Source organism: Novacetimonas pomaceti, from assembly GCF_003207955.1.
In the GTDB taxonomy this organism is placed as follows: domain Bacteria; phylum Pseudomonadota; class Alphaproteobacteria; order Acetobacterales; family Acetobacteraceae; genus Novacetimonas; species Novacetimonas pomaceti.
The window spans coordinates 114,539-340,302 of sequence record NZ_NOXG01000001.1; the positions used below are offsets into that span (position 1 = coordinate 114,539).

Annotated in this window: 215 protein-coding genes and 4 tRNA genes (2 of these 219 running past the window's edge); 158 read left to right on the plus strand and 61 right to left on the minus strand. The window is 64.8% G+C overall.

Annotated elements, in window-relative coordinates:
- The 40 genes from rplA to CFR71_RS00710 form a co-directional block, all read left to right on the plus strand.
- Window positions 1-306 carry the 3' end of a 50S ribosomal protein L1 gene (gene rplA / locus CFR71_RS00515; protein ID WP_110525665.1) on the plus strand. The gene continues 390 nt to the left of window position 1, outside the view, so the window shows 306 of its 696 coding nt (coding positions 391-696); its start codon lies off the left edge, out of view; the stop codon is at window positions 304-306.
- A gap of 300 nt (window positions 307-606) precedes the next feature.
- Window positions 607-1,125 (plus strand): 50S ribosomal protein L10, encoded by a 519-nt coding sequence (rplJ, locus tag CFR71_RS00520; protein ID WP_110525668.1) that lies wholly within the window; start codon window positions 607-609, stop codon window positions 1,123-1,125.
- Window positions 1,126-1,227: 102 nt separating this feature from the next.
- Entirely contained in the window at window positions 1,228-1,602 is a 375-nt protein-coding gene (gene rplL, locus CFR71_RS00525; RefSeq protein WP_110525671.1) for a 50S ribosomal protein L7/L12, read from the plus strand.
- A gap of 288 nt (window positions 1,603-1,890) precedes the next feature.
- Window positions 1,891-6,063: a DNA-directed RNA polymerase subunit beta gene (gene rpoB, locus CFR71_RS00530; protein ID WP_110525674.1), complete on the plus strand. Its 4,173-nt coding sequence runs from the start codon at window positions 1,891-1,893 to the stop codon at window positions 6,061-6,063.
- Between the two features lie 105 nt (window positions 6,064-6,168).
- On the plus strand, window positions 6,169-10,362 hold the full coding sequence (gene rpoC / locus CFR71_RS00535) for a DNA-directed RNA polymerase subunit beta' (protein ID WP_110525678.1): 4,194 nt from the start codon (window positions 6,169-6,171) through the stop codon (window positions 10,360-10,362).
- Window positions 10,363-10,807: 445 nt separating this feature from the next.
- Window positions 10,808-11,179 (plus strand): 30S ribosomal protein S12, encoded by a 372-nt coding sequence (rpsL, locus tag CFR71_RS00540; RefSeq protein WP_003621118.1) that lies wholly within the window; start codon window positions 10,808-10,810, stop codon window positions 11,177-11,179.
- Window positions 11,180-11,193: 14 nt separating this feature from the next.
- Window positions 11,194-11,670: a 30S ribosomal protein S7 gene (gene rpsG / locus CFR71_RS00545; RefSeq protein WP_003621106.1), complete on the plus strand. Its 477-nt coding sequence runs from the start codon at window positions 11,194-11,196 to the stop codon at window positions 11,668-11,670.
- Window positions 11,671-11,763: 93 nt separating this feature from the next.
- Window positions 11,764-12,954 carry an elongation factor Tu gene (tuf, locus tag CFR71_RS00550; protein ID WP_110525681.1) on the plus strand — a complete coding sequence of 397 codons (1,191 nt, stop codon included), beginning with the start codon at window positions 11,764-11,766 and terminating at the stop codon, window positions 12,952-12,954.
- A gap of 108 nt (window positions 12,955-13,062) precedes the next feature.
- Window positions 13,063-13,371 (plus strand): 30S ribosomal protein S10, encoded by a 309-nt coding sequence (gene rpsJ / locus CFR71_RS00555; RefSeq protein ID WP_007282720.1) that lies wholly within the window; start codon window positions 13,063-13,065, stop codon window positions 13,369-13,371.
- A 10-nt stretch (window positions 13,372-13,381) separates the two neighbouring features.
- The gene (gene rplC / locus CFR71_RS00560) at window positions 13,382-14,065 is read left to right on the plus strand and encodes a 50S ribosomal protein L3 (protein ID WP_110525684.1); all 684 of its coding nucleotides are present in this window, start codon (window positions 13,382-13,384) and stop codon (window positions 14,063-14,065) included.
- Window positions 14,066-14,077: 12 nt separating this feature from the next.
- Window positions 14,078-14,692, plus strand: a complete 615-nt coding sequence (gene rplD / locus CFR71_RS00565; protein ID WP_110525687.1) for a 50S ribosomal protein L4 — start codon at window positions 14,078-14,080, stop codon at window positions 14,690-14,692.
- A gap of 35 nt (window positions 14,693-14,727) precedes the next feature.
- Window positions 14,728-15,024 carry a 50S ribosomal protein L23 gene (locus CFR71_RS00570; protein ID WP_206057920.1) on the plus strand — a complete coding sequence of 99 codons (297 nt, stop codon included), beginning with the start codon at window positions 14,728-14,730 and terminating at the stop codon, window positions 15,022-15,024.
- A gap of 16 nt (window positions 15,025-15,040) precedes the next feature.
- A complete protein-coding gene (gene rplB, locus CFR71_RS00575; RefSeq protein ID WP_048858898.1) occupies window positions 15,041-15,871 on the plus strand; it encodes a 50S ribosomal protein L2 in 831 nt (276 codons plus the stop codon).
- A 12-nt stretch (window positions 15,872-15,883) separates the two neighbouring features.
- Window positions 15,884-16,162 carry a 30S ribosomal protein S19 gene (rpsS, locus tag CFR71_RS00580; RefSeq protein WP_003621102.1) on the plus strand — a complete coding sequence of 93 codons (279 nt, stop codon included), beginning with the start codon at window positions 15,884-15,886 and terminating at the stop codon, window positions 16,160-16,162.
- Between the two features lie 2 nt (window positions 16,163-16,164).
- Window positions 16,165-16,572 (plus strand): 50S ribosomal protein L22, encoded by a 408-nt coding sequence (rplV, locus tag CFR71_RS00585; protein ID WP_110525693.1) that lies wholly within the window; start codon window positions 16,165-16,167, stop codon window positions 16,570-16,572.
- 3 nt (window positions 16,573-16,575) lie between these two features.
- A complete protein-coding gene (gene rpsC, locus CFR71_RS00590; protein WP_110525696.1) occupies window positions 16,576-17,253 on the plus strand; it encodes a 30S ribosomal protein S3 in 678 nt (225 codons plus the stop codon).
- Between the two features lie 53 nt (window positions 17,254-17,306).
- Window positions 17,307-17,723 (plus strand): 50S ribosomal protein L16, encoded by a 417-nt coding sequence (gene rplP, locus CFR71_RS00595; RefSeq protein ID WP_110525699.1) that lies wholly within the window; start codon window positions 17,307-17,309, stop codon window positions 17,721-17,723.
- 1 nt (window position 17,724) lies between these two features.
- Window positions 17,725-17,961, plus strand: a complete 237-nt coding sequence (gene rpmC, locus CFR71_RS00600; protein ID WP_110525702.1) for a 50S ribosomal protein L29 — start codon at window positions 17,725-17,727, stop codon at window positions 17,959-17,961.
- Between the two features lie 13 nt (window positions 17,962-17,974).
- Window positions 17,975-18,259, plus strand: coding sequence for a 30S ribosomal protein S17 (gene rpsQ, locus CFR71_RS00605; RefSeq protein ID WP_110525704.1), 285 nt, complete (start codon window positions 17,975-17,977; stop codon window positions 18,257-18,259).
- Window positions 18,260-18,274: 15 nt separating this feature from the next.
- Window positions 18,275-18,643 (plus strand): 50S ribosomal protein L14, encoded by a 369-nt coding sequence (rplN, locus tag CFR71_RS00610; protein ID WP_003621089.1) that lies wholly within the window; start codon window positions 18,275-18,277, stop codon window positions 18,641-18,643.
- Window positions 18,643-18,963 carry a 50S ribosomal protein L24 gene (rplX, locus tag CFR71_RS00615; RefSeq protein WP_110525707.1) on the plus strand — a complete coding sequence of 107 codons (321 nt, stop codon included), beginning with the start codon at window positions 18,643-18,645 and terminating at the stop codon, window positions 18,961-18,963. The genes rplN and rplX overlap by 1 nt, the downstream gene beginning before the upstream one ends.
- 10 nt (window positions 18,964-18,973) lie before the next feature.
- On the plus strand, window positions 18,974-19,543 hold the full coding sequence (rplE, locus tag CFR71_RS00620; RefSeq protein WP_110525710.1) for a 50S ribosomal protein L5: 570 nt from the start codon (window positions 18,974-18,976) through the stop codon (window positions 19,541-19,543).
- 105 nt (window positions 19,544-19,648) lie between these two features.
- On the plus strand, window positions 19,649-19,954 hold the full coding sequence (rpsN, locus tag CFR71_RS00625; RefSeq protein WP_110525713.1) for a 30S ribosomal protein S14: 306 nt from the start codon (window positions 19,649-19,651) through the stop codon (window positions 19,952-19,954).
- Window positions 19,955-19,966: 12 nt separating this feature from the next.
- On the plus strand, window positions 19,967-20,365 hold the full coding sequence (rpsH, locus tag CFR71_RS00630) for a 30S ribosomal protein S8 (RefSeq protein WP_110094609.1): 399 nt from the start codon (window positions 19,967-19,969) through the stop codon (window positions 20,363-20,365).
- 10 nt (window positions 20,366-20,375) lie between these two features.
- Window positions 20,376-20,909 (plus strand): 50S ribosomal protein L6, encoded by a 534-nt coding sequence (rplF, locus tag CFR71_RS00635; protein WP_110525716.1) that lies wholly within the window; start codon window positions 20,376-20,378, stop codon window positions 20,907-20,909.
- Window positions 20,909-21,271, plus strand: a complete 363-nt coding sequence (gene rplR / locus CFR71_RS00640) for a 50S ribosomal protein L18 (protein ID WP_110525719.1) — start codon at window positions 20,909-20,911, stop codon at window positions 21,269-21,271. The genes rplF and rplR overlap by 1 nt, the downstream gene beginning before the upstream one ends.
- A gap of 17 nt (window positions 21,272-21,288) precedes the next feature.
- Window positions 21,289-21,867, plus strand: a complete 579-nt coding sequence (gene rpsE, locus CFR71_RS00645) for a 30S ribosomal protein S5 (protein WP_110094606.1) — start codon at window positions 21,289-21,291, stop codon at window positions 21,865-21,867.
- The gene (gene rpmD, locus CFR71_RS00650; protein ID WP_110525723.1) at window positions 21,860-22,048 is read left to right on the plus strand and encodes a 50S ribosomal protein L30; all 189 of its coding nucleotides are present in this window, start codon (window positions 21,860-21,862) and stop codon (window positions 22,046-22,048) included. Before rpsE ends, rpmD begins: the two co-directional genes overlap by 8 nt.
- Before the next feature lies 1 nt (window position 22,049).
- Window positions 22,050-22,544 carry a 50S ribosomal protein L15 gene (rplO, locus tag CFR71_RS00655; RefSeq protein ID WP_110525726.1) on the plus strand — a complete coding sequence of 165 codons (495 nt, stop codon included), beginning with the start codon at window positions 22,050-22,052 and terminating at the stop codon, window positions 22,542-22,544.
- Between the two features lie 158 nt (window positions 22,545-22,702).
- Window positions 22,703-24,052: a preprotein translocase subunit SecY gene (gene secY / locus CFR71_RS00660; RefSeq protein ID WP_110525729.1), complete on the plus strand. Its 1,350-nt coding sequence runs from the start codon at window positions 22,703-22,705 to the stop codon at window positions 24,050-24,052.
- Window positions 24,049-24,708 (plus strand): adenylate kinase, encoded by a 660-nt coding sequence (locus CFR71_RS00665; RefSeq protein ID WP_110525732.1) that lies wholly within the window; start codon window positions 24,049-24,051, stop codon window positions 24,706-24,708. The genes secY and CFR71_RS00665 overlap by 4 nt, the downstream gene beginning before the upstream one ends.
- A gap of 238 nt (window positions 24,709-24,946) precedes the next feature.
- A complete protein-coding gene (gene rpsM, locus CFR71_RS00670) occupies window positions 24,947-25,324 on the plus strand; it encodes a 30S ribosomal protein S13 (protein WP_110525735.1) in 378 nt (125 codons plus the stop codon).
- 87 nt (window positions 25,325-25,411) lie between these two features.
- Complete coding sequence (gene rpsK, locus CFR71_RS00675; protein ID WP_003621069.1) at window positions 25,412-25,804, plus strand: 30S ribosomal protein S11; 393 nt, start codon at window positions 25,412-25,414, stop codon at window positions 25,802-25,804.
- 133 nt (window positions 25,805-25,937) lie between these two features.
- A complete protein-coding gene (locus CFR71_RS00680; RefSeq protein WP_110525738.1) occupies window positions 25,938-26,957 on the plus strand; it encodes a DNA-directed RNA polymerase subunit alpha in 1,020 nt (339 codons plus the stop codon).
- A 33-nt stretch (window positions 26,958-26,990) separates the two neighbouring features.
- Window positions 26,991-27,416 carry a 50S ribosomal protein L17 gene (gene rplQ / locus CFR71_RS00685; RefSeq protein ID WP_110525741.1) on the plus strand — a complete coding sequence of 142 codons (426 nt, stop codon included), beginning with the start codon at window positions 26,991-26,993 and terminating at the stop codon, window positions 27,414-27,416.
- Window positions 27,417-27,590: 174 nt separating this feature from the next.
- Entirely contained in the window at window positions 27,591-28,631 is a 1,041-nt protein-coding gene (locus tag CFR71_RS00690) for an ABC transporter substrate-binding protein (RefSeq protein ID WP_110526549.1), read from the plus strand.
- On the plus strand, window positions 28,628-29,392 hold the full coding sequence (locus tag CFR71_RS00695) for an ABC transporter permease (RefSeq protein WP_110525744.1): 765 nt from the start codon (window positions 28,628-28,630) through the stop codon (window positions 29,390-29,392). The genes CFR71_RS00690 and CFR71_RS00695 overlap by 4 nt, the downstream gene beginning before the upstream one ends.
- Window position 29,393: 1 nt before the next feature.
- Complete coding sequence (locus tag CFR71_RS00700) at window positions 29,394-30,209, plus strand: ABC transporter ATP-binding protein (RefSeq protein WP_206057918.1); 816 nt, start codon at window positions 29,394-29,396, stop codon at window positions 30,207-30,209.
- Window positions 30,210-30,334: 125 nt separating this feature from the next.
- Entirely contained in the window at window positions 30,335-30,553 is a 219-nt protein-coding gene (locus CFR71_RS00705; RefSeq protein ID WP_110525747.1) for a hypothetical protein, read from the plus strand.
- 91 nt (window positions 30,554-30,644) lie between these two features.
- Window positions 30,645-30,821, plus strand: coding sequence for a DUF1328 domain-containing protein (locus CFR71_RS00710; protein ID WP_110525750.1), 177 nt, complete (start codon window positions 30,645-30,647; stop codon window positions 30,819-30,821).
- Window positions 30,822-30,911: 90 nt separating this feature from the next.
- Here CFR71_RS00710 and CFR71_RS00715 read toward each other — a convergent pair whose 3' ends face one another.
- The 5 genes from CFR71_RS00715 to CFR71_RS00735 all read right to left on the minus strand — a co-directional run bounded on the left by CFR71_RS00715 (window position 30,912) and on the right by CFR71_RS00735 (window position 41,914).
- On the minus strand, window positions 30,912-32,498 hold the full coding sequence (locus CFR71_RS00715) for an efflux transporter outer membrane subunit (protein ID WP_110525753.1): 1,587 nt from the start codon (window positions 32,496-32,498) through the stop codon (window positions 30,912-30,914).
- 5 nt (window positions 32,499-32,503) lie between these two features.
- Window positions 32,504-35,800, minus strand: a complete 3,297-nt coding sequence (locus CFR71_RS00720) for an efflux RND transporter permease subunit (RefSeq protein WP_110525756.1) — start codon at window positions 35,798-35,800, stop codon at window positions 32,504-32,506.
- Window positions 35,797-38,973, minus strand: a complete 3,177-nt coding sequence (locus CFR71_RS00725; RefSeq protein WP_110526553.1) for an efflux RND transporter permease subunit — start codon at window positions 38,971-38,973, stop codon at window positions 35,797-35,799. Before CFR71_RS00725 ends, CFR71_RS00720 begins: the two co-directional genes overlap by 4 nt.
- 67 nt (window positions 38,974-39,040) lie before the next feature.
- Window positions 39,041-40,264, minus strand: a complete 1,224-nt coding sequence (locus tag CFR71_RS00730) for an MdtA/MuxA family multidrug efflux RND transporter periplasmic adaptor subunit (RefSeq protein ID WP_110525759.1) — start codon at window positions 40,262-40,264, stop codon at window positions 39,041-39,043.
- A gap of 180 nt (window positions 40,265-40,444) precedes the next feature.
- Window positions 40,445-41,914 carry an MFS transporter gene (locus tag CFR71_RS00735; RefSeq protein WP_110526555.1) on the minus strand — a complete coding sequence of 490 codons (1,470 nt, stop codon included), beginning with the start codon at window positions 41,912-41,914 and terminating at the stop codon, window positions 40,445-40,447.
- Between the two features lie 116 nt (window positions 41,915-42,030).
- Between CFR71_RS00735 and CFR71_RS00740 the strand changes: the two genes are divergently transcribed.
- The 4 genes from CFR71_RS00740 (at window position 42,031) to CFR71_RS00755 (ending at window position 45,538) form a co-directional block, all read left to right on the plus strand.
- Window positions 42,031-42,333 carry a CsbD family protein gene (locus CFR71_RS00740; RefSeq protein ID WP_110525762.1) on the plus strand — a complete coding sequence of 101 codons (303 nt, stop codon included), beginning with the start codon at window positions 42,031-42,033 and terminating at the stop codon, window positions 42,331-42,333.
- 160 nt (window positions 42,334-42,493) lie between these two features.
- Complete coding sequence (locus tag CFR71_RS00745) at window positions 42,494-43,144, plus strand: ribonuclease HII (protein ID WP_110525766.1); 651 nt, start codon at window positions 42,494-42,496, stop codon at window positions 43,142-43,144.
- Window positions 43,145-43,151: 7 nt separating this feature from the next.
- Complete coding sequence (locus CFR71_RS00750) at window positions 43,152-44,261, plus strand: site-specific DNA-methyltransferase (RefSeq protein ID WP_110525769.1); 1,110 nt, start codon at window positions 43,152-43,154, stop codon at window positions 44,259-44,261.
- Between the two features lie 23 nt (window positions 44,262-44,284).
- On the plus strand, window positions 44,285-45,538 hold the full coding sequence (locus tag CFR71_RS00755; protein WP_110525772.1) for a DNA adenine methylase: 1,254 nt from the start codon (window positions 44,285-44,287) through the stop codon (window positions 45,536-45,538).
- Between the two features lie 192 nt (window positions 45,539-45,730).
- Here the strand turns inward: CFR71_RS00755 and CFR71_RS00760 are convergent, their stop codons facing one another.
- The 5 genes from CFR71_RS00760 to CFR71_RS00780 all read right to left on the minus strand — a co-directional run bounded on the left by CFR71_RS00760 (window position 45,731) and on the right by CFR71_RS00780 (window position 53,462).
- Window positions 45,731-46,333: an ankyrin repeat domain-containing protein gene (locus tag CFR71_RS00760; RefSeq protein WP_110525774.1), complete on the minus strand. Its 603-nt coding sequence runs from the start codon at window positions 46,331-46,333 to the stop codon at window positions 45,731-45,733.
- Window positions 46,334-46,446: 113 nt separating this feature from the next.
- Window positions 46,447-48,582, minus strand: coding sequence for a glutamine amidotransferase (locus CFR71_RS00765; protein ID WP_110526557.1), 2,136 nt, complete (start codon window positions 48,580-48,582; stop codon window positions 46,447-46,449).
- Window positions 48,582-51,371 carry a DUF4159 domain-containing protein gene (locus CFR71_RS00770; RefSeq protein ID WP_110525777.1) on the minus strand — a complete coding sequence of 930 codons (2,790 nt, stop codon included), beginning with the start codon at window positions 51,369-51,371 and terminating at the stop codon, window positions 48,582-48,584. Before CFR71_RS00770 ends, CFR71_RS00765 begins: the two co-directional genes overlap by 1 nt.
- Entirely contained in the window at window positions 51,368-52,315 is a 948-nt protein-coding gene (locus CFR71_RS00775) for a DUF58 domain-containing protein (protein ID WP_239020212.1), read from the minus strand. The genes CFR71_RS00770 and CFR71_RS00775 overlap by 4 nt, the downstream gene beginning before the upstream one ends.
- A gap of 97 nt (window positions 52,316-52,412) precedes the next feature.
- Window positions 52,413-53,462: an AAA family ATPase gene (locus tag CFR71_RS00780; protein ID WP_408891496.1), complete on the minus strand. Its 1,050-nt coding sequence runs from the start codon at window positions 53,460-53,462 to the stop codon at window positions 52,413-52,415.
- A gap of 131 nt (window positions 53,463-53,593) precedes the next feature.
- Here CFR71_RS00780 and CFR71_RS00785 point away from each other — a divergent pair, with 131 nt between their 5' ends.
- From CFR71_RS00785 to CFR71_RS00810, 6 genes are all read left to right on the plus strand, one after another.
- Entirely contained in the window at window positions 53,594-54,259 is a 666-nt protein-coding gene (locus CFR71_RS00785; protein ID WP_110525783.1) for a DUF1285 domain-containing protein, read from the plus strand.
- Window positions 54,256-55,500 (plus strand): CCA tRNA nucleotidyltransferase, encoded by a 1,245-nt coding sequence (locus CFR71_RS00790; RefSeq protein ID WP_110526561.1) that lies wholly within the window; start codon window positions 54,256-54,258, stop codon window positions 55,498-55,500. Before CFR71_RS00785 ends, CFR71_RS00790 begins: the two co-directional genes overlap by 4 nt.
- 78 nt (window positions 55,501-55,578) lie before the next feature.
- A complete protein-coding gene (locus tag CFR71_RS00795; protein WP_110525786.1) occupies window positions 55,579-57,375 on the plus strand; it encodes an ABC transporter ATP-binding protein in 1,797 nt (598 codons plus the stop codon).
- A 148-nt stretch (window positions 57,376-57,523) separates the two neighbouring features.
- Complete coding sequence (locus CFR71_RS00800) at window positions 57,524-58,639, plus strand: HlyD family secretion protein (protein ID WP_110525788.1); 1,116 nt, start codon at window positions 57,524-57,526, stop codon at window positions 58,637-58,639.
- The gene (locus tag CFR71_RS00805) at window positions 58,636-60,210 is read left to right on the plus strand and encodes a DHA2 family efflux MFS transporter permease subunit (RefSeq protein ID WP_110525791.1); all 1,575 of its coding nucleotides are present in this window, start codon (window positions 58,636-58,638) and stop codon (window positions 60,208-60,210) included. The genes CFR71_RS00800 and CFR71_RS00805 overlap by 4 nt, the downstream gene beginning before the upstream one ends.
- Window positions 60,211-60,219: 9 nt before the next feature.
- Entirely contained in the window at window positions 60,220-60,645 is a 426-nt protein-coding gene (locus tag CFR71_RS00810; protein ID WP_110525795.1) for an NUDIX hydrolase, read from the plus strand.
- Here CFR71_RS00810 and CFR71_RS00815 read toward each other — a convergent pair.
- The 4 genes from CFR71_RS00815 to gpmI form a co-directional block, all read right to left on the minus strand.
- Window positions 60,599-61,123: an RNA pyrophosphohydrolase gene (locus CFR71_RS00815; protein ID WP_110525798.1), complete on the minus strand. Its 525-nt coding sequence runs from the start codon at window positions 61,121-61,123 to the stop codon at window positions 60,599-60,601. The two genes, CFR71_RS00810 and CFR71_RS00815, sit on opposite strands and share 47 nt — an antisense overlap.
- Window positions 61,120-62,775, minus strand: coding sequence for a S41 family peptidase (locus CFR71_RS00820; RefSeq protein WP_110525801.1), 1,656 nt, complete (start codon window positions 62,773-62,775; stop codon window positions 61,120-61,122). The genes CFR71_RS00815 and CFR71_RS00820 overlap by 4 nt, the downstream gene beginning before the upstream one ends.
- Before the next feature lie 146 nt (window positions 62,776-62,921).
- Complete coding sequence (locus CFR71_RS00825; RefSeq protein ID WP_239020214.1) at window positions 62,922-64,277, minus strand: murein hydrolase activator EnvC family protein; 1,356 nt, start codon at window positions 64,275-64,277, stop codon at window positions 62,922-62,924.
- A gap of 20 nt (window positions 64,278-64,297) precedes the next feature.
- On the minus strand, window positions 64,298-65,809 hold the full coding sequence (gene gpmI / locus CFR71_RS00830; protein ID WP_239020232.1) for a 2,3-bisphosphoglycerate-independent phosphoglycerate mutase: 1,512 nt from the start codon (window positions 65,807-65,809) through the stop codon (window positions 64,298-64,300).
- A 165-nt stretch (window positions 65,810-65,974) separates the two neighbouring features.
- Here gpmI and msrB point away from each other — a divergent pair, with 165 nt between their 5' ends.
- Window positions 65,975-66,379, plus strand: a complete 405-nt coding sequence (msrB, locus tag CFR71_RS00835) for a peptide-methionine (R)-S-oxide reductase MsrB (protein WP_110526565.1) — start codon at window positions 65,975-65,977, stop codon at window positions 66,377-66,379.
- The gene (gene upp, locus CFR71_RS00840; RefSeq protein ID WP_110525807.1) at window positions 66,376-67,053 is read left to right on the plus strand and encodes a uracil phosphoribosyltransferase; all 678 of its coding nucleotides are present in this window, start codon (window positions 66,376-66,378) and stop codon (window positions 67,051-67,053) included. The genes msrB and upp overlap by 4 nt, the downstream gene beginning before the upstream one ends.
- A 329-nt stretch (window positions 67,054-67,382) precedes the next feature.
- Here the strand turns inward: upp and CFR71_RS00845 are convergent, their stop codons facing one another.
- From CFR71_RS00845 to carA, 4 genes are all read right to left on the minus strand, one after another.
- Complete coding sequence (locus CFR71_RS00845) at window positions 67,383-68,582, minus strand: threonine ammonia-lyase (RefSeq protein ID WP_110525810.1); 1,200 nt, start codon at window positions 68,580-68,582, stop codon at window positions 67,383-67,385.
- 10 nt (window positions 68,583-68,592) lie between these two features.
- On the minus strand, window positions 68,593-69,066 hold the full coding sequence (greA, locus tag CFR71_RS00850) for a transcription elongation factor GreA (RefSeq protein ID WP_110525813.1): 474 nt from the start codon (window positions 69,064-69,066) through the stop codon (window positions 68,593-68,595).
- A gap of 131 nt (window positions 69,067-69,197) precedes the next feature.
- Window positions 69,198-72,455 (minus strand): carbamoyl-phosphate synthase large subunit, encoded by a 3,258-nt coding sequence (carB, locus tag CFR71_RS00855; RefSeq protein ID WP_110525816.1) that lies wholly within the window; start codon window positions 72,453-72,455, stop codon window positions 69,198-69,200.
- A 13-nt stretch (window positions 72,456-72,468) separates the two neighbouring features.
- The gene (carA, locus tag CFR71_RS00860; protein WP_110525819.1) at window positions 72,469-73,884 is read right to left on the minus strand and encodes a glutamine-hydrolyzing carbamoyl-phosphate synthase small subunit; all 1,416 of its coding nucleotides are present in this window, start codon (window positions 73,882-73,884) and stop codon (window positions 72,469-72,471) included.
- A gap of 168 nt (window positions 73,885-74,052) precedes the next feature.
- Between carA and CFR71_RS00865 the strand changes: the two genes are divergently transcribed.
- From CFR71_RS00865 to CFR71_RS00885, 5 genes are all read left to right on the plus strand, one after another.
- Window positions 74,053-74,514: a GatB/YqeY domain-containing protein gene (locus CFR71_RS00865; protein ID WP_110525822.1), complete on the plus strand. Its 462-nt coding sequence runs from the start codon at window positions 74,053-74,055 to the stop codon at window positions 74,512-74,514.
- A gap of 14 nt (window positions 74,515-74,528) precedes the next feature.
- On the plus strand, window positions 74,529-76,421 hold the full coding sequence (gene dnaG / locus CFR71_RS00870) for a DNA primase (protein WP_110525825.1): 1,893 nt from the start codon (window positions 74,529-74,531) through the stop codon (window positions 76,419-76,421).
- A 234-nt stretch (window positions 76,422-76,655) separates the two neighbouring features.
- Entirely contained in the window at window positions 76,656-78,635 is a 1,980-nt protein-coding gene (gene rpoD / locus CFR71_RS00875) for an RNA polymerase sigma factor RpoD (protein WP_110525828.1), read from the plus strand.
- A 37-nt stretch (window positions 78,636-78,672) separates the two neighbouring features.
- The gene (locus tag CFR71_RS00880; RefSeq protein WP_110526567.1) at window positions 78,673-79,239 is read left to right on the plus strand and encodes a GNAT family N-acetyltransferase; all 567 of its coding nucleotides are present in this window, start codon (window positions 78,673-78,675) and stop codon (window positions 79,237-79,239) included.
- Between the two features lie 169 nt (window positions 79,240-79,408).
- The gene (locus CFR71_RS00885) at window positions 79,409-79,903 is read left to right on the plus strand and encodes a hypothetical protein (RefSeq protein WP_133251079.1); all 495 of its coding nucleotides are present in this window, start codon (window positions 79,409-79,411) and stop codon (window positions 79,901-79,903) included.
- A gap of 54 nt (window positions 79,904-79,957) precedes the next feature.
- Here the strand turns inward: CFR71_RS00885 and CFR71_RS00890 are convergent, their stop codons facing one another.
- Entirely contained in the window at window positions 79,958-80,953 is a 996-nt protein-coding gene (locus CFR71_RS00890) for a glycosyltransferase family 4 protein (RefSeq protein WP_110525834.1), read from the minus strand.
- Window positions 80,954-81,284: 331 nt separating this feature from the next.
- On the opposite strand from CFR71_RS00890, the gene rpsF reads away from it, so the two are divergent.
- The 3 genes from rpsF to rplI are packed head-to-tail and all read left to right on the plus strand — an operon-like array spanning window position 81,285 to window position 82,686.
- A complete protein-coding gene (gene rpsF, locus CFR71_RS00895; protein ID WP_110525838.1) occupies window positions 81,285-81,788 on the plus strand; it encodes a 30S ribosomal protein S6 in 504 nt (167 codons plus the stop codon).
- Between the two features lie 6 nt (window positions 81,789-81,794).
- Window positions 81,795-82,070 carry a 30S ribosomal protein S18 gene (gene rpsR / locus CFR71_RS00900; RefSeq protein ID WP_110096040.1) on the plus strand — a complete coding sequence of 92 codons (276 nt, stop codon included), beginning with the start codon at window positions 81,795-81,797 and terminating at the stop codon, window positions 82,068-82,070.
- Window positions 82,071-82,083: 13 nt separating this feature from the next.
- Window positions 82,084-82,686: a 50S ribosomal protein L9 gene (gene rplI / locus CFR71_RS00905; protein WP_110525841.1), complete on the plus strand. Its 603-nt coding sequence runs from the start codon at window positions 82,084-82,086 to the stop codon at window positions 82,684-82,686.
- Window positions 82,687-82,820: 134 nt separating this feature from the next.
- On the opposite strand, the gene rsmA is transcribed toward rplI, so the two are convergent.
- The 9 genes from rsmA to cysQ all read right to left on the minus strand — a co-directional run bounded on the left by rsmA (window position 82,821) and on the right by cysQ (window position 93,879).
- A complete protein-coding gene (gene rsmA, locus CFR71_RS00910; protein ID WP_110525843.1) occupies window positions 82,821-83,675 on the minus strand; it encodes a 16S rRNA (adenine(1518)-N(6)/adenine(1519)-N(6))-dimethyltransferase RsmA in 855 nt (284 codons plus the stop codon).
- Window positions 83,676-83,686: 11 nt separating this feature from the next.
- Window positions 83,687-85,075 carry a peptidylprolyl isomerase gene (locus CFR71_RS00915; RefSeq protein WP_110525846.1) on the minus strand — a complete coding sequence of 463 codons (1,389 nt, stop codon included), beginning with the start codon at window positions 85,073-85,075 and terminating at the stop codon, window positions 83,687-83,689.
- A gap of 23 nt (window positions 85,076-85,098) precedes the next feature.
- Window positions 85,099-87,591 (minus strand): LPS-assembly protein LptD, encoded by a 2,493-nt coding sequence (locus CFR71_RS00920; protein ID WP_239020215.1) that lies wholly within the window; start codon window positions 87,589-87,591, stop codon window positions 85,099-85,101.
- Complete coding sequence (gene lptG, locus CFR71_RS00925; RefSeq protein ID WP_110525849.1) at window positions 87,591-88,706, minus strand: LPS export ABC transporter permease LptG; 1,116 nt, start codon at window positions 88,704-88,706, stop codon at window positions 87,591-87,593. The genes CFR71_RS00920 and lptG overlap by 1 nt, the downstream gene beginning before the upstream one ends.
- On the minus strand, window positions 88,703-89,863 hold the full coding sequence (lptF, locus tag CFR71_RS00930; protein WP_110525852.1) for an LPS export ABC transporter permease LptF: 1,161 nt from the start codon (window positions 89,861-89,863) through the stop codon (window positions 88,703-88,705). Before lptF ends, lptG begins: the two co-directional genes overlap by 4 nt.
- Window positions 89,864-89,969: 106 nt before the next feature.
- Window positions 89,970-91,454, minus strand: coding sequence for an FAD-binding oxidoreductase (locus tag CFR71_RS00935; protein ID WP_110525855.1), 1,485 nt, complete (start codon window positions 91,452-91,454; stop codon window positions 89,970-89,972).
- Window positions 91,451-92,086 carry a hypothetical protein gene (locus tag CFR71_RS00940; RefSeq protein WP_110525858.1) on the minus strand — a complete coding sequence of 212 codons (636 nt, stop codon included), beginning with the start codon at window positions 92,084-92,086 and terminating at the stop codon, window positions 91,451-91,453. Before CFR71_RS00940 ends, CFR71_RS00935 begins: the two co-directional genes overlap by 4 nt.
- A 39-nt stretch (window positions 92,087-92,125) precedes the next feature.
- Window positions 92,126-93,097, minus strand: coding sequence for an L-threonylcarbamoyladenylate synthase (locus CFR71_RS00945; protein ID WP_110526571.1), 972 nt, complete (start codon window positions 93,095-93,097; stop codon window positions 92,126-92,128).
- The gene (gene cysQ / locus CFR71_RS00950) at window positions 93,094-93,879 is read right to left on the minus strand and encodes a 3'(2'),5'-bisphosphate nucleotidase CysQ (RefSeq protein ID WP_110525861.1); all 786 of its coding nucleotides are present in this window, start codon (window positions 93,877-93,879) and stop codon (window positions 93,094-93,096) included. Before cysQ ends, CFR71_RS00945 begins: the two co-directional genes overlap by 4 nt.
- 206 nt (window positions 93,880-94,085) lie before the next feature.
- Between cysQ and CFR71_RS00955 the strand changes: the two genes are divergently transcribed.
- From CFR71_RS00955 to CFR71_RS00995, 9 genes are all read left to right on the plus strand, one after another.
- The gene (locus CFR71_RS00955) at window positions 94,086-95,555 is read left to right on the plus strand and encodes a leucyl aminopeptidase (RefSeq protein WP_110526573.1); all 1,470 of its coding nucleotides are present in this window, start codon (window positions 94,086-94,088) and stop codon (window positions 95,553-95,555) included.
- Window positions 95,556-95,610: 55 nt separating this feature from the next.
- Window positions 95,611-96,054 carry a DNA polymerase III subunit chi gene (locus CFR71_RS00960; protein ID WP_110525864.1) on the plus strand — a complete coding sequence of 148 codons (444 nt, stop codon included), beginning with the start codon at window positions 95,611-95,613 and terminating at the stop codon, window positions 96,052-96,054.
- A gap of 86 nt (window positions 96,055-96,140) precedes the next feature.
- Window positions 96,141-96,992, plus strand: a complete 852-nt coding sequence (locus tag CFR71_RS00965) for an aldo/keto reductase (RefSeq protein WP_110526575.1) — start codon at window positions 96,141-96,143, stop codon at window positions 96,990-96,992.
- Between the two features lie 92 nt (window positions 96,993-97,084).
- Complete coding sequence (locus CFR71_RS00970) at window positions 97,085-98,860, plus strand: proton-conducting transporter transmembrane domain-containing protein (protein WP_110525867.1); 1,776 nt, start codon at window positions 97,085-97,087, stop codon at window positions 98,858-98,860.
- On the plus strand, window positions 98,857-99,822 hold the full coding sequence (locus CFR71_RS00975; protein WP_133251081.1) for a hypothetical protein: 966 nt from the start codon (window positions 98,857-98,859) through the stop codon (window positions 99,820-99,822). Before CFR71_RS00970 ends, CFR71_RS00975 begins: the two co-directional genes overlap by 4 nt.
- The gene (locus tag CFR71_RS00980; RefSeq protein WP_110525871.1) at window positions 99,822-100,382 is read left to right on the plus strand and encodes a hypothetical protein; all 561 of its coding nucleotides are present in this window, start codon (window positions 99,822-99,824) and stop codon (window positions 100,380-100,382) included. Before CFR71_RS00975 ends, CFR71_RS00980 begins: the two co-directional genes overlap by 1 nt.
- A complete protein-coding gene (locus CFR71_RS00985) occupies window positions 100,382-101,623 on the plus strand; it encodes a hypothetical protein (RefSeq protein WP_133251082.1) in 1,242 nt (413 codons plus the stop codon). Before CFR71_RS00980 ends, CFR71_RS00985 begins: the two co-directional genes overlap by 1 nt.
- Window positions 101,620-103,140 (plus strand): NADH-quinone oxidoreductase subunit D-related protein, encoded by a 1,521-nt coding sequence (locus CFR71_RS00990; RefSeq protein ID WP_110525877.1) that lies wholly within the window; start codon window positions 101,620-101,622, stop codon window positions 103,138-103,140. Before CFR71_RS00985 ends, CFR71_RS00990 begins: the two co-directional genes overlap by 4 nt.
- 149 nt (window positions 103,141-103,289) lie before the next feature.
- Window positions 103,290-103,760: an NADH-quinone oxidoreductase subunit B family protein gene (locus tag CFR71_RS00995; protein WP_110525880.1), complete on the plus strand. Its 471-nt coding sequence runs from the start codon at window positions 103,290-103,292 to the stop codon at window positions 103,758-103,760.
- Here the strand turns inward: CFR71_RS00995 and CFR71_RS01000 are convergent.
- The 3 genes from CFR71_RS01000 to CFR71_RS01010 are packed head-to-tail and all read right to left on the minus strand — an operon-like array spanning window position 103,740 to window position 106,149.
- Window positions 103,740-104,585, minus strand: a complete 846-nt coding sequence (locus CFR71_RS01000) for a CDP-alcohol phosphatidyltransferase family protein (protein ID WP_165829291.1) — start codon at window positions 104,583-104,585, stop codon at window positions 103,740-103,742. The genes CFR71_RS00995 and CFR71_RS01000 overlap by 21 nt on opposite strands.
- A 21-nt stretch (window positions 104,586-104,606) precedes the next feature.
- Window positions 104,607-105,284 carry a phosphatidylserine decarboxylase gene (locus CFR71_RS01005; protein ID WP_110525883.1) on the minus strand — a complete coding sequence of 226 codons (678 nt, stop codon included), beginning with the start codon at window positions 105,282-105,284 and terminating at the stop codon, window positions 104,607-104,609.
- Between the two features lie 34 nt (window positions 105,285-105,318).
- Entirely contained in the window at window positions 105,319-106,149 is an 831-nt protein-coding gene (locus tag CFR71_RS01010) for a methyltransferase domain-containing protein (protein WP_110525886.1), read from the minus strand.
- 109 nt (window positions 106,150-106,258) lie between these two features.
- On the opposite strand from CFR71_RS01010, the gene gloB reads away from it, so the two are divergent.
- The 4 genes from gloB to CFR71_RS16340 all read left to right on the plus strand — a co-directional run bounded on the left by gloB (window position 106,259) and on the right by CFR71_RS16340 (window position 108,607).
- Window positions 106,259-106,990 (plus strand): hydroxyacylglutathione hydrolase, encoded by a 732-nt coding sequence (gene gloB, locus CFR71_RS01015; protein WP_110526579.1) that lies wholly within the window; start codon window positions 106,259-106,261, stop codon window positions 106,988-106,990.
- A complete protein-coding gene (locus CFR71_RS01020; protein WP_165832009.1) occupies window positions 106,987-107,592 on the plus strand; it encodes a glutathione S-transferase in 606 nt (201 codons plus the stop codon). Before gloB ends, CFR71_RS01020 begins: the two co-directional genes overlap by 4 nt.
- 82 nt (window positions 107,593-107,674) lie before the next feature.
- A complete protein-coding gene (gene phaR, locus CFR71_RS01025) occupies window positions 107,675-108,211 on the plus strand; it encodes a polyhydroxyalkanoate synthesis repressor PhaR (protein ID WP_165832010.1) in 537 nt (178 codons plus the stop codon).
- Window positions 108,212-108,460: 249 nt separating this feature from the next.
- Window positions 108,461-108,607 carry a hypothetical protein gene (locus CFR71_RS16340; protein WP_165832011.1) on the plus strand — a complete coding sequence of 49 codons (147 nt, stop codon included), beginning with the start codon at window positions 108,461-108,463 and terminating at the stop codon, window positions 108,605-108,607.
- 68 nt (window positions 108,608-108,675) lie between these two features.
- Here the strand turns inward: CFR71_RS16340 and CFR71_RS01030 are convergent, their stop codons facing one another.
- The 5 genes from CFR71_RS01030 to CFR71_RS01050 form a co-directional block, all read right to left on the minus strand.
- The gene (locus tag CFR71_RS01030; protein WP_110525897.1) at window positions 108,676-109,446 is read right to left on the minus strand and encodes a lysophospholipid acyltransferase family protein; all 771 of its coding nucleotides are present in this window, start codon (window positions 109,444-109,446) and stop codon (window positions 108,676-108,678) included.
- A gap of 118 nt (window positions 109,447-109,564) precedes the next feature.
- Window positions 109,565-110,233: a YdcF family protein gene (locus CFR71_RS01035; RefSeq protein ID WP_408889553.1), complete on the minus strand. Its 669-nt coding sequence runs from the start codon at window positions 110,231-110,233 to the stop codon at window positions 109,565-109,567.
- Window positions 110,212-111,234, minus strand: a complete 1,023-nt coding sequence (locus tag CFR71_RS01040; RefSeq protein ID WP_110525903.1) for a cell division protein FtsX — start codon at window positions 111,232-111,234, stop codon at window positions 110,212-110,214. The genes CFR71_RS01035 and CFR71_RS01040 overlap by 22 nt, the downstream gene beginning before the upstream one ends.
- A 4-nt stretch (window positions 111,235-111,238) precedes the next feature.
- Window positions 111,239-111,910, minus strand: a complete 672-nt coding sequence (locus CFR71_RS01045; protein WP_110525906.1) for a cell division ATP-binding protein FtsE — start codon at window positions 111,908-111,910, stop codon at window positions 111,239-111,241.
- 13 nt (window positions 111,911-111,923) lie between these two features.
- Entirely contained in the window at window positions 111,924-112,322 is a 399-nt protein-coding gene (locus tag CFR71_RS01050) for a hypothetical protein (RefSeq protein WP_110525910.1), read from the minus strand.
- A 172-nt stretch (window positions 112,323-112,494) separates the two neighbouring features.
- Between CFR71_RS01050 and CFR71_RS01055 the strand changes: the two genes are divergently transcribed.
- The 11 genes from CFR71_RS01055 (at window position 112,495) to CFR71_RS01105 (ending at window position 126,323) form a co-directional block, all read left to right on the plus strand.
- The gene (locus tag CFR71_RS01055; RefSeq protein WP_165829286.1) at window positions 112,495-113,061 is read left to right on the plus strand and encodes a chemotaxis protein CheW; all 567 of its coding nucleotides are present in this window, start codon (window positions 112,495-112,497) and stop codon (window positions 113,059-113,061) included.
- Window positions 113,054-114,469: a CheR family methyltransferase gene (locus CFR71_RS01060; RefSeq protein ID WP_239019389.1), complete on the plus strand. Its 1,416-nt coding sequence runs from the start codon at window positions 113,054-113,056 to the stop codon at window positions 114,467-114,469. The genes CFR71_RS01055 and CFR71_RS01060 overlap by 8 nt, the downstream gene beginning before the upstream one ends.
- The gene (locus CFR71_RS01065; RefSeq protein ID WP_110525920.1) at window positions 114,466-115,050 is read left to right on the plus strand and encodes a chemotaxis protein CheW; all 585 of its coding nucleotides are present in this window, start codon (window positions 114,466-114,468) and stop codon (window positions 115,048-115,050) included. The genes CFR71_RS01060 and CFR71_RS01065 overlap by 4 nt, the downstream gene beginning before the upstream one ends.
- Window positions 115,051-115,056: 6 nt before the next feature.
- Window positions 115,057-116,739, plus strand: a complete 1,683-nt coding sequence (locus CFR71_RS01070; protein ID WP_110525923.1) for a methyl-accepting chemotaxis protein — start codon at window positions 115,057-115,059, stop codon at window positions 116,737-116,739.
- An 8-nt stretch (window positions 116,740-116,747) separates the two neighbouring features.
- The gene (locus CFR71_RS01075) at window positions 116,748-118,874 is read left to right on the plus strand and encodes an ATP-binding response regulator (protein WP_110525926.1); all 2,127 of its coding nucleotides are present in this window, start codon (window positions 116,748-116,750) and stop codon (window positions 118,872-118,874) included.
- Entirely contained in the window at window positions 118,871-119,983 is a 1,113-nt protein-coding gene (gene cheB, locus CFR71_RS01080; RefSeq protein WP_110525929.1) for a chemotaxis-specific protein-glutamate methyltransferase CheB, read from the plus strand. The genes CFR71_RS01075 and cheB overlap by 4 nt, the downstream gene beginning before the upstream one ends.
- A 2-nt stretch (window positions 119,984-119,985) precedes the next feature.
- Complete coding sequence (locus tag CFR71_RS01085; protein WP_110525932.1) at window positions 119,986-121,836, plus strand: response regulator; 1,851 nt, start codon at window positions 119,986-119,988, stop codon at window positions 121,834-121,836.
- A gap of 16 nt (window positions 121,837-121,852) precedes the next feature.
- Window positions 121,853-123,796 (plus strand): response regulator, encoded by a 1,944-nt coding sequence (locus CFR71_RS01090; RefSeq protein ID WP_110525935.1) that lies wholly within the window; start codon window positions 121,853-121,855, stop codon window positions 123,794-123,796.
- Window positions 123,797-123,857: 61 nt separating this feature from the next.
- Entirely contained in the window at window positions 123,858-124,451 is a 594-nt protein-coding gene (gene hslV, locus CFR71_RS01095; RefSeq protein ID WP_110525938.1) for an ATP-dependent protease subunit HslV, read from the plus strand.
- Window positions 124,451-125,767, plus strand: coding sequence for an ATP-dependent protease ATPase subunit HslU (gene hslU, locus CFR71_RS01100; protein WP_110526581.1), 1,317 nt, complete (start codon window positions 124,451-124,453; stop codon window positions 125,765-125,767). The genes hslV and hslU overlap by 1 nt, the downstream gene beginning before the upstream one ends.
- A 109-nt stretch (window positions 125,768-125,876) precedes the next feature.
- Entirely contained in the window at window positions 125,877-126,323 is a 447-nt protein-coding gene (locus CFR71_RS01105; RefSeq protein WP_110526583.1) for a SufE family protein, read from the plus strand.
- 74 nt (window positions 126,324-126,397) lie between these two features.
- Here the strand turns inward: CFR71_RS01105 and CFR71_RS01110 are convergent, their stop codons facing one another.
- The 3 genes from CFR71_RS01110 to hpnR form a co-directional block, all read right to left on the minus strand.
- Window positions 126,398-126,613 carry a heavy-metal-associated domain-containing protein gene (locus tag CFR71_RS01110; protein ID WP_110525941.1) on the minus strand — a complete coding sequence of 72 codons (216 nt, stop codon included), beginning with the start codon at window positions 126,611-126,613 and terminating at the stop codon, window positions 126,398-126,400.
- A 14-nt stretch (window positions 126,614-126,627) separates the two neighbouring features.
- Window positions 126,628-129,042: a heavy metal translocating P-type ATPase gene (locus CFR71_RS01115; protein ID WP_110525944.1), complete on the minus strand. Its 2,415-nt coding sequence runs from the start codon at window positions 129,040-129,042 to the stop codon at window positions 126,628-126,630.
- Window positions 129,043-129,178: 136 nt separating this feature from the next.
- Window positions 129,179-130,723, minus strand: coding sequence for a hopanoid C-3 methylase HpnR (hpnR, locus tag CFR71_RS01120; RefSeq protein ID WP_110525948.1), 1,545 nt, complete (start codon window positions 130,721-130,723; stop codon window positions 129,179-129,181).
- 364 nt (window positions 130,724-131,087) lie between these two features.
- Here hpnR and CFR71_RS01125 point away from each other — a divergent pair, with 364 nt between their 5' ends.
- A complete protein-coding gene (locus CFR71_RS01125) occupies window positions 131,088-131,396 on the plus strand; it encodes a hypothetical protein (protein WP_110525951.1) in 309 nt (102 codons plus the stop codon).
- Window positions 131,397-131,456: 60 nt separating this feature from the next.
- Here the strand turns inward: CFR71_RS01125 and CFR71_RS01130 are convergent, their stop codons facing one another.
- The gene (locus CFR71_RS01130) at window positions 131,457-132,017 is read right to left on the minus strand and encodes an HNH endonuclease (protein WP_110526585.1); all 561 of its coding nucleotides are present in this window, start codon (window positions 132,015-132,017) and stop codon (window positions 131,457-131,459) included.
- Window positions 132,018-132,239: 222 nt separating this feature from the next.
- Between CFR71_RS01130 and gluQRS the strand changes: the two genes are divergently transcribed.
- From gluQRS to CFR71_RS01145, 3 genes are all read left to right on the plus strand, one after another.
- Window positions 132,240-133,103: a tRNA glutamyl-Q(34) synthetase GluQRS gene (gene gluQRS, locus CFR71_RS01135; RefSeq protein WP_110525954.1), complete on the plus strand. Its 864-nt coding sequence runs from the start codon at window positions 132,240-132,242 to the stop codon at window positions 133,101-133,103.
- Window positions 133,104-133,256: 153 nt separating this feature from the next.
- A complete protein-coding gene (locus CFR71_RS01140; protein ID WP_110526586.1) occupies window positions 133,257-134,462 on the plus strand; it encodes a pyridoxal phosphate-dependent aminotransferase in 1,206 nt (401 codons plus the stop codon).
- Window positions 134,463-134,533: 71 nt separating this feature from the next.
- On the plus strand, window positions 134,534-135,715 hold the full coding sequence (locus CFR71_RS01145) for a pyridoxal phosphate-dependent aminotransferase (protein ID WP_110526588.1): 1,182 nt from the start codon (window positions 134,534-134,536) through the stop codon (window positions 135,713-135,715).
- On the opposite strand, the gene CFR71_RS01150 is transcribed toward CFR71_RS01145, so the two are convergent.
- Window positions 135,707-136,189, minus strand: coding sequence for a hypothetical protein (locus CFR71_RS01150; protein ID WP_110525957.1), 483 nt, complete (start codon window positions 136,187-136,189; stop codon window positions 135,707-135,709). The genes CFR71_RS01145 and CFR71_RS01150 overlap by 9 nt on opposite strands.
- A 110-nt stretch (window positions 136,190-136,299) precedes the next feature.
- Complete coding sequence (locus CFR71_RS01155; RefSeq protein WP_110525961.1) at window positions 136,300-136,986, minus strand: coiled-coil domain-containing protein; 687 nt, start codon at window positions 136,984-136,986, stop codon at window positions 136,300-136,302.
- Window positions 136,987-137,528: 542 nt separating this feature from the next.
- Here CFR71_RS01155 and CFR71_RS01160 point away from each other — a divergent pair.
- Window positions 137,529-138,059, plus strand: coding sequence for a gluconokinase (locus CFR71_RS01160; RefSeq protein ID WP_239019390.1), 531 nt, complete (start codon window positions 137,529-137,531; stop codon window positions 138,057-138,059).
- On the opposite strand, the gene CFR71_RS01165 is transcribed toward CFR71_RS01160, so the two are convergent.
- Window positions 138,060-138,644 carry a cob(I)yrinic acid a,c-diamide adenosyltransferase gene (locus CFR71_RS01165; RefSeq protein ID WP_110525966.1) on the minus strand — a complete coding sequence of 195 codons (585 nt, stop codon included), beginning with the start codon at window positions 138,642-138,644 and terminating at the stop codon, window positions 138,060-138,062.
- Between the two features lie 124 nt (window positions 138,645-138,768).
- Window positions 138,769-139,320 carry a DUF4142 domain-containing protein gene (locus tag CFR71_RS01170; RefSeq protein ID WP_110525969.1) on the minus strand — a complete coding sequence of 184 codons (552 nt, stop codon included), beginning with the start codon at window positions 139,318-139,320 and terminating at the stop codon, window positions 138,769-138,771.
- Between the two features lie 374 nt (window positions 139,321-139,694).
- Between CFR71_RS01170 and CFR71_RS01175 the strand changes: the two genes are divergently transcribed.
- Window positions 139,695-140,072 (plus strand): DUF423 domain-containing protein, encoded by a 378-nt coding sequence (locus CFR71_RS01175; RefSeq protein WP_239020216.1) that lies wholly within the window; start codon window positions 139,695-139,697, stop codon window positions 140,070-140,072.
- Window positions 140,073-140,128: 56 nt separating this feature from the next.
- Entirely contained in the window at window positions 140,129-141,058 is a 930-nt protein-coding gene (locus CFR71_RS01180; RefSeq protein ID WP_206057915.1) for an SAM-dependent methyltransferase, read from the plus strand.
- A gap of 16 nt (window positions 141,059-141,074) precedes the next feature.
- Here CFR71_RS01180 and CFR71_RS01185 read toward each other — a convergent pair whose 3' ends face one another.
- Window positions 141,075-141,392, minus strand: a complete 318-nt coding sequence (locus CFR71_RS01185) for a hypothetical protein (RefSeq protein ID WP_110525972.1) — start codon at window positions 141,390-141,392, stop codon at window positions 141,075-141,077.
- A 75-nt stretch (window positions 141,393-141,467) separates the two neighbouring features.
- Between CFR71_RS01185 and CFR71_RS01190 the strand changes: the two genes are divergently transcribed.
- Window positions 141,468-142,007: a thioredoxin family protein gene (locus CFR71_RS01190; RefSeq protein WP_110526594.1), complete on the plus strand. Its 540-nt coding sequence runs from the start codon at window positions 141,468-141,470 to the stop codon at window positions 142,005-142,007.
- A gap of 21 nt (window positions 142,008-142,028) precedes the next feature.
- Here the strand turns inward: CFR71_RS01190 and CFR71_RS01195 are convergent, their stop codons facing one another.
- The 3 genes from CFR71_RS01195 to CFR71_RS01205 all read right to left on the minus strand — a co-directional run bounded on the left by CFR71_RS01195 (window position 142,029) and on the right by CFR71_RS01205 (window position 146,488).
- The gene (locus CFR71_RS01195; RefSeq protein ID WP_110525975.1) at window positions 142,029-143,717 is read right to left on the minus strand and encodes a M3 family oligoendopeptidase; all 1,689 of its coding nucleotides are present in this window, start codon (window positions 143,715-143,717) and stop codon (window positions 142,029-142,031) included.
- Window positions 143,718-143,830: 113 nt separating this feature from the next.
- Window positions 143,831-145,768, minus strand: a complete 1,938-nt coding sequence (locus CFR71_RS01200; RefSeq protein WP_110525978.1) for an OPT family oligopeptide transporter — start codon at window positions 145,766-145,768, stop codon at window positions 143,831-143,833.
- Window positions 145,769-145,894: 126 nt separating this feature from the next.
- Window positions 145,895-146,488: a hypothetical protein gene (locus CFR71_RS01205; protein ID WP_110525981.1), complete on the minus strand. Its 594-nt coding sequence runs from the start codon at window positions 146,486-146,488 to the stop codon at window positions 145,895-145,897.
- A 286-nt stretch (window positions 146,489-146,774) separates the two neighbouring features.
- Here CFR71_RS01205 and ispH point away from each other — a divergent pair, with 286 nt between their 5' ends.
- The 19 genes from ispH to leuB all read left to right on the plus strand — a co-directional run bounded on the left by ispH (window position 146,775) and on the right by leuB (window position 163,085).
- Window positions 146,775-147,764: a 4-hydroxy-3-methylbut-2-enyl diphosphate reductase gene (gene ispH, locus CFR71_RS01210; RefSeq protein WP_206057914.1), complete on the plus strand. Its 990-nt coding sequence runs from the start codon at window positions 146,775-146,777 to the stop codon at window positions 147,762-147,764.
- Window positions 147,765-147,782: 18 nt separating this feature from the next.
- Window positions 147,783-148,751 (plus strand): homoserine kinase, encoded by a 969-nt coding sequence (locus tag CFR71_RS01215; protein WP_110525986.1) that lies wholly within the window; start codon window positions 147,783-147,785, stop codon window positions 148,749-148,751.
- Entirely contained in the window at window positions 148,751-149,245 is a 495-nt protein-coding gene (rnhA, locus tag CFR71_RS01220; protein ID WP_110525989.1) for a ribonuclease HI, read from the plus strand. The genes CFR71_RS01215 and rnhA overlap by 1 nt, the downstream gene beginning before the upstream one ends.
- A complete protein-coding gene (locus tag CFR71_RS01225) occupies window positions 149,242-149,988 on the plus strand; it encodes an ABC transporter ATP-binding protein (RefSeq protein ID WP_110525992.1) in 747 nt (248 codons plus the stop codon). Before rnhA ends, CFR71_RS01225 begins: the two co-directional genes overlap by 4 nt.
- Complete coding sequence (locus CFR71_RS01230; protein WP_110526596.1) at window positions 149,985-150,746, plus strand: ABC transporter permease; 762 nt, start codon at window positions 149,985-149,987, stop codon at window positions 150,744-150,746. The genes CFR71_RS01225 and CFR71_RS01230 overlap by 4 nt, the downstream gene beginning before the upstream one ends.
- 114 nt (window positions 150,747-150,860) lie before the next feature.
- On the plus strand, window positions 150,861-151,742 hold the full coding sequence (locus CFR71_RS01235; RefSeq protein WP_165832012.1) for a nucleoside hydrolase: 882 nt from the start codon (window positions 150,861-150,863) through the stop codon (window positions 151,740-151,742).
- A 191-nt stretch (window positions 151,743-151,933) separates the two neighbouring features.
- The gene (gene pstC, locus CFR71_RS01240) at window positions 151,934-152,896 is read left to right on the plus strand and encodes a phosphate ABC transporter permease subunit PstC (RefSeq protein ID WP_110525997.1); all 963 of its coding nucleotides are present in this window, start codon (window positions 151,934-151,936) and stop codon (window positions 152,894-152,896) included.
- On the plus strand, window positions 152,897-153,802 hold the full coding sequence (gene pstA / locus CFR71_RS01245; protein ID WP_110525999.1) for a phosphate ABC transporter permease PstA: 906 nt from the start codon (window positions 152,897-152,899) through the stop codon (window positions 153,800-153,802).
- A gap of 2 nt (window positions 153,803-153,804) precedes the next feature.
- On the plus strand, window positions 153,805-154,590 hold the full coding sequence (gene pstB, locus CFR71_RS01250) for a phosphate ABC transporter ATP-binding protein PstB (protein ID WP_408891512.1): 786 nt from the start codon (window positions 153,805-153,807) through the stop codon (window positions 154,588-154,590).
- 64 nt (window positions 154,591-154,654) lie between these two features.
- Window positions 154,655-155,353, plus strand: a complete 699-nt coding sequence (gene phoU / locus CFR71_RS01255; protein WP_110526003.1) for a phosphate signaling complex protein PhoU — start codon at window positions 154,655-154,657, stop codon at window positions 155,351-155,353.
- A gap of 161 nt (window positions 155,354-155,514) precedes the next feature.
- Window positions 155,515-156,003, plus strand: coding sequence for a Spy/CpxP family protein refolding chaperone (locus CFR71_RS01260; RefSeq protein ID WP_110526005.1), 489 nt, complete (start codon window positions 155,515-155,517; stop codon window positions 156,001-156,003).
- A 169-nt stretch (window positions 156,004-156,172) separates the two neighbouring features.
- On the plus strand, window positions 156,173-157,567 hold the full coding sequence (gene ffh, locus CFR71_RS01265; RefSeq protein WP_110526008.1) for a signal recognition particle protein: 1,395 nt from the start codon (window positions 156,173-156,175) through the stop codon (window positions 157,565-157,567).
- 59 nt (window positions 157,568-157,626) lie between these two features.
- A complete protein-coding gene (rpsP, locus tag CFR71_RS01270; protein ID WP_110526011.1) occupies window positions 157,627-157,971 on the plus strand; it encodes a 30S ribosomal protein S16 in 345 nt (114 codons plus the stop codon).
- Window positions 157,972-158,011: 40 nt separating this feature from the next.
- Window positions 158,012-158,569: a ribosome maturation factor RimM gene (rimM, locus tag CFR71_RS01275; RefSeq protein ID WP_110526014.1), complete on the plus strand. Its 558-nt coding sequence runs from the start codon at window positions 158,012-158,014 to the stop codon at window positions 158,567-158,569.
- A complete protein-coding gene (gene trmD, locus CFR71_RS01280; RefSeq protein ID WP_110526018.1) occupies window positions 158,566-159,315 on the plus strand; it encodes a tRNA (guanosine(37)-N1)-methyltransferase TrmD in 750 nt (249 codons plus the stop codon). The genes rimM and trmD overlap by 4 nt, the downstream gene beginning before the upstream one ends.
- 29 nt (window positions 159,316-159,344) lie before the next feature.
- A complete protein-coding gene (gene rplS / locus CFR71_RS01285) occupies window positions 159,345-159,743 on the plus strand; it encodes a 50S ribosomal protein L19 (RefSeq protein ID WP_110526021.1) in 399 nt (132 codons plus the stop codon).
- A 151-nt stretch (window positions 159,744-159,894) separates the two neighbouring features.
- Window positions 159,895-161,298: a 3-isopropylmalate dehydratase large subunit gene (leuC, locus tag CFR71_RS01290; protein ID WP_110526024.1), complete on the plus strand. Its 1,404-nt coding sequence runs from the start codon at window positions 159,895-159,897 to the stop codon at window positions 161,296-161,298.
- Window position 161,299: 1 nt separating this feature from the next.
- Complete coding sequence (gene leuD / locus CFR71_RS01295; RefSeq protein ID WP_110526027.1) at window positions 161,300-161,923, plus strand: 3-isopropylmalate dehydratase small subunit; 624 nt, start codon at window positions 161,300-161,302, stop codon at window positions 161,921-161,923.
- A 46-nt stretch (window positions 161,924-161,969) separates the two neighbouring features.
- Window positions 161,970-163,085 (plus strand): 3-isopropylmalate dehydrogenase, encoded by a 1,116-nt coding sequence (gene leuB, locus CFR71_RS01300; protein WP_110526030.1) that lies wholly within the window; start codon window positions 161,970-161,972, stop codon window positions 163,083-163,085.
- 177 nt (window positions 163,086-163,262) lie between these two features.
- Here the strand turns inward: leuB and CFR71_RS01305 are convergent, their stop codons facing one another.
- From CFR71_RS01305 to def, 4 genes are all read right to left on the minus strand, one after another.
- The gene (locus CFR71_RS01305) at window positions 163,263-164,006 is read right to left on the minus strand and encodes a response regulator (protein ID WP_110526033.1); all 744 of its coding nucleotides are present in this window, start codon (window positions 164,004-164,006) and stop codon (window positions 163,263-163,265) included.
- The gene (locus CFR71_RS01310; protein ID WP_408891516.1) at window positions 164,003-164,545 is read right to left on the minus strand and encodes a MarR family winged helix-turn-helix transcriptional regulator; all 543 of its coding nucleotides are present in this window, start codon (window positions 164,543-164,545) and stop codon (window positions 164,003-164,005) included. Before CFR71_RS01310 ends, CFR71_RS01305 begins: the two co-directional genes overlap by 4 nt.
- A gap of 201 nt (window positions 164,546-164,746) precedes the next feature.
- Window positions 164,747-165,364 (minus strand): COQ9 family protein, encoded by a 618-nt coding sequence (locus CFR71_RS01315; protein WP_110526035.1) that lies wholly within the window; start codon window positions 165,362-165,364, stop codon window positions 164,747-164,749.
- Window positions 165,361-165,897: a peptide deformylase gene (gene def, locus CFR71_RS01320; RefSeq protein WP_110526038.1), complete on the minus strand. Its 537-nt coding sequence runs from the start codon at window positions 165,895-165,897 to the stop codon at window positions 165,361-165,363. Before def ends, CFR71_RS01315 begins: the two co-directional genes overlap by 4 nt.
- Before the next feature lie 253 nt (window positions 165,898-166,150).
- On the opposite strand from def, the gene rpsU reads away from it, so the two are divergent.
- Window positions 166,151-166,354, plus strand: a complete 204-nt coding sequence (gene rpsU, locus CFR71_RS01325) for a 30S ribosomal protein S21 (RefSeq protein WP_010506446.1) — start codon at window positions 166,151-166,153, stop codon at window positions 166,352-166,354.
- A gap of 88 nt (window positions 166,355-166,442) precedes the next feature.
- Window positions 166,443-167,831: a sensor histidine kinase gene (locus CFR71_RS01330; RefSeq protein ID WP_110526040.1), complete on the plus strand. Its 1,389-nt coding sequence runs from the start codon at window positions 166,443-166,445 to the stop codon at window positions 167,829-167,831.
- 5 nt (window positions 167,832-167,836) lie between these two features.
- Here the strand turns inward: CFR71_RS01330 and CFR71_RS01335 are convergent, their stop codons facing one another.
- Window positions 167,837-168,412: an outer membrane protein assembly factor BamE gene (locus tag CFR71_RS01335; protein WP_110526043.1), complete on the minus strand. Its 576-nt coding sequence runs from the start codon at window positions 168,410-168,412 to the stop codon at window positions 167,837-167,839.
- 207 nt (window positions 168,413-168,619) lie between these two features.
- Between CFR71_RS01335 and CFR71_RS01340 the strand changes: the two genes are divergently transcribed.
- From CFR71_RS01340 to CFR71_RS01370, 7 genes are all read left to right on the plus strand, one after another.
- Window positions 168,620-169,156, plus strand: a complete 537-nt coding sequence (locus tag CFR71_RS01340; protein WP_110526045.1) for a YceD family protein — start codon at window positions 168,620-168,622, stop codon at window positions 169,154-169,156.
- 171 nt (window positions 169,157-169,327) lie between these two features.
- The gene (rpmF, locus tag CFR71_RS01345; RefSeq protein WP_003620805.1) at window positions 169,328-169,531 is read left to right on the plus strand and encodes a 50S ribosomal protein L32; all 204 of its coding nucleotides are present in this window, start codon (window positions 169,328-169,330) and stop codon (window positions 169,529-169,531) included.
- A gap of 168 nt (window positions 169,532-169,699) precedes the next feature.
- Window positions 169,700-170,797 (plus strand): phosphate acyltransferase PlsX, encoded by a 1,098-nt coding sequence (gene plsX / locus CFR71_RS01350; RefSeq protein WP_110526600.1) that lies wholly within the window; start codon window positions 169,700-169,702, stop codon window positions 170,795-170,797.
- 87 nt (window positions 170,798-170,884) lie between these two features.
- A complete protein-coding gene (locus CFR71_RS01355) occupies window positions 170,885-171,853 on the plus strand; it encodes a beta-ketoacyl-ACP synthase III (RefSeq protein ID WP_110526048.1) in 969 nt (322 codons plus the stop codon).
- Between the two features lie 105 nt (window positions 171,854-171,958).
- The gene (locus CFR71_RS01360) at window positions 171,959-172,276 is read left to right on the plus strand and encodes an integration host factor subunit alpha (RefSeq protein ID WP_110526051.1); all 318 of its coding nucleotides are present in this window, start codon (window positions 171,959-171,961) and stop codon (window positions 172,274-172,276) included.
- 26 nt (window positions 172,277-172,302) lie between these two features.
- On the plus strand, window positions 172,303-173,169 hold the full coding sequence (locus CFR71_RS01365; protein ID WP_165832013.1) for a MerR family transcriptional regulator: 867 nt from the start codon (window positions 172,303-172,305) through the stop codon (window positions 173,167-173,169).
- 152 nt (window positions 173,170-173,321) lie between these two features.
- Window positions 173,322-173,395, plus strand: a tRNA-Pro gene (locus tag CFR71_RS01370).
- Window positions 173,396-173,474: 79 nt separating this feature from the next.
- Here the strand turns inward: CFR71_RS01370 and CFR71_RS01375 are convergent.
- The 3 genes from CFR71_RS01375 to CFR71_RS01385 all read right to left on the minus strand — a co-directional run bounded on the left by CFR71_RS01375 (window position 173,475) and on the right by CFR71_RS01385 (window position 177,750).
- Entirely contained in the window at window positions 173,475-174,620 is a 1,146-nt protein-coding gene (locus CFR71_RS01375; protein WP_408889531.1) for an AI-2E family transporter, read from the minus strand.
- A 57-nt stretch (window positions 174,621-174,677) separates the two neighbouring features.
- Entirely contained in the window at window positions 174,678-176,747 is a 2,070-nt protein-coding gene (locus tag CFR71_RS01380) for a S9 family peptidase (RefSeq protein WP_110526604.1), read from the minus strand.
- A gap of 106 nt (window positions 176,748-176,853) precedes the next feature.
- Window positions 176,854-177,750: an NUDIX hydrolase gene (locus CFR71_RS01385; RefSeq protein WP_110526057.1), complete on the minus strand. Its 897-nt coding sequence runs from the start codon at window positions 177,748-177,750 to the stop codon at window positions 176,854-176,856.
- A 219-nt stretch (window positions 177,751-177,969) separates the two neighbouring features.
- Between CFR71_RS01385 and CFR71_RS01390 the strand changes: the two genes are divergently transcribed.
- From CFR71_RS01390 to fusA, 4 genes are all read left to right on the plus strand, one after another.
- A complete protein-coding gene (locus tag CFR71_RS01390; RefSeq protein WP_110526606.1) occupies window positions 177,970-179,808 on the plus strand; it encodes an ABCB family ABC transporter ATP-binding protein/permease in 1,839 nt (612 codons plus the stop codon).
- Between the two features lie 132 nt (window positions 179,809-179,940).
- A complete protein-coding gene (locus tag CFR71_RS01395; RefSeq protein WP_110526059.1) occupies window positions 179,941-180,228 on the plus strand; it encodes a hypothetical protein in 288 nt (95 codons plus the stop codon).
- Window positions 180,229-180,453: 225 nt separating this feature from the next.
- Window positions 180,454-180,756: a 50S ribosomal protein L28 gene (rpmB, locus tag CFR71_RS01400; protein WP_110526062.1), complete on the plus strand. Its 303-nt coding sequence runs from the start codon at window positions 180,454-180,456 to the stop codon at window positions 180,754-180,756.
- A 211-nt stretch (window positions 180,757-180,967) separates the two neighbouring features.
- On the plus strand, window positions 180,968-183,055 hold the full coding sequence (fusA, locus tag CFR71_RS01405; RefSeq protein WP_110526065.1) for an elongation factor G: 2,088 nt from the start codon (window positions 180,968-180,970) through the stop codon (window positions 183,053-183,055).
- A 269-nt stretch (window positions 183,056-183,324) separates the two neighbouring features.
- Here fusA and CFR71_RS01410 read toward each other — a convergent pair whose 3' ends face one another.
- Both CFR71_RS01410 and CFR71_RS01415 read right to left on the minus strand, forming a co-directional pair.
- Complete coding sequence (locus CFR71_RS01410; RefSeq protein WP_239020217.1) at window positions 183,325-184,191, minus strand: MBL fold metallo-hydrolase; 867 nt, start codon at window positions 184,189-184,191, stop codon at window positions 183,325-183,327.
- A complete protein-coding gene (locus CFR71_RS01415) occupies window positions 184,172-186,976 on the minus strand; it encodes a phosphoenolpyruvate carboxylase (protein ID WP_110526071.1) in 2,805 nt (934 codons plus the stop codon). Before CFR71_RS01415 ends, CFR71_RS01410 begins: the two co-directional genes overlap by 20 nt.
- A 151-nt stretch (window positions 186,977-187,127) precedes the next feature.
- On the opposite strand from CFR71_RS01415, the gene CFR71_RS01420 reads away from it, so the two are divergent.
- From CFR71_RS01420 to CFR71_RS01460, 9 genes are all read left to right on the plus strand, one after another.
- On the plus strand, window positions 187,128-188,423 hold the full coding sequence (locus CFR71_RS01420) for a DUF445 domain-containing protein (RefSeq protein WP_110526074.1): 1,296 nt from the start codon (window positions 187,128-187,130) through the stop codon (window positions 188,421-188,423).
- A gap of 119 nt (window positions 188,424-188,542) precedes the next feature.
- Window positions 188,543-189,001 (plus strand): SUF system Fe-S cluster assembly regulator, encoded by a 459-nt coding sequence (locus CFR71_RS01425; RefSeq protein ID WP_110526077.1) that lies wholly within the window; start codon window positions 188,543-188,545, stop codon window positions 188,999-189,001.
- Between the two features lie 16 nt (window positions 189,002-189,017).
- Complete coding sequence (sufB, locus tag CFR71_RS01430; RefSeq protein ID WP_110526080.1) at window positions 189,018-190,508, plus strand: Fe-S cluster assembly protein SufB; 1,491 nt, start codon at window positions 189,018-189,020, stop codon at window positions 190,506-190,508.
- Window positions 190,509-190,523: 15 nt separating this feature from the next.
- On the plus strand, window positions 190,524-191,297 hold the full coding sequence (gene sufC / locus CFR71_RS01435) for a Fe-S cluster assembly ATPase SufC (RefSeq protein WP_110526083.1): 774 nt from the start codon (window positions 190,524-190,526) through the stop codon (window positions 191,295-191,297).
- Window positions 191,294-192,565 carry a Fe-S cluster assembly protein SufD gene (gene sufD / locus CFR71_RS01440; RefSeq protein WP_110526086.1) on the plus strand — a complete coding sequence of 424 codons (1,272 nt, stop codon included), beginning with the start codon at window positions 191,294-191,296 and terminating at the stop codon, window positions 192,563-192,565. The genes sufC and sufD overlap by 4 nt, the downstream gene beginning before the upstream one ends.
- Complete coding sequence (locus CFR71_RS01445; protein WP_110526088.1) at window positions 192,565-193,821, plus strand: aminotransferase class V-fold PLP-dependent enzyme; 1,257 nt, start codon at window positions 192,565-192,567, stop codon at window positions 193,819-193,821. The genes sufD and CFR71_RS01445 overlap by 1 nt, the downstream gene beginning before the upstream one ends.
- A 7-nt stretch (window positions 193,822-193,828) precedes the next feature.
- Window positions 193,829-194,257, plus strand: coding sequence for a Fe-S cluster assembly sulfur transfer protein SufU (sufU, locus tag CFR71_RS01450; protein WP_110526090.1), 429 nt, complete (start codon window positions 193,829-193,831; stop codon window positions 194,255-194,257).
- Window positions 194,258-194,263: 6 nt separating this feature from the next.
- Window positions 194,264-194,731: an SUF system Fe-S cluster assembly protein gene (locus CFR71_RS01455; RefSeq protein WP_110526093.1), complete on the plus strand. Its 468-nt coding sequence runs from the start codon at window positions 194,264-194,266 to the stop codon at window positions 194,729-194,731.
- 17 nt (window positions 194,732-194,748) lie between these two features.
- Entirely contained in the window at window positions 194,749-195,150 is a 402-nt protein-coding gene (locus CFR71_RS01460) for a HesB/IscA family protein (protein ID WP_110526096.1), read from the plus strand.
- Window positions 195,151-195,346: 196 nt separating this feature from the next.
- Here CFR71_RS01460 and CFR71_RS01465 read toward each other — a convergent pair whose 3' ends face one another.
- The 3 genes from CFR71_RS01465 to CFR71_RS01475 all read right to left on the minus strand — a co-directional run bounded on the left by CFR71_RS01465 (window position 195,347) and on the right by CFR71_RS01475 (window position 198,898).
- Window positions 195,347-196,612 carry a class I SAM-dependent RNA methyltransferase gene (locus tag CFR71_RS01465; RefSeq protein ID WP_110526099.1) on the minus strand — a complete coding sequence of 422 codons (1,266 nt, stop codon included), beginning with the start codon at window positions 196,610-196,612 and terminating at the stop codon, window positions 195,347-195,349.
- A 41-nt stretch (window positions 196,613-196,653) separates the two neighbouring features.
- Window positions 196,654-198,234 carry a DEAD/DEAH box helicase gene (locus CFR71_RS01470; RefSeq protein ID WP_110526102.1) on the minus strand — a complete coding sequence of 527 codons (1,581 nt, stop codon included), beginning with the start codon at window positions 198,232-198,234 and terminating at the stop codon, window positions 196,654-196,656.
- A 211-nt stretch (window positions 198,235-198,445) separates the two neighbouring features.
- Window positions 198,446-198,898, minus strand: a complete 453-nt coding sequence (locus CFR71_RS01475; protein ID WP_110526104.1) for a CopD family protein — start codon at window positions 198,896-198,898, stop codon at window positions 198,446-198,448.
- A 154-nt stretch (window positions 198,899-199,052) separates the two neighbouring features.
- Here CFR71_RS01475 and CFR71_RS01480 point away from each other — a divergent pair, with 154 nt between their 5' ends.
- The 25 genes from CFR71_RS01480 to proS all read left to right on the plus strand — a co-directional run.
- A complete protein-coding gene (locus tag CFR71_RS01480; protein ID WP_110526108.1) occupies window positions 199,053-200,525 on the plus strand; it encodes an NAD(P)H-hydrate dehydratase in 1,473 nt (490 codons plus the stop codon).
- 78 nt (window positions 200,526-200,603) lie between these two features.
- Window positions 200,604-200,688, plus strand: a tRNA-Leu gene (locus CFR71_RS01485).
- 96 nt (window positions 200,689-200,784) lie between these two features.
- Window positions 200,785-202,122 carry a trigger factor gene (gene tig, locus CFR71_RS01490; protein ID WP_110526608.1) on the plus strand — a complete coding sequence of 446 codons (1,338 nt, stop codon included), beginning with the start codon at window positions 200,785-200,787 and terminating at the stop codon, window positions 202,120-202,122.
- 275 nt (window positions 202,123-202,397) lie between these two features.
- Window positions 202,398-203,033, plus strand: a complete 636-nt coding sequence (locus CFR71_RS01495; protein ID WP_110526111.1) for an ATP-dependent Clp protease proteolytic subunit — start codon at window positions 202,398-202,400, stop codon at window positions 203,031-203,033.
- A gap of 268 nt (window positions 203,034-203,301) precedes the next feature.
- Window positions 203,302-204,561, plus strand: a complete 1,260-nt coding sequence (gene clpX / locus CFR71_RS01500; RefSeq protein ID WP_110526114.1) for an ATP-dependent Clp protease ATP-binding subunit ClpX — start codon at window positions 203,302-203,304, stop codon at window positions 204,559-204,561.
- A gap of 192 nt (window positions 204,562-204,753) precedes the next feature.
- Window positions 204,754-207,249 (plus strand): endopeptidase La, encoded by a 2,496-nt coding sequence (gene lon, locus CFR71_RS01505; RefSeq protein ID WP_110526118.1) that lies wholly within the window; start codon window positions 204,754-204,756, stop codon window positions 207,247-207,249.
- 181 nt (window positions 207,250-207,430) lie between these two features.
- Window positions 207,431-207,718, plus strand: coding sequence for an HU family DNA-binding protein (locus CFR71_RS01510; protein ID WP_003620741.1), 288 nt, complete (start codon window positions 207,431-207,433; stop codon window positions 207,716-207,718).
- A gap of 73 nt (window positions 207,719-207,791) precedes the next feature.
- Window positions 207,792-207,866, plus strand: a tRNA-Val gene (locus tag CFR71_RS01515).
- Between the two features lie 129 nt (window positions 207,867-207,995).
- Window positions 207,996-208,072: transfer RNA gene (locus CFR71_RS01520), tRNA-Asp, on the plus strand.
- A 326-nt stretch (window positions 208,073-208,398) separates the two neighbouring features.
- Entirely contained in the window at window positions 208,399-208,764 is a 366-nt protein-coding gene (locus CFR71_RS01525) for an NADH-quinone oxidoreductase subunit A (RefSeq protein WP_110526121.1), read from the plus strand.
- A gap of 26 nt (window positions 208,765-208,790) precedes the next feature.
- Window positions 208,791-209,369 (plus strand): NuoB/complex I 20 kDa subunit family protein, encoded by a 579-nt coding sequence (locus CFR71_RS01530; protein ID WP_110526124.1) that lies wholly within the window; start codon window positions 208,791-208,793, stop codon window positions 209,367-209,369.
- A gap of 46 nt (window positions 209,370-209,415) precedes the next feature.
- Window positions 209,416-210,027, plus strand: coding sequence for an NADH-quinone oxidoreductase subunit C (locus tag CFR71_RS01535; protein ID WP_239029583.1), 612 nt, complete (start codon window positions 209,416-209,418; stop codon window positions 210,025-210,027).
- A 12-nt stretch (window positions 210,028-210,039) separates the two neighbouring features.
- Window positions 210,040-211,290, plus strand: a complete 1,251-nt coding sequence (locus tag CFR71_RS01540; RefSeq protein WP_110526127.1) for an NADH-quinone oxidoreductase subunit D — start codon at window positions 210,040-210,042, stop codon at window positions 211,288-211,290.
- Window positions 211,291-211,295: 5 nt separating this feature from the next.
- Window positions 211,296-211,955 (plus strand): complex I 24 kDa subunit family protein, encoded by a 660-nt coding sequence (locus tag CFR71_RS01545; protein ID WP_110526129.1) that lies wholly within the window; start codon window positions 211,296-211,298, stop codon window positions 211,953-211,955.
- A 12-nt stretch (window positions 211,956-211,967) separates the two neighbouring features.
- Window positions 211,968-213,293 carry an NADH-quinone oxidoreductase subunit NuoF gene (gene nuoF, locus CFR71_RS01550; protein WP_110526132.1) on the plus strand — a complete coding sequence of 442 codons (1,326 nt, stop codon included), beginning with the start codon at window positions 211,968-211,970 and terminating at the stop codon, window positions 213,291-213,293.
- Between the two features lie 5 nt (window positions 213,294-213,298).
- Window positions 213,299-215,365 carry an NADH-quinone oxidoreductase subunit NuoG gene (gene nuoG / locus CFR71_RS01555; protein ID WP_110526135.1) on the plus strand — a complete coding sequence of 689 codons (2,067 nt, stop codon included), beginning with the start codon at window positions 213,299-213,301 and terminating at the stop codon, window positions 215,363-215,365.
- 6 nt (window positions 215,366-215,371) lie between these two features.
- The gene (nuoH, locus tag CFR71_RS01560; RefSeq protein ID WP_110526138.1) at window positions 215,372-216,394 is read left to right on the plus strand and encodes an NADH-quinone oxidoreductase subunit NuoH; all 1,023 of its coding nucleotides are present in this window, start codon (window positions 215,372-215,374) and stop codon (window positions 216,392-216,394) included.
- Complete coding sequence (gene nuoI, locus CFR71_RS01565) at window positions 216,394-216,882, plus strand: NADH-quinone oxidoreductase subunit NuoI (RefSeq protein ID WP_110094249.1); 489 nt, start codon at window positions 216,394-216,396, stop codon at window positions 216,880-216,882. Before nuoH ends, nuoI begins: the two co-directional genes overlap by 1 nt.
- A gap of 93 nt (window positions 216,883-216,975) precedes the next feature.
- Window positions 216,976-217,749 carry an NADH-quinone oxidoreductase subunit J gene (locus tag CFR71_RS01570; RefSeq protein ID WP_110526141.1) on the plus strand — a complete coding sequence of 258 codons (774 nt, stop codon included), beginning with the start codon at window positions 216,976-216,978 and terminating at the stop codon, window positions 217,747-217,749.
- Window positions 217,742-218,065, plus strand: coding sequence for an NADH-quinone oxidoreductase subunit NuoK (gene nuoK / locus CFR71_RS01575; protein WP_110094251.1), 324 nt, complete (start codon window positions 217,742-217,744; stop codon window positions 218,063-218,065). Before CFR71_RS01570 ends, nuoK begins: the two co-directional genes overlap by 8 nt.
- A 7-nt stretch (window positions 218,066-218,072) precedes the next feature.
- Window positions 218,073-220,013 (plus strand): NADH-quinone oxidoreductase subunit L, encoded by a 1,941-nt coding sequence (gene nuoL / locus CFR71_RS01580; RefSeq protein WP_110526144.1) that lies wholly within the window; start codon window positions 218,073-218,075, stop codon window positions 220,011-220,013.
- Window positions 220,014-220,037: 24 nt separating this feature from the next.
- On the plus strand, window positions 220,038-221,462 hold the full coding sequence (nuoN, locus tag CFR71_RS01585; protein WP_110526146.1) for an NADH-quinone oxidoreductase subunit NuoN: 1,425 nt from the start codon (window positions 220,038-220,040) through the stop codon (window positions 221,460-221,462).
- Window positions 221,462-222,235 carry a biotin--[acetyl-CoA-carboxylase] ligase gene (locus CFR71_RS01590; protein WP_110526149.1) on the plus strand — a complete coding sequence of 258 codons (774 nt, stop codon included), beginning with the start codon at window positions 221,462-221,464 and terminating at the stop codon, window positions 222,233-222,235. Before nuoN ends, CFR71_RS01590 begins: the two co-directional genes overlap by 1 nt.
- 343 nt (window positions 222,236-222,578) lie before the next feature.
- Window positions 222,579-224,222, plus strand: a complete 1,644-nt coding sequence (locus CFR71_RS01595) for a ribonuclease J (RefSeq protein ID WP_110526152.1) — start codon at window positions 222,579-222,581, stop codon at window positions 224,220-224,222.
- 333 nt (window positions 224,223-224,555) lie between these two features.
- Window positions 224,556-225,764, plus strand: partial view of a proline--tRNA ligase gene (proS, locus tag CFR71_RS01600; RefSeq protein ID WP_110526155.1) — the 5' portion only. 111 nt of this gene lie beyond the right edge of the window; the window shows 1,209 of its 1,320 coding nt (coding positions 1-1,209); the start codon lies at window positions 224,556-224,558; its stop codon lies beyond the right edge, outside the window.

A 225,764-nucleotide genomic window follows, 5' to 3' on the forward strand; every position in this document is an offset into this window, starting at 1 on the left:
GGCCCGCGCGGCCTGATGCCCAACCCGAAGCTGGGCACCGTCACGATGGACGTGAAGGGCGCGGTCACCGCCGCCAAGTCCGGTCAGGTCGAATACCGCGCTGAAAAGGCCGGTATCGTGCATGCCGGCATCGGCAAGGCCTCCTTCGAGGAAGGTAAGCTGGCCGAAAATATCCGCGCGTTCGTCGACGCGGTGCAGAAGGCCCGTCCCACGGGCGCGAAGGGGACCTACATCAAGAAGGTATCCCTGTCGTCCACGATGGGACCGGGCGTGCATCTGGATGTGGCGGCACTCGCCGCGTCCTGAATGAAGGATTGTCCCGCCCCCTGACGGGGGAGGGATGGAGGGGGCGGCCTGCGTTCGCGCGGGTCGTGTTCCGAACCTGTCCATGACCGGATGCGGCCTTGTGCCTTGATTGTCCCGGGGAACCTGTTCCCAGGGGCTGCAGCCGGAAGACGGGGATGCCGGATCAGCAGGCGCATGTCGCCTGACACTGGTTGTTCCGTTTGCAAAGGACAGGCGAACCGGGGCGTGCCCATGCCGGGTGCGCACCAAGGGTAAACCCAATCCGTCAGGTTTCCTGACGGATGACGATGGAGACGGGATTTGGACCGTACGGAGAAGCGGGAGTTTGTTGCCTCCCTCGCGGCCGTGTTCGCTGAAACGTCCATGGTCATTGTCACCCGCAACGACGGGCTGACGGTGGCTGATGTGACGGATCTTCGGCGGCGCGTGCGCGCGGCCGGAGCGACTTACAAGGTCGCGAAGAACCGGCTGGCCCATCTCGCCCTGGCAGGGACCCAGTTCGAAGGCATCGCGCCGCTGCTGAAGGGGCCGACCGCGATTTCATGGTCGGAAGAACCCGTGGCAGTCGCGAAGGTGCTGGTCGAGTTCGCCAAAACCAACGAAAAGCTTGTTCTGCTCGGCGGATCGCTTGGTACCCAGACGCTGAATGTCGAAGGTATCAAGGCCCTGGCGGAACTGCCGTCCCTGGATACGCTCCGGGCGCAGCTGGTGGGGCTCATCTCCACGCCGGCAACGCGCGTCGCGGGTGTGCTTCAGGCACCGGCCGGACAGCTTGCGCGGGTTTTCGGCGCCTATGCCAAGACGGGCGAGGCAGCCTAGCCACCTATGTTCCGGTGCGCCGGAATATCAACAAAATGGCACATTTTCGAAATTTCGGGATTGTGTCGCGCCAACCAGTGTATAAATTAGGAAGACTGAATCATGGCCGATCTGAACAAACTTGTTGACGAACTGTCCGCTCTGACCGTTCTGGAAGCAGCCGAGCTGTCGAAGCTGCTTGAAGAAAAGTGGGGCGTTTCCGCCGCTGCTCCGGTTGCTGTTGCCGCTGCCGCTCCTGGCGCTGCCGCTGCTCCGGCTGAAGAAAAGACCGAGTTCGACGTCGTTCTGACGAAGGCTGGCGACAAGAAGATCAACGTCATCAAGGAAATCCGTGGCATCACGGGTCTGGGCCTGAAAGAAGCCAAGGACCTGGTCGAGGGTGCGCCCAAGACCGTCAAGGAAGGCGTCAGCAAGGATGAAGCCGAGAAGATCAAGAAGTCCCTTGAAGACAACGGTGCTTCTGTCGAAATCAAATAAGATGTATCCTGTCAACATTCCTGCTTGCGGATGTTGAGATGATATTCAGGTGAGGGTGGAGATCGCTGCGATCTCCGCCCCCTTGGGCGTTACAGGCACCCTGACCGCAAGGTCTCGGGTGCCTTTGGCGGTAGAAGGGGTCGTCCTCAAGTCATGTAAGGGACGGGTCTGGGGCTGGTCCGTGGTGATGGGCGGCCTGAAAGAATTTCTGGATCTGTGCCTTTCCGTGGCGCGAGGCGATGGCGACGGATGGCACGCAGGTCTGTGTGGATGGGGGCTGGATAGGCGATGAACGCGATTACGAAATCGTTCACGGGACGCAAACGCATCCGCAAGAGCTTCGGGCGTATACCCGAAATCGCTCCGATGCCCAATCTGATCGACGTGCAGCGTGCCAGTTACGAGGCATTCCTGCAGATGAACGTGGCACCTGACAGCCGGACGCCGACCGGCCTGCAGGAAGTGTTCCGTTCCGTCTTTCCGATCAATGATTTTGCCGGACGTGGGCGACTCGAATTCGTCAGCTATGAACTCGAAGAGCCGAAATACGATGTTGAGGAATGCATCCAGCGCGGGCTGACCTTTGCCGCGCCGCTGAAGGTGATCCTGCGCCTGATCGTGTGGGACGTGGATGAGGATACGGGATCGCGCTCGATCCGCGATATCAAGGAACAGCCCGTCTATATGGGCGACATGCCGCTCATGACCGACAACGGCACGTTCATCATCAACGGGACCGAGCGCGTCATCGTCAGCCAGATGCACCGCAGTCCCGGCGTGTTCTTCGACCATGACAAGGGCAAGACCCATTCGTCGGGCAAGTTCCTGTTCGCCGCGCGCGTCATTCCCTATCGCGGTTCATGGCTCGACTTCGAATTCGACAGCAAGGACCTGATCTACGTCCGCATCGACCGCAAGCGCAAGCTGCCGGTGACGACGCTGCTGTATGCCCTGGAAGGCGAGGAATCCCGCGCCGCGCGCGACGCCAAGGCGGCGGAAGGCGGCGATGTCGAGTCCATGGAAATCCAGGGGATGAGCCCTGATGAAATCCTTGGCTACTTCTATGGCCAGGTCGAGTTCATCAAGAGCGAAAAGGGCTGGGCCCGTCGCTTCGACCCCGAAGCATTCCGTGGGCAGAAGCTGCTGGAGCCGCTGGTGGATGCCGATACGGGCGAAATCGTCGCCCAGGTCGACACCAAGCTGACGGCCCGCATGGTCCGCAAGATCGCCGAGACGACGAAGGATGTTCTGGTGGGGCCTGCCGGCCTGATCGGCCGCTTTGTCGCCTTCGACATGGTCAATCCCGAAACCGGCGAAATCTTCGCCGAGGCCGGCGACGAGCTGACCGAGACCCGTCTGGAGGAACTCGAGGCCCAGGGCGTCACCAAGCTGGTCACGCTGGCGATCGACGCGACCAACGGTCCGTGGATCCGCAACACGCTGGCCATCGACAAGAATACGTCGCGTGACGAGGCGCTGACCGACATCTATCGCGTCATGCGCCCGGGCGAGCCGCCGACGCCGGAAACGGCCGAGGCGATGTTCTCCGGCCTGTTCTTCGATCCCGACCGCTATGACCTGTCCGCCGTTGGCCGCGTGAAGATGAACATGCGCCTTGGCGTGGACGTGCCCGACACGGTGCGCGTCCTGCGCAAGGAAGACATCCTGCGCACGGTCAAGATCATGTGCGAGCTGAAGGACGGCCGCGGCGCGATCGACGACATCGACAACCTTGGCAACCGTCGTGTCCGCTCCGTCGGCGAACTGATGGAAAACCAGTATCGCGTCGGCCTGCTGCGCATGGAACGCGCCATCCGCGAACGTATGGGCTCGGTCGATATCGATACGGTCATGCCGCATGACCTCATCAACGCGAAGCCTGCGGCGGCGGCCGTGCGGGAGTTCTTTGGCTCCTCGCAGCTCAGCCAGTTCATGGACCAGACCAACCCGCTGTCGGAAGTCACGCACAAGCGTCGTCTTTCGGCGCTTGGCCCGGGTGGCCTGACGCGTGAGCGCGCGGGCTTCGAGGTCCGTGACGTTCATCCGACCCATTATGGCCGGATCTGCCCGATCGAAACGCCGGAAGGCCCGAACATCGGCCTGATCAACTCGCTTGCGACCTATGCAAAGGTCAACAAGTACGGCTTCATCGAAACGCCGTATCGCATGGTCGAAAATGGCGTCCTGCAGAGCGGGTGGAAATACCTCTCCGCGATGGAGGAGGACAAGCTTGTCGTGGCGCAGGCCGACGCGAAGCAGGACGCGCAGGGCAACCTGACCGGCGAACTGGTGTCCGTGCGTCGTGGCGGCGATTTCCGTCAGGTCCTGCCGGACGAGGTGACGGCCTGTGACGTTTCGCCCAAGCAGCTGGTGTCGGTCGCCGCGGCGCTGATCCCGTTCCTGGAAAACGATGACGCGAACCGCGCCCTGATGGGTTCGAACATGCAGCGTCAGGCGGTGCCGCTGGTGCGTTCCGACGCGCCGCTGGTCGGCACGGGGATGGAAGCCGCCGTCGCCCATGACTCCGGCGCGACGATCGTGGCGCGGCGTCGTGGCATCGTGGACCAGATCGACGGCGCGCGCATCGTGGTGCGCGCCACCGACGACGCGGGCGCGACGCAGGGTGTCGATATCTACCGCCTGCGCAAATACATGCGTTCGAACCAGTCCACCTGCATCAACCAGCGTCCGCTGGTGCGCGTGGGCGATCAGGTTTCGGCGGGCGAAATCATCGCCGACGGTCCTTCCACCGAACTTGGCGAACTGGCGCTGGGCCGTAACGTGCTGGTCGCGTTCATGCCGTGGAACGGGTACAACTTCGAAGATTCGATCCTGATTTCCGAGCGCATCGCGCGTGATGACGTCTTCACCTCGATCCATATCGAGGAATTCGAGGTCATGGCCCGCGATACCAAGCTGGGTCAGGAAGAAATCACCCGCGACATCCCCAATGTCGGCGAAGAGGCGCTGCGTAACCTTGACGAGGCCGGCATCGTCTATGTCGGGGCCGAGGTGAACCCGGGCGACATCCTGATCGGCAAGGTGACGCCGAAGGGTGAAAGCCCGATGACGCCGGAAGAAAAGCTGCTGCGCGCCATCTTTGGCGAAAAGGCATCCGATGTCCGCGACACCTCGCTGAAGCTGCCGCCGGGCACCAGCGGCACGATCGTTGACGTGCGCGTCTTCTCCCGCCGTGGCGTGGACAAGGACGAACGCGCGATGGCGATCGAGCGCGCGGAAATCGAACGCCTGGCAAAGGATCGCGATGACGAGCGCGCCATCCAGGAACGTTCCTTCTACAACCGCCTGCGCGAACATCTGATCGGGCAGACGGCGGGCGCGGGCTTCAAGGGCATCCGTTCGGGCACCCTGATCACCGACGAGGTCCTGTCGGAACATCCGCGTGGCGCGTGGCGCAACATCACGGTGGCGTCCGATGCGGTGATGGCGGAACTCGAGGTCCTGCGCCGGGAGTTCGATACGGCCGTGTCGCGCATCCAGGCGCGTTTCGACAACAAGGTCGAAAAGCTGCAGCGCGGCGACGAACTGCCGCCGGGCGTGATGAAGATGGTCAAGGTCTTCGTCGCGGTGAAGCGCAAGCTGCAGCCGGGTGACAAGATGGCCGGCCGTCACGGCAACAAGGGTGTCGTCTCCCGCGTCGTGCCTGTGGAGGACATGCCGTTCCTTGAGGACGGAACCCCGGTTGACCTGCTGCTCAATCCGCTGGGCGTGCCGTCGCGCATGAACGTGGGGCAGATCCTTGAAACCCATCTGGGCTGGGCCTGCGCCAATATCGGTCGCCAGATCGGCCAGCTTGTCGATACCTACCAGAAGACGGGCGAGAAGCGTCAGGAACTGCTGGATGAACTCCGCTCGGTCTACGGGGAGGAGGCCTTTGCCTCCACCATCGCCGACATGACGGATGGCCAGCTGCTGGAACTGTCGAACAACCTGCGCAAGGGCGTGCCCATTGCGACGCCGGTGTTCGATGGCGCCTCCATCCCCGATATCGAGGCCATGCTGGAGAAGGCCGGCCTGGACAAGTCGGGACAGTCGCAGCTGATCGACGGACGCACGGGCGAGCCGTTCGAGCGCAAGACGACGGTCGGCTACATCTACATGCTGAAGCTGCATCACCTGGTCGACGACAAGATCCATGCCCGTTCGATCGGTCCTTACTCGCTGGTTACGCAGCAGCCGCTGGGTGGTAAGGCGCAGTTCGGCGGACAGCGCTTCGGCGAAATGGAAGTCTGGGCACTCGAGGCCTACGGCGCGGCCTACACCCTGCAGGAAATGCTGACGGTGAAGTCCGATGACGTGTCCGGACGCACTAAGGTGTATGAAGCCATCGTGCGTGAGCAGGATGATTTCGAGGCAGGCATCCCGGAAAGCTTCAACGTCCTTATCAAGGAACTGAAGTCACTGGGCCTGAACGTGGACCTGGAACAGAGCGGCACCTGATCGTTCCATGAGTCAGGTAACGACCCGTCCATACGTTTTATTTTCAGGGATGGGGGCAGATCGTCATTCTGCCCCCGTCCTCTTCCCTCAGGGGGTTTGCGGCGCATGAATGAACTCATGAAGATCCTTGGCCAGACCGGCCAGGCCATGACCTTCGACCAGATCAAGATCCAGCTGGCCTCGGCCGAGCAGATCCGTTCATGGTCGTATGGCGAGATCAAGAAGCCCGAGACCATCAATTATCGCACCTTCAAGCCGGAGCGCGATGGTCTGTTCTGTGCGCGGATTTTCGGTCCGATCAAGGATTACGAATGTCTGTGCGGAAAATACAAGCGGATGAAATTCCGCGGGATCATCTGCGAAAAGTGCGGCGTCGAGGTTACGCTGGCCAAGGTGCGTCGCGAACGCATGGGCCATATCGAACTCGCCAGCCCGGTCGCGCACATCTGGTTCCTGAAATCGCTGCCCAGCCGTATCGGCCTGATGGTCGACATGACGCTGAAGGATCTGGAAAAGATCCTGTATTTCGAAAGCTATGTCGTTCTTGAGCCAGGCACGTCGCCGCTGAAGCAGTACAGCCTGCTGACCGAGGACCAGTACCTTGACGTCATGGACGAGCATGGCGACGAGGGGATCGAGGTCGGCATCGGGGCCGAGGCGATCAAGAAGATCCTTGAACGCATCGACTGCGACCAGGAAAAGGTCGAGCTGCGTCAGGAACTGAAGGAAACCACGTCCGAGGCCAAGCGCAAGAAGCTGGTCAAGCGGCTGAAGCTGATCGAGGCGTTTTCCGAAAGTGAATCGCGTCCCGAATGGATGATCATGGAGCTGATCCCGGTCATCCCGCCGGAACTGCGTCCGCTGGTGCCGCTGGATGGCGGCCGTTTCGCCACGTCCGACCTCAATGACCTGTACCGCCGCGTCATCAACCGTAACAACCGCCTGAAGCGGCTGATCGAACTGCGCGCGCCTGACATCATCGTGCGTAATGAAAAGCGTATGCTGCAGGAATCGGTTGACGCCCTGTTCGACAACGGGCGTCGCGGCCGTGCGATCACGGGGGCGAACAAGCGTCCGCTGAAGTCGCTGTCCGACATGCTGAAGGGCAAGCAGGGGCGTTTCCGCCAGAACCTGCTGGGCAAGCGCGTCGATTATTCCGGCCGTTCGGTCATCGTGGTCGGCCCCGAGCTGAAGCTGCACCAGTGCGGCCTGCCGAAGAAGATGGCGCTGGAGCTGTTCAAGCCGTTCATCTACTCCAAGCTGGAGAAGTACGGCCACGCCACGACCATCAAGGCCGCGAAGCGGATGGTTGAAAAGGAACGTCCCGAGGTGTGGGACATCCTTGAGGAGGTCATCCGCGAACATCCGGTGATGCTCAACCGTGCGCCGACGCTGCACCGCCTGGGCATTCAGGCGTTCGAGCCGATCCTGATCGAAGGCAAGGCGATCCAGCTGCATCCGCTGGTCTGCACCGCCTTCAACGCGGACTTTGACGGCGACCAGATGGCCGTGCATGTCCCGCTGAGCCTCGAGGCGCAGCTGGAAGCACGCGTGCTGATGATGTCCACCAACAACATCCTCAGCCCCGCGAACGGCAAGCCCATCATCGTGCCGTCGCAGGATATCGTGCTGGGCCTGTATTACCTGAGCCTTGAGACCCCGGAATTCCGCGCCACCCCGGATCGCAACGAATATGACGCGCAGGGCCACCTGACCGTCACCGGCGCGCCGTCGTTTTCCAGCGTGGGCGAGGTCGAGTACGCCCTGACCACGGGCGCGGTGAAGCTGCATGACAAGATCCGTGCCCGCATCGAGAATATCGACGCCGAGGGCAAGGTCACGCGTGAGACGGTGATTACCACGCCGGGCCGCATGCTGGTCGCGCAGATCCTGCCGCGCAGCGCGGCGCTGCCGTTCTCCCTGATCAACAAGCAGCTGACCAAGAAGACGGTGTCGGACGTCATCGACGCGGTCTATCGTCATTGCGGGCAGAAAGAGTGCGTCATCTTCTGTGACCGCTTGATGGGGCTTGGCTTCAAGCATGCGGCGAAGGCCGGCATTTCCTTCGGCAAGGACGACATGATCGTGCCGAAGGAGAAGAAGGAGCTGGTCGAGCGCACCGCCAACGAGGTGAAGGAGTTCGAGCAGCAGTATCAGGACGGCCTGATCACCGCGGGCGAACGCTATAACAAGGTGGTCGATGCATGGTCGCGCTGCACGGACGAAGTGCAGGCCGCGATGATGAAGGAGATTTCCAAGCAGGAAATCGGCAAGCCGACCAACTCGGTCTGGATGATGAGCCACTCCGGCGCCCGTGGGTCGCCAGCGCAGATGAAGCAGCTTGCCGGCATGCGTGGCCTGATGGCCAAGCCGTCGGGCGAGATCATCGAGCAGCCGATCATCGCCAACTTCAAGGAAGGCCTGTCGGTCCTCGATTACTTCACGTCCAGCCACGGCGCGCGCAAGGGCCTGGCCGATACGGCGCTGAAGACCGCGAACTCCGGTTACCTGACGCGCCGTCTCGTGGACGTGGCGCAGGACTGCATCATCGTCGAGGACGATTGCGGCACCGAACGCGGCCTGACGGTCCGCGCCGTCATGGATGGGGGCGAGGTCGTCGCCTCCCTGTCCGAGCGCATGCTGGGCCGGACGCTGGCGGCCGACGTGCTGGATCCCGCGTCGGGTGAGGTGCTGTTCAAGCGCAACACCCTGATCGAGGAAGCGCAGGCGGAGCAGATCGAGAAGGCCGGGGTCGAAAGCATCCTGATCCGTTCGGTCCTGACCTGCGACAGCCGCGTCGGCGTCTGTGGCCACTGCTATGGCCGTGACCTTGCCCGTGGCACGCCGGTCAATATCGGCGAGGCCGTCGGCGTCATCGCCGCGCAGTCGATCGGTGAACCCGGCACCCAGCTGACGATGCGTACCTTCCATATCGGCGGTGCCGCGCAGCGTGGCGCGGAACAGTCGATGGTCGAGGCGTCGCGTGACGGCAAGGTGACGATCCGCAACCGCAACGTGGTGCAGAACAGCCAGAACGTGCCCATCGTGATGTCGCGTAACTGCGAAATCCTGCTGACGGACGACAAGGGGACGGAGCGCGCGCGCTATCGCGTGCCCTATGGCGCGCGTCTGCTGATCGAGGATGGTGTCGAGGTGACGCGTGGCCAGAAGCTGGCCGAGTGGGATCCCTACACCCTGCCGATCATCACCGAACAGGCGGGCACGGTCGAATATCTCGACCTGATCGATTCCATCACGCTTGTCGAGCGCATGGATGAGGTCACCGGCCTGACGTCCAAGGTTGTCGTTGACTACAAGCAGGCGTCCAAGGGGGTCGACCTTCGTCCCCGCCTGCAGCTCAAGGATGCCAAGGGCGATGTGGTGAAGCTGGCGAACGGCAACGACGCGCGCTACTTCCTGTCGCCGGATTCACTGCTGTCGGTTGAAAACGGCGCGCATGTGAATGCGGGTGACGTGCTGGCGCGTATCCCGCGCGAAGGTTCGAAGACGCGTGACATTACCGGTGGTCTGCCGCGTGTGGCCGAACTGTTCGAGGCACGGCGTCCCAAGGATCACGCCATCATTTCCGAAACCGAAGGTCGCGTCGAATTCGGCAAGGACTACAAGTCCAAGCGCCGGGTTATCGTGAAGAACGACGAGACGGGCGAGGAAACGGATTACCTGATCCCCAAGGGCAAGCATGTCTCGGTTCAGGAAGGCGACTTCGTGCAGGTTGGCGATCCGCTGGTCGACGGTCCGCGCGTGCCGCATGACATCCTCAAGGTGCTTGGGGTCGAGGCGCTGTCCGACTATCTCGTGAACGAGATCCAGGACGTGTATCGACTGCAGGGCGTGAAGATCAACGACAAGCATATCGAGGTGATCGTTCGCCAGATGCTCCAGAAGGTCGAGATCCTGGAGCCGGGCGATACGACCTACCTGATTGGCGAGACGGTGGACCGGATCGAGTTCGAGACGGAAAACACGAAGCGCCTGAACATGGGCGAACGTCCTGCGGTGGCCATGCCGGTCCTTCAGGGGATCACCAAGGCCTCCCTGCAGACGCAGTCGTTCATCTCCGCCGCGTCCTTCCAGGAGACGACGCGCGTCCTTACGGAAGCCGCCACGGCGGGCAAGAAGGATACGCTCAACGGGCTGAAGGAAAACGTGATCGTCGGGCGCCTGATTCCGGCGGGAACGGGCAGCGTGATGAACAAGCTGCGTGCCGTGGCCGCCGGCCAGGACCGGCAGCGACTGGCCCAGGCCAAGCCTGCGGTCGCCCCCAAGGCGGCCGAATGATACTGGCTGATGGATGGGGGCGCAGGTCCCTGTCCATCAGCCCTGTGCTGCATCGGGCGTCATCGATGATGTGACTCCCGATTCGGGACTCGGCGCGTCAGGCGTCGAATCATCCCGTTTCACGATGTTGACGGGGCATTTTCATGCCCCATGTGGAACGGTCGTGTCATGCGCATGACCGAATCCTTGGGGAAGGCTTGACTTTGGGCCATTCTCTTCGTAGGTTCCGCGCCCTCGGCTAGCCCTGTCTGAATGACGTCGTTGGCCGTCGAATGCAGCATGCTCGCATGCGGTACCGCCGCCCGGGAATCGGGTGGCCCAGGCCGGATGCATATATGATGCCCGAACGAGTGATCTTCATTCGTTGGGGTTTTGTTGTGAACGACAGTCGGCAACCAGACTTTGGGGTTGGCCGGCCGAAATTTGTAAGGATCGGGAAAGGCGTATGCCGACCATCAACCAGTTGATCGCGAAAGGCCGCGAGCCCGCAGCCAAACGCAACAAGGTACCTGCCCTGCAGGGATGTCCGCAGAAGCGTGGCGTTTGTACTCGTGTTTACACAACCACACCGAAGAAGCCGAACTCGGCTCTGCGTAAGGTTGCGAAGGTGCGCCTGACGAACGGTTATGAGGTTGTGAGCTATATTCCGGGTGAGGGCCACAACCTTCAGGAACATAGTGTCGTCCTGATCCGTGGCGGTCGCGTCAAGGATCTTCCTGGCGTGCGATATCACATTCTGCGCGGCGTGCTGGATACCCAGGGTATCGCCAAGCGTCGTCAGCGTCGCTCGCTCTATGGCGCGAAGCGTCCCAAGTAAAAGGAATACCAGGCATGAGTCGCCGTCATCGCGCTGTTAAGCGCGAGATTCTTCCCGATCCGAAATTTGGTGATGTCGTCATCACGCGTTTCATGAACGCCCTGATGTACGACGGCAAGAAGTCCACCGCCGAAGGGATCGTCTATGGCGCCCTCGAGGTGCTGCGTCGTCGCGGTGGAGCTGCTGCCGATCCGGTGGTGCTGTTCCATGGCGCGCTGGATAACGTAAAGCCCGCCGTCGAGGTGCGTTCGCGCCGCGTGGGTGGTGCGACCTACCAGGTTCCGGTCGAGGTTCGGGCCGAGCGTCGTCAGGCGCTTGCGATCCGCTGGCTGATCGACGCCTCGCGCAAGCGTGGCGAGAACACGATGCAGGAACGTCTGTCCAACGAGCTGCTGGACGCGGTCAACAACCGTGGCGCGGCCGTCAAGAAGCGCGAAGACACGCATCGGATGGCTGAGGCCAACAAGGCGTTCAGTCATTACCGCTGGTAAAGGATTGCCGGTCGGTATATTCACCGGCTGGGCTTCCGACACGGAACTTTCTAACCCGACTTTCGGCATGAGGCCGAAGTAACGGAGAAAACGATGGCAAAGGCTAAATTTGAGCGGAACAAGCCGCACTGCAACATCGGCACGATCGGTCACGTCGATCACGGCAAGACCTCGCTGACCGCTGCTATCACCAAGACGCTTGCCAAGGCTGGTGGTGCGGAGTTCAAGGCTTACGACATGATCGACGCGGCGCCGGAAGAGCGTGCCCGCGGGATCACGATCTCCACCGCTCACGTTGAATACGAGACCGCGAAGCGTCACTACGCGCACGTTGACTGCCCCGGTCACGCCGACTACGTGAAGAACATGATCACGGGTGCGGCGCAGATGGACGGCGCGATCCTGGTCGTGTCCGCCGCTGACGGCCCGATGCCCCAGACGCGTGAGCACATCCTGCTTGCCCGTCAGGTTGGCGTTCCCGCACTGGTCGTCTTCCTGAACAAGGTTGACCAGGTTGATGATCCGGAACTGCTGGAACTGGTGGAAATGGAAGTTCGTGAACTTCTGTCCGCTTACCAGTTCCCCGGCGACGATATCCCCATCATCAAGGGTTCGGCCCTGGTGACGCTGGAAGACGGTGACCCGGAACTTGGCGAAAATCGCGTCATGGACCTGATGAACGCTGTGGACGACTACATCCCGCAGCCGGAACGTCCGATCGACCGTCCGTTCCTGATGCCGATCGAAGACGTGTTCTCGATCTCCGGCCGTGGCACCGTCGTGACCGGCCGTGTCGAGCGTGGCGCGGTGAACGTGGGCGACGAAATCGAAATCGTTGGTCTGCGTCCGACGCAGAAGACCACGGTGACGGGCGTCGAAATGTTCCGCAAGCTGCTGGATCGCGGCGAAGCTGGCGACAACATCGGCGCGCTGCTGCGTGGCACGAAGCGTGAAGACGTGGAGCGTGGTCAGGTCCTGGCAAAGCCGGGTTCCATCACCCCGCACACGAAGTTCAAGGCGGAAGCCTACATCCTGACGAAGGAAGAGGGTGGCCGTCACACGCCGTTCTTCACCAACTATCGTCCGCAGTTCTATTTCCGCACGACCGACGTCACCGGCGTCGTTCACCTGCCGGAAGGCACGGAAATGGTCATGCCTGGCGATAACGTCGCCATGGATGTCGAACTGATTGCCCCGATCGCCATGGATGAAGGCCTGCGCTTCGCTATTCGCGAAGGTGGCCGCACGGTCGGTGCTGGCGTGGTCGCTTCGATCACTGCGTGATTGTAAGTAACTGAAGTGATGATGCCCCCGGTCAGAGCGATCTGGCCGGGGATATCATTGGCGGATCGGGTTCCCCCGAACCAGTTAAAGTTGGACTGAAACAGAAAGATGGACAACCAGAACATCCGCATTCGCCTGAAGGCGTACGATCATCGGGTGCTCGATAACAGCACAAAAGAGATCGTCAATACGGCGAAGCGTACGGGTGCGCGGGTTCGGGGTCCTATCCCGCTGCCGACGCATATCGAACGGTTCACTGTCAACCGTTCTCCCCATGTGGACAAGAAAAGCCGCGAGCAGTTCGAAATTCGGACCCATCGCCGGCTGCTCGACATTGTCGAGCCGACCCCGCAGACCGTGGACGCTCTCATGAAACTCGACCTCGCCGCTGGCGTGGATGTCGAGATTAAACTCTAAGGTCCAGACGATGCGCACCGGATTGATCGCAAAAAAGCTGGGAATGACCCGGCTGTTCAAGGAAGACGGCACACATGTGCCGGTGACTGTCCTGCAGGTGGATGACCTGCAGGTGGTTGATGTCCGCACCAAGGAACGCGATGGCTATTCCGCCGTCCAGCTTGGGTCGGGCAAGGCCAAGGTCAAGAATGTAACGAAGCCGTGCCGTGGCCATTTTGCCAAGGCGAAGGTGGAGCCGAAGAAGAAGCTGGCGGAATTCCGGGTGGCAGACGATGCCGTCCTGGAAGTTGGCGCCACGCTGTCTGCCGCCCACTTCGTCGTCGGGCAGAAAGTGGATGTGACCGGCACCAGCAAGGGTAAAGGTTTTGCCGGCGCGATGAAGCGCTGGAACTTTGCCGGTCTCGAAGCCTCGCATGGTGTCTCGATCAGTCACCGTTCGCACGGGTCGACGGGTAACCGTCAGGATCCGGGCAAGGTCTTCAAGAACAAGAAAATGGCCGGACATCTCGGTTCGGAACGCGTGACCACCCTGAATCTGGAAGTGGCCGCCGTGGACCCCGAGAAGAATCTGCTGATGATCTGCGGCTCGGTCCCGGGCGGCAAGAATGAGCTGATTCTGGTTCGTGATGCGATCAAGAAGCCCCGTCATGCCGAGGCGCCGTATCCGGCCGCCCTGACCCCGGTAGCGGGCTGAGGATAGAGGGCAATGGATTACGAGATCAAAACCCTCGAGAATGGAAGCGCCGGCACGGCAACGCTTCCCGACGAGATTTTCAAGGTCGAGCCGCGCGCGGACATCATGGCGCGCGTCGTTCACTGGCAGCTGGCAAAGCGCCGCGCGGGCACGCACAAGGTCAAGGGCATGGGGGAAATCTCCGGCACGACCAAGAAGCCCTATCGGCAGAAGGGCACCGGCAGCGCCCGTCAGGGTTCGCTGCGTTCGCCGCAGTACCGCACGGGTGGCGTGGTTCATGGTCCGGTCGTGCGCGACCACGGATATGACCTGCCCAAGAAGGTGCGTCGCCTCGGCCTGATTTCCGCGCTGTCGCAGAAGGCGGCGGAAGGCAAGCTGGTGGTTCTCGACGCCGCCACGGCATCGGGCAAGTCGTCCGAGCTGGCGAAGAAGCTGAAGGTGCTTGGCTGGAAGTCGGCCCTGATCGTTGATGCGGCGGTTGAGGAAAACTTCGGTCGCGCGGCGCGCAACCTGCCGAAGATCGACATCCTTCCGACGATCGGCGCGAATGTCTACGATATCCTCAATCACGAGGTGCTGGCCATCACGCGCGCCGGGCTTGAGGGTCTGAAGGAGCGTCTGGCATGACCAACATCCTCGCACTCCGCAAGAAGGCGGAACGTATGTCGCGTGAGGCGATGTACGATATCATTCGTGCGCCGCTGATCACGGAAAAGGCGACAGCCCTTTCCGAAAAGAACCAGGTGGCCTTCAAGGTCGCTTCGGGCGCGTCGAAGTTCGAGATCAAGGCTGCGGTGGAAACACTGTTTGGCGTCAAGGTCCTGGGTGTCAACACCCTGGTCCAGAAGGGCAAGGCGAAGCGCTTCAAGGGACGTCCCGGCCAGCGGTCTGATGTGAAGAAGGCGTTTGTGCAGCTTGCCGATGGTCAGTCCATTGACCTGACCGCCAAGCTGTCCTGACGCGGGGTGACAAGAAATGGCATTGAAGCACTTTAACCCGGTTACCCCCAGCCTGCGCGGAACGGTCCTGATCGACCGCAAGGAGCTGTGGAAGGGCAAGCCCGTCAAGGGGCTGACCGAGGGCAAGAACAAGAGCGGCGGTCGTAACAACCACGGCCGCACCACCTCGCGTTTCATCGGTGGCGGTCACAAGCAGTCCTACCGTTATGTCGACTTCAAGCGTCGCAAGTTCGACGTTGTCGGCACGGTGGAGCGTCTGGAATATGACCCCAACCGCACGGCCTTCATCGCGCTGGTGAAGTATGCGGACGGCGAACTTGCCTACATCATCGCGCCGCAGCGCCTGCAGGCTGGCGATCAGGTGGTTTCCGGTCTCCGCGCCGACATCAAGCCGGGCAACGCGATGCCGCTGTCTGCGGTGCCGGTCGGCACGATCATCCACAACATCGAGCTCAAGGCCGGTGCTGGTGGCAAGATCGCGCGTTCCGCCGGAACCTATGCGCAGCTGGTGGGCAAGGACATGGGCTATGCCCAGATCAAGCTGCAGTCGGGTGAGCTGCGCGTCGTGCGCGCCGAGTGCATGGCGACGATCGGTGCGGTGTCCAACCCGGACAACATGAACCAGCACATGGGCAAGGCAGGCCGCGCCCGCTGGCTGGGACGTCGTCCGCACAACCGTGGCGTCGTGATGAACCCGGTCGACCATCCGCATGGTGGTGGTGAAGGCCGGACCTCGGGTGGACGTCATCCGGTCACGCCGTGGGGCAAGCCGACAAAGGGTTATAAGACCAGGGTCAACAAGCGTACGGACAGTCTGATTATCCGTCGCCGGAAGACCGGCAAGTAAGGGGCATACAAGATGGCACGTTCCGTCTGGAAGGGCCCGTTCGTGGACGGGTATCTACTGAACAAAGCCGACGCGTCGCGCGCGTCGGGCCGTAACGAGGTGATCAAGATCTGGTCGCGTCGCTCAACCATTCTGCCGCAGTTCGTGGGACTGACCTTCGGCGTCTATAACGGGCACAAGTTCCTGCCCGTGCAGGTGACCGAAAACATGGTGGGGCACAAGTTCGGTGAATTTTCGCCGACCCGCACCTTCACGGGTCATTCCTCGGACAAGAAAGCGAAGCGGGGCTGATCATGAGCAAGCCTAAGCATCCGCGCACGCTCGCGGAAACCGAAGCGCAGGCCACCACGCGGAATATCCGCATCAGCCCGCGTAAACTGAACCTTGTTGCGGGCCTGATCCGCAACAAGCCTGCGGCACAGGCCATCGCGACGCTGACGTTCTCCAAGCGTCGCATTGCCCAGCAGGTCAAGAAGACGCTGGAAAGCGCCATTGCGAATGCCGAAAACAACCATCAGCTGGACGTTGACCAGCTGGTGGTGGCGCGCGCGGAAGTTGGCAAGTCGATCGTCATGCGTCGTTTCCATGCCCGCGGGCGTGGTCGTTCGGCCCGTATCGAGAAGTTTTTCAGCCATCTGACGATCATCGTGGCGGAGCGTCAGCCCGAGGCAGAAGCGGCAACCGGAAAGAAGGCGGCCTGATCCATGGGACATAAAGTCAATCCTATCGGGCTGCGGCTCGGCATCAACCGCACCTGGGACAGCCGCTGGTACGCCGACGCGGACTATGCGCGCCTGCTGCATGACGACCTGAAGCTGCGTTCCTACCTGCGTCGCAAGCTGTCGGGCGCCGGCGTGTCGCGTGTCGTGATCGAACGGCCGGCCAAGAAGCCGCGCGTGACGATCTATGCCGCGCGTCCGGGCGTCGTGATCGGCAAGAAGGGTCAGGACATCGATGCGCTGCGCAAGGATCTGACCCGCATGGCGAAGGCCGACGTCGCGCTGAACATCGTTGAAATCCGCAAGCCGGAAATCGACGCGACGCTGGTGGCCGACAACATCGCCCAGCAGCTGGAACGCCGCGTGGCCTTCCGTCGCGCCATGAAGCGCGCGGTGCAGTCCGCGATGCGTCTGGGCGCGCAGGGGATCCGGATCAACTGCTCCGGCCGTCTGGGCGGTGCTGAAATCGCGCGTGTCGAATGGTATCGCGAAGGTCGTGTGCCGCTGCACACGCTGCGTGCCGACATTGATTATGGTGTGGCGACGGCAAAGACGACCTATGGCACCTGTGGTGTGAAGGTCTGGATCTTCAAGGGCGAGATTCTTGCCCATGATCCGCTGGCGCAGGATCGTCGCGCCGCCGAGCAGGCCCCGCAGCGCTGATCTGCGGGGAATAGGGAACAGAGTGCGCCAGGCGGCGCTGAGGATTTGAAAAAATGCTTTCTCCCAAGCGGACAAAGTTCCGCAAGGCCCAGAAGGGCCGTATCCACGGACTGGCTAAGGGGGGGACCACCCTGAACTTTGGGGCCTTTGGCCTCAAGGCCCTGCAGCCGGAACGGATCACCGCCCGTCAGATCGAAGCGGCCCGTCGTGCCATCACCCGTGCCATGAAACGCGCGGGACGTGTATGGATTCGGATTTTTCCTGACCTTCCGGTCTCGACAAAACCCGCAGAAGTGCGTATGGGCTCCGGCAAGGGGTCGCCTGAATACTGGGTGGCCCGTGTGAAACCGGGTCGTATCCTGTTCGAGATCGAAGGCGTGTCGCCGGAAGTCGCGCGTGAAGCGCTGGCTCTGGGCGCGGCAAAGCTGCCGATCAAGACGAAGTTTGTGACCCGTATTGGAGACGCGTGAGATGGCAAAGGCAACCAAGCCGGCCGATCTGCGTGCCAAGACTGTTGAAGAACTGGATACGCTTCTCATCGATCTGAAGCGCGAGCAGTTCAATCTTCGGTTCCAGCATGCAACCGGCCAGACCGAAGGGCAGTCGCGTATGCGTGCGGTGCGTCGCGAGATTGCCCGCGTCAAGACGATTGCGTCTGAGGCGTTGAAGAAGATCGCTGCCGGCAATGCGCCGGCAGTCAAGTCCTGAAGGGAGACGGGCGATGCCAAGGCGCGTCCTGACCGGACGGGTGACCAGCGACAAGATGGACAAGACGGTTACCGTCCTTGTCGATCGTCGCGTCATCCATCCGCTGTACAAGAAGTTCATTCGCCGTTCGAAGAAGTACGCGGCGCATGATCAGCTGAACGAATGCAAGATCGGGGACACGGTGCGCATTGAAGAATGCCGCCCCATTTCCCGGCGCAAGACCTGGACCGTCGTGGTTCGCAATGGCGCCCCCCTGGCGGCGCCCGCGACCGATGCCAAGTCTGGCGCACAGGCGTAAAGAAGGGCATAGAGCATGATCCATCCCGAGACCAACCTTGACGTCGCCGACAATTCCGGCGCGCGTCAGGTGCAGTGCATCAAGGTGCTGGGCGGTTCCAAGCGGAAGTCCGCCTCGGTCGGCGACGTGATTGTCGTGTCCGTTAAGGAAGCGATTCCCCGCGGTAAGGTGAAGAAGGGTGACGTGCACCAGGCGGTGATCGTCCGTACCTCTTATCCGGTGCGTCGCCCCGATGGCAGCGCCATCCGCTTCGACCGCAATGCCGCTGTCCTGATCAACAAGCAGCAGGAACCGATCGGAACCCGCATCTTCGGTCCGGTCGTGCGCGAACTGCGTGCGCGCAAGTTCATGAAGATCATTTCGCTGGCGCCGGAGGTGCTGTAATGGCCGCGCGTATCAAGAAGGGCGACCAGGTCCTGGTCATCACCGGCTCATCCCGCGGCAAGCGTGGTGAAGTCGTGACGGTGCTGCCTGCCGCGCAGAAGGCCATCGTGCGCGGCGTCGCGATCGCGAAGCGCCATACGCGCCCCAGCCGCATGGGTGAGCAGGGAGGCATCATCGAGAAGGAGATGCCGGTGCACCTGTCCAACCTGAAGCTGATCGATCCGAAGAGCGGCGATCCTACCCGCGTCGGGTATCGCGTTCTGGAAAACGGTCGCAAGGTTCGTGTCGCCAAGGCGACCGGCGAAGTCATCGAAGGCTGAGGAGGCGGGTATGTCAGAAGCTAACGTAACCCGCTCAGTGCCGCGTCTGCAGAAGCGTTACAATGACGAACTGCGCGCGAAACTGCGCGAGGAGTTCGGTTACAAGAACGTGATGCAGGTTCCGACCCTGGAAAAGATCGTTCTCAACATGGGTGTCGGCGAAGCCGCGGGTGACCAGAAGAAGCTGGATGCCGCGGTTCAGGAAATGACCCTCATCGCAGGTCAGAAGCCGGTCAAGACGGTTGCTAAGAAGGCGATCGCGGGCTTCAAGATCCGTGAAGGTCTGCCGATCGGGTGCAAGGTGACGCTGCGTCGCGCGCAGATGTATGAATTCCTTGACCGTCTGGTGACGATCGCCCTGCCGCGCGTCCGCGATTTCCGCGGCCTGCCGGCGAACAAGGGTTTCGACGGGCATGGTAACTTCGCCATGGGCCTGAAGGAACAGATCGTCTTCCCGGAAATTGAGTACGACAAGGTCGACGATATTCGCGGCATGGACATTATCTTCGTTACGAGCGCGAAGACCAATGCCGAAGCCAAGGCTCTTCTGAAGGCATTCGACCTGCCCTTCGCAGCATAAAAGTTGCGAGAGGGGCTTTCACTGGAAGCCCGGAAGACCTAAGACACACGTAGTTTGGAAAACCGTTGGGAATGGCCCGACAGGTTCCGGAGGATAAAACAAGGCATGGCCAAGATTTCCGCCGTAAACCGGAATGTCAAGCGTGAGCGCATGGCAGCACGGGACAAGGCAAAGCGGACTGCATTGAAAAACATCATCATGGATCGGTCTCTGCCGGTCGAGGATCGTTTTGATGCGTCGCTGAAGCTTGCTGAACTTCCAAGGAACGGATCGCGCGTGCGCGTTCGTCTGCGGTGCAAGTTGACGGGGCGTCCCCGCGCCAATTACAGAAAGTTCGAACTCTGCCGTATCGCCCTGCGCGACCTGGCCTCCAATGGCCAGATCCCGGGTATGGTCAAATCGAGCTGGTAAGGGCAGGGAACGATGTCACTTTCTGATCCTTTGGGTGATCTGCTCACCCGGATCCGCAATGCCCAGCGTGCGCGTCACGCGGCATGCGTCGCGCCAGCATCGAAGCTGCGTGCAAATGTACTCGAGGCGCTGCGTCGCGAGGGGTATATCCGTGGCTTTTCCAAGGAAGAGCTGCGCAAGGGTGTGTCCCAGCTGCGTATCGAGCTGAAATATCTTGATGGCGAGCCCGTGATCAAGGAAATCCACCGCGTTTCCAAGCCGGGACGTCGCGTGTATTCCAAGATCAAGGAACTGCCCCGCGTGTATGCCGGGCTGGGCGTGTCGATCCTGTCGACCCCGCGTGGCGTCCTGTCGGATGGGGAAGCCCGCGCTGCCAATGTTGGCGGCGAAGTTCTCTGCCGCGTATTCTAAGGAGGGATGAATGTCGAGAGTTGGCAAATATCCCGTCGAGATTACGTCGGGAGTTCAGGTTTCCATCGCTGATGGTGTGCTGACGGCCAAGGGGAAGCTCGGCGAGCTGAAACTGCCCCTGTCGCATCACGTCGAGGCGGAAGTCGCTGATGGCAAGGTTTCGGTCAAGCCGGTCGGAACGCAGGCCCAGGCCCGGATGATGTGGGGCACGACGCGTTCCCTGATCGCCAGCATGGTCAAGGGCGTGTCCGAAGGGTTCTCCAAGACGCTGGAAATCAGCGGAACGGGTTATCGCGCGGCGGTTCAGGGCAAGAACCTTGTCATGAACCTCGGATATTCGCACGATATCGTGTATGAGATCCCGGCCGGTATCAAGATCACGACGCCCCGTCCGACCGCTGTGACCGTCGAGGGGATCGACAAGCAGCGCGTTGGTCAGGTTGCGCTTGATATCCGCAGCTTCCGCAAGCCCGAGCCTTATAAGGGCAAAGGTGTCCGTTATGAAACGGAGACCATCCGTCGCAAGGAAGGTAAGAAGAAATAATGAGCGCGCAGCAGGATCTGCGGGAGCGGCGCCGTCAGCGTCTTCGCTTCCAGCTTCGCCGCAAGAGTGGCGGACGGCCGCGCCTTTCGGTGTTCCGGTCGGGCAAGAATATCTATGCGCAGGTGATCGACGATGTCGCCGGGCGCACCCTGGCAGCAGCGTCTTCCATCGAGAAGGACCTGCGTTCCTCCCTCAAGGGCGGTGCGGACGTGGCGGCGGCTGGCGCCGTCGGCAAGCTGCTTGCCCAACGTGCGGTTGCGGCGGGTGTGTCGAAGGTCGTGTTCGATCGCGGCGCGTATCTGTATCATGGGCGCATCAAAGCCCTGGCGGAGGCTGCCCGTGAGGGCGGTCTCTCGTTCTGACGAAAGGGTCACGCACAATGGCACGTGAACCGAGAGAAGGCGGCCGGGGCGGCCGCGATCGTGATCGCGAAGGCGATGATCTCGTTGACAAGCTGGTCACGATCAATCGTGTAGCGAAGGTCGTCAAGGGCGGTCGTCGTTTCGCTTTTGCCGCACTGGTTGTGGTTGGCGACCAGAAGGGACGTGTCGGGTTCGGCGCGGGCAAGGCTCGTGAAGTTCCCGAGGCGATCCGCAAGGCGACCGATCGCGCCAAGCGCGCAATGATCCGCGTCCCCATGAAGGAGGGGCGTACCCTTCATCATGACGTGGCGGGACATTTCGGCGCCGGCAAGGTGGTGCTGCGTTCGGCTGATGCCGGCACGGGCATCATCGCGGGCGGCCCGATGCGCGCGGTGTTCGAAAGCCTGGGCATCAATGATGTCGTGGCGAAGTCGCTGGGCACCCGGAACCCGCACAACATGGTCAAGGCGACCTTTGCCGCCCTGGAACGCTGCGCAAGCCCGCGTTCGGTGGCGAACCGCCGTGGCAAGAAGGTTTCCGATATCCTTGGTCGCCGTGAGGTGACTGCATCGGCGGAGGCTGCTGCAGATGTCTGAGACAAAGGGAACCATTAAGGTCACCCAGATCCAGTCTGGCAACGGGCGCAAGCCGGGTCAGCAGGCTACGCTGATCGGTCTGGGACTGAACAAGATCGGCCGTACCCGTGAGCTGGAGGATACGCCTTCGGTGCGCGGTATGGTGCGCAAGGTCGCCCACCTTGTGAAGGTGGAGAATTGAGATGAATCTCAACGAACTTCGCGATAACGAAGGTGCCCGTTACCAGAAGAAGCGTCTGGGACGTGGCATCGGCTCTGGCAAGGGCAAGACTTCGGGTAAGGGCGTCAAGGGCCAGAAGGCCCGTTCCGGCGTGTCCCTGAATGGCTTCGAAGGTGGTCAGCTGCCGCTGTACCGCCGCCTGCCCAAGCGTGGATTCAAGAACATCTTCCGCAAGGAATTTGCCATCGTGAATCTGGGCGTGCTGGACAAGGCGATCGAAGCGGGCAAGGTGGATGCCAAGGCCCCCGTGACCGAGGACGTCCTGCGCAAGGCGGGGCTGGTGACGGCATCGAACGTCGCTGGCGTGCGCCTGCTGGGCAACGGCGAACTCCATCATGGGGTGACGATCGAGGTCTCCGGCGCGTCTGCTGGCGCCATTGCCGCGGTCGAAAAGGCCGGTGGCAAGGTGCAGGTCAAGGAAAAGGCCGCCAAGGCGGTTGCCGCGCCTGCGGAATGACTGGATGGGGGATTTGTTCCATCTCCCCCAGACCAGAATAATGAAAGCGATGCGTCTTGCACTGTGCAGGCGCATCGCTTTATTATTTTAAAACGGGTTTTTATCATGACAGCGTCCCGCTTTTTGTGGTGACGCTGTTCTTGTGAAAGGATGGGCGCATGGCCTCCGCGGCCGAACAGCTGGCTGCCAATCTGAATTTCAATTCTTTTGCCAATGCAACGGAATTGAAAAAGCGTATCTGGTTCACACTGGGCGCGCTGATCGTTTATCGGATTGGCACCTATATTCCGGTTCCTGGCGTCGATGCGACGGTTATGGGGCAACTTCTGGCCCGCCATCAGGGTGGTATTCTGGGTATGTTCGACATGTTCACGGGTGGTGCGCTGGGCCGCATGACCGTGTTCGCGTTGAATATCATGCCCTACATCAGCGCATCCATCATCGTGCAGCTGATGTCGGCGGCAATTCCCTCGCTGGAGGCCCTCAAGAAAGAGGGTGAAGGCGGGCGTCGCAAGCTGAATGAATATACGCGCTATCTTACGGTCGCGATTGCACTGTTCCAGGCATATGGAATCGCCATTGGCCTGGAGAACATGCATACCGAGGCCGGATCGGCGGTTATCTCCCCGGGCATGTTCTTCATCGTGTCATGCGTGCTGACGCTGGTTGGCGGCACGATGTTCCTGATGTGGCTGGGTGAACAGATCACGTCGCGGGGGGTCGGGAACGGAATCTCGCTGATCATCTTCGCGGGTATCGTCGCCAACCTGCCCAATGCGTTGGCCAGCCTGTTCCAGCTTGGCTATACGGGGGCGCTGTCGCCGTTTTTCGTGCTGGTGTTCCTGGCGCTTGCGGCAATTACCATCGCGTTCATCGTCTTCATGGAACTGGCGCAGCGTCGCGTGGTCATCCAGTATCCGAAGCGCCAGGTGGGGCAGCGGATGTTCGGCGGGGATTCGACGCACATGCCGCTGAAGGTGAATACAGCGGGGTCCATCCCGCCGATTTTCGCCTCCTCGGTCCTGCTGATTCCCGTGACCATCGCCGGGTTCATGAACAACAGTTCCCTGCCGGGGTGGCTGTCGTTCCTGGGGCAGTCGCTGGGACAGGGGCAGCCGCTCTACATGCTGTTCTATGCGGCGATGATCGTGTTCTTTTCCTATTTCTATGCGGCGGTAACGTTCAACCCGCAGGAAACGGCGGAGAACCTGCGCAAGCAGGGTGGCTTTGTTCCCGGTATCCGGCCAGGTGCCAATACGGCCACGTTCTTTGACCGGATCCTGACGCGCATCACGACGATCGGCGCGATGTATCTGGTGGCGGTGTGTCTGCTGCCGCAGATCCTGATCAGTCACTATAATGTGCCGTTCTATTTCGGGGGCACCAGCCTCATCATCATCGTGACGGTGACGATCGATACGGTCACGCAGATCCAGTCACATCTCGTCGCGCATCAGTACCAGGGCCTGATGCGCAAGGCGCGCGGCAGGAAGGGTAAATTCCGGTGAACATAATTTTTCTTGGGCCGCCGGGCGCGGGAAAGGGAACCCAGTCCAAGCTGCTGGAAGCCCGTTATGGAATCGCCCAGATTTCAACGGGCGACATGCTGCGGGCCGAAGTCGCGGCAGGCAGCCCGCTGGGACAGAAGGTCAAGAGCATCATGGCCTCGGGGCAGCTTGTCCCCGATGACCTGATCATCGCGCTGATCGAGGCGCGCATAGATCGCCCGGATTGTGCGAAGGGGTTCATCCTTGATGGATTCCCCCGCACGCGGGCGCAGGCCGAAGCGCTCGATTCCATGCTGAAGAAGACCGGTCGTCATATTGACCTGGTGCTTCTGCTGGATGTGGATGAGGATGCGCTGGCGGACCGGATCGCGGGTCGGTTTACCTGTGCCAAATGTGGCGAGGGTTACAACGACCTGTACAAGCGGCCGAAGGTGGCCGGGACGTGTGACGTATGTGGCGGCCATGATTTCATCCGTCGCGACGATGACCGCAGGGAAACCGTGGCTGCGCGTCTCAAGGCCTATCGGGAACAGACGGCGCCCATCCTGCCTTATTACGAGGAACAGGGACGGCTGCGCCGGATCAACGGCATGGCGGATATCGATGACGTGACGAAGGAAGTCTTTGCCGCCGTCGATAGTGTCACGAAAAAGTGATGCAGAATAATTGACTTGGACGGGCGGGCGGGTATATTCCGCGCCCTCAAGGTATGAGTGCCGCATGAGTCGTTGACCGACCGTGCGGCGCTGGTATGACCAACTGGAATTGATGATGGGGTTGGCCGGGTAATGTCCGGCATGTTCACGACGCTCCGGACCTGTGGTCCGGTGGCGTGAAGCAGCCCTGCCGAAATGTTAGTGCCCGTCACGGACGGGTGGACGAGGAGTAAGTGGCGTGGCGCGTATTGCCGGCGTGAACATCCCAACGAACAAGCGGGTAACGATTGCCCTGCGTTATATCTATGGTATCGGGGCGACGAAGGCCCAGACGATCTGCGACAAGCTTTCGATCCCCGACGAACGTCGCGTGAACGAGCTGTCCGATGACGAGATCGTCAAGATCCGTGAGCTGATCGACAATGATTATCGCGTCGAAGGCGACCTGCGTCGTGAAGTCGCGATGAACATCAAGCGTCTGATGGACCTGGGCTGCTATCGCGGTCTTCGCCATCGTCGCGGCCTGCCGGTTCATGGCCAGCGGACACATACCAACGCCCGTACCCGCAAGGGCAAGGCGGTTGCGATCGCAGGCAAGAAGAAGGCAACCCGCTAAAACGGGCACCTTGACATGCGGGGATGGCAGCCGGGCCGCCCGGCTGGTTTCATTCCCGTTCATTGAACTGACAGGATCAAGAATATTATGGCGAAAGCTGCGGCACCGCGTATTCGTAAGAAAGAGCGGAAGAATATCATTTCCGGGGTGGCGCACGTGCTGTCCACCTTCAACAATACGATGATCACGATTTCCGACGCGCAGGGCAATGCGATTGCATGGTCGTCTGCGGGTGCGCAGGGGTTCAAGGGGTCGCGCAAGTCGACGCCTTACGCCGCCCAGGTTGCCGCGGAAGACGCCGGTCGCAAGGCGCGTGAGCATGGCATGGAAACCCTTGAGATCGAGGTTTCGGGGCCGGGTTCGGGGCGTGAAAGCGCCCTGCGCGCCCTGCAGGCGGTCGGGTTCTCCATCACGGCGATCCGTGACATGACGCCCGTTCCCCATAACGGATGCCGTCCGCGCAAGCGTCGCCGCGTCTGATCCGGGGATTCGATTTCGCTTCTCCCTGTCTTTCCTTCGGGCAAGGCAGGGGGATCTGATTGTCATCAGGCATCCGGCATGGGTGCCATCTGTTGTCTTTGTGGCGGCAGATCAGTCTTGAAAGGCCATTACCTTGGTCCTCCAGAAAAACTGGCAATCCCTGATCAAGCCGGAAAAACTGGAAGTTGAACCGGGGGCAGAGCCGTCGCGCACGGCGACTGTCGTTGCGGAACCGCTGGAACGTGGTTTCGGCATGACGCTCGGCAATGCGATCCGTCGGGTTCTGCTGTCCTCCCTTCAGGGGGCGGCGGTTACGGCGATCCAGATTGACGGCGTTCTGCACGAGTTCTCTTCTGTCGCGGGTGTGCGTGAGGATGTCACCGACATCGTCCTGAACATCAAGCAGCTTGCCCTGCGCATGCATGGCGAGGGACCGAAGCGCATGGTCCTGACCGCGACGGGTCCGGGCGAAGTCCGCGCGGGCCAGATCCAGACCGGCCATGATATCGAGGTGATGAACCCCGACCTCGTGATCTGCACGCTTGATGAAGGCGTGAAGTTCGGGATGGAATTCACGGTCAACATGGGCAAGGGCTATGTTCCCGCGGCGGCCAACCGGCCGGAAGATGCGCCGATCGGGCTTATCCCCATCGATGCCATCTATTCCCCGGTGCGTCGCGTGTCCTACAAGGTCGAGCAGACCCGCGTGGGACAGGTGACGGATTATGACCGCCTGCTGCTGACGGTGGAAACCAACGGCGCGGTCACGCCCGAGGATGCGGTGGCCCTGGCGGCGCGCATTCTTCAGGACCAGCTGCAGCTGTTCATCAATTTTGACGAGCCGCGCACCGTCCGCACCGAGGAGCCGCAGGACGACCTGCCGTTCAACCGCAACCTGCTGCGCAAGGTTGATGAGCTTGAACTGTCGGTCCGCAGCGCGAACTGCCTCAAGAACGACAACATCGTCTATATTGGCGATCTGGTTCAGAAGACCGAGCAGGAAATGCTCCGTACCCCGAATTTCGGGCGGAAGTCTCTGAACGAAATCAAGGAAGTCCTGACCGCCATGGGGCTTTCGCTGGGTATGAACGTTCCGGCATGGCCGCCGGAGAACATTGAAGATCTGGCAAAGAGGCTCGACGAGCCGTTCTGATCCTCTGAACCGGAAAGACAGGAAGACTACATCATGCGTCACGGTGTTGCTGGCCGGAAGCTCGGCGTTACCTCGTCCCATCGACAGGCCATGTTTCGGAACATGGCCGTCGCACTGATCAAGCACGAACAGATCACGACCACCCTGCCCAAGGCAAAGGAACTGCGTCCGGTCGTCGAAAAGCTGATCACCCTTGGCAAGCGGGGCAACCTGCATGCCCGTCGGCAGGCCTTTGCGCAGCTTCGTGACGACACGATCGTGTCCAAGCTGTTCTCGGCCGTGGCTGAACGTTACAAGACCCGCGCTGGCGGCTATACCCGCGTCCTGCGCGCCGGTGTCCGTCATGGCGACGCGGCCGACATGGCCGTGATCGAACTGGTCGATCGCGACGTGACGGCCAAGGGCAAGGACAGTGGTCCGCGCCCTGTGGCTGAAGACAAGGAAGACCTGGCGGCCTGACCGTCACGGGAAACCTGAAAAAGCCCGGCTTCGGCCGGGCTTTTTTTATGGCGCGTGTCCATAACCGTCCAAATCTGCGTTGTCTCCGGTTTATTTCCTGTTTCACATCGTCTAATGAATGACGCTATATCTTATTAACGATTATATTCCGGTAATTTCTCGGGAATGCGGGCGATGGCAAGGTCTCTCTTTTCACGATTTGGAACGTATGTTTTCGCGGCGATAATGGCCTTGGGCACGCAGGCGCATGCGGCGTCAGTGGTGCGCGTCGGCTATATTCCTGTCCTGGGGTCTGCCCCGCTGTTTGTCATGGATGGCAGGCATTGGGCTGCGGATGCCGGCATCGACATGCAGCTTGTGCGGTTCCAGTCCGGTCCGCAGGCGATTCAGGCGCTGGCCGCGGGCAAGATCGATGCTTATGTCGCCGGTGTACTGCCGCTGCTGCAGGCGCGCGCCCATGGCGTGAACGTGAAGGTGGTCGCCAGCGCGGCGATCGAGGAGCTGGAGGTGATGGTGCGCGGCCAGCTGGCGCAGGACCTGCCGGAAACGCCGACGCAGCCGATCGAGGGCGCGGCCCTGAAACAGCGGTTTGACGATTTCGCCCGCACCACCAATCGCAAGGCGAAGATCGGCGCCCAGCCACTGGGTTCGGTGCCGGATTCCATGCTGCGGTACTGGCTGAAGGCCCGTAACGACCTTGATCCCGCCCAGACCGCCGATATCGTTGGTGTTGACCTGGACGCGGAACAGCAGGCGTTCCTTGCCGGGGCCGTGGATGCCGCCGTCCTGCGCGAACCGACCCTGACGCTTGTGCGCCATCGCCTGCCGCAGGCGCGTATCCTTGCCACGGGGCACGACATGATGCCGGGACAGCCGGGATCGGTGCTTGCGATCCTGAACGAGGACGCCCCGGATCGCGCAGAATGGAAGGACAAATTCCTTGCGGCGTTTGTCCGCGCGACCGACCTGCTGGCCCATTCCCCGGACGAGGCGGTTCCCTATGTAAGAAGTGCGCTGGCGGGGGGAATGCTGCCACAGGCGATCGTGCAGGAAGCCCTGCGCGCCTCGGCCTCCCATTACGTGTCGGATCCCTCCACCATTGTCGAATCCGTAACAAAGCTGCAGGATTTCGAGGTCCAGACCGGCCTTCTGCGTAATGCGCAGCCGGTGGGCGACCTGTTTGATCTGGAAAGTTATCGGCACCTTGGCAAATGAGACCTGACAGGACATCACTGACGCGGCTGGGACTGGGCGTACTGGGGCTGCTGATCCTGTTCGGAAGCTGGGAGGCCATTGTCAGGCTGGGATGGGTGCCTGCGGGGCTGCTGCCGGCTCCGTCCTCCCTCGGGCCGGCATGGCTGGATGAAGTGCGCAACGGGGCGTGGCAGGCGGCCATTCGCGACAGCCTGACGCATTATGTGCTGGGGCTGGTGATCGGGTCGGTGCTGGGGGCGCTGGTCGGCCTGCTGTGCGGGGCGGTTCCGGTGCTGGACGCGCTGCTGGCGGGCGTGGTGCGGGTCCTGCGTCCCATTCCCGGTCTGGCATGGGTGCCTTTTGCGATCCTGTGGTTCGGGCTGAACACGGCGGGCGCGACCTTCGTCATCGCGATTTCGGTCTTCTGGATCAATTTCTATGCCGCCTATGGCGCGGTGCAGTCGATTGATCCCGACCTGTATGAGGTCGCGGCCGCCTTTGGCCATGGCAGCTTTGTCGGGCGCCTGACGAAGGTTGTGCTGCCGGCGTCCGCGCCGGGGCTGCTGGCGGGGTTGCGGACCGGACTGGGGCAGGCGTGGATGTCGGTGGTCGCGGCCGAACTGTTTGGCGTGCCGGGAATCGGCGCGCGCATGATGCAGGCCTCCAGCCTGCTGGCGACCGATCTGGTCGTGGTCTATATGCTCACGATGGCGCTTCTGTATGCATTGACGGACATGCTGTTCATGGTCGTGCGCAGGCGCCTGCTGGGATGGCAGGGATAGGATGGACATGGCGATGCCCGATAGGGGGACAAAGGGCGATACGATGGTCCACCTGTCCGATATCGGCCTGTCCCATGACAGGGGAAAGAATTTCATCCTGCGTCATGTGGACCTGACGATCGACAAGGGCCAGTTCGTGGCCCTGCTGGGTCCGTCGGGGGTGGGCAAATCCACCTTGTTGCGGGTCATCATGGGACTGACCCCACCGACCGAGGGACAGGTCAGCCTGACGCCCCCGGCCTCGCCCATCGGGCGTTCGACCGCCCTGGTGTTTCAGGATGCCAAGCTGATGCCGTGGCGCACGGTGCGCCAGAATGTGGAGCTGGGGCTCGAAGGGGTGGGCCTGTCGCGGGCGGAGCGCCATGCGCGCGCGATGGCGTCGCTGGAACTGGTCGGGCTGGCGGACCGGGCGGATCGCTGGCCCCGGCAGCTGTCGGGCGGGCAGCGCCAGCGCGTCGGCGTGGCGCGGGCCCTGACGGTGGAGCCTGACCTGCTGCTGATGGATGAACCCTTTGGCGCGTTGGACGCCATCACCCGCAGCGCCCTTCAGGACGAGCTGCTGCGGATATGGGCGCAGACGCACAAGACCGTGCTGTTCGTGACCCATGATATTGACGAGGCCCTGATCCTTGCGGACAGGATCATTGTCCTGTCGGGCCATCCCGCGTCGGTGCGGGGCGATTTCATGGTGGGGCCGCGTCCGCGCGACCGTTCATCGCCCGCGACGCAGGCGCTGGTCGAACGGCTGAAGGCGCTGATCGCCGGGGAGCCTGACCCCGGCGACCGTCCGGCCTACTGGCAGGCATCGGAAATCTGAATTCCAGCCGTCATGATGGACACCGCGCCTTCTCCCCGACATGATGGCATGATCGATCCGGGCGTGGGACGGGAATGCGTCACGCAGGTCCCGCCCCATGGATAACCGGCAGAGGAGTAACGGATATGAATGAATTCGAAGCACAGCTGGAAGAAGGCGTGGGCCGCCTGCAGGATGGCATGAGCGGCCTGGCCGGTGGAAATGGCCCGCGCGTGGGCGGCGTCAGGGGATTGGGTGGCGTATGTGATACGGTGCGTGACCTGACGGCGGATCGGCCACTGTTCGCGCTGCTGGGCGCGACGATCGGCGCGTTTGTCGCGACGATGCTGTGGCGGCGTCGCTAGGGCGGGACTGTCTTTTCAGGTGTGATGCGCGGGCAACTTCGCCGGAACATGCCGCGTTCAGAAACGATATGAGGGAGCAGGACATTATATCATGCTGAAACTGGCATTGTTCTTTCTGGTGGTCTCGCTGATCGCTGGGATATTCGGGTTTACCGGCATTTCCGCCGTGTCGGCGGGGATGGCCAAAATCCTGTTTTTCATCGCCATCCTGGCGTTCGTCATCGTCCTGCTGCTTGTGATTCTCTCGGCCAGGTCGCTGTTCAACTAGGCATGGCCACCTGCGACGGATGACCCGCCCCGGCCACCCGCGCCGCGCGTTGCGGCATATGAAGGTCCCCGGTCGTGCCGGGGGCCTTTTTTACTGGTTCTTGTCCTTCTGGATGAAGGACGGCAGGAAGGGATTGTCCTTCTGCAGGGATGCCTTCGTCGGCAGGCGCGAAACATCCCATCCCCCGCCAAGGGCTTCCACCAGATTCACGCTGTCCACCACGCGCTGCTGCTGGATCGACAGGACATTTTCCGCGTCACTCAGGGCCGATGTCTCGTTGGTGATGACGGTGGTGTAAATCTGGGTGCCGGCCTTGTACTGGTTCAGCGAAACCTCAACCGCGCGGTTGGCGAAGTCCAGCGCCTTTTCCTGCTGTTCCTGCTCCTGCGCAAGGATGCGCAGGTTCGACAGGCTGTCTTCCGTCGTCTGCAATGCGGACAGGACCGTCTGCCGGTAGGTGGCGACGGCGTTGTCGTACTGGGCGTTCGCCTCATGCACGGCGGCGGTGCGCGACCCGCCGGAGAACAGCGTTTCCGTGGCCGATGCCCCCAGCGACCAGATGCGGTTGGCCGCGCTCATCAGCGACGTCACCGGATCGCCGCCACTCTGCTCGTAACTGGCATTGATGGTGATGTCGGGGAAGAACGCGGCGATATCCGCCCCGATCTGCGCGTTGTACTGTTCCATCGTCCGTTCCGCCGCCGCGATGTCGGGCCGGCGCTGCAGCAGGTCGGCCGGCACGGTGACCGGAATGGGCGGGATGGTCCGCGTCAGTTCACCCGGCGTGATGGTCACATCCGCCGGGGGCTTGCCGATCAGGACCGCAATGGCATGTTCATACTGTGCCCGCGCAACGCCGGTCTGCACCAGTGCGGCGCGGTTCTGTTCCAGCGTCGTGCGGGCCTGCAGGACGGAGGTCGGGTCGGCGGTTCCGGCCTGGTACTGGTTTTCCGTGATCTGGAGCGCCTGTTCATTGAAATGGACATAGCGGTCCAGAAGATCGTGCAGCGAGTCCTGGTAACGCAGGTTGAAATACGCCGTCGCCAGCTGCGCCTGATAGGACAGGGTGGCGTTGGCAAGGTCGGCGGCGCTGGCCTGCGCCGCGGTGACCTGTTCCTGGATCTGGCGGCGGATCTTGCCCCAGACATCAAGGTCCCAGCTGGCGGACGGGCCGATATCATAGGTGTTGTACTGGCTTTTCCCGTAAAGCGAGCTGCCTGACGAGGATAGCGACCCCGCGCCATGCGCGTTGCGGTTGAAGCCGAGGCTGCCGCTGATGGTGGGGAAAAGCTGTGCCCGCACGCTGTTGATCAGGGCGCGCGCGTTGCGGTAGTTCGCCTCGTATTCCTTGACGTTCTGGTTCGATATCTCGACCTGCGATTCCAGGTTGTTGAGGATGGGATCGTTATAGATCGTCCACCAGGCATGCTTGGGCAGGGCGGCCATCTGCGGGTTGGCCCGTTCCCATCCCGGTGCGGGCTGCAGTTCCTTGAACCGCGCGGACACGATGGCGGCGGGACGGTGATAGTTCGGGCCGACCATGCACCCAGTCAGCAGGACAATCGGCAGGGCCAGCGGCGCGACCCGCCGCAGGGTCCGCCGCGCGCGTGCCTGACGGCGGGAACGGGCGGCACGAGCGGACGGGCAGGTGCCATGGGATGGCAGGGAGTGTGTCATCCGGGTCAGGAATCCTGTTTGGAAAGGTTTGTGCGGGAGGAGGAAAGGCCAGATGTCAGGCGAAGATAACGTTGGCGGAACGATGCGCCAAGGCGATCAAGGTAAAGATAGACGACGGGCGTCGTGTAAAGCGTCAGCGCCTGGCTGACGATCAGGCCGCCCACGATGGCGATGCCCAGCGGACGGCGCAGTTCCGATCCGTATCCATGGCCGAATATCAGCGGAAGCGCGCCAAGGGCGGCGGCGAAGGTGGTCATCATGATGGGGCGGAAACGCATCAGGCAGGCGGTGCGGATGGCCTCCAGCGGGGTATGGCCCTCGCGCTCCGCCGTGATGGCGAAATCCACCAGCATGATGGCATTTTTCTTCACGATGCCGATCAGCAGGATCACCCCGATCATCGCGATCAGGGAAAATTCCTCGCCAAAGACCTGCAGCGCCAGCAGCGCCCCGACCCCGGCGGAGGGCAGGGTGGACAGGATCGTGAAGGGATGGACATAGCTTTCATACAGGATGCCCAGCGTCATGTAGACGGCAGCCAGCGCCGCAAGGATCAGCAGGGGTTCGTTGTTCACCGATTTCTGGAACTGTGCCGCGTTCCCCGCGAAGCTGCCCTGGATGTTAGAGGGCATGTGCAGGCGGACCATTTCCTCATGCATGATCTGCACCGCCTGGCTTAAGGACACGCCATTGGCGAGGTTGAACGAAACGGTGGTGGAGACCGACTGCCCCTGATGGTTGACGCTGAGTGCCGTAAGGGTCGGCTTTGGCGTGGCGACAAGCGTCAGCGGCACCATGGTTTCCGAGTTTGTGGACACGGCGGAGCCGGAGGACGTGCTGTTGCCCCCCGCCAGCGTGTTGGCGATCTGGTTGCGAAAGGACTGCGCGCTGAGCTGCGATTCCGTGCTGCCGGTGTCGGTGCGCACCCGCACGGTGTTCGACTGCGTGCCGCCGCCCGCGGTGCCCCCCGCGACGCTGACCCATACCTGCTTGAGCGTCGTCGGGTCCTGCCAGAAGCGGGGCTGGACTTCCATGACCACGCGATACTGGTTCAGCGGGTTATAGATGACCGAGGCCGCGCGCTGCCCGTACGCATCGTACAGCGTATTGGAAATCAGCTGTGGCGTGATGTTGACGCGGCTGGAAGTATCGCGGTCGATCGATACCTGCAGGGCGTCGCCCCCCTGCTGCACATCGGACGAGATGTCGGTCAGTTCCCGATGGCGCTGCAGCGCCGTGACCAGCCGGGGCGTCCACTGATACAGGTCGGAAGAGGAATCCGACTGGAGCGAATACTGGTACGCCGCATTGCTCTGCCGTCCGCCCATGCGCAGCGCCCCGGGGGCCGAGGCATAGAAACGCGCGCCGACCATGTTGCGCAGGCGGCGGTTGATCCGCGCGATGGTGACCGCCGGGGTATCGTTGCGTTCGGACTTGTCCTTGAGGATGACGAACAGGTTGGCCTGGTTGGATGATCCCCGCCCACCCATGAACCCCATCACGCGCGAGACGTCGCGATCCGCCATGATGGCCTTCTGCACCGTGTCGATCTTGCCCTGCATCGCCTGGAAGGAGATGGATTCGTCGCCCATAAGGTGGCCCATCAGCATGCCGGTGTCGGAATCCGGGAACAGGCCCTTGGGCATCTTGATGAACAGGGCGGCCATCAGCACGATGGTCAGCGGCAGCGACATGACCGTCAGGCGGCGATGCGCCAGCGCGATTTCAAGCGTCCGGGCATAGGTCTGCTGCAGTCCCGTCAGCCCGCGTTCCAGCAGCGCCGCAATCCGGCCGGTCTTTCCCGTGGCCGAGGCATGCACCGTCTCGCGCGACAGGAAGCGCGACGTCAGCATCGGCGTCAGCGTCAGCGACAGGACCATGGAAATGACGATGGTCACCGACATCGTCATCGCGAATTCATGGAACAGGCGCCCCGCCACGCCCGAAAGCAGCAGGATCGGCAGGAATACCGCAATCAGCGACACCGTGATCGACATGACCGTAAAGGCGACTTCCTGCGCGCCCAGCAGGGTCGCCTGCATCCGGTCCATCCCGGCCTCCAGGTGGCGGCTGATGTTTTCGACCACGACGATCGCGTCATCGACGACAAACCCGGTGGAGACCGTCAGCGCCATGAGTGAAAGGTTGTCGAGCGAATAGCCAAGGAATTTCATCGCGGCGAAGGTCGCGATGATGGAGGTCGGCACGACGATGGCCGGCACGATGGTGATCCGCCATGAATGCAGGAACACCAGCACCACGACGACCACCAGCACGACGGACATCACCAGCGTGAACTGCGTGTCCTCCAGCGCCGCGCGGATGGTGGTGGACCGGTCCATCATGTTCGACAGGTTCACATCGGCCGGCAGCGCGCTGCGCAGGGCAGGGATTTCCGCGCGGATCTGGTCATTGGTGCTGATGATGTTCGCGCCGGCCTGCGCAAAGATGATGGCCAGGACGGCGGGCTGGCGGTTCACGTAACCGGCGTTGCGCACGTCCTCCACCCCGTCCATGACATAGGCGACATCGGCAAGGCGCACCGGACGGCTGTCGTGATAGGCGATGATGAGGTCGCGATACGCCTGCGCGTTATGCACCTGGTCATTGGTCGCAAGGGTATAGCGGTAATTGCCGTGGTCGATGAATCCCTTGGGCGTATGGGCATTGGCCGAGGCGAGCGCCGCGCGCACGTCCTCGAACCCGATGCCGAATTTATAGAGCGCGAGCGGATTCATCTCCACCCGCACCGCAGGCAGCGAACTGCCGCCGACCTCCACCTCGCCCACGCCGGAAATCTGCGACAGGTGCTGCTGCAACACGTTGGAGGCAAGGTCATACAGCTGCGCCGCCGTGCGGGTCTTTGACGTCAGCGCAAGGATCATGATCGGCGCGCCGTTGGGATTGGCCTTGAAATAGCTGGGATTCTGCCGCAGCGATGTCGGCAGGTCCGCATGGGCGGCCTGTAATGCCGCCTCCACATCGCGGGCCGCGCCGTTGATGTCGCGCGACAGGGAAAACTGCAGCGTGATGCGCGCCTGGTTCGCCGATGACTGCGATGTCATCTCCGTCAGGTCCGCGATCTGGCCCAGATGGCGTTCCAGCGGGGCCGCCACGGAACTGGCGATTTCATCGGGCGTGCCGCCCGACTGCCGCGCCTGCACCTGAATTACGGGAAAATCAACGTTTGGCAGGTCCGCGACCGGAAGGGTCAGATAGCCGATGACCCCGCCGATAAGCAGGGCCACCGTCAGCAGGGTCGTTGCAACCGGGCGCCGGACAAACAGGGCAACCGGATTCACGAGGGCGCCTGTGTGGGGTCTGTGTTACGCGGCCCGGTTTCGCCCGCCAGCGCGAAACGCCGCCGCAGCCGCACGCTGATCCGGTCCATGAACAGATAGATGACCGGCGTGGTGAACAGCGTCAGCAGCTGGCTGACCAGCAGGCCACCCACGATGGCGATGCCCAGCGGACGCCGCAGTTCCGATCCGGTGCCGGTGCCGATCACCATGGGGACCGCGCCCAGCATGGCCGCCAGCGTCGTCATCAGGATGGGACGGAAACGCAGCAGGGCGGCATGGCGGATCGAATGCAGCGGCGACATGCCCTCTATCCGTTCGGCCTCAAGCGCGAAATCGATCATCATGATGGCGTTTTTCTTGACGATACCGATCAGCAGTACCAGCCCGATGATCCCCATGATGTCCAGTCCCGATCCCGTGACCAGCAGCGCCAGCAGCGCGCCGATCCCCGCGGACGGCAGGGTGGAGAGGATCGTGATCGGGTGGATGAAGCTTTCATACAGGATGCCCAGCACGATATAGACCGCCGCCAGCGCGGCCAGCACCAGCCATGCCTCGTTCGAAAGGGAGCTGCGGAAGGCTGCGGCCGTTCCCTGGAACGAGGTCTGGAAGGTGGAGGGCAGGTGGATTTCACGTTCCACCCGCTCGATCGCGTCCGTGGCACTGCCCAGCGAGTAACCCGGCGTCACGTTGAAGGAGATCGTCGTCGCGGGGAACTGCCCCACATGCGTAATCAGCAGCGGCGCGGTGTCCTGCGTCACGGACGTGACCGAGGCCAGGGGCACCAGTCCCGACGTGGGCGAGCGGGTGGGGCCGGAGGTGCTTTCCCCCGAATTGCCACTGATCCCCGGCAGGTAAATCTCGTTCAGGGAGGTCAGGCTCTTCTGGAACGCGGGATCGGCCTCCAGGATGACGCGATACTGGTTGGACTGCGTGAAGATGGTGGAGATCTGGCGCTGTCCGAAGGAATCATACAGCACGTTGTCGATCGTCTGCGGCGTGATGGAGTACCGCGCGCCCGTCGTGCGGTCCAGCGTCACATGCGCCACCAGTCCCGCGGCCTGCAGGTCGGAGGTCACGTCCGACAGGGCCGGTTCCTTGCGCAGCCGGTCGATGAATTTCGGAACCCAGCTGGTGAACTGGTTGTAATCGGGGTTTTCCAGCAGGAACTGGTACTGCGTCGCCGCGACCGAGGTGTCGAGCGACAGGTCCTGGATCGGCTGCAGGTACAGGCTGGCCCCCGCGATATCCGCGGTTTCGCGCTGTATGCGGCTGGCGATCGTGCTGGCGTTGTCGCTGCGCTTGTCCTGCGGGCGCAGGTTGATGAGGAAGCGTCCCTGATTGAGGGTGACGTTCTGTCCGTCCACCCCGATGAAGGAGGACAGGCTGGTGACGTCGGGATCCTTGAGGATACGGTCGGCCAGTTCCTGCTGATGGCGCTTCATGGCGTCAAAGGAGGTCGACTGCGCCATGACCGAAATGCCCTGGATGACGCCGGTATCCTGCGTGGGGAAAAAACCCTTTGGAATGATGACGGCCAGCACCCCGGTCAGGCCGAGCGTGATGACGAACAGCGCGAGCATCAGGCGCTGGTGGCGCAGCACGACATCCAGCGCGCGGCCATAACCCGCGATGGTGGCGGCCATGGCGCGTTCGACATGCACGGCCCATGCCGCTTCCTTGCGGCCTTCGCGCTTTTCCGACAGCAGGCGCGCGCACATCATCGGCACCAGCGTCAGCGACACCACCGCCGACAGGATGATCGTCACCGCCAGCGTCACCGCGAATTCATGGAACAGGCGTCCCACCACGTCGCCCATGAACAGCAGCGGGATCAGCACGGCGATCAGCGAGACCGTCAGCGATATGATGGTGAACCCGATTTCCCCCGCGCCCTTCAGGGCGGCGGTCATGCGGTCATCGCCCATTTCGATGTAGCGGGCGATGTTTTCGATCATGACGATCGCGTCATCCACGACAAAGCCCGTGGCGATCGTCAGCGCCATCAGCGACAGGTTGTCCAGCGAAAAGCCCAGCAGGTACATCGCCGCCAGCGTGCCCACCAGCGACAGCGGCACCGACAGGCTGGGGATGATGGTGGCGGGCACGTTGCGCAGGAATATGAAGATCACGCCCACGACAAGGAACAGCGCCAGTCCCAGTTCGAACTCCACATCCTCCACCGAGGCGCGGATCGTCGTGGTGCGGTCCGTCAGCGGCGTGATGGTGATGCCGGGCGGCAGTGACTGCTGCAGGTGGGGAAGGGCGTACTTGATGTTGTCGACCACCGAAATGACGTTCGCGCCCGGCTGGCGCTGCACGTTCAGCACAAGGGCGGGCGTCCTGTTGGCCCATGCCGCCAGTTCCGTGTTTTCCGGCCCGATCACCACCGTCGCGATATCGCGGATGCGCACCGGCCCGCTGTTCTGATAGGCGACGACCTGGTTAAGCAGCTGGTCCACGCCTGAAATCTGCCCGTCGATCCGCAGGGTGGTCGCGCGCTGCGGGCCGTCGAACGTGCCGGTGGGCGAATTGACGTTCACATTGCCGATGGTCGTGCGCAGGGTATCGAGGTCGATGCCGAACGAGGTCAGTTTCGGGATGTTGACCCGCACGCGGATCGCCTTGCGGTTGCCGCCGGACAGGGTGACAAGGCCGACGCCCGAAATCTGGCTGATTTTCTGCGCAAGGCGGGTGTCGATATAATCCTCGACCTCCGTCAGGGGCATGGTCTTTGACGTGATGCCCAACGTCAGGACAGGGGTGTCGGCCGGATTGACCTTGGCATAGACCGGGGGCGCTGGCAGGTCGCTTGGCAGCAGGGAGTTGGCCTGGTTGATGGCGGCCTGCACCTCCTGCTCGGCAATGTCCATCGTCATCGTCAGGCCGAAACGCAGCGTGATGACCGACGCCCCGCCGGACGACTGCGACGTCATCTGGTCCAGTCCCGACATCTCCCCGAACTGCGTCTCCAGCGGCGCCGTAACGGACGTGGCCATGACGTCCGGACTGGCGCCGGGATAGAAGGTCTGCACCGTGATCGTCGGATATTCGACCTCCGGCAGGGCGGAAACCGGCAGGAAGTGGTAGCCCAGCAGACCCGCGAGCATGATGGCGAGCATAAGCAGCGTGGTCGCGACCGGGCGCTGGATAAACAGGCGGGAGGGATTCACGCGGGCATCTCCGTCGAAGGCAGGATGGGCGGACACACGACGGTATCAGCCGTGATCGCGGGCGGGATCATCCCTGCTTCGGCGCGGATTGGGCGTCGGCGGGCGTTTCGGCCGGGATGCTGACCTTTATCCCGCTGCGCAGGTGATCGACGCCATCGGTCACGACGGTTTCGCCCTCCTTCAGCCCCGATGACACGACCGTCATGCTGTCATTGGCGTGGCCGGTCTTCACGTCCCGGACATCGACGGTCCTGTCCGCCTTGACGACATAGACGAACTGCCCGTTGGGGCCGGTCTGCAACGCGTTCGTCGGCACCAGCAGGACGCCATGTTCCGTCGTCACCATCAGGTGCGCGTTGACGAACTGGTTGGGGAACAGCGTTTCCTCGTTGTTGGGGAAGATGGCGCGCATGCGCACGGTGCCGGTCGAGGTGTCGATCTGGCTGTCCAGCACGCTGACCTGCCCGTCGGCGATCTTGTGCTCGTTGCTGCTGTCCCAGGCCTCCACCGGCAGGGAGGCGCCGGCATGCAGGCGGTCCGCCACGGGGCCGATATCATTTTCCGGCAGCGTGAAAATGACCGAAATCGGCTGCATCTGCGTCAGGATCACCAGACCGTTCGTCTGTCCCGCGGTGATGTAGTTGCCCGCGTCCACCTGGCGGATGCCGACGCGACCATCCACGGGGGCGATGATGTGGCAGTACTGGATCTGGAGCTTTTCATTATCGACCATCGCCTGGTCGGCCTTGACCGTGCCCTCGTACTGTTCGACCAGGAACTGCTGGTCGCGCGCCGTCATGGCCGACACGCTGTTCTGCCGGATCAGGGTCTGGTAGCGCACGTTGTCCACCCGCGCCTTTTCCAGCTGCGCCTTGTCCTGCGCCAGCTGTCCCTCGTACTGCGCCAGCAGCACGTCATAGGGCCGCGTGTCCACAAGGGCGAGCAGGTCGCCCTTGTGGACATGCTGCCCTTCGGTGAACAGGACCTTCATCAGGTAGCCGTCGATGCGCGACTGTACCGTGACGTTGGTGATCGGCACGACAGTGCCCAGTTCCGTCAGCACGAACGGCATGTCGCCGGCATGCACGCTTGCAACGGCGACGGGCTGTGGCGCGTTGTTGGCGTCATGTTTCTTCCCGCCGCCACTGTGGGGACGCAGGAACGCAACCGCCAGCATGAGCGCGAATGCGCCAAGACCGCCCCATACAAGGAGATGCCTGCGCCGGGGAGGAGGGGTGGGGCTGCTGTTCGTGGGGGAAGGGGATGACGGGGACTGGGTTGGGGTATCCATGTTCAGGTCAGTTTTCCACCACAGGTTGCATTGCATCGACCACCGGAACAGGCCGTCTGCCGGGGAAGAATGGCATGCGGCGGTCAGGGTAACTTGGAAACGGCACAGGCATAAAGTATTGGAATGTAACGTCTCAAAGAATATATTTTTTGTTATAGAGATGAATGTTTCAGTGTCGATTTAAATTTTGGTATGGTTTGGGCTGCTTTGCCCGACCGTGGCATCGTGGCCGCTGATTTCCGCTCCGGCCCGGGGCGACAGGCGCGCCAGCAGCACCGATGCCGGCGCGCAGAGGATGCCCATCGTGACGAACGCCGCGCTGAAGGCGCCGCCCGTGGCTGATCCCGTGTCGCCGGCGGGAAACACCATCCGCGAAAGCGACAGCACGGCGGCGGCGACGCAGATGCCCAGTGACAGCGTCATCTGCTGCGCGGTGGAATAGAAGCTGGTCGCGGCACTCATCCGTTCCGGCGGCATGTCGGCATAGGCGATGGTGTTGTATCCCGTGAACTGCAGCGCCTGCGACATGCCCAGCCCGATCATGGCCACCACCAGCACCCATAATGACCAGTTCGCGCCAAACGCCGCGAGGAAACAGCACCCCGCGGGCAGCACGACCGCGTTGAGGACAAGGATGCGCCGGAATCCCCACTGCCGGTAAAGGCGCACGGCCAGCACCCGCATGCCAAGCGCGCCAAGCGGGGCGACAAAGGTGATGGTGCCGCTGCGTGCCGCGCTGAGGCCGAATTCCAGCTGCAGGAAAGAGGGGAGGAGGAACGCGATCGCCCCTGTCGCCAGGCGTGAAAACGCGCCGGCGCAGATCGACACGCGAAACGTGCTGACCCGCCACAGCGACAGGTCCAGGACCGGATGCGCGACATGGCGGGCATGGCGGGCATACGCCCAGAGGCACAGCATCCCCACGCTCACAAGGCCAAGCATCGCCCCCGCCGGCATCTGTCCATGGCTGGACAGTTCCGCCCCCAGCATCAGGGCGGCAAGGCCCGTGCCGGACAGCACGATCCCGCGCACGTCGAATGGCGCGACGTGGGGGGCGCGCACCTGCGGGATGAAAAGGCGCGTCATGACGATGGCGACCAGCCCCACCGGAATGTTGATGTAGAATATCCACCGCCATGACAGGTAGGTCGTCAGCGCCCCGCCGATCACGGGACCGGTCATCGGTCCCAGGGTCGCGGGCAGCATCATCCAGAACATCGCCCCGATCAGCGCGGATTTCGGCACGTTCTGCAGGATGACCAGACGCCCGACCGGCACCATCATCGCCCCGCCGATCCCCTGTAGCGCCCGGGCCAGCGCCAGCGTCCACAGGTCGGGGGCCATGCTGCACAGGATGGAACCCGCCATGAACACGATGATGGCCCATTGCAGCACGCGCCGCCCGCCAAAACGGTCCGCCATCGGGCCGGAGGCGGGAATGAAGATCGCAAGGCTGAGCATGTATGACGTCAGCGCGACGGCCGTGCGCGCCACATCGACGCCAAAGGTGCGCGCCATGGTGGGCAGCGCGGTCGTCAGCACCGTGCCGTCCATCTGTTCCATGAACAGGGTGCTGGCGACGATCAGGGCGACAATGCGCCGCCTGCCGGGCGGAATCACATCGGGGGAGGGAGGCTGGGTCGTTGGCATGGCGGTCGGCAATCAACGCATTATCATGCAAGATAGGCAACCGCCGAAGGGAACGCGATTCCCGACGACGCGTTGAATCGTGGACATATCGCACAGCAGAGGCAGGAGCATCGAATATGGCTGACATCAAGAACGAAGCCCTTGAAAACAAGGCAGAAGGACTGGTGGAGCAGGGCGTGGGCCGCATCAAGGACGCGGCCGGCGGCCTGACGGGGAATGTCGGCATGCAGGCGGAAGGAAAGGTCGATCAACTGTCCGGCATGGCGCGACAGGAATTCGCCGAACTCTATGAAGAGACCGAGGGCAAGCTGGAAAAGGCCGTCACCTTCGTGCGGGAACGTCCGCTGGCGTCGCTGGGCATTGCCGCGGCCATCGGAACCCTGCTGGCGCTTATGTTTGTGCCCCGTCGCAAAAGCTGAGGAAAGCTGTCGAGTCGCTTTTTTTTCATTTTAAGGGACTCGTTGATTCCAGAGCATCTTGCGCAACCGTACTTAAAAATGGTTTTCATCCCTTCAGAACGGAATTCGCATGCGAATCGGGCTGCGACAGCACGATCCGTAGCGAGTCGGGAAGGGGTGAATGCCAGATTACTCACGCGAGAAGGAACATGGCGGCAGGGTCGCGGGCGTGGACGAGGTCGGACGCGGCCCGCTTGCGGGACCGGTTGTCGCGGCGGCTGTCATGTTCCTGCGCGGCGTGCCCGACGATCTGGCCGGACGGCTGGATGATTCCAAGAAGTTGCGTCCCGCCCTGCGGGAACGGGCCTTTGCCGACCTTCACGCGTCCCCTTCCATCCTGATTGGCGTGGCCGCGGCGTCCGTTACGGAAATCGAACGCCACAACATCCTGCGGGCCGCCCACCTTGCGATGCAGCGCGCGGTCGCGCGCCTGTCGCGCCGTCCCGAACTCGTGCTTGTCGATGGCAATGCCGCGCCGGATTTCGGCTGCCCCGCGCAGTGCGTGGTGGGCGGCGATTCCCGATGCCTGTCGATTGCCGCGGCCTCCATCGTCGCCAAGGTCATACGCGACCGCCTGATGACGCGCCTTTCCCTGCGCTGGCCCGGCTATGGCTGGGAACGCAACGCCGGATATGGCACCCCCGCCCATCGCGCGGCACTGCGCGCGGGCGGCATCACGCCGCACCATCGCGCCGCCTTTGGCACCGTGCGTCAGCTTGTCCTGTCCACATCCCCCCACAGCCCTGAAAATGCGGAGCAGCCATCATGCTGACACACTCATGAGCGGAGCCGTCATGATGGAGCTGCCGCTGGACCAGATCCTGCGCGGCGACTGCGTGGAAATGATGCAGACCCTTCCCGGCGGGTCGATTGACTGCGTCTTTGCCGATCCCCCCTATAACCTGCAGTTGCGGGGGGAGTTGCGTCGCCCCGACGACAGCATCGTCGATGGCGTCGATGACGACTGGGACAAATTCGCCGACCTTCAGGCCTATGACCGTTTTACCCGCGCATGGCTGAGCGAGGCGCGGCGCGTCCTGCGCAAGGACGGGACCATCTGGGTCATCGGGTCGTATCACAACATCTTCCGCATCGGGGCGATCCTGCAGGATCTGGGGTTCTGGATCCTCAATGACGTGATCTGGCGCAAATCCAATCCCATGCCCAATTTTCGGGGGCGGCGCTTTACCAACGCGCATGAAACCCTGATATGGGCGGCGCGGGGACCCGACAGCCGCTATCGCTTCAATTACCAGGCGATGAAGGCGCTGAATGACGATGTGCAGATGCGCTCGGACTGGTACCTGCCCCTTTGCACCGGGGGGGAGCGCCTGCGCAATGAACACGGGCTGAAGCTGCATCCGACGCAGAAACCCGAAAGCCTGCTGCATCGCGTGCTCATCGCCTCGACCAATGTCGATGACGTGGTGCTGGATCCCTTTACCGGGACGGGGACGACGCCTGCGATGGCGCGCCGGCTGCGGCGTCGCTTCATCGGGATCGAACGCCACCCCGATTATGCTGAGGCCGCGATCGGGCGGGCGCGGCGTGAAAAGCCCGTGCCGCTGGACAGTGTGCTGACGACGCCGGCGCGGCGGGAATCACCGCGCATTCCGTTCGGTACACTGGTGGAACGTGGCATCCTGCCTGCCGGCACCATCCTGATGGACCGGCAGAAACGCGTGTTCGCCACCGTCGCCCCGGATGGCACGCTGATCAGCGGCGGGCATCGCGGATCGATTCACAAGCTGGGGGCCACCCTGACGAACGCGCCATCATGCAATGGCTGGACCTTCTGGTATTTCGAACGCGCGGGCGAACTGCAGCAGCTCGATATCCTGCGCAATGAACTGCGCGCCGAACAGGGGGGTGAGCAGGCCCGGGCGTAACCGCCCGGGGCCGGTGGCAGGCGATGGAATGGAACCGTACCGCGCATTCCGCGAACAGCACCGATAACTACCTGTTCAGCCAGCTGATCCCCTATATCGGCAACAAGCGCAAGCTGCTGCCCCTGATTGCACGCGCCATTGCCGCGACCGGCGAAAACCCGCGCGAGACGGACTTTGTCGACCTGTTTTCCGGAACCGGGGTTGTCGGCCGCATGGCCAAGAAGATGGGGTTCAGGGTCATTGCCAATGACTGGGAACCCTATGGCGAAATCCTCAACCTCTGCTACCTCGCGACGCAGGGGCCGCCGGTCTATTTCGACGGCGTGGCGTATGCGGATGTCATCGCGCGGCTCAATGCCCTGCCACCGGTGGACGGGTGGGTAACACGCCACCTGTGTCCCGATGATGACGTGGCCTATGACGTGGCGCGCGACCGCATGTTCTACATGCGCAAGAACGGGCGGCGGATCGACGCCATGCGCGAACAGATCGCACGGTGGGAGGACGCGGGGATGCTGTCGCCCACGCAGCGGGCCTGCCTGCTGGCGCCGCTGCTGTTCAGTGCCTGTTACAACAGCAATACCAGTGGCCTGTTCAAGGGATTTCACAATGGCTGGGGCGGGCAGACCGGCACCGCGCTTTACCGTATCGCGGGGGATCTGTGCCTGCGGCCCGCGATGTTCGTGGATAATGGCCGTGACAACGTGGTGCTGCGCGCCGACGCGCAGGAGGTTGCGCAGGACCTGGGCCGTTACCTGTCGCGGCCGGCCATCGCGTATATCGACCCGCCCTATAACCAGCATCCCTATGGCGCGAACTATCATGTCCTCAACAGCATCGCGTTATGGGACCGCCCGGCCCTTTCCCCCAAGATCAGCGGCAGGGACAAGGCTGCGATCCGGACCGACTGGCGCACCGTCCGGCGCAGCGCCTATAATTACCGCGACCGGGCGACGCGGGCCTATGCCCGGCTGCTCAATACCTTGCCGGTGCGCTGGATCGCCACCAGCTACAGCACGGATGGCATGATTGCGCTGCGCGACATGGTCGCGGCGAACCATGCGCTGGGGGAGGTTCGCGTTTTCAGCCGTGGCTACAAGCGTTACCGCGTCAGCAGCCAGCGCTTTTCACGCAAGCCGATGAACGTAGAATTCATCCTGCTGACCCGGGTTGGACAGGCATGCGCCCAGTCCGTCGACATGATTGTCGAGGAAATCAGGATGGCGGAGGCGCGGATACTCGCATCACATCCCGAAACCGCGACAGACCCCGTGTGACGGGACGCCGGAGGTCATGGGCTGCCTGAAAAGGCAGGTCCAGCAATGCCTTGGAATCATGAAAGTTTTTGGTGAAGCTTTTTTCAAAAAGCTTCGGACAACGCTGCTTTTAAAAAAGTGGCACCCGAAAACTTCTGTTATTTTCTACCAACAGGCAGTTTACGACCACCCGCCCCAGGGGGAAAGGCGTCCTCAGCTTCCCCCGAAGCCCAGAAAGCCTGCGGCCGGTTTCGCATGGCCGCCCGTCACGTCATAACGCGAGGAGACGCTTTTGACCCGTCCCGCCAGTGGCGGTGTGCGGACGCTATCGGCGGCTTCGTCCATTTCCGTATCCGCCGTGGAGCCGGAGGCGAAGTGCGGGTCGGAATCGGAGAACGTGCGCATCGACAGCAGCAGGAAGGTGATGTCGTTGCGGTTCAGGTCGATGGACATGTCCAGCGGGCTCTGGCCCAGCACGTTATGGGCCGTCATGTCGGCCCCCCGGTTCAGGGCTTCTTTCGCCGCGCCCAGACTGCCGCGATTGATCGCGTCGAACAGGGCGTCTGTCGGGTTCATGTCGCTGTTGGCGTGACCGCGCTCTTCTTCGGTCGATTCCGCGCCAGGCAGCGCGGAAGGCGGGGCCGCTGCCTTTGCCGCGCGCCGGGCCTCCGCCTTCTTGGCGGATTCCATGGCTTCGGCCTCGGCCTCCGCGTCTTCGGCATCCTGGGCGTGGGCTGCGTGCCATGGCACGATGGCAAGCGGGACGGCCGACAGGATGAACACCGCAAGAAGCCGGATACCAAGTCTGGAAATCATGTCGTGTCCCGTGAATGATGCTGCGCTTCATGCATGACGCAGGTTTGCATAACAATCCCTGGAGGGCACCAATATCGCACGGGGACGGGGGAACGCAAACCTTACTATCGCGTTCACCCGCGCCCTTCGCGCCACCAGCCGATCATCAGCATCGACATGACGAAAAGCAGCACGCCCCATGCCGGCAGCATGGCGTTTGCCTGCTGCCCGGTGACGACATGGGCATGGCGGGCGGGAAAATCAAACCGCGCGGGCGTCGAATGTGGCGCGCCATCAACCATGCGCATCGCCGGAAGCGACGGCGCGTCCGCCCTGTCGCCCAGCCAGTGCACGCCCCCGCCCGTCAGCGTCGCCAGCGGCTGCAGGCGGGTGGCGGTGGCACGCAGGTCGGCGAATTCCTCCGGATCGTCGGCGCGGGGCGCGGCGAACGCCTCGTGCCCGTCGCTGTCACGCACGCTCCAGATCCCGCTTTCATGGGCGGGAACATGGGCGGTGGTCATGCCCTTGGCGCCCGTGGGCGCAAGCGCGACCTGCCGGGTCGTGCCATCGGGGGCGGTGACGCGCACCTCGCCCGGCGGGGCGGGGACAAGGGTGCGGCGCGTGATGTTGAGCTGCCCGCCTGAAATATCGGCCTCAAGCTGGTTTTCCTCCAGCTCCGGCTCCTTCATCAGCCAGTGCGAAATGCGGCGCAGCAGTTCGGACTGCGGGCCGCCGCCACCTTCGCCATGTGACCACAGCCATGCCTGATCCGACATCAGGAAGGCCACGCGCCCCTTGTCCGCATGGTCCAGCACCAGCAGCGGCTGGTGGTCCGGCCCGGTCATCAGGACCTCGCCATTGACGGAATCCGATTTCAGGCTGCGATACCACGGTCCCCAGCCCGCGCCGTCAGCCGACGCCGGGGCGCCCGGCAGTTCGGCCGTCACGGGATGGCGCTGTCCCGTTTCCGTCAGCATGGGGCGGAAACGCTGTTCCACCACGCCATCGGTCGCGACATGGGCGGGCAGGATTTCGGACAGCGGCGTATCCTGCAGCGATCCGGGGCCGATGAACTCCGGCCCGCCGATCAGCAGCAGGCCGCCGCCCTCGCGCACGTGGTTCGCGATATTGCGCAGGTAGGCCTGCGGCAGGATGCCGTGGTTTTCAAACCCGTCGAGGATGATCAGGTCGAACTGCCCGATTTTCTGCTGGAACAGCTCGTTGACGGGAAAGGCGATCAGCGCGAGGTCCGACAGCGGGGTGCCGTCATCCTTGTCGGGCGGACGCAGGATGGTGAAGTGGACCAGATCGACCGAGGGATCGGCCTTCAGCAGCCGCCGCCACACCCGTTCCCCCTGGTTCGGCGTGCCGGAAACCAGCAGCACCCGCAGGCGGTCGCGCACGCCGTTGATGCGCACGATGTCCTCGTTATTGAGGGTGGAAGCCTCCCCCGGCAGTTCCGGCACCGACAGGCCCACCAGCATCGGCCCCGGATGGGTGACCGGCAGGGTAATGTCCTCGGGCTGTCCGATGCGTACGGTATGGCTGACGGGCTGCGCGCCGCCCTGCGTCAGGGTCAGTTCCGCCGTCGCCCCGCGCGCATCCGCCCGCCCGAGGTCGTCCACCTCCACCCGGATCGTCACGTCCTGTCCCACGATGCCATAGGGCGGGGCCTGCAGGATGCGCAGGCGGCGGTCGGTTTCCTCGCCCCGTCCCGTCAGCAGAACATGAAGCGGCAGGGTGATGCGATGGCCATCGGTGTCGGTCGGCGTCAGGATTTCGGGGGGCTGGGGCGGAATGTCATGCACCTGCCCGTCGGTAATCATCACCGCCCCGGCAAGGCGGGATGGCGGAATGTCCGACGCCGCCTGCGACAGGGCGGAAAACAGCCGCGTGCCGTCGTGGTGGGCGTCGCGCACGGTGATCGTGCGCGTACGCAGTCCCTCGATATGGCCGATTTCCTCCTGTACGCGCTCGGCGGCGCGATGGGCCATGACCGCGCGGTCGCGGATGGACATCGAAGCCGACTGGTCCACCACCACCAGCGCGGTCTGGGGCAGGGGACGCCAGCTTTCGCTCAGCCGCTGCGGGCCGCACAGCCATGCCAGAATCCCCGCGCCCGCCAGCACGCGCCAGACGGTCGCCCGCGTGCGGCGGATGATCCCTGCGATCCCCATCGCCACAAGGGCCGCCCCGAGCGCATAGAGCACCCATGCCGGCAGCAGAGGCTGAAAGCCGGTCATGTGATGCAGGCGGTCAAGTGAAGGCATCATTCCCCCAGGCGTTTCAGCAGGGCCGGGACATGGACCTGATCGGCCTTGTAATTCCCGGTCAGGGCATACAGCACGGCGTTGACGCCAAAGCGATAGGCCAGCGTCCGCTGTTCGGCGCCATCGGGCATGGTGGCATAGGGGGTGTTGCCACTGTCATCCACCGCCCATGCGTGGGCCCAGTCATTGCTGCCGATGATGACGGGGCTGACGCCGTCATTGGTGCTGTCGCCTTCCTGCGCGATCCACACGGGCATGCCGTCATACCGCCCCGGAAAGTCATGCAGCAGGTAGAATGTATGCGTCAGGACGTGATGATCGTCCAGCTTCGTCAGCGGGGGAATGTCCAGCCCCGCCGTCATGCGCCGCAGCGCCGCCGCCGTGCCGGGGGCGGAGCCGGTAAAGGCGTCGTCCTTTTCATCGCGCGGCGCGGTGGCCGGGTCCTGTCCCTGCGTGTCGATCATCAGGATGCCGCCATGGCGCATGTAGGCATTCAGCGCCGCCGTGCGCGCGGGCGACGTGGTGGCGTCCGCCGTCACCGGCCAGTAGATCATGGGGTAATAGGACAGGTCGTCGCGTTCGGGCACCAGCGCGTCGGGATGGCCCAGCACGGCGGAGGTCCGGGCGTTGACGTAATCCGACAGGCCCTGCAGCCCCTCGCGCGAGACGGTGTCGATATCGTCATGGCCGGTGACGATATAACCCAGCCGCGTCTCCAGCGCCGCGCCGGGGACATGCGCGTTGTGTTGCGCTGGTGCGTCGGTGGGGGGCATGTCGGCAGCCCGGCCCTGCGCGGGCATCGCGAGGGATGATGCGGCAGCCAGCACCAGCGCCAGGGCCGACACGCGCACCCGCCGCGAACGCAGCATGATCGCGATGACGCCATCCGCCAGGATCAGCACGAGCGCAAGCACCGCGAGGATCGGGCCAAGCGCGATATCAGGCATCTGCCCCCGCAGGTCCATCGCCGTGCCGATGGTGGGCTGCGGGGCCATCGGACCTGCCTCGTCCCCCACATTGAGCGCCCGGCGGGAGGCGCGCGGCCCGTAAAGGCCGGGCGGATGGATGGCGGACACCGCGACGTGCCCGAACGCATCCGCGCGCAGCGCCTGCGCCCCGGCCGGCGGCGGTCCTTCCACCCCCGCGCCGTCAAGCGTCAGGTAAGGCGAAAGCAGGCTCTGGTCCGCGGGGGTTTCGATCCCGACCGCCCGTTCGCCCAGCCGTTGCAGCATGCTGACGAACAGGCCCGACAGCGGCAGGTTGGACCAGTCCGCCGTGCTGGTGACATGGAACAGCACGACCTGTCCCGCCCCCAGCGCCGCATGCGTGACCAGCGGTGTCCCGTCCGTCAGCCGCGCCCATGTATGGGTGTCGAGGTCCGTGGCGGGACGCGCCAGCACCTGCCGCGATACGGTCACGTCGGAGGGAACCGGCAGGTCGTGGAAAGGCGACTGCGCGCCAAAGGGGGCAAGATGTTCCGGCTTGCTCCATGACATCGCGCCGCCCAGCACGCGTTCGGCATCCATCAGCCGCACCGGCAGCAGCGCATCGGCCTGCGCCCCCTGCGGGCCGGGCGAGGCGTCGATCCCCCCGCCCGACGCCGACTGCACCAGCAGCGGACCGGCAAAGCGGATCAGCATCCCGCCGCCACGCACCCAGTTTTCCACCTTGCGCCGCGCGTCGGGACTGCCCAGCGTCCCGTCCGGGGCGATCAGGATGGACAGGGGACGCGACAGCAGGCTGTCGAGCGATCCCTCGCGCAGTTCTGCGGTCGGGGCCAGCGCGCGGCGCAGGTAAAACAGGTTGCCCATCAGCGGCGTATCCGACGAACTGCCCGCGATCAGGCCGACCGGCCGCCTGCGGTCATTTTCATCAAGCAGCCTGATGCTGGCGGGACCGGCGATCGCGTCGATGTCGACATGGTCCAGCTGGTTGCGCAGTTCGGCGGGCAGGTCCATCCGGATGCCGGCCTGCGACGCGCCGGATGGCACCGTGACATGCAGCAGCTGCAGGGTGCTGTTGTCGATGGTCTGGGCCCGCACGTTCATTTCACGCGCGTGCGGCCGTGGCACCGTGCGGATGAGCAGCTCCAGCGCGGTGCCGTCGCCCCGGTCCGGCGCCAGCGTCACGATATCCGAATCCGGCAGGCGCAGGTCGCGCACCGTGCCGACGTCGCGCAATGCGGTGGCAAAGGCATCATCGTCGCGCGTCGCCATGCCGTCCGCCAGGTACAGCACGGGACCGTGCCATCCCTGCCGCGTCATGTCGCGCAGCGCCTGCGCCGCCGCCGCCCGGTCCACCCCCCATGGCTGTGGTTCGGAGGGATCGAGCATGGTGCGCAGCACGGCGGGGTTCTGCACGGGGCCAACGCGCACCGGCTCGTCCCCTGTCGGGGGTGCGGTCAGCAGCAGGCGCACCGAATGGCCGTTGCGCTCAAGGCGTTCGAGGATGCTGTCCACCGCCCGCAGGCGCTGCGTCCATCCGGGGGCCGCGGCCCAGCCATTGTCGATCACCAGCAGCGTGTCGGCAGAGGTCGCGATGCCCCCGCGATCGCGGGTGATGAATGGCTGCGCGCAGGCCCCGATCAGCAGCGTCACCGCAAGGCAGCGCAGCAGCAGCAGCCACGGCGGCGCGCGCGCGACATCGTCGTTGCGCGCCCCGAGGCCCAGCAGCAGGGTGACGGGGGGAAAGGACTGTTCGCGGGGGCGGGGCGGCAGCGCGCGCAGCAGCAGCCAGACAATCGGCAGCGCAAGGAGCGCCCACAGCACCCATGGCGTGGTCAGGATCATGGCCGCGTACCTCCGCCCGCCGGGCGCATGCCCGCCGCCAGCTGGTCATGCAGCGCCAGCAGGGCGCGTTCGGGCGGCAGGTCGGTGGTATGGGCGATCATGTCGTTGCCACCGGCGCGGCACAGGTCGGACATCTGCTGCTGATGCCGCGCGAAGGCCGCGCGATAGGCCGCCCGCAGGTCCGTCCCCGCCGACAGGGTGATGGAGGCCTCGTGCTCCAGCCCGCTGAAGCGCGTGCGCCCGGCATAGGGCAGGTCGCGTTCCGCCGGGTCCACGACCTCGATCAGGCTGGTGCGGACCTGTCGGGCCAGTGCCGCGCGCAGCAGGGCGGAAAATGCGTCCGGCGCGTACAGCCCGTCCCCCAGCAGGACAAGGCGCGCATTGCGGACAAGATGGGCGGTCGTCGGCAGCGTGGACGGGGGAGAGGGATGGCGCATGGCGTCAATCAGGATCGTGGCCATGCGTTCCAGCGCCCCCTGGCCCGAAATGCCGGTGGCCGTCATGCCGTCCGCGCTCAGCACCCGGACGCGTTCGCCCTGCCGCAGCACGATCGCCGCCGTCGCGAGCGCAAGCAGCAGCGCACGTTCCGCCTTGGTCGGCAGTGCCTCTGACGATCGCCAGAGCATCGAGGGGCTGTTATCGCACCATATGAAGATTGTCTGGGATGACTGCGCCTCGTTCTCGCGGACATAGGGCCGGTCGCTGCGCGCGGACTGCCGCCAGTCGATGCGTGTCGCGGCCTCGCCCGGCTGGGCGGGACGATACTGCCAGAAATTTTCCCCCGTCCCGGCGCGGCGGCGGGCATGGCCGCCCTGCTGGACCGTCTGCGCGATCCTTTGCGCCGCGATGATCAGGGCGGGCATGCGCGCCGCCAGCGCACGGGCCAGCGCGGGGCCTTCGTGCGGGCGCATCGCGCCGGACATCGCTGCGGACGTCGCGGACATGGCGGCGGCCGGCCGTTTTACGCCCGCGGGAGCGTCCGCGCGCGAAAACAGGCGTCTGACAAAGGCGGGCACGGACATGCGATCGGCCACGCCGGCGTCAGCCCAGATGGCCCAGCAGCCCGTCGATCAACTGCTCCAGCTTCTGGTTTTCCGCCCGCGCGGTAAAGGTCAGGGCCATGCGATGCGCCAGCACAGGCTGCGCCAGTGCTGCGACATCATCCAGCGTCGGCGACAGCCGCCCGTCCAGCAGCGCCCGCGCGCGCGTCGCCAGCATCAGCGCCTGCGCCGCGCGCGGGCCGGGGCCCCATGCCACGGACTGGCGGATTGCGTCGCTGCTGGTGGTTTCGGGTCGTGCCTCGCGCACCAGGCGGACAATGGCGTCCAGCACCTTTTCCCCCGTCGGCAGCGCGCGCACCAGATGCTGGGCCGCGATGACGTCATCGGCGCTCATGACGGGCTGCGCCGTCGCCTGGGTGGTGCCGGTCGTCGCCAGCAGCATCGCGCGTTCGGCCTGAAGGTCCGGGAAATCCAGCAGGATCTGCATCATGAAGCGGTCAAGCTGCGCCTCCGGCAGGGGGTAGGTGCCTTCCTGTTCGATGGGGTTCTGCGTCGCCAGCACGTGAAAGGGGCGCGGCAGGGCATGATCGGTGCCCGCGATGGCGACATGGCGTTCCTGCATCGCCTGCAGCAGCGCGGACTGCGTGCGCGGGCTGGCGCGGTTGATTTCGTCGGCCATCAGCAGCTGGCAGAACACCGGCCCCGCGACAAAGCGGAAGCTGCGCCGCCCCTGCGCGTCCTCATCCAGGATTTCGCTGCCCAGGATATCCGACGGCATCAGGTCGGGCGTGAACTGCACCCGCCGCGCGTCGAGTCCCATGACACGGCCGATGGTCGTGACCAGCAGCGTCTTGCCAAGGCCGGGCGCGCCCACCAGCAGGGCGTGCCCCCCGGCGAGGATGGAGGTCAGCGCAAGGTCGATCACGCGATTCTGTCCCAGTATGACCTTGCCGATTTCGGCGCGGACGGCGTGCAGCCGCGCGCTGGTGGCATCGGCGGCCTGCGCGGCCTGTGCGGCATCTGGGGGGGAGGAAATCGTCATGCTCGCAGGCTCCGCGCGGGAAGGGGAAAAGGCATCGGAGGTCATCATTCCTTCAGTCTGACACGTCCGGGGGTTTCATCAAGCCGGGGTAGCTCCCTATATCAGGTGGAGCAGGTTTCATAATGTTCGGGTTAACGCACTTGACGGACGATTTCGAGACGAGAGTCACATTCGGTAGCATGCGCCCCGCGTCCGGGCGGCCGGGGCACGATGCCGCCGCGCTGTCGCCTTCGCAAGGGCCGGCGACGGATGACGCGGCGGGATGTGGCGCATTGCCGTTCCTGATCCGGCGGGACGGGACGTGGCTGTATCGCGGTTCACCCATCACGCGCAAACCCATGGTCTGCCTGTTCGCCTCCACGCTGCGGCGTGACGCGGCGGGCGTGTTCCGCCTCCAGACGCCGGTGGAATCCGGCACGATCGAGGTGGAGGACGCGCCCTTCGTCGCGGTGGGGCTGCAATGGTGCGGGTGTGGCCGCGATCAGGTGCTGTCCTTTCGCACCAACGTGGACCAGATGATCTGCGCCGGACCGGACCACCCGATTCGCACCGACTGGAACCGCCCCTGTGACGAGGACGGGTCGGGCGCCGTGCCGTATCTGGAGGTACGGCCCGGCGATGGCGACCTGCCGATCGAGGCCCGGCTGTCGCGGCCCGTCTATTACGAACTCGCGGCGCTGGCGGTGCCGGGGCACTGTGGCGGCGTGCCGTGCCTGGGGGTCTGGAGCCGGCGTGTCTTCTTCCCGCTTGGCCGCCTGTCCTCCTGCGTGGATGGCTCCTGCGAGGATGGCCACGACGGGAGCTGCGGGGACGGGGAGTGCGCGGGGGACGACGCGCCGGCATGACGCGGGCCGCATCACCGCCGCCATCCGCCGCCACGCCCGTCGCGGACCCGCTGGGGCGCCTGTTCCGCGCGCAGCCCGATACGGCGGTGACGCTGGCGCGGATATGGGACGTGCTGCCCGACGCGCGCCTTGTGGGCGGGGCGGTGCGTGACCTTTTGTGCGGGCGGGCAGTGGCCGACATGGACCTGGCCACCGCCGTCGCGCCCGAAGATGTCATGGCGCGCCTGCGGGCGGCGGGGATCAAGGTGGTGCCGACCGGCCTTTCGCACGGCACGGTGACGGCGGTGATCGACGGGCGTCCGCATGAAATCACCACCCTGCGCCGCGACGAACGCACCGATGGCCGTCATGCCGAGGTCGCGTGGACCAGCGACTGGCGCGAGGACGCGGCCCGGCGCGATTTCACGATCAACGCCATGTCGTGCGATCGCGCCGGGCATGTGCATGACCCATTCGGTGGCCGCGAAGACCTTGCCGCCCATCGCGTGCGCTTCGTGGGGGACGCGCGCGCGCGCATTGCCGAGGACGCGCTGCGCATCCTGCGCTTTTTCCGTTTCGACGCCCGTTACGGGGGCGAGGTCCCGGATGAGGAGGCCATGCAGGCGGTGACGGTGCTGGCGCCAATGGTCGAACGCCTGTCGGTGGAGCGGATATGGTCGGAACTGCGCCGCATCCTGACCGGCCCGCGCGTGGAAAGGGCGCTGGCGCTGATGGAGGCAGGCGGCGTGCTGACGCGCATCCTGCCCGAAGGATACGACCTGCCGCGGCTGTCCGCGCTGCTGGCGTGTGGCGCGCCGGCGCAGGCGCTGCTGCGGTGCGCGGCCCTGGTGCGGGGCGATGCGCGGGTGGTGGCCGATCGCCTGCGCCTGTCGCGTGCGGATGCGCGTTTCCTGTGCGCGGCGCGTGAGGGGGATGCCCCTCATCCGGACATGCCATCGGCGGAAATCGCGCGTCTGCTGGCCATCGACCCTGCCGACATCCTGATCGCGCGCAGCTGGCTCCGCCAGGCGGCGGAGGCGGGACGGCCCGACGCCCGGTGGGATTCGCTGCGGCACGGGATCGCGCGGCACCCGCGTCCCGTCTTCCCGCTTGCGGGGCGCGACGTGGTGGCGGCGGGCTGTCCGGCGGGGCCGCGCGTGGGCGAAATGCTCGGGCGCGTGCGGGCGTGGTGGATGGCGGGGGGCTGCGTTGCCGACCATGCTGCATGCCTTGCGTATCTGCGCGGCGTGCTGAAGGATTGAGGCGCGGGCGGTTTCGCCTGTCGCATGGATCATGGGCCGGGTTTTGCATTTTGACCGGGCGGGAGTTTATAGGGCCGTATGAACGTTGTTCCAGCGACGCGGCCCGATGCCGCCGGAAAAGTGCAGCCCGATCCGCATGACCCGGCATCGACGGGGCTGCTGGCGCGTCGCCTGTGGCGCGAGGAGCTGAGCCATCACCGCCTGCGCATCGCGGGCGTCGTGGTCCTGACGGCGCTGATGGCGGTCTTCAGCGCGCTGTATCCGCTGGTGATCCAGCGCGCGCTGGACATGTTCGCGGCCCAGGACCCGCGCATCCTGTACCAGGTTCCCGTCCTGGTGGTTGTCATCACCACCGCCAAGGCCGTGTCGCAATACTGGCAGAGCGTCGCGGTGCAGGGGCTGGTCCTGTCGGTCATCCGCGACCTGCAGGGGCGGATGTTTTCCCATCTGGTCAATGCCGACGTCTCCCGCATCGAGGAGGAGGCGCCAGCCCAGCTTGCCGCGCGTTTCACCACCGATGCCGTCTCCATCCGCGAGGCGCTGATCCGCGCCACCAACGCGCTGGGCGACGCGGTGACGGTCATCGGGCTGATCGTGTCCATGTTCTACATGGACTGGGAACTCAGCCTGATCGCCGCCGTGCTGTATCCCGTCGCCGCGATGCCGGTGCGGCGGCTGGGCAAGCGCCTGCGCAGGGAATCGGGAGGCATGCATGAACAGGTCGGCGCCACCGCCGCCCTGCTGACCGAAAGCTTTGCCCAGTCGCGGACGATCCGCGTCTATGGGCTGGAACAGGTGGAGGAACAGCGCGCCAATCATGTCCTCGACCTGCTGCATGCCGGCCTGCTGCGCATCGCGCGGGGACGGGCGCGCGTTGACCCGATGCTGGAGGTGCTGGGTGGGATCGCGGTCGCGGCGGTGCTGGGGTTCGCCGGGTGGCGGGCCACGCAGGGCGGGGCGACGCTGGGCGATTTTTCGGGGTTTGTCGCCGCCCTCCTGCTGGCGGCGCGACCGCTGCGGGCGCTCGGGACGCTCAATGTCGCGCTGCAGGAGGGCATGGGCGGCCTGCAGCGGGTCTTTCAGATCATCGACGAACCCGCCGCCGTGCGGCAGTCACCACAGGCGCGGCCATTGCCCGCCGGGCGTGGCGACCTGCGGTTCAATGACGTGTCGTTCATCTATCCCGACGGGCGCATGGGGCTGTCGGGGCTGGATTTCATCGCGCGGCCCGGTACGACCGTGGCGCTGGTCGGGGCGTCGGGGGCGGGCAAATCCACCGCCCTGTCGCTGGTGCCCCGGCTGCATGACGTATCTGGCGGCAGCATCGTGCTGGATGGGGAGGACCTGCGGGACCTGATCCTTGCCGACCTGCGTGATGCCATCGCCTATGTCAGCCAGGATTCGCTGCTGTTTGACCTGTCGGTGGGGGAAAACATCCGCATGGGTAACCGTAACGCCGCCCTGGCGGATGTCCGCGCGGCAGCGCGCGCGGCGGCGGCGGACGATTTCATCATGGCCCTGCCCGAAGGGTACGATACCATGGTGGGGCCGGGGGGGCAGAGGCTGTCCGGCGGCCAGCGCCAGCGTGTCGCCCTTGCGCGCGCATTGCTGCGCAACCCGCGCATCCTGCTGCTGGACGAGGCGACAAGTGCCCTCGACAGCGACAGCGAGGCCACGGTCCAGCAGGCGCTGACCCATCTGCGGCAGGGGCGGACGACCATTATCGTGGCCCATCGCCTGTCCACCATCCGTTCGGCCGACCTGGTGGTCGTCATGGCGGAAGGACGGGCGGTGGAGCGTGGAACCCATGATGCCCTGATGCAGCAGGATGGCGTTTATGCCCGCATGGTCCGCACCCAGGCATTCGGGCTTTAGCGCGTTGGTTTTCATTACGGTCGAATAAGCTGCGTGCGATGGTTGAAGTCGCATCGCGTTCGTGTCATGCATTGACCGACCCGTTCGGTCAATGCGGGCGCGTGGCGCGTCTCCGGGATACGAATCGTACGATAAATGAGGGAACCACATGGCCGGTGATGAAGCCCACACGCCAGATAACGGACAGGCGGGCGAGCAGAAGCCCACCGAAAACAAGCCCGCCGGAAAGGAGGAAAAGCCGTCCCGCAGGATCATCATGATCGGCATGCTGGTGGTACTGGTCGTCGCGGCGGCGGTGTACTGGCTGCTGCATCGGGGCGAGGTGGAAACCGACGACGCCTTTACCGCCGGCCGCGCCGTGGCGATCGCGCCGCATGTGCGGGGATACGTGACCGAGCTTCTGGTCAACGACAACCAGTTCGTCCACGAAGGGCAGATACTGGCGAGGATCGATGACCGCGACTGGCGCGCCGCACGGGACGAGGCGGCGGCAGGTCTGGAACTGGCGCAGGCGCAGGCGGACAATGCGGAACTGATGCTTGCCGTGGCGCAGAAGAACTTTCCCGGCCACCTGATGGCGGCGCAGGGTGCGTTGCAGGGCGCGCAGGCGCAACAGTTCCGGGCCCAGACCGATTTCAACCGCCAGCATTCCGTCGCGCGCGCCGCGACCTCGCAGCAGGATATCGATTACGCGACCGCGGCGCTGGACGCGGCCAAGGCGCGGGTGCTGCAGGCGCAGGGCGAACTGCAGCAGGCCATGCCGGTCATCCCCAATATTTCAAGCAGCCAGAACAAGGTCACCCAGGCGCAGGCCCAGATGCACGAGGCGCAGGCCAAGCTGCGGCAGGCGGAACTGAACCTGGAATGGACGGTCATCCGCGCGCCGCATGATGGCTGGATATCGCAGCGTAACATCGAACGCGGCACGCTGGTCAGCGCGGGGCAGACGGTCTTTTCCATCGTGGAGCCCGAAGTCTGGGTCGTCGCCAATTACAAGGAAACGCAGCTGACGGCCATGCGCCCGGGACAGAAGGTGGATATCGCGGTCGATGCCTATCCCTTCCTGAAGCTGAAGGGGCATGTCGATTCACTCCAGCTGGGGACTGGCGCGACCTTCAGCGCGTTCCCGCCTGAAAATGCCACCGGCAACTATGTCAAGATCGTGCAGCGCGTGCCGGTCAAGATCCTGATCGACGAGGGGCTGCGTCCCGACGTGCCGCTGTCGCTGGGCCTTTCGGTCGAGCCTACGGTCTATACGCGATGAGCACTGCGGCAGCCTCCGCCGACGATCACGCCGGCCAGACGTGGAAGCCGAAGCACAACCCGTGGCTGATCGCCGTCGTGGTCACGGTTGCCGCGTTCATGGAGATCCTTGACACCACCATCGTCAACGTCTCCCTGCCGCATATCGCGGGGAACCTGTCGTCCACCTATGACGATGCGACATGGACCCTGACCTCCTATCTTGTCGCCAACGGTATCGTGCTGACGATTTCGGGGTGGCTGGGAAAGCTGTTCGGGCGAAAGAAATACTTCCTGATCTGCATTTCCATGTTTTCCCTGTCGTCCTTCCTGTGCGGCATTTCCACCAGCCTGCCGGAACTGATTTTCTTCCGTCTGCTGCAGGGGTTTTTCGGCGGTGGCCTGCAGCCGAACCAGCAGTCGATCATCCTTGACACCTTTCCCCCCGAAAAACGCGCCGCAGCCTTCGGCCTGACGGCGATCGCAACCGTGGTCGCGCCCGTCATCGGGCCGTCGCTGGGGGGATGGATTACCGACAATTATTCATGGCGCTGGGTCTTTTTCATCAACGTGCCCGTTGGCGCGCTGGCGACCATCGCCGTGTCCATGATGGTCGATGACCCGCCATGGGCGCGCAAGCAGGCGGCGCCGCTCGACTTTATCGGCATCGGCCTCATCACCATCGGCTTCGGCTGCCTGGAGGTCGCGGTTGACCGTGGCGAGGATGCGGACTGGTTCGGGTCGCGCATCATCGTCGTCATGGCGATCCTTGCGGTGCTGGGCATTGGCGGGGCCGTGGCCTGGCTGCTGCATACCAAGAAACCGGCGGTTGACCTGCGGGTGTTCAAGGACCGCAATTTTGCCGTGGGGACGGGCCTGATGGGGGCGGTGGGGGCGCTGCTTTACTCCTCCGCGATCATCGTGCCGCAGTTCGCGCAGCAGGTCATGGGCTATACCGCCACCCTGTCGGGCCTGATCCTGTCGCCCGGCGGCGTGGCGGTCATCATCCTGATCCCGATTGTCGGCATGGCCATGAAACGCATCCAGCTGCGTTACATCATCGCGTTCGGCTTTTTCCTGATGGGAATGTCCATGCTGTGGTCGGCGCGTCTGGTGCCCGCGCTGGATTTCCGGCATCTGGTCTTTTTCCGCATGAGCCAGACGGCAACCATGGCCTTCCTGTTCGTGCCGATATCCACCATTACGTACGCCACGCTGCCGCGCGAACTGAACGCCGACGGGTCCGCCCTGTTCAGCATGGTGCGAAACGTGCTGGGTTCCCTCAGCATTTCGGGGGCGACGGCGCTGGTGACGGAACTGCGCCAGGCACACCAGAGCCAGATGGTCCACTGGATGACGCCCTATCACCAGCCTTACAACGAATACCTGTCACGGGCGCATGACGCGGCGATGGCGCGCGGCTTTCCCGAACCTGTCCTCAATTCCGTGGCGATGGGCAAGCTGTACCAGCAGTTCACCGCGCAGATCGCGATCCTTGCGTACAACGAGGTCTTCATGATCCTTGGCATCGGTTCGTTGCTGGTGGTGCCTTTCTGTTTCCTGATGTCGCCGCTGAAGGGCGATGACAAGTAGGGGGGCGTCATGACGGCAGGAAACGATATCGTTGTGGTGTGCGCCGCGATCCTTCGCCACGGACGCCTTTTGTGCGTGCGCAAGCAGGGAACGCGGCTGTTCATGCTGCCCGGTGGCAAGCCCGAACCGGCGGAGGACGACATGGCGGCCCTGCGCCGTGAAGTGTCGGAGGAACTGGGCTGCGGCCTGCGTGGCGGCAGCGCCCGGCTGCTGGGGCGTTATGCCGCCCCCGCCGCGAACGAGGCGGGATGCACGGTTCGGGCCAGCATCTATCGCGCGGAGCTGTCGGGCGAACCACACCCCCGCGCGGAAATCGCGGAGGCACGCTGGATCGACATCCATGATGGCCGGTGCGGTGACCTGCTGGCGCCGCTGTTGCGCGACCGGTTTATTCCGGCGCTGCGCCGGATGACGGCAGACGGGCAAGCCGGCTGAATTCGGGGATAAGCTGTTCATAGATGGGGCGCTTGAACCCCACATTGACATGCGCCAGACGTGACGGCGCCACCCATTGCCACCGGTCGAATTCGGCCGGCAGATGGGTATCGAGGCGTATGTCATCATCACGCCCGGTAAAGCGCAGGGCGAACCATTTCTGGGTCTGTCCCCGGTACCGGCCGCCCAGCGCCCTGCCAATCAGGTGGTCAGGCAGGTCATAGCTGATCCAGCGGGGATATTCGCCAAGGATCACCGCCCGGTCCGTGCCGATTTCCTCAAGCAGTTCGCGCATGACCGCCTGCCGGGGATTTTCCCCTTCATCAATGCCGCCCTGCGGGCACTGCCATACGCCATGGTCGACGGGGCCGCCCGCGCCGGGCATGTCGGTGCGGCGCGCCATCAGGATTTCATTGCGCGCGTTGAACAGCATCGCCCCCACGTTGGGGCGATAGGGCAGGTCGGTCTTCAGGCTCATGGATGGGCCGGGGCAGCGGGGGCCGGGGTGGTCGGAACCGGAGTGGCCGGAGCGGCTTTGCCCGGGGTCGCCGTGCCCGGGGTCGCCGTACCGGGGGTCGCCTTGCCGGGCGCAGGCGTGGCCGGCGCCGTCGTCGCGGGTGCCGCGGGCGTGACAGGGGTGGCGGGGGCCTGCTCTTCCGCCGGCGGGGTCTTGGTCACGGGGGGCCTGGCCTGTGTCGTGGGCGTGTTGACCATGGTCGGGCTTGCCGCCGTGGCCTTGGTGGTCTCGATCGTGACCGGCAGGCCCGCCATCGCATGCACGACCTTCAGCCCTTCCTGCAGCTGGAAATCGGTCGTGGGCTTCATCGGGTCATAATCCGGCCACCCGGCGGGCGGTTCATGCGGCAGGGACTTCGCAATGGCGGGCAGGTCGGTGCGCACCGGGGCCTGTGCCGTGTTGCCGCCGCTGTTCTTGATGATGTGCGCCAGATCCGCCTCGCGGATGCTGTAGCTGTCGTCGTCGCGGCTTTCCTTGACCACGATGTCCGGCACGATGCCCAGCCCCTGGATGGATCGGCCCGACGGCGTGTAATAGCGCGCGGTCGTCAGGCGGATCGCGCCTTCGCCCGGGATGGGCAGGATCGTCTGCACCGATCCCTTGCCGAACGTCTTTTCACCCACCAGCACGGCGCGATGATGGTCCTGCAGGGCACCCGCCACGATTTCACTGGCGGAGGCGGAACCACCGTTGATCAGCACCACGATCGGCAGGCCGTTGGTGATGTCCACGTTATGCGCATCCCACCGCTGGCTGTCCTGCGCGTGACGTGCGCGGGTGGAGACGATCTCGCCATTCTTGATGAAATCGCCGCTGACATCGATCGCCTGCGTCAGCAGCCCGCCCGGATCGGACCGCAGGTCGATGACAAGGCCATTGAGCTTGCCGTGCGCCTGGCCCTGCAGCTTCTTGTAGGCATCAAGCAGCCCGTGCTGCGTTTCCTCGTTGAACTGCGCGATGCGGATATAGCCGGTGGAGTCATAAAGGGCGGACTTGATGACCTGCAGCGGGATGATCGCGCGCGTCAGCGTCACGATGATCGGCTTGGGCGTCTTTTCACGGATCAGGGTCAGGGTGATGCGGGTATTGGGTTTCCCCCGCATGCGCGAGACGACCTGGTCCAGCGGCTGTCCGTCGATATTCTTGCCATCGAGGGCGACGATGTAATCGCCCGGCTTGATCCCGGCGCGCGCCGCCGGCGTATTGTCCACCGGCGAGACGACGCGCACGTGCCCGTCCTCCCCATGCACCTCGAGGCCGAGGCCGCCGAACGTACCCTTGGTCTGGGCCTGAAGGTCGGAAAACTGCTTTTCCGTCATGTAGGAGCTGTGCGGGTCAAGGCCGCTGAGCATGCCGTTGAGCGCATTGGTGATGAGGTCGCGGGTGGAGACGGGTTCGACGTAATTCGCCTTCACCTTTTCCAGCACGTAGCCGAACAGGAACATCAGCTGTTCGATTTCGTGCGGGGAATTGTCCTTGGGTGACGGGCTGTCCGCATGCGCAATGGAGGTCAGGTCAAGCCACCGCCCGCCGGAATGCAAGGCGAGCTGGGGGCCTGCCGCGATGCCAGCAAGAAAGGCGCAACCAAGCAGCAGGCCATTACGGAACTTCATGCGTCGTCGTCTCCTGAATGGCCAGCCACGCATCGGTGGGCAGCCTGCATATGGTGACCTGTCCATGGGGGCGGCAGGTCATCGTCCGTCATCGGTCGCACACCTTATACCGAACTTGCACCACACGGAAACCGTGTAAACCAATTCTACAGATATGGCGCGGGGTTAACGGTGGCGCCCCCGCGCCGCAGCTGCACGAACAGGGTGGGGCGGGCCTGCGTGTCCGACCATGGCGGCATCTGTCCCACCGGCGCGCCCTTTACGATCTGCTGTCCGGGGGCGACGGCCATGTCCCCGATCCCCGCAAGGACAAAGCGGTAATGCTGTCCACAGTTCAGGATCATCATCTGCCCGTAGGAGCGGAAGGGCCCGGCAAAGTCGACTCGTCCGCTGCAGGGCGCGCGGACGGTCGCGCGCGATGGCGGGGCATAGGTAACGCCGCTTGCCGGGCCGCTTTCGGTCGTCTGGCCCCAGCGCGTGACGATGCTGCCGGGCACGGGCGCGCCCGCCGTCCCGGCGCGTGTGGCGTTGACGCCCGGACCGGGGCCCGCGGCAAGGGCGCGCGCATGGGCCCGCGCGGCGTCGGCTTCCTGCATGCGGTGGGCGCGTTCGGCTTCCTGCGCCGCGCGTTCCAGATTGGCCTGCGCGGTGCGTTCCACCTCCTCGATGCGCGTGATCGCGTCCTGCAGGCTCGACGCCCGGCGTGCCGCGTCTTCGACCTGCTGGGTCGCGCTGCGCACGGCCGCGTTCGACTGGCGTTGCGCCTCCAGCGCGGCATGGGCGGAACGGTTGACGCTGTCGCGCTGCGCCTCCTGCTGCGCCAGCAGCTGGCCCATACGGTTTTTCTGCTGCGCCAGTTCGTCGTCAAGCTGCGCCAGGCGGGCGCGACGGTCATGGATCTGGCGTGCCTGCTGGGAAATGCGCGTCATGAGCCCGCGCATCACCAGAAGCCCGGTTACCGCGCGATCGGCAGGCAGCGGCACGGCAAGCAGCGTATCGGCGGGATAGAGCGAAAGGCGTTCGACCACCGGCAGCAGGGGGGTCATCGCCGCCACTTCCCGCGCCAGCGCACTGCGCAGGGTATCCTGTTCGGTGTGCAGCGCCGAAATCCGGCTGTCGAGGTCGGCCGTGTCCTGTTCCGTGCGCTGCAGCCGGGCGGTGGCGTCCACCGTGGCGGCGGACAGTTCCGTCGCGCGCGCGGCATCGCGCTGCGCCTGTGCCTCGGCATCGTGCTGGGCCTTGATGCGGGCCTGCATTTCCGCGCCCTGCTGCTTTTCACGCGCCAGCAGGTTTTCACGCGCCAGCCGGGCATTTTCGATCTGGCGCCGGATGCCCTGCGTTTCATGCGCCTCCTCATGGGACGCATGCGCGGTGGCGGCATGAAGGACATGTCCCGCCGCATGATGGGGGTGTGATGCCGTGGATGGCGTCGCGGCGGGGGCGGGGGACATGGCCTGCGCGATGGCGAGGCATGCCCCCACGGCTACCGCGCGACGCGGCATGAGGACGTGAAGGCGGGCCGTCAGGATGGCGTCGGTCCATCCAGCAGCGAGTGTCCGGTCATGGCGGCAGGCTGCGGCAGGCCCATCAGCGCCAGCAGGGTGGGGGCGATATCCGCCAGCCGCCCGTCATGCAGGCGCTGGCCCGTCGCGCCATGCAGGACAACCGGCACGACGTTGAGGGTATGGGCGGTATGCGGTCCCTGGGTCTGCGGGTCGAACATGGTTTCGGCATTGCCATGATCCGCCGTCACCAGCAACGCGCCGCCCGCCCGGTCGATCGCCGCGACAATCCGGCCCAGCCCGGCATCGACGGCCTCCACCGCCCTGATCGCGGCGGCCAGGACGCCGGTATGGCCAACCATGTCGGGATTGGCGAAATTCAGCACGATCAGGTCGTATTCGCCGCTGTCGATGGCCTTCACCGCGCGGTCGGTCAGTTCCGGCGCCGACATTTCGGGCTGCAGGTCATAGGTCGCGACCTTGGGCGAGGGCACCATGATGCGGTCCTCGCCAGGGAGCTGTTCCTCCCGCCCGCCATTGAGGAAGTAGGTGACGTGGGGATATTTCTCCGTCTCCGCCATGCGGAGCTGCCTGCGTCCCGCCGCCGAGACGACATCGCCCAGCAGGTCGCGCAGTTCCTGCGGCGCGAACAGGACGCCAATCAGCCGCGCCAGCCGGTCGCTGTAGCGCGTCATGCCAAGGACGGCGGCGAAATGGACGACGCGCGCGCGCCTGAACCCCTCGAACCCTTCCTCCAGCAGCGCGTCGAGCAGCTGGCGTATCCGGTCGGCGCGGAAATTGAAGGACAGGATGCCATCGCCATCCTTCATGCCCTGGTAATCGCCGATGACCGTGGGCTCGATGAACTCGTCGGTGATGTCGCGGGCATAGGACGCCTCCAGCACAGCATCGGGCGTCGTGGCGCGCGGGCCATTGGCGCAGACGATGACGTCATATACCTTTTGCACGCGTTCCCACCGCCGGTCGCGGTCCATGGCGTAATAGCGTCCCGAAATGCTGGCCACGCGCGCCTGTGGCGGCAGGTCGCGCAGCAGGCGGGCGACGTAATCGCGCCCGGAATGCGGCGCGGTGTCGCGGCCGTCGCTGAAGACATGCAGGGCGACGGGGATGCCCGCCGCGCACACGATCCGCGCCAGTTCGGCGGCATGGTCCTGGTGCGAATGCACCCCCCCGTCGGAGACAAGGCCCATCAGGTGGCAGGTTCCGCCGCTTTTCTTCAGCGCGTCGAGGAAATCGCGCATGACCGGGCTCTGCGCCGCCGTTCCGTCGCGCAGGGCCCTGGTGATGCGCGGCAGTTCCTGCATGACGACGCGGCCCGCGCCGATATTGAGGTGACCGACCTCGGAATTGCCCATCTGCCCTTCCGGCAGGCCGACATCCTCCCCACATGTGCGCAGGAAGGCGTGCGGGTCATGGCCCCACAGTTGGTCGAAGGTCGGGGTGTCGGCGGCCATCACGGCGTTGTCCGACGGGTCCTCGCGCCATCCGAAACCATCAAGGATCGCCAGCATGACGGGGCGGCGGGCCTGTGTGTGGGGGGACTGGGTCGCGGGGCTGTGCGCCTGGGTGGGCTGAGCGGGCATGGGTTGTTCCTCTCCCTTATTTTGTCGCCCATAATGCCCTAAATGACATCAGTGCGGAATGCCTGCCGGGGCATTATGAAAGGAAAAAAGACGATGGGCCAAACGGAAAAAGGATCGGGCGGCTGTGGCTGCCTGACGCCGGAACAGCTGCGCGTCCTGCGTGAACACGGGACGGAACGTCCGGGTTCCAGCCCGCTGAATGATGAAAAACGGGCCGGGGAATACCGTTGCGCGGGATGTGGGGCGCCGCTGTTCCGCTCGTCGGCCAAATATGACAGCGGCAGCGGCTGGCCCTCCTTCAGCGAGGCGATCGCCGGCGCGGTCGCCACCACCACCGATACCAGCCACGGCATGGTCCGCACGGAAGTACACTGCGCCCGTTGCAACGGGCATCTGGGCCATGTCTTTCCCGACGGGCCGCCGCCCACGGGGCTGCGATACTGCATGAATGGCATCGTGCTGGATTTCGTCCCGCGTGACGCGGGGGCCTGCGCATGACGCGCGAAGCGGGCGCGGCGGGAGGCCAGGCGGCCTTCGGGGATGATCCCGACGTGGTGGTGCTGACCCATCCGCTGGCGCGGCACAAGCTGACCCTGCTGCGTGATGCGCGCACGTCCACCGGGGAATTCCGCCGTCTGGCGCGCGAACTCAGCATGCTGGCGGGGTATGAGGCCCTGCGTGACCTGCCGGTGGAGGACGTGGAAATCGACACGCCGCTGGAACGCATGACCGGCCAACAGCTTGCGGGAAAGAAGCTCTGCCTCGTCTCCATCCTGCGGGCGGGGAACGGGATCCTGGACGGGATGCTTGATCTTGTCCCGTCGGCGCGGGTGGGGCATGTCGGCCTGTATCGCGACCCGGCGACGCTGGAGCCCGTGGAATATTACCTCAAGCTGCCGGATGACCTTGCCCGGCGACGCTGCGTCGTCGTTGACCCGATGCTGGCGACCGGGCACAGCGCCGTCGCCGCCATTACGCGCCTGAAACAGGCCGGGGCCGACAGCATCGTTTTCGTCTGCCTGCTGGCCGCGCCCGAGGGGGTTGCCTGCCTGCGCGCGGCGCATCCCGACGTGCGGGTGGTTACCTGTGCCATTGACCGGGGGCTGGACGATCATGGCTACATCCGTCCGGGCCTTGGCGACGCGGGGGACCGGCTGTTCGGCACAAAATGAGAGCACTGTCCCGATGCCGGGCGTCAGCCTGCATCGGGGCCGTGCCGGGCATTCCGGAAATGTCGCGTCATAAGCATGAGGCACGCCATGCGGCCATGCGCCATGGGGCGAACGCAGTTACGTGTAAAATCAGGCGGCCTGCCAACGGGTGCTGGCGTATTCCCGCGATCCTGAGCGTGCCGGGACGGTCAGGGCGCCCGTTTCCGGACACGCCCACATCCCCGCTTTGGCGGGAAACTATCGCAGGGTCGATCCTGATGACCGGTCCAGGCGCGGTTTCCGACAGCAGGTAACGCGGGGCATGGCCGTTGCGGCAGGGCCGCGGCGTTTTAGCAGGTGCGACGGACGATATAGGTCTTGGACAGTTCCGTCTCCAGCTGGCGGGCATGTTCCGGGTCGCGGGCCTCGACCATGATTTCCAGCTCGGCCGCCTGCACGCTGGGCGTGGTGAACAGCCGCTGGTGCGAGACCTCGATGATGTTGCCGCCCGCGTCCCCGATCCTGCGGGAGATATCGGCCAGCACGCCCGGCCGGTCGGGAATTTCCATCTTCAGGGACAAAAGCCGCCCGTCTCGCAGCAGGGAGCGCAGGAGCGTGTTGGCAAGGATGCGGCTGTCAATGTTGCCGCCCGTGACCGGCAGCGCCACGCGCTTTCCCCGGAACATCTCGGGATAGGTCAGGACCGCCGCCAGCGCCGTGGCGCCCGCGCCCTCGCTGACCTGCTTGGCCCCTTCGGCCAGCATGGTGATCGCGGTCTCGATCGCGCTTTCGGGAACCGTCAGCACGCCCGAGACATGTTCGCGCATGACCTCCAGCGGCTGGCGCCCTACCTTGAGGACGGCGATCCCTTCGGCAATGGTGGGACCGCCCGGCGGCAGCAGCTCATCCCCCGGAAAGCCGGAGAGGGAGGAGTAATTTTCCACCTGCACGCCGATGATATCCATGCCCGGACGCAGCGCGCGCGCCGTGACCGCGCACCCCGACAGCAGGCCGCCGCCGCCGATGGGACAGACGAACGTGTCGAGTTCGCCCGCATCCTCCAGCAGTTCGAGGGCGAAGGTGCCCTGTCCGGCCATCACCTCGGGATCGTCATAGGGATGGACGAAGACCCGGCCCTCACGCTCGCACAGGGCGTTGGCATGGGCCATCGCCTCGGCAAAGCTGTCGCCTTCGAGGACGACGCGCGCCCCCCATGCCGCCGTGCGCGTCACCTTGGCCACGGGGGTAAAGCGCGGCATGACGATGACCGCGTCAATACCGAGGAGGGAGGCATGGCGCGCCACCCCCTGCGCATGGTTCCCGGCGGAAACGGTGATGACGCCGCGCCTGCGCTCGCCTTCGTCAAGCAGCGCCAGCTTGTTGGCGGCCCCACGCTCCTTGAAGGAGCCGACCGCCTGCAGGTTGTCGAGCTTGAGCACGATATCCGCGCCGGTCGCCTGCGAAAGCGCCTGCGACGGCACGGTGGGGGTGCGCAGGACACGCCCGTTGATGCGCCGCGCGGCGGCACGGATATCGTCAAGTGTGATCACGTCATATGCCTCAGCCGTAGGTGACGGCCAGTATTTCGTAAGTGCGGTCGCCACCGGGGGCGGGGACCGAAACGCTGTCGCCCACGCTCTTGCCGATCAGCGACTTGGCCAGCGGGGAGGAGATCGACAGAAGCCCCTGCTTGATGTCGGCCTCATAGACGCCGACGATCTGGTAGGTGACTTCCTTGTCCGTTTCCTCGTCCACCAGATGGACGCGGGCCCCGAACTTCACCTGGTCGCCCGACAGGGAGGCGGGATCGATCACCTCGGCTGAGGAGACGATTTCCTCCAGCTCCAGGATGCGGCCCTCGGTAAAGGACTGGCGTTCGCGCGCCGCATGGTATTCGGCGTTCTCCGACAGGTCGCCGTGGCTGCGCGCCTCGGCGATGGCCCGTATGATGGCAGGACGTTCTTCACTCTTGAGCTTGCGAAGTTCTTCTTCGAGCCGTTGCAGGCCTGGGCCTGTCATCGGAAATTTCTGCAAGATGTATCCCCGGGGTGAAGGTCAGCGTTCGACGACTGACGGATGGTGTGGTCATGGCGAACGCCCGCATGAAACACCCCCCGCCCGCCGGACGCCATCGGGGCGCGGACGGGCAGGGGGATGCGGGACGTTCAGTACGATCCCTTAAAGTAGGATTGAAGCGGCGCGACTTCAAGCACCCCGTCGCGCATCGCCGCGATGGCGTAGGTCGCGGCCCGCGCGCCCGCGATGGTGGTGTAATGCGGGATCCCGTGGGTCAGGGCCGAACGGCGGATGTCAAAGCTGTCGGTGACCGACTGCGCGCCCTGCGCCGTGTTGATGACCATCTGGATTTCGCCCGAACGGATCGCGTCCACGCAGTTGGGGCGTCCCTCCAGCACCTTGTTGATCACGCGCACCTCGACGCCCGCGTCACGCAGGCACTGCGCGGTGCCGCGGGTGGCGACCACGCTGAAGCCCATGTCCACCAGCCTGCGGCCCAGCGACTTGACCGCCGCCTTGTCGCTGTCGCGCACCGACAGGAACACCTCCCCCGACAGGGGCAGGCGGACGCCCGCGGCAAGCTGCGACTTGGCAAAGGCGCGTTCGAACGACGCGTCAAGTCCCATCACCTCGCCGGTGGAGCGCATTTCCGGCCCGAGGATCGTATCGACATCGGGGAAGCGGTTGAACGGGAACACCGCTTCCTTGACCGCGACATGCGGGGCGACGGCCTGGTCATCGAGGCGGAATTCCGACAGGCGGGCGCCAGCCATGACGCGCGCGCCGATCTTGGCGACCGGAACGCCCGTCGCCTTGGCGACGAAGGGCACCGTGCGCGACGCGCGGGGGTTGACCTCCAGCACGAAGATGTCGTGGCCCTTGATCGCGTACTGCACGTTCATCAGCCCGACGATGCCCAGTTCGCGGGCCATTGCCTCGGTCTGGGCCTTCAGTTCGGTGACGATGGCGGGCGACAGGGTATAGGGCGGCAGCGAACAGGCGCTGTCGCCCGAATGGATGCCCGCTTCCTCGATATGTTCCATGACGCCGGCGACATAGACATCGGTGCCATCGGCGATGCAGTCCACGTCGGCCTCGATCGCGTCATTGAGGTAGCGGTCGATCAGCACCGGTCCCGATGCGACGTCATGTCCCGCAAGCTGCAGCGCCACGCGCATGTAACGCTGCAGGCTGGCGCGGTCATGCACGATTTCCATCGCCCGTCCGCCCAGAACATAGGACGGCCGCACCACGACGGGATATCCGATCCGGTCCGCCACGTCCTCGGCCTCCGCCAGGGAGCGGGCGATGCCGTTTTCCGGCTGGCGCAGGCCCACCTTGTGCAGCATCGCCTGGAAACGCTCGCGGTCCTCGGCGCAGTCGATGGCGTCGGCCGGGGTGCCCAGCAGCGCGATGCCCGCCGTCTCCAGCGCATGCGACAGCTTCAGCGGCGTCTGGCCGCCATACTGCACGATGCAGCCCAGCACGGTGCCGTTTTCCTGTTCGCGGCGGATCAGCGCGATCACGTCCTCGGCCGTCAGGGGCTCGAAATACAGCCGGTCGGACGTGTCGTAATCGGTGGAGACCGTCTCGGGGTTGCAGTTGACCATGATGGTCTCGAACCCTGCTTCGCGCAGGGCATAGGCCGCATGCACGCAGCAGTAGTCGAACTCGATCCCCTGTCCGATGCGGTTCGGGCCACCACCGAGGATGACGATCTTCTTGCGATCTGTCGGGTCGCTTTCGCATTCGGGCGTGCCGAAGCCGCCTTCGTAGGTCGAATACATGTAAGGCGTGGGCGATGCGAACTCGCCCGCGCAGGTGTCGATGCGTTTATAGACCGGCGTGACCCCCAGCCGCGTGCGCAGCTCAAGGATCTCATTGGCCGAGGTGCCCGACAGCCGCCCGAGCTGCACGTCGGAAAAGCCGAGGCTCTTGAGCGCGCGCATCCGGTCCGCGTCGCGCGGCAGGCCGTCGCGCACGACGCCATGTTCGGCGGCGATGATCTTTTGCAGTTCACGCAGGAACCACGGCTCGAACTTGCATGCATCGTGGATGTCCTCCACCGACAGTCCGGCGCGCAGGGCCTGTGCTGCCATCAGGATGCGTTCGGGGCGCGGCTGCGACAGGGCGGCGCGGAAGGCGTCGGGACCGCCATCGCCCGGCGCGTCCACGGGATCAAGGCCCGCCAGCCCGATTTCCATGGAACGCAGGCCCTTCTGCAGCGCCTCGGGGAAGGAGCGGCCGATGGCCATCGCCTCGCCCACGGATTTCATGCTGGTGGACAGCAGGGCCGGGGTGCCGGGGAACTTCTCGAACGTGAAGCGGGGGATCTTGACGACGACGTAATCGATCGTCGGCTCGAACGACGCGGGCGTGGTGCCGCCGGTGATGTCGTTGGCGAGTTCGTCAAGCGTGTAGCCGACCGCGAGCTTTGCCGCGATCTTGGCGATGGGAAAGCCCGTCGCCTTGGACGCCAGCGCGGAGGAGCGCGAGACGCGGGGGTTCATCTCGATCACGACCATGCGGCCATCGGCGGGATTGATGCCGAACTGCACGTTCGATCCGCCGGTTTCCACCCCGATCTTGCGCAGGCACGCCAGCGAGGCGTCGCGCATGCGCTGGTATTCCTTGTCCGTCAGCGTCAGGGCGGGGGCCACGGTGATGGAATCGCCCGTATGCACGCCCATCGGGTCGATGTTTTCGATCGAGCAGATGATGATGCAGTTGTCGGCGGCGTCGCGCACGACCTCCATCTCGTACTCTTTCCAGCCGAGGACGGATTCCTCGATCAGGACCTCGGTCGTGGGGGAGGCATCGAGGCCGGAGGAGACGATGCGGTCGAACTCCTCGCGGTTATAGGCGATGCCGCCGCCCGACCCGCCCATGGTGAAGGACGGACGGATGACCGACGGCAGGCCCACCTGTTTCAGCGCCTCGCGCGCTTCGGTCAGGGTGTGGGCGATGACGCTGCGCGGGCTTTCGATGCCGATGGCGTCCATCGCCTCGCGGAATTTCTGCCGGTCCTCGGCACGGTCGATCACCTCGGCGTTGGCGCCGATCAGTTCGACATCGTGCTTCTTGAGGAAACCCGACTTGTCGAGCGCCATCGCCGTGTTCAGCGCGGTCTGCCCGCCCATGGTCGGCAGGATGGCGTCGGGCTTTTCACGCAGGATGATGCGTTCGACGAATTCCGGGGTGATCGGCTCGATATAGGTCGCATCCGCAAGGCCCGGGTCGGTCATGATGGTCGCTGGGTTGGAGTTGACCAGGATGACGCGGTAACCCTCTTCCTTCAGGGCCTTGCAGGCCTGCGCGCCGGAATAGTCGAATTCGCACGCCTGGCCGATCACGATCGGGCCGGCGCCGATAATCAGGATGGAGCTGATATCTGTCCGTTTGGGCATGTCGATACGGCTTTCAGGCGGTGTGGGAGTGGGAGTCGATCAGGGCGACGAAGCGGTCGAACAGGTAACGGCTGTCTGACGGGCCGGGGCTGGATTCGGGATGGTACTGCACCGAAAACGCCGGATACCGGTCGGAGGCGATGCCTTCGTTCGATCCGTCGAACAGGCTGACATGCGTGGCGCGGACCCCTTCGGGCAGGGTCTTGTCATCTACGGCGAAACCGTGGTTCTGGCTGGTGATTTCCACCTTGCCCGTCGCAAGGTCCTTGACGGGCTGGTTCGCGCCGCGATGCCCGCGCTCCAGCTTGTAGGTCTTCGCCCCCAGCGTCAGGGCCAGCAGCTGGTGGCCAAGGCAGATGCCGAACACCGGCTTGCCCGCCTCCAGCACGCCACGGATGGCGGGGACGGCATAGGACGCGGTGGCCGCCGGGTCGCCCGGACCGTTGGACAGGAACACGCCCGCCGGTTCGTGCGACAGGATTTCCTCTGCCGTGGCGGTGGCGGGGACGACGATGACGTCGCATCCGGCGGATGACAGGCAGCGCAGGATGTTGCGCTTCGCCCCGTAATCGACGGCGACGACGCGGCGGCGCTTTTCAGGAAGGGGGACGGTGCCATGGGGCCAGTGCCACACGCCCTCGTCCCAGGCATAGGATTTGGCGCAGGTGACTTCGCGGGCAAGGTCCATGCCCTCCAGCCCCGGCCACGCACGGGCCTGCGCCTGCAGGGCGGCGATGTCGATGCTGCCGTCGGCGGGATAGGCGACGATGGCCGTCTGCGGGCCGCCATCGCGGATGCGCCGGGTGATCGCGCGGGTGTCGATGCCGCAGATGCCCGCGATGCCCCGCGCCCTGAGCCACGCGTCGAGCGATTCCACCGAACGCCAGTTGGCCGGCGCGGTCAGGTCTTCCTTGACCACCAGGGCGCGGGCCGCGACGCGCGTGGCCTCGTCATCCTCGGGGGTGGTGCCGACATTGCCGATATGGGGAAAGGTGAAGGTGATGATCTGTCCGGCGAAGGAGGGATCGGTCAGCGTTTCCTGATATCCCGTCATGCCGGTGGAAAAGCAGATTTCGCCAATCGCGGCGGCACCTTCGGCATGCGCGCCAAAGCCGCGGCCCCACAGGACGGTGCCATCGGCCAGGATCAGGGCGGCGGTGGCGGCATGGGGCCGGCTGGCCGGAGAGATCGGATTGGGCGCGGTCGAGGATGGCGCGGTCATTGGGGGCTCCGGTCGGTCGGATTCGGTGGCGGGTTGCAGGTCGGACAGGGACAGGCCGGTTTCACGCAGCACCACGGTCCAGTGCTTGGGCGGGATGGCGCGGGCCTGTCGCCATTTGCGCACGGCCTCCGTGCTGACGCCCGTCAGGCGCGCGGCCTGTTCCGGGCCGCCAAGGCGCTGTATGATGTCTTCTATTGTCATCGGCATTGGATGATTGTCCCTTCCGGGTCTATTCCCTATCAGCGGACAAAGGGGATGGGAAGAAAATTCCGCCAGCTTTCCGGTTGCGGAAAGTGGGAAAAAGATTCCCGGTCATGTCGGCCGCAGTCCGTGCGGCGGACCACTGTCCCCTACCGATCAACAGGAGTTTGAAGAATGTCCTTGCGCGCACGTTTCATGGAAGACCTGAAAGCCGCCATGAAGGCCGGACAGAGTGACCGCGTCGGCACGATCCGCATGATTACGGCAAAGCTGAAAGACCTCGACATCGCGGGTCGCGCGAAAGGGGAGGACAAGGTCAGCGACGACGCCGTGATCGGCATGCTGCGCGGCATGGTCAAGTCGCGCACGGAATCCGCCGCGATGTACCTGCAGGGCGGACGCCCCGAACTGGCGGCAAAGGAAGAGGCGGAAATCGCGCTGATCCGCACCTACCTCCCCGCCGACCTGGACGAGGAAACGCTTGAGGCCGCCGCGCGCGAGGCGATCGAGCGCACGGACGCGACCTCCATGAAGGACATGGGCCGCGTCATGGCGGCGCTGAAGACGCAGTTCGGCAGCGCGCTGGACGCGGCCATTGCCAGTTCCATCGTCAAGTCGCTGCTGTCCGCGCGCTGAGGAACCGGCAGGCGATGGCGCTTGATCCCGCCTTTCTGGACGAACTGCGCGCCCGGACCCCGATCGCGGCGGTCATCGGGCGGCGCACCAAGCTGGTGCGTTCGGGCCGGAACTGGAAGGCATGCTGCCCCTTCCACGGGGAAAAGACGCCATCGTTCTATGTCTATGACGACCACTTCCACTGTTTCGGATGTGGCGTGCATGGCGATGTCATTTCCTTCGTCATGCAGAGCGAGGGACGCTCCTTCCCCGAGGCGGTGGAGGAACTGGCCTCCGCCGCCGGGATGGAGGTCCCGCGCCCCGACCGCCACCAGCGCGAGGCCCAGCAGGAAGCCCGCACCCTGGGCGACGTGCTGGAGGCGGTGCAGCAGGCATGGCGCCGCCGCCTGTACCAGAACGAGGGGCGTGAGGGACTGGCCTACCTGCGGGGCCGTGGCCTGACGGACGAGACGATCGAGGCGTTCGGCCTTGGCTGGTCTGGCGACGGGCGGGGCGGCCTGCTGGCGGAACTGGCGGCGCATGACATCACCCCGGCGCTGCTGGCGCAGGCGGGGCTGATGCGCGTGGATGAACATGGCCGGCCGAAAGGGGAGCTGTTCTTCAACCGCGTCACCTTTCCCATCCGCGACCGGCGCGGGCGGCTGGTGTCGTTTGGCGGGCGCATCCTTGGCGATGGGCAGCCCAAATACCTCAACGGGCCGGAAACCGCGATTTTCGCGAAACGCCGCGTCCTGTTCGGGCTTGACCGCGCCCGCGCGGCGGTGCGCGCGCCACGCGGCGGCCCGGATGCCCCCCCGCGTCCCGAACTGCTGGTGGTCGAAGGCTACATGGACGTCATCGCCCTGCACCAGGCCGGCTTTGCCGGCGCGGTCGCCCCGCTGGGCACCGCGCTCACGGCCGAGCAGATGGAGGCGCTGTGGCAGGTGTCTTCCGCGCCGGTGCTGTGTTTCGATGGCGATGCGGCGGGGCAGCGCGCGGCGGTAAAGGCGGCGGAAACCGGGCTGCCGCTGCTGAATGTCGATCGGACCCTGCGCTTTTGCGTCCTGCCCGAGGGCGAGGACCCCGACAGCCTGCTGCGCCAGCAGGGCGGGGCTGCGATGAGTGGCCTGATCGAGGGTGCGCGTCCGTTGAGCGAGGTCCTGTTTGGCCTGCTGAGCGAAGGGGTGCCGCGCGATCCCGCCCCGGAGCAGCGCGCGGCCCTGCGCCAGAAACTGGTGGAGGCGGCGAACCTGATCCCTGACAGGGGACTGGCGTCGGAATACCGCTCCACCCTGCTTGACCGGTTTTTCGCGACCTTCCGGCGCCGCCCCGCGTCGGGCGCGCGTGGCGGGGGACGGCAGGGCGGCATGCATGGCGCCCGCCCGTTCCTGGTACCCGCCGCCGATGCCCATGGCGTCCCGGTCACGCTGGACGCGCAGGCGGTCACGCTGGAGCGGATGCGCATCTTGACCGCCATCCTGCTGCGCCATCCCGAAGTGCTGGAGGACGTGCAGGACGCCTACTGCCGGCTGGACATGCCCGACGAACTGTCCGGGCTGCGGGCGGTGATGCTCGACATGCTGGCCGAGGAAGGGGGCGACAGGGATGCGCCCGCCCTCCTGCTGGCGCTGGAGGAGCGGATCGGGGCCATGGGCCTGTCGCAGGCACGCGACCGGGTGCTGTCGTCCCATCCCCTGCCACTGTCGGCCCAGAAGCAGGACGGGGACCTGATGTCCATCGATGCGCGGCAGGAATGGTGGCATTTCTACGCGCTTTTGAATGTGGAGCGTTTTGCCCGAGACCTGCGCCTTGACACCGAACGGATGTGCGGGGGGGAATTTGACGAACAGGCATGGGAAAGCCTGCGTGTCAGGCTGCTGGCGCTGGAGGCGCTGCGGCGTGGCGGGGATATTCCCGATACGCAATGAAGGGGCGTTGTTTTTTGGGGAAATCGGGGCGTGCCCCTTGACTTCGGGGGGTGAATCGACCACCTGCACCTGTCGAAAGAAGTGGATGCGGTACGATGGCCGTATTTTTGTTTCCGCCGCGCACGCAGCGTGACGGAAACGGCGGAAGGGACACGGTTCCCGGACGCGGGGCCTTCATGTTTCCGCCCGTGATGGGGCGGGCTACAGAATTTGCTGGGTAGGGATTGATCGGGCATGGCGACAAAGACAGCCGCGGGAACGGATGCAGCTTCTGGTGACCAGGACAACGACACCACCTTGCTGGATACGCAGTCCGGAGCCGTCAAGAGGCTGATCGCACGCGGCAAGGAGCGGGGGTACATCACGTTCGATGAACTCAATGCCGTCCTGCCGCAGGACCAGATGTCTTCCGAGCAGATCGAGGACGTGATGGCCGCGCTATCGGAAATGGGCCTGCAGGTTGTCGAGAACGAGGACAACGACAGCGAGGCCGAGGAAAGCGCGCCCGAACCCGAAGCCAAGAGCGAGGAACCCGCCGAGGGCGAGGGCGAGGAGCAGGCGGCGGGCAACGTCGACAGCGAAAACCTGGGCCGTACCGATGACCCGGTGCGCATGTACCTGCGTGAGATGGGCTCGGTCGAGCTTCTCTCCCGCGAGGGCGAGATCGCGATCGCCAAGCGTATCGAGGCCGGGCGCGATGAAATGATCGGCGGCCTGTGCGAAAGCCCGCTGACGTTCCGCGCCATCATCTCGTGGCATGAACGCCTCAAGGCCGGGGAGATGCTGCTGCGTGACATCGTCGATCTGGAGGCGATGCAGTCCGGCAACGCCGCTCCCGGCGAGGATGCGGAAGAAAGCGAGGAAGACGCGGGCGAAGAGGGCTTCGACGCGGCGGCCGGAAATGACGAGTCCGAGGAAGGCGAGGGCGAGGGAGAAGGCGCGGGCCTGTCGCTGTCCGCGCTGGAGGAAAAGCTCAAGCCCGAAATCCTCCTGCAGTTCGAGGAGGTGGAGGCACTGTACGCCCGCCTGCATGAACTGCAGGTGACGCGCCTTGAGAAGCTGACGTCCGGGGGCGAAATCTCCGCCGAGGCGGAGGCCGCGTACGAGCAGCTGCGTTGCGAGCTGGTCGGCAAGGTGCAGCAGGTCCACCTGCACAATACCCGCATCGAGGTGCTGGTGGAGCATCTCAAGGCCATCTTCCAGCGCCTGAACGGACTGGAAGGCCGCATGCTGCGCCTGGCCGAAAGCACGAAGGTCTCGCGCGAGGATTTCTTGCTGAAATATCGCGGGCGCGAACTGGATCCGGGCTGGGTGGACGTCGTGTCGGCGCTGCCGGGCAAGGCGTGGAAGAACTTCGTCGCCAAGCATATGGACACGGTCATCAAGCTGCGTGGGCAGGTCGCGGAACTGACGCAGGAAACCGGCCTGCCGGTGGGCGAATTCCGCCGCGTCTATGCCACCGTTTCGCGGGGCGAGCGTGATTCCGCGCGCGCCAAGAAGGAAATGATCGAGGCGAACCTGCGCCTCGTGATCTCGATCGCCAAGAAATACACCAACCGCGGCCTGCAGTTCCTTGACCTGATCCAGGAAGGCAATATCGGCCTGATGAAGGCGGTGGACAAATTCGAATACCGCCGTGGCTACAAGTTCTCCACCTATGCGACATGGTGGATCCGTCAGGCCATCACCCGCTCCATCGCCGATCAGGCGCGCACGATCCGCATCCCGGTCCACATGATCGAGACGATCAACAAGCTGGTGCGTACCTCGCGCCAGATGCTGCATGAGATCGGACGCGAACCTGCGCCGGAGGAACTGGCTGAAAAGCTGGGCATGCCGCTGGAGAAGGTGCGCAAGGTCCTCAAGATCGCCAAGGAGCCGATTTCCCTTGAAACCCCGATCGGGGACGAGGAAGACAGCCATCTGGGCGATTTCATCGAGGACAAGACGGCGGTCATCCCGCTTGACGCCGCGATCCAGACCAACCTGCGCGAGGCGACGACGCGTGTCCTGTCGTCGCTGACCCCGCGTGAGGAGCGCGTGCTGCGCATGCGTTTTGGCATCGGCATGAACACCGACCATACGCTTGAAGAGGTCGGACAGCAGTTCAACGTGACGCGCGAACGTATCCGTCAGATCGAGGCCAAGGCGCTGCGCAAGCTCAAGCATCCGAGCCGTAGCCGCAAGCTTCGCTCTTTCCTTGACGACAACTGATCGGCCTTGGGACGACGGGGGACGGGTGGGGGATGGCATGACGCGCGTGGCGGTGGACGTGACGTTCCTGTGCATGGACCGGGAGCCGCCCGGCAATGTCCCCCCACTTCCCGAAGGATATGAGATACGGCGGGAGATACATCCCGCCGTATCGCTGTACCGCGACCTGTACAACCGCGTCGGGCAGGATTACTGCTGGTGGCTGCGCCGCGTCATGGGCGATGCACAGCTGGCGCAGCTTCTGGAAAATCCGGCGATTGGCGTCTACGTCCTGCGTTGCGATGGGGAGGTGGCGGGCTTTTTCGAACTCGATGGCCGCCAGTGTCCCGATATCAACCTGGCCTATTTCGGCCTGCTGCCGCGCTGGATCGGGCGCGGGATAGGGCTGGCGTTCCTGCATGCCGCCATACATATCGCATGGCGCAACGGGCCGGCGGCGCTGCGCGTCAATACGTGTTCGGCCGATCATCCACGCGCGCTTCCCAACTATGTCCGGGCGGGGTTCCGTGCCGTCCGCGTGCTGCGCGAAGTGTGGGACATCCCCGACCATATTGGCCTGTCCATACCGAAAAACCTTTGTGTTCCGGCCATTAGCCACATCTGAAAATCATTGTTAATGTAACTGTTAAATTATTTCTTTCGACCCCATTGTTATAACAAGAATGCCCCCCGATATTCCCTTCAGGAGAAGGAGGAATAAGCGGGTGGAATACAATTTTTCTTATTATTCGTTCCGCGGCGTAAGCAGGTCAGACATACTTTCCGATCTGGACATGCGGGATACGGGGAACGTCGATGCCAGTGGCCAGTGCGATTTCGCCATGGCCCAGCTTCCTGACCAATGGATCGTATGCCGCTACAATAACCTTGCCCGTCCCCCCGTGCTTGCGCGGGACAAACTGTCGCGGCAGGGGACCCTGATCGTATGTGACGTGCAGGAGGGCGAACATGTCAGCCGCGTGCAGTGTTACGAAAAGGGCGAGCTGAAATGGTCGATCACCCATGATGGCGAAGGGGGCGATACGCTGGATCTGGAGGTCAGTGGAATTGTCCCGCCTTCCTTTTCCCCCATGCGCAAGGCGGCTTTCGTGGCGCAGCAGAAAGTGGACCGTCAGGGTGGCGACATGACTTCGCACCCGATGTACTGGCTGCCGCTGGATTTCGCCGCCAGCCTGACCGGCTATCGCTATGACCGGGAAACCTACGAATGGGGAACGCCGGAGTTCACCGAGCTTGAGCCGGCGCCGCCTTCTCCGGACCTGTTCTGATCCCCGCCCGTGCCCGTTGCCCGGGCAGCAGGTCGGAAACGTCCGGTGGTGCCATCAGGCGCGCAGGCCGGCCCTGACGCGTTCGTAAAAGGCGGTGATCTGCCCCGCCTGGCATACCGGGTCGAAACGGCCCATGTCCCACTGGCGCGGACCCTGCTGTCGCATGTGACGCATGGCCTGGGCCATCGCATTGACATCGCCGGGTGGCACGAGTTCCGGCGAGGATGGGTCAAGGATGTCCAGCACGCCGCCCGCGGCTGTCGCGATGACCGGCCGTTGCGCCGACATCGCTTCCAGCAGGACCAGTCCGAAGGCTTCATGCACGGAGGGCAGGACGAAACCGTCCAGCATGTGGAGGTCGGTCGGCAGGTCCGTGCGATAGCCGGGAAACAGGACGTCTCCACCGCCCAGCTGTTCCAGTTCGCGACGCTGGGGGCCATCGCCAAACAGCACCAGCCGGGCATCCGGCAGGGCGGCGCGCCTGAAGGCCCGCACGAGGGTATCGAACCCCTTTTTGGGGATCATCCGTCCGGCCGCGCCGATCAGGAAGGTATCTTTCCCGATGCCCAGGGATGCCCGCATGTGCTGGCGTTGCGCCGGCGTTGGCGGCGTGCGCGGTTGCGTCCAGTTGCCGATGACGGAATATGGCCGGACAAAGCTGGCGGGAATGTCACGCGCCTGCCACCGGGCGATGCAGATCAGCCCGTCGCACCTGTGATAGGCGCGGCTGCTGAACCTTTTGTGCAGTGTTGCGACAAGGGGGACGTTTTGCGGACGTGGCAGCAGCCCGAGGCGAAAGCTCGTCTTGCCAAGGTGCGTATGGATGACGTCCGGGCGAAAGGTTCTCAGGGTTTTCAGATAGGTGGCGCTGTATCCCAGATATCCCGCGCGAATGGTTTCGACCGACGGGGCGATGTGGGGGACGATGTCGCCCCCGGTCAGGGGATCGCGCGTGTGGCGGGCGATCTGGATGCAGACCTCGTGCCCGCGCGCCTGCAGGGCGGCCAGTTCGCTGACATATCGTTCGGTTCCGGCAAATTCGTTTGACATCACGCAATGAAGAATTCGCAAGCCTGGCCCCTCTGGTTAAGGACAACGAACACGCAAAACGAAGTCTGACGGGGAAAAGATACTATGGAAGTACCTATTTCCTTAAGAATTGTTTCAGTCCCGTGCCGACCGGATGCGGCGCGGGGCAGGGCAATATGGGGACTGCCGTGCTTTTTTCCTTGTCTGGAGCGGTCGATCGTGCTTCAACGCGCACCTTCCCTGCCGGGTGCATGGCATTGCGTCCGGCTATACCCGCGTCATGCGACAGCATGATGGCGCGATGGACCGTGTCCATGGCGAAAGGGGTTGAACAGATCCGAAGGGAGTTCCCATGCCATTGTATGAAACCGTGCTGATTGCACGTAATGACGTGTCGCAGCAGCAGGTCGAAGCCATCGCCGATGGCATCGCCACCGTGCTGGAAGCTGAATCCGGTTCGATCAAGAAGCGCGAATACTGGGGCCTGCGTACCCTGGCATACCGCATCAAGAAGAACCGCAAGGGGCATTACATGCTCCTCGGCCTGGACGCGACGCCTGCCGCCATCAAGGAAATCGAGCGTCAGCTCAGCCTGAACGAAGACGTCCTGCGCGTGCTGATGCTGCGCGTTGACGAAATCGACGACGCCCCGTCCGTGATCCTGTCGCGCAAGGGTGACGAGCGTGAACGTGGCTTCCGTGGCCCGAAGCCCGCCGGTCGTTTTGAAAGCGGTCGTGGTGGCAACAATGCCGGCCGCCGCAACTATGACGATCGCGAAGAGTTCCGCGCGCGCAACGAGCGTGAAGAACAGCAGCGCAACAATGCCGGCGCGCCCGCCAGCAGCGAAGCGGAGTAAGAGCTGATGTCCGAAACAACCGAGATCAACCCCGCCGCCCGCCGCGTGGCCGTGGGTGCGCGTCGTCCGTTTTACCGTCGCCGCAAGTCCTGCCCGTTCTCCGGCCCCAACGCGCCGCAGATCGACTACAAGGACGTGCGCCTGCTGAGCCGCTTCCTGTCCGAGCGTGGCAAGATCGTCCCCAGCCGCATCACGGCAGTGTCCGCCAAGAAGCAGCGCGAACTGGCCCAGGCCATCAAGCGCGCCCGTTTCCTGGCCCTGCTGCCCTATATCGTAAGCTGAGGGAGGCAGAACCATGTCCGCAGTAGAACTCATCCTGCTCCAGCGCGTCGAAAAGCTGGGCCAGATGGGCGAGATCGTCACGGTGAAGCCGGGCTATGCCCGCAACTTCCTGCTGCCCCAGGGCAAGGCGATCCGCGCCAACGCGCACAACCGCGAGCGTTTCGAGCGTGAGCGCGTGCAGCTTGAGGCCCAGAACCTGAAGCGTCGCGAAGAAGCCGAGCGCCTGTCCGAGCGCATGCACGGCCTGTCCGTCGTCCTGATCCGTCAGGCTGGCGACAGCGGAAGCCTGTATGGCTCCGTCACCACCCGTGACATTGCAGAGGCCCTGACGCAGGCGGGCCTGACGGTTTCGCGTTCGCAGGTCATCCTGCCCGAACCCATCAAGCAGCTTGGTGTGTACGAAGTCCGCGTTGCGCTGCATCCCGAAGTTTCGATGCAGGTCAGCGTGAACGTCGCCCGTTCGGAAGAAGAAGCCGAGCGTCAGGCACGTGGCGAGGAAATCGGCGCCGAGCGCGACGATGACGCGTCCGGCTTTGTCGAGGAAGCGGTCGAAGTCGAAGCCGCCCCCGAGGAAGAAGCGCCCGTCGCCGCGACGGAAGAACACCCCGCCGCCTGAACAGGCCACGGGTCCGGCCCATCCCCGTGATGGGCCGGATGTTCATGCACGGCAGAAGGCCCGGCGGGATGTCCCGTCGGGCCTTCTGTCATTTCATGGGCAATGTGACCAGGACCGTTGACCGGGACCGTCCCTTATAACGCGGGGGACAGGCGCTGCAGGTGGGCGCGGGCCAGCCTGTCGAAATCGGCGATGTCGAGTGTTTCCGCCCGGCGGTTGCCCGCGATGTCCGCCGCCTCCAGCAGGGCGTCGCCACCGATGCCGCGCAATGCGCCACGCAGCATCTTGCGCCGCTGCCCGAATGCTGCGGCAGTGACCTGCTCCATGGCGCGGAACAGCGCCGCTGACGGCTGGCTGGGATGCGGGATCAGGTTCACCACGGCGGAATGGACCTTTGGCGGCGGAAAGAACGCGCCGGGGGGGATGCTCATGACGATGCCGCACCGCGCGACCCATTGCGACAGCACCGCCAGGCGGCCGTAATGGTCCGAATCCGGCGTGGCGCAGATGCGCTGCGCCACCTCCAGCTGGAACATCAGCGTCAGGCGCGCCCAGCACGTCGCCTGTCGCAGCCACCCGATCAGCAGCGGGGTGCCGACATTATAGGGCAGGTTGGCGACGATCTGGCGCGGCGCGGGGCACAGCGTGGACAGGTCGCGACGCATGGCGTCGGCCTCGATCACATGCAGCCGGCCGGGATGGGACGCCGCCAGTTCATTCATGATGACGATGGCGCGGGGATCGACCTCCACCACCGTCACGCTCGCGGCCGGGGTCTGCAGCAGCGCGCGGGTCAGGCCACCGGGACCGGGGCCGACCTCCACCACGTTCACGCCCTCCAGCCTGCCGGCCATGCTGGCGATGCGGCCGGTGATGCCGGGATCAAGCAGGAAATGCTGCCCCAGCGACTTGCGGGCATCAAGGCCGTGGCGCGCGATCACGTCGCGCAGGGACTCCTGCGGCGCGACGCCGGGGGAAGGGATGGTCATGCCAGCCGCGATCAGGACTTGGAACGCATGTCGATGACCGCGCGGCGATGCAGGTCGCGGTCAAGCTGGCGCGATGTCTGCTCCACACGTTCATTCAGCAGCTGGTCGGCAATCTCGCTGGGGGTCTGGAGCGCGACGTTGCGTTCCTCGCGCTTGCAGACCATCAGCACCGCGATGCCATCCATCGACACCAGCGGGTGGCTGGGCTGTCCAACGGCCAGTTCGTCCAGCACGGCGCGCATCTGCGGGTTCATCCGGTCCACGCGGACCTCGCCCGGGTCGCTGGGATGCTTTTCACCGAATTTCTTGTTCAGGGCCTCAAGCTCGTCACAGGACTTCACCTTGCCGGAAATGTCGTTGGCCTGCGCCAGCGTCTGTTTCTGCTGGTCGGTGGGGTCCTGCGGGTTCAGCGGCTGCGTGAAGGGAAGAAAAGCCTGCCGGATGGATACGATGGTCGCCATTTCATGGCCCACCGTGCGACGGCTGTTGACGGTGGCGATCACATAGCCGCCCGCGACGCGGATGGGGTTGGAAATCGCCCCGTCGGGCATCTTGCGCGCGACCTCGACCACTTCGGGGTCAAGGCTGTCTTCCTGCGTCCAGCCCAGAAGTCCGCCCTCAAGCGCACTCTGGCTCTGGGAAAACTGTGCCGCGACGATAGGGAATGGCGCGCCCTCGCGCAGTTCCTGGATGATGGTCTCGGTGAATTTCAGCTCGGTCTCGGGGTGATGCGGATCCTCGACGGGGACGAAGATCTCGCTGATCATGTACTGTGGCTTGCCATCCTCGCGCTTCAGCGCGTCGATGCGCTGCTGGATTTCGGTGGCGGTGATGCGACCGCGTGAGCCGGTTTCCATGCGCAGCACCTGCGACCAGCCGACCTGCACGCGGATCTGGTCGATCAGGGTGGTCAGCGAGACACCGTCCTGCGCCATCTGGTTGCGCAGGGAATTCTCCGGCATGTTGTTGCGATGTTCGATGCCCGCGATGGCGGCGGCGATCTGCGCGACCGGCACGTTGATGTGCCGTTCCAGCATCGCCTCCATCCGCAGGCGTTCGTCAATCAGCTGGCGCACGATCTGCGGCCGCAGTCGGTTCATGACGTCATCGCTGACGTCAAGGCCGGAGGACAGCGCGAACAGGCGCCCGCGCGTGTCCACGTCACGTTTCGTCAGGACCGACCCGTTGACGATGGCGACGATGGAATCCTCGTTCTCGGGCTCTGCTTCCGGATTGCCTGCCACCTTGTGGCGCGCGTGATGCGTGCCCGCCGCGTGGGCATCCGGGCCGATGACCGCGCCCATCGCCGATGTCATCATCAGACCCGCCCCCATCAGGAACGCCTGCCGGACCGCGCGACGGGAAGGAACACTGCCACGGATAGCGGAAAACCAACGCATTCAGATCAATCTTTCACGCATCATCAGCCATTCATGCCAAACGAACCGATGGTCTTGAACGTCAGGGAGAACATTACGGTCGAATTGCTCTGCTGACCACCAATTGTGGTGTACTGCTTGAGGTACATCACATCAATGCCGAAACAGTCATTCTGGTACCCCGCGTCCCCACCGACGGACACGCTCTGCTTACGCGCCAGGCTGCGGCGGATATAGGCCGCAAGGTGCCAGTTGTCCCACGTCGTCGATGCGCCGAATGTCAGTTCGCTGATGGGCTTATAGTAAATCGAAGGCGGGGTGGAGGAATAGGGGTTATTTGCGTAATAATAGTAAGGCGTCACGGGTTCATAGATATAGCCCCCGTTGACACGGAAATACTTGAACCCCGCGCTTCCCAGCGCATCGGCGAAATCGACACGCCCGGCATAGGGGTCAAGCCGCATCTTGCCATCGAAATCGAAAAAGCGGTTGGGCACGATGCGCGTGCCCATCACCACGTCGGACAGGTGGTGGCTCAGCCCCGAATAGGGGATGCGGTCATGTTCGACATGTTCCTGGAAACTTTCACCGATCAGGGCATCGATCTGGTGGCCGTTCCATGTCCAGTTCGTATGCAGCCCCACATTGGCGCGCAGCCCCCCGTCAAGGCGGTCCGTGCCGGAATAGCGGTTCAGCGCGAACAGGGTCTGGTCCGTGAATTCGTAGGTCAGGCTGTCCTCGTTGGGGATGTAGCGCGATGAACTGTTGCCGGTATTGGGGGCGGCGATGACCTGTGCGATCGGTTCGAGGATTTCCGTGCCCCGGCCGTGGTTGAACGTGCGCAGGAAGGGCCAGTTGAGCTTCAGCGCCACCGTCGGCAGGACCTCGCCCGCGACCTGGCTGCGCGTGGTCCTGGCATAGTTTGGCTGTTCGTTAAGCTGTGTCGCGCGGTGAATGGCCGATTCGACATGCAGCGTCAGGTCCCATATCTGCCCCAGCGAATTGCGGAACGGCCGGTCCCAGTTCAGCGTCAGCTGCCCGCGCTGGTCCGATGTCCCGTTTTCACGATAGACATAGAAATCCGTCGTATCGAGGCTGAAGCGTCCGCCCAGCGCGTCGGGCTGCCCGAAATAGCTGTAGGTGTAACGCGGCAGGACCCACGGCAGGTCGCGGTTGTGGATGACGCCCTCGTTCAGTCCCTGATAGGCCTGCGCATCGATGCGCGAATACGATCCGGTGCCAAATCCCTCGAGGTAGATGTTCGAATTGAGGGTATCCTGCCCGTATCCCGATATGCGGTAATCGCGCATGTAGTTCGCGGAACTGGCGACATTGATGTGCGCGCCCAGACGCCACGTCTTGTTCAGCGAAAACTGCCCCGAGCCGAAGAAGTATCCCTGAACGCCGTGGTTGTCCTTGCTTTCGACATCCTGGCCGAAGGTGTTGGTGTAGTTGATGTCGTGATGGGTATCATAGGCGATGCCGGCGCGCAGGTTGAGGTGCCCGAAATTGAAGCGGTGGCGGTACTGCGCGCTGAGCTGTGGTCCCGTGCGCGTGGAAAACAGCCCTTCGGCCACCAGGTCCGACTGACCGTCGATCACCCAGTAGTACGGGATGGTCACGTACGTGCCGAGATAGCGGTTATGCGGGGTGAAGCCCGGCGTCAGGAAGCCGCTCTGCCTGCGTACCGACGGATCCGTCATGGAGAAGGCAGGCAGGTAGAAGATCGGCACGCCAAAGAAATCGACGAACGCGTCGCGGAACTCGATGCGCTTGTGCTGCAGGTCGTGCGACGCGTCATAGGCACGGATCTGCCAGAACGGCGCGCGTTCGGGATGGCGTTCGCACAGTTCGCACGCGGTATAGACGACGCGTGTCAGGTCATTGACCTTCCCGCCCGTGCGCCGCACGCCGTTTGCCGCCATGCGCGCGTTGTCGTCCATCTGCGCGTACATCTTGCTCATGATGCCGTCGCGCATGCCGTTGCTCAGTTCGGCATAGCTGGTGAACATCACCGTGCCGTCGGGTTCGACCAGCGCCACATTCCCCGTGGCGGAGGCCACGCCGGTATTGCGGTCATAGACCACCTTGTCGGCGCGCATGATCTGGTCATTCTGCCAGATCTGGACATTGCCGGTCCAGATCGCCAGGCCGTTCTTGCTGTCATAGGCGACATGGTCGGCCTGGAAGGTCACCGGTTCGCCCGTTGATACGGTTCCCGACTGTATCCCGCCCTGCGCCTTGCCGGATGCCGGGCTGTCCGACTGGGCCGCCTGGGAGCGGACATGGCGGCTGCGGCTGGAGGCGGTCCTGGCTGCGGGCAGGCTCTGTGACGCGTCGGGCGCTGCCTGCGCCGCCGATTGCGTGGCCGCGCGTGCGGAATTCAGGCCCGGTGCAAGGCCCCCGATCATCCCCCCCAGTAACGTTCCCCCCAGTATCGTCGCCGACAGCAGCCATCCGCGCGACACGCGTCGCGGCGGGTCACGATGCGTGCGCTCATTATCGCCGGTGCGCGGGAAGGGGAAGGGACGGGCCATTATCCGTCCTCTAGATGAAGAAGTAGCGAAACTGCAAGACAAAGCCCCGCCCCGGTGGGCGCCCATGCGGCAAGGACAGGGGGAAGTGCGCCGGATTCACCGAACTGCGCCGCGATCTTGGAAATGGCGAACAGGGCGAAACCGGCCCCGACGCCAAGGCTGATCATGCGCACGACGCCCCCCCGGCGGGCGGGGCGCATGGAAAATCCGGCCGCCACCAGCGCCATAGTGCCGCACAGGATCGGCAGGGTCAGCAGGCTCTGGAACCGCAGCCGGTGCCGGATGGAGGAAAATCCCGAATGGTTCAGCAGCTTGATGAACCCCGGCAGCGCCCATACCGACAGCGTGTTGGGGGAGGCGAAGCTGTCCTGTACCCCCGCAAGCGTCAGGTCGGCCGGCAGGGTCATATGCCCCATGTCCACCGGGTTTTCATCGGGGCGCAGCAGGCGGGCGTCGTCGAGCACCCATCGTCCGTTCCCCAGATAGCCGCGTCCCGCCTCGATCCGCGCCAGCATGCGGTCGTGGCCGTCAAGGCGATAGACGCTGATGTCGGAAATGCGCATCACGTTGCCCTGCAGCTTCACATGCCGGGCATGGATGATGGCGACGCCATGATCGGTCAGGCCGTTGTCCGACTGGCGCAGCCACAGGGTGCCGCCGCTCATGTTCAGGGCCTTGCCCGTATTGTCGCGCAGGTACTGCTGGTCCAGGATTTCCGCACGGCGGTACATGGCCGATGACAGGGGACTTATGACCGTGGTGGACAGCGCGCCGATCAGCACGGCGCACCCGACCGGTCCCGTCAGGAACTGCCACGCCGAAATCCCCGCCGCGCGCGCCACCACCAGTTCGGAGGAACGCGCCAGCCGCCAGAAACAGATGATCCCCCCCAGCAGGACGCCAAAGGGCAGGATTTCCAGCATGGCGAAGGGAATGTGCAGCATCGCGATTTCGCTGACGAGGGAGGCCGGCACATTGGGACGGGTGGAGACGCGACGCAGCAGGTCGATGAAATCGAACAGCGTGATCAGCCCCGTCAGGAAGGCGATCACCGCCAGCACGGCATAGGTGAACTGCCGCGCGATATACAGGGAAAGGGTAAGGGCGAAGTTCATTGCGGCGATTGAGCCCGCGGCGCGGCGCGGCGGCCACCCGCTTCCGGCCAGAACAGGATGGCCAGGCAGACCAGTCCCGGCACGATGGCGCATACCCACATCAGCGGGATCAGCGTGAGGTTTCGGCTGGCGAGGTTCTGCACCAGCAGCGTCAGCGACTGCATCGCCACGACCGCGAGCGTCGCGGCCACGGGGCGCGTGATGTTGCCATGGCGTGAAAACCCGCCCCCCAATGCGCTGAGCAGCCCGATCATGGCGAAGGAAAAGGCGCAGAAGGGCGAGGCGAGGCGGCGCCATCCCTCGATGATCATCTTCTTTTCGTCGCGCGGCGAAAACTGCCGCAGGTTGGGATGCAGCAGTTCCGACAGCGGCAGTTCGTTTGCATCGGGCTGGCGGGCATGCGGTCCATGGGAACTGGTCAGGTCGATGGTGTTGCGCGCGAAGCTCAGCACGTTCAGCCGTCCGGTCTTGCGGTCGATTTCCTGCCGCGACCCGTTGAACAGGACCACGCGGGGCTGGTCGTTGATGATGACCAGGCTTCCTTCCTCCGCCAGGATGGTGGCCTGCGCGTCGGGCTGGCGGTCGTCCTCGACCATGATGCCATGCAGCATGCCATTTTCGTCACGGGCGCGGATATAGACGGTCATGTTGTCGGACACCTGCGTGAATACCCCGTCCTGGATCAGGAAGGCCGCCATCTTGTTGCGGATCTGGTATTCATACTGGCGAAAGGCATGATACGACGCCGGCACGATCCATAGGTTCAGCATGAAGCATATCAGCGTCGAAATGGCCGCGCACAGCAGGGCCGGGCGCGCCATCATGAACGGTGACAGGCCCGCCGCCTGCATGACCGTCAGCTCACGGTCCGATCCCAGCCGCTGATAGACGAACTGCACCACGACGAATGTGGTGATCGGCAGGATGACCGCGACAAAGGACGGGATCAGCAGGCTGGTCAGCTGGATGAACACCCGCAGCGACAGCCCGCGCCCCACCACCAGCGATACGAAATGCAGCGACTGCGTCAGCCAGATCAGGACAGCCAGCGCCCCCGTCGTCGCGACAAGCGCCAGCAGCAGCTGCCGCAGGACATAGCGGTCCAGAATCGACAGGCGCGTGGAAAGGCGTTGGGTGACGGGGTAGGCGACAGGCATGCCCCTGTCTAGCTCTCATCGCGATGCATAAAAAGGTGTGTTACCGTACTCGTCTGAAACAGTGTGTATTTTCCTGTCATCTTGCCGGGGTGTCCCGCCGGCCATGTCACGCGGCGCCTGACGCGGGAGCGGAGGCGGGGACGGATGTGGCGGGTGGAAAGATTTTTCCGGGATTCATCAGGTTGAGCGGATCGAGTGCCGCCTTGATCCGCCGCATGGTCGCAAGTTCCGCGCCGCCGCGCCATTCGGCCATCATGTAGGGTTTGAGCTGCCCCACACCGTGTTCGGCGGAAAAGGACCCGTCCAGGTCCCGTACGATATCGGCCACCGTATCCATGATGTCATGCGCGCGCGCCAGGAAGGCGTCGCCGGACATGTCGGTGGGCTGCACCAGGTTGAAATGGATGTTGCCATCGCCCAGATGGCCAAACGGCGCGGGACGGATGCCGGGGATCAGTTCCTCGCACGCGCGGGTGGCGCGCGCGATCAGTTCCGGGACGCGCGATACGGGGACGGAGACATCGTTCTTCACGCTTGCGCCCGCGCGTTTCTGCGCCTCCGCATGTTCCTCGCGCAGTTTCCACAGGTTCGTGCGCTGTCCCTCGCTCTCGGCCATGACCGCGTCGGTGACGATGCCATTTTCCATCGCATCGGCCAGCACGCCTTCCATGAACTCGCGCAGGTTGGCGTCGGGGCGGGGGGTCGCCAGTTCCACCAGCACATAGGCCGGCGCGGGCTGTTCCAGCGGCAGGGCCGCGCCGGGGATCAGTTCGTTCACCAGCGCCATGCCAGTGCCCGACATGTATTCGAACGCCTGGATCAGGGCGGGGTCAAGCGCGCGGAACGCGCTGAACAGCGCAAGCGCGCCCTGCGCATCCCCGACGGCGCACAGTGCGACCTCCACCTCCTTCGGCGCGGGCTGGAGCTGGATGATCGCCCGCGTGATGAAGCCCAGCGTCCCTTCGGAACCGACAAACAGCTGGCGCAGGGCGTATCCGGTATTGTCCTTGCGCAACCGGCGCAGGCCATGGAACACCTCCCCATCGGGCAGGACCGCCTCCAGCCCCAGCACCAGTTCGCGGGCATTGCCGTACCGCACCGTGTTGTTGCCGCCCGCGTTCGTCGCAAGGACGCCGCCCATCTGCGCCGACCCTTCGGACGAAATCGACAGCGGCAGCATCATCCCCGCGTCCCGCGCGGCGTCCTGCGCCACCTTCAGGGGAACCCCCGCCTCGACCTCCATCGTCATTTCGTGGGGGTCGATCCCGCGGATGTGGTTCATGCGCGACATGCAGATGACGATTTCGCGGCCGCTGTCATCGGGGGTCGCGCCGCCCACCATGCTGGTGTTGCCGCCCTGTGGCACCATCGGCACGCCATGCGCCACGCACAGCCGCACCGCCGCCGACAGCGCGTCGGTATCGGCCGGGCGCAGCACCGCCAGCGCCCGGCCATGATACAGGTTGCGCCAGTCGGTGCAGAACGGGTCGATGTCGTCCGCCGCCGTCAGGACGCCCGCGGGGCCAAGCACGTCCGCAAGCTGTTCGAGCAGGCGCGTATGATCGACGGGGGCGGGGGCTGCGGCGGTCATGATGGCAGGATTCCTGAAATCTGGTTCTGGCTGAATGGCGGCGCGGGCAGTTGCGCGCGGCTCTGGCGCTGCAGCGCGGGGTAGGAGGCGCTGGCCTGCGCGGGCGAACTGTCGAGCGTGTGGAAAAGCTCCGTCATCGCGATACCCGCCAGCGTGCCGATGGTCAGCGCCAGCATCAGCGTCGAACGGCGTCCCGTCCGCGCGCTGGCCACCGGATGCGCCTGTATCTGCGACAGGGCGGCCTGTGTCTCCGCGCGGGCCTGCTGCGTCTGGTAAAGCTCGAAACGCAGCGCGTCGTTGCTGGCGCGGCTGTCGCGCAGGGCAAGGTCAAGCTTGCGGATGCTGTCGGTGAGTTCCGAAATACGGGCGTGGGAATCCTGGATTTCACGCGCCGCCGCGGCACTCGTCCGTCCGCCGCGCGGGGCGCGCGGCTTGGGCGCCGGGCGTTTTGGGGGATTGGGCGCGATGGCCTGGAACAGGTTCTTCAGCGCGCCGCCGGTCACCTGGTTCTTGCGCGCCCGCGCCCGTATGGCCGCCAGCGCATTTTCGGACTGCCCGGCATGATCCTCCAGCACCAGTGCCAGAATATCCGACAGGATCTTGAGTTCCTTGGGGTCTAGGCTATCGCTCATGTCAGGTATCGCCGGGATCGGGTCATGCACAGCATCGGGTTATCGTGGACGGGGACAGGCGGCGCGGGCCAGGCGGTCGCGGATGGCCGCGCCCAGCCCGTGCGCCGGCACGGGCTGGACCGCGATGGCACGCAGTCCGCGCCTGCGCCCCTCCATATCAAGAAACCGCAGCCCGGCGAAGAGGCGCGCCGCCGCTTCGTCCAGCTTTTCTGTCGGGCTGAGGTTCCAGACAAGCGGACTGCCCGCAAGTTCGGGGCCGAACGCCAGCAACGCCTCGTCGGCGGCAACATGCGTCGCCTCCAGCCGGACCGGCAGGGTGGGGGCATAATGGGACGACAGGCGCCCGGGGGCTGCGGGACGTGCGTCGCTGGTGGCGTGGGGCAGGGCGATATCGGGGCAGATTTCACGCAGGGCCTCGATCGTGACGCCCCCCGGCCGCAGCAGGACGGGACGCGCGCCCGTCAGGTCGACGATCGTGCTTTCGACGCCCACGGCGCATGGCCCGGAATCCAGCACGGCGTCGATGCGTCCCTCCAGCCCCGCAAGGACATGGGCGGCGGTGGAGGGGCTGACCCGCCCGGACGGGTTGGCCGACGGTGCGGCAACGGGGATGCCGGCACGCGCCAGCAGCGCGCGCGCCACCGCGCCGGAGGGCACGCGCACCGCGACGGATGGCAGGCCCGCCCCCGCCAGGTCGGAGATGGCGCATGTGGGCGTGCGGGGCAGCACCATCGTCAGCGGGCCGGGCCAGAACCGCCGCGCCAACTCCTGCGCAAGTTCACCTGCCTGCGCGTGTTCGAAGGCGGTCGCGGCGTCGGGGAAATGACTGATGAGCGGGTTGAAGGCGGGACGTTCCTTGGCCGCGAAAATGCCTGCCACGGCCTGCGCGTTGCGCGCGTCGGCCCCCAGCCCGTAGACGGTTTCCGTGCCGAACGCGACAAGGCCGCCCGCGCGCAGGATGTCCGCCGCGACGGCGATCCCCGCCTCATCCGCCACCAGCCGCCGTGTCATCGCGCGCCACGGCAGATGAAGGGCGGGTTGCGCCACTGCGCCTTGCCATAGGTCAGCGGCGTGCCGTCGAATTCGGTGATGCTGCCGCCCGCGGCTTCCAGCACTGCCTGCGGGGCGGCGGTATCCCATTCCATCGTCGGGCCCAGCCGGGGGTACAGGTCGGCCTGTCCTTCGGCGACGCGGATGAACTTGGCGGCCGATCCGATATTGCGGATGCTGGCGACCGGCTGCTGCGCCAGCAGGTCCTTCAGGCGCGGATCGTCGGCATAATGGCGCGAGGCAAGGACATCCAGCCCCGCCGGGCCGGGCCGGCGGGCATGGATCGGATGCTGTCCATGGCTGTCGCGCCGCCATGCGCCATGGCCCACCCGCCCGGCATAGACCTGATGATACGCCGGCAGCGCGACCGCGCCGAGGACGGCCGCGCCATCGCGCACCAGGCCGATATTGACGGTAAAGTCATCGCGTCCCGCCGCGAATTCCCGCGTGCCGTCCAGCGGATCGACCAGCCAGTAGGTCCGGCCTGCTTCCACCATGATGCCGGCCGCCGCCTCTTCTTCCGCGATGACGGGGATGGAAGGGGCCGCCGCGCGCAGCCCGGCCAGGATATGCGTCTCTGCCGCGTGGTCGGCCTCGGTCACGGGGGAGGCATCGCTCTTGACATGCGTGACGAACCCGCGCGCGCGGATGTCGCGGATCAGCCCGGCGGCCTCCGTCGCAAGGCGGACCGCCAGATCCAGCAGGGCCGCGTCATCATGTACGGGCAAGGATGGTATGTTCATGCTGATGGCATTAGCTTACTCATGCCGCGCCGTCATGCGTTTATGCGACGCGACATGCATTCGCACCCTTCGCGCGGGAAGGGTCGCGGGCGTGCGATGGCGGCGGGCGGGGAAGTTTTTTCCCGCCGGATCAGGGGGATCCCCGTGCCCGGCGCGTGATTTCGTGTCACGATGTCCCTTATTTCCTCAAGCGGAGCGATGGCTTCATGCTCGATACTGGTTTTTCTGATTCCCGCCTGCCGCAGGGCGGCGTGCTGGCGATTCTGGCCCCTTCCGATGGCGCGCCCTCCGCGCTTTACGCCCAGGCGGACGCGGCCACGGGCGGGGCGCTGTCGCGCGCGGCAAAGGCGGCCGATTTCACCTTTGCCGCGAAAAGTTCCTGCGTGGTGCTGGCACCCGGCGCGGATTTCGGGCGCGTCGTGCTGATCGGCCTTGGCCCGCGTGAGGGGATTGACGCGCGCGCGGCGGAACAGGCGGGTGGCGCTGTGGCCGGCGCGCTGGGCAAGGTGACGGAACGCGCGGTGGTGGCGGCCGATACGCTGTCGGGCGAACTGGCGGCGCACGTGGCGCTGGGGGCCACGCTGGGGGCCTACCGTTTCGATACCTATCGCACGACCTGGCGCGAGGGGGAGGCGTGGAAGCTTGCGGCGGTGGACATCCTTGTCGCCGATGCCGCCGCCGCCGGGACGGCGTGGGCCGGCCTGTCCGCCGTGGCGCGTGGCGTGACGCTGTGCCGCGACCTTGTCAACGAACCGGCGAACATGCTGCGCCCCGATGCGTTCGAGGCCCGCATCCTGAAGCTGCGCGACCTTGGCGTGGAGGTCGAGGTGCTGGATCGCGATGCCATGCACGAACTGGGCTTTGGCGCGCTGCTTGGCGTGGGACAGGGAAGCTCCGTCCCGCCGCGCACCGTCATCATGCGCTGGAACGGCGCCGCGACGGACGAGGCACCGGTCGCCTTCATCGGCAAGGGTGTGACGTTCGATTCGGGCGGCATTTCCATCAAGCCCGCCGCCGGCATGGAGGAAATGAAGACCGACATGGGCGGGGCCGCCGCCGTGGTGGGCACCATCGCGGCGCTGGCCGGGCGGCGCGCGCGCGTCAATGCCGTGGGCGTCGTGGGCCTGGTGGAAAACATGCTGTCGGGCGATGCTCAGCGTCCGGGCGACGTGGTGCGCACGGCCTCCGGCCAGACGGTGGAGGTGCTCAACACCGATGCGGAGGGACGGCTGGTACTCGCGGACGTGCTGTGGTACGCGCAGGAACGTTTCAGGCCGCGTTTCATGGTCGACCTCGCGACGCTGACGGGCGCGATCGTCGTAAGCCTGGGCAATGAACGCGCTGGCCTGTTCTCCAACGACGACACGCTGGCGCAGCAGCTTGCCGCCACGGGGGAGGTCGTGGGCGACCGGCTGTGGCGGATGCCGATGTGCGCGTCCTATCTCGAACTGCTGCGTTCGGATATCGCGGATCTGAAGAATATCGGCGGCCGCGCGGGCGGGTCGATCACGGCGGCGAAATTCCTCGAATGTTTCGTCAACAAGGTGCCGTGGGCGCATCTGGACATCGCCGGGACCGCGTTCGCCAGCAAGGCGTCGGCCTGTATCCCCAAGGGGGCGACGGGATATGGCGTGCGGCTGCTCGACCGTCTGGTGCGCGAACATTACGAAAGCTGAGTAAGGCTGGGTCATGGCTGCTGCCCGGACAGGGCAGGGCCAGAAAGGGAACTCCATGGCGGAGATCGGTTTTTATCATCTGACGCGTTCCACGCCGGAGCAGGCGCTGCCTGCCCTGCTCGGGCGGACGCTGGATGCCGGTCATCGCGCCGTGGTGCGCTGCGGCAGCGAAGAACGGGTGAAGTGGTTCGATGACGCGCTGTGGCGCGCGGACGACCCCGTCTGGCTGCCGCACGGCACGCGGGCGACGGGACATGGAAGCTGGCAGCCGATCTGGCTGACCGCGGGGGAGGACGTGCCCAATGACGCGACCTTCCTCTTCCTTCTCGACGGCGTGGCATATGACGGGCAGGCGCGTTTCGAGCGCGTGTTCGACCTGTTCGACGGCCATGACGAACAGGCCGTCGCCGCCGCGAGGCGCCGCTGGGTCGCCTGCCGGGAGGCCGGGCATGCCCTGACCTACTGGCAGCAGCAGGCAAAGGGGTGGACGCGCAGGTAAGGCACGCAGGAAACAGGCGGGATCATGGCGGTTACGGCGGCCATGGTCCGCAGGCGGAGCAACGAAGCAAGGAAAGGCCGCGCAGCATGAAAGACGTTACATTTCCCGATGGCATTACCGTTCCCGCGCTGGGGATGGGCACATGGAACCTTGGGGATGACGACGGGCGCCGCAAGGCCGAGATACAGAGCATCCAGCTGGGGCTGGACGCGGGGCTGCGGGTTGTCGATACGGCGGAAATGTATGGGTCCGGCCGGTCGGAACGACTGGTGGGGCAGGCGATCGCCGGCCGGCGCGACGATGTGTATCTGGTCAGCAAGGTCCTGCCCTCCAACGCGTCGCGCAAGGGCGTGCACGATGCCTGTGCCGCGTCGCTGAAGCGGCTGGGGACGGACCGGCTGGACCTGTACCTGCTGCACTGGCGCGGTTCGGTCCCGCTGGAGGAAACGGTGGCGGGGTTCGGGGACCTGATGCGCGCGGGGATGATCCGGGCGTGGGGGGTCTCCAACTTCGATGTCGATGACATGCGCGAGCTTGCGCGCGTTACCAGCCCGGAGCCATGCTGCGCCAACCAGATCCTCTACAGTCTCGATTATCGCGGCGTCGAACATGACCTGCTGGCCTATGACCGGGAGGCACGGATCGTGACCATGGCCTATTCCCCGCTGGGGCAGGGGGGCGAGCTTTTGCGCGCGCCGGTGCTGCGCAGGGTCGCCGCCCGGCACGAGACGGCGCTTGGCCCCGCCACGCCGGCGCAGGTCGCGCTGGCATGGGTGCTGCGCCAGCCCGGCCTGCTTGCGATTCCCAAGGCGGGTTCCCCCGCCCATCAGCGCGAAAACATCGCCGCCGCCGCGCTGGAGTTGACGAAAGCCGACCTGGCGGAGATTGATGATGCAATCCCGCCGCCGCGTCGCAAGGTTTCCCTTGCCATGATCTGATCTTATGATCACGCGGCGGCGGGGGATGATTCCCATCGCGGGCAGGAGCCGGTCGGATTACCAGTATTGTCCTTCTTGCCGTTCTGGGCGTCATGCTGCCGTGCGTGGTCGTGCCACGTGCCTGGCCCGTGCTGCGCACGCCATGCGCGCATGCCTGCCGTCTGGGGTGGGTGGTCGTGATGGCGGCGACGCTGGCGGGGCTTGCGCCTTCGGCTGGCGCGCATGGCGTTTCCCCCCGCCTTGCATCCGCCGTGGCGGGGATCTTTCATCCCGATGCCCTGGCGCTGTCGGCGTTGCTGCTGCTTGGCGTCGTTGGGCTGTACGCGCGCGGGGATGGGACATCGGCCTGTCTGGCGGCGGCGTTCGCAGTGGGCGGCGGGCCGCTGGTTGCACCCCTTGCCGGGGCCTGCGTCATTGTCGTGCTGCATGATCGCGTCATGCGGCCAGGGCACGGGACGGGCGGGCTGCTGGGCATGGCGATGCTGGCGGTGATGGATCCACTGACGCTGGGGGGGACGCAGCTGGCCTGCGTGCTGCCGGTCGCGGTGCTGATGGCGTCATGGCCGCTGCTGCACCTGTCATGGCGGCCGGGCGGGGGACGGCGGCACCTGTCGGCGCTGCGCATGGCCGATGTCGCGGGTTTCGTGGTGGGATGCCACCTGTGGCTGCGGATGCTGGCCGGTTATCCCGATATTCCCGTCCTGTCCGAACGCTGGGGCGACGGGCTGGTGGCGATTGCCGCGGGCCTGTTCCTTGCTGCGGCGGTGCGGGCGCTGGTGGCGCGCGACGTGCGGCGCGTGCTGTGCGGCCTGTTCGGCGGCATGGCGGCCCTGCCAGTCCTGCTGGCGGGGCTGGGGCTGGTGGCGCGTGGCAACGACCTGCCTGAAATGCTGGACGGGGCCGTCGCCTGCCTATTTCTGGTGATGGCTGCGGGCACGCTGACATGGGGCGCGCTGCTGGCGCTGGCCGAGGCGATGGAGGTGGAGGCCGGGCGGCTGGTCCTCATGCATCTGGGGGGGATGGCGGCGTTGATGCCGCGCCTTTCGGCCCTGCTGTCGGTCGCGCTGCTGGCGATTGGCGGCGTGCCCCCGCTGATCGGGTTTTCCCTGTCGTGGATGGTCCTTCGGCTGTTCAACGCGCTGCCCCATGCGGACAGCCTTGCGCGCGAGATTCCGGTGGCCGCCGTCCTGATCGTCATGGGAACGGGATGGGGGCTGCGGCTTCTGGCGCTGGGGCGGCTGGTGGGGGTGGTGCTGTGCGGGCGGCCGCGCACGCCGCGTGGCGCGGGGGCGGCCGATCCCCCGGTCGGGATCCTTGTCCGATGTGCGCTGGCGGTGGCGGCGGCATGCGCGATATCCGTCATGCCCGGGGCGTGGTTCCGTCTGGCGGGTGTCGCGCTGGGGCATGTGACGCGCCAGGGGCAGGATGGCGCGCCCGCGCGGATGTCGCTGTTTGCGCTGCCGTCGCCCGATGGTGTCGCCGTCATGCTGCCTGTCCGTTCCTTCATGCTGCTGGCGGGGATCGGGGTGGTGGTCTGGATGCTGTGGCGGCTGCGTGGCGTGGCGGCGGCGCGTCAGGTGGCGACATGGGAACAGGGGGCGCCATCCGCGCCGCCATGGATGCCATTCGGCGACCCGCTGGCGCAGGTGGGGGCGGGTGTCTTCGTGCGGCTTGTGCTGGATATGGTCGGCTGGCCCGAAGGGGCGCAGGCCCCGTGGAAACGGCTGCTGCGCCTGCGGCGTCTGGCCGCGCGGCGCATGGCGCTGCCCCCGGGATGGCTTTCCGATGACGCGGCCGCGCGGTCCGCCCCGATGCTGCTGCTGGCGGTCGCGGGCGTGGCGGTCGCCCTTCTGTGCTGGCTGTCATGATGGGCGCGTTGGTCGCGGGCATGCAGGCGCTTCTGCTTTCGGGGGTGCATCTGGCGCTGATGGTGCTGATGGCCCCCCTGTGCGCGGGTTTCACCCTGTGGTGCCATCGCGCGATGGCGGGGGAGCGCGCATCGCTGGCGGCAGTATCGCGATGGGGCCTGATCCTGCGGATCTGGCGGCAACCCGGCATGCGTGCCGCCGCCGGCGCGCGGGTGACGGCATTCGTGCCGTGGATGACCCTGACGATGGTTGTATCGGCGGTGGCGCTGGTCCCATCCTATTCATTGGGAATGGTGGATGAAGGGGCATCGGACTTCCTTGTAATCGCGGGGCTGCTGTTCGGGGCGCAGGTGGCGTCATGTTCCGTCGGGCTGGCATCGGGGCAGGGGCGGGAGGGACGGCAGGCCGCCACCGCCATGACGGGGACGGTCCTGCTGGCCCCGGCCCTTGTGATGGCGGTCGCCGTCGTGGCGATGGCGGTCCCCGGCGGGACGCTGGGCGGGATGGTGCGTTTCATGCGCCTCATGGATGACAGCGCCGGGGTGCGCGGACCGCTGGCGCTGGCGGGCGGGGCCTTTGTCCTGATCGGGGTGGATCGTGTCGCGGCGGGGATGGATCGTGCCTTCGCAATGATGACCGACAACCTTGCCGGGCCGGATCGCGCGGTCATGGTGTTCACGCGCGATCTGCTGGCGCTGGCGTGGATCACGCTGGCGGGCGATCTGCTGTGGCCGGACGCCATTGTCATCCCCGATGGCGTGGGCAGTGGCGGGCTTCTTGCGCACATGCTGCTTGCCATCGCGCTGTGGGCCATGCGCACGATGGGCCTGTGTGTCGTGGTGGCGTGCCTGCGGACCTTTGTTATGGCGTCCGGGCAGGTGGCGCGGTTGCGTGCGGGGCTCGCGCTGCTGTGCGCGTGCCTTGCCATCGTCCTGCTGTTCGCCGGTCGGGAATTCGGTTGATGCTGGTGCTGCTTCTGGGTGTCCTGGTGTTCGTCTCGCTGTTCGGTTCGGACGCGGGCGGGGTGATGCTGGCGTGGCATGGCGTCCTGACCGCCGCCTGCCTGCTGGTGGTCGCGTGGGATGGCGGGGGACAGTGGCAGGCCTGCGTGCCCGCCGCGATGGCAAGCGCGGTGCTGAGCGGGCTTGTCGCGTGGAACCTGCGCGCGCGGGTCCGTCCCGAACGTTTTCCCCATGCGCTGATGCTGCGTCTGGGCGGCGGGCTGCTGATGGTGACGCTGGTGGCGATCGCGGTGCCGGCCGATGCGCTGGATGTTCAGGGGCGGCTTGAGGTTGTCGCGGGCCTGTCCGCGATCCTGTGCGGGCTGGTGGCGGCCACGGTGGAACGCGAACGCGCGCGGCAGTGCGCGGCGCTGGCGTGCGCGCTGGATGGCTGGCTGCTGCTGGCCGGGATCGCGGGGCGGGGGCTGGCGGTCGCGGGGGGCTGCGTCCTGCTGGGGGCGCTGCTGTTCATGATCCGCGTGACGCTGCTGCGCGATGCGGCGGATGGCGGGGAATGGTGATGGCGGGCCTTTCGTTATGGCTGGGAATGGCGGTCTGCTGGCCCTACCTGTCGGCGCTGGCGCTTGCGGTGCCGTCGCGCGGGGGGGAACGGACACGGGCTGCGGTCCTGTCGGTGGCGGAACTGGCATGGGCGATCGGCTGGTGGTTGTCACGTGGCATGGAGGCGCGCGACGGGATGCTGCTGTGTCCGCCGGTGCTGCTGTGCCTGGTGGTGATGGTGCCGCGCGCCCGGCCCCGCACCTGGGGATGGCACGAACGCATTGACGCGATTGTCGCGCAGTGCGTGGCAGGCAATGCCATGGCCGCGATGGCGGCGGATGATGTCGATGTCACCATCGCGTTGCTGGGGCTGGGCATGCTGGCCCGGGCCGTGCCGCTGTCGCTGCGTCACGGGCGGGGGCGCGGGGGCTGGCGGATCTTCCACGGCGGCATCACGGGACTGGTCATGGCGCAGGCCGGGGCGCTGGTGCTGTCGCCGCTGGGCAATGGTCCGCTGGACGGGCTGGGCATGGTGCTGCTGGTGGCCGGGCTGCTGGGGGCATGCGGGCTGTTCGGCGCATCGCTGCCGACCGGGCGGGATGACGCGATGGGCATCGTATCGGTGGCGCCGGTCCTGTACCTGCTGTCGGGACCGGTCGTCTCGCTCGATGCGCATCGCGCCGCGATGACATTGCAGGCCATGATGATTGGCGTGGGCTGCCTGATGGTCTGGTCCGCGGCGCTGTCGCTGCGGCTTGGTCAGGGGCAGGAAGAAGGGCAGGCGGCACCGCTTTCGCAGGGGCGCGTCATGCTGGCGTGGATCGGGCTGGCGGTCGCGGGCGTGGGGGCGGGCGGCCCGGTGGGCATCAGGGCGTCCGTGCTGGCCCTGATGGCGGTATGCCTGTCCGCGCCGCTGCGCCCGCGATCCCTGCCGTGGCCGGTCCTGTTCCGCCATATCCGCGCCGGATTGCCCCCCGGCATGCCGTTCGTGGCCATGATGATGACGCTGGTGGCCGTGGCGCGGATTTCGGTATGGGGCGTGATCGTGCTGCTGCCTGCCCTGTGGCTTCTGCTGGTGGCGGCGCTGGCGCGCGATGACGATGCGCCTGTGCGGAGCGCCCGCCCGACGCGTCCGGCCGGGGGCACGACAGACGGTGCGATGGCCCCGGACGTGATGGCGCGTAATGCGGCGGGGCTGGCCCTGCTGGTCCTGCTGACGGGGGGCGTGCTGGTCGTGGCCTGGCATGGAGGGGGACAATGACGCCGTATGATGACAGCGCGGGCGACCTTGCGACGCTGGTCGCGCGATGCCGGGCGGAGCAGGACAGCCCGTGGCGCTTTTCCCTTGGGGAGGAGCAGTGGCGTCGCGACCTGCTGTCCTGCCTGATGGCCGATCCGTCATCGTTCGTGGGTATGTGGTGCGATGGGGTGGCGGTTTTCGCCATGCTGGCCCTGCGCGATGGTCAGGCGGTCGTGTTTTCCACCCCGGTGGAGATGCGGCGGTACTGGGGCTTGTCCTGTGCCTGTCCGGCGGCGGTCCCCCATGAACGGGTGATTCATGACCTGTGGGGGGTGGAGGCACTGAACGCGCGTGACCTGCGTCCGTGGCTGGATCATGGGGTATGGGGGGTGACGTGGCCGCTGGCGGAACATCCGGTTCCGGTGCAGGCGGGCAGCGTGATCGAATTCCCCGAAATCGCGGAAGTCGCGCGCGCCGGCGGCACAATATGCGAATACGGGCCGGCCGATGGCGGCTTTCATACCCCCGCCTACCTGCGTCTTGCGGTGCCGGGGGCGCGCGTCATCGATGCGCAATGGTGGATGGGATATGCCCATCGCGGGATCTGCGCGGGGATGCGGGGCCGCTCCCCGGCGCAGGCCCTGCGCCTGGCGGGGCGCATTGACGCGGCGGCCACGGTCGCGCATCAGGCGGCGCTGGCCCGCGCCATGGAAAGTGCAACGGCACGGGTGGTGGACGGGCGGACCATCGCCGCGCGTGTCGTGTTCGCGGAAATGGAGCGGGTCGCCAGCATTCTGTTCGATATCGCCGCGGTTGCGAACGCGGCCGGCGACCTGCGACTGGCGCGTGCCTGCGAACGGGCGCGCGAACATGTGCAGGAGTTCTGCGCCATGGCGTTTGGCAGCCGCATGCTGATGGATGTCGTGGCGTTCGGCCACGGCGGGACGGGCGCATCCGGTTTTTCCATGCATGCGGAAACATTCCGCCAGTGGCTGCACGGAACCTGTGCCGCGCTGGAGGACCTGTACCGCCGTCCGCGCGGGCTGGGTGGTCTGGCGCGGGGGCTTGGGATCCTTTCCCCCGACATGGCGCGGCAACTGGGCGTCAGCGGCGTGGTGGCGCATGCCTCGGCGCGGGAGGGGGACGCGCGGCAGGTCACGTCCGGATACCATGACGCATGGATCCCCGCAGGCGTGGAACAGGCAGGCGACGTGGACGCCCGCATGCGCATGCGCCTTGTCGCGCTGCGGACCTCCCTGCGGATCCTTGGGGAGGTGGAAAAGGAAACGTACGCTCCCCCGGCCCGTGCGCCGGTGCCACCGGCCGCGGGCGAGGGGCTGGGCTGGGCGGAGGGGCCGCGCGGGACGGTCCGCTACTGGGTCAGGATGGAGGAGGGACAGGTCCGCGATGTCGGGATATGCGATCCCGCCCTTGCCCACATGCTGGCCTCCGAAGTGGCGATGCGGGGCGCGTATGATACGGACATGGCGGTTATCATGCGTTCGTTCGGCCTGTCGGCTGCTGGCGCGGATCTGTGATGGAAGTTTCCGGGGGGCGCCTTTTTCAGACAGAGGATGTCTTTTGAAGCTTTTTGCAAAAAAGCTTCACCAAAAACTTTTTATGATTTCAGTGTGTTACTTAGGTATTCCTTCTCCAATAGTCCTTTGGGAAGAAAGGCGGCGTGGCAATGGTTGAGGTTCCGGACGTTCCCATCACGGAGACGGATCTTCCGCCCGCGCGGATGATATCGGTCTTTTTCCTGGAGATGGGGGGATGCGCGGGATGCGCCATGGAGGTGGCGGCCCTGAATGGCGCCGCATGGGCGGACAGGCGCGGCGGCATATGTTTCGTCCAGACCCCGCGCCATGCCGACATCCTGCTGGTGGCGGGGGCGGTGACGCGGCCGATGGTGCCGGTGCTGGAACAGGCATGGCAGGCGATGCCCGGTCCGCGCGCCCTCATGGCGATTGGCGACTGCGCCATCGATGGCGGTGTCTTTGGGGAAAATTACGCCGTGCTGGGTGGGTTGCGCGGGCGTGTCAGGCTGGACCTGTCGCTGCCGGGATGCCCGCCATCCCCCGCGGCCATCCTGTCAGCCATGGCGCGATGGCTGCGCGAGGCGGGCTTTCCCAGATCCTCAGTCGGCAGCCAGGTCTGAGGGTTCTTCCTGCTGCAGGGCCTCGGCCTCTTTCTTGAGGCGGTGGAAGCTGCGGCGGCTCAGTGGCAGCAGCAGCAGGTAGATCACGCCCGCCCCCGCAAGCGCGCCCCACGGGTCGGCCACCAGCACCGCGGCATACCCCCCGATCCCGAGCATGACCGGAAGAACGAAGGGCGCCGGCACCTTGAAATTCTTGAATGACCAGACCGGCAGGGTGGACACCAGCAGGAATGCGGTGCCACTCAGCGTCAGGGCGGGCATCAGCGGGTCGCGTGCCAGTTCATACAGACCCGTCCATCCCAGCTTGTGCGCCTCCAGCCCGAGGAAGAGCGGGAACATCGCCAGTCCGGCGCCCGCCGGGGCCGGGACGCCGGTAAAGAAGTTGCTGGCATATTTGGGCTGTTCCGCGTCATCAAGGCTGGCGTTGAACCGCGCAAGGCGCAGCGCCATGCACACGGTGAACATGATGCACGGCACATAGCCGAAACGTCCCCCTTCCTTCAGCGCCCACAGATACAGCACGAAGGAGGGTGCCACGCCAAAGCACAGGAAATCCGAAAGGCTGTCGAATTCCGCGCCAAACCGGCTGGTGCCGCGCAGCAGGCGGGCAATGCGCCCGTCAAGGCCGTCGATGCACGCGGCGATCAGCAGCGCGGTCGCGGATTCCCCGAAGCGTCCCTCCAGCCCCATGCGCATGCCCGTCAGCCCCGCGCACAGGCCCAGCATTGTCATGATATTGGGGATCATGCGGTTGAATGACGGGCCACGCACACGTGGTCGCCTGCGCCGGATCAGACGCCTGCGCCGTTTGGGGAGCGGCGCCATGGAACCTTGGCTCATCGCGGGTTACAGCCGCGCCATGACCGTTTCGCCGCCGGTCATGGTCTGCCCGACCTCCACCAGCGGATCCACGCCTTCCGGCAGGTAGAGATCGGTGCGCGAGCCAAAGCGGATCAGGCCAAAACGCTCGCCCTTTTCATACTGCATGCCTTCTTCGGCATCGCACAGGATCCGGCGCGCGATCAGGCCCGCGATCTGCACCACGGCCATGTTGCGCCCGTCCGGCAGCGTCAGGCGCAGCGCGTTGCGTTCATTCAGCTCCGACGCCTTGTCGAGGCTGGCGTTGAGGAACTGCCCCGCGTGATAGGCGATGCGCGTGACGGTGCCCGCGGCGGGCATGCGGTTGACGTGCACGTCCAGCACCGACAGGAACGTCGCGATCCGCCATACCGGCGTCGTGCCCATGTCGAGTTCGGGGGGAGGTGCTACCTTTTCCACCGAAACGACATGTCCGTCGGCCGGGGCGACCACGGCATGCGCATCCGCAGGGACGACGCGTTGCGGGTCGCGAAAGAAATACAGGCAGAAGCCGAAGAACAGGCCACAGGCCGTCCCCGCCAGCTTCGTGGCCCGGAACGGCAACGCGCGCCCCAGCAGCGCACCCGCGCCGGAGGCCAGCAGGAAGGGACGGGCCGCCGGATGGGGGGGCGCCATGACGAGCTTCAGGGATTGGATCAGGGACATGGGACAAGCTTCATGAAGATTTCGCAAACCAAGGTCAAGAGCGCAGTGCGGTTGTGGGGGCATGGCCGGGTGCATTTTCGCCCGTGGTTTCGCCCCCGTCCCGCCGCGTCCTGTCATGCCGGGGGGCGTGGCTGAAGGCTTCGGCCCGGCGCAGGCGCAGCGCGGGGGCCAGTGCCGGAGCCAGTCCCGGGGGGGTGATGCTGCCCACCGGGGCATAGGCATCCTTCACCGCCTCGATCACGCATACCCCGCCCAGGTACGGCAGGACCCGTGTTCCCGCCCGTTCCATGACCCCGGCCCAGCGCCGGCCGCCCGTGGGGCCGATGGGGGGGAAATACAGGGCGTTTTCGTGCCGTTCCACCCGCAGGCAGGCATCGGCGAGGGCGCGGGTGATCTGCCGGTGGGAAAATGGTGTTCCCTGACCGAAGGGGGAGGTATCGGCATGCGCCCACATGCCCGAACGGTTCGGCACCACCACCAGCAGGCGGGCATCGTCCTTCATTACCTTCCACACCTGCCGCAGCAGGGCGGCGCGCGCATCCGTGACCTCCAGCGCATGGACCATGACGACGCGATCGAAAAACAGGTCGCAAAAGGGCAGCATCGTCCCCGACGCCACGCATTCGCGCATCGGCGTCTGTTCCTGCGCCGGGCCGGGTCGCGTCACGGGCGTATCCAGCCGCGCCGAAACGCAGGTCGCCTGTTCCCACAGCGAAAGGTAGGGGGCGGCATACCCCACGCCCAGCACGTTTCCGCCCCGGATGTCGGGCCAGAACGCGGACAGGTGCCGCCGCAGGTGGGTCGCGGCAAGGCGCCCCCGGCTGCTGGCATAGAACTGGCTTGCGATGCGCGTGTTTTCTTGCATTGTCTACCGATAGCACAAACGGGCCGTCGCTGTGGCCGCGGATCGCGCTGCATGCCAGCCGCCCATGATCCGCCGCCATGCCCGCGAAAACCGCCGAAAGGGGAACCCGATGGGGCTTTTCATACAACCCGTTCCGATCCTTGGGGACAATTACGCCTGGTTCGTGCGTGACGAAGGCACGGGCGCGACCGCCATCGTCGATCCGGCGGAAGAAGCGCCCATCGTGCGCGCCATCGCCGCGCAGGGGGGGCGCCTGGATTTCATTTTCCTGACCCACCATCATGCCGACCATATCGCGGCGGCGGACGTGCTGCGCACGCGGTATGGCGCGAAAATCGTGGGGGCGGCGAATGACGCCCGCTGCCTGCCCCGCCTTGATATCGCCGTAAGGGATGGCGACACGGTCACGCTGGGCGCGGCGGAGGGACGGGTGATCGACACGCCGGGCCACACGCGCGGGCATATCTGTTACTTTTTCCCCGGGGCGCCGCCCGCCCTGTTCTGTGGCGATACGCTGTTCAGCATGGGCTGCGGGCGCCTGTTCGAAGGCACCGCGCAGGAAATGTTCGACAGCCTGCGCCGACTTGCGGCGCTGCCGGATGATACGCTTGTGTGCTGCGGTCATGAATACACCCTGTCAAACGCGCGTTTTGCCCGGCATGTGGATCCCGATAACGCGGCGGTGGCGGCGCGGATGCAACAGGTCGAGGCCCTGCGCGCGCAGGGGCGGCCCACCGTGCCGGTGACCCTGGGCGAGGAAAAGCGCACCAATCCCTTCCTGCGCGCGCCGGACGTGGCTACATTCGCGAAGCTGCGTCAGGAAAAGGACGTTTTCCGGTGAAACTGTTCAGTTCGGTCCTCAGCCCCTATGCCCGCAAGGTCCGTGCCGCGATCCATGCGCTGGGGCTGGTGGACAGGGTGGAAATCGTCAATGTCGATATTTCCTCCTCCCCGGCAGAGGTGGTCACCCTCAATCCGCTGTGCAAGATCCCGACCCTGCTGACGGAAGGGGGAGAGGGGATGTACGACAGCAGGGTCATCGTGGAATATCTGGGCATGGTGGCGGGGTCGGACATCCTTGTCCCCGCGGCAGGACCACGGCGTTGCGCGGTGCTGCGGCTGCAGGCGCTGGGCGATGGAATCGCGGATGCGGCGATCCTGTATCGCGGGCTGCTGGCGGCGGGGGTGGACGGCGATGCGCGGCTGGCGGCGCGCCAGATGGCGGCAGTTACGCGGGGACTGGCCACGCTGGAGCGCATGGCCGCCGAATCGGCGCTGGACGGCGGGCAATGCCCCGATGTCGGCGCTCTGTCCGTCGGGTGCGCGCTGGGGTTCCTGGATGCGCGATTTGCGGAACTGGAATGGACAGGGCAGTATCGCGCACTGGCGGAATGGTATGGTCATCTGATGGCGACCGACTGCATGCGGCGCAGCGCGCGCTAGTCGCAGGCGACGTCATCAGAGCGGCGCATCCCCACGCAAGAAGGGCACAGGGCCGGAAATTCCGCCGGAAGGGAGCAGTCTATTGTCGCCAGCGCACATTCCGGTTGTCATCAAGAAATATGCAAACCGGCGTTTGTACGATACTGAACGTTCGGCCTATATCACGCTTGACAGCCTTGCCGTGATGGTCAAGGAGGACCGCCCTTTTGTCGTGCTTGACGCGCGGACGGGCGACGATATCACGCGCGGCGTGCTGGCGCAGGTCATCCTGGAAGAGGAAACCAAGGGACGCGCCATGCTTCCGGTGCCGTTCCTGCGGCAGCTGATCCGCTGGTATGGTGACAGCCGCCAGGACGAGGTATCGGAATATCTGGAACGCATGATGGGCGAATTCATTGCCCGCCAGGCGCATGATGTCCCTGAACTCAGGGAACTCGACGCGGAAAAGGCCGAAATCGTGGGACAGGTGATGTCGATGTTCACCTCGCTCTACGCGGTGGAGCGCGGGGCGGGAAGCGGCCCGTCGGTCGAGAACCTGCTGCGCGAGGTCATGGAACTGCGCGAGGAGGTAAGGCGCCTGCGGGACGACGCGGATGTGGATGCAGCCCGCAAGGCCTAGCATGGGAGCCTGACCCCGCGCGGATACGATGACGGCCGTAATGCCCCTGTTTCCAAAGCCCCGTTTTCCCCGTGCCTGACCGGCCAGACTGTCCGGTCAGGATCGCATGACCCACAAGGCGCATGATCCGGCACGTGTAATTTATCGTGGGCGGTGAAGTAACCCCGTGGCCATGCAGGCGACAGGGAGGTGGGATGCTGCCTGCATCCGCCGGTTCCAATTGCCAGGAAATGCTGCGCGGAAGGGCGGATGTTCCTGTTTATCCACAGCGTGGCTTTGTTTTGTGACGAAACGTTCCAGCGCCCGGGGAAGGGGCGGATATCATGGATGGCGGGCGTCGCGCCTGACGGAATTACTTATGAAAAACAGTATTCTGATATTTTCGTGCCTGCGTAAGCATGCGACACGGATGCCCCGCCGGCCGGTGGACAGCCGGGCCGGGTAGGGGAATGTCCCCTGTTTTTCTATGATTCTGTCAGGGATTCCGCCTGCTTTCCAACAGAATTGTCCACAGGGCTGGGAGTAAGGAGGGGTAACCCGTTTTCGCGGGACAGTTCCTCCCACGCCGTGGCGATGGCGGGCAGGATCATGGCCCGTCTGCTGGTGCAGGTCAGCGGCGGCCCCAGGACGATATGGATCGTGCCGGGACGCTTGAGGAAGGCGTTGCGTCCCCAGCGCAACCCGGAATCGGTCGCGACCGGGATGACCGGCAGGCCGGAATGGGCGGCCATGGCCGCGATGCCGGGATGCAGCCTGCCGATTTCGCCCGGGGGCATGCGCGTGCCTTCGGGAAAGATGATGATCTGCCGGCCGTCATCGCGCGCCCTGTCCGTTGCCGCCAGCAGGGCACGCAGCGCCTTTGCCCCGCCCGTGCGTTCCACCGGGATCATCCCGGTCAGCAGCAGCATCGGCCCGACCAGCGGAATGCGGGTCAGCTCGCTTTTCATGACATAGGTGGGGCGGTCCACCAGGTTCATCCATACCAGCGTGTCAAAGGCCGACTGGTGCTGGCAGGCCAGCAGGCACGGCCCCTGCGGCAGGTGTTCGCGCCCGCTGACCACCACCCGGATTCCGCAGATGCGCGTCAGCCCCTTTATCGTCAGCCCTGTCCATGTCTGGGCATAGGCCAGGGCGCGCGATGGCATGCACACGCGGATCGGCATCGCCAGAATGCCCATGACCAGCGTCAGCACGAAGAAATAGAGATTGAAGATGCAGGCACGCACGAACGTCATGTCAGGCGGAATCCATCATGTCAGGCGGGATAGGACGGCGTGGCGAAACGCACGGCCCTGTAACACCAGAAAATCACGATGGAGACAAGCAGCCCGCCCGATCATCCGTCCCACGGGGTCAGGATGACGGGGATCCCGGACGGATGTCGTCATGGTGGATCAGGCCATGCACGGGCCGTGTCCAGCGTGCGGTGTCGATGCAGGCCAGCAGCCATTTGTCGTATTCCACCACCAGCAGCCGCCACGTGGCAAGGCGGTCCGTATGCAGCATGGCGGGCGGCTGCACCGGATAGGGGTAAAGCGCCACGTCCGGCACGGCGCGCGCGATTTCCATCATGGCGCGGCGGATATGATATCCCGCCGTCACGACGATAAGGGAATGGATGTCATGCGCGCGCACCCATTGCGCCGTTTCGTCCGCGTTGCCCAGCGTGGAGGTCGCCTGCCGTCCCAGCGTGGTATGCAGCCATACCCCCAGCGGCAGCAGGTGCGGGGTGCGCATCAGGAAATCCCCCAGCACGGCATGCGGATCGACGCCGGATATCAGCAGCAGCGCGGCCCGTCGTTCCGCCATCAGCCGCAGCGATGTCTCGATCCGGCCCTGTCCGCCCGTCAGGGCGACGATGCCATCGCAGGGCGGCGGCAGGCGCGGCGCGCGGCGGGCGTCGCGGATGAACCATGCCAGTCCCGCCCCCCATGCCACGATCAGGATGGCCGCCAGCAGCAATGCGGGCTTCAGCCGGAACCATCCTGCCGGCAGCCCCCTCATGGCAGGCGCCGCAGCCAGGCCCGCACGGTCACCTGCGTCGTCAGCCACCCCAGCATCGCCGTGGCGACGGGCAGCACGACCAGCATCGCCAGCAGGGAGGATGGCAGGGTATTCAGGATTTGCGACGGGGGCATGCCACTCCATGCGGAGGGCGAGAGCAGCGCATGCATGTCGGGCATGTCCGCCCCGCTGAACGGCGCGGCCAGCAGCGACAGCATGACCAGCACCGGCATGGCCAGCACGCTGCCGCATGCCCCGCCCGCCAGCGCCAGCGCGGCGACGCGCCATGCAAAGCGGCCGGCGATATATCCGTCCGTCGCCCCCAGCGAGTGGATCAGTTCGATGGCCCGCCTGCGGGCCTGCACGCCCGCGCGGGTGGCGGCCATGATGACGATGGCGGACACCGCGACGACGATGCAGATCGCCAGCAGCGCGCAGGTCTGCAGGCTGTTGGCCAGCGCGGCGAGGCGGTCGCTCCAGATGCTGTCATGCTCCATCACGATCCCCGGCACCTGCGTCTCCAGCGCCTTTGTCACGTCATCGGGCAGGGGGCGGGCGTTACGGGCATGGACCTCGATCACCGCGGGCATGGGCAGGACAAGGTCGCTGCCCTGTTCGATCCACGGGGCAAGCAGCGCGCGCAGTTCCCCGTCGCTCAGCCGGTGCACGGCGGCGGGGCCGGCCATGGCCGACAGGATGGACATCGCCTGCTGTATGCGCGTGGCGGTCGCGGGGGACGTGCCGGAAGGTGAGCCGGGAATGGCACTGGCGGGCGGCGTGCCCATGGGGGTGGCGCCGGCGGGGGCGGCAGGATCATCCGGCTGCGGCACCTGCACGGTAATCACCGCGCCCGCCCCACGGGTCCAGCGGATGGACAGCGCATGCGCCCCGATCCCCCCCGCCAGCGCAAGTGCGGCAAGGAAGGCCATGGCCCCCACGAGGAATGGCAGAAGCCGGTCGGGAATGGCCTGTCGCAGGGCCAGTCCGTCGCGGCGGCGGGTCCCGGACCACAGGGCCATGGGCCTAGCCCTCCTGCACGAGATGGCCCTGCATCAGATCGATCGCATGGGCGGGATACTTGCGGACAAGCGCGTCATTATGGGTCGCGACGATGATGGTCGTGCCCAGTTCGGCAAGCCGGTGGAACATGTTCATCAGCCGCGTTGCCTGCCGGTCGTCAAGGGCATTGGTCGGCTCGTCCGCCAGCAGCAGGGCCGGGCGGTGGATGACCGCGCGCGCGATCGCCACGCGCTGCTGTTCCCCACCCGAAAGCTGCGGCGGAAGGGCGTCGATGCGCGACCCCAGCCCCACCCATTTCATGATGGCGTTGACCTCGTGGCGGATTTCGCTTTCGGGACGCATCTGCAGGCGCAGCGGCAGGGCGACATTGTCGAACACCGACAGGTCATCCAGCAGCCGGAAATCCTGGTACACCACGCCGATCCGCTGGCGCAGCCGCGCGATCACCCCGCGCCGCGCCTGCATGACCGGCACGCCAAGGACCTCCACCATTCCCGATGATGCCTGCGCATCCAGCGCGAGGATCCGCAGCAGGCTGGACTTGCCCGCGCCCGACGGGCCAAGCAGCCAGCGGAATTCACCCTGTGCGACGGCCACGCTGACATGACTCAGCGCCGCCCCCTTGTGCGCGTCCCTGCCGGGATAGAGATAGCTGACATCGTGAAGCCGGAACATCGGCGGGGTCGGTTTACATGCTGCGCGCCGCGACCGCCGACAGCGTCGCGCACAGGGCGGCGGCGGCCATCAGCGCCAGCCCGTCAAAGATCAGGGACGAGGGCGTCAGCAGGTGGCTGCCGACATTGAGGTGATCGGGAATGGCGTGGGAGACGCGCACGATGACGTCATGCGCCTGCGGGTCGCTGCCTTCGGACGAGGAACTGACCACCCCCATGAGGCGGGGCAGCGCGCTCCACCCGATTCCCAGGATCAGCACCAGCGGCGCGAGCAGCTCGGAAACCTGCTGGACGAAATAAAACGCGAAGTAACAGACCGACCAGACCGCGATGCGCACGGTATTCATCCAGACGGGACGATGGGCCGTGGCGCTCGCGCCGTCGCGGGGGGTGTTGGAAAAGGGGGTGTCCATTATCAAATATCTCCGGCATGCAGGTGCGATGCGCCGCCGGCCTGTCGGAAACGCATTCCTGCCCGAGGTAGCGACGGCTTGTGCTAAATGCAAACTTCTGCCTTGTACACATACATCGGGAAGCATGAAAACGGATAGCAGCCTGCCTGAAAACCGGAACGAAGGATACGGCATGTTGTCGGGACCTGATGGACCGGCGCGGCGACCGCCCAACCCGCCCGGCCCGCGCGTCATGATCGTCTTTGGCATCGGGACGCGGCTTTACGCGTTGCCGGTGGGCGACGTGCAGGAATGCGTGCCCGCGCCGGCGCTGTCGCCCCTGCCGGTGGAACTGCCGCACCTGCCGGGCTGGTTCTGGCTGGGGGACGTGCGCGTGCCGGTCATCGACCTTGCCGTCCTGATGGGCGTGCGTCCCGCCGTGCCCCTGCGCGCGTCGGACCTGCTGTACCGTCCGCTGCTGCTGTGCCGCGACCCCGCGCTGCGCTGGGTCGCGCTGCTGGTGGATCGGGTGGTGGACGTGATGGAGGTGGGATGCGATACGATCATGCCCATCGATATTGATCGCGGGGCGGGGGACTGTATTGTCGGCGAAATCAGGCGCGGACATGAACCGCCCGCTTTCGTGATGGAAATGGTGGGCGTGCTGCGGCAGGGTGAGCGCCTGAGGTTGGCGGCACTGATGTCGCAGGAGGAACGGCGCGCCGCGCTGTGGACGGTGGATGGGGCTGGCGATGTCTGAAATCAGCGCCGGATTGCGACGGGTCATTTCCGTGATTACCGCGCGGACCGGCCTGCATTATTACACGGACAAGCCGGCACTGCTGGAAAAGATCATCGACGCGCGGATGAAGGCGCTGGGATGTCGCGGGTATGTCGATTACCTTGCGCGGCTGGATGACGCGACGCTGGGGGAGGCGGAATGGCGGGAGCTGGAATCCGCCGTCACCATCGGCGAGACGTTCTTCTTCCGCTATGCCGAGCAGTTCCGCGCGCTGGAAACCACGATACTGCCCGAACTGCTGACCCGCCTGCGCGGCGTGCGGGTCCTGCGGATCTGGAGCGTCGGCTGCTCCAACGGGGCGGAGCCGTATTCGGTCGCGATCGTGCTGCGCCAGCTGCTCAAACAGCGGGGCGAGCTTGGATGGACCATCGAAATCCTGGGCACCGACATCAGCACCCGCGCCCTTGAACAGGCGCGCGGCGGGGAGTTCGGCTGGTGGGCGCTGCGTGACCTGACGGAGCGGCAGCGCGCGGAATGGTTCGTGCCGGTCGTCGAAGGGCGCACATGGCGGCTGAAGGACTGTTATCGCCAGATGGTGCGCTTCCGCCACGCCAACATCATGGACCTGCCGCGCGGGCGCGGGCCTGCGGGACCGTTCGACCTGATCCTGTGCCGCAACGTCCTGATCTATTTCGACCCGCTGCAGGTGACGCGCCTGGTGCAGGCCATGGCGGAACGCATCGCCGGCGATGGCTGGATGCTGGTGGGACATTCCGAACCGATAGGCCCGTTCGAAAGCGTCATGCAGCCCGTGCGCCTGCCGGGCACCATGGCGTTTCGCGCGAAGGGAAGCACCGCAGTCGCGCCCGTCGCGCTGCCGGCGCGGCAAAAGGCGGAGTCCTTTCGCTATGGCGCGCCACGGCTGCCGTCGCGCCGTCCCGTGGCCCTTCCCGCGCTGCCGGAGGCCGCCACGGCCGATCCGGGCCGGGAGGCGGGGATCCTGCGCACGATACGCCAGCTTGCCGATGGCGGGGCGACGCGCCGGGCGGTGACGGTCTGTCACGAATACCTGCGCCGCTCGCCCATGGCGGTGGGGGTGTATTTCATGCTCGGGGTCCTTCTTCTGGCGCTGGGGGAGCATGAGGGCGCGGTTGAGGGTTTCCGCCGCGTGATCTACCTGCGTCGCGGCCATGTCATGGCGCGATGCTACCTTGCCCACCTGCTGGAAAGGACGGGGGCCGCCGACGATGCGCGGCGCCTGCGCGCGCAGGCGCGCGAACTGGCCCGCAGCCTTGCCGCGGGCCACGTGCTCGAAGGGGGGGGCGGCCTGACGGCGGGGGGGCTTTTACGCCTGCTGCAGGACAAGGAAAATCACGACGCCAGCCTGCTGTCCACGCTGTCTGACATTGCGTCGGGGATGTCATGACGCAGCCTTCGGACCGGGGCGATGGCCGCGACGGCGCGCCATCCGTCCCCCCGGAACAGGAACGTTTCGAACAGGAACGTTTCGCGCGGCATATCCTTGCCGAACGCGCGGCGACGCTGGCGGCGCGGCATGACGCGGGCATGGCGGACGCCACGCCCGGCCGCAGCATGCTGGTGCTGGACGTGGGGGGGCGCGAATGCTGCCTCGACCTTGACGCGGTGCTGCGCGTGACCGACCCGATGTGGAGCGACATGCCACGCCGCGCCGACTGTCCCGCCAGCGTGCGCGGGGTGTATGGATACCAGGGCGACCTCTATACCGTGTTCGACCTCGCCATGCTGATGGAGGAGGGGGAGCAGGACGCGCCGGGTGCGATGATCCTGCTGCGCTCGGTCTCCAGCGTGCCGCTTGCGCGTATCGCCCTGCTTGCGGGCGCGGCCAGAGGCGTTATGGATATTCCCGCCACCGCACCATCCGTGCTGCCGTCGGGGTTTCCCACCGCCCTGCTGCCCGACGGGCGGCATGTCGTGGTGCTTGATCCCGTGCGCCTTTTTTCTTCCGTCCGTTATTCCGGAGAGTAGCCTGTCGTGACGATTGCAAACCGTCTGTTGTTCGGCTTCATGGTTGGCGTCCTGCTCATGGTCTCGCTTGGCGTTTACGCGCTGGGGCAGATACGTGACGTCCGCGATGAAATGACCATCATCGTCACCCGCGACCTTACGGTCTACCGGCAGCTGACGCTGATCCGCGTGGATGAAACCGACCTTGCGGCGCGCAGGCTGGCGATTGTCGCGCATTATTACGCCCATGATTACGAAAACGCGCCTTCCGCGCTGGATGACGCGATTTCCGACTGGGACGAACGCGCCCACCAGGCCGACGAACTGCTCAGCAACGTGACCGCCGGCGCGGACGAGGCGGGACGGCTGGCGCGGTCCACCGACCAGCGCGACATGTTCTCCACCGTGTCGGGACAGCTGCGTGAAATCGCGGAGCAGGTGCTGTTCGACGAACGCGCGGTCGGCACCCTGTTCAAGGCCATGCGCGCGGACAACCAGCAGGTCGTGCGCGAACAGGTCGGGCGGATCGAAAGCCGCGAGAAGGACATCGACCAGCTTGTCAGCCAGGCGGCCTCCCTGCTTGACCGTGGGGTCAGGGTGGCAGAAACGCAGGGCAGCGCCTCCTACGACTACAGCCGCCGCTCGCTTGCCATCGGGCTGGGGGTCGCGGTGATCGTTGCCCTGATCGTGACGTTCTGGACGCGGCGTTCGATCATGGAACCGCTGGCCTCCATCATGCATGTGATGGAACGCGTGGGGCAGGGCGACCTTGCCACCCGCGCCAAGGTGGGGGACATGGGCGAAAACCGTGACGAGGTCGCGCGCCTTGCCGCGGGGCTGAACCGGATGATCGACGGCCTGCGTGAAATCGCGCGCCAGAGCGGGGAGGTCACGCGTGACCTTGATGTCGCCGTGGCGGACATCCGCGCCTCCACCCAGCAGCAGGCCGCAAGCGTGGAGGAGCAGTTCGCCGCCATTCAGGAAACCGCCGCGACGGTGGACCAGATCACCCATTCCGGCGCGCAGATCAGCAAGCGCGCGCGGGAGGTGATTTCGTCGGCCGAGGTGATCGTCCACAGTTCCGCAAGCGGCCTTGAGGCGGTGGAGGAGACGGCCCGCGCCATGGCGCGCACCCATGACGGGGCCGAGGCGGTGGCGTCGAACATCGTCGCCCTGTCCGAACGGACCGAGGCGATCAGCGAGATCATCACGACCGTCAACGACCTGTCGGAACGTTCCCACCTGCTTGCGCTCAACGCCGCGATCGAGGCGGCGGCGGCGGGCGAGCACGGGCGTTCCTTTGCCGTGGTCGCGGCGGAAATGAAGATCCTTGCCGATCAGTCGCGCGACGCGACGCAGAATGTCCGCTCCATCCTTGGCGACATCCAGCGTGGCATCAACACGTCGGTGATGCTGACCGAAGAGGCGGTCAAGCGCGTTTCCGCCGGGCGGGAGCGGACCGACATCGCCTACAAGACCATCGAGCGGATGACCGGCGGGATCGAGGAAGGGGTGCATGCGTTCCAGCAGATCGTGGCGTCCACCAACCAGCAGCAGCTGGGGATCGAGCAGGTCATGACCGCGCTGCAGAGCATCCGGCAGGCCAGCCAGCAGACATCCGGCGGGACACGCAACCTTGAGGCCTCGGCCAGCAATCTGGGCAAGCTGTCGAAGCAGCTTCTGGCGATTTCCGCCCGGTACCGGACCTGACGCCGGTTGTGGTGGATCTCAGGCAGGAACTTCTGGCGGTTTTCGACGCCGAATATCGCGATCACCTGCGTGTCATCCGCGATCTGCTGAAGGCGGGATGCGGCACGCGCCCGGCGCTGGCGGAGATTTTCCGCCGCATGCACTCGCTCAAGGGCGCGGCGCGCGCGGTGGAAATCCCCGAGGTGGAGGACATCGCCCATGCTGTCGAGAACCGCCTGTCCATCCTGATGGAACGTGGCGGCAGCCTTGATGCGGGCGATATCGCCACGATTGCCCATGCGCTTGATGAAATCGACGGCATCATGGAAACGTCGTCCGCTGCCGCCCCCCAGGCGGAAGGCACGGTCGAGGAGCGTCCCGCCACCGGCCCGGATGCCGGGGCGGATTCCTATGTTCAGGTGCCGGTCTCCCGCCTTGATGCGCTGTCGGGGGCGGTGCATGACCTCATGGGTGTTGCCGAACGGCATGACCGGCTGTGGGAACGGCTTGATGACCTGTTGCGTGACATGCGCGCGGTCAGCCAGGCGCCGCGACAGCTGCAGGCGGATCCGGTCGCGGTGTTTTCGCGCATGACGCGACGGCTGATGGCGATCCGGCGCGAGCATGAACTGATGACCGGGCAGGGGGATCGCGCCCTCCTGCGGCTTGGGGAGGAAGTGCATGCCGTAAGCCTTGTCCCCGCCGGGACGGTCTTCGGATCGCTCGCCGCGATGGCGCGGCGTATCGCGCGCGAACATGGCGGCCCTGATGCGCGGGTGGAAGTACACCTGCGCGGAATGGAGGTGCAGGCCGAACGGCGCGTGATGCAGGCCCTGCGCGATCCCGTGCTCCACCTGCTGCGCAACGCCATCGTCCATGGCCATGAAAGCCGCGCGCGCAGGCTGCAGGCGGGCAAGCCGGAAACGCAGACGATCACCGTGACCGTGACGCTGACGGGCGTGCGGCTTCAGGTCAGGGTCAGCGACGACGGGTGTGGCCCCGACCTGAAGGCGATTGCCGCGCGCGCGGTGCGGCAGGGCGTGATCCATGTCGATGCGCCGCTCGATGCGCGGCAGCTGCTGGCGCGGGTGTTCGAACCCGGCTTTTCCACCCGCGCGCATGTCGATCACCTTGCAGGTCGCGGCGTCGGCCTTTCGATCGTGGCGGAGGCCGCGCGCGCGCTGCATGGCACGGTGGCGATGGAACAGGGCCAGCCATGCGGGACGGTCGTGACCCTGACGGTGCCGGTTTCGCAGCGCCAGCGCACCGTCGTGCTGGTGGAAAACGGGGAACGGATGATCGGCCTGCCGGGCCGGGTGATCCGTCACCTCCTGCGCGTGGCGTATGACGACATCCGCATGATCGATGGCTGTCCGTTCGTGGTCCTGCCCCATCCCGACGTGGGGGATCATCCCGCCCGCGCGTCCGGGCCGCCCCCGGCGGAGGAACTTGCGCCCATCGTGCCCCTGTCGGCGTTCGTGGGCGATGCGGCGGCGGACCTTCCGGTGCGCGGCGGCGCGGTGAGCGTCGCGGTGATGGAGGTCGATGGCGCCTTGTGCGGCTTTGCCGTCGAACGCATGGTCGAGGTCCGCACGCTGCTGATTTCCGATGCCTCCGCCGTGGGGCTGGACAGTGAACTGGTCCCCGGCATCGCCTGGCCACGCGAGGACAGGCCGGTTTTCGTCATCAGTCCCGACCGACTGTTCGAACGCTGGCGCGCGCGGGGGGGACGGGCCATGCGCGTCAGCCTTGCCCCGCCGGCGCAGGCCGCGCCACAGGCGCGCCGCGCGCCGCTGGTGCTGGTGGTCGATGATTCCATCACGACCCGCACCCTGCAGAAAACGATCCTTCAGGCCCATGGCTTTGACGTGATGCTGGCGGTGGATGGGGAAGAGGCGCTGATGCTGCTGCTGCAGTCGTCGCGTTCCATCGATGTGGTGGTCACGGACGTGGAAATGCCGCGCATGGACGGCTTCGCCCTGCTGGCGGCCATCCGCGCCGACCCGCGGCTGGCGCGGATTCCCGTCGTGCTGATGACGTCGCGCGATAATGACGAGGAAATCCGGCGCGGGCTGGAGGGGGGCGCGCGCGCCTATATCACGAAACAGAAATTCGATCAGGGCGAACTGGTCGAGACGATACGGGGGCTGTTGTGACAAATGTTCCCGTAATCGAGCCGCGTTCCGTGCTGGTGGTGGAGGATTCGGCCGTCCTGCGCCACCTGCTGTCGCACAGCATCCGCAATGACCCGCGCCTGCGCCTGGTCGATGCGGTCGAAAGCGCGGAGGAGGCGATCCGCCTTGTCCCGCACCTGCGTCCCGACGTGATCTCCATGGATGTCTGCCTTCCCGGTATGGACGGGCTGGAGGCGACGCGCTCCATCATGACGCATTGCCCCACCCCGATCGTCATCGTCAGCGACGCGCTGGACGCGCAGGTTTCGATGAATGCGCTGCGTTCCGGTGCGCTGGCGGTGATTGAAAAGCCACGGGGCCTGACCTCCGATGCTGGCCGCGCCGCCGTGCGCGCCATTACCACGCAGCTGTATATCATGAGCCAGGTGCCCGTGATCCGCCGCCGCCTGATGATGGCCGAGGCGCTGCCCCAGGTCGGGGCCATGGTCACGCCATGGCCGGTCCAGCCGCGCCTGCTGGCCCTTGCGGCCTCCACCGGCGGCCCGCGCGCCTTCGCGCAGGTGCTGGGCGCGCTGCCGGTGGACTTCCCCATTCCTGTCGTGGTGGTCCAGCATATGGGCGGACCGTTCATGGAGGGGTTCGCCCACTGGCTGGACCAGCAGGTGCCCATGTCCGTCTCGGTCGCGTCGCACGGGGAAACCCTGCGGCCGGGGCATGTCCATGTCGCGCCGGGGGACCGGCACCTGACGGTGGGTACCGGGGGGGAGGCGATCCTGATGGATACCCCGCCGGTACAGGGGCAGCGGCCGTCAGCCTCGATCCTGTTTTCCTCGGTCGCGCGCGTTTTCGGCAGGAACGCCATCGGCGTGCTGATGACCGGCATGGGGGAAGACGGGGCGCAGGGCCTGGGCGACGTGCGGCGCGCGGGGGCGTATACCATTACCGAGGACCGAAGCACGGCGGTCATCCACGGCATGCCCGGCGCGGCGGAGCGGAGCGGAGCGACCTGCATCAGCCTGCCATTGCCCGAAATCGCCCCGCATGTCGCCCGGATCATCGCCGACAGCGCCGTGTCGCCCGACATGCGCCCGCCATTGCCCGGCCGCCAGCCACCACGGAACATGACCTGAGCATGACCATACAGCCCGATGATGACCGCGCCGCCAACGTCCTGCTGGTGGAAGATTCCGATACGCAGGCCCTGCGCATCCGCCGCATGCTGCAGGGGCACGGCTTTACCGTCGAACGCGTCGCGAGTGGCGAGGCGGCACTTGATACGCTCGATACCCGCATCCCCGACCTCGTGATCGCGGATTACCACCTGCCGGGCATGAACGGGGGGCAACTGGCGCGGCAGCTGCGCATGAACGCCGTAACGCGCACCATACCTGTCCTGATCCTGACGGAAGGGATCGAGCCGGGGCTGGAGCGCGAGGGACTGGAAAGCGGCGCCGACGCCTATGTGCCGAAATCCTCCGACTCCGCGCTGATCGTCTTTCGCATCCGCGCGCTGCTGCGTGAATATGCAGGCAACGTGCAGGCCCGGCCCGGCCGCGTCTTCCGCCGCGCGCGCATCCTTGTCGTCACGCAGCGCCACGATGCCGCGACCACCATCGGGGCGGAGGTCCCGGCCCTGATCGACCTGTTGCAGCGCGACGGGCACATCGTGACCATCTGTGACGACCCGGCGCATTTTGACCGCAGGACCCTGCTGGACCCCGAACGCGCGCCCGACTGCGTCGTGGTCGACCTTATGCCGGGGAAATTCGACGGGGTGGAGTTCTGCCGCAGGCTTGATGAACTGCGTCAGGAGGTGCTGATGCGCGGCGGCGTGCCATTGCGCATCCTGGCCATCAGCCCGCCATGCCCGGACGAGCGCGAGTTTTCCGCCCGGGTGTTTGAGACGGGCGTGGACGACCTTGTCCCCGACGATGTCGCGCCATCCGTGCTGGCGCTGCGCATCAGGGTGCTGGTGCGGCGCAAGCTGCTGCAGGACGACGTGCGGCGCATAGAGGTGGAGCGGCAGAACCGCGAAATCGCCATCAAGAGCGCGCGGGCCGAAGCCGCGGCGATCGCGTCCAAGGCCTCCCTGGCGGAGGCGCTGGAACAGGCCAACCGCGAACTGGCGGACGCCAACCGCAAGCTGATCGAGACGCAGGGCAAGCTGGTCCAGACCGCCAAGATGGCGTCGCTGGGTGAACTGGTGGCCGGGATCGCGCACGAAATCAACAACCCGCTGGCCTTCATCCTGGCGCACAAGGATACGGTCGCGCGCGGGCTGGACCGCGTGATGGGACTGGAAAACGCGTCCACCGATGCGGAACGCGAAGGACGCGCCGCGATCCTGCGCAAATGTCGCGACCGCGTGGCGTCGATGAACCTCGGGCTGCGGCGCATCCAGAACCTTGTCCTGAACCTGCGCAAATTTTCGCGACTGGACGAAGGGCTGTTCCAGGTCATCGACGTGCCGGAGGCGCTGGAGACGGTGCTGGCGCTGCTGACGCAGAAACTGGGCAATGGCATCGTCGTGCACCGCGACTATGCCGCGCCGGAGCGGCTGTACTGCCAGGCGGCGCTGCTCAATCAGGTCATCATGAATATTATCAGCAATGCCGCCGATGCAATCCTGGAGGCGGCGGGACGTGATAACCCTCTGACGGATACTCCGGCGCAGGGCCGGATCGATATTCGCACCGAGCTGCGGCATGACGCCGAAAGGGGTGCGGTCGATTACGTTTTCACGATTTCGGATACCGGTCCGGGCGTCGCGCCAGAGGTGCAGGAACGCATCTTCGAGCCATTTTTCACCACCAAGCCGGTGGGGGCGGGCACGGGGCTGGGCCTTGCGATCGCCTATGGCGTGGTGCAGGCCCATCATGGAACGCTGATGGTCGCCAACCGTCCCGAAGGCGGGGCGCTGTTCACGATTTCAGTGCCGTGGCACGCGCAGGATTCCGAAGACGGGCAGGAAAGGCAGCCATGATGGGAAAGAACAGGGTATGACACAGCAGGCCGCGCGTCCCGTCGTCCTGCTGGTGGATGACGAACCCGAAATCCTTGTCGCCCTGACCGACCTGCTGGAGGACGCATTTACCGTCATCTCCACGGTTTCCCCGGTGGAGGCGCTGGAGATACTGGCGCGGCGCAATGATGTCGATGTCATCGTGTCCGACCAGCGGATGCCGGAAATGGGCGGCGACGTCATGCTGGCCCGCGCCCGCGAAATCAGCGACGCGCAGGCGATCCTGCTGACGGGATATGCCGATATCGGGGCGGTGGCCGCCGCCCTGAACCAGGGACGCATTTCGTTCTATTCCCACAAGCCGTGGGATCCCGACGCCCTGCGCGCGATGATCGTCCAGGCGGCGGACTATCACCGGCTGGAGCGAGAGCTGCGCACGGAACGCCAGCTGCTGCACGGGCTGCTCAACAACCTGCGCGCCGGTCTGGGGTTCAAGGATTCGCAGGGGCGTTTCGTGCGGATCAACCATCAGGCCGCCGATTTCTATGACCGCGACGTCGCGGACTGCCTTGGCCAGCGTGAGGAGGACCTGTGCGATCCGGCGCTGCTGCCGGCCCTGCGCATGGCGGAGGAACGCATGCGCGCCGAGGGGCGTGACGAGGCGGCGGTCGAGCTTCCGGCGCAGGTCGGGCGCAACCATGGCCGCTGGCGGGGGTTCACGCGCGTCGTGCTGGACGATTCCGACAGCAGCGATGTCTATTCCGTGGTCATCAACCGCGACATCACCCGCCAGCAGGAAATGGAAGGCCGCCTGCGCCAGGCGGAAAAGATGCAGGCCCTCGGCACCATGGCGGGGGGCATCGCCCATGATTTCAACAACCTCCTGACCGCGGTGCTGGGGTCGCTGGAACTGGCCCACGAGATGCTGCCGCCGGAGGAGGGCGCGGTGCTGCGCCTGCTTGACAATGCCACGGCGGCGGCGCGTCGCGGCGCGTCGCTGACGCGGCGGCTGCTCAATTTCAGCCGCCCGCGTGACCTGAGCCTCGAGCCGATCGACGTGAACGCGCTGCTGCATGGCATGAAGGACCTGCTGGCCCAGACGGTGGTGTCGCGGCAGGACAAGGCGCTGGCGACGCCATGTTCCATCGTGGTCGACACGGCGGCGTCCGACGGGATGCTGCCGCCGGTCTGCACCGATGCGGGGCAGCTGGAACTGGCGGTGCTCAACCTGTGCATCAACGCGGTGGACGCGATGCCCAATGGCGGCGTCATCCGCGTCTCCTCCGCCCTCAAGCGCGTGCGCGAGGTGGTGGCGGGCACCAACCTCGTGCCCGGAAGCTATGTCATGGTCTCGGTGCAGGACCAGGGCGTGGGCATGTCGGAAGAAACGCTGGCGCGCGTGTTCGAGCCCTTTTTCACCACCAAGGATGTCGGGCGCGGCACCGGCCTTGGCCTGTCGATGATCTATGGCTTCGTCCGCCATGTCGGGGGGGAGGTGCAGGTCCACAGCACGCCGGGCGAGGGGACGCGTGTCGATCTGTGCCTGCCGGTGCAGGACGGGACGGCGCGCGCCGAAACGACGGAGGAGCCGGGCATTACGACCATGCCCGACCGGCCCCTGCGCATCATGGTGGTCGATGACGAACCGGGGGTCCGCGCGGTGACGGCGGGCTTCCTGCGCGCGCGCGGGCACGAGGTGCATGACTATCCCGGCGGCAGGGCCGCCGTCGCGGCGCTGGAGGCGGGGCTGGGGCCGCTGGACCTTGTGATCATGGACGTGATGATGCCCGAAATGGGCGGGCAGGAAACGGCGCACAGGCTGCAGGCGATCCAGCCGGACCTCAGGGTGCTGTATCTTACGGGTTACGCCAACCTCGGTGCCCTGCCAAAAGGGGGCAATGTCATGCACAAGCCCTTTACGCGCGCGGGACTGGCCGAACATATCGGGCGGATCATGCGTGGCGGTGCTTCCACCGCATAAGGATGCACGGTCGCGCCAATGCCTCTTGTGCTATGGGGGAAAGCTCCTATTTCTTCATGATATGCAAGATCATCATGTAAATCCCCACGATCCGATTGGCTGGCACGGCACGACCATCCTGTGCGTGCGGCGTGATAACCAGGTGGCGATGGCAGGCGACGGCCAGGTGACGCTGGGCGCGACCGTCATCAAGGGCAACGCGCGCAAGGTGCGCCGCATCGGCCCGTCTGGCGACATCCTTGCCGGCTTTGCCGGGGCGACCGCCGATGCCTTCACGTTGCTCGAACGGTTGGAGGGCAAGCTGGAACGCTATCCCAACCAGCTGGAGCGCGCATGCGTCGAACTGGCGAAAGACTGGCGCACCGACCGCTATCTGCGGCGGCTTGAGGCCATGATGGCCGTCGCCGACGCGCACCATTCCTATACCCTGACGGGCAATGGCGACGTGCTGGAACCCGAAGACGGCATCATCGCCATCGGTTCTGGCGGGAATTACGCCCTGTCGGCCGCGCGCGCGCTGCTGGGGATCGAGGGGCTGGGCGCGCGGGAAATCGCGCAGCGTTCCATGAAGATCGCGGGCGATATCTGCGTCTATACGAATCATTCCGTCATCGTGGAAACGCTGGGCGGCGATACGGACAAGGCAGAGGCATGATGGAAATCCCCAATCATTCCCCCCGGGAAATCGTCTCGGAACTCGATCGCTTCATCATCGGGCAGACGGATGCCAAGCGCGCGGTGGCCATCGCGCTGCGCAACCGCTGGCGTCGCGCGCAGCTGCCCGAGGGCCTGCGCGAGGAGGTCGTGCCCAAGAATATCCTGATGATCGGCCCGACAGGCTGCGGCAAGACCGAAATCGCCCGTCGCCTGGCGCGTCTGGCGCAGGCGCCTTTCCTGAAGGTCGAGGCGACGAAGTTCACCGAGGTCGGCTATGTCGGGCGCGATGTCGAAAGCATCGTGCGTGACCTTGTCGAGGTATCGATCAACATGCTGCGTGACCTGCGGCGCAAGGACGTGCAGGCCAAGGCCGAAATGGCGGCGGAAAACAGCCTGCTTGACGCGCTGGTGGGCGAGGGTGCTTCCGCCGATACCCGCAACAAGTTCCGCCGCATGCTGCGCAACGGGGAGCTTGAGGCCAAGGAAGTCGAGATTTCGGTGACCGAGGGGCCGTCCCCGTCCGGGCAGGCGGACATGCCGAACATGACGCCGGGCACGGTCATCAACTTCTCCGACATGATGAAGGGCTTCATGAACCGCATGCCCCAGCGCCGTCGCATGACGGTGGCGGAGGCCCGCGCCGCCCTGACGCGCGAGGAGGCGGACAAGATGCTCGATACCGAGGCCCTGACGCATGAGGCGGTGGCCCATGCGCAGGACCATGGCATCGTCTTCCTTGATGAAATCGACAAGGTGTGCGCCCGCGCGGCCGAAGGCGGGACGCGCGGCGGCGATGTCTCGCGCGAGGGGGTGCAGCGCGACCTGCTGCCCCTGATCGAGGGGACGACGGTTTCGACCAAGTACGGCCCCGTGCGCACGGATCATATCCTGTTCATTGCCTCGGGCGCGTTCCATATCGCCAAGCCTTCGGACCTGCTGCCGGAACTGCAGGGACGCCTGCCCATCCGCGTGGAACTGTCGTCCCTGACGCGCCAGGACCTGCGCCGCATCCTGACGGAGCCGGAACATTCGCTGCTGACACAGTACACGGCCCTGCTGGGTACGGAAAAGGTGGATCTGCGCTTTACCGACGACGCGGTGGAGGCACTGGCCGAACTGGCCGCCGACATCAACGAACGGGTGGAGAATATCGGCGCGCGCAGGCTGGCGACCGTGATCGAGCGCCTGCTGGAGGAGGTTTCCTTTACCGCGACCGACCGCAGCGGGCAGACGGTGGAAATCACGGCCGCCGATGTTCAGGAAAAAGTCGCACCATTGGCGCGCAAGGGTGATCTGAGCCGCTTTATCCTGTAATTTCATGCTAACCAGACCGGTGATCGTCCCCGCCCGCCGCGCGGGAGGGGACGTGAAACCGGACGTGCAGGGACGGGGCGGCGATGGTGCCGCCCCCTTGGGAAAGAAGATGACGGATCCATTCGTAAAGCCCGAAGACGATACAGCGGCGGACGCGATCGCGGCGATTGCCGATGAACTCTCGCTGTTCGATGACTGGATGGACCGTTACCAGTACATCATCGAACTTGGCCGCAAGCTGCCGCCATTCCCCAAGGAATGGACCAACGACGCCCATCGCGTTCCCGGCTGCCAGAGCCAGGTCTGGCTGGAGGCCAGGCAGGAAGGCGATGCCCTGTTTTTCGCCGGGGCCTCGGACGCAGCCATTGTCTCGGGGCTGGTGGCGCTGCTGCTGCGGGTCTATTCCGGGCGCAGCAGGGCGGAAATCCTTGGGACCGATCCGGCCTTCCTGCGCGAACTGGGGCTGGTGCAGGCGCTGTCCACCAACCGTGGCAACGGGGTGGAGGCCATGGCCCGCGCCATCCGCAAGGCGGCTTCCATGCAGGACGCCTGCTGATCGCGTGAACGCGATGAATGTCTGAAGATGGGGGTGCGATCCGCCTTCAGACCCTTGGTGGCCGGGCGCGGCCTTCAGTATTCCTGAACGACGTCAAATCCGGCCGCGTCCACGGCGCTGGCCAGCGCGTCGGGATTTGCGAACGTGTCGTCGCACGTGACATAGGCTTCCCCCTTGTTGAGGGAGACATCAACGTCGCAGACACCTTCCACGCTTTCGAGCGAACGGCGGACCTTGGCCGCGCATCCGTCACAGGTCATGTCCGCTATCTTGAGTGTGAATTTTTCCATCTGGAATTCTTTCCTTACGTCCTCGTGGGCGATGTCGTGGTGTGCCATCGGTTCAGAAGCAGCGAACTGGTGACCACCGATACGGAACTCATGGCCATGGCAGCCCCGGCGATGGCCGGGTCCAGCATGCCGAAAGCCGCAAGCGGGATGCCTATTATATTATAGATGAAGGCAAAGAACAGGTTCTGCCTGACCTTGCGCAACGTCGCGCGTGACAGGGAAATCGCATCGAGAACCCCGTTGAGGTTGTCGCGCATCAGGATGACGCCGGCGGACTGGACCGCGATATCCGAACCATGGCCCATGGCGAACCCGATATCCGCCATCGCCAGGGCCGGGGCATCGTTGATCCCGTCGCCCACCATTCCCACGACATGGCCCTGCGCCCGCAGCTTTTCAATCTCCGCCGCCTTGTCCTGTGGCAGGACGCCCGCGATGAAACGGTCCATGTCCAGCGCGCGGGCGATTTCCGCCGCCGCCTGTGGGTTGTCGCCCGTCAGCATCAGGGTCGCGATGCCGTCCTGACGCAGGGCGCGGACGCATGCGGCGGCCTCCGGCCTGAGGCTGTCGCTCAGGGCGATATAGCCGATGACGCCGTGTTCATCGGCCACGCCGATGACGGTCCTGCCCTGCTGTTCCAGCCCGATGACGGTGTCGGGCTGTCCTGCATATCCGCTTTCGCTCAGGAAACGCGGCGCCCCCAGCACAAGGCGCGTTCCCTGTGGCGTCATGCCCCTGACCCCGCGACCGGGCAGGGCGGTTACGTCCCGCACCGCGACAGGCGCGATATCAAGCTGCTGGGCATGCGAGACGATGGCGCGCGCCAGCGGATGGCCGGAATCCTGTTCCAGCGCATAAGCCGTGGCCAGCAGGCTTTCCCTGTCATGCCCCGGCAGGGGCACGATTTCGCGGACTTCCGGCTTTCCCAGCGTCAGGGTGCCTGTCTTGTCCATGACCAGCAGGTTGATGGTATGGGCGTGTTCCAGCGTGTCCGCATCGCGAAACAGCAGCCCCGCGCGGGCGCCACGCCCCGTCGCCACCATGATGGCCGTTGGCACCGCCAGCCCCAGCGAGCAGGGGCAGGCCACCACCAGGACGGCAATCGTGCCCGTCAGCGCCGCGCTGGCGTGGCCGTATGCCATCCATCCGACAAGGAATGTCAGCAACGCGATCACCAGCACGCCCGGCACGAAAACGGCGGAAATCCTGTCCACCAGCTGCTGCACCGGGTCATGCGATCCCTGCGCGCGCTGGACCATGCGCACGATCTGCGACAGGGTGCTGTTGGCGCCGACCTGTTCGGCCCGGACGCGCAGGACGCCATTCTGGTTGATCGTCGCGCCAATGACCCTGTCATTGACCGTGCGTGCGACGGGAACGCTTTCGCCCGTCATGGCGGACTGGTCCACATCGGACTGTCCCGCGATGACGACGCCATCGACAGGGATGCTTTCGCCCGGCCGGACGCTGACGATGTCGCCCACCCGCAGGGAGGCGACCGGCATGTCGATGGTCTGTCCATCGCGTTCGACATGCGCGATGCGCGGTTGCAGGCGCAGCAGCCCCGCGATGCCCGCGCGCGTACGGTCGCGCGCCCGCGCTTCGAGCAGGCGTCCCAACAGCACCAGCGTAATGACGACCGCGCCGGATTCGAAATAGACATGCCCGCGAAGCGAGAACAGCCAGACGACCGTGCTTGACAGCCATGCCACCGTGGTGCCCAGCACGACCAGCACGTCCATGTTGGCCCCGCCACCGCGCAGGGCTTTCCACGCCTGCCGGTAGAACGGCCATCCACACCCGAACTGTACCAGTGTCGCCAGCAGGCATTGCACAGGCAGCGGCAGTATGAAGTCCATCCTGCCGGACACCATGTCGATCATGCCCAGCAGCAGGGGAAGGGTCAGCACGGCGGACAGGGCGAACCGCAATTTCTGCTGGCGCAGTGCCGCGGCATGGGCCCTGTCCTGCGCATCGGTCCCGTCGGCCGCCGTGGCGGGATCCTCCAGCGGGGCGGCATCGAACCCACCCTTGCGCACCTGCGCGATCATGGCGGGCAGGTCGGCAAGGCCGGGGACATAGGTGACGTCCGCCTGTTCCGTCGCGAAATTGACGCGTGCGGTGACGCCGGGCAACCGATTGAGAAGCTTTTCGATACGGCTGGCGCATGCGGCGCAGCTCATGCCCGTCAGGCGCAGGGAAAGGGTGCGGGTCGGGATATCGAATCCCGCCTTGCGCACCGCCTCGAACACCGGCGCAAGCGCGGGCGGCGCCTGCGCGAAGCTGACAGTGGCCTGTGATGTGGCGAAACTGACGCTGGGCGTAGCACCGGGCACGCGCCGGATGACTTTTTCAAGCCGGCTGGCGCACGCGGCGCAGCTCATGCCCTCTATCGGGAAAGTAACGGCCGTTTCCGGTGCCGTGGCCATGGCTCTGTTCCTGAACTGTCACGCCCGGCGGAAACTGGCTGTCGACCGGCGCGTGACGCAGATGTTGGAACGGGCGCGATCCGATGCAACCCGTCCGCCCCATCCCATCACGCCGCCGTCATGGTCCGTCGTGGCGTCAGTCCACCGTGCTCATGCGGGTTTCGTCGACGAACTTTTCCGTGGCGTCATCCAGCTTGCGCGACTTGCGTCCGGCCGGGCCATGGACATACAGCGTCTTGCGGTCGATTTTCTGGTTGGTACCCTCGGGCTTGAGCGGCATTTCATAGACCGGCTTGCGCGCATGGTCGGCCATCTGGAGGTCGGGGTTGAAGACCGAATTGAACTTCCAGATCATGGTCAGGAAGTTTGTCTGTCCCCGCAGCGCCAGGCGCAGCGCGATACCCAGCGTATCCTTGATCGCGGCCCAGCCCAGATGCTTGTTGTTCAGCACCTGCTGCGTCTTCACCAGTTCCTCATAGAACTCGCGCAGGGGCAGGGTGGTCGGCATGACCGCGTGCTGGATGTCGAACAGGCGGTAGTCGCGGGTCGTCAGCTTGCGCGATTCGCTTTCCCAGATTTCGGTGCCCGGATACGGCGTGGTGACCGACAGGTTGACGATGTCCGGAATTTCCAGGCACCACTGGCGGATGACCTCGAAACGTTCGCGATCCCATGACGGATCGGCGATCAGGTTGATCGCGACGATCAGGTCAAGCGAACGGGCATAGTCAAGCGCCTCGAAATTGCGGTCCATCGACACGCGCTTGCGGAAGCGCTTCAGCCCTTCGGCATCGACGGCCTCAAGCCCGATGAAGATGTAGCTGAGGCCGATTTCCTTCCATTCGCGAAAGACGTCCTTGTTGCGCAGCAGCACGTCGGCGCGCGTTTCAAGGTAATATTCCTTCTTGATGCCACGGCGGCGGACTTCGGCCGCGATGGCCATGCCGTGTTCCGCATGGACGAAGGCCACGTCATCGACGATGAAGATGCCCGGTTCCTTGATTTCCTGCAGTTCCTGGCCGATCACCTCCGGGCTGGCGGTGCGGTAGGAACGGCCATAGAACGTCCACGCGCTGCAGAACGTGCAGTCCCACGGGCAGCCACGCGCAAATTCGATGGAGGCCGCGGGATCAAGGGTTCCGATGAAATACTTGCGGCGATGGTGCAGAAGGTCGCGCGCGGGGCGGACGCCGTCCAGGTTTTCCACGAAGATGGGCGGCGGCCCGTCGCCTTCCATCGTCACGACGCCCGGAACACCCAGCAGGTCCTCGCCCTTGTCCCATGCATCCAGCAGGAGGCCCACGGTGGCGTCGCCTTCGCCCTTCAGCACGCAGTTGATCGCCCCGTCGGACAGCGCGAGCACGTCGCGGGCGATGAACGAGATCGAATGCCCGCCGATGAACAGGAAGACATTGGGCAGGCGCTTGCGCGTTTCCTTGCACAGGTCGATGATTTCCGGAACGTTCGCCAGATAGTTGCCGGAAAAGCAGATGGCGTGGGGACGGAAGCGGTCGATGCGTTCCCAGTAATCAGCGTGCTTTTCCACCTGCAGGTCGATAAGCTCGACCTCGTGCCCCTTGTCGCGGGCCGCGCCTGCGACAAGTTCCAGGCCCAGAGGTTCCAGTCGCAAAAACACCTTGGTGTACATCAGCGAACTTGGATGAACGGCCAGTAATCTCATTATTTCACCTCGGGCATGGGTGGGGGCAGGGCATGTACGGACGTCGACATACGCAATATGGGGAAGAATTTATAGACTTCCCTCGTTGATATTTGACGCTTTTATAAATCGCACCCAATTATGAAAGAAACCGGATAAGAACACGCAGGGTGACAATATACGTTCATAATGTCACCCGGTTCACGGTTATATCACCTATGCGCTCAGGCGATACCGCAGCCACTCCGGTCCGGAATGCGGCCTGCGCGGGGTTTATGGTCCGACCCATGCGAAAAACGAAGGGCTGGGCTGGGTCTGGCTGGGGCCGGCCCTATCGCCGGATGCGCTTTCATGCCACACTTTGGCGTTAACCTCCGGGGGCGAGATGAAGCGCAAGACACTGCGAAAAGTGACGGGTCCACTGATGCTGCTGACGTGCGGCGTGATGACGCTGGGCGGGTGTTCCGCCGAAATCGGGCGCATGCCGTATGAAAGCGATGTCCGTTGCCTGCGCAAGGAACTCGGCACGCAGATGCACCTCAGCTTTCCACTTGCGGCGAATACCTGCCAGCGCATGACCGATCATAACTTTGCGATCGGGTCAAAGAACCCCCAGCCCATCCCACTCAACCTGCACAACGCGCCGGATCTGCAAAAGATGGCGGACGAATACGGATATAGTTATACCCGCTGATCCCTGGCCGCTGTGGGGCTGCCCCGGGACGGGGCATGCGCAGGGAGCAGGGGCCTTGCGTCAGTTTTCCAGCTCGCTGTCCCAGTAGAGGTAGTCGCGCCAGCTTTCATGCAGGTAATTAGGCGGGAAGGAACGTCCATTTTCCTGCAGTTCCCAGCTGCTGGGCTGCTGCGGCGTGCGTGAAGGATACATGCGCAGTTCGTGCGGCATGTAGGATCCCTTCATCAGGTTGCATGGGCTGCAGGCCGTGACCACGTTCTGCCACGTGGTGCGTCCCCCCTTGGACCGTGGGATGACATGATCGAACGTCAGGTCATGCGTCGGCAGGCGCGTATTGCAGTACTGGCAGGAAAAATTGTCGCGCAGGAACACGTTGAAGCGCGTGAATGCCGGCCGTCGCGCGGTCGGTATGTAATCCTTCAGCGCGATGACGCTGGGCAGGCGGACTTCCTGTGACGGGGAATGTACGATTTCGTCATATTCGCTCAGGACCGAAACACGGTCCAGCCAGACGGCCTTGATGGCATCCTGCCAGGACCACAGCGACAGTGGAAAATAGGACAGGGGCCGGAAATCGGCATTCAGGACGAGGGCCGGGAAATGTTGACTGTCAGAAAGCACGGGCGCATCCTTGAGGTGATGCCGCCACACAAGTCTTCAGGCGTCCTTTACTTTGAACCGAACGCCGATCATGTGCGCCGTCATGAAGTAACTCCTGTAAATCTATTACAGACCTGCCCGGATGTGGCAAGGGATGGCGGTGGCGAATGTTGGGCCGCCATGTTCCGACATCCGGGGGCGTATGATGTATTCTTTTGCTACCTGTCTGTTATCGCGTGACAAATGCCTGACATAACCCGTTTCGCCCCCAGCCCCACCGGCGGACTGCATCTGGGACATGTGGCCTCGGCCCTGTCGGGATGGCGCCCGGCAAACGAGTCGGGAGGCCGCTTCTTGCTGCGGATCGAGGATATCGATCCCGGACGGTGCCGCGCGGCGTTCGCGCATGAACTGATGTCCGATCTCCGCTGGCTTGGCCTGCGCTGGCCCGAACCGGTCCGCTGGCAGTCGCGGCATCTGGGGGATTACGCGCAGGTGCTGGCGCGGCTTGGCGAACGGGGGCTGGTCTATCCCTGTTTCTGCACGCGCCGCGACATCGCCGATGAAATCGCGGCGTCGGCCCATGCGCCGCATCACGCGCCGGATGGAAGCGTGATCTATCCGGGCACGTGCCGCGACCTGCCGGCGTGGCGGCGTGACGCACTGCTGGCGGCGGGAACGCCCCATGCCCTGCGGCTTGATATGGAGCGTGCCCTGTCTGTGCCGGGGGCGCGCGATCTGACATGGCACGAAAGGGGGGAGGGACGGCAGAAGTGCCGCCCGGAACTGTTCGGCGACGTGGTGCTGGCGCGCAAGGACGTGCTGGCGTCCTATCACCTGTGCGTGACGCATGACGACGCGCTGCAGGGCATCACGCTGGTCACGCGGGGGGAGGACCTGCGTCCCGCGACCTCCCTGCATCGCCTGTTGCAGCACCTGATGGGATGGGCGGAACCCCAATACGCGCATCACCCGCTGTTATGCGACGCATCGGGCCGCAGGCTGGCCAAGCGCGACCGCGCGATGACCATCGCCGCCATGCGCGAACAGGGGATGAGCCCGCGTGACGTACGCGCCGCCGCCGGATATCCCGGCCCGCTGGCGTGACGGGATGCCGGGCCATGGTGTCCGGTGATGGCGGCGGTCAAACATGCCTCATGCTGCATTTGTGCTGTTTTCACGGCGCCGGGTTCGCACTAGGGTTCACGCCCGGACGTTCCAGCAGGGAACGGTAACTTCATGCCAATGGATTTCGGTCTCATGGATCTCATCGCCGCCCGTCTTGACAGGATCAGCCCCAGCCAGACGATCGCCATTTCCACCAAGGCGCGTGAACTGAAAGCAGCGGGCAGGGATATCATCAGCCTTTCGGCGGGCGAACCCGATTTCGACACGCCCGCCAACATCAAGCAGGCGGCCATCCGCGCCATCGAACAGGGACAGACGAAATATACCGACGTGGCCGGCACGCCCGCGCTGCGCCGGGCGGTGGCCGAACGGTTCCGCCTTGATTCCGGGCTGGATTACACGTCCGATGAAATCATCGTCTCCTCCGGGGGGAAGCAGGTCATCTACAACGCGATGGTCGCGACCATAAACCCCGGGGACGAGGCGATCATTCCCGCGCCCTGCTGGGTTTCGTATCCCGATATCGTCGCCCTGGCCGAAGGGACGCCCATTGTCGTGCCGTGCATGGCCGAACACGGCTTCAAGATGCGTCCTGCCGACCTGGAGGCCGCGATCACGCCGCGCACCAAGTGGCTGCTGCTCAATTCGCCCAACAACCCGACCGGGGCGGCCTACAGTGCCGCGGAACTGCGCGGGCTGTGCGATGTGCTGCTGCGTCATCCCGATGTGTGGATCCTGACCGACGATATCTATGACAAGCTGGTGTATGACGGGTTCAGGCCCGCCACCATCGTGCAGGTCGAACCCCGCCTGCGCGATCGCACGATCACCATGAATGGCGTGTCCAAGGCCTATGCCATGACCGGCTGGCGTATCGGTTTCGCCGGCGCGCCGGTGGAACTGATCCGCGCCATGAACAAGCTGCAGGGACAGTCCACCTCCGGCCCGTCCTCCATCAGTCAGGCGGCGGCGCTGGAAGCGCTGAGCGGCCCGCAGGATTTCATCGCCGAAATGGTCGCCACCTATCAGCAGCGGCGCGATCTTGTGGTTGGCATGCTCAACCAGGCCTCCGGCCTGCGATGCGCAACGCCGGAGGGCGCGTTCTATGTCTTCCCCTCGCTGCGGGGCTGCCTGGGCAGCACCAGCGCGGGTGGCGCGCGTATCGACAGCGACCGGGATTTCGTGACCGCCCTTCTGGATGAGGAAGGCGTGGCGGCCGTCCATGGCAGTGCCTTCATGTTCGCCGGGCATTTCCGCATTTCGTATGCCACCGACACCGAAAGCCTGAAGGAGGCCTGCCTGCGCATCCAGCGTTTCTGTGGCGGCCTGCGGCGCTGAGAAGGGGACGGACGATTATGGCAACCGGTAATAATGACGATGCTGCCGCCGACGGGTTCCTGTCGGGATGCATGACGCGGCTGGAGGTACCGGCCACCATCGCCATGGCCCAGCGCGCGCGCGCGCTGCGCGGACGGGGGGAAGAGGTGCTGTCCCTCGCGCTGGGGGAGCCGGATTTCCCGACGCCCGCCGAGGTGATCGAGGCCGCCCATCGCGCGGCCCTTGACGGGCAGACGAAATATCCGCCCGTGGAGGGGACGCCCGCGCTCAAGGCCGCGATCATCAGGAAATTCGCGCGTGAAAACGGCCTGACCTACGAACCGTCGGAAATAATGGTTTCCAATGGAGGCAAGCAGGTCATCTTCAACGCGTTCATGGCGACCCTCAACCCGGGGGACGAGGTGATCGTCCCCTCTCCCTACTGGGTCAGCTATCCGCTGATCATCAGCCTGTTCGGTGGCGTGCCGGTTTTCGTCGACTGTCCGGAGGAGACGGGGTTCCGTCTGGGCGCGGCGGCGCTGGAGGCCGCGATCACGCCGCGCACCAAGTGGCTCGTGCTCAACTTTCCCAACAATCCGACAGGGGCCACGACCACCCGCGCCGACCTTGAGGCGATCGCCGAAGTCCTGCGCCGCCACCCACAGGTCCATGTCCTGTCGGATGAGATTTATGAGCATCTCGTCTATGACGGGAAGACGCATGTTTCCATCGCGCAGGTCGCGCCTGACCTGAAGCCGCGTGTCCTGACGCTCAATGGCGTGTCCAAGGCCTATGCCATGACCGGCTGGCGCGTGGGCTATGTCGGGGGTCCCGCCTGGCTGATCCGCGCGATGGGCAGCATACAGGGCAGTTCCACCTCTGGCATCTGCAGCATCAGCCAGGCGGCGTCCGTCGCGGCCCTTGATGGGCCGCCGGGTGTGGTGGAGGTGATGCGCGAAACCTATGACCGTCGCCGCAGGATGGTCGTGTCCGCGCTGCGCCAGATCCCGCAGCTGACCTGCGCAATGCCCCAGGGCGCGTTCTATGTCTATCCGGGGATTGCGGCGTGCATCGGCCGGACCAGCGCGGGCGGCCGACGCCTGGACACGGACGAGGATTTCGCCATCGCCCTGCTGGAGGAGGAGCATGTCGCGGTCGTCCACGGCAGCGCCTTTGGCAAGGGGCCGTATATACGGCTGTCCTATGCGACCTCCGACGATATCCTGCGCGACGCCTGTGGTCGCATTGCGCGGTTCGTCGCCGGGCTAACCTGACGTCTGTCCGTCGGTTGCCGGCGGGGAAAGCGCGAATATGCCTTCTGTCAGGATGGCTGGCAGAAGGAACGCGGCCACCGGAAAACCGCACAGCCCCATGGCGACGCCGGTTGCGACCATGGCGGTGACGTAGGCCAGTCGTCCGCCCACCCGTTCCGCCATGACGAAGGCAAAGGCCCCGCCGATGCCGATGACAGCACCCGCTGCCGTGCGCAGGGGGTGCTGTCCCGCGCCATGGCCCATGCTGTCTATGATCTGGCTAAGGGCTGATGACTGGTCCACGGACGTGCCGCTCATGCCGAACATCAGCGAAAAGGGCAGGATCAGCACGCTCAGCACGTCGCGCAGCAGGCTGACAAGGCCACTGACGAGGGGGATGAGCAGCAATATGGCCACGGACGAACTGGTGCTCAGCGCCACGATCACCAGTCCGATCCGTCGCTGCTGTGCGGGTGTCATCGGATGGTCGTGCATCCGTCGTGCCTCCATGCCGGCTAGCAGTGCGGCAAGCGTGTTCTATGGTGACGGGCGCAGATGGTCAGGGCCCGGCATGTCCGGAAATAACGTCCCGGCTGATGTCAGGTTTATTTCTTGCGGATCCACCATTTTACTGGCTCTTCTTCTTCCTCTTCCCCGACCGTATCGATGACGGGCGCCTGAACACGCCGGGGCGCCTGTGCCGTCACGCGCGCGCGGCGGGCGGAGGCGTTTTCTTCCTTCAGCTGTTCGATCTGCGCCTGTGCCGCGTACAGTTCGGTCTTGAGGCCAAGTATTTCCTCGTCCTTGCGCGCGATCGTGTTCTTGGCTTCGCCCAGCATGATTTCCGCATGGCCGATCCGGGTTTCCAGTCCCCGGATATTGCCCAGCACTTCATGCCGCTGGCGTTCGGCGGTTTCACGCAGTTTCTGTTCGATCTGGATCCGGTTGCGCAGCTGTTCCAGTTCGCCGCTGCTTTCGGCCTGTACATGAAGCGTGCGCGTGGATGTCGGGCGCGTCGAAATATTGTGGTGTTCCACGCGGACATCACCGTCCTGCACGAACTTGCGGCGGCGCGCCCCGGTTTCGGGCAGTCGCGGCTGCCGCTTGGGCTGCTGCGGGCGTCGGGGCTGTTCAGGGGTGGACGGACGCGCGGGCGCCTTGCCCTGCTGCTGCCCCTTGCCCAGACGTTCAAGCGCCTGACGCAGGGCCATTTCATTGACTTCGTCGCGGTGAGGGGAGGCATCCTGATCTTCTTCACCGGGGAAGGACAGGAATTCATTATATGATGACACGGTCAGACTCTTTGATAGATACAAAGCCGAGGATCTGGGGAAAGGAATACCAATGCATGAAATAGGAAATTATTCCTATTTTCGATATTCCAAGATTTCACACCTGAAGATGACTTCCCGACTATGTAACCTTTATTCACATGGGAATGCAAGCATCCATCCAGATATTGTCGGATGTTCATTTTTGCATGGAATGCAAGTATTACTTGCGTTCACATCGCAGCGCCAGCGAACAGGATCTGTTTTGTGCGGAACGGGCGCGGTATTGTTGCCATCCATGAAGTATAGGAATATATGTTTCGATATGGATATGTCATGCATCCATCACATGGTCTTGTGGTAAGGTTTTTTCTGTCAGGCCAGTATTGAACCTTCCTGTGTGAAAGCGATAGCATCGCAACCCGAACCGCCCATAAGCATGCCGGCGGGACATGACCCGGAAGGAAGCGGGTCCAAGAATGAACGAAACAATGCCGGGGGCAGGGTGTGTGATGTCGGAAAATACGTCCATCACGGTGCAGGGACTGGCGCGTCCGTCGCCCATGCTGGAAAAAACCGGAAGCCCCTGCGTGCTGGTGGTCATGGGGGTGTCGGGCTGCGGGAAGTCCACCTTCGCCCAGATGCTGGCGGAGCGCCTGGGATGCCCCGTGGTCGAAGGCGACGACCTTCATCCGCCCGCCAATATCGCCAAGATGGCGTCGGGAACGCCGCTTACGGATGCGGACCGGCAGCCGTGGCTGGAACAGATCGGCGAACAGGTCAGGCAATGGGTCACCGCGCGGCAGAAGGGCGTGCTGACCTGTTCATCGCTGAAACGGAAATACCGCACGGTCATTTCAAATGGGCATGAGCGGGTCTGTTTCGTCTATCTGAAGGGCAGCCGTGACGGCGTAAAGGCGCGCCTGCAGGAACGCAGCGGACATTTCATGCCGCCCAGCATGCTGGACAGTCAGTTCGCCACGCTGGAAGAGCCGCTGGAGGATGAAATCGTTCTTGAACTCGACGCCAGCGCCACGCGTGAGGAGCTGCTGGAGGCCGCCTGCGCGGCCCTGCGGGGGCTGGAGGGCGCCTGATCAGTCGCAGAAACTGTCGGGCAGCCATGAAATATCATCGCGCCCATCGGCATTGAGGTGCCGTCCCAGCACGAAGAAATAATCCGACAGCCGGTTCAGGCAGGCAAGGATCGTGCCATCCAGTGGTGCTGCGCGATGCAGGCTGACCATGCGCCGTTCCGCGCGGCGGATGACGGTGCGGGCCAGATGCGCCTGCGCCGCCGCGGGCGTTCCCCCCGGCAGGACGAAACTGGTCAGCGGGGCCTGTGCCGCGCGCAGGCGTTCGATTTCGCGTTCCAGGACATACATCGCGGCAGGGCCGGCCGCGAATGCCTCCGGCCCCTTGTCCGGCTGGCAGACAATGCCCCCGATATCGAACAGCAGTGACTGGATGCGCCGCAGGAACGCCACTTCCTGCGGCTGGGGCGTATCCTGTGCCGGGGGCGTGCAGGCCGCCCGCAGCACGCCGATGACGGCATTGGCCTCATCCAGCGTGCCCAGCGCCTCGATCCTCAGGTCGTCCTTTTCAACGCGTGCGCCATTGCCCAGTGATGTCCGTCCTTTGTCCCCGCCACGGGTCACAACCCGGTCGATCCGAATGGTCATCAGTTCTCTATCCGCGCGTTATGGGTCAGCTGGAAATGGGGCGGGGGACGGGATGGCGACAGTCTGCCCCGTCATGTCGCGCAAGGGGCATATTGCGCGGACGGCAGGCTGTCGCCGGTGCGGGTCAGTGGGTCGCGGTCGGCTTTTTCGCGCCCAGCTTCAGCGTCGCGTTCAGGTGCGCCTGCGTCGCGTCCGCCGTGGCGGAGGCATAGGCCTTCAGGTCGGGATCGGACGCGGATTCCGCCTCGTTCTGGAACATGGCGAGCGCATCGCTGTGGGACTGCGCCTCGATATCGAGGTAGTCGCGGTCGAACTTGTGACCCTTTTCGGTCTTCAGGCGATCGATGATCTGCTGTTCGTCGGTGCTCATGTCCTTGTTCAGCTCAAGGCCATGCTGCAGGGCCAGGGCGGACAGCTTGTTCTGGTTTTCGGTATGCTGCTTGACCAGGTCGGCGGCCATGTCCTTTACCTTGCCACGCTTTGCCTGGGTCGTGGCCAGCTGCGAAATCTCGATTTCGAACGTGTTCACCTCGGTGGCGTTCTCGGCGAAGGTCGTGTCCGAATCAGTGAAAGGCGGCGGTGCCGGGGGGGCTGCGGTTTTCGGGGCACGTGCAAAGGAAGTGACAGGCAGCACTGCGACCGAAGCGCAGAGAAACCAGGCAGCGTATTTTTTCATGTATCAGTTTCCTAATGAGAAATATTCGGACGACCCGCTGAACGTGTGGGAAAGTCTAGCAGTTTTGCCCCTGCCGACAAACCCGCATTAAAGGTTTTATCGGTATTTTCGTCATCTTCGCGATCATGGCGGCCCGTGCCGGGCGGGACAGGCAGGGCAGGATGATACGGACCGGGCGCGCGCGTGACGCGTGGATGCGATGCCCGCGCCCGTGGGGTCCCTATGGCGATCCTCCGCGACGGTCCCATGCAGGCGTAACATGGAACATGGCGTCGTGACCTGTATGGGCCATGCGTGGTTTATGGGTTACATGATCGCGCGATACGCGGATCCTTTCCTCCGTGCCCCTGCTATTCCCTGTCGTGGATGCCCCGATGCCGACTGTCATTCGCTTTTTGATGTCCCTTGCCGCCTTTGCCGCGCTGATCGGCGTGATCGCGGGTGCGTTCGTCGCGCACCTGCCGGACCATTTCTTTGGCGCGGGCGGGCGGGATATGGCGCGACAGGCCATACAGATGGAAATGTGGCATGCCCTGGCGCTGCTGGCGATCGGCGTCATCATGATGCAGGTCGGCTGCCGGTGGCTGGTATCACTGGCGGGATGCACCATGGCGGCGGGGATGTGCATATTCTGCGGGGCGGTCTATTTCACGGCATTTACCGGGGTGCATCTGGGCGCGGTGGCGCCCACCGGCGGCAGCCTGCTGATGCTGTCATGGCTGCTGCTCGCGGTCGGGATCATCCGTTCATGAACGGCGGGGAAGACGCCCGCCGCATGCCCGCACCGTCCGGCGCGGCGGCAGGCGACATGCCGGTTGCCGCGGCGTACCTTGCCGCGCCGGGGTTCGAGGCACCGCTGGAACACGAACTGCATCGGCAGGGCGTGGATGTCACCTGGCACGGCCGCCTTGCGCTGACATCCGCGCCGCCGGTGCGCAGCGCCTGGGCGCTGGAGACATGGACCGCGCCACGGATATGCGACGTGTCCTCCATCAAGGGGGCGGCGCGTGACCTGCGCGCGATCCAGCGCAACTGGGCCGGGTATGCGCCCGACCTGCATCGCCGCTCCGCGCTGATTGCGCAGAACCTGCCCCCGCTGAGCGCGCGGCCGCTGGTTTTCCCCTCCCTCCCGCCGCAGGGGCATCTCGGGGCATGGACGCTGCTGTCCGCCGACAGGATGCTGCTGTCGCCGCGCAAGACCTCGCCCTTCGTCAACGGGGAGGTCCATTTCGTGGAGGACCGGCAGGGGCCACCCTCGCGCGCCTATCTCAAGCTGTGGGAGGCCTTCACGCGCCTGGGGCGCTGGCCCGGCAGGGGGGAGACGTGCCTTGACCTGGGCGCTTCGCCGGGGGGATGGACATGGGTGGCCGCGCGGTGCGGTGCGGAGGTGATCGCGGTGGATCGCGCCGACCTCGACCCGCGCGTCGCGGCGATGGCGGGGGTGAGCACACGTCGCGAAAGCGCCTTTGGCCTTGATCCCGCGACGCTTCCGCCCGTGGACTGGCTGCTGTCGGACATCATCGCCTATCCCGCGCGCCTGCTGGGGCTGGCGCGGCGCTGGATCGAAAGCGGCCGGGCCGCGCGGATGGTCCTGACCATAAAGTTCCAGGGCGAGACCGACCATGACACGGCGGAGCAGTTCGCGGCCCTGCCGGGCGGCACGGTGCGGCATCTGTGGAACAACAAGCACGAACTGACATTCTTCTGGACGCGCGAGGGCACGCCGCAGGTCGCATAGGCGACGCGCGGGCGGGTCAGGACGGGGTGTGGCGACGCCGGCGCCGACGTTCGATCAGGTATTCGCCCGCATGGACGATCCCGATGGCGATCACGCAGCAGACAAGGGCAACGGCCATGATGATGGTGCGTTCGCGATCGGTCTCGTCCGCCGCGCCTGTCAGGCGATAGACCATCAGCCACATGTCCGATCCGGCGATGCGGTCGACAAGGGCCGCGACCGTGGCGCTGTAGCGCAGGCTGGCCATCAGCAGGACCGTAAGCACCAGGACACAGCCTGTTTTCAGCAATGTGCGCGTCAGGGGAACACCGGAAGTTGCGTCGTCATTCTTCATGCGGCTAGGCTACCTTGCTTTCGGGACCCGACATGGGTCGCAAGCGGGAAAATGGCACGATGGGAACAGGCTGGCATGAATAATCCGTCGGGACGTGTGTCACGCGCCATCAGGCGTACGGGCCTGCTGGCGGGGGCGGTGGTGGCAATGGTGTCATGGGTCACGCATCTGGCCCGGGCGGATACCCCGCCGCAGGTGGGCGACCTCAGGCCCACGGTCCCGGCGCAGCCTTATGGCCCGGCCGCCGGGGCGCAGGAGCAGATATCAAAGGCCTTTGAGCAGGCGCGGGCGACAGGGCGCAAGGTGCTGCTGGATTTTGGCGGGAACTGGTGTCCCGACTGCCGGATCCTGTCGGGCCTGATGGAGGATCCCGCCGTCGCCCCATGGATCGCGCGGCATTTCGTGGTGGCGATGATCAATGTCGAACGCATGAATACCAATCTGGAGTTCCTGACGCAACGCGGCCTCCACATAGAGGCGGTGCCCACGGTCCTGATCCTGACGGCGCAGGGAAAACTGCTCAATGCCGACGGACTGACGGCGCTGGGGGATGCGCGTTCCATGTCCTCGCAGGCGGTGATTGACCTGCTGGCCAGCTGGGATGCGCGCACCTGACGCGGCGCAGGGGGCTTTGCTTCATTCCCCCGGCAGCGCGATATTGAGGTAACGCGCCGCCTCGCGCACCGTTTCCTCCAGCGCGCCGGGCTGGAACGGGGAGGTCAGTCCCGCCTGGCGCACCAGGTCGGTAAAGGGGGCCGACCCGCCACGTTCGCACAGGGCCACGTAATCGCGCAGCGCCCGGTCCTGATCGGCGCGGCTGCGCTGCCAGAACTGCAGCGCGCAGCACAGCGCCAGCGCGTAATCGATGTAATAGAAGGGCGAGCGGTAGATATGCCCCTGCGCCTGCCACCGGCCGCCGGCCGACGGGTGGGCGATCCCCCCATAATCGCGCCATGGCAGGTAACGGCGTTCCATCTCGCGCCACAGGTCGTGGCGCTGGGCCGGGGTCATGTCCGGGCGGGCATAGATTTCATGCTGGAAATGATCCACGCACACGCCATAGGGCAGGAAGGAGAGCGAACCGATCAGGTGCATCTGCCGGAAGCGCTCCGCCTCGCCCTGCGCCACCATCAGGTCCATGTGGGGCCATGTCAGGAATTCCAGCGCCATGGAATTGATTTCCGCCGCGTCCATCGTCGGCCACAACAGGTCCACCGCAGGCAGCCCGCGACTTTTCCAGTTCTGGTAGGCATGGCCCATTTCATGGGTGAACACGTTGATGTCGTGCTGCGTCCCGTTGAAATTGGCAAAGATGAAGGGCATCCCCACCGTGGGGAAGGAGGTGCAGAACCCGCCGCCCGCCTTGCCTTCGCGGTTCTGCAGGTCAAGGAACCCGCCTTCGCGCATCTGGCGGTAGAACGGGCCCAGATCGCCGCCCATGCGGTCAAACATTACCTGCGCCTGCCGCACCAGCACGTCATGGCCGCCGATGGGGCGTGGGTTTCCCATGGGATCGATCAGCGGTTCGTCCCATGAATACAGGCATTCCCATCCCATCGTGGCGCGGCGGCGTTCAAGGATGCGCTGCACCAGCGGGACGACATGCGTGCGGACCTCCTCGCGAAAGCGGGCGACATCCTGCGGGCCGTAATCCACCCGCCGCATCCGGCGATAGGCCAGCGCGGTATAGGCGTCATATCCAAGGGCGGTGGCCATGTCGGCGCGGACATGCACCAGACGGTCGAACAGCGTGTCGAGCTGCGGCCCGTTCGTGGCGAAGAATTCCCATCGCACCCGCTCCGCCTGTTCGCGGGTGGCGCGGTCGGTGCTTTCGGCATAGGGGGCAAGGCCGGACAGGTTGACGATCTCCCCTCCGATCGACAGCCGGGCGGATGCGATCAGCGCGGTGTATTCCCCGCTCAGCCGGGCTTCCTCCTCCAGCGCGTCGGCGATTCGCGAATCAAACGTCGTGATGTCCGTCCGCCACAGCTCCAGCGTATGCGGGCTCAGCGCGGCGCCCACGGCCTGCTGGTCCGGGTCATCAAGCAGCCGCCGCTTGATCGCGACCTCGAACGCCGTAACATAGGGCGTCAGGGAATCCGCGTAATCACGTTCCTCCCTATTGGCGGCGGAGGTCGTATCCTGCGAAAAACGCAGGTCCGTCATCGCGGACCAGCTTTCGTAATCCCGGCGGATCGTATCGAACAGCATCAGCGCGTCGGCGCGCCGGTCCTGGTCCAGAAGGGTGGAAACCTGTCCGAATCTGAGGGCAAGCCTTTCCCTGGTCGGGCGGGGGAAATCAAGTTCGCTGAATCGTAATGCCATGCCCTGATGCTGCCATCATAGGACCCCGAGGTCTATCGCCCGGCATCGGGCATGCATGCCCCCCATCTGTCGCCATCCGGGGCGCAGGTGGCGGCACAGGGCGATTCGGCCGCCTATCGCGCATGCAGGACATAGCGGATAAACCACACGCACATTCCTGCGAAAACCATCGCGCCGGCCATTTCCGGCACGATGGCGGGAACGCCCGCAGGCAGGATCGACAGCGCGCTGTCCCGTCCGGCGAACCCCGCGACCGCCGACAGTGCGACCCCCATCAGGCTTTCCCCCACGATCAGCCCGGACGCCAGCATCGTGCCGACCTGCGAGGACCCGGTGAGGGAAGGGGCGGTGCGTCGGTTGCATATCCATCCCACCAGCGCGCCCACCGCCAGGGTGACGGTCACGGCGGGCGGCAGGTAGATGCCGATCCCCACCGCCAGCGGCGGCAGCGAACGGCCCCGGCGGCGCAGCAGCAGGTCGGTCGCGATGGTCGCGACGGCAAGAACCCCGCCAATGGCGAGCATGTTCCAGTCCAGCTGGTGGAGGAAGATGCCCGATGCGATCATCATCAGCAGCGCGGGCTGCGGGGCCGCCAGCGCGCGTGTCGGGTCCATGCCCGGATGGGGCAGGTACCCGACAAAGCCATAGGTCTGGTAAAGGATGTTCAGCACCGGCGGGATCACCAGCGCGCCGGTCGCGCATCCGATCAGCAGCGCGACCTGCTGGCGCCATGGCGTGGCGCCCACCAGCTGCCCTGTCTTGAGGTCCTGCAGGTTGTCGTTGGAAATCGCGGCGGACGCGATCAGCGCCGACAGGATGTACAGGCAGAACGCGATGCCGCCATGTTCGCCAACCGACGCGGGAAACAGTCCCAGCGCGCGCATGCCGATGAACAGGGACGCGATAAGGATCACCGCCACGATGGCGATGCCCGAAATGGGGGAGGAGGAAGAGCCCACGATTCCCGCCATGTATCCGCACGTCGCGGCCACGAGGAAGCCGATCAGCATGCAGCAGGCCGTTCCCGTCAGCGCCAGCCCGACGGTGCCTGCGGTCACGCCGCCAAACGGCGCAAGGAAGGCGATGAACATGCCCGTCAGGACAACGCTGATCCCCGCCGCCAGCAGCCCGACCTGCCGCAGGGGCAGGTCGCCGCCATCATCGGGCCTGCCACCGGCGGGGGCCGCGCGCAGGCTGGCGCGGATGCCGCCGATGATCGGCCCCATCATGCATCCCAGCGTCCAGATGGAGGCAACGGCGATCATGCCCGCCCCGATAAAGCGCACGTCATGCATCCATACGCCGGTGGCGTATGCGTCGGGGCCAAGGTGCGCGGGGTTTGCCTCATGCGCCGTCAGGAACGGCACGAAGCCGCCCCATGCCATCACCGCGCCCAGCAGCATCGCAAGCCCGCCTTCGATTCCCACCAGATAGCCCGCGCCCAGCATCGCCAGTGAAAAGCCGCATGAGCCGCGAAAGATCGCATGTCCCCATGACAGCGTCACGGACGCCTCGTCCGCCAGCAGCCGCAGCCCCCCCGATGCGAAGGTGACGATCGCCGCGATCACGCCCCCGCCCGTCAGCGCCCGCAGGGCCACGGGACTGGTGTCCTTTTCCCCGGCCTTGAGGATTTCGGCCGCCGCCACCCCTTCGGGATAGGGCAGGGCGCTTTCCGTCACCATGGCGCGGCGCAGGGGAATGGTGAACAGCACCCCCGTCATGCCGCCCGCGGCCGACAGGAGGGCGGTTTCGATGAACGGGAAATGCTGCCAGTAGCCGACCATGATCAGCGCGGGGAGGGAGGCGAACACGCATGACAGCGTCCCTGCGGCGGAGGCCTGCGTCTGGACGATGTTGTTTTCAAGGATGCTGGAGCCGCCCATCGCGCGCAGGACCGCCATCGAAATGACGGCGGCGGGAATGGAGGACGCGACGGTCAGCCCCACCTTCAGCCCGAGATAGATGTTCGATGCGGTAAAGACGAGTGTGATGAGCGCCCCGAGGATGATGCCGCGCAGCGACAGTTCCCGGGCCCTGCGCGTCGCGTTCATGCGGATGGCTGGCCTGCTTGCTGTGGAAAGGGAATGCCCGTCATGCCATGCCCGGACGCGAATGCGTGCGCCCCCGCCGCGTGATGCGGGTGGCGGGGGCGTATCTGTCGGGGCGGCAATGGGGGATCAGAGCTTGTGGAAGGTCGGCATCACGAGATGCGCGCGGTTGAAGTCAAGCTGCGCCTGCGTCAGCTGGAAGCCGATTTCGATATGGTACTGGTCGCTGTGGATGCGCCGTGAAATCGGCAGCGTGATGGGAATGTTGCGCGTGCTGGTGATTTTCTGCAGCTCGCCCCCATCGAATTCGATATGGGCGATGAATTCCTTCTTGCTCTTGATCTCGCCGTTATAGACCACCGCCACGAAATACGGGATGTTGACGAAATTGACCTTCGACGCGGGGCCGCGCACGACATGCAGGCCGACCTGCATGTTGGTGACGACCGTCCGGTGGGCCCCGTCCGCGCACGAGCCGACGACTTCGCGCAGGGCGGAGCGGACCACAAGGTGCGACAGGTCATGCTCGCTGCCGTTGTACTGATAGTAATCGGCCGCCTCGCCCGGGATCTCCACGACAGGGCAGGCCGGGGCGAAAGCAATCGAATCCGACTGGGTCTGGCAGCCGCTCGCCAGAAGCGGAAGGGCGAGCAGGGCCGTTGCACGCGCGAGGATGGCTGAACGGGACGAAAGAAACGCGCGGGAAAGGGAATGGGGAATCATGCGGGGGTCCGGGCTTTCGTACTCGACATGGAATGACTGGATAATGGCGGTTGAAAAGGGGAAAAGGCAATCGGGTAACCGGAAGAAGGATATGCGGGTGTCCCGTCATGGCAGGGAGGACATATATAGGAGAATAGGCTAGGATGAACGGGAAATGGCTTGCGCCATCGCCATGCTTTGCGTAGGGCCGGATCATTGCATCGGGATGCGGGACCGGACTTCAGCAGATCATGGCCCGTATCCTATACCGCCCGCCGGATGTTTGGGGAACACCATGCCCGACCAGATGATTCAGACACCAGATGCCCTCGCCCCCGTTGACGCATCGCCCCGCCTTCTCAAGGTCCTGCTTGCCGGGCCACGCGGCTTCTGCGCGGGGGTCGATCGCGCGATCCGCGTGGTTGAAGAGGCGATCCGCCGTTATGGCGCGCCCGTCTATGTGCGTCATGAAATCGTCCACAACCGCACGGTCGTGGAGGCGCTGGAGGCGCAGGGCGCGATTTTCGTGGAAGAACTGGACGAGGTCCCGTCGGACGGACACGTGGTCTTTTCCGCCCATGGCGTGCCCAAGACCGTCCCGGCGGAAGCCATGCGCCGCAACCTGCTGTATCTGGATGCGACCTGTCCCCTCGTCTCCAAGGTCCACCGGGAGGCGGAGCGCCATTTCGCCGATGGCGGCCCCGAAAGCCGCCATATCCTGATGATCGGCCATGCCGGCCATCCGGAGGTCGTCGGCACGATGGGACAGCTTCCCGCCGGGGCGGTCACCCTGATCAACGACGCGGAGGAGGCCCGCACGGTCCAGCCGGCCGACCCCACGCGCCTTGCCTTCATCACGCAGACGACGCTGTCGGTCGATGACACGGCGGAAATCGTCGATATCCTGCGCGACCGCTTCCCCCTGATCGAAGGGCCGAAGCGCGAGGACATCTGCTATGCCACCACGAACCGGCAGGAAGCGGTCAAGGCGATCGCGCCGGGATGTGATCTGGTGATCGTGATCGGGTCGCCCAATTCCTCCAACTCCCAGCGGCTGCGCGAAGTGGCCGAACGTAGCGGCGCGCCGCGCGCCCTGCTGGTGCCGCGCCTCAATGCGCTGGACTGGTCGGTGCTGGACGGGGTGGAAACGCTGGGCATCACGGCCGGGGCGTCCGCGCCCGAATCGCTGGTGCAGGAAATGGTCGCGGCCCTTGCCAAGCGCTTCACGCTCGAGATCGAGGAACGTACGGTCAAGGAAGAAAACGTGACCTTCCGCCTGCCTGCGCCGCTCGGCTGATTTTTCGCAGCCGATACGATGGCGGTCTATACGGACGTCTCCCCCGACGAACTGTCCCGGTTTCTGGGGGGATATGACATTGGCGAACCTGTTTCATGCCACGGCATCGCCGAAGGCGTGGAAAACAGCAACTTCCTGCTGCGCACCACGCGCGCGGACTACATCCTGACGCTGTACGAGCGCAGGGTGGTCCCGGGGGAGCTGCCATGGTTCCTGGGCCTGATGCTCTACCTTGCGCAGCGCGGGCTGTCGTGCCCGTGCCCCGTGGCCGATCGCGCCGGAAGCACGCTGGGGCATCTGGCGGGGCGTCCCGCCGCCATCACGACCTTCCTTCAGGGGACATGGCCCCGCCAGATCAGCCCATCGCATTGCGCGGCGGTGGGCGCGGCCATGGCGCACCTGCATCAGGACGGGCAGGGATACACGGCGGAACGGCGTAACGGCCTGGGGCCGGAGGCATGGCCGCCGTTGCTGGAATCCTGCCGTGCCCGGGGCGATCAGGTCCAGCCGGGACTGGTCGCGGAAGTCGACGCCGCCCTTGCCGCCGTGCTGCCGTCATGGCCGGGACAGGGGGGGCATCCCGCCCTGCCGCGCGGACAGATCCACGGGGACCTGTTTCCCGACAATGTATTTTTCATCGACGATCGCATATCGGGGCTGATCGACTTCTATTTCGCCTGCACCGACTGGCTGGCCTATGACCTTGCCATCGCCCTCAATGCCTGGTGTTTTGACGAAAGCGCCGCCTTCTGTCCCGCGCGCGCGCAGGCGATGGTGCGGGGATATGAAAGCGTGCGCATCCTGACGGAGGATGAGCGCGGGGCGTTGCCGGTGCTTGCGACCGGGGCATCCGTGCGGTTCACGCTGACGCGGCTGTATGACTGGATCAATACGCCGCCCGATGCGCTGGTCACGCCCAAGGACCCGCTGGATTACCTTGCGCGGCTGCGGTTCTTCCGCGCCGATCCCGCCATGGAGTGGCTGTAATGGAAGAAACGGTCCCCGACGTCGCGGTGGGTGACGATGACGTCGTGCGGATCTGGACCGATGGCGGGTGCAAGCCCAATCCCGGCCCCGGCGGTTGGGCCGCGCTGCTGGTGTTTCGCGGGCAGGAGCGTGAGATCATGGGTGGCGAGGCGGAGACGACGAACAACCGCATGGAACTGACCGCCGTGGCCGAGGCGCTGACGATCCTCAAACGCCCGTGCCGGGTGGTGCTGCACAGCGACAGCCAGTACGTCTGCAACGGCATGACGCGCTGGTCCACGGGATGGGTGCGGCGCCGGTGGCGCAATGCCTCGGGCGATCCGGTGGCGAACATGGACCTGTGGCAGCGCCTGCTCGACATCGCGCCACGGCATCAGATCACATGGCAGTGGGTGCGTGGCCATGCGGGTGATGAAAACAACGAACGCGTCGATGCCCTTGCGACCCAGGCGCGCGATGCGCTGGGTGTGGCCTATCCCGTCCGGCGGAAATGACGGCGCCCGCGCAGGTCGGGCATGCCCCCGCGATTACCCTGCGGGGACTGGGCCTGTCGATGGACGGGCAATGGGTTTTCAGGAATCTGGAGGGGCTTTTCCCCGCGGGGCGGCTGACGGTCCTGCTGGGGGGAAGCGGCATCGGCAAGACCACCCTGCTGCGCCTGATGGCGGGGCTGCTGGCCCCCACGGCCGGGACGGTCGCTGCCGATGACGGGCTGCCGCTGACGGGGCGCGTGGGCTGGATGGGGCAGAATGACATGCTGCTGCCATGGGCGCGGGTGGAGGACAATGTCATGCTGGGCAGCCGCCTGCGGGGGGAGGCGCCGGACCGAGCCCGGGCGCGCGGCCTGCTGGAACAGGTGGGGCTGGCGCAGTCGCGTGCCGCGCTGCCGGCGTCGCTGTCGGGGGGGATGCGCCAGCGCGTGGCCCTTGCCCGCGTGCTGTACGAAGGCCGGCCGGTGGTCCTGATGGATGAACCCTTTTCGGCGCTGGACAGCGTGACGCGCCTGCGGATGCATGAACTCGCGGCGCGGATGCTGTCGGGATGCACGACCATCCTGATTACCCATGACCCGCTGGAGGCCTGCCGCATGGGACAGGCGCTGTTCATGATGGGCGGCGACCCGGTACGCCTGTCGGCCCTGCCGGTGCCGGGGGATGCCGCGATCCCGCGCGCGGTCGATGATCCGGCGCTGTTGTCGGCGCAGGCGGACCTGTGGCGGCGGATGATGGCGGCATGACGATGGCGGCAAGGATCGGCCGCCCCATGGTGACGCTGCTGGGGCTGGTGTGCGTGTGGTGGGGAATCGCCCGCTGGGGGCATGTGCCGCCATACCTGCTGCCCGCGCCCGACGCCGTGGGGCGGGCATTGTGGCGGCAGCGGGCATTGCTGGGCGACTCCGCGCTGACGACATTGACCGAAACGCTGTGCGGGCTGGCCCTGGGGGTGTGCGGGGGGGCGTTTCTGGCGTTGCTGATGGCGTTGTCGCCGGGGGTGCGACGGTGGACGATGCCGCTGGTCCTGCTCAGCCAGGCTGTCCCGGTCTTTGCCCTCGCGCCGCTGCTGGTGCTGTGGTTCGGCTTTGGCATGGCCTCGAAAATCGTGATGGCGGTGCTGGTCATCTTCTTTCCCGTGACATCGGCCTTTTCCGACGGCCTGCGCCAGACGCCGCCGGACTGGGTCGATCTTGCGCGCACGATGGGGGCGTCACGCTGGCGCCTGCTGTTTCATGTCCGCCTGCCCGCGGCCCTGCCGGCGATGGCGTCGGGCATCCGCGTTGCCGCCGCCATCGCGCCCATCGGGGCGGTGGTGGGGGAATGGGTCGGCGCGGCGTCGGGGCTGGGTTTCCTGATGCAGACGGCCAATACCCGGTTCGAAACCGACCTGATGTTCGCCGCCCTGCTGGTGCTGGCGGCCATGACGATCCTGCTGTGGTGGATCGTGGACCTTTGCCTGACGCGGGCGTTGTACTGGGTGCCGGTCCAGCATGCGCAATGATTTTCTTGCCATCCCGTCGGAATGGGGCATATGCGCGGCAGATGTTGACGGATGCGACGCGAGGGGCCACCACAACCCACAGATGATATTCGTGAACAAGACGGAAGCCGTGACATGACCCGTCCCCTTCTTCTGGACCTGACTGGCGCGCCGCAGGATATGGTGGCGCTCGTAATGGCGATGCAGGTTCCCGACATGCTCAATCCGATCGCCGTTACGACAGGGGGGAGCGGGACGCAGGCGCGTCATGCCGCCGATCTGGCCCGCACGGTGCTGCACAGGGCAGGGCGGCCGGATATTCCCGTCCATGCCGGCAGCGGCCTTTCGCTGTTTCCGGCACCCGGCGCGGTCATGGCACAGGCACGCGCGGCGGGAGGGGAGTGTGAATTTCCTGCCCCTGCAATCATCCGCCATGTCATGGCCCAGCCCGCGGACAGCGTCAGCATCTGCTGTACCGGCGCATTGACCAACGTGGCGCTGGCGCTGCTGCAGGAACCGCGCCTGGGTGCCCATCTGCATGGCATCGTGATCCTGGCGGATGCCGGTGGGGGAGCGGGGCGGGACCGCAACATCCATGCGGACCCCGAGGCCGCGGCCATCGTCCTTGCCTCTGGCGTGCCGGTGACGGTGCTGCCGCGTTCGTGTGTCGTGCGGGTCACGGCGGACACCATCTGGATGGAACGCCTGGCGCTGCTTGCCGGCCGGGGCTGTGTCGGCGGACTGGCGCATCAGCTTCTGCGCGATGGCGGGACGGCGGACGTGCCGCTGGCCGCTGCGGTCGCGGTCATTTCCCTGCTGTGCCCGCAACTGTTCGGTGGCCGCCTGGCGCATCTGGCGGTGGAATGTCGCGGCGAACTGACCCGTGGCATGCTGGTGCCGGATGATGGCGGCCCCGATAATATCGCCCCCAATGCCTTTATACTGCACGGGGTCAATGTGGATGCCTGCCGCGAAGTGGCCCGCGACCTGCTGCTGCACGCCGCGGGCATGGCATGAGCGCAACGGCGCGGGCGCGAAATATACCGCACCGGGGAAAAATACCCCTCATGACGCCCCCATGACGGTTGCAGGATGGATGGCCGGTCCAGTAATGGTCCGGGCAGGGAACGCGCCCGGCGGGCACCATGCCCGCGTGTGGGCGGCGCCATGGATATGACGGAGCGCCGGATACGGCTGGGGTCTTCTGTATGGATCAGTCTATGACATCCTCTGATTCGCTGACGGGGGATACGCGCGGGAAAGGGGATGCGATCTTCGCTGCGATCGTCCGTTGCAGCGCCCTGCTGATTCTGCTGGGGCTGGGCGGCATGATCGCGGTCATGGCGTGGGGCGCGCGCGGGGCGTTCGCGACGTTTGGCCCCGGTTTTGTCCTTGATCCCGCATGGAACCCGGTAACGCAGCATTTCGGCGCGGCGGCTCCGGTGTTCGGCACGCTGGTCACGGCGCTGGTGTCCATCGTGATCGCCGTGCCGCTGGCGTTCGGCATCGCCTTCTGGCTGACGGAAATCGCGTCGGCCCGGCTGGCCAGCATCATCGGGATCGCGATCCAGCTGCTGGCGGCGGTCCCTTCGATCATTTTCGGCATGTGGGGCTTTACCGTCATCGTGCCCCTGATGGCGCGGTACGTGGAACCGGCGGCGTCGCATACGCTCGGGCGCGTGCCGGGGGTGGGGGCGCTGTTTCGCGGCGCGCCGTACGGAACCGGCTTCCTGACGGGGGGCATCATACTCGCGGTCATGATCACGCCCTTCATTTCGGCCGTCATGCGCGATGTCTTTACCTCCATGCCCGCCGTGCTGAAGGAAAGCGCCTACGGGCTCGGCATGACCCGGTGGGAGGTGATGCGCCGCATCGTGCTGCCATGGTCGCGCACGGCGGTAGTCGGCGGCATCATGCTGGGGCTGGGCCGCGCGCTGGGCGAGACGATGGCCATCACCTTCGTCATCGGCAATGCCAATCATATCGGCTGGTCGCTGTTTTCGCCGGGCAACACCATCGCGTCGCTGATCGCGCTGGAGTTTCCGGAAAGCGCGATGGGCAGCCTCAAATTCTCCTCCCTGATGGCGGCCGGTTTCCTGCTGATGGTGATTTCATTCACGACGCTGGTCTGTTCGCGCTGGCTGCTGCGTTCCGCGCGGGTGGGCAAGTAAATGGGCGCGCGCGAAACATCCGCCCGCGTGGACGCCCCATGTAGCGGCGCGGGCTGGCGGCGCGACAGCGCGTCGGATGCCCGCAGGCGCATTGCCGACCGTATCGCGACGGGGTTCTGCTATGTCACCACGGCGCTCGTCCTGCTGATGCTGACCTCCATCCTGTATGTGCTGCTGCGCAACGGGCTGGCGGGCATTTCGTGGCGGACCTTTACCCATGTCACCCTTGCGCCGGGCCATGGCGGGGGGCTTGCCAATGCCATCGCCGGCAGCCTGATCCAGACGGGGCTTGCCGTGCTGATCGGCGCGCCGGCCGGGCTGCTGGCCGGGATTTACCTTGCGGAATTCTCCGCCACGGACGGGCGGCTTCTGGGGGCGGTGCGGTTCGTCTCCGACCTGCTGCTTTCCGCGCCCTCCATTCTGGTCGGGCTGTTCATCTACATGATCATCGTGGTGCCGTCGGGGCATTTCTCCGGCATTGCCGGGGCGCTCGCGCTGGCGATGCTGGTGGTGCCGGTGGTGGTGCGCACGACGGAGGACATGCTGCGCCTTGTCCCCGTCGCCATGCGCGAGGCCGCGTTCGCGCTGGGCGCGCCGCGCTGGCGGGTGATCCTGTTCATCTGCCTGCGCGCCGCGCGCGACGGCGTCGCGACCGGCATCCTGCTGGCGCTGGCGCGCGTGTCGGGTGAAACCGCGCCGCTGCTGTTTACCTCGCTGGGGAACATGAACTGGTCCGTGCGCCCGGATGCGCCCATGGCCAGCCTGCCGATCGCCATCTATCAGTATGCCGGGTCGGCCTATCCCGACTGGACCCAGATGGCATGGACGGGGGCGCTGCTGATCACGACTGGAATACTGATGATAAATATCGCCGTGCGCGTTGGGCTGGGGCGTAACAGGAAATGAACGTGGAAAACGTGGAAGATGCACGCCAGGCGTCCGGGGTCGCCATTTCGGTCCGCAACCTCGATTTCTATTACGGCGCGCACCATGCGCTGAAGGATATCTCGATCGATTTTCCCGACCGCCAGGTCACGGGCATGATCGGTCCGTCGGGCTGTGGCAAATCGACGCTGCTGCGGGTGCTCAACCGCATGTATGACCTCTATCCGGGGCAGCGCGCCACGGGGGAGGTCATTTTTGACGGCTGCAACATCCTTGGGCCGGGCGTGGACCTTAATGTCCTGCGCGCGCGCGTGGGCATGGTGTTCCAGAAGCCCACGCCGTTCCCGATGTCCATCTATGACAACATCGCCTTTGGCGTGCGGCTGCATGAACGCCTTTCGCGCGCGGACATGGACATGCGGGTCGAGGACGTGCTGCGCCGTGTCGCCCTGTGGCCGGAGGTCAAGGACCGCCTTGGCGCGTCGGCCGCCGCCCTGTCGGGCGGGCAGCAGCAGCGCCTGTGCATCGCGCGCACCATCGCCACCCGGCCGGAGGTCGTGCTCCTCGATGAACCGACCAGCGCGCTGGATCCCGTCTCCACCGCCCGGATCGAGGAGCTTCTGGATGAGCTCAAGGCGGATTTCACCATTGCCATCGTGACCCACAACCTCCAGCAGGCCGCCAGATGCGCCGATCAGGTCGCCTTTTTCTATATGGGGGAGGTCGTGGAGGTCGAAAGCGCGGATCGCATGTTCACCGCCCCGCGACAGCGCCGGACACAGGATTACATCACCGGCCGGTTTGGCTGAGGCGACGCCGAGACGCGCGGCACGCGCGGGGATTTTTGCATACGGAGCAGGGGAGCGCAGGGTCATGCCCGTCGGCGGCCATACGGTCACAAGTTACGAGCAGGAACTGACATCCCTGCGCCGCATGATGAACGAAATGGGAGGTCTGGTGGTCCGCCAGACCGAACTGGCCATCCGCGCGATCATCGGGGCCGATCCCGACGCGGCGGCACAGGCGCGCGCGCTCGATCCGCAGGTCGATACGCTGGAACGCGACGTGGAGGCGCTGGCCATACGCCTTCTGGCGCTGCGTTCGCCCATGGCCGGTGACCTGCGTGAAATCGTCTCCGCCCTGAAGGTCACGGGGGATCTGGAACGTATTGGCGATTATGCCGCCAGCATCGCCAAGCGCACGCTGCGCATCGGGACGTTCATGACCGAAATCCCGTGCGCCGGGCTGCGCACGATGGCGCAGCTCGTGCTGGAGAACCTGCGCGAAGCGGTCGCGGCCCTTTCCACCCATGACGGCGACAGGGCCATGCGGGCCTGGCGGGCGGATCCGGCGATCGACGAGATCTATACCGCGATGTTCCGTGAATTCGTCACATACATGATGGAAGATCCGCGCCAGATCGGCGCATGCACGAACCTGCTGTTCATAGCCAAGAATTTCGAGCGTATCGGCGACCATGCCACCAATATCGCCGAACGGGTTCATTATGTCGTGACGGGGGAGGTGCTGCCCGCCGAACGCCCGCGCGGGGCCGCGTCGCCGCAGGCATGAACCGCCTTCGGACGCTGTCGGGTTTCTTACATTTTGTATCAAGAAGGCACGCTCCATCGCCTGCGCGATGACATACCCTCAGGTTGTGGCCCCCTTGTCGTACGCCGGGAGTCGGTGCAGGTTATGGGGGAAGTGTTATTACAACAGAGTGGAAGAATGCGATGATCAAGAAGATGATTCTGGCCGCAGCCGTCGTGGGCGGCATCGCCGGCATGGGCGTGGAAAGCACGGCCGCAGTCGCCGCGCCGCCGGCGCCCCCGCCGTCCTGCCATGGCGCCCCCGGTGGCATGCCCTTCCTCGGCCAGGTCAGCCTGACCAAGGCGCAGCGCAAGAAGATCGACGCGATCCTGAAGGCCGATCATCCGGATTTCCATGCCGACATGGAAAAGGAATCCGGCCTGCATCACCAGATCCAGGACCTGCTTGCAACGCCGGGCAAGGTGGACCAGGCCCAGATCGTGTCGCTGCAGCAGCAGATCGCCAGCATCCATCAGGCGCATGAGGCCGAACGCCTGCAGACCGCCATCCGCATCCATGATGTCCTGACCGCCGACCAGCTGACGCAGATCAAGGCCGCGCAGGACAAGGCCGACAGCCTGCATGCGCAGCTGCGCGCCCTGATGGCGCCGCCGTCACCTCCCACGCCCTGATTTCCACGTCCTTGCCACGTCCGCCCGTCCGGGCGCGACATGCCTGCGCCGGTCCGGTCATGTAACCCTTGACAGGGCCTGCGCAGGAAAGTTACATCCACCACCACTATCAGGCACGTCACTTCGCGAAGGCTCGCGCAGTGGCGCGTATTCTTTTGGGGAAAAACCTTTGTTCGAGACGCTGTCAGGCAAGCTCTCCGGTGTGTTCGACGGCCTCGCCAAGCGCGGGGCGCTGTCGGAGGCCGACGTCACCGAAGCCATGCGCGAAGTGCGTCTGGCGATGCTGGATGCCGACGTCGCGCTGCCGGTCGTCAAGGATTTCGTCAACAAGGTGCGCGAACGTGCCGTCGGGCATGAGGTGCTGGACAGCATCTCCCCCGGTCAGGCGGTCGCCAAGATCGTCAATGACGCGCTGATCGACGCGCTGGGCGGCGCGGGCGCGGTCCCGCTGAACCTCAGCGCCGTCCCGCCCGTGCCCATCCTGATGGTCGGGCTGCAGGGATCGGGCAAGACGACGACGTCTGGCAAGATCGCGCTGCGGCTGGCGACGCGCGAACGGCGCAAGGTCCTGCTCGCCAGTCTTGATACGCAGCGCCCGGCGGCCCAGCTGCAGCTGCAGCAGCTGGCCGAGCGCGCGGGCGTCGCCTCGCTTCCGATCGTGGCGGGGCAGTCGCCGGTGGAAATCGCCCGTCGCGCGATGGATGTCGGACGTCGCGAGGGATATGACATCGTCATCCTCGATACCGCCGGCCGCCTGTCGATCGACGAGGCGCTGATGGACGAGGTTCGGGCCATCCGCGCCGAAACCAGCCCGGCGGAGACGCTGCTGGTCGTCGATGCGATGACCGGGCAGGACGCGGTCAACACCGCCAAGGCCTTCAACGAGGCCGTAGGCGTTACCGGCGTGGTCATGACCCGCATGGATGGTGACGCGCGCGGGGGCGCCGCGCTGTCGATGCGCGCGATCACCGGCGCGCCCATCAAGCTGACGGGCTCGGGCGAGAAGCTCGACGCGCTGGAGGAATTCCATCCCGAACGTGTCGCCGGCCGTATCCTTGGCCTTGGCGATATCGCGGGACTGGTCGAAAAGGCCGCCGACACGCTCGACCACGAGGAGAGCGAGAAGATTGCAGCCAAGATGCTGCAGGGCAAGTTCGACCTTGACGATTACGCGGCCCAGATCCGGCAGATCAACAAGATGGGGTCCATTTCGGGCATCCTGAACATGCTGCCGGGCATGGGCAAGCTGAAGGAGGCGATGGGCGACAAGGAAATCGATACCTCGATCCTTGCGCGCCATCAGGCCATCATTTCATCCATGACCAAGGCGGAGCGCAAGACGCCCGCCATCATCAAGGCATCGCGCAAGAAGCGCATTGCCGCAGGGTCAGGGACAACCGTGCAGGAAGTGAACCGGCTGCTCAAGCAGTACGACACGATGTCCTCGATGATGAAGCGGTTGAACAGGTTGGGGGTAAAGGGACTGATGCGTCAGGGCCTTTCCGCGCTGATGCCCGGCGGGGGACGTCCCCCCGGCGGCGGTGGCCGTCCGCCGTTTGGCTGATGGCGCGTCACGTTTCCCTGTGTTTGTGTGTTTTACGAGTTATTTGTGGAGAAGTCTGAATGAGCCTCAAGATCCGCCTTGCACGCGCTGGTGCGAAGAAGCGTCCCTACTACCACATCGTCGTGGCCGACAGCCGTTCGCCCCGCGATGGCCGCTTTATCGAAAAGGTCGGTTCCTACAACCCGATGCTGCCGTCCGACCATGCCGACCGCGTGCGTCTGGTGGGTGAGCGCATCACCCACTGGCTGTCCAACGGCGCGCTGCCGACCGACCGCGTCGCCCGCTTCCTGGGCAATGCCGGCTTGGCGCCGAAGCCGACCTGGAACGAGCAGCCGAAGAAGTCCGCGCCGAAGAAGCGCGCGCAGGAACGCGCCGCTGCTGCGGCCGCGGCTGCCGCGGCCTGAGGCCCGGCGGTAGACAGGCAGGCACGATAGAAGGCAGGCGATGTATCGCGATCGTATCCTGATGGGCGTGGTGGGGCGGCCGCATGGCGTGCGTGGGCTTGTGCATGTGCACAGCTATGCCGCCGTGCCCGAAGACCTTGCCCGTTACGGGGCGGTGCGCGATGAACACGGGAATGTCTGGCATCTGTCATGGCGGGGCAAAGGGATTGCCGAACTGCGTGACGCGGCGGGGCAGGCCATCGCCAGCCGTGAGGACGCGCAGGGGCTGGTCAACCGCAGGCTGTATGTGGATCGCGCGGAACTGCCCGAACCTGAGGAAGACGAATTCTATGTCGCCGACCTTGTCGGGCTGCATGTGATCGAACAGGGGACGGTGCCGCCGCGTGATCTGGGTCAGGTTCGTCTGGTCCATGATTACGGCGCGGGCGTCAGCCTGGAAATTGTCGGGTCGCAGGGCATGGTCCTGCTGCCGTTCACGCGGGCCTGCGTGCCCGTGGTGGACATGGCGGCGCGCCGGATCGAGGTCGTGCTGCCCGACGAGATCGAGGTCCCGGCCGAGTTCTTCCCCGGCGATGGCGCGGCGGAGCCCGTGGCATGACGACGTGGCAGGCGACGGCCCTGACGCTGTTCCCCGAGATGTTTCCCGGCCCGCTCGGCTATTCGCTGGCGGGACGCGCGCTGCGCGAGGGGATCTGGTCGATGGAAACGCAGGACCTGCGCAACCATGGGCTGGGCCGGCATCGCAACATCGACGATACGCCATTCGGCGGCGGGGCCGGCATGGTCATGCGGCCCGATGTCGTATCGGCGGCGCTGGAGGATGTCGATCCCGCCGGGCGTCCCGTGATCTATCCCACCCCGCGTGGTCGCACCCTGACGCAGTCGGACGTGCGGCGGTATGCGTCGGGGCCGGGGGTCGTCGTGCTGTGTGGCCGGTATGAAGGCGTGGACGAACGGGTGCTGGAGGCACGCGATATCGAACAGGTCTCCATCGGTGACTATATCCTGTCGGGAGGCGAGGTCGCGGCCCTCGTGCTGCTTGATGCCTGCGTGCGGCTGCTGCCGGGCGTCATGGGATCGGACAGCAGCGCGACCGAGGAAAGCTTCTCCGGCGGTCTGCTTGAATACCCGCATTATACTAGGCCGGCACGGTGGGAGGGGCATGACGTGCCCGATGTCCTGCTGTCCGGTGATCATGGCGCCATTGCCCGGTGGCGCCATGAAATGGCCGAGATGGCAACGCGGCAGCGGCGTCCCGACCTGTGGGCCGCCTATGCGGCGCGTGCCGGCGAAGATATCTCCCGACCTGCCGGCATGCATGCCGGCGTGGATCGGCTGAACTGAATACAAACCAATCAACCAAGGACCCGATCATGAACATCATCCAGAAATACGAGGCGGAAGAAATCGCCCGTCTGACCGCGACCCGCGCGGTTCCGGAATTCGCCCCGGGCGACACGGTGCGCGTCGGCGTGCACGTGGTCGAAGGTTCGCGCAAGCGCGTGCAGGCCTATGAAGGCGTGGTGATCGCGCGTTCGAACAAGGGCCTGAACAGCAACTTCACCGTGCGCAAGATTTCCAATGGTGAAGGCGTGGAGCGCGTGTTCCCGCTGTATTCCCCCGCCATCGCCGACATCACGGTGGTCCGTCGCGGCATGGTCCGCCGCGCGAAGCTGTATTACCTGCGTGGCCGTCGCGGCAAGTCCGCCCGTATCGCGGAGCGTCCCCGCGACACGACGCCCGCAGCCACCACGGAAGCGGCGGCGAACTGATCCGCGACCCTGCCGTCCGTCCTGTCGCATGCTGGCGTGTCAGGACGGATGGCGCTTTTTCTTGATTGCAAGGCCGGCACCGTTCGTCTCTGCCATGGTGCAGGCAACGAGCCACGGATCCGGCATGTCGTATGCTGGGGGATAGGAACTGATGGTTGCACGTACGCTGTTCGACAAGATTTGGGACAGTCATGTCGTGGAACGTCTTCCGGACAGTACGGCCATCCTTTATATCGACCGCCACCTTATCCATGAGGTGACAAGCCCGCAGGCGTTCGAGGGGCTGCGCATGACCGGGCGGCGCCTGCGCCATCCGGAAGCCATGATCGCCGTGGTCGATCACAACGTCCCGACATCCGACCGCACGTTGCCGATCGAGGAGGCGGAAAGCCGCAACCAGATCGAGACGCTGGAACGCAACGTCGCGGAATTCGGCGTGCCGTATTTCCCGCTGCTGTCGGAACGCCAGGGCATCGTGCATGTCGTCGGGCCGGAACAGGGGATTTCCCTGCCGGGCATGACCATCGTGTGCGGCGACAGCCATACCTCCACCCATGGCGCCCTGGGCGCGCTGGCGTTCGGGATCGGCACGTCCGAGGTCGAGCATGTCATGGCGACGCAGACCCTGCTGCAGAAACCCGCCAGGAACATGAAGGTCGCGGTGGAGGGCAGGGTCGGCCCGGGCGTCAGCGCCAAGGACATCATGCTGGCGATCATCGGCAGGCTCGGCACGGCCGGGGGGACCGGCTACATCATCGAATTCACCGGCTCCGCGATCCGGGCGCTCGACATGGCGGGGCGCATGACGATCTGCAACATGTCGATCGAGGCCGGGGCGCGCGCCGGGCTTGTCGCCCCGGACGAGACGACGTTCGAATACGTGCGCGGCCGTCCCTTCGCCCCGAAGGGGGAGGCGTTCGAACAGGCCGTCGCCTACTGGAAGACCCTCGTCTCCGACGAGGGGGCGCATTACGACAAGGTGGTGGAACTGCGGGCCGAGGAGATTTCGCCCGTCCTGACATGGGGCACCAGTCCGGAAACCGTCATTCCCGTGACCGGGAACGTGCCGGACCCCGCCGATGAACCGGACATGGCGCGCAGGGCGCAGATGCAGCGCATGCTCGACTACATGGGGCTGAGCGCCGGGCAGAAGATCGCGGGCACGCCCGTTGATGTCGTCTTCATCGGGTCCTGCACCAACAGCCGGATCGAGGACCTGCGTGCCGCGGCCGCCATCGTGGCGGGACGGCATGTCGCCGAAGGCGTGCGCGCGATGGTCGTACCGGGATCGGGAATCGTGAAGGCACAGGCGGAGCAGGAGGGGCTGGACCGCATCTTCCTCGACGCCGGGTTCGAATGGCGCGAGGCGGGATGTTCGATGTGCCTGGGCATGAACCCGGACAAGCTGACGCCGGGGCAGCGTTGTGCCTCGACATCCAACCGTAATTTCGAGGGACGGCAGGGACCCGGTGGCCGTACCCACCTGCTGTCGCCCGCGATGGCGGCCGCGGCGGCTGTCACGGGATGTCTGACCGATGTGCGGGAGCTGATCTGAAATGGATAAATTCACGGTCCTGACGGGCATTGCCGCCCCGCTGCCGCAGGAAAACATCGACACGGACAAGATCATCCCCGCGCGTTTCCTGAAAACCACCAAACGTTCCGGGCTTGGCGTGCATGCGTTCGACAGCATGCGCTACAACGCCGATGGTTCGGAAAACCCCGATTTCATCCTGAACCAGGCGCCGTATCGCAATTCGCGGATCCTGATCACCCATGACAATCTGGGCTGTGGCTCCTCTCGCGAACATGCGCCATGGGCGCTGCTGGATTTCGGGATCCGATGCGTCATCGCGCCGTCATTCGCGGATATCTTTTTCAACAACTGTTTCAAGAACGGCATCCTGCCGATCGCCCTGCCGCGCGAAATATGCGACGAACTGATGGCCGATTCCCGCATGGGGGAAAACGCCCGCATCACCATCGACCTGCAACGTCAGGTGGTCGTCCGTCCGGATGGCACCGAGATCGCGTTCGAGGTCGATCCCCTGCGCAGGCGCCTGCTGCTGGAGGGACTGGACGATATCGGCCAGACGCTGCAGCACGAGGACGCGATCGAGACGTTCGAGGCGCGCCGCAGGCTGGACGAACCATGGATGCCCTCCATCACCATCGACTGAACGTCACGGCGCCAGCAGGGGTCAGTTTTTTCAGCAGGGAGCTGTCATGTCCGAAACCAAGAAACTTCTGATCCTTCCTGGTGATGGTATCGGTCCTGAAATCATGCGCGAGGTTGCGCGCATCATGGCATGGATGAGCCGCGCGCGCGGGATCAGTTTCGACATTGCCGAGGACCTGGTGGGCGGCGCGTCGCTGGCGGTGCATGGGGAGCCCATCCGCCAGGAAGTCATTGACAAGGCCCGGGCCGTCGATGCCGTGCTGTTCGGTTCGGTGGGGGACCCGAAATGGGCGTCCGCCGGATTTGACCGGCGTCCCGAAATCGCGATCCTCAAGCTGCGGCAGGAACTTGGCCTGTTTGCCAACCTGCGCCCGGCAAAGGTGTTCGACGCCCTGGCCGAGGCCAGCACGCTGAAGCCCGAGGTGGTGCGCGGGCTGGACATCATGATCGTGCGCGAAACGGTGGGCGGGATCTATTTCGGCAACCCGCGTGGCATTGAAACCCTGCCGGACGGTTCGCGGCGCGGTATCAATACCGAAGTCTATACGACGCCGGAAATCGAACGCGTGGCCCGTGTCGCATTCGACCTTGCGCGCAAGCGGGGCAATCGCGTCTGCTCGGTCGAGAAGTGCAACGTGATGGAAAGCGGCCTGTTGTGGAAAGAGGTCGTGACCGACCTGCATGCGCGTGAATACGCCGATGTCGAACTGACGCACATGCTGGCGGACAACTGCGCCATGCAGCTGGTGCGCAACCCGCGCCAGTTCGACGTGATCGTCACGGGGAACCTGTTTGGCGACCTGCTGTCGGATCTTGCCTCCATGCTGACCGGCAGCCTTGGCATGCTGCCTTCGGCCACGCTGGGCGCCGTGGATGCCAACGGGAAGCGTCCCGCCCTGTATGAGCCGATCCATGGCAGCGCGCCGGATATCGCGGGCAAGGGGCAGGCCAACCCGCTGGCGCAGATCCTCTCCTTTGCGATGCTGCTGCGGTATTCGTTCGACATGCATGAAGATGCCGCCCTGATTGAAACCGCGGTGGCGAACGTGCTGGCCAGCGGCCTGCGGACGGCCGATATCATGAGTCCCGGCATGGCCGTCGTGGGGACCGAGGTCATGGGTGAGGCCGTGGTGCGCGAACTCGACAAGCTGCAGCAGGGCTGATCGCGCCACCCGTATGGCGGGCGGCCCCCGGTCCATCCGCCATGCCGCCCAATTCCCGAGGGCGGCGCTAGCAAAATATTGAAATCATGAAAAGTTTTTGGTGAAGCTTTTTGCAAAAAGCTTCATGAAGGTGCCGCCCTTTCGGGAGAGGGCGACACCCGGAACTTCTACAGTCCCTTACAGGCCGGGCTTGAGGACATATCCCTTGCCCCGCACCGTCTGGAGGAAGCGCGGCTCCCTCGGGTCGGGCTCGATACGGCGGCGCAGGCGCGTGACCTGCACGTCGACGGCGCGTTCACCGATTTCGTCCATTTCCAGTGTCTGGGCGATTTCAAGGCGTGAAAGCACTTCGTTGGGGTGGCGCGCCAGAACCGCCAGCAGCGCGGATTCCCCGCCCGTCAGGTGAACCGTGCCGTCCTTGCCGCTCAGCAGGCTGCGGGCCGGGTCGAATTCCAGTTCGCCCAGCCGGACGATCCGCAGGTTATTGGTCGGCGGCGGCGGCGCGAAACGGCGCAGGTGCGCCTTGAGCCGCAGCAGGAGTTCGCGGGGTTCGAACGGCTTGCCAAGATAATCGTCCGCGCCGGCTTCCAGCCCGATGATCCTGTCTTCGGGCTCTCCGCGTGCGGTCAGCAGCAGGATGGGGAAATCCAGACCTTCGTTGCGCAGGTCCCGTGTCAGTTCCAGCCCATTTTCGCCCGGCATCGTGATGTCCAGCACCAGCGCGTCGGGCTGCATGAAGCCAAGGACCTGGCGCGCCTCCTGCGCGGATGCGGCGATGCTGACGCGGAAACCCTGTTCCGTCAGGTAGCGCTGCAGCAGCCGGCGCAGGCGCGGGTCGTCATCAACCACCACGATATGGGCGTCGAGCGCGGCGGGTTCACGCAGGCTGGGGGAGGCGGCGGGACGGGGGGACCTGTTCATTCACGACTCCGTTGTGTCTGACCGGGCGCGACGGTATCGCGGTGGTGTGCCACGCGATTCGATTCGTCAATCAGCCCCTGCATGACCCGGCGGAATCCCTCGACGGCCGGACCGCCCGCATCGCGATAGACGCGCAACAGGACTTCACGCTGTTTTTCGAACAGGCGACGCTCCATCTCGCATCCCGCCTCGGTCAGGCGCAGCAGGCGCATGCGGCGGTCGCGCGCGCTGGTGTGTTGATGGATCAGTCCGCGCCGCAGCAGGTCGTGCAGGGCACGCGCCATGCTTTGCTTGGTAATGGCCAGAATGTCCAGAAGCGCGCCGACGGAAATGTCGGGTTCGTTTTTTACAAACTGTAAGATCCGCTGATGGGCATGCCCGATCTGCATTTCCTCCAGCAGGGGATCCAGCAGGCTTCCGAAACTCCGGCAGGCCAGCGTCATCAGGATCTGTGCCTGCCGCATGTCCTCGTCGCGCAGGAACAGGAGTTCCACGCCCGCACGGGCGCGTGCGCGGGGAGGGATGGGGGGAGGGGGCAATCGCTGCTCGGTCAGGAAAAAGGGAAAGGGGGACGTATCAGAGACTGTTTGAAAATAACCCGCTGATAAAAAATAACAAAAGCTTTTGGGTGTCGCCTTTTTTCAAAAAGGTGACGTTTGCGAAGCTCCCTGTAAAAAGCTTCACCAGAAACTTTTCATGATTTCAGTATGTTGCGGGGGCTGCCTTTTCAAGAAGCCTTCTTAGAAGGGACGGCCCATCAGGCGGTTTTTCAGGCGGGTGATGCGCGCGATATCCGCCAGCCTGCGGTCCAGGAATTCCTCCACCGCGGCCATGTTGCCGCCACGCGCCAGCCAGAACAGCAGGGTGGAGACATAGATCCCCGTAAGCGAGATACGCTTGGTCGCATGGGTAAAGCCCTGCGAATCGTCGCCCGCCGCCGTCCAGATGGCATTGACCGTGCGTGCGATGGTACGTGCCAGGATATGGGCGTGGCCCGGCATCATCAGCACTGCCAGGGCATGTCGCACGGCGGGGCGATGGGGGGCCGCGTGTTCAAGGCGGAACATGATCGCCGCGCGGACCCGGCGGCTCAGTTTACGGGAATGGAAACCGTGTGCCGCGGCCAGCATGTCGCGATCGGCCAGGTCGAAGCTGGCTTCGGCCACGTCGGCGATGCCGCCGGGAAACAGCAGGTCGGCATTGTTGCCCGCCACCTGTCGCACGGTGGCCATGGACCATTCCCGGTGTCCCACCCCGGACATCATCTGGCGGATGGCGGCGTCGCGGGCGGGGGAATGATCGACGGGCGGGGGAGAAAGGCATGACGCGGCTGACGCCGTGATGAAGGATCCGATCATGCCTGCTGTGCTCCGTAACGTGCCATTTCAGTGTCAAACCCCATCAGTCGGAGATCGTTCATTCGCATCGGGTACAATATGCCGTCGAGGTGATCATATTCATGTTGCATCACATTCGCCAGAAAACCCGACGCGGTGCCCGCGACAGGCTGTCCCTGCGCGTCAAGGCCACTATAGCCGATGCGGGCATGGCGCGGCACCCATCCCCGCATTCCCGGAATCGACAGGCACCCCTCCAGCCGCAGGACGGTTTCCTCATCCAGTGGGGTGATCCGCGGATTTATCAGCACTGACGGCCCGCAGGGCTGGTCATCCCCGGCGCCGGTGCTGCGTGCCTGCGGCACGCGATAGACGAATATCCGGCATGAACGGTGGACCTGTGGCGCGGCGAGGCCGACGCCGCCCGCGTCCTCCATCGTTTCGATCATGTCCGCCACCAGCTGCTGGATGTCGGGGTGGGTGGGGTCCGGGACCTCGTCAGCGCGACGTAGCAGCACGGGATGGCCCATGCGTGCGATCTTGAGCAGGGTCATGACGGCGTGGATCCTCTGGCCTCGGGTGGTAAAAACGCGTCGCCTGCGTTTCATGCATGGGACGGTCGTGAAATAACCTGTCCCGGCGCCGTATAAAACCACCGGAAATATTTGTGTTGGCCGATCGGGCTGTGATATAGGTGCGGCCCGTTTGGGAATCGCACGCAGGGAATGGCCTCGGGCGGTCATCCCCCATTACAGATACCCATCGCCGCCGGCGCAAGTGACGGCTAAAGCAGGAGTTGACGACCCAGTGCAGGTTCTCGTTCGTGATAATAACGTCGATCAGGCTCTCAAGGCCCTCAAGAAGAAGATGCAGCGCGAAGGCATCTTCCGGGAAATGAAGCTGCGTCGGCACTATGAAAAGCCGTCTGAGCGCAAGGCGCGCGAAGCCGCTGAAGCCGTGCGCCGTGCGCGCAAGATGGAGCGCAAGCGTCTGGAACGCGAAGGGTTCTGATCTGTTTTCAGATACCGGGCACCGCCCGTGGGAAAGGCCGGCTTCCGCATGGGGTCGGCTTTTTTTATGTCGGGCGGCTGGATAGGGCATGACACAGCGTAATGATCCCCCGTCGCCGGTCGCGGGCCGATCCGCCATTGGCGCCCGCGCCGACCGTCTGGTGCGGCGCGTCCTGCCGCGTTCGCTGCTGGGACGCATGCTGCTGATCGGGTTCATTCCCCTGCTGGTGACGCAGGGAATCTCGCTGGAACTGTTTTACGGAAATTATCTGAAAATCGTCTCGCGCCGTCTGTCGGCGGGCGTGGTGAACAATATCGCCATGACCATCGACATGATGGAGCGCTATCCCGCGCCGGCGGACCGGGCATGGATCCTCGACGATGTCCACCAGCGCGCGCAGCTGCTGATGACCTGGCGGGAAGGGGAAAGCCTTGCGCGGGTCGGGACGAACCATGTGCTGGGGCCGGTGGATGACGACCTTGTCCGCGACCTGCGCGGCGCCATCGGACGTCCGACCTTCGTGGACTGGAAACGCGACCGCCATATCGTGTCGGTCTTCATCCAGATGCCCGATGGCGTCCTGCGCGTCGATACCCCGCGCAAGCGGCTGGATGTGGCGCCGGTGTGGCTGTTTGTCGCGTGGGCGACCGGCAGCGCCCTGCTGCTGTTCTGCATCGCGGCGTTTTTCATGCGCAACCAGGTGCGCGCCATACGGCGGCTGGCCCGCGCGGCGGAACTGTTCGGACTGGGGCGCGACATCGACCCGATCCAGCCTGAGGGAGCGCAGGAAATCCGCAAGGCGGCGGTGGCGTTCAACCGCATGCGCGATCGCATCTTTCGCTTTGTGGAGCAGCGGACATCAGTGCTGGCAGGGGTGTCCCACGATCTGCGCACCCCGCTTACGCGCCTGCGCCTGACGCTGGCGATGCTGCCGAGGGAGGGGGAAATCCGGGGGGAAGTCCTCAGGCCGGATATCGAGGACATGATCGCCGACGTGGGCGAGATGGAGCATATGATCGAAGGCTACCTCTCCTTCGCCCGGGGTGAAGGGGCGGAGGTTCCGTCGCAGGTGGATGTCCGCGACCTTCTTGATGAGGTCGCGGCGGGGGTGCGCCGTATCGGCATGCACGAAGTCACGGTCAGCGTGCCGCGCCGGATGGAGATCGTGGTGCGGGTGGCGGCGTTCCGGCGGGTGCTGTCCAATATTGTCGAAAATGCGCGACGGCATGCCACGCGCATCTGGCTGAGCGCCCGGCAGAAGCGCAACAGCACCGTCATCTATATCGACGATGACGGCTGTGGCATTGACGAATCCCGGCGTGAAAGCGTCTTCCGGCCGTTCGAAAGCGGGCGCGACGGGGGCACCGGCCTGGGGCTTGCCATCGCGCGTGACATCATTCACGCCCATGGCGGCGAAATCAGGCTGGAAAGCAGCCCGTCCGGCGGGCTGCGCGTCAGGATCATCGTCCCGAACTGATGGGGTCAGGGCAGGCTGTTGCCCGCGCCGCCATGGCCCGGACCGCCATTCATGCTGTTCATCGGGCCGGTGCTGCCGCCATAGGCGCTGTTGGACATCATCTGGCTCATGGGGTTGTAGCGTCCGACATTGCCCAGGATCTGCTGCATGACGTTGATCTTGGTGCCCGGTGTCGGCGTGCGGCCAGCTGCCATGCTGACGTAACGGGCATCATCCTTGTTCAGCGTCCGCAGGTTGCGCAGGATGCCCCCGTCGTCAAAGGTCAGGACCACCACCTGCTGCTTTTCGATGTTCGGGAAGCTGATGGGGACCAGCTTCTGCTTCATGGAGATATAGATCCACGTATTGTCGTCAAACGTCGCGCGGCTGGTGGGGGAGCCGAGGAGGTCCATCACATCGGATCGCGAACTGGTTCCCGTCTTGAGCTGCTTGTAGTCATCCGGCTGCACCAGGGAGCCACGCTGGATCACGCTGGGCTTGAACACGGCGCATCCCGACAGCGACAGGCCAACCCCGATGACAGCGCATGAAAACAGGCGTATGGAACGGGGGCGGGAAAAGATGTGCTGCGGTGACCTCATGATCGGGTAAAGCGTCCTGATAAGATGCGGCAGATAGACAATCCGTCATTCCGGGTGCCTTATTGGCGAAATGAAGTCAATTGCAGATCGGACGCAAGGCGGAAAAACACCTCCGGCGGCGTCCTGGTGGCGGTAAGCATCGCGTTGGATCCCCTCCCGGCCGGGTCGGCGTGGCGGCCTGTCGGAACAGCAGGAGAAGATACGAACATGGAGCCAGAATTTTCCCGCCGCGTCCCGGTGGGGCGCATCGCGCTCAAGGGAATGGAAACCTCCATCGAGGCCACGCCCGACGAATGCGCCGCCCTCGCGCGGCGTTTCAGGATTCCCGCGATCCGCGACCTTGCCTGCCGCTATCGCCTTGTCCCCGGCCCGCAGGGGGAGGTCATGGCCGAAGGGTGGCTGACGGCGCACGTGACGCAGGAATGCGTCATCAGCCTTGAGCCGTTCGAGGACGCTATCGCCGAATCCTTTACCGTGCGCTGCATCCCGGCGGAACGTTTCCGCGAGGATGACGAGGTCGATCCGTTCAGCATCGACGAGGTGGCCTATGAACGCGAGAGCATCGATATCGGCGAACTGGCGGCGGAGGAGCTTTCGCTGGGTCTCGACCCCTATCCGCACAAGCCCGGAAGCGTGATCCCGGCCGAACTTCTGGACGTGGAGGATGACGACGGGGAAGAGGATGGTGAGCCCCGCCGCCAGCCTTTCGCGGCCCTTGCGGACCTGAAGAAAAAGCATAACTGAGGGGCCGGAACCGCGCGCGGGGGCGGGCGGCGGACCGGCGGATCGCAAGATCGTCTCTTGCGGAATGTCATATGGTCTGCTAGAGCGCCCCCCTCAATTGTTGATAACTGACCGGGTGATGCCTGACTGGCCTTGCCGGGTTGTGATCCCAGATCGGAGGGGCCCAGGCCCATGGCTGTACCTAAGAGAAAAACTTCGCCGTCCCGTCGTGGCATGCGTCGCAGCCATGCTGCGCTGCCGGTGCAGGCGCACGCGGAATGCTCCAACTGTGGCGAACTGAAGCGCCCCCATCATGTGTGCAGCCATTGCGGGCATTATGACGGTCGTGAAGTCGCATCCGCAGGCAAGGCGCTGAAAACTGCGGTCCGCGCCTGATATCTTCCGGCGCGGCAATCTGTCGGGACGGGGGGTGCCATTGATGTGGCGCGGGAGTGGTCGTCAGATACATCCCGACCCGTCCGGATCGCGCAGGGAGACATGCAGCAGGGGAAAGCTTCCCCGTTGGCACTTGCGCGTTTTATCTTCACCCGGCACAAGACGAGCATGACCGAGACAGGTTCCTCTTTTTCCGCGACACAGTCCTACACTCTGGCCATTGATGGAATGGGTGGGGATGGCGGTCCGGAAGTCGTGGTGGCCGGACTGGCGATTGCCGCTGACCGACATCCATCCGCCAGAATTCTTCTGATTGGCGACGAAAACCGGTTGCGCGCCCTTCTGGCGCAGTATCCGCAGGCGGTGGCGATATGCACCGTCCGCCCCGCCGGTTCCGCCATCTCCATGGAAATGAAACCCACGGCCGCATTGCGGGTGCGCGATTCCTCGCTGCGCCTGTCGATGGACGCCGTCTCCAATGGGGAGGCGATGGGCGTGGTGTCCGCTGGAAACAGCGGCGCGATGCTTGCCCTTGCCAAGATCGTGATAAAGACGCTGCCGGGGATTTCCCGTCCCGCCATGGCCGCCATCAGCCCTACGACAAAGGGCAACGTGGTCATGCTCGACCTTGGCGCGAACGTGGCATGCGACTGGCGCAACCTGGTGGAATTCGCCGTGATGGGCGAAGCCTTCGCCAAGGCCGTGCTGGGCCTGCCCGCGCCGACCATCGGGCTTCTCAATGTCGGCTCGGAGGAGCTCAAGGGCGACGAGCGGCTGCGTCAGGCGGCCGAAGTGCTGCGTGGCAGCCCGCTTGCGCGTCAGTTCCACGGATTTGTCGAAGGCCATGACATTACCGCCGGCACCACCGACGTGGTGGTCACCGACGGCTTTACCGGCAATGTCGCGCTCAAGACCGGGGAAGGGGCGCTGAAGATGGCCTTTACCCTGCTGCGCCAGGTCTTCAGTTCCGGCCTGCTTGGCCGGATCGGCTACCTGCTGGTGCGGCCGGGGCTGGAGCGCATGAAGGAATGGCTGGATCCGCGCCGTTATAACGGCGCGGTATTCGTCGGACTGAACGGCGTGGTGGTGAAGTCGCATGGCGGCACCGACGCCGAAGGATTCGCCTCTGCCGTGGATGTGGCGATCGACATGGTCACCCATGATTTCAATGCCGGTATCCGTGACCAGCTTGCCCGCATGGGAAGCCTGACGGCCAGCAGGTTCAGTAACGAAAAGGAGTCGACGCAGGCGGTTTCGGCTTCCTGAGTCGCTTGGGGTGGGCAAGGAAAGCCTCTCGTGCCTGTGGGGTGCGATACGTGCCGCCCTGCTCCCAACAGGTTTGGACAGACACGCATGAAGGCGAGACACTCGCTGCTGAAGGGTTTCGGTGGTTATCTGCCGGACAGGATCGTGACCAACGATGAACTGGCCACCCGGCTGGAAACCTCGGACGAGTGGATTCGCGCCCGCACCGGAATCGCGCAGCGCCATGTCGCCGGGCCGGAAGATACCGCCGTCAGCATGGCGGCGCGGGCAGGGCGGCAGGCGCTGGATTATGCCAAGGCCAGCCCTGACGATGTGGACGCCATCATCGTGGCGACAAGCACGCCGGATCAGGCGTTTCCTTCCACCGCCGTGCGGGTGCAGGCGGAACTTGGCATTACGGGCGGGTTCGGTTTTGACGTCGCGGCGGCCTGTTCGGGATTCATTTACGCGCTGTCCACCGCCGATGCGCTGATCCGCAGCGGGCAGGCGCGTTCGGCGCTGGTGATCGGCAGCGAGGTGTATTCGCGCATCCTTGATCCCGATGACCGTTCGACCTTTGTCCTGTTCGGCGACGGCGCGGGTGCTGTCTTCATGCAGGCGACGGATGACGCGGATGGACAGGGGATCCTGTCGACCCACCTCCATTCCGACGGTCGTTACGGCGACCTGCTGTATGTCGACGGCGCGATCGGCCAGTCCGACAAAAGCGCCCACCTGAAAATGCAGGGACGCGACGTTTTCCGCCATGCGGTGGCCAAGCTGTCCTCGTCGGTGGATGAGGTGCTGGCGGCGAACGGCCTGCAGTACGAGGACGTGTCGTGGCTGGTGCCGCACCAGGCGAACCTGCGGATCATTGACGGCGTGGCGCGCAAGCTGCGCCTGCCACCCGAACGGGTGGTGATCACGGTGGACCGGCATGCCAATACCTCCGCCGCGTCGATCCCGCTGGCCCTGAACGAGGCCGTGCGTGATGGGCGGATTCGCACCGGGGACCTCGTGCTGATGGAAGCGCTGGGTGGCGGCCTGACATGGGGGGCGGCGCTGGCGCGGATGTAGGCGACCGGCGTGCGACCGTGTCCGGCGGAATGCGGACGCAAGAAAAAAACGAACCTGTCAACACATTGAATTGACGGTGGCTGATGGCATGCATAACGTTACCGCATGAGCACAGTGACCCGCGCCACTCTGGCAGAACAAATCTATAGTCAGGTTGGACTTTCCCGTCATGAGTCCGCCGATATCCTTGAACACGTCCTGGAAAAAGTGGCCCATGCACTCGAAACCGGGGACACCGTAAAGATCAGCGGATTCGGTACCTTTTCCGTCCGCAGGAAGGGGCGCCGCACGGGCCGCAACCCGAAAACCGGGGTTGAGGTGCCGATTCTGCCGCGTTCCGTCCTGGTCTTTCGGCCCAGTCAGCTGTTGCGGGCGCATGTGAACGGTACCACCGGCCACACGAACGCAGAGGACGACGAATGAATGTCCAAGACCCCGCCCCGGATGGCATGAGGAACCTTTCCGCAGCACCTGCGGGAAGCAGCGATGACGCCCTGCCGATTTACGAGGTCGCGCGTCAGCTCGGGATCGCGCAGCATGTCCTGCGCACGTGGGAAAACCGCTTTCCCCAGCTTCAGCCCATTCGTGGGCCGAGTGGCCGCCGCCTGTACCGGCCGGATGACGTGGCGCTGCTGCGCCGGATTTCCGACATGCTGTATGTCCGGCATCTCTCCCTTGGGGAGGTACAGCGCATCCTGACGGGACCGGACGTGGCCGGGGACGATGCCCTTCATGTGGCTGCCTCCCCCGTTGCGTCCACGCCGGTGCCCGAGGGCAGGGCGGTTGTCGAAATTACCGACGTGCGGATCGAGGAAGTCACCATCGTGGAGGAGGTGGCGTCGGACGAAGCTGCACCCACATCAGGTGATGCGTCGGCTGAAGAAGGGCCGGTCGTCCCCGCAGGCCCCGAAGCGATGGCGGATGCCCCGCTGATGGAAGACGGGAAAGACGGGTACGACGCTGCGGCATCGCGCGAATCGCCGGAATCGGACGTTCCCCCTGTCGGTGCGGCACAGCCGCACGATTGCGGCCCGGAAATGCCCATGGACGCGGCCGGGTCGGCGGATGCCCCGGTCCCGCAGCCCGAGACGGCGGCGCGAGCATCCACGCAGGAAGATATTTCCGCGCAGGATGCGTCCGCGACTGTGCCAGTCGCGCAGGCGGAAGCGGAAGAGGCGGAAGAGGACGAGGCCCCGCTGGAACAGCTTGTGATGCTGGAGCTTGAGCGGCTGCGTGCCGAAAATACGGCACTGCGCGAAAACCTGCGCGGGATACTGGTTGAACTGCAGGCATTGCGTGAAATGGTGCCGGTCTAGCGATCGGGGAGATACCGGGAAGGAAAAAGGGGCAGGGACCAGGCGTTCCTGCCCCTTTTGTGTTTTTATGGGTTTAATTTTTGCTGTCAGGTGAAGAAGATGGCTTGCAGCCCCCCGGTGGGCCTGCTACACGATGCGTCATCGCAGACAGGCGGGCAGTAGCGCAGCCTGGTAGCGCATCAGTCTGGGGGACTGGGGGTCGTGGGTTCGAATCCCGCCTGCCCGATATCCCTGTCTGCGATAAGATATCCCTGAAATCGCTGATTTTATTCTGTGCCCCTTCTGGGGCATTTCGCGTCCGCCGTTCAGTCGCGGACGCGCGTCCAGTTGCGCCATATCATGTGCAGCACGGACATGATGGCCGGCCCCATGAACAGCCCCAGCAGGTTCCAGCTTTCCGCGCCGCCAAGGATGCCGGTCAGGACCCACAGGAACGGCAGCTGCGTCGATCCGCCGATCAGGGCAGGGCGCACAAGATGGTCCGCCAGGAAAATGACAGCCAGCCCGATCAGCATGATGGCGATGGCGAGCATGGCGCTGCCCTTGACCAGCAGGAGGATCGACACGATTCCGATGGCGATCACGGCGCAGAACGGGATCATGGCGGCCACGGCGGTTACCACCCCGAACAGGAAGGGATGCGGCGCGCCCGCGATCAGGTAGGCAACGCCCATCAGCAGCCCTTCGCCCATCCCCACAAGGACCAGCCCCGCCACCGTGCCGTGGATGGAGGCAATGATCTGCAGCGCGATCCTTTCCCCACGTTTGCCAAAGGCGCGACGCGACACTACCAGGCATTGCCGGATGACCGAATCCCCGTCCTTGAGCAGGAAGAACAGGGTCAGGATGGAAAATATGAACAGGATGCCCCGGTGCATCACCTGCGAGCCAAGCTGCTGCGTCATCTTCACGCTCTGCCCGATCCGCAGGGAGCCCAGCAGGGCGGAAAAGTCATCCGGGTCCTGCAGGTGGCCTTCCCACCATGAGCGCATGCTCTGCGCCCCGATGGGCAGGTGATCGACCCACGGCGGAACCGGCAGGCCCGAATGCCGCGCATTGTTCAGAAGGTGCAGGACGCTTTCGGCGTCGCGCGCGGCCTCTATCCCGAACAGGGTCACCGGCACCAGGAAAATCAGCGCGATTCCCAGCGTAAAGGCCGCCGGCAGCAGAAGCTGGTGCGTGGCGGCATGCCAGCGGATGCGCGCACGGACATAAAGCGGCCATGACGCGATGGCAAAGATTCCCCCCCAGATCAGCGACGGCAGGAAACCACGAACCGTATAAAGCGCCATCGCGACGAAAAACAGCGCCAGCAGCCCCCGTGCGATCCGCTGCGCCCGCTGTGTTTCGCGAAAGGAACGGAAAGTACGAAGTGACTGCCCGTTACCTTCCAGTCCGTGGTCGGGCAGGCGGGATTCGGCATCGGCGATCTTGTGATCCGGCATGGTCATCCTTGTGATGTCCCCCGTCGTGATGTTCCCTGGCCGGGGGGGGGCGATGGGGCGGGCTCAGGCAGTTTCGATGGCCCAGATGGCAAAGGCATGGATCAGGGCCGCGTCCTTGAGGGAGTCGAAACGTCCCGTCGCGCCCCGGTGTCCCGCCTCCATGTTGGTGCGTAACATGACCGGGCGCGATGAAAGCGTATTTTCACGCAGGCGCGCCACCCATTTCGCGGGCTCCCAATAGGTTACGCGCGGGTCCGTCAGCCCCCCCATCGCCAGAATGGCGGGATAGTCACGCGGCCGCACCTGTTCATAGGCGGCATAGCTTTCGATCAGGTCATAGGCCGCCGGATCCTCCAGCGGGTTGCCCCATTCGGGCCATTCCGGCGGCGTCAGCGGCAGGGAGGCATCGGACATGGTGTTGAGTTCATCGACGAACGGCACGACCGCCACGATTCCCGCGAACAGGTCGGGCCGCATGTTGGCGATGGCCCCCATGACCATCCCCCCGGCGGAGCGGCCATCGGCGACGATTTTTCCCTTTGCCCCGAATCCCTGCCCGATCAGGTGTTCGGCGCAGGCGATGAAATCGGTAAAGCTGTTGACCTTGTTCCTGCCGCGTCCGCCAAGGAACCAGCCCCACCCTTTTTCCGAGCCGCCACGCACATGGGCGACGGCGTGAAACCATCCCCGGTCGACAAGGCTGAGGGTGCGGGTGGAAAAATCAGGCTCGATCGCATGCCCGTATGACCCGTACCCGTACAGGAGCAGCGGCGCGGACCCGTCGCGGGGCGTATCGTGGCGGCCCAGGACGGTGACCGGCACCTCCTGCCCGTCAGGTGCGCGGGCCATCAGGCGCCAGCAGCGGTAATCGGCGGGATTGTGGCCGGAGGGGACATCCTGCTGTTTCAGCAGGCGGCGCGCGCGCGTTTGCATGTCATAGGCGAACCACTGCCGCGGCGTCGTGGGCGACTGGTAGATGTAGCGCAGTTCCGTGGTGTCATATTCGTATCCCCCCGAAAGGGAGAGGTCATAGGCCGCTTCCCCCGACCCCAGCACATGGCGTTCCCCCTGCCGCGTCTGCATGACGATACGGCAGTTGGCCTCATGGCGTTCCCGCCATACCAGCCAGTCAGCGAAGGTGCAGCATGCGGTGATGTAGCGTCCGGGTTCATGGGGCACCAGTTCGCGCCAGTTCGCCCGCGCGGGGGCATCCTGCGGCGCCAGTTTCAGCGTGAAGTCGATGGCCCCGTCGGCATTGGTCAGGACGACGAAATCCGTCCCCCAGTGATGCAGGTCGTACATCACGCCCTCATGGCGCGGTTCGACGCATGCGGGCGGCGCGTCAGGGGTCGCGGCCGGGATCAGCCATGATTCAGAGGTATCATGGTTGCCCGATGTGATGATGATCCACTGTCCCGAGCGCGTGGCCGCCACGCCGACGAAAAAGCCGGCGTCCTTTTCCTCATACACCAGCGTATCGGCATCCGATCCGATTTCGCGGCGATAGACGCGCGCGGGGCGGCCATGGTCATCGCGCCAGATCCAGAACAGGTGGCGGCTGTCGGGGGCGAAGACGAAGGCGCCGCTGCAGTTTTCGATCGGCGCACCCACGGCCGCGCCGGTCGTGATGTCATTGATCCGCACGCGATAGATTTCGGAACCCTGCGTGTCCTCGGCATAGGCGAAAAGCCGGTGGTCGGGGCTGTGGGTCGCGGCGGCAACCGCGAAATATTCATGCCGGGTGGCGCGCGCGTTCACATCCAGCAGCACCTGTTCGCGTTCCGGGGCATCGGCGGCGTGGCGGGCATAGACGGGATACTGCGCCCCCCGGTCATAGCGGGAGTAATAGTACCACGGCCCGTGGGGCACGGCGGGGTAGGATTCCACCTCCTGCATGCGTCCCTTCATTTCCGCGACCAGCTTTTCCTGAAGGTCCGTGGTGCCGGACAGCACCGCCGCCGTATAGGCGTTTTCCGCCCTCAGATGCGCTGCGATGTCTTCACGCAGGAGCGAGGGATCACGCAGCACGGCCTGCCAGTTATCGTCCTTCATCCATGCGTATTCGTCCTCCCGCACGCGGCCAAGCTGCTCTATGCGGCGGGGGATCTTGCGCGCGACGGGGGGCGTGGTCATGGGCATCGGTCTTTCGGGTCGGTGACGGGGGCAGGATCCGGCACGGCACGGGCCATGGCGGCATGTCCGGCGCGGAATGGCAATAACGAACTGGCGCGATGGCCGGTCATGTCGCGGGCGCGGACGGTGCTGGTCCGGATGGGGCATGGCCGGACCGGCCGGCGAAGAAACGCCAGCCATCCAGTCCCGCGCGCAGGCGCTGGCCTTCCGCCGTCGCGGGATCGATCAGGCCCGTGCGCAGGAACAGGTCGATCAGGACAAGGTTGACGTTGAACTTGAAGGCATCGGTATCGCGCACCAGCCGGAAGGCTTCGGCCAGCGGGATGAGGGAAAATTCCTCCACCTCCCCGTCGGCGGGGCGGGGGATGAAATCCTCGGGCAGCAGCAGTTCAAAACAGTGCAGGATATCGCGGCGCAGCCCTTCGGGCCGGTCAAGGGCATAACGTATGGTGACCGTGGGCGTTGCGCGCGCCAGCAGGGCAGCGGGCAGGCTGGCCTCCTCCGCCGCTTCCTTGCGCAGGGCCTGCGCCGGGGTATGGCCCGCCGGGATGCCCCCCGCCACAAGGTGATCCAGCTTGCCGGGGTCGAGCCGCTTGCTCATCGAACGGCGCGCGATCCACAGGTGCAGCCCCTCCGCGCGGCGCACGAGGCCATTGAGGTGCACGCCCTGCGCCATCAGCCCGAACAGGGGCAGCGCCCCGCGATCGATGCGCGCGATGGCGGGCCGGTCCACATCCGTTCGGACATCGAACAGTTCGTGGTGAGAGCGATAGACGCCCTCGCGGGCCATCGCCTCGCCAATGGCTTCCAGCCGCGCGGGATCGGTCAGCGTCACGACCCCGCGTTCATGCGTCATGCCGTGGTCCAGCAGGACAGGCAGTAGTTCCGGCGCGACCCAGCCCGCGGGCGCCCCGCCCAGGTGAAAGGCAATCCGCCGGCCGGGCAGGCTGGCGGTGTTGCAGGCGGCGATGTGACGGAAAAAGGGAGTCAGGTCGGGGGACATTGAACCATCATTTCCTGCTGGGACGTTTATTGGTCAGGGTATCTGTTGCTGGGGCATCGTTGCCATAACGGCTGGTCCCGGGGCTGACAATCCTTTGCGCGGCTCGGGACGGCTCGGGGCGGCGCGTGGCGGCCATGACCGTCCGGTACCTGTTTGCCTGACCGGCCCCGGCCGGAAATATGGCTTGCAAATCACGAATGGCATGTCACATCCCAATTCATGACCGTTTCCCGTGCTTCCGACCGCCGTGCCACGGCGACCAGGACTTCCGCCCTGACAACCCTGCGTGCCCTGCTGCCTTACCTGTGGCCGCCGCATGAACCGCGCGTGCGCCTGCGGGTGGCATGCGTCTGCGTGCTGCTCGTTCTGGCCAAGGTCGCGACCATCTGCGTGCCCTATCTCTATAGCAGGGTGATCGACGCCCTGCATCCGGGGCCGTCGGCGGGGATGCTGCCGCTGCTGCTGATCGTGGGATATGGCGGGCTGCGGATGCTGGCGGCCGGGCTGGGGGAACTGCGTGACGCGCTGTTCGCGCCGCTGCGTTTCCGCATCAGCCGCATCGCCGCGATCCGCAGCTTTGAACACATGCACCAGCTTTCCCTGCGCTTTCACCTCAATCGCCAGTCCGGCAGCGTGACCCGTGCCATCGCGCGCGGCACCGAAGCGATCGAGACGCTGCTGCGGGTCGGGGTGTTCAACGTGGTGCCCACCCTGATCGAGGCGCTGATGGTCATCATCGTGATATGGCGGCTGTTTGACTGGCGCTATGCCGCCATCATGCTGGTGGCGGTCGCGGCCTACGTGGTCTTTACGGTGTCGTTCACCTCATGGCGGATCGGCCTGCGCCGCCGCATGAACGAAATCAACAGCGAGGCCAGTTGGAAGGCGCTCGACAGCCTGCTCAATTACGAGACGGTCAAGTATTTCGGCAACGAAGCGCATGAGCGCGACAGGTACGAGGATGCGCAGATCCGTTATGAAAAGGCGGCCATAAGCACGCAGCTTTCGCTCAACGGACTGAATTTCGGGCAGGCCGCGATCATCGCCCTGGCCCTGATCGCGGTCATGCTGATGGCAGCGCACGATGTGGAGGCCGGACGCCTGAGCGTCGGGCATTTCGTGCTGGTCAACACCTACCTGATGCAGCTCTACCTGCCGCTGAATTTCCTTGGCAGCATCTATTCCTCGCTGCGCAACTCCCTGGTGGATCTTGAGCACATGTTCGCGCTGATGGACGAACGCTCCGACGTGGTGGACCGTCCGGGCGCCCGCGTGCTGAAGGCCCGGCTGGATGAGGCCCCGGCCGCCGACGTGCGTTTCCGCCACGTGCGCTTCGGCTATCGCCCCGGGCGCGAAATCCTGCATGACATCAGTTTCCACGTGCGGGCCGGCAGCCGGGTCGCCATCGTCGGGCCGACGGGGGCGGGGAAATCCACCATCAGCCGCCTGCTGTTCCGCTTCTACGATGTCGATGCGGGCGTGATCGAGGTCGATGGCCATGATGTCCGCGACTATTCCCAGGCCGCCCTGCGCGCGGCCATCGGCGTGGTGCCGCAGGACACCATCCTGTTCAACGATACCATCGGCTACAATATCGGCTACGGCCGCCTTGGCGCGACGCAGGCCGAAATCGAGGAGGCGGCGAAGCTTGCGCAGATTCACGATTTCATCATCTCCCTGCCGGAGGGATATGCAACGCGCGTCGGTGAACGGGGACTGAAGCTGTCGGGCGGGGAAAAGCAGCGCGTGGCGATCGCGCGCACCATCCTCAAGAACCCGCGCATCCTGCTGCTGGACGAGGCGACAAGCGCGCTCGACACCCGCACGGAACAGGAAATCCAGTCCGCGCTGCGCACGGTCGCGGCGCACCGGACGACCATCATCATCGCCCACCGCCTCTCCACCGTAATCGACGCGGATGAAATCCTCGTGATGGAAAAGGGCGTGATACGCGAACGCGGGTGCCATCGCGCGCTGCTCGAACTCGGGGGGCTGTATGCCACGATGTGGGCCGCGCAGGCGGAAGAGAACGCAAGGGCGCACGTGGCGCAGGACTGAATGGCGGTCCATGTCCCGCCGCGCGGCCCGTGGCGCTGTTCCGCGCGACGCGTGGACGCCCCTCTGGTCAGCGGCGCACCCAGGGTCCATATGGAAGACACGAACCGATAGCCAGGAGGGAGCTTTCCTGAAATGACGGATACGAAGAATACGCCCCATGACGCGGCGGGCGCGGAACAGGAAGGCGGGATCCCCGCGGAACTGAGCCATTGCGGCGCCGTGGTGGACAAGGCGATCGAATACATGCTGGGTGAAAACCTGCCGCCGGTCGCCATTTCATCCGCCCTGCTGGGCGGTGCGCTGGGCCTGCTGTCGCGGACCATGGGCAAGGAAACCATGCAGGCGATGCTTGAAAACGCGCTGCACAGCGTCCAAGCAGGGGAACTGCATCCCGACCATGACCGTGTCGCCAAGGGCTGACACGCATTTCCGCGGGCGGCCGGCATCGTGGTTCCTCGGGACGTGAGGCCCCGCCCGAATCAGGGGGACAGAGGCTGAAAAACCCTGTTTTCAGACAAAAAACGCCGAATCATGGCATATCCGTCTTGACGGATCGCGGTGGTTTGGCGATAAGCCGCGCCTAATCTAGAAGATCCTTAGCCGGGCATTAGTGCCTCGGCCCCAGTCTTATCCGAGGATGATACTATGTCTCGCCGTTGCCAGATCACGGGCAAAGGCGTGCTGACCGGAAACAACGTCAGCCACGCCAACAACAAGTCCCGCCGCCGTTTCCTCCCGAACCTGCAGGAAACCTCGCTCCTGTCCGACATCCTGGGAGCGCCGGTGCGCCTGCGCCTGAGCACCAACGGGATCCGCACGGTCGAGCATAACGGCGGACTGGACGCGTTCCTGCTGTCCACGCCCAATCGGAAGCTGACGCCCGAGGCGATGACCGTCAAGCGCCGCATCCTGCGTGTGCAGGGCCGCAAGGCCGCCGCCGCAGCCTGATTTAGGGCGCGCATGACCCGCATTCCCGCACCGTTCGTGGCGGGAATGCGGGTCGTGGCGTAAAGCCTGGCCACGTCAGGTTCATTATTCCGTCGTGCCGGTCTGCATCGTCCAGCCCTTGCGGCCAGGGGCGGGAGCAGCTCACGGTCCCGGCAGGCGCGAAGGGAATGCAGTCCCGTTCGCGCCCACGTTGTCTTGTGGAGGTTCTCCCGTGTCCGACAAGTCTGATCTGTCCCTGATTCGCAATATCGGTATTACCGCGCATATCGACGCCGGTAAGACCACGACGACCGAGCGTATCCTTTATTATACCGGTGTGTCGCACAAGATCGGTGAAGTCCATGAGGGCAACACCACCACCGACTACATGGCGCAGGAGCGTGAGCGCGGCATCACCATCACGTCCGCCGCCGTGACATGCGAATGGGAAGGCCATCGCATCAACATCATCGACACCCCGGGCCACATTGACTTCAACATCGAGGTCAACCGCTCGCTGCGCGTGCTCGATGGCGCGGTGTTCATCATCGAGGGCGTCGCCGGCGTACAGCCGCAGTCGGAAACCAACTGGCGTCTGGCCGACCGCTATAACGTCCCGCGCATCATCTTCATCAACAAGCTCGACCGTACCGGCGCCGATTTCTATCACGCGTTCGACACGCTGAAGGAAAAGCTGGATATCGTCGCGATTCCGCTTCAGCTGCCGATCGGCACGGAAGAGAATTTCGTCGGTGTCGTCGACCTGATCGAGATGAAGGCCATCGTCTGGGAAGGCGGCGAGCTGGGCGCGAAGTTCCATGACGAGGAAATCCCCGCCGACCTGCTGGAAAAGGCGAAGGAAGCCCGCCAGAACCTGCTCGACACCGCGCTGGCCGTCGATGACGCCGCGATGGAAGAATATTTCGACAAGGGTGACGTCGATGTCGCGACGCTGAAGCGCTGCATCAAGAAGGGCACCATCTCGGGCGAATTCCGTCCCGTCCTGTGCGGCACGGCATTCAAGAACAAGGGCGTTCAGCCGCTGCTGGACGCGGTCATCGACTTCCTGCCCGCGCCTGACGACGTGGAAGGCATCCGCATCGCGCCGCCGGAAGACGAGGAAGTTGACGAAAACAAGCTGCCGATCATCCCGGTCGATCCCGACGGGAAGTTCGCTGGCCTGGCGTTCAAGATCATCAACGACAAGTACGGCACGCTGACCTTCGTGCGCGTCTATCGTGGCGTCCTGCGGACCGGCGACACCGTCCTGAACACCACGAAGGGCCACAAGGAACGTATCGGCCGCATCTTCCAGATGCACGCCGACAAGCGTGAGGAGCTCAAGGAAGTCCATGCCGGTGACATCGCGGCGTTCGTGGGCCTGAAGGACACCCAGACGGGTGATACGCTGGCCGATCCCGCCGATCCGGTGGTTCTGGAACGCATGACCTTCCCGGTTCCCGTCATCGACATCTCCGTCGAGCCCAAGACGAAGGACGCGGTGGAGAAGATGACGCTGGCGCTGCAGAAGCTGTCGGGCGAAGATCCCTCGCTGCGCCTGAAGACCGATCAGGAAACCGGCCAGACGATCCTGTCGGGCATGGGCGAACTGCATCTGGATATCATCATCGACCGCCTGCGCCGCGAATATGGCGTGGATGCGAACATCGGCGCGCCGCAGGTTGCGTATCGCGAGACGATCACGCAGGCACACACCGAAACCTATACCCACAAGAAGCAGTCGGGTGGTTCGGGTCAGTTCGCCGAAGTGAAGATCGAGTTCGCGCCGGTCGAGCGTAACGAGGGCATCTCCTTCGAGAACAAGGTCGTCGGTGGCGCCGTGCCGAAGGAATATATCCCGGCGGTTGACAAGGGCATCGTGGCGCAGGCCACGACCGGCGTCCTCGCGGGCTTCCCGACGGTGGACTTCAAGTTCACGCTGCTCGACGGCAAGTACCATGACGTCGACTCGTCCGCGCTGGCGTTCGAAATCGCGGCGAAGGCCTGCTTCCGTGAAGGCATGAAGAAGGCCGGTCCGGTCATCCTCGAGCCGATCATGGACGTGGAAATCACCACCCCGAACGATCATGTCGGTGACGTGGTGGGTGACCTGAACCGTCGTCGTGGCATGATCCAGAACCAGGAAAGCTCGGGCTCGACCGTCATGGTCCGCGCTCAGGTGCCGCTGAAGGAAATGTTCGGCTACATCTCGCACCTGCGTTCGATGACGAAGGGTCGTGCCTCCTTCACGATGCAGTTCCATCACTACGATCCGGTGCCGCGCAACGTGGCCGAGGAAATCATGTCCAAGTCCGCCTGATAAAGGCGAGCAACGACATACGGGAATGGGCCGGCTCCTTCGGGGGCCGGCCTTTTTCGTTTGGGCGGATGGAAATGCGTGCCGGACCGGCCTGTTGCGGCGTATCCGCCGGGAAGATGCTGTCCAGAGATGGTCTGAAAACAGCGCATTGATAAAAAGGAGTAAAAGTTTTTGGGTGCCGCCTTTTTTCAAAAAGTCGGCGTCTTTCAAAGCTTTTTGGAAAAAAGCTTCACCAAAAACTTCTTTTTTAAAGGCAGTCTTTCGCGAGATCAGGCCGGGACCGCGGCCCAGCTGTCGCCGTTCTGGATGGCGCGTCCGTCATCGCGCAGTTTTTCAAGATGCGCCCGCAGGTTGAGCGTCGCCGCCCGTCGCAGGCCGGGGCGAAGCCGGAAATAGGCGGCATCGACGATCTGTTCCACCGTGCGCGGCTGTGGCCGCAGCAGGGCGGCGATGCTTTCGTGGCGCGCCAGACGATGTTCCATCAGTCCGCGCATGCAGGTTTCGGGATGTTCGATGGCCGGGCCATGGGCGGACAGCAGCAGGCGCGGGCCACGCCCGATCAGCCGCTCCATGCTGTCGAGGAACAGCTGCACCGATCCATGCGGGGCAGGGGGGACCAGGGTCGTGGACCAGCCCATGACATGATCGCCGGTGAAGATGACGCCATCCCCGGTTTCAAGGCAGATATGATCCGTGGCATGGCCGGGCGTGTACAACACCCGCAGTCCCGCGACCTCGTCCAGGTCATGCAGGCCCACATCGGGGGAAAAGGCGGGTTCGGCGCTGCTGTGCCAGGCATGTATCGGCGCACCGCTGCGTTGCGACAGGGGGCGCGCGCCATCCAGATGGTCGTGATGGGTGTGGGTCAGGATGATATGGGTCAGCCTGCGTCCGTTCAGCGCGCGCTCCACCGCGTCCAGATGCGCCGCGTCCGTGACGCCGGGATCAATGACGGCGGCGCCGCCGTCATGGTCCACGATCCACGTATTGGTGCCGTTTCCCGTCATGGGGCCGGGATTGTTGGCGACAACGCGGCGTATGCCCGCAGTGACGGGAAGCGCCTGTCCATAGGGGGGCGGCGCCTCGACGACGCGCCAGTCATGGCGGGACATGGGATTAGCCGAACGCCCCGACATGGTGCATCACGCCCGTGCTGATTTCACGCACCAGCGCGAACAGGCGCTGCATGGGTTCGAATATTTCCGTATATTCGCGGGTATAGGCGCCTTCATCGCGCGGGCCGTGCGGTTCATGGAAATCCAGGTCGAAGCTGCGATCGGCGCGATAGGGGAAAATCTGTTCCAGTTCCTTGAGGGCGCCGGGAATTTCCAGGCACAGGACCTTGGCCGTCAGCACGTCGCGGGTAAAGGCGTTGCGGGGCGCGAAATAGGGGATTTTCGTCGACAGCATCCATATCTGCTCGATCACCGCGATGCGGATGGCGTGCAGCAGCATCTCGTCCGCCTCCATCCGTGGGGCATTGGGCCATGCATTGCGTAACGCCAGATGATCGGACTGGATCCGGCGGAACATGGATTGCGTGCTGGCCCAGAAATCCAGCCGCTCCAGCCCGTGCATCAGCGTCAGGCATGCCTCCTGACGTTTCGGGTCCTGCTGCGACGTGGCGCGCTGCAGCCACATGTCCGGATCCAGCAGCCGTATCACCCCGCGCAGGACGCCGTCACAGGAATGGGCCAGCGCATGGGCCGCGAAATCCAGCGCCCGGCGGAAACGCGGACTGTCGTTGAGGTAGCGTTCGAACGTGTCGGGATGGCGGGTCGCCGCCGTCCCCAGCCCCTGAAGCGTATTGGCGCACCATGCCAGCTGCTGGAGGATGGCATTGTTGGGAATGGCGCGCAGCTGGCTGGGATGGCGGATGCGCGTGGTGATGGCTGCGGCATCGCTCTGCCGGGCGGAGGGACGCGATCCCGTCTTGTCGATCAGGGACGGCCCGAACGCGCCAAGCAGCGCGGCATAGCCGGGATCTTCCACCAGTCCCGTCATGCCGCGCGCGATGGTGGAAAAGAAATCGGCCGAAAAGTCCGGCTCGTCATAAACCGGGTCCTCGTCGATGGAGGTCGGGGCGAAAGCATGTTCCGCGATCACGCTGACCGTCGCATCGGCCAGTGGCTGCGTCCCGAACAGCAGGTAGCCATCGCCCCCCTGGAACGCCGTTTCCTCCCGCAGGCGGATGCCCGCCTGAAGGAAGCGCATGCGCGCGTGCGGCGGGGAGAGGTAGTCGAAACGTTCGGCAAGGCTATAGGGATGCGCGCCGCGCCCGATGCTTTCCCCATGCGTGTCGAACAGGATCACCTCCACGAAGGCAAGGTCCCACTGCCGCAGCAGGTCGCAGATCTTCAGCCGCAGGCGTTCGATCAGGTAGGTCGCGGCCAGCTGCCCCACGTAACGCCCCGAATCGGAAAAGCCGAACTGCAGGCTCAGCTTGCGCGTGCGCTGCAGGTAGGCCCGCCAGTGCGGGGAGCGCAGGGCCTCCTCGATGACATGCTCGCCCTTTTCCAAAGCCTCCTGCGTTTCGAACAGGGGGGAGATCTCGATCATGTCCTCCACCCCCAGCAGGCGCGCCAGCCACAGCGCGGTCAGCAGGGTGTATCCGGTTTCCGTCTCCGCGATCAGGAAGCGGATGGGGGTGGTGCGGTCGATGTGATGCAGGATCTGGCGCACCGTCATCATCAGCCGTCCCGCCGTCGACTGTTCCACCAGCAGGGAACCGAAATCGATGTCGATGGGCTGCGTCGTGCCCAGCGCCTCGTCAATCTGGGCGATCAGGGCGCGGCGCTGCACATGGATGTCGGGATTGTCGGTGATGCCAAGCCGCTGGCGCGCGACGTTATGCAGCTGCGTCGAATTGAGGCGGACATGCGTGTGCGCGGCCGACAGGCCATGCGCCATGAACCCCGCGCGCGCGATGGACAGCGTCATCTTGTCATCGGGAAGTGCCGCGTCGATGGCTTCCCCAAAGGCGGGAAGCAGTTCGTTGCTGCTGGTCAGGGCCTCATCGCGCCGGCCGATCAGGATGCCGGCGAAATCCGCGACCGCCTGCGGGTCAGGGCTGTCGGGGCAGGCCGCGATCTGTGCCTCCACCGCTTCGGCCGCGCGCGTCACGCGCTCCAGCAGGTCGTTCACGGGGGGCGAGGTGACGGATGCTATCTGCCCGCGCAGGCGCGTCAGCTGCATGTGCTTCATGCGCAGCCGCAGCCGCAGCGTGTCCCACCATCCGATATCCGTGCGGCCGTCCGTGTCGTATCCGACCCAGCTTGTCATGATGACCGGGCGCGGGATCAGCGTCACCCACAGCTGCGGCCAGTGGGTCCGTGCCTCGGTCAGGAGGATGCGCGTCAGGCGGTCCAGCGCGTTGCGCCCGCGCAGGATGGCCTGTGTCGCGAGGGTGAATTCCTCGTCCAATGTGGGCGGCGCGGCGCGGCGGTGCGTCAGGAAGGCGGGGATGTCGGCGGGGGGCTGTTGCGGATTGTGCGTCGCCATGTCGGCAAGGCATTCGTAGACCGGGTTCGCCAGCGCGAAGGTCGGATGGGCGGTAAACACGGCGGCAAAGCGGCTGCGTTCGGTCGCGGCGCGGAACCGGGCGATGGGAACGGGGCTGTCATTGGGGTCCGGTTGCACGATTCGCCGCGCCACGTCGCGCATCCGCCCCTCGATCACGGCGTCATCCACCCCCCCGACATAGGCGGCGATGTGGCAGGCGCGATGGCCAAAGGCACGGTCGCGCAGCTGGCGCACCCATTCCTCCAGCGCGTCGATCGACAGCACGCCCCTGTCGATCTGCTGTCCGATGCTGCGTGCCAGCATCATGACGGGGTTGTCCGAAAGGGCCGGGATCGCCACCAGCTCCCTGGCCTGCTGCTGCAGCATGTCTGTCGCATGAGGGGCAGAGGCCTGAGACATAATGAGGTCCTGTCGTGAAAATTGCATAATGTATTAGCGTCCCATGTTCGACACGGCTTCGCAATCGCCACGCGGTTGTGTTCACGTCTATTTGGACGATCCCCTGCCCGGCACCTTGGGGATGGAGACACACAATGGTATCAAAAGGTTCATGAACAACATTCCACAGGCCGACAGGGATGCGTGGCGCGTCCTGCAACGTTACAAATGGTCGGCGACAGGGCTGTTGATCGGCATGGCCGGCCTGACGGTGGCGGGCTATGCCCTTCCGGCGTCGGGGGTGATGGCCGATCACGCGTGGCTCGACGTCCTGCGGTCGGGGGCGAAGGCGGGGGTGGTCGGGGGACTTGCGGACTGGTTCGCGGTCACCGCCCTGTTCCGCCGTCCCATGGGACTGCCCATCCCGCATACCGCCATCCTGCCGGCGCAGCAGGAACGCCTGGCCCAGGCGCTGGGGCGGTTCGTCTCCACCAATGTCTTTACCGAAAAGGACGTGGCGGCGGCGATGCAGCGCATCGACCTGCCCAGCGTGATCGGGGACATCCTGCAGGACCCCGAAACGGTGGCGACCGTAAACCGCGCGGTCATCGGCGCGGTGCCCCATGTCCTTGACCGGCTGGAGGACGGGCGGGCCAGCAACGCGATCTCGCGCCTGATCCCCAGCCTGCTGGGGGGGGAGGAAATCGCCCCGATCGTGATCCGCAGCATGCGCGCGCTGGTCGACGGCGACCGCCATCAGGAGGTCCTGTCCTTCCTGCTGCTGCGCCTCAAGGAAGGGCTGAAATCCAAGGAGCAGTCGCTGCGCCAGATGATCGAGGAGCGGGTGCGCGAACAGGGGGGGCGCCTGCTGGGATGGGCGATCGGCGGTTCCATCGCGACGAAGGTCCTGACCGCGGCGAGCGAGGAGCTCGATCGCATCGACCCGCAGAACTCCGACCTGCGCGAGGGGTTCACCACCTGGGTCCGTTCGGAGATCGACCGGATCGAGCAGGACCCGCAACGCCGGCGGGAACTGACGGGCACGATCATGGGCGTCCTGTCGCATGACAGCATCCGGGGATGGAGCGGCGACGTCTGGCACCGCCTGCGCCGGGTCATAGAAACCGATGTCGCGCGCGGAGAGGAGGGCTGGACCGCCTCCATCGTGCGCGACGCGCTGCACCGCCTGGCGGAACAGATGTACCACGATCCCCAGATGCGCCAGCGCGTGACCGGCACGGCCCAGCGCATGGTCAATGGCAGCCTGCCGTTCCTGCGTGACAGCATGTCACGTTTTATTGCTTCGGTTGTGGCGGGGTGGGACGCAAACGCCCTCAGCGACCGGCTGGAACTGCGCGTTGGGCGCGATCTGCAGTATGTACGCTTTAACGGAACGCTGGTCGGGTTTCTGGCCGGATGCGGCCTGTCCGTGTTACTACAACTGATATTCGGCACCGGCATCGGATAGGAAACGCATCATGGCGTGGCAAATGAACTTGACGAACCGCGATGGGTGCCTCATCTGGAACTGAGTAAATCAGTACCAGTCTGGTCCATTTATGGACCGTGCCGGTACGGGGGAGCAGAATGCTGAAACTTTCAAAGCTGACCGATTATGCCGTCGTGGCGCTGGTCCGTCTTGGACAGAAAGAGGAAGTCACGACCTCGCCCGTGCTGTCGCGTTCCACCGGCATTCCCGAACCGACCATCGCCAAGGTCCTGAAGGTGTTGGCCGCGCAGGGGATCGTCATTTCGCAGCGTGGTGCGCGGGGGGGATACCGTCTTGCCCGGCCGCTGGACAAGATATCGGTCGCGGCCGTTATACAGGCGATCGACGGGCCGATCTCGCTTACGACATGCGTGGATGGCGGCGAATGCGACGCGCGTTCGACATGCGGGCTGGTGGGGCAGTGGGACGCGGTCAACAGCGCCATCCTGGGCGCCCTGTCGGCCATTTCCCTGTCCGACATGCAGAACCATACCGTGACACCCCGGCGGGACCCCGGTTCCCCGTCCGCGGCCCTCGGCCCCCTGGCCACGGCCTGAAGGAGGAGTTGAAGACATGCCAGCAGTTGCCGAGACCCGCAAGACCGTCGAGACGCTGGGCCAGAACACCTACAAATGGGGGTTCGAGACCGATATCGAGATGGATATCGCCCCCAAGGGCCTGAATGAAGACATCATCCGGCTGATTTCCACCCGCAAGAACGAGCCGGAATGGATGCTGCAATGGCGGCTGAAGGCCTATCATTCATGGCTGGAAATGCGTGAGCCGACATGGGCGAAGGTCCATCACCCACCCATCGATTACCAGGACGTGCATTACTACGCCGCGCCGAAGAAGAAGCCGGGCCCGAAATCGCTGGAGGAGGTCGACCCCGAACTCCTGCGTACGTACGAAAAGCTGGGCATCCCGCTGCATGAACAGGCCCTGCTGGCTGGCGTGGAGATCCCGGAAGGGGAGGAAGCCCGCCCGCCGGTGGCGGTTGACGCGGTGTTCGACAGCGTGTCGGTCGCGACGACCTTCCGCAAGACCCTGTCCGAGGCCGGCGTGATCTTCTGCCCCATTTCGGAGGCCGTGCAGGAACATCCCGAACTGGTGCGCAAGTATCTCGGCTCCGTCGTGCCGGTGACCGACAATTTCTATGCCGCGCTGAACGCCGCCGTCTTTACCGACGGGTCGTTCGTGTACGTGCCGAAGGGCGTGCGCTGCCCGATGGAGCTTTCGACCTATTTCCGCATCAATGCCCGCAATACCGGACAGTTCGAGCGCACCCTGATCGTGGTGGAGGACGGGGCATCCGTTTCCTATCTGGAGGGCTGCACCGCGCCGATGCGTGACGAGAACCAGCTCCATGCCGCCGTGGTCGAACTGGTGGCGATGGAGGATGCGTCGATCAAGTATTCCACGGTCCAGAACTGGTATCCGGGGGATGAGAACGGACGCGGTGGCATCTACAACTTTGTCACCAAGCGCGGGGCATGCCGTGGCGCGCGGTCCAAGATTTCGTGGACGCAGGTGGAAACCGGCTCCGCCATCACATGGAAATACCCCTCGTGCATCCTGCAGGGCGAAGGCTCGGTCGGGGAGTTCTATTCCGTGGCGGTGACGAACAACCACCAGCAGGCGGACACGGGCACGAAGATGATCCATATCGGGCGCAACACGCGTTCGACGATCATCGCCAAGACCATCAGCGCGGGACAGTCCGACAGCACCTATCGCGGGCTGGTGCGCATGATGCCCAAGGCATCGGGCGGGCGTAACTTCACGCAGTGCGACAGCCTGCTGATCGGTGACCGGTGCGGGGCGCATACCGTGCCCTATATCGAAAGCCGCAACATGTCCGCCAGCATCGAACATGAAGCGACCACATCCAAGATTTCCGAGGACCAGCTGTTTTACTGCCGCCAGCGCGGCCTGTCGGAAGAAGATGCCGTTGGCCTGATCGTCAACGGATTCTGCAAGGATGTGCTCAAGGAACTGCCGATGGAATTCGCGGTGGAAGCGCAGAAGCTTCTGCAGATCAGCCTTGAAGGCAGCGTCGGTTGAACAGGGATTAGAGACGTGAGTAACGAATTTGTAAGGATCGACGGCCTGTGCGCCCGCATTTCGGACGCCGGGACGCCCAAGGAAATCCTGCGCGGTGTCGATCTGGAAATCCCCGCGGGCGAAGTCCATGCCATCATGGGCCCCAACGGATCGGGCAAGTCGACGCTGTCCTACGTGCTTGCCGGGCGTGACGATTACGAGGTCACGGGTGGCAGCGCGTCCTTCAAGGGGCAGGACCTGCTGGCGCTGGAGCCGGAGGAGCGCGCGGCCCTTGGCCTGTTCCTTGCCTTCCAGTCGCCGGTCGAACTGCCGGGGGTGAACAACGCCAACTTCCTGCGCACCGCCGTCAACGCCGTGCGCCGCGCCCGCGGGCAGGAGGAGCTTGACGCGGTCGGCTTCCTCAAGGCCGTGCGCAAGGAGACGAAGCACCTGTCCATGTCCGACGACATGCTCAAGCGCAACGTCAATGTCGGCTTTTCGGGCGGCGAGAAGAAGCGCAACGAGGTGCTGCAGATGCGCATGCTCCAGCCGTCGTTCGCCATCCTTGACGAAACCGACAGCGGGCTGGACATCGACGCCCTGCGCATCGTGGCCGAAGGGGTCAATTCCCTGCGTTCGCCCGATTTTTCCGCGCTGGTCATCACGCATCACCAGCGCCTGCTGGACTATATCGTGCCGGACCGCATCCATGTGATGGCAAAGGGACGCATCATCCACAGCGGCGGCCCCGAGCTGGCACGCGAACTGGAGGCCCAGGGTTACGCCAAGTTCCTGGCGGAGGCGGCGTGAACGCCATCGCACCGGTCGGGATCAGCGCGGCAGCCTTCCTTGGCCGGGGGAAGCACGATACGCCCGAACGCCGTGCCGCGGCGGACTTCCTGACGCAGGCGGGCCTGCCCCGCGCGGGGGTGGAGGCATGGAAATATACCTCCCTGCGCGCGCTGGCGGACGTGCCTTACGCCACGCCGCCCGCGCAGGTGGACGCGGCGGAGGTCGCGCGCCTGCTGGCGATGGTGGAAACCGTCTCCGGACTGGGGGACGGGGCGGGGCGCGTCGTCCTTGTCAACGGGCGTTTCGACGCGGCGCTGTCGCGCCTGCCCGATGGCGTGCGGGTCGGGACCTTCGCGGCGGATCCCGTCTTCGCCGACTGGATCGATCCGCGTGGCGATGTCGGCACCGCGCTCAATACCCTGATGGCCGAGGATGGCGTCAGCCTGCATGTGGACGCGGGCGTGGATGCGGGGACGATGCTGCTGGTCAGCATTGGCGCAAGCCACGATGATGCACCCATCTCGTTCCATCCGCGCCATCGCATGACGCTGGCCCATGGTGCCCGCCTTGCGGTGCTGGAGGCCACGGTCGGCACCGGCAATTACCTGCATAATCCCGTGTTCGAGGTTGATGTGGCCGACAGCGCGCACCTGACCCATGCCCGCCTGCAGGCGGAAGGGGAAAAGGCGTCGCAGATCGCGGTGACCCATGCGCGGGTGGCCTCGAGCGGCCTGTACGACAGTTTCAACCTGACGCTTGGCGCGGTGCTGAGCCGCCATGAGGTCCATGCCGCCCTGACGGGCGAACGTGCCTGCGTGCATGTCAACGGGGCGCAGCTGCTCGACGGGCGCCAGCATGGCGACCTGAGCAGCGTCATCACCCATGCGGCGCCGGGCTGCGTGTCGCGCCAGACGGTCAAGAACGTGCTGGCGGGCCATGCGCGCGGGGTGTTCCAGGGCAAGATCCATGTCGAACGCATTGCGCAGCAGACCGATGGCTACCAGATGAATCAGGCGCTTCTGCTGTCGGATACGGCGGAAATCGACGCCAAGCCCGAACTTGAGATCTATGCCGATGACGTCAAGTGCAGCCACGGCGCCACGGTTGGGGCGATCGACCCCGATCAGCTTTTCTATCTGCGCAGTCGCGGCATCGCGCTGGCGGATGCACGTTCGATGCTGATCCGTGCCTTCCTGCATGATGTGGTGCATCTGCTGGAGGATACGCGACTGCGCGACAGTCTCGACCTTGCTGTCGAGGCATGGTGGAACCAGAGGAACGCGTAATGGACAAGACCCTCGTGCAGACACGGACGGTGGATGCGGCCGAGGCCCTGCGGCATCTCCGCGCCGATTTCCCGATCCTGTCGCAGCAGGTGCATGGCAAGCCGCTCGTCTTCCTCGACAGCGCGGCGTCGGCGCAGAAACCGCGACAGGTCATCGACACGATGGCCGACACGATGCGCACCCAGTACGCCAACATCCATCGCGGCCTGTACTGGATGAGCGAACGCACGACCGAGGCGTACGAGGCGGTGCGCGATCAGGTCGCGGCCTTCATCAATGCCGCCGGGCGCGAGGAAATCGTCTTTACCCGCAACAGCACGGAGGCCATCAACCTCGTCGCGCACTCCTACGGTTCGCTGCTGAAACCGGGGCAGGCCGTCGTGATTTCCGAAATGGAACATCACGCCAACCTCGTGCCGTGGCAGATGCTGCGTGACCGCGCCGGGATCGAACTGCGCGTCGCCGCCGTGACCGACAGTGGCGAACTGGACATGGACTCGCTTGCCGGCCTGCTGGCGGACGGGAATGTCGCGCTGGTGGCGATCACCCACATGTCCAATGTCCTGGGCACCATCACCGATGCCCGCGCCATCGCGGACATGGCGCATGCGGCCGGCGCGCGGGTGCTGTTTGACGGCAGCCAGCTTGCGGTGCACCGCCGGGTGGACGTGCAGGCGCTGGGGGCGGATTTCTATGTCGTGACCGGGCACAAGCTGTACGGCCCGACGGGGGTCGGGTTCCTGTGGGCGCGGCGGGACATCCTGGAACAGATGCCGCCGTTCATGGGCGGGGGGGACATGATTTCCTCCGTCTCCTTCGAACGTTCCACATGGGCGCCTGTCCCGCACAAGTTCGAGGCCGGGACCCCCGCGATCGTGGAGGTCATCGGCCTGGGTGCGGCCCTGACCTATATCGAATCCATCGGCTTTGACGCGATCGGCGCGCATGAGGCGGCGCTGACGGAACATGCGCTGGCGCGGCTGACGCAGGTGCCCGGCCTGAACCTTGTGGGGACCGCGCGTGATAGGGGCGGGGTGATTTCCTTTACGATGGATGATGTCCATCCCCACGATATCGCGACCCTGCTGGACCGTAATGGCATCGCGGTGCGGGCGGGACATCACTGTGCCGAGCCACTGATGCGCCGCCTGGGGCTGAGTGCGACGGCACGGGCGAGCTTCGGGATCTACACTACGCGTGAGGAAATAGATTTCCTTGCGCAGACCCTTGAACAGATTCGTAAGTTCTTTGTGTAAGAACGCGATGGAGCAGGGGGATCTTTATCGTCGTCTTGTGGTGGAGCGCGCGCGCGATCCCCTGTTCGCGGGACAGGTCGCGGATGCGCAGGCGCAGGGCGAGGGGACGAATCCCCTGTGTGGCGACCGGGTGCGGCTGACGGCGTCCATGACGCCTGCGGGTCATATCGACAGCATCCGCCATGAAACCCGTGGATGCGCGATCTGCGCGGCGTCGGCGGACCTGATGGCGGAACATGTCGCCGGATATGACGCGCAGCAGGTGGCGGCCCTGTCCGAGGTGTTCGAAAGGATGCTGAAGACCGGGGAACCCGAAGCCGGGACAGGCGAACTGGCGGTTTTCGCGCCCCTGCACCAGCATCGTTCGCGCATCCGTTGCGCAACGCTGCCGTGGACCGCGCTGAGTGCGATGCTGAATGATTTGAAAGACAGGTAAAGCGTCATGGAAGTGAAATCCGACGATACGCGACCCGCATCCGGGCGGGAGGGGGCAGTGGAAAAGGCCTCCTTTTCCCTTGAGGACGGACATGCCGCCGCCCCGGAAGGAGAGGCCCTTTCGGTCTGGACCCCCGATGGCGCGCAGCCTACGGCGCCCGCGGGCGAGGGCATCGTGTCCGAAGATGCGGTGATCGAGGCCATCGCGACTGTCTATGATCCGGAAATTCCGGTTAACATCTATGAACTCGGGCTGATTTACGCGATCGACCTGCATGATGATGGCAGCGTCAAGATTGAAATGACGCTGACCGCCCCCAACTGTCCCAGTGCGCAGGAACTTCCCGCGCAGGTGAAGGAAGCCGTGGAAAAGATCGACACGGTGACCTCGGCCACCGTCGAAATCGTGTGGGAGCCGCCATGGGACATGTCGCGCATGAGCGAGGATGCCCGCCTGACCCTGAACATGTTCTGACCCGCAGGGATATAGTGATGACAACCAATACCAATGCCCCATCCCCCGTCGCCAGCCCCGCTTCGGGCGCGCCGCCGACCCGGCGCGAACTGCCGCCCCTGATGACGCTGACGGATCGTGCTGCGAAACGTCTGGCGGAACTTTACGCCAGCGCCCATGCGGGACAGCTGCTGCGGATCGCCATTTCGACAAAGGGCTGTTCGGGCCATGCCTACGACATGACCTTCGTGAACGAGGCGGGGCCGGGCGACGAAGTCATCAAGGATCATGGCCTTACCCTGCTGGTGGACCGCAAGGCGACGCTGTTCCTGATCGGTTCCGTCATGGATTATGAGGTCAGGCAGCTTGAATCCGGCTTTACCTTTTCAAATCCCAATGAAAAGGGCCGCTGTGGCTGTGGCGAAAGCTTTCACGTCTGATCCGCGCCAGAAGGTCATTCCAGCGGGAGACTGTCTGGAAAGACAGTCTCAACAATACCCTGAAATTTTAAGAGTTTTTGGTGAAGCTTTTTCCAAAAAGCTTCGCAAGACGTCGCCTTCCTGAAAAAAAGCGACAGCCGGAAACCTGTATTATTCTTCATCGGAAGGGTGTTTTTCAAACACCCCCAGGGAAACTTCAGCGCCGTCGCGACGGGGGCGGTCGCGTGAACAGGCAGACGCTTTCAACCTCGGTTGACCACAGGAACTGGTCGATGACCGTCAGGCGCTCCAGCCGGTATCCCGCCTGCCGCAGGGCCGCCGCGTCACGGCGCAGCGCCGTGGGATTGCAGCTGACATAAATGACACGAAGCGGCTTGCCATCGGTGATCTGCGCAAGCTGCGCGCCAGCCCCCGCGTGGGGCGGATCCAGCACCACCGCGCCCGCTTTCGCCAGCACGTTCGCCATCACTGGCTGCCGGTTCAGGTCCCGGTGGAACGCCTGCACCCGCGTGCCGCCGCATGCCTGGCGGAGGCAGTTGAACGCCGCCGCGTCCCCTTCATGGGCCATGACCCGCCCCCGCGTCGCAAGCGCGAAGGAAAGCGTGCCGCAACCGGCATAAAGTTCGATGATGTCGCCCTTGATCCGCTTTTCAGGCAGGGATTGCAGGACGGCCTGCCTGATGGCGTCTTCCCCCGCCCGGCTGGGCTGCAGGAACGCGCCGGGGGGCGGGGCCGTGCGCACGCCGGAAAATTCGTGCCATACGGTCGCGGTCTGCGCCACGGTTTCCGGCACGTCGTGGGAGGCGGCCGGACGGTAGGAAATGCGCGGGATACGCTGTTCGCCGGCAAAGTGGGCGAGGATACGGCGATCATCGGTACCGGGCGGCCCGTCCGTCGCCAGCAGCAGGTCCGGCCCGCTGTCGAGCATGTTGATCTGGAGGTCGCCCCCGCGTCGCACCGCCGGCAGGGAATGCAGCATCTGCCGCAGGGGGGGGAGCAGCGCGAACAGCGCGGGTTCCAGCACATGACATTCCGTCATGTCCACGACATCGCCACGTCTGCGGTGCAGCCCCAGCGCGATGCCCTGATCCACGCGACGGAAGGCAAGGTCCACGCGCCGCCGCGTCCGGGGAAGGGCCTGCCACGGCGTCACGGCCGGAACATCGGCGTAGCCTGCGGCCTGGAGGGCGCGGGTCACGATATCCACCTTCCACCGCAGCGACAGCGGCAGGGACATGTACTGCACCGAACATCCCCCGCAACGCCCGAACAGGGCGCAGGCGGGATCGACCCGATCGGGCGAGGGGGTGATGATTTCCTCCAGCCGTGCCTGGCTGCCCCCGGCGGGAAGGACCCGGACATCCTCACCCGGCAGCGCGCCGGGGACGAAAAGCGTCCCGCCATCGGACAGGCGCGCAAGGCCATGCCCTTCTGCGCCAAGGGCGTCGATATGAACCTGCATGATTTCAGACACGGGCAAAGTCTTTCGGGTCGGCCTGAGGATCAGTCCGACCGGTTTTCATCCTCGGCCGAGGGAGTGACGGGCGCCAGCCGACGCGGCAGCAGCATGAAGGCCGGGATGTCCCCGCCAAAGCCCGTCTGCGGGCCTTCCTTGGCGGGATGCTCTTCGCGCGGGGGGACCGCGGCCTTGCGCGGCGGCGTGGTCTTGCGCGATTCGGTGGGGCGCGATTCCGTAGGGCGCGATTCTGCGGGCCGCGATTCGGCGGATGCCTTGCGCGGGGCTGGCGCGGCAGTGCGCTCTGCCGACTTGCCCGCGCGCTTGCGGCCACGGGGACGGGGTTCGTCGGACCATTCGGCCTGATCGATTCCCTTGACCTCCAGCCGTTCTATCGGCTTGCCGGTCAGCTTCTCGATCGCTTCGGCCAGTGCCTGCTCATAGGGGGTGGCAAGGCTGTAGGCATGGCCGGTACGTCCTGCGCGCCCTGTCCGGCCGATGCGATGGACATAATCCTCCGCATGGAATGGCAGGTCGAAATTGAAGACATGCGACAGGCCGCCGATATCAATGCCGCGCGCCGCGATGTCGGAACAGACCAGCAGCTTCAGCTCGCCCGACTTGAAGGCTTCGAGCGTGGAAAACCGGACCGACTGCGGCAGGTCGCCATGCAGCGCGCCTGCGGAAAAGCCGTGCTTGACCAAGGATTTGCACAGGATATCGACGTCACGCTTGCGATTGCAGAAAATGATGGCGTTCTGCATGTCGCTGTCGCGCAGCAGCTTGCGCAGGGCGCGGCGCTTGTCGTCTTCCTCGACGATCACCAGCCCCGTCTCGATGGTCGAGGCGACGGAGGAGGGGCGGCTGACGGTGATTTCCTTGGGATTATGCAGGAACATGTCCGCCAGGCGGCGGATCTCCGGCGCCATCGTGGCGGAGAAAAAGAGCGTCTGGCGCAGCGGCGACAGCATGCCCACGATCTTCTCGATATCGGGGATGAACCCCATGTCGAGCATGCGGTCCGCCTCGTCGATGACCAGCAGCTTCGTCTGCGTCAGCAGCAGGCCGCCGCGTTCGAACAGGTCGATCAGGCGTCCCGGAGTCGCGATCAGGACGTCGACGCCGCGATTGAGTACCTCTTTCTGCTCGGCCATGCTTTCGCCGCCGATCAGCAGCGCGTGGTTCAGCTTGAGGTATTTGCCATAATTGACGAAATTTTCCGCGACCTGCAGGGCGAGTTCCCGCGTCGGCTCCAGGATGAGCGAACGCGGCATGCGCGCGCGGGCGCGTGATCCCGACAGGATCTCCAGCATCGGCAGGGTGAACGACGCGGTCTTGCCCGTGCCGGTCTGCGCCACGCCAAGGACGTCGCGGCCCATCAGCACATAGGGGATCGCCTGCGCCTGGATGGGCGTCGGGTGACGGTATCCCATCTCGTCGATCGCCTTCTGGATCGGCGCGGAAAGGCCCAGTTCGGAAAACAGGGGCTGTGGCGCGTCTTCCGTTTCCGGCGGGGTAACGATTTCAATATCGGAGATCGGCATGATTTCGCCTGCCGTCGCGGCAGCGCGCTGTCCCGCCTTGGCGGAACCGGCCCGGGCGGATGCTGTGTTCTTTTTGGCGCTCAAAATTCTCTCGAACGTGTCAGTGGTGAGGTCCCGTCCGGATTGCTACCATACCGCCTATCAGGTTACCGCGCCTGATCGCCTGCAGCAACGCAGGGGCCTGTGGACCAAAGGCGAATCCCTCGATTCCACACGCCTCCTGCCTATCTGCATCCCGTATGAAAATCAAGGATGCCTGTGAGGGCATGCATCAATCACAGGCATTTTCATGCGTTCAGAAAGGATGCGCAAGCGACGCCGCCACGATTGTCACAACACCCAGCCCGATATTCATCAGGATCTGCGCGCGGATCGAATCGAAGATGGACGGCTGGGGACGCAGCGCCCGACGGGCCTTCTGGTAGGGGCCGAAATAGATCCGCGCGAAAACAAGCGCCATCACAAGGCCGAGAAGCTGCATCAGGTTGATCTGCCACCCCACGGTGGCAAAGCCCCCTTCGTGGAAGATCATGAGCCAGCCGGTCACCAGCACCATCGGCATGCTGTGCCACACGATCCGGAAGAAACGGTTGAGCGTCTGCAGGTGGACCGACGCGCGCTGCGTCGGGTCAAGCAGGCTGAGACTCGGCCTGAGGACAAAAACGGCATACATCATGCCGCCCACCCATGCGGCCATGCCAATCAGGTGAACGGCGAGCACAAGGCTCCAGAGCGGGGAGTGGGACATGACGCCTCCGGTTCTTGGAAAACGATGGGATGGGCGAATGCGCCGTCAGCATGGCGCCCGCCAGTAAAAGGATGGTGGGTTGTTTCCCGATTCTCCATCCATAATGCAAGATATTGCATGCCATTGGCCGTGTTTTGGCAAAGGAGATCCGATCATGAACGATGCCGAATGTCAGCTGCTCCTCCCCGATCCGCACCAGATGGGACAGATTGACGCCCTTGCCGCGCGGCAGGTCCCGATTCGCACGTTGATGGAAAATGCGGGCCGGGCGGTGGCGCGCGCCGTGCGTCGCCACATGCGGCCCTGTCGCGTCGTGGTCCTGTGCGGGCCGGGCAATAACGGCGGCGATGGCTATGTCGCCGCCCGCAGGCTGGCGGAGGCGGGATGGGCCGTCAGCGTCGCGTCCCTTGCCCCGCCGCGCCCGGGCGGGGACGCGGCCGACGTCGCGGCCCTGTGGACGGGGCCGCGCGTGCCGTTCACGGCGGAAGAGGTCTCGCGTTACGACCTGGTGATCGACGCGGTCTTCGGCGCGGGGCTGTCGCGCCCGGTCGGGGAGGACGTGGCCGCCGTCCTGCGCGCGGGCCGCCGGATCGTGGCCATCGACATGCCGACAGGGGTGGATGGGGCCACCGGGTCCGTATGGGGACATGCCGTGCCGGCGGAACTGACGGTGACGTTCTGCCGTCTCAAGCCGGGGCACCTGCTGCTGCCGGGGCGCGAGCTGTGCGGTCGTAGCGAACTGGCGGATATCGGGATCCCCGAAAGCGTGATCGCGCCGGCGCAGGTGCGGACATGGCGCAATGCGCCCGGCCTGTGGCAGGTGCCGCATTGCGGGGTGGAAAGCTATAAATACAGTCGCGGGGTCGTCAGCATCTGTGGCGGCGGGCAGATGCCCGGCGCGGCCCGCCTGTCGGCCGCGGGCGCGCGTGGCAGCGGCGCGGGGCTGGTGCGGCTGGCGGCAGGACCGGCGGCAGATCTGTACCGCATGCAGGCCCCGGCGGGGCTGATCGTCGATTCCGCGCCGCTGGAGGACCTGCTGCATGACGCGCGTCGCAAGGTCTGGGTCTGTGGTCCTGGCCTGACGGTGGACGAGGTCGCCGCCACGTTTTCCACCCTTGTGGCGGCGGGGCGGCAGGTCGTGGCCGATGCCGGGGCATTTTCCATGGCGGCGGGGCAGCCCGACCGCCTGCGCGGGGCGACGGTGATTACGCCCCATGCCGGAGAGTTCGCACGCGTGTTCGGCCATCCCGGCGCGGACCGGCCGGCTGCCGCGCGGCAGGCGGCGGTCCGGACCGGCGCGGTCGTGGTGATGAAGGGGCCGGACACCATCATCGCCTCGCCCGACGGGCGCGTCGCCATCAACGACCATGCCACGCCCGCGCTGGGCACGGCGGGGTCGGGCGATACGCTGACCGGCATTGTCGGCGCCATGCTGGCGGCCGGGATGCCCCCGTGGGAAGGGGCCTGCGCGGCCGTGTGGCTGCATGGGGAGGCCGCGATGCATGCCGGCCCGTGGCCCATAGCGGAGCAGTTCGACCTGCATCTGGGCGCGGCCCGCGCGAAGGCCGAGGCGCTGGGCAGGAAGGCGCCGGGCAAGGAAATGCCGGACGGAAAAATGCGGGCATGACAGGGCGGCGTTGCGGTTCACGTCTTGCCCCGATGGCTACTCTGCGCTAAAGCCGCGCGCTTGTAGCTTGGGCAATGTGCGGGCGTGGTGGAATTGGTAGACACGCCAGATTTAGGTTCTGGTGACGCAAGTCGTGGGGGTTCAAGTCCCTTCGCCCGTACCATAAAACCCGGCAATTCGCGTTATGCGAGCAGACGTGGTGGCCCAACCGGCCTCTTGCGTTCTTTGATACGTTCTGACCGAGAGGATGGCCTGGCAGATGCAGGTTACTGAAACGCTTTCCGATGGCCTGAAGCGCGGGTTTACCGTCACGGTTCCGGCGCAGGAAATTGAAAGCAAGCGCAGCGCGCGCCTGAAAGAAGTTGGACAGTCCATGAAGCTGCCGGGGTTCCGTCCCGGCAAGGTGCCGCTGAGCATCGTCAAGCAGCGTTTCGGGACCGAAGTCCAGGGAGAGATCCTGGAGCAGGTCGTCGGCGACGCGACGCGCAAGCTTCTGGACGAGCGCGGGCTGCGCCCGGCGATGCAGCCGAAGGTTGACATCGTCTCCGGCGGGGAACCCGACAGCAAGTCCGACCTTGAATTCAAGGTCGAGTTCGAGGTGCTGCCGGAAATCCCGGTGCCTGACCTGTCGAGCCTGTCGCTGACGCGGCTGAAATCCGCGGTCAACGCGGAGACGGTGGACAAGGCGCTGAAGGAAATCGCCGGCCGCCAGCGTGAGTTCGAGACCATCACCGAAGACCGCCCCGCCGCAAAGGGCGACGTCCTGACGGTGGATTTCGTGGGCAAGATCGATGGCGTCGCCTTTGACGGCGGTTCCGCCGACGACGTGAACGTGGAAATCGGCGGCGCCGGCTTCATCCCCGGCTTTGCCGAGCAGCTCGAGGGCATGAAGGCCGGTGACGAAAAGGTGATCACCGTCACGTTCCCCGCCGATTACCAGGCCGAGAACCTTGCGGGCAAGGAAGCCACCTTCGACATCAAGGCCAAGGCGCTGAAGCGTCCGGTCGAAGCCAAGATCGATGACGAACTGGCCAAGAAGCTCGGCTTCGAGGGGCTGGATCAGGTGCGCGAGCTGATCACCAAGCAGGTCGAGCAGGAATACGAGCAGCTGTCACGCCTGCGCCTGAAGCGCGACCTTCTGGACCAGTTGGCCGAGAAGACCGCGTTCGAGGCGCCCCCGGGCATGGTGGACGCGGAGTTCGCCCAGATCTGGAACCGCATCGAGGAAGACCGCAAGGCCGGTCGCCTTGATGACGAGGACAAGGACAAGGACGAGGAAACGCTGCGCGCGGATTATCGCAAGATCGCCGAACGCCGCGTGAAGCTGGGGCTGCTGCTGGCTGAAATCGGACGCGTCAACAACATCACCGTCACCCAGGACGAGATGCTGCAGGCCATCCGCGCCGAAGCCATGCGCTATCCCGGGCAGGAACAGGCCGTGTTTGAATTTTTCGGGAAGAACCCGCAGGCCGCCGACAGCCTGCGTGGCCCGATCTTTGAAAACAAGGTCATCGACTATATCGTCGAGCTTGCGAAGGTCGAAGACAAGGAAGTCACGCCCGAGGAACTGGCGGAAATGCCGGAAGCCACCGTCTGAGGGCACGATTCCGGGCCTTGACGCACAACCGGGTGGGGTGCGGGAACTTCCGCGGGTTTCCGTGCCTTCCCCGTTCGTCGTGACCGGGCCAGACAGGCCATGTTCGCATCATATTGTCTAAAATGACGGCAATGGGGTGGTATCTGGCGTGTTTGTCTCTATTTTGTCATAAGTAACCGGGGAAAGTCCGGCTGCTCCGTTTTGATGGTGCGCCTGTGCGCGTCGCAAAATCAGGGCGGGTCGGGCTTTTGCTTTTCAGGATCGGGAATATGGCTATGAGGGATCGCAATCCCGTAGAGATCTTCAATAATGCTCTTGTGCCGATGGTGGTCGAGCAGACCTCTCGCGGGGAGCGGGCATTCGATATTTATTCCCGCCTGCTGCAGGAGCGCATCATCTTTCTGACCGGGCCGGTCTATGATCAGGTTTCGGCGGTCGTGTCCGCGCAGCTTCTGTATCTGGAAAGCGTGAACCCGACCAAGGAAATCTCGTTCTACATCAACAGCCCGGGCGGGGTGGTGTCGGCTGGTCTCGCGATTTACGACACGATGCAGTACATCCGCAGCCCCGTCAGCACCGTGTGCATCGGGCAGGCGGCGTCGATGGGTTCGCTCCTGCTGGCGGGCGGGGAAAAGGGACGTCGCTTCGCCCTGCCGAATTCGCGGGTGATGGTGCACCAGCCCTCGGGCGGCGCGCAGGGGCAGGCGAGCGACATCGAAATCCAGGCGACGGAAATCCTGACCATCCGCAAGCGCCTGAACGAAATCTACGAAGTGCATACCGGCCGCACGCTTGAGGAAATCGAGCGCAAGCTGGAACGTGACAGCTACATGTCGGCGGAAGAGGCCTGCGCCTTTGGCATCGTGGACGAGGTCGTGCGCAATCATGCGGCGGAAAAGGCCGCCGACTGACACCCGGCGGGACCCGACGGCCGTGGCGTGACAGCACCGCCAGGCCCGAAGGCCCATGAAAAAGGATCAGGGCATCGCACGATGTTGGGGATGAAAGACCCCGACAGGGGGACGGTGCCCCGTGAGATGCGGGAGGGCAGGGGATTGCGCCGTGTGGCGTTTCTCCTATCCTGAGGCGACTGAATAAGCTGCGGCGCACCGGAACCGGCGGGAAGTTCCGGTCGCCGGGAATGGACAGGTTCCTCCTTGCGGGGGAATAGGAGCGGTTATGAACAACAAATCCGGCGATTCCAAAAATACCCTTTATTGCTCGTTCTGTGGCAAGTCCCAGCACGAGGTCCGGAAGCTCATCGCCGGTCCCACCGTGTTCATTTGCGATGAATGCGTCGAACTGTGCATGGACATCATCCGCGAGGAGCACAAGACGCACCTTGTGAAATCGCGCGACGGCGTGCCGACCCCGCGTGAAATCTGCAAGATCCTGGACGATTACGTCATCGGCCAGATGCATGCGAAAAAGGTGCTGTCGGTCGCGGTCCACAATCATTACAAGCGCCTGGCCCACAGCCAGAAGAACAATGATGTCGAGATCGCGAAGTCGAACATCATGCTGATCGGCCCGACCGGATCGGGCAAGACGCTTCTGGCGCAGACGCTGGCGCGCATCCTTGATGTGCCCTTTACCATGGCCGACGCCACCACCCTGACCGAAGCGGGCTATGTGGGCGAGGACGTGGAGAACATCATCCTCAAGCTGCTGCAGGCCGCCGATTACAACGTGGAAAAGGCGCAGCGCGGTATCGTCTACATCGACGAAATCGACAAGATTTCGCGCAAGTCCGACAATCCGTCCATCACCCGCGATGTCAGCGGCGAGGGCGTGCAGCAGGCGTTGCTGAAGATCATGGAAGGCACGGTGGCTTCCGTTCCGCCGCAGGGCGGGCGAAAGCATCCGCAGCAGGAATTCCTGCAGGTGGATACCACCAACATGCTGTTCATCTGCGGTGGCGCGTTCGCGGGGCTGGACAAGATCATCAGCGCGCGCGGCAAGGGATCGGGAATCGGGTTCGGCGCGGATGTGCAGTCCCCCGACGACCGGCGCACGGGCGCGATCCTGCGCGATATCGAGCCGGAAGACCTGCTGAAATTCGGCCTGATTCCCGAATTCATCGGCCGCCTGCCGGTGCTGGCGACGCTGGAGGATCTGGACGAGGCCGCGCTGATCGAAATCCTGACCAAGCCCAAGAACGCGCTGGTCAAGCAGTATGCGCGCCTGTTCCAGATGGAAGACGTGAAGCTGACCTTCTCCGAGGACGCGCTGAGCGCGATCGCGCAGCGGGCAATCGCGCGGCGGACCGGCGCGCGTGGCCTGCGCGCCATCCTTGAGAGTATCCTGCTGTCGACGATGTTCGAGCTTCCGGGCCTGAAGAACGTGGAGGAGATCGTCGTCAATAAGGATGCCGCCGAGAACAAGGCGCCCCCGGTCTATGTCTATGGCAAGGCCGAGCCCGAAGAGCAGTCCGCCTGATTTTGCGCGGGATTTGCTTTTGGAAAAGCTTTTTCGTTTTTGATGATGCCGGTCATTTGCTCCATGCTCGCCTTGTGTCGGCGGGGGCAAATGACAACATGACTCATCAGGTCATCGCATGTGCGGTGGTACGGGTCCGCAGGCCGCCGGGCGGGTGTGGACCCGGGATCGTCCATCAGGAGGTCAAGTTACATGTCTGAATCCGAAAGACTGGACCAGGTGCCGGGCACTACCGAAAATACGGAAAAAGCCGTCCCGGTATCCGTGGCGTCTCAGGAAGATCAGGATCTCACGCCCCGTGAAAAGGATACGATGGCGGTTCTGCCGTTGCGTGACATCGTGGTGTTTCCCCATATGATCGTTCCGCTGTTTGTCGGGCGGGAAAAATCCGTCCGCGCGCTGGAAGCGGTGACGAAGAATGACAAGCAGATCCTGCTGGTGGCGCAGAAGAACGCGTCACAGGATGATCCGTCGGTCGACGACATCTATCGCTACGGCACGGTTTCCACGATCCTGCAGCTGCTGAAGCTGCCCGATGGCACGGTCAAGGTGCTGGTGGAAGGCGGACGCCGGGCGCGCATTTCGACGCTGCATGAGATCGACGGCCATTTCGAGGCCGAGATCGAGGAAGTGTCCGAAGAGGAGACCGACGGCAAGGAAGCCGAGGCGCTGGGCCGCACGACCATTTCCCAGTTCGAGCAGTATATCAAACTGAACAAGAAGATCGCGCCAGAGGTCCTCGTCTCCCTCAACCAGATCGACAACCTGTCGAAGCTGGCGGACACGATTGCCAGCCACCTGAACCTCAAGATTTCCGAAAAGCAGGAAATCCTTGAAATTCAGGATGTCAATGCGCGTCTGGAACGCGTTTTCGCCCATATGGAAGCCGAGATCGGGGTCCTGCAGGTCGAAAAGCGCATTCGCAACCGCGTCAAGCGGCAGATGGAAAAGACGCAGCGCGAGTACTACCTGAACGAGCAGCTCAAGGCGATCCAGAAGGAACTTGGCGAAGGCGAGGACGGCAAGGACGAGACCGCCGAGCTTGAGGAAAAGATTGCCAAGACCAAGCTGAGCAAGGAAGCGCGCGACAAGGCGGTGGCCGAGTTGAAGAAGCTGCGCACCATGAGCCCGATGTCCGCCGAATCGACGGTGGTGCGCAACTACCTCGACTGGCTGCTGGGCATCCCGTGGAAGAAGCGTTCCAAGGTCCGCCATAACCTGCCGGAAGCCGAGAAGATCCTCGATACGGATCATTACGGCCTGGAAAAGGTCAAGGAACGCATCCTGGAATATCTGGCGGTACAGAGCCGCGCGCAGAAGCTGAAGGGGCCGATCCTGTGCCTTGTCGGGCCGCCGGGCGTGGGCAAGACCTCGCTGGCGCGTTCGATCGCCAAGGCGACCGGTCGCCAGTACGTGCGCATGTCACTGGGCGGCATGCGGGACGAGGCGGAGATTCGTGGCCATCGCCGGACCTATATCGGTTCGATGCCGGGCAAGATCATTCAGGGCATGAAGAAGGCGAAGACGTCGAATCCGCTGTTCCTGCTGGATGAAATCGACAAGCTTGGCGCTGACTGGCGCGGGGATCCGTCATCCGCCCTGCTGGAGGTTCTCGACCCCGAGCAGAACGCGACCTTCGGCGATCATTATCTGGAGGTGGATTACGACCTGTCGGACGTGATGTTCATCACCACGGCCAACAGCCTGAACATGCCCCAGCCCCTGCTGGACCGCATGGAGATCATTCGCCTGTCGGGCTATACCGAGGATGAGAAGGTCGAAATCGCGAAGCGTCACCTGCTGACCAAGCAGGCGGAGGCCAACAACCTCAAGCCCGGTGAATGGTCGGTCAGCGACGATGCCCTGCTTGAACTGGTCCGCAGCTATACCCGCGAGGCCGGGGTGCGTAATCTGGAACGTGAAATCGCCACCCTGGCACGCAAGGCCGTGACGGAAATCGTGACGGGCAAGGCCAAGACGGTCGCCATCACGAAGGACAACCTTGAGAAATATGCCGGCGTGAAGCGTTTCCGCCACGGCGAGACCGAGGCCGAGGATATGGTCGGGGTCGTCACCGGGCTGGCATGGACCGAGGTGGGTGGCGAAATCCTGACGATCGAAAGCGTGATGGTGCCCGGCAAGGGCAATATCAAGCTGACGGGCAAGCTGGGCGACGTGATGAAGGAGAGCGTGGCGGCCGCCCTGTCCTATGTCCGCAGCCGGGCCGCGACGTTTGGCATCAAGCCGACCCTGTTCGAGAAGCGAGACCTGCACGTGCATGTGCCCGAGGGCGCGACTCCCAAGGATGGTCCGTCGGCGGGTATCGCGATGGCGACATCGCTGGTCAGCGTCATGACGGGAATCCCGGTTCGCCGTGATGTCGGCATGACGGGGGAAATCACGCTGCGCGGACGTGTCCTGCCGATCGGCGGCCTGAAGGAAAAGCTGCTGGCGGCGCATCGCGCGGGCATCCGCACGGTCTTCATCCCCAAGGATAACGAGAAGGATCTGGTGGATATCCCCAAGTCGGTGACGGGGGAACTGACCATCATCCCGGTCGCCCACGTGGACGAGGTGATTTCCAAGGCGCTTGCCACCCCGCCGGAGCCCATCGAATGGGTCGAGCCGCAGGAAGGCGTGCCCGCCAATCCGGTGTCCGAACCGGCCCTGACGTCGCTACCGCACTGATTGAAGGGCCTGTCAAGCGTAGCAAAATTGTCATGACAGGCGGGAATGACCGATTTTGTGGGTCATTCCCGCCCTTCGGTCGGTTGACGTGAGAGAAAACAGCGGCATAGTGCAGGCAGAAAATGCGACGCCAAAACATGCGTGAGAAGCGGTCGCAGTCAGTTACAGAGAAAGGCGTAAAATGGAGAAGCCACTTAACAAGCAGGAACTCGTTGCTGCTGTCGCCGAGAACGCCGATCTGGCCAAGGCAAAGGCGGGCGAAGTGGTCGATGCTGTGTTCGGCGCGATCGAAAAGGCCCTGTCCAACGGACAGGAAGTGCGTCTGGTCGGTTTCGGTACGTTCGTGACCGCCACCCGTAAGGCTGCCAAGGGCCGCAACCCCCGCACTGGCGAAGAGATCGATATCCCGGCCTCGACCTCCGTGCGTTTCAAGCCTGGCAAAAATCTGAAAGAAGCTGTAAGCAAATAAGCAGCTTGCATCAGGTGAGGGGTCCGGATCCACGGTATGGATTGTCGACCCCTCGGCTTTGATGCGGACATATGGGCGATTAGCTCAGCGGTAGAGCGTCTCGTTTACACCGAGAGGGTCGGCGGTTCGATCCCGTCATCGCCCACCATGGATGTCCAGACCATGTGACCACCCGATCCGGCCGATCATGCGGCATTCAGGAATCGGGATTTCAAGGCGTCATCATATGTTGACGCTGTCCGGATGGATCGGTAGAGATGCCCCGGACAACACCTGCGCGGGTGTAGCTCAGTTGGTTAGAGCGCCGGCCTGTCACGCCGGAGGTCGCGGGTTCGAGCCCCGTCACTCGCGCCATTTCCCAATGCCGGTTTCAGGAAAATCCGTCCTCTGCCACGCTGCGGCATGCAGCGGGCCGGGCATGCCCCTTATGGCTGGTTGCCGGGGAATATGGCGTTTTCCCAACTACACAGAAATATGAAGACAACAAAAAGTTCCCGATAAGTAATTCGGGCACAACGACTGTATTTCTGCGGCATTTCCTAACATCACGGTAATGTTCCCACCTGAGTATAGGCTAACCGTCTGTTCGTATGCGGGGGTTTGGGTCTAACTTTGCCCCAGCCATACAGAAGTCGTTCAAGACACGGATGGTTCAATCAACAGGTTTGGGGACGTGGACCATGCATTCCGTCATCGCGGATTATTTCCCTGTACTGATATTCGGCGCCATCGCGGTTGTAATCGCGGGCGCCATGCTGGGAAGTTCGCTGCTTTTCGGGTGGCAGAAGCCATATTCGGAAAAAACATCCGCGTATGAATGCGGGTTTGAGCCCTTTGATGACACGCGGCGGCGATTCGACGTCCGGTTTTATCTTGTGGCCATCCTCTTCATTATTTTCGACCTCGAGGTGGCTTTCCTGTTCCCGTGGGCGGTGAGCCTGTCGCGGATCGGATGGTTCGGTTTCCTGTCGATGATGGGGTTCCTGGCGGTCCTGACGGTCGGCTTCATCTACGAATGGTGCAAGGGCGCGCTGGAGTGGGATTGAGGCAGCAGGAAAGGGAGACAGGAAGCATGAGCAGCAGTTCATCAGGGCAGGGACGTCCATCTGACAGCATCGCATGGAATCGCGAAATGCTGCCGCCGGGACCGGAGCAGGACGCGGTCATCCGCGGTGTCACTGGCGAGATTACGGAAAAGGGTTTTGTCGTCGCCAGCCTGGACAAGATCGTGAACTGGGGGCGCACCGGCAGCCTGTGGCCGATGTCATTTGGCCTGGCGTGCTGCGCGGTGGAAATGATCCACGCCTACATGCCGCGTTACGACCTTGACCGCATGGGCATCATCCCGCGCGGCTCCCCACGGCAGTCGGACGTGATGATCGTCGCCGGGACGCTGACGAACAAGATGGCCCCGGCCCTGCGGCGCGTGTACGACCAGATGGCCGAGCCGCGCTGGGTCATTTCCATGGGGTCATGCGCCAACGGCGGCGGATATTACCATTATTCCTATTCGGTGGTGCGTGGCTGCGACCGGATCGTGCCGGTTGACGTGTATGTCCCGGGCTGTCCCCCGACGGCGGAGGCGCTGATTTACGGCATCCTCCAGCTCCAGAAGAAAATTCGCAGGACAGGGACGATTCTCCGTGGCTGAGGCATCAAACACCCTTCCGGCGGTGCAGTCGCAGGCGCAGGCGTCGCTGGGTTCGCTGACATTTACGCTGGCCACGTCGGTGCCGGGCATCATCTCCGCCGGGATCGAGGGCGGGGAACTGGTGGTGCGCACGACGCGCCCCTACCTGCTGGCGATCATGGAAATGCTGCGCGACGACCCGCGTTACGCGTGCGAGCAGATGATGGACCTGTGCGGCGTGGACTATCCAGATCGCGCGGAACGTTTCGACGTTGTCTATAACCTGCTGTCGGTGACCCATAACCACCGCATCCGCGTGATCGTCACAACGGACGAGACGCAGCCCGTGCCGTCGGTGCATCGCCTGTGGCCATCCGCCACCTGGTGGGAACGCGAATGCTACGACCTGTTCGGCATCCTGTTCGCGGACCAGCCGGACCTGCGGCGCATCCTGACCGATTACGGGTTCGAGGGGCATCCCCTGCGCAAGGACTTCCCCCTGACCGGCTATGTCGAGACCCGTTACGACGAGGAACGGCGGCAGGTTGTCTATGAGCCGGTGCAGCTGACGCAGGACTTCCGCAATTTCGATTTTGAATCCCCGTGGGAGGGCATCCTGACCCTGCCGGGGGACGAGAAGGCGCATGCGTTCCGCCAGAACATCAAGCGTCAGGAATAGGGAAATAGAACGATGAGTGATGTGACCCTGCAGGAGGACATTCCTGAAGCGCTGCTTCCCGAAGACAGCGACGGTGATGTCAGGAAGCATGTCGTTGAAATCGATTCGCATGCGCTGAATTTCGGTCCCCAGCATCCTTCGGCCCATGGCGTGCTGCGCCTGGTGCTGGAAATGGAGGGGGAGGTCGTTACCCGCGCCATTCCGCATGTCGGGCTTTTGCATCGCGGCACGGAAAAGCTGATTGAATACAAGACCTATCCCAAGGCCCTGCCGTATTTCGACCGTCTCGATTACGTCTCCCCCATGTGTGAGGAGCAGGCGTTCGCCCTTGCGACGGAAAAGCTGCTGAACCTCGAAATCCCGGATCGCGCGAAATGGATCCGCGTCATGTTCGCGGAAATCACGCGGATCCTGAACCACATCCTCAACCTGACCTCGTTCGGGCTGGACTGCGGCGCGCTGACGCCCGCCCTGTGGGGGTATGAGGAACGGGAAAAGCTGCTGGAGTTTTACGAGGCCGCGTCGGGCGCGCGTTTCCACGCCAACTATTTCCGTCCCGGCGGCGTCGCGCGTGACCTCCCGGCCGGGCTTGAGGACCGCATCGCCGAATGGACGACGGAATTTCCGCGCTGGATCGATGACCTTGAATCCCTGCTGACCAACAACCGCATCTGGAAACAGCGCACGGTCGGCATCGGCGTCTTCACCACGGAACAGGCGCTGGCATGGGGATTCAGCGGGCCGTGCCTGCGGGCGTCCGGCGTGCCATGGGACCTGCGCCGCTCGCAGCCCTATGACAATTACGACAAGGTCGAGTTCAACGTGCCGGTGGCGCGTCAGGGCGACTGTTACGACAGATATCTGGTACGCGTCGCGGAAATGCGCGAAAGCGTCAAAATCATCGAGCAGTGCCTGGCGCAGATGAAGCCGGGACCGATCAAGGTCCAGGACCGCAAGATCGCCCCGCCCCCACGGCGGGAAATGAAACGGTCGATGGAAGCCCTGATCCATCATTTCAAGCTGTTTACCGAAGGGTACCACGTGCCGCCGGGCGCGACCTATACCGCCGTCGAAAGCCCGAAAGGGGAATTCGGCGTCTATCTGGTCGCTGATGGCAGCAACCGGCCCTATCGATGCAAGATTCGCCCCACCGGGTTTGCCCATCTGCAGGCCATGGACGTGATGGCGCGGCGGCACATGCTGGCCGACGCGGTTGCGATCATCGGTTCGCTTGATCTGGTGTTCGGCGAAATAGACAGGTGAACGACATGTCCGCGGATTCCAACACCCCTCATGACGCGGAACCTGCTGAATTCACGTTCGATTCCGAAAGTGAGCAGCAGATCGCGCAGATACTCGCAAAGTATCCCCCCGAACGTAAGGCCAGCGGCGTCATCCCGCTGCTTTACGTGGTGCAGAAGCAGATGGGACGCCAGACCGGCAGCGCATGGGTTCCCCGTGTCGCGATGGACGCGGTGGCGCACCGGCTGGAGATGGCGCCCATCCGGGTTTACGAGGTCGCCACCTTCTACCTGATGTTCAATACGAAGCCGATCGGCAAGTACCACCTTCAGGTCTGCACGACGACGTCGTGCTGGCTGCGGGGATCGGACGACGTCACGGCGGCGTGCAAGGCCGCGACAGGCATCCAGTCCTTTGGCGAAACCAGCGTGGATGGCCTGTTCACGATGACCGAGGTCGAATGCCTTGGCGCCTGCGCCAACGCGCCGATCCTTCAGGTTGACGATGATTATTACGAGGACATGGACGGTCCGCGCACGACGGAGCTGATCGCGGCCCTGCGCCGTGGCGAGCGTCCGAAGCCCGGCCCCACCATCGATCGCATGGATTCCGCCCCGGTCGGGGGGCGCAAGACGCTGCTGGACACCGCGGGGCGGCAGGCCGGCGGCACGCAGGACAACGGGTAGGAAAGACGGGACATGCTTGAGGACAAGGACCGGATTTTTACCAATCTGTACGGTCAGAACGACTGGCGGCTGGCGGGTGCGCGACAGCGTGGTGACTGGAACGACACCGCCGCCATCCTGGCGCGCGGGCGTGATGCAATCATCGCGGAGATGAAGGCATCCGGCCTGCGTGGCCGCGGCGGCGCGGGTTTCCCCACCGGGGTCAAATGGTCATTCATGCCCAAGACATCGGACGGGCGGCCGCATTATCTGGTCATCAACGGCGATGAATCCGAACCCGGCACCTGCAAGGACCGCGAGATCCTGCGCCACGATCCGCACAAGCTGATCGAAAGCGCGCTGATCGCGTCCTTCGCGATGGGGGCGCACAAATCCTATATCTACATCCGTGGCGAGTTCTTCAACGAGGCGCGGCATCTGCAGTATGCGATCGATGAGGCATACGAGGCTGGACTGATCGGTCCAAACGCCGCCGGATCGGGATGGGATTTCGATTTCTATATCCATCGCGGGGCGGGCGCCTATATCTGCGGCGAGGAGACGGCCCTGCTCGAAAGCCTGGAGGGCAAGAAGGGGCAGCCCCGCATGAAGCCGCCATTCCCCGCGGCGATGGGGCTGTATGGCTGTCCGACGACGGTCAACAATGTCGAAAGCATTGCCGTGACCTCGACGATCATGCGGCGCGGGGCGTCGTGGTTTTCCGGGCTGGGCCGTCCGAACAACGCGGGCACGAAGCTGATGGCCATTTCCGGGCACGTCAACACGCCCTGCGTGTTCGAGGAAGAACTTGGCGTGCCGCTCAAGGACATCATCGAAAAACATGGCGGCGGCGTGCGTGGCGGGTGGGACAACCTGCTGGCGGTCATTCCGGGCGGCTGTTCCGTGCCGATGCTGCCGCGCGAGGTGTGCGACACGGTCCTGATGGATTACGACAGCCTGCGCGCCGAAGGTTCCGGCCTTGGCACGGCCTGCATGATCGTGATGGACAAATCCACCGACATCATCCGCGCCATCGCCCGTTTTTCCCAGTTTTTCAAGCATGAGAGCTGTGGTCAGTGCACCCCCTGCCGCGAGGGCACGGGATGGATGATGCGTGTCATGCAACGCATGGTCGAAGGCCGCGCGGAGATCGAGGAGATTGACATGCTCGAACAGGTAACGCGCCAGGTTGAAGGTCATACGATCTGCGCCCTGGGCGATGCGGCGGCATGGCCCATCCAGGGGCTGATCCGGCGGTTCCGCCCGGTGATGGAGGAACGCATCCGCGCCTACAAGGCCGCCCATGGTGGCGGGCGGCTGGTGCAGGTTCCCGCCGACCTTCCGAGCGCGGCGGAGTGAGTGGCATGGTAAAAGTAACCGTTGACGGCATTCCCGTCGAAGTCCCGGCCGGGTCCAGCGCCCTTCAGGCCTGCGAGGCCGCGGGCAAGGAAATCCCGCGTTTCTGCTTTCACGAACGGCTGTCGGTGGCGGGCAACTGCCGCATGTGCCTTGTGCAGGTGGTCCGCGCGCCCAAGCCGGTGGCGTCGTGCGGCTTTCCGGTGGGCGAGGGGATGCAGATCCTGACCGATACCGAGGTCGTGCGCAAGGCGCGACGGGCGGTCATGGAATTCCTGCTCATCAACCATCCGCTTGACTGCCCGATCTGCGATCAGGGCGGCGAATGCGACCTTCAGGACCAGGCGTTCGGGTATGGCGCGGACCATTCGCGCTACCTCGAAAACAAGCGCGCGGTGACGGACAAGTATCTCGGCCCGCTGGTCAAGACGGTCATGACGCGCTGCATCCAGTGCACGCGTTGCATCCGTTTCGCGACCGAGGTCGCGGGCGTGCCGGAACTTGGCGCCGTCTCGCGCGGTGAAAACATGGAAGTAACCAACTACGTCGAAAAGGCGCTGACTTCCGAACTGTCGGGCAACCTGATCGACATCTGCCCGGTGGGCGCGCTGACGTCCAAGCCGTATGCCTTTACCGCGCGTCCATGGGAGCTCAAGCGCACGGACTCGATCGACGTGTGCGACGCGGTCGGCACCAATATCGTGATGCAGGCCCGTGGCGCCAGCGTGCTGCGCATCGTGCCGCGCACCAATGACGAGGTGAACGAGGAGTGGCTGGCGGACAAGGGGCGTTTCGTCGTGGACGGCTTCCGCCACCGTCGCCTCGACCGGCCATGGGTGCGGGTGCATGGCAAGCTGCAGCCCGCGTCATGGCAGGATGTCTTTGTCGCGCTGGCAAAGCGGCTCAAGGGCGTTCCGGGGGAACGGATCGGCGCGATCGCCGGTGACCTGTGCGATGCCGAAAGCATGCTGGCGCTGAAGGACCTGATGGGCGCGCTGGGATCGCCGAACATCGACTGCCGTCAGGACGGGGCGGATTACGACCTGTCGCACCGCGATTTCTATACGTTCAATACCGGCATCACCGGGATCGAGGACGCGGACGCGCTGCTGATTGTCGGGGCCATCCCCCGGCAGGAGGCCCCCGTCCTGAACGCGCGCATCCGCAAGCGTTTCGTCACCGCCGGCCGGGGCAAGTTCCCGATCGCGATGATCGGTGCGCCGCAGGCCGATCCCACCTATGCCGTTGAGGTGCTGGGCGACGGGCCGGATGCGCTGGCGGACCTTGCGGCAGGGCGTTCGCCGTTCCTCGATGTCCTGAAAAAGGCCGAGCGGCCGATGATCATCGTCGGGCACGGGGCGCTGACGCGGCCTGACGCACGCGCGATCCTCAAGGCGGCATGGGACCTTGCGGGACAGGTGGGTGCGCTGGATGCGCAGTGGCATGGCTTCAACGTCCTGCACACGGCCGCCAGCCGCGTCGCCGGCCTGGACATGGGCTTTGTTCCGCAAAAGGGCGGCCGCGATGTCGCGGGCATGCTCAATGACGGGGTGGAAGTCCTGTGGCTGCTTGGCGCGGATGAATTCCCGGTCGATCGCATCGGCAATGATACCTTTGTCATCTATCAGGGGCATCATGGCGACGCGGGCGCCGCGCGGGCGGACGTGATCCTGCCCGGCGCGCTGTATGCGGAAAAGCCCGGTACCTACGTCAATACCGAAGGCCGCGTGCAGCAGTCGTTCCGCGCGGTCATGCCGCCGGGCGACGCGCGCGAGGACTGGCGTATCCTGCGCGCGTTTTCCGAAGTGGTGGGGCATACGCTTCCCTATGACACGCTCGAGGCGCTGCGCGCGCGCCTGGCGCAGGTCAATCCGGTTTTCGCGCGGCAGGGCCATCCCCGGTTCGCGCCACCGCAGGGCGTCAGCCCCGATGGGGGAAAGGTGGCGATCGCCTCCACCCCCTTTGTTCCGGTGATCGCGGATTATTACCAGACCAGTCCCATCTGCCGCGCCAGCCCGACGATGGAGACCTGTTCGCGGACCTATGTCCATCCCCCGGCCCAGGCAGCGGAGTAAGGTGAGGTGACGCATTTCTTTTTACATACGGTCGTGGGCCAGGTTCTGCTGATCGTTCTGGAAACGCTGGCCGTGCTTGTGCCGCTTCTGCTGGGGGTCGCGTACCTGACCCTGGCCGAACGCAAGGTGATGGCCGCGATGCAGTTGCGCAAGGGGCCGAACGTCAACGGTCCGTTCGGCGTGCTGCAGGCATTCGCCGACGCGATCAAGATGCTGACCAAGGAAACGGTCATCCCGGCGGGCGCGAACCGCATGCTGTTCCTGTTCGCGCCGTTCCTGACCTTTTCACTGGCGATGGTGGCATGGGCGGTCATCCCGACGGGCAACGGCCTTGCGATCGCCGACATCAATGTCGGGGTGCTTTACCTGCTGGCGATTTCCTCGCTCGGGGTTTACGGCATCCTGATCGCGGGCTGGGCGTCCAATTCGAAATATGCCTTCCTTGGCGGCCTGCGTTCGGCTGCGCAGATGGTGTCCTACGAGGTCTCGATCGGCCTTGTGATCGTCTCCGTCCTGCTGGCGGTCGGCAGCCTGAACCTCAATGACATCGTGCTGGCGCAGCGCCATGTCTGGTTCTGCCTGCCGATGTTCCCGATGTTCATCGTTTTCTTCATCTCCGCGCTGGCGGAAACCAACCGCGCGCCCTTCGACCTTCCCGAAGGGGAGAGCGAGCTTGTGGCGGGCTTCTTCGTCGAATATTCGGCGCTGGCGTTCGGGCTCTTCTTCCTTGGGGAATATGCCAACATGTTCCTGATGTCGGGCATGGTCAGCATCCTGTTCCTTGGTGGCTGGCTGCCGCCGCTGGATGTCGCGCCGCTGACATGGATCCCGGGGCCGCTGTGGCTGATCGCCAAGATCCTGTTCTGCCTGTTCGTCTTCATCTGGGTGCGCGCGACCTTCCCCCGCTATCGCTATGACCAGCTGATGCGGCTGGGGTGGAAGGTGTTCCTGCCGTTCTCCCTGGCGTGGATGGTTCTGACGGCCGGTTTTCTGATGGTGACGGGCCTGCTGCCCGGAGGAGCAAGCTGATGGGATATCTGAGCCGCACCGCCCGGTCGTTCCTGCTGAGCGAACTGGTCTCGGGCATGAGCGTGACGCTGAAGGCGTTTTTCAAGCCCAAGGCGACGATCAACTATCCCTATGAAAAGGGGCCGCTGTCGCCGCGTTTCAGGGGCGAGCATGCGCTGCGCCGCTATCCCAACGGGGAAGAGCGCTGCATCGCGTGCAAGCTGTGCGAGGCGACATGCCCGGCGGAGGCCATCACGATCGAGGCCGAGCCCCGCGACGACGGTTCGCGTCGTACCACGCGGTACGACATCGACATGACCAAGTGCATCTATTGCGGACTGTGCGAGGAAGCATGCCCCGTGGATGCGATCGTTGAAGGCCCCAACTATGAATTCGCGACCGAGACGCGCGAAGAACTTATGTACAACAAGGACAAGCTGCTCGCCAATGGCGACCGCTGGGAAAGCGTTCTTGCGCGCCGGCTGGAGCTGGACGCGCCGTATCGTTGACATGGCGGATCGCATGTCCCCCTTCCATCCGCGCGATGGCAGGTGGACATGCGGGCAGCAGGAGGAAATATCCATGCGGCAGGAAGGTCACCCATGATGACCCAAATCGTCTTTTACATATTTGCGGCGGTCCTGGTTCTTTCTGCCTCGATGGTGGTCAGCGCCCGCAATCCCGTGCATTCGGTCCTGTTCCTGATACTGGCGTTTTTCAACGCGGCGGGACTGTTCCTGATCGCGGGGGCCGAATTCCTGGCGATGATCCTTGTCATCGTCTATGTCGGCGCCGTCGCGGTGCTGTTCCTGTTTGTCGTCATGATGCTTGACATCCGCATCGCCCAGGCGCGCGAGGGGCTGCAACGCTATGCCCCGATCGGCGCGGCGCTGGGCGGTGTGCTTCTGGCGGAACTGGTGCTGGCGTTCATGCACTGGCGCTTTGCGTCCAACATTGGCGATGTGGGCCACCTTGTCCCGTCCTCGCCCACGCGTTCGAACACGGCCGCGTTGGGGGATGTGCTTTATACGCACTACATCTTCCTGTTCCAGGCCTGCGCGCTGGTGCTGCTGGTGGCGATGATCGGCGCGATCGTGCTGACGCTGCGTGACCGGCCGACGGGACGACGCCAGGACATCGAACGCCAGCATGAACGTCAGGCGGCGGATTCCATGGAACTGCTGTCGCTTCCCTTGGGGCAGAGCGTCGATGCGCTGGGCGGGTTCCTGCGCCCGCACCAGTCCTATGACGTCGCGGCCGTGCCGGGGACCTATGGCACCCAGGCCTATCGCGAGGAGGAGCAGCGGCTGGAGGACTCCACCGCGCTGGTCGTGGTCGAGGACGTCACGAAAAACGAAAGTCGGGACAATGAATAGTGCAATCGCCACAATTGGCGTCACGCCGTACCTTGTCATCAGCGCGATCCTGCTGGTCCTGGGCGTGTTCGGTATTTTCCTGAACCGCAAGAACGTCATCATCATCCTGATGTCGATCGAACTGATCCTGCTGTCGGCCAATATCAATTTCGTGGCGTTTTCGGCGGCGCTGGGCGATCTGTCGGGACAGGTCTTCACCCTGTTCGTGCTGACGATCGCGGCGGCGGAATCCGCGATCGGCCTTGCCATCGTCACTGTCTATTTCCGTAATCGCGGCTCGATCGAGGTCGACCGCATTACGATGATGAAAGGGTGATCGGATCATGCAAACGGCATCCTGCCTTTTTGAAATCGCGGTCTTCGCGCCCCTGATCGGTTTCCTGACCGCGGGGATGGGGGGGCGCATCATTGGCGACGCCCTGTCGCAGGCGCTGACGATCATCCTGATGCTCATTGCCAGCGTGGCCGCGATCGGCGCCCTCATGATCGAGGGACAGGTCGGAATGGTGACCGCCCTTGTTCCCGTGGCCGACTGGATCCAGGCCGGCAATTTCCATGTCGCGTGGGGATTGCGCATGGACGCGCTGTCGGTGTCGATCGTGGCGATGGTCTGCGTGGTCTCGACTCTCGTGCATATCTACAGCACGGGATACATGGCGCATGAGACCATGCCGCGCTTCCGCTTCTTTTCCTACCTTTCGCTGTTTACGTTCGCGATGCTGATGCTGGTGACGTCGAATGACCTGCTTCAGCTGTTCTTTGGCTGGGAAGGCGTCGGCCTCGCCAGTTACCTGCTGATCGGGTACTGGTACACGCGGCCATCCGCTGCCGCCGCCGCGATCAAGGCGTTTGTCGTCAACCGCGTGGCGGACCTGTTTTTCCTGGTCGGGATCGCGCTGCTGTATGTCGAGTTCGGCACCGTGACGTATGACGACATCTTCGCGATGGTGCCTGCCCACATGAATGATGTGTATCATCTGTTTGGCGCCCACCGCGCCATGGAGGTGATCTGCATGCTGCTGTTCATCGGGGCGATGGGCAAGTCGGCGCAGCTGTTCCTGCATACATGGCTGCCTGACGCGATGGAGGGGCCGACCCCCGTGTCCGCCCTGATCCATGCGGCCACGATGGTCACGGCGGGCGTGTTCCTGATGGCGCGGATGTCGCCGCTGGTCGAATTCGCGCCGATGACGCGTGACTTCATCATCCTGATCGGGGGCACCACCTGCTTTTTCGCGGCGACGGTCGGACTGGTGCAGCCGGACATCAAGCGCACGATCGCCTATTCCACCTGTTCGCAGCTGGGCTACATGTTCGTTGCGGTCGGGGTCGGGGCCTATCAGGCGGCGATGTTTCACCTGACGACGCATGCGTTCTTCAAGGCGCTGCTGTTCCTTGGCGCGGGCTGTGTGATCCATGCCGTGCATGATGAACAGGACATGTTCCGCATGGGCGGGCTGTGGCGCAAGATCCCGCTGACCTATGTCTGCATGTGGATCGGCAGCCTTGCGCTGGCGGGGATTTTCCCCTTTGCCGGGTACTGGTCGAAGGATGCGATCCTTGACGCCGCATGGATGTCGCCCGCGGCGCTGGGACGGTATGGCTGGACCATGGGCTGCGTGACCGCGTTCCTGACCGCGCTGTACAGCTGGCGCCTGATCTTTCTGGTCTTCCATGGCAAGCCGCGTGACGCCCACCTGCATGAAGGCGCGCATGAAAGCCCGATTTCCATGACCGGTCCGGTCATCGTGCTGGGCTTTGGCGCGGTGCTGGGCGGCATCCTGCTGGCGCCGCATTACATCGGCAAAGACCAGGTGGCGTTCTGGAACGGGGCGATCGCGAACGCGCCGGGCAACAACATCATCGAAATGATGGAACATGCGCCGGGCTTCATCTCCCTCGTGCCGAGCATCGCGGCTGTTGGTGGCATCCTGATCGCCTATGTCTGCTATATCCTGCAGCCCGCGATCCCAGGGGCGATGGCCCGCGCGTTGCGGCCGCTGTACCTGTTCCTGCTGAACAAGTGGTATTTCGACGAACTGTATGACCTGATCCTGATCCGTCCGTACAAGGCGCTTGCGCGCGTGCTGTGGAAGGACGTGGACGAAGGCGTGGTCGAGGGCATTCCCGAAGGGCTGGCCCGCATGACCGTGGCATCCGCCGGACAGGCGGTGCGGATCCAGACCGGGTCGATCGCGGTCTATGCCTTTACGATGCTGATCGGCCTGGTGGTGCTGCTGTCCACCATGCTGTTCGCGCACTGACGCCATGATGACGAGGGTGAACCTATGAACTGGACACTTGCTCTGCCTGAAATCGTGCTCGCGATCTCGGGCCTCGCCATCCTGGTGTTCGGGGTGGTGCAGAAAAAGGAAAATCCGTTTTTTTCGTGCTCCATGCTGGCGATGGCGGCGTTCTTCGTAACCGGCGTGCTGGTGCTGTTTACGCCTGACGGGGTGGGGTACAACCGGATTTTCGTGAATGACGACTTTGCCCGCTTCATGAAAATCCTTTCCCTGTGCGGGGCGTTCCTGGCGACCATGATGACCGTGGGCTATGCCCGGGAAATGGAGGTCGCGAAGTTCGAATTTCCCGTCCTGATCCTGTTTTCCACGCTGGGCACGATGATGATGGCGTCATCGGGCAACCTGATGACGCTGTTTGTCGGGCTCGAACTGTCGTCGCTTGCGATCTATATCCTGTGCGCCTTTGCCCGTGACCAGGTTCGCGCGGCGGAAGCGGGGCTGAAATATTTCGTGCTGGGATCGCTGGCCTCGGGGCTGCTGCTGTATGGGATCGCCCTGGTGTACGGCTTTGCCGGGACGCTGGAATATGGCGGGCTCCAGACGGCGGTGGCAGGCACGGCGGCATTGCCGACCGGCCTTATGATCGGCATCGTGTTCATGCTGGTCGGGCTGTCGTTCAAGCTGTCGGCGGTGCCGTTTCACATGTGGACGCCCGATGTGTACCAGGGATCCCCGTCCTCGGTCACGGCCTATATGGCCGGCGCGCCCAAGATCGCGGCCTTTGCCGTGCTGCTGCGCGTGATGATCGGTCCGTTCGGCCATATGACGGACCAATGGCGGCTGCTGATCGAACTGGTTTCCATCGCCTCCATGCTGTTCGGCTCCATCGCCGCGATCGCCCAGACGGACATCAAGCGGCTGATGGCCTATTCCTCCATCGGGCACATGGGATACGCGATGATGGGCATGGCCGCCGCCACGCCGGAGGGGACGCGCGGGACGCTGATCTATCTTGTCACCTACCTGTTCATGAATGTCGGCGCGTTTGCCGGGATCGTCGCCATGCGGCGCAAGGGATTCGCCATGACGCGGATTTCCGACCTGGCCGGCCTGGGCAAGACCGCGCCGGGCATGGCCGCCGCCATGGCCATTTTCATGTTCAGCATGGCGGGCGCGCCGCCGCTGGCTGGATTTTTCGGCAAATTGATGGTTTTCTATGCCGCCATCAACGCGCACCTGTATGTTCTGGCGGCCATTGGCGTGCTGAGCAGCATTATCGGTGCCTATTATTACGTGCGGATCGTGAAGGTCATGTTCTTCGATACGGCGGAGGCCGCGTTTGACCGTCCCCCTGTTTCCCTGTCCTTCATCTCCGTGGGCATGGGGCTGGTGACGTGCCTGTTCGTCGTGGCGTTTGGCCCGGTATCCACGGCGGCGCAGGCGGCGGCGCAGGCGTTGCTGAGGTAATGGACCCTTCCATTCCCGTTACGGTCATGGAGGTGCCACGGATCCTTGGGGGTCCGTGGCATCTTGAAATTTATGACACGCTTGGCTCCACCTCGGACCTGTGCCTGCGCCGGGCGGAGGAAGGTGCCGCGGAAGGGCTGGCGATCCTTGCCCTGAAACAGACGCAGGGGCGCGGCAGCAGGGGACGTGGCTGGGTCGATCCGGGCGGCAACCTGTCGATGTCCGTGCTGCTGCGGCCGGGCATGGATGCAACCCCGATCGGGCTGTGGCCGTTCATTGCCGGGCTGGCTTTTCACGACGCGCTGGCGCCATGGCTGGAACAGGGACACCGCCTGACCCTGAAATGGCCCAATGACCTTCTGCTGGACGGGCGCAAGGTGGCCGGCATCCTGATCGAGGGGGGGGATGGCGATGCGGGACGGTGGCTGTCGATCGGCATGGGGGCGAACCTGCGTGTCGCCCCGGTGATCGAGGGCCGCGACCTTGCCTGCATGGCGCAGGGCGGTCCCGTGCCGGAGGTCGGGAAGGTGGCGCGCGCGGTGCTGACGATGCTTGACGTCTGGATCGCGCGTTATGCCAGTGACGGGTTCGCGCCGGTGCGGGCGGCATGGCTGGAGCGCGGGCATCCCGTGGGAACCCCCATCCGCGTGATGGCACGCGGGGGGATGGTTCACGGGACATTCGACGGGATCGGGGAGGACGGGCTGCTGCATCTGCGCACCCCGGATGGCGTGCGCCGGGTTTCGACGGGTGAAGTCCTTCTTGGCGGATGAAATGGACGGATGGAGGAGGGCGATTGCCCGCCCGTTCCGTACGTGGAATTCATAATGCGTTTGAGCATGGGGGATTACATGTTAATCCCTTGTCACCCATATTAAGGGTAGAAGTGGGGCCATGACCTGCGTCGAGCCCCCGGATCCCGCGGAATGCCGCCATTGGCGGTCATGATGCGGGACGGGCGCGGCTTCGTGGGGATGTGGGGCCACTGGCGCTCCAAAGGGCGCGGGATACGGGTTTTGCCTCGAACCGAGGCGCGGAATGACAGGAATTCTGGCGGGGGACGCTCTCCCGCCTGTCTGAATCGAAAGGTATGAACAGTGAACAGCAGAGTATCATATGAATGACATGACAGATCTGGAATTCCTCCCGCTGGGGGGGACAGGTGAAATCGGGATGAACCTCAATCTCTACCGCCAGGGCGAAAGCTGGCTGGCGGTGGACTGCGGCATCGGCTTCAGCGGCAACGACACGCCGGAGGCCGAAATCCTGCTGCCCGATCCGGTATTCATCGCTGAACGCCGCAAGGCGCTGGTGGGGCTGGTCATTACCCACGCGCATGAGGATCATCTGGGCGCTGTCGCCCACCTGTGGCCGCAGCTTGGCTGTCCGGTCTATGCCACGCCGTTCGCCGCCGCCGTGCTGCGGCGCAAGCTGGGGGAGGCGCAGCTGCTCCAGCAGGTGCCGATCCACACCATCCCCCCCGGCGGCGCGTTCCGCGCTGGCGATTTCGACCTGAGCTTCATCCCCGTCACCCATTCCGTGCCGGAGGCGCAGGCGCTGGTCCTGCGCACCCCGCAGGGGATCGTGGTCCATACCGGCGACTGGAAGTTCGACCCCGAACCGCAGGTCGGCCCGCCGACCGACATCGCGGCGTTCGAGGCGCTGGGCCGCGAGGGCGTGCTGGCGATGGTGTGCGACAGCACCAATGTCCGCACCGAGGGGCCCTCCGCCTCCGAAGCCGATGTCCGTCGCGAGATCACGAAGCTGATCGCGACGCTGGAGGGGCGGGTTGCCGTGACCTGTTTTGCCAGTAACGTCGCGCGCGTGGAAACGATCGCCAAGGCGGCGCGCGCCGCGAACCGCGTCGTTGCCGTCGTGGGCCGTTCCCTGCGCAATCTGGAGGTCGCGGCGCGCGAATGCGGCTATCTTGCCGATATTCCGCCCTTCCTTTCGGAACAGGAGGCCAATTCCGTTCCGGACAACCAGCTCCTGCTGATCGTGACCGGCAGTCAGGGGGAACCCCGTTCGGCCCTGTCGCGCATCGCGGTGGACACCCATCCCAACATCTCGCTGGGCGAGGGGGATAACGTCATCTACAGCAGCCGCATGATCCCCGGCAACGAACAGGCGGTCATCCAGGTGCAGGACAACCTGACGCGGCGCGGCATCAACGTGATTACCGACCGCGATCATCTGGTCCATGTGTCGGGACACGCGACGGGCGGGGACGTGCGGCGCCTGTATGAAATGGTGCGTCCGAAATACCTTGTCCCGGTTCACGGCGAATGGCGTCACCTGACCGCCAATGCCGCCATCGCGCAGGAACTCGACATCACGCCGGTCCTGCTGGAGGATGGCGATATCCTGAGCATGAAGGAATCAGCGTTCGAGGTCGTCGATACCGCGCCGACCGGTCGTCTCGTGCTGGATGGCGGGCGCCTGCTGCAGATGAATGGCGGCGTGCTTTCGGCGCGTCGGCGCATGCTGTTCAACGGCATCGTGCTCGGCAGCTTCGCGGTGGACGAGGAAGGCTACCTGATTGGCGACCCCAAGGTCAGCGCCCCCGGCCTGCTGGATGCCGAGGATCCGGAAACCGCCCGCGTGACCGAGGAATTCGGCAATGCGCTGGATGAAATTCCTGATGAACTGCGCGAAAATGACGTGACCTTCCGCGACGCGGCCAAGACGGCGCTGCGTCGTGCGCTGGGGCGCAAGCTGCAGAAGCGTCCGCTGGTGGATGTCCACCTGCTGCGTGTGTAAGGTCCGTTCCGTCCGATTGCGGATGATGGAAATGATTATGGCAGGAGACGGCGTTCCGTCTCCTGCCATTCTTTTATTACAGGACGTTTTTTCCCTAAACCCGGCGGCGTTTTCGACACTCGGATCGTGGGGGTAATCTAGACATGACCGACCGGGCGTGTCACCTGCCTCACGGGGATGTTGAACGGCTGGCGGCCGGGTTTTCGATCACGCTTGGGTGTGGTGGGGGAACCTGTCGCCGCCGGGCGTGCATATGCCCCATTCCACGGGTGATATTATTGGGTTACGGTTCGCGCCGTCTGGATCGGTTCTGAATATAAGGTTGATACGCACATGCGTCTGTCCCGCAGCTTTCTTCCCACCCTCAAGGAAAATCCCGCCGAGGCGCAGATCACCTCGCACCGCCTCATGCTGCGGGCTGGCCTGATCCGCCAGACATCGGCGGGAATTTACGCATGGCTGCCGGCGGGCCTGCGGGTCCTGCGCAATATTGCCGACATCGTGCGGGCGGAACAGAACGCCATCGGCGCGCAGGAAATGCTGATGCCCACGTTGCAGTCGTCCGAACTGTGGAAGCGTTCGGGCCGGTATGACGCCTATGGCCCCGAAATGCTGCGTATCCGTGACCGCCACGAACGCGACCTGCTGTATGGACCGACCAACGAGGAAATGGTGACGGACCTGTTCGGACAGGTGGTCAAGTCCTATCGCGAGCTGCCGCAGGTTCTGTATCACGTGCAGTGGAAATTCCGCGACGAGGTGCGTCCGCGCTTTGGCGTGATGCGTGGGCGCGAGTTCTATATGAAGGACGCCTACAGCTTCGATGCCGATTACGACGCGGCGGTCGACAGCTACCGCCGCATGATGCTGGCCTATCTGCGCACGTTCCAGCGCCTTGGGGTCAAGGCGATCCCCATGGTGGCCGATACGGGGCCGATCGGCGGCGAACTCAGCCACGAATTCCTTGTCCTTGCCCCCACGGGCGAAAGCGGCGTGTTCTTTGATGGCGCGCTGGAGGAACAGGACTGGCTGTCGGAACCGGTGGACATTTCGGACCGCGCGTCGCTGGAGGAATTCTTCCGGCGCATGACCTCGTTCTATGCCGCGACGGATGAGAAGCATGACGAGGCGCAATGGGCGAAGGTGCCGGTCGAACGCCGCAGGGAAGGGCGCGGGATCGAGGTCGGGCACATCTTCCATTTTGGCCGCAAATACACGGAATCGATGGATATTTCCGTCAGCGGGCCGGACGGGGCGCCGCTGTTCCCCGAAATGGGGTCCTATGGGATCGGGGTCTCGCGCCTTGTCGCCGCGATCATCGAGGCGAGCCATGACGACCAGGGCATCATCTGGCCCGAAACGGTCGCGCCGTTCGCCGCCGTCATCATCAACCTGAAAAATGGCGACGCGCAGTGTGACGAAATCTGCGAGCGGCTGTACGCGGCGGCCCCGGATCGCCTGCTGTATGACGACCGTCCGGAACGCGCGGGCGTCAAGTTCGCCGATGCGGACCTGATGGGCCATCCGTGGCAGGTCATCGTC

What these genes read in the sequence shown, in the direction of transcription:
- rplL (WP_110525671.1), top strand. Translation starts at nt 1,228, where the DNA reads ATGGCCGATCTGAACAAACTTGTTGACGAACTGTCCGCTCTGACCGTT.
- rpoB (WP_110525674.1), top strand. Translation starts at nt 1,891, where the DNA reads ATGAACGCGATTACGAAATCGTTCACGGGACGCAAACGCATCCGCAAG.
- rpoC (WP_110525678.1), top strand. Translation starts at nt 6,169, where the DNA reads ATGAATGAACTCATGAAGATCCTTGGCCAGACCGGCCAGGCCATGACC.
- rpsL (WP_003621118.1), top strand. Translation starts at nt 10,808, where the DNA reads ATGCCGACCATCAACCAGTTGATCGCGAAAGGCCGCGAGCCCGCAGCC.
- rpsG (WP_003621106.1), top strand. Translation starts at nt 11,194, where the DNA reads ATGAGTCGCCGTCATCGCGCTGTTAAGCGCGAGATTCTTCCCGATCCG.
- tuf (WP_110525681.1), top strand. Translation starts at nt 11,764, where the DNA reads ATGGCAAAGGCTAAATTTGAGCGGAACAAGCCGCACTGCAACATCGGC.
- rpsJ (WP_007282720.1), top strand. Translation starts at nt 13,063, where the DNA reads ATGGACAACCAGAACATCCGCATTCGCCTGAAGGCGTACGATCATCGG.
- rplC (WP_110525684.1), top strand. Translation starts at nt 13,382, where the DNA reads ATGCGCACCGGATTGATCGCAAAAAAGCTGGGAATGACCCGGCTGTTC.
- rplD (WP_110525687.1), top strand. Translation starts at nt 14,078, where the DNA reads ATGGATTACGAGATCAAAACCCTCGAGAATGGAAGCGCCGGCACGGCA.
- CFR71_RS00570 (WP_206057920.1), top strand. Translation starts at nt 14,728, where the DNA reads ATGTCGCGTGAGGCGATGTACGATATCATTCGTGCGCCGCTGATCACG.
- rplB (WP_048858898.1), top strand. Translation starts at nt 15,041, where the DNA reads ATGGCATTGAAGCACTTTAACCCGGTTACCCCCAGCCTGCGCGGAACG.
- rpsS (WP_003621102.1), top strand. Translation starts at nt 15,884, where the DNA reads ATGGCACGTTCCGTCTGGAAGGGCCCGTTCGTGGACGGGTATCTACTG.
- rplV (WP_110525693.1), top strand. Translation starts at nt 16,165, where the DNA reads ATGAGCAAGCCTAAGCATCCGCGCACGCTCGCGGAAACCGAAGCGCAG.
- rpsC (WP_110525696.1), top strand. Translation starts at nt 16,576, where the DNA reads ATGGGACATAAAGTCAATCCTATCGGGCTGCGGCTCGGCATCAACCGC.
- rplP (WP_110525699.1), top strand. Translation starts at nt 17,307, where the DNA reads ATGCTTTCTCCCAAGCGGACAAAGTTCCGCAAGGCCCAGAAGGGCCGT.
- rpmC (WP_110525702.1), top strand. Translation starts at nt 17,725, where the DNA reads ATGGCAAAGGCAACCAAGCCGGCCGATCTGCGTGCCAAGACTGTTGAA.
- rpsQ (WP_110525704.1), top strand. Translation starts at nt 17,975, where the DNA reads ATGCCAAGGCGCGTCCTGACCGGACGGGTGACCAGCGACAAGATGGAC.
- rplN (WP_003621089.1), top strand. Translation starts at nt 18,275, where the DNA reads ATGATCCATCCCGAGACCAACCTTGACGTCGCCGACAATTCCGGCGCG.
- rplX (WP_110525707.1), top strand. Translation starts at nt 18,643, where the DNA reads ATGGCCGCGCGTATCAAGAAGGGCGACCAGGTCCTGGTCATCACCGGC.
- rplE (WP_110525710.1), top strand. Translation starts at nt 18,974, where the DNA reads ATGTCAGAAGCTAACGTAACCCGCTCAGTGCCGCGTCTGCAGAAGCGT.
- rpsN (WP_110525713.1), top strand. Translation starts at nt 19,649, where the DNA reads ATGGCCAAGATTTCCGCCGTAAACCGGAATGTCAAGCGTGAGCGCATG.
- rpsH (WP_110094609.1), top strand. Translation starts at nt 19,967, where the DNA reads ATGTCACTTTCTGATCCTTTGGGTGATCTGCTCACCCGGATCCGCAAT.
- rplF (WP_110525716.1), top strand. Translation starts at nt 20,376, where the DNA reads ATGTCGAGAGTTGGCAAATATCCCGTCGAGATTACGTCGGGAGTTCAG.
- rplR (WP_110525719.1), top strand. Translation starts at nt 20,909, where the DNA reads ATGAGCGCGCAGCAGGATCTGCGGGAGCGGCGCCGTCAGCGTCTTCGC.
- rpsE (WP_110094606.1), top strand. Translation starts at nt 21,289, where the DNA reads ATGGCACGTGAACCGAGAGAAGGCGGCCGGGGCGGCCGCGATCGTGAT.
- rpmD (WP_110525723.1), top strand. Translation starts at nt 21,860, where the DNA reads ATGTCTGAGACAAAGGGAACCATTAAGGTCACCCAGATCCAGTCTGGC.
- rplO (WP_110525726.1), top strand. Translation starts at nt 22,050, where the DNA reads ATGAATCTCAACGAACTTCGCGATAACGAAGGTGCCCGTTACCAGAAG.
- secY (WP_110525729.1), top strand. Translation starts at nt 22,703, where the DNA reads ATGGCCTCCGCGGCCGAACAGCTGGCTGCCAATCTGAATTTCAATTCT.
- rpsK (WP_003621069.1), top strand. Translation starts at nt 25,412, where the DNA reads ATGGCGAAAGCTGCGGCACCGCGTATTCGTAAGAAAGAGCGGAAGAAT.
- rplQ (WP_110525741.1), top strand. Translation starts at nt 26,991, where the DNA reads ATGCGTCACGGTGTTGCTGGCCGGAAGCTCGGCGTTACCTCGTCCCAT.
- CFR71_RS00690 (WP_110526549.1), top strand. Translation starts at nt 27,591, where the DNA reads ATGGCAAGGTCTCTCTTTTCACGATTTGGAACGTATGTTTTCGCGGCG.
- CFR71_RS00695 (WP_110525744.1), top strand. Translation starts at nt 28,628, where the DNA reads ATGAGACCTGACAGGACATCACTGACGCGGCTGGGACTGGGCGTACTG.
- CFR71_RS00700 (WP_206057918.1), top strand. Translation starts at nt 29,394, where the DNA reads ATGGACATGGCGATGCCCGATAGGGGGACAAAGGGCGATACGATGGTC.
- CFR71_RS00705 (WP_110525747.1), top strand. Translation starts at nt 30,335, where the DNA reads ATGAATGAATTCGAAGCACAGCTGGAAGAAGGCGTGGGCCGCCTGCAG.
- CFR71_RS00710 (WP_110525750.1), top strand. Translation starts at nt 30,645, where the DNA reads ATGCTGAAACTGGCATTGTTCTTTCTGGTGGTCTCGCTGATCGCTGGG.
- CFR71_RS00715 (WP_110525753.1), bottom strand. Translation starts at nt 32,498, where the DNA reads ATGACACACTCCCTGCCATCCCATGGCACCTGCCCGTCCGCTCGTGCC.
- CFR71_RS00730 (WP_110525759.1), bottom strand. Translation starts at nt 40,264, where the DNA reads ATGGATACCCCAACCCAGTCCCCGTCATCCCCTTCCCCCACGAACAGC.
- CFR71_RS00735 (WP_110526555.1), bottom strand. Translation starts at nt 41,914, where the DNA reads ATGCCAACGACCCAGCCTCCCTCCCCCGATGTGATTCCGCCCGGCAGG.
- CFR71_RS00740 (WP_110525762.1), top strand. Translation starts at nt 42,031, where the DNA reads ATGGCTGACATCAAGAACGAAGCCCTTGAAAACAAGGCAGAAGGACTG.
- CFR71_RS00745 (WP_110525766.1), top strand. Translation starts at nt 42,494, where the DNA reads ATGCCAGATTACTCACGCGAGAAGGAACATGGCGGCAGGGTCGCGGGC.
- CFR71_RS00750 (WP_110525769.1), top strand. Translation starts at nt 43,152, where the DNA reads ATGAGCGGAGCCGTCATGATGGAGCTGCCGCTGGACCAGATCCTGCGC.
- CFR71_RS00755 (WP_110525772.1), top strand. Translation starts at nt 44,285, where the DNA reads ATGGAATGGAACCGTACCGCGCATTCCGCGAACAGCACCGATAACTAC.
- CFR71_RS00760 (WP_110525774.1), bottom strand. Translation starts at nt 46,333, where the DNA reads ATGATTTCCAGACTTGGTATCCGGCTTCTTGCGGTGTTCATCCTGTCG.
- CFR71_RS00765 (WP_110526557.1), bottom strand. Translation starts at nt 48,582, where the DNA reads ATGCCTTCACTTGACCGCCTGCATCACATGACCGGCTTTCAGCCTCTG.
- CFR71_RS00770 (WP_110525777.1), bottom strand. Translation starts at nt 51,371, where the DNA reads ATGATCCTGACCACGCCATGGGTGCTGTGGGCGCTCCTTGCGCTGCCG.
- CFR71_RS00775 (WP_239020212.1), bottom strand. Translation starts at nt 52,315, where the DNA reads ATGTCCGCGACGTCCGCAGCGATGTCCGGCGCGATGCGCCCGCACGAA.
- CFR71_RS00780 (WP_408891496.1), bottom strand. Translation starts at nt 53,462, where the DNA reads ATGATGACCTCCGATGCCTTTTCCCCTTCCCGCGCGGAGCCTGCGAGC.
- CFR71_RS00785 (WP_110525783.1), top strand. Translation starts at nt 53,594, where the DNA reads ATGCGCCCCGCGTCCGGGCGGCCGGGGCACGATGCCGCCGCGCTGTCG.
- CFR71_RS00790 (WP_110526561.1), top strand. Translation starts at nt 54,256, where the DNA reads ATGACGCGGGCCGCATCACCGCCGCCATCCGCCGCCACGCCCGTCGCG.
- CFR71_RS00795 (WP_110525786.1), top strand. Translation starts at nt 55,579, where the DNA reads ATGAACGTTGTTCCAGCGACGCGGCCCGATGCCGCCGGAAAAGTGCAG.
- CFR71_RS00800 (WP_110525788.1), top strand. Translation starts at nt 57,524, where the DNA reads ATGGCCGGTGATGAAGCCCACACGCCAGATAACGGACAGGCGGGCGAG.
- CFR71_RS00805 (WP_110525791.1), top strand. Translation starts at nt 58,636, where the DNA reads ATGAGCACTGCGGCAGCCTCCGCCGACGATCACGCCGGCCAGACGTGG.
- CFR71_RS00810 (WP_110525795.1), top strand. Translation starts at nt 60,220, where the DNA reads ATGACGGCAGGAAACGATATCGTTGTGGTGTGCGCCGCGATCCTTCGC.
- CFR71_RS00815 (WP_110525798.1), bottom strand. Translation starts at nt 61,123, where the DNA reads ATGAGCCTGAAGACCGACCTGCCCTATCGCCCCAACGTGGGGGCGATG.
- CFR71_RS00820 (WP_110525801.1), bottom strand. Translation starts at nt 62,775, where the DNA reads ATGAAGTTCCGTAATGGCCTGCTGCTTGGTTGCGCCTTTCTTGCTGGC.
- CFR71_RS00825 (WP_239020214.1), bottom strand. Translation starts at nt 64,277, where the DNA reads ATGCCGCGTCGCGCGGTAGCCGTGGGGGCATGCCTCGCCATCGCGCAG.
- gpmI (WP_239020232.1), bottom strand. Translation starts at nt 65,809, where the DNA reads ATGCTGGCGATCCTTGATGGTTTCGGATGGCGCGAGGACCCGTCGGAC.
- msrB (WP_110526565.1), top strand. Translation starts at nt 65,975, where the DNA reads ATGGGCCAAACGGAAAAAGGATCGGGCGGCTGTGGCTGCCTGACGCCG.
- upp (WP_110525807.1), top strand. Translation starts at nt 66,376, where the DNA reads ATGACGCGCGAAGCGGGCGCGGCGGGAGGCCAGGCGGCCTTCGGGGAT.
- carB (WP_110525816.1), bottom strand. Translation starts at nt 72,455, where the DNA reads ATGCCCAAACGGACAGATATCAGCTCCATCCTGATTATCGGCGCCGGC.
- carA (WP_110525819.1), bottom strand. Translation starts at nt 73,884, where the DNA reads ATGCCGATGACAATAGAAGACATCATACAGCGCCTTGGCGGCCCGGAA.
- CFR71_RS00865 (WP_110525822.1), top strand. Translation starts at nt 74,053, where the DNA reads ATGTCCTTGCGCGCACGTTTCATGGAAGACCTGAAAGCCGCCATGAAG.
- dnaG (WP_110525825.1), top strand. Translation starts at nt 74,529, where the DNA reads ATGGCGCTTGATCCCGCCTTTCTGGACGAACTGCGCGCCCGGACCCCG.
- rpoD (WP_110525828.1), top strand. Translation starts at nt 76,656, where the DNA reads ATGGCGACAAAGACAGCCGCGGGAACGGATGCAGCTTCTGGTGACCAG.
- CFR71_RS00880 (WP_110526567.1), top strand. Translation starts at nt 78,673, where the DNA reads ATGACGCGCGTGGCGGTGGACGTGACGTTCCTGTGCATGGACCGGGAG.
- CFR71_RS00885 (WP_133251079.1), top strand. Translation starts at nt 79,409, where the DNA reads ATGCGGGATACGGGGAACGTCGATGCCAGTGGCCAGTGCGATTTCGCC.
- CFR71_RS00890 (WP_110525834.1), bottom strand. Translation starts at nt 80,953, where the DNA reads ATGTCAAACGAATTTGCCGGAACCGAACGATATGTCAGCGAACTGGCC.
- rpsF (WP_110525838.1), top strand. Translation starts at nt 81,285, where the DNA reads ATGCCATTGTATGAAACCGTGCTGATTGCACGTAATGACGTGTCGCAG.
- rpsR (WP_110096040.1), top strand. Translation starts at nt 81,795, where the DNA reads ATGTCCGAAACAACCGAGATCAACCCCGCCGCCCGCCGCGTGGCCGTG.
- rplI (WP_110525841.1), top strand. Translation starts at nt 82,084, where the DNA reads ATGTCCGCAGTAGAACTCATCCTGCTCCAGCGCGTCGAAAAGCTGGGC.
- rsmA (WP_110525843.1), bottom strand. Translation starts at nt 83,675, where the DNA reads ATGACCATCCCTTCCCCCGGCGTCGCGCCGCAGGAGTCCCTGCGCGAC.
- CFR71_RS00915 (WP_110525846.1), bottom strand. Translation starts at nt 85,075, where the DNA reads ATGCGTTGGTTTTCCGCTATCCGTGGCAGTGTTCCTTCCCGTCGCGCG.
- CFR71_RS00920 (WP_239020215.1), bottom strand. Translation starts at nt 87,591, where the DNA reads ATGGCCCGTCCCTTCCCCTTCCCGCGCACCGGCGATAATGAGCGCACG.
- lptG (WP_110525849.1), bottom strand. Translation starts at nt 88,706, where the DNA reads ATGAACTTCGCCCTTACCCTTTCCCTGTATATCGCGCGGCAGTTCACC.
- lptF (WP_110525852.1), bottom strand. Translation starts at nt 89,863, where the DNA reads ATGCCTGTCGCCTACCCCGTCACCCAACGCCTTTCCACGCGCCTGTCG.
- CFR71_RS00935 (WP_110525855.1), bottom strand. Translation starts at nt 91,454, where the DNA reads ATGACCGCCGCAGCCCCCGCCCCCGTCGATCATACGCGCCTGCTCGAA.
- CFR71_RS00940 (WP_110525858.1), bottom strand. Translation starts at nt 92,086, where the DNA reads ATGAGCGATAGCCTAGACCCCAAGGAACTCAAGATCCTGTCGGATATT.
- CFR71_RS00945 (WP_110526571.1), bottom strand. Translation starts at nt 93,097, where the DNA reads ATGACACGGCGGCTGGTGGCGGATGAGGCGGGGATCGCCGTCGCGGCG.
- cysQ (WP_110525861.1), bottom strand. Translation starts at nt 93,879, where the DNA reads ATGAACATACCATCCTTGCCCGTACATGATGACGCGGCCCTGCTGGAT.
- CFR71_RS00955 (WP_110526573.1), top strand. Translation starts at nt 94,086, where the DNA reads ATGCTCGATACTGGTTTTTCTGATTCCCGCCTGCCGCAGGGCGGCGTG.
- CFR71_RS00960 (WP_110525864.1), top strand. Translation starts at nt 95,611, where the DNA reads ATGGCGGAGATCGGTTTTTATCATCTGACGCGTTCCACGCCGGAGCAG.
- CFR71_RS00965 (WP_110526575.1), top strand. Translation starts at nt 96,141, where the DNA reads ATGAAAGACGTTACATTTCCCGATGGCATTACCGTTCCCGCGCTGGGG.
- CFR71_RS00970 (WP_110525867.1), top strand. Translation starts at nt 97,085, where the DNA reads ATGCTGCCGTGCGTGGTCGTGCCACGTGCCTGGCCCGTGCTGCGCACG.
- CFR71_RS00975 (WP_133251081.1), top strand. Translation starts at nt 98,857, where the DNA reads ATGATGGGCGCGTTGGTCGCGGGCATGCAGGCGCTTCTGCTTTCGGGG.
- CFR71_RS00980 (WP_110525871.1), top strand. Translation starts at nt 99,822, where the DNA reads ATGCTGGTGCTGCTTCTGGGTGTCCTGGTGTTCGTCTCGCTGTTCGGT.
- CFR71_RS00985 (WP_133251082.1), top strand. Translation starts at nt 100,382, where the DNA reads ATGGCGGGCCTTTCGTTATGGCTGGGAATGGCGGTCTGCTGGCCCTAC.
- CFR71_RS00990 (WP_110525877.1), top strand. Translation starts at nt 101,620, where the DNA reads ATGACGCCGTATGATGACAGCGCGGGCGACCTTGCGACGCTGGTCGCG.
- CFR71_RS00995 (WP_110525880.1), top strand. Translation starts at nt 103,290, where the DNA reads ATGGTTGAGGTTCCGGACGTTCCCATCACGGAGACGGATCTTCCGCCC.
- CFR71_RS01000 (WP_165829291.1), bottom strand. Translation starts at nt 104,585, where the DNA reads ATGGCGCCGCTCCCCAAACGGCGCAGGCGTCTGATCCGGCGCAGGCGA.
- CFR71_RS01005 (WP_110525883.1), bottom strand. Translation starts at nt 105,284, where the DNA reads ATGTCCCTGATCCAATCCCTGAAGCTCGTCATGGCGCCCCCCCATCCG.
- CFR71_RS01010 (WP_110525886.1), bottom strand. Translation starts at nt 106,149, where the DNA reads ATGCAAGAAAACACGCGCATCGCAAGCCAGTTCTATGCCAGCAGCCGG.
- gloB (WP_110526579.1), top strand. Translation starts at nt 106,259, where the DNA reads ATGGGGCTTTTCATACAACCCGTTCCGATCCTTGGGGACAATTACGCC.
- CFR71_RS16340 (WP_165832011.1), top strand. Translation starts at nt 108,461, where the DNA reads ATGTTCCTGTTTATCCACAGCGTGGCTTTGTTTTGTGACGAAACGTTC.
- CFR71_RS01030 (WP_110525897.1), bottom strand. Translation starts at nt 109,446, where the DNA reads ATGACGTTCGTGCGTGCCTGCATCTTCAATCTCTATTTCTTCGTGCTG.
- CFR71_RS01040 (WP_110525903.1), bottom strand. Translation starts at nt 111,234, where the DNA reads ATGGCCCTGTGGTCCGGGACCCGCCGCCGCGACGGACTGGCCCTGCGA.
- CFR71_RS01045 (WP_110525906.1), bottom strand. Translation starts at nt 111,910, where the DNA reads ATGTTCCGGCTTCACGATGTCAGCTATCTCTATCCCGGCAGGGACGCG.
- CFR71_RS01050 (WP_110525910.1), bottom strand. Translation starts at nt 112,322, where the DNA reads ATGGACACCCCCTTTTCCAACACCCCCCGCGACGGCGCGAGCGCCACG.
- CFR71_RS01055 (WP_165829286.1), top strand. Translation starts at nt 112,495, where the DNA reads ATGTTGTCGGGACCTGATGGACCGGCGCGGCGACCGCCCAACCCGCCC.
- CFR71_RS01060 (WP_239019389.1), top strand. Translation starts at nt 113,054, where the DNA reads ATGTCTGAAATCAGCGCCGGATTGCGACGGGTCATTTCCGTGATTACC.
- CFR71_RS01065 (WP_110525920.1), top strand. Translation starts at nt 114,466, where the DNA reads ATGACGCAGCCTTCGGACCGGGGCGATGGCCGCGACGGCGCGCCATCC.
- CFR71_RS01085 (WP_110525932.1), top strand. Translation starts at nt 119,986, where the DNA reads ATGACCATACAGCCCGATGATGACCGCGCCGCCAACGTCCTGCTGGTG.
- CFR71_RS01090 (WP_110525935.1), top strand. Translation starts at nt 121,853, where the DNA reads ATGACACAGCAGGCCGCGCGTCCCGTCGTCCTGCTGGTGGATGACGAA.
- hslV (WP_110525938.1), top strand. Translation starts at nt 123,858, where the DNA reads ATGCAAGATCATCATGTAAATCCCCACGATCCGATTGGCTGGCACGGC.
- hslU (WP_110526581.1), top strand. Translation starts at nt 124,451, where the DNA reads ATGGAAATCCCCAATCATTCCCCCCGGGAAATCGTCTCGGAACTCGAT.
- CFR71_RS01105 (WP_110526583.1), top strand. Translation starts at nt 125,877, where the DNA reads ATGACGGATCCATTCGTAAAGCCCGAAGACGATACAGCGGCGGACGCG.
- CFR71_RS01110 (WP_110525941.1), bottom strand. Translation starts at nt 126,613, where the DNA reads ATGGAAAAATTCACACTCAAGATAGCGGACATGACCTGTGACGGATGC.
- CFR71_RS01115 (WP_110525944.1), bottom strand. Translation starts at nt 129,042, where the DNA reads ATGGCCACGGCACCGGAAACGGCCGTTACTTTCCCGATAGAGGGCATG.
- hpnR (WP_110525948.1), bottom strand. Translation starts at nt 130,723, where the DNA reads ATGAGATTACTGGCCGTTCATCCAAGTTCGCTGATGTACACCAAGGTG.
- CFR71_RS01125 (WP_110525951.1), top strand. Translation starts at nt 131,088, where the DNA reads ATGAAGCGCAAGACACTGCGAAAAGTGACGGGTCCACTGATGCTGCTG.
- gluQRS (WP_110525954.1), top strand. Translation starts at nt 132,240, where the DNA reads ATGCCTGACATAACCCGTTTCGCCCCCAGCCCCACCGGCGGACTGCAT.
- CFR71_RS01140 (WP_110526586.1), top strand. Translation starts at nt 133,257, where the DNA reads ATGGATCTCATCGCCGCCCGTCTTGACAGGATCAGCCCCAGCCAGACG.
- CFR71_RS01145 (WP_110526588.1), top strand. Translation starts at nt 134,534, where the DNA reads ATGACGCGGCTGGAGGTACCGGCCACCATCGCCATGGCCCAGCGCGCG.
- CFR71_RS01150 (WP_110525957.1), bottom strand. Translation starts at nt 136,189, where the DNA reads ATGCACGACCATCCGATGACACCCGCACAGCAGCGACGGATCGGACTG.
- CFR71_RS01160 (WP_239019390.1), top strand. Translation starts at nt 137,529, where the DNA reads ATGCTGGAAAAAACCGGAAGCCCCTGCGTGCTGGTGGTCATGGGGGTG.
- CFR71_RS01165 (WP_110525966.1), bottom strand. Translation starts at nt 138,644, where the DNA reads ATGACCATTCGGATCGACCGGGTTGTGACCCGTGGCGGGGACAAAGGA.
- CFR71_RS01170 (WP_110525969.1), bottom strand. Translation starts at nt 139,320, where the DNA reads ATGAAAAAATACGCTGCCTGGTTTCTCTGCGCTTCGGTCGCAGTGCTG.
- CFR71_RS01175 (WP_239020216.1), top strand. Translation starts at nt 139,695, where the DNA reads ATGCCGACTGTCATTCGCTTTTTGATGTCCCTTGCCGCCTTTGCCGCG.
- CFR71_RS01180 (WP_206057915.1), top strand. Translation starts at nt 140,129, where the DNA reads ATGCCGGTTGCCGCGGCGTACCTTGCCGCGCCGGGGTTCGAGGCACCG.
- CFR71_RS01185 (WP_110525972.1), bottom strand. Translation starts at nt 141,392, where the DNA reads ATGAAGAATGACGACGCAACTTCCGGTGTTCCCCTGACGCGCACATTG.
- CFR71_RS01190 (WP_110526594.1), top strand. Translation starts at nt 141,468, where the DNA reads ATGAATAATCCGTCGGGACGTGTGTCACGCGCCATCAGGCGTACGGGC.
- CFR71_RS01195 (WP_110525975.1), bottom strand. Translation starts at nt 143,717, where the DNA reads ATGGCATTACGATTCAGCGAACTTGATTTCCCCCGCCCGACCAGGGAA.
- CFR71_RS01200 (WP_110525978.1), bottom strand. Translation starts at nt 145,768, where the DNA reads ATGAACGCGACGCGCAGGGCCCGGGAACTGTCGCTGCGCGGCATCATC.
- CFR71_RS01205 (WP_110525981.1), bottom strand. Translation starts at nt 146,488, where the DNA reads ATGATTCCCCATTCCCTTTCCCGCGCGTTTCTTTCGTCCCGTTCAGCC.
- ispH (WP_206057914.1), top strand. Translation starts at nt 146,775, where the DNA reads ATGATTCAGACACCAGATGCCCTCGCCCCCGTTGACGCATCGCCCCGC.
- CFR71_RS01215 (WP_110525986.1), top strand. Translation starts at nt 147,783, where the DNA reads ATGGCGGTCTATACGGACGTCTCCCCCGACGAACTGTCCCGGTTTCTG.
- rnhA (WP_110525989.1), top strand. Translation starts at nt 148,751, where the DNA reads ATGGAAGAAACGGTCCCCGACGTCGCGGTGGGTGACGATGACGTCGTG.
- CFR71_RS01225 (WP_110525992.1), top strand. Translation starts at nt 149,242, where the DNA reads ATGACGGCGCCCGCGCAGGTCGGGCATGCCCCCGCGATTACCCTGCGG.
- CFR71_RS01230 (WP_110526596.1), top strand. Translation starts at nt 149,985, where the DNA reads ATGACGATGGCGGCAAGGATCGGCCGCCCCATGGTGACGCTGCTGGGG.
- CFR71_RS01235 (WP_165832012.1), top strand. Translation starts at nt 150,861, where the DNA reads ATGACCCGTCCCCTTCTTCTGGACCTGACTGGCGCGCCGCAGGATATG.
- pstC (WP_110525997.1), top strand. Translation starts at nt 151,934, where the DNA reads ATGGATCAGTCTATGACATCCTCTGATTCGCTGACGGGGGATACGCGC.
- pstA (WP_110525999.1), top strand. Translation starts at nt 152,897, where the DNA reads ATGGGCGCGCGCGAAACATCCGCCCGCGTGGACGCCCCATGTAGCGGC.
- phoU (WP_110526003.1), top strand. Translation starts at nt 154,655, where the DNA reads ATGCCCGTCGGCGGCCATACGGTCACAAGTTACGAGCAGGAACTGACA.
- CFR71_RS01260 (WP_110526005.1), top strand. Translation starts at nt 155,515, where the DNA reads ATGATCAAGAAGATGATTCTGGCCGCAGCCGTCGTGGGCGGCATCGCC.
- rpsP (WP_110526011.1), top strand. Translation starts at nt 157,627, where the DNA reads ATGAGCCTCAAGATCCGCCTTGCACGCGCTGGTGCGAAGAAGCGTCCC.
- rimM (WP_110526014.1), top strand. Translation starts at nt 158,012, where the DNA reads ATGTATCGCGATCGTATCCTGATGGGCGTGGTGGGGCGGCCGCATGGC.
- trmD (WP_110526018.1), top strand. Translation starts at nt 158,566, where the DNA reads ATGACGACGTGGCAGGCGACGGCCCTGACGCTGTTCCCCGAGATGTTT.
- rplS (WP_110526021.1), top strand. Translation starts at nt 159,345, where the DNA reads ATGAACATCATCCAGAAATACGAGGCGGAAGAAATCGCCCGTCTGACC.
- leuC (WP_110526024.1), top strand. Translation starts at nt 159,895, where the DNA reads ATGGTTGCACGTACGCTGTTCGACAAGATTTGGGACAGTCATGTCGTG.
- leuD (WP_110526027.1), top strand. Translation starts at nt 161,300, where the DNA reads ATGGATAAATTCACGGTCCTGACGGGCATTGCCGCCCCGCTGCCGCAG.
- leuB (WP_110526030.1), top strand. Translation starts at nt 161,970, where the DNA reads ATGTCCGAAACCAAGAAACTTCTGATCCTTCCTGGTGATGGTATCGGT.
- CFR71_RS01305 (WP_110526033.1), bottom strand. Translation starts at nt 164,006, where the DNA reads ATGAACAGGTCCCCCCGTCCCGCCGCCTCCCCCAGCCTGCGTGAACCC.
- CFR71_RS01315 (WP_110526035.1), bottom strand. Translation starts at nt 165,364, where the DNA reads ATGATCGGATCCTTCATCACGGCGTCAGCCGCGTCATGCCTTTCTCCC.
- def (WP_110526038.1), bottom strand. Translation starts at nt 165,897, where the DNA reads ATGACCCTGCTCAAGATCGCACGCATGGGCCATCCCGTGCTGCTACGT.
- CFR71_RS01330 (WP_110526040.1), top strand. Translation starts at nt 166,443, where the DNA reads ATGACACAGCGTAATGATCCCCCGTCGCCGGTCGCGGGCCGATCCGCC.
- CFR71_RS01335 (WP_110526043.1), bottom strand. Translation starts at nt 168,412, where the DNA reads ATGAGGTCACCGCAGCACATCTTTTCCCGCCCCCGTTCCATACGCCTG.
- CFR71_RS01340 (WP_110526045.1), top strand. Translation starts at nt 168,620, where the DNA reads ATGGAGCCAGAATTTTCCCGCCGCGTCCCGGTGGGGCGCATCGCGCTC.
- rpmF (WP_003620805.1), top strand. Translation starts at nt 169,328, where the DNA reads ATGGCTGTACCTAAGAGAAAAACTTCGCCGTCCCGTCGTGGCATGCGT.
- plsX (WP_110526600.1), top strand. Translation starts at nt 169,700, where the DNA reads ATGACCGAGACAGGTTCCTCTTTTTCCGCGACACAGTCCTACACTCTG.
- CFR71_RS01355 (WP_110526048.1), top strand. Translation starts at nt 170,885, where the DNA reads ATGAAGGCGAGACACTCGCTGCTGAAGGGTTTCGGTGGTTATCTGCCG.
- CFR71_RS01360 (WP_110526051.1), top strand. Translation starts at nt 171,959, where the DNA reads ATGAGCACAGTGACCCGCGCCACTCTGGCAGAACAAATCTATAGTCAG.
- CFR71_RS01365 (WP_165832013.1), top strand. Translation starts at nt 172,303, where the DNA reads ATGAGGAACCTTTCCGCAGCACCTGCGGGAAGCAGCGATGACGCCCTG.
- CFR71_RS01375 (WP_408889531.1), bottom strand. Translation starts at nt 174,620, where the DNA reads ATGACCATGCCGGATCACAAGATCGCCGATGCCGAATCCCGCCTGCCC.
- CFR71_RS01380 (WP_110526604.1), bottom strand. Translation starts at nt 176,747, where the DNA reads ATGACCACGCCCCCCGTCGCGCGCAAGATCCCCCGCCGCATAGAGCAG.
- CFR71_RS01385 (WP_110526057.1), bottom strand. Translation starts at nt 177,750, where the DNA reads ATGTCCCCCGACCTGACTCCCTTTTTCCGTCACATCGCCGCCTGCAAC.
- CFR71_RS01390 (WP_110526606.1), top strand. Translation starts at nt 177,970, where the DNA reads ATGACCGTTTCCCGTGCTTCCGACCGCCGTGCCACGGCGACCAGGACT.
- CFR71_RS01395 (WP_110526059.1), top strand. Translation starts at nt 179,941, where the DNA reads ATGACGGATACGAAGAATACGCCCCATGACGCGGCGGGCGCGGAACAG.
- rpmB (WP_110526062.1), top strand. Translation starts at nt 180,454, where the DNA reads ATGTCTCGCCGTTGCCAGATCACGGGCAAAGGCGTGCTGACCGGAAAC.
- CFR71_RS01410 (WP_239020217.1), bottom strand. Translation starts at nt 184,191, where the DNA reads ATGTCGGGGCGTTCGGCTAATCCCATGTCCCGCCATGACTGGCGCGTC.
- CFR71_RS01415 (WP_110526071.1), bottom strand. Translation starts at nt 186,976, where the DNA reads ATGTCTCAGGCCTCTGCCCCTCATGCGACAGACATGCTGCAGCAGCAG.
- CFR71_RS01420 (WP_110526074.1), top strand. Translation starts at nt 187,128, where the DNA reads ATGAACAACATTCCACAGGCCGACAGGGATGCGTGGCGCGTCCTGCAA.
- CFR71_RS01425 (WP_110526077.1), top strand. Translation starts at nt 188,543, where the DNA reads ATGCTGAAACTTTCAAAGCTGACCGATTATGCCGTCGTGGCGCTGGTC.
- sufB (WP_110526080.1), top strand. Translation starts at nt 189,018, where the DNA reads ATGCCAGCAGTTGCCGAGACCCGCAAGACCGTCGAGACGCTGGGCCAG.
- CFR71_RS01445 (WP_110526088.1), top strand. Translation starts at nt 192,565, where the DNA reads ATGGACAAGACCCTCGTGCAGACACGGACGGTGGATGCGGCCGAGGCC.
- sufU (WP_110526090.1), top strand. Translation starts at nt 193,829, where the DNA reads ATGGAGCAGGGGGATCTTTATCGTCGTCTTGTGGTGGAGCGCGCGCGC.
- CFR71_RS01455 (WP_110526093.1), top strand. Translation starts at nt 194,264, where the DNA reads ATGGAAGTGAAATCCGACGATACGCGACCCGCATCCGGGCGGGAGGGG.
- CFR71_RS01460 (WP_110526096.1), top strand. Translation starts at nt 194,749, where the DNA reads ATGACAACCAATACCAATGCCCCATCCCCCGTCGCCAGCCCCGCTTCG.
- CFR71_RS01465 (WP_110526099.1), bottom strand. Translation starts at nt 196,612, where the DNA reads ATGCAGGTTCATATCGACGCCCTTGGCGCAGAAGGGCATGGCCTTGCG.
- CFR71_RS01475 (WP_110526104.1), bottom strand. Translation starts at nt 198,898, where the DNA reads ATGTCCCACTCCCCGCTCTGGAGCCTTGTGCTCGCCGTTCACCTGATT.
- CFR71_RS01480 (WP_110526108.1), top strand. Translation starts at nt 199,053, where the DNA reads ATGAACGATGCCGAATGTCAGCTGCTCCTCCCCGATCCGCACCAGATG.
- tig (WP_110526608.1), top strand. Translation starts at nt 200,785, where the DNA reads ATGCAGGTTACTGAAACGCTTTCCGATGGCCTGAAGCGCGGGTTTACC.
- CFR71_RS01495 (WP_110526111.1), top strand. Translation starts at nt 202,398, where the DNA reads ATGAGGGATCGCAATCCCGTAGAGATCTTCAATAATGCTCTTGTGCCG.
- clpX (WP_110526114.1), top strand. Translation starts at nt 203,302, where the DNA reads ATGAACAACAAATCCGGCGATTCCAAAAATACCCTTTATTGCTCGTTC.
- lon (WP_110526118.1), top strand. Translation starts at nt 204,754, where the DNA reads ATGTCTGAATCCGAAAGACTGGACCAGGTGCCGGGCACTACCGAAAAT.
- CFR71_RS01510 (WP_003620741.1), top strand. Translation starts at nt 207,431, where the DNA reads ATGGAGAAGCCACTTAACAAGCAGGAACTCGTTGCTGCTGTCGCCGAG.
- CFR71_RS01525 (WP_110526121.1), top strand. Translation starts at nt 208,399, where the DNA reads ATGCATTCCGTCATCGCGGATTATTTCCCTGTACTGATATTCGGCGCC.
- CFR71_RS01530 (WP_110526124.1), top strand. Translation starts at nt 208,791, where the DNA reads ATGAGCAGCAGTTCATCAGGGCAGGGACGTCCATCTGACAGCATCGCA.
- CFR71_RS01540 (WP_110526127.1), top strand. Translation starts at nt 210,040, where the DNA reads ATGAGTGATGTGACCCTGCAGGAGGACATTCCTGAAGCGCTGCTTCCC.
- CFR71_RS01545 (WP_110526129.1), top strand. Translation starts at nt 211,296, where the DNA reads ATGTCCGCGGATTCCAACACCCCTCATGACGCGGAACCTGCTGAATTC.
- nuoF (WP_110526132.1), top strand. Translation starts at nt 211,968, where the DNA reads ATGCTTGAGGACAAGGACCGGATTTTTACCAATCTGTACGGTCAGAAC.
- nuoG (WP_110526135.1), top strand. Translation starts at nt 213,299, where the DNA reads ATGGTAAAAGTAACCGTTGACGGCATTCCCGTCGAAGTCCCGGCCGGG.
- nuoI (WP_110094249.1), top strand. Translation starts at nt 216,394, where the DNA reads ATGGGATATCTGAGCCGCACCGCCCGGTCGTTCCTGCTGAGCGAACTG.
- CFR71_RS01570 (WP_110526141.1), top strand. Translation starts at nt 216,976, where the DNA reads ATGATGACCCAAATCGTCTTTTACATATTTGCGGCGGTCCTGGTTCTT.
- nuoK (WP_110094251.1), top strand. Translation starts at nt 217,742, where the DNA reads ATGAATAGTGCAATCGCCACAATTGGCGTCACGCCGTACCTTGTCATC.
- nuoL (WP_110526144.1), top strand. Translation starts at nt 218,073, where the DNA reads ATGCAAACGGCATCCTGCCTTTTTGAAATCGCGGTCTTCGCGCCCCTG.
- nuoN (WP_110526146.1), top strand. Translation starts at nt 220,038, where the DNA reads ATGAACTGGACACTTGCTCTGCCTGAAATCGTGCTCGCGATCTCGGGC.
- CFR71_RS01590 (WP_110526149.1), top strand. Translation starts at nt 221,462, where the DNA reads ATGGACCCTTCCATTCCCGTTACGGTCATGGAGGTGCCACGGATCCTT.
- CFR71_RS01595 (WP_110526152.1), top strand. Translation starts at nt 222,579, where the DNA reads ATGAATGACATGACAGATCTGGAATTCCTCCCGCTGGGGGGGACAGGT.